The following is a 230,686-nucleotide window of genomic DNA, read 5'->3' as shown; positions in this document are numbered from 1 at the left end:
AACTGTTATTTATTATCTTTTTTGGTATAGAGCAGTATCTTTCTTGCGAAGAAATTCCAGAGGAACGAAACTGCTGTTGAAACTACCTTTGCTATGATCTGGAAGAGGCTCGTCTTATCGCCGATCCATACCTCGAAAAGCTTTGTGATGCCGATAGTGATGAGAAGTCCGACAACACCGATAGCTGCGAAGCTCAGAAACTCCACAAGCTTGTTCTCGACCTTTGAATTCTTGAATATCCATAAGGTGCTTATGAGATAGTTTACTGCAAGACCTGCGATGAACGAAAGGGAATTGGCTACCCAGCCGTATTCCTTCTGCTCGCCGAAAGCAAATCTGAACAGAATGTATGACAATGCAAAATCTACGACGAAAGCCAGTCCGCCGACGAAAAGATAGCGGAAAAACTGTATCAGAGTATTGTCCGTATCGCCGACAAACAGCTTTTTGAACTGCTTATCGCGGAATATCTGCTTTATCTCGTCCATTACTTCTGCTTCTCCTCGTGGTATTCCTTTTCTGTATTGACGTTCCAGATAGCAGTCTTGTCTGTGCTGCCGCTCTTGATAGCCTTTACAGCCTCGAATGAAGTAACCATAGAGTGGTCGATATTGTTGTATCTGTGCTGACCGTTACGTCCTACACAGTAGAGGTTCGGGATAGTATCGAGGTAGCTGATGAGCTTGTCCATTTCCTCGTATGTGTCGAAGTAAGCAGGATAAGCCTTCTTTACCTTTTCCATATGTGTGTCGATAACCTCGTCTGCGCTGTCGATAAGACCGAGCTTTACCATTTCCTTTACGCAGAAATCAGAGAACTGCTCTTCAGTCATGTTCCAGAATTTGTCGCCCTCTGTTACGAAGTATTCAAGACCTACCCATACAGTATGACCGAGGTCCTTTACCATGTAAGGTGACCAGTTGTTGTAGATCTGGAAACGTCCCATTTTTACACGTCTGTCCTGAACGTATACCCAGCAGTCCGGCACGATATTGCCCACTGTTTTCATATTAGTCTTGTTCTTGAGCTTGAGCTTCGGAACGAGAACACCGAGTGTCATATAGTCACGGTATGGGAGCCCTGCTGCGATACGTGCTGCATCTTCGGGAACATCGTTCATACCTGCAACAAGGTCCTTGACAGGCATAGATGAGATAACGCAGTCGCCTTCGAGAGTGATCTCCTGACCGTCCTTGACGTAAGTAACACCTGTAAGGATGTTGTTTGCGTCCTTGTGGAGCTTCTTAACTCCTGCTTCCATGATGATAGTACCGCCCAGCTTCTTTACCTCGTCGGCAGTAACTTCCCAGAGCTGTCCCGGACCGAGCTTAGGATACTTGAATTCCTCGATAAGTGAGGTATTTACCTTACGGTTCTTTACCTTGAAGAGCTTGCCGAAGAAGTCCTTGATGATGCCTACGATAGAAAGTCCCTTTGTACGCTGAGCACCCCATGAAGCGTCGATCTCGCTTGGATGTCTGCCCCAGAGGTTCTCGGTGTAATACTCAAAGAACATTGAGTAGAGCTCCTTACCGAAGCAGTTGATGTAGAAGTTTTCAAGGTTGTTCTCGGGACGCTTGTGTATAGCGGCTTTGAGATAGCTGAAACCGACTTTAAGAGTTGTGAAGAAGCCGAAGTTCTTGATAGTCTCAGGCTTGAGAGATACAGGATAATCATAGAATTTGTCATTGAAGAGGATACGTGAAACTCTGTGTCTCTTGAGCATTACGCGGTTTTCCTTCTGAGGATCGGGACCGCCTGCCTCAACGTTTACGTGTCTCTTGAGGTATTTATCGTCAGATGAAGGTGAACCCTGTACAGGGAGCATATTGCTCCACCATGCGTTTACCTCGGGTATCTTTGAGAAGAAACGGTGACCACCCATGTCCATGCGGTTGCCCTTGTAATTTACGGTTTTGGAGATACCTCCGATAGCGTTTGTTTCCTCGAGGACAGTAACTTCGTACTCTCCCGAACCGTCTTTAAGAAGCTCATATGCGGCTGTAAGACCTGCAGGTCCCGCACCGATGATTATAACTTTTTTCATGCCTGTATTTCCTTTCTGCGGAGACTGATACTCCGAAATATACTACATAATTTAGACGCAAAAGTTTGCAGAAACTCTCACTGAAAGCGGCTTTTTCCCTTATTAATGCTTTAGTCAGCTGAAAAAGCCGATACTATAAATTACATTATACCACATCTGAAAATAATAATCAAGTAAAAACTTCGATTTTTATGCTCCATAGCTATTAGCAGTGCATATCCAACAAAAACGAACAGCGCATTTTGTTCTTAGTGCATAGTGGTTAGTGTAGGGGAGCCCGCCCTCGGGCTCCCGAGCCATTAGCCGTTAGCCTGTAGGGGCTGGCGTCCCCGACAGCCCGAGCCTTATGCAATAAATACAATGAGCGCACTGTAGGGACGCGCATTGCGCGTCAGCCAATTACGCATAAACTCCAAATGACACACTGTAGGGGCTGATGCCTACATCAGCCCGACGAAATCTAACGAGACCCGAACAGGGCGATGTGGGCATCGCCCCCTACACATGGCTATTCATCATTCGGGGATTATTTACGGGCGAGGGTCACTCGCCCCTACAATCTACTCCGCCCCTACAGGCTAACGGATAAGGGCACATGGCTAAAAAATACCGAGCCTGTTATTTCAGACTCGGTTTTTGACATATAAGACTTATTTTTCGGTGCAGAACTCTACCTTTTCGCCGTTGAGTATCATATTTGTAGTTCTTACAGCGCACATCTTTCCGCACATTGAGCAGGTGTGTCTGTCAGCAGGAGGAGTGCTCTCGAAGTATGCGCGAGCCTTTTCGCCGTCAACAGCTATCTCGAACATCTTGTCCCAGTCAACTTCGTGACGAGCCTCAGCCATAGCGTTATCGCGGTCTGTGGCATGAGGGATACCCTTTGCGATATCAGCAGCATGAGCAGCTATAAGGCTTGCGATGATGCCTTCCTTAACATCGTTCGTATCAGGAAGTCTCAGGTGCTCGGCAGGAGTTACATAGCAGAGGAAGTCAGCTCCGCTTGCAGCAGCGATAGCACCGCCGATAGCAGAAGTGATGTGGTCATATCCCGGGAAGATATCAGTTACGAGAGGTCCCAGTACGTAGAAAGGAGCATTGTGGCAGATACGCTTCTGTATCTTCATATTTGCAGCTATCTCGTTCATTGCCATATGTCCCGGACCTTCTACCATTACCTGAACGTCCTTAGCCCAGGCTCTTTCTGTGAGTGCGCCAAGCTCGATAAGCTCTGAAATCTGACCTGCGTCTGTAGCGTCGTCTATACAGCCCGGACGGAGCGCGTCACCGAGAGAGATAGTGCAGTCATACTCGCGGAGTATATCGAGGACCTCGTCATAGTGCTCGTAGAATGGGTTTTCGTTGCCTGTCATCATCATCCATGCAAAGAGAAGTGAGCCGCCGCGTGAAACGATGTTCATTTTACGCTTGTCTCTGCGGAAAGCTTCAACTGCACGGCGATTGATGCCTGCGTGTATAGTCATGAAGTCTACGCCCTCTTCTGCGTGAGCGCGGACAACTCTGAGAAAGTCCTCGGCAGTGATTTCCAGAAGGTCTTTTTCAAGATAGCCGATAGCATCGTACATCGGAACAGTACCTATCATAGCAGGTGATTTTTCGATAAGAGCCTTGCGGAAGGTGTTTGTCTTGCCGTAGTTTGAAAGGTCCATGATAGCCTCTGCGCCGAATTTGAGAGCCATATCCACCTTTTCCATTTCGATGTCATAGTTCTTTGCATCGCCTGAGATGCCGAGGTTAACGTTTATCTTTGTACGCATTTTTGTACCGATACCCTCGGGAGATATGGACTTGTGGTTTACGTTGCATGGGATACAAACCTCGCCCTTTGCAACGAGAGCGCGGAGCTCCTCAGCGTCTATATATTCCTTCTTAGCGACTATTTCCATTTCGGGAGTGATCATGCCATTTTTAGCCGCTTCCATCTGTGTGTGGTAATTCTTCATTTTTATTTCCTCCGATAAATTATTTTTGATTTGGATCAAGCTTCCTTTGCAAATTCACCCGTAAGAGCGAAAGCGTGGTTCATAGGACCGCTGCCCTTTCCGAGATCGAGCATTGCAGCCAGTGCGCCCGAGATGTAGTCCTTTGCGCGTTCCACTGACTTTTCGAGAGTGAAGCCCTTTGCAAGATTTGAAGCGATAGCACTTGAAAGTGTACAGCCCGTACCGTGAGTGTTGGGATTGTCGATACGCTTTCCCTTGAACCATGCGGTGCTGCCATTGTCCCAGAGCAGGTCGTTTGCGTCGTTGAGACTGTGACCGCCCTTGCACAGCACTGCGCAGCCGTACTTCTCGCCTATGACTTTTGCAGCCTTTACCATGTCCTCCTGTGAGGATATCTTCATATCCGCAAGTATCTCCGCTTCGGGGATATTTGGAGTAACGACTGATGCAATGGGGAGAAGCTCACTTTTCAGAGTCTCTACAGCTTCGTCAGCTATGAGCTTTGAACCGCTTGTTGCGACCATAACAGGATCCACAACTATGTTCTCAGCCTTGTATCCGCGGAGCTTTTCAGCTATGGTGCGGATAAGTTTGTCGGAGGATACCATGCCTGTCTTTACTGCATCGGGACGAATGTCCGTAAATACAGCGTCAAGCTGCATGGCTAAAAATTCAGGCGATACCTCCATAATACCTGTTACGCCGGTCGTGTTCTGCGCGGTGAGAGCAGTTATTGCGCTCATGGCAAAAACACCATTCATGGTCATGGTCTTCATGTCCGCCTGAATGCCGGCGCCTCCGCAGGAATCGCTTCCTGCGATAGTTAATGCTGTTTTCATTTGCATTTCTCCTTTGCAGTAATTTCGGACTTTACGTCCCAGCATTAATTTTGTATAGCGAGACAAGGTGGTGCCCCCGATGTCACGCTGCAAAGCGAAGCTTTGCAAGTTGAGAGTTAAGAGTTGAGAGTTGTGAATGTAGGGGCTGGCGTCCTCGACAGCCCGCAAGTGAGTAGAGAGTAGATTGTAGGGAACGACCATTGGTCGCCCGTCAATTCCGATGATACTCCCCGTGTCGAGAAGCAATTGCCCTTTTGATGATACACGGACGACTTAGGGAGCGCAGGCTCTGCGCTCACGCTGCAAAAAAGGTGTGCCTGCACAGAGACACACCTACATCACATAAGTATTTCCCTACGTTGGCATTATCCAAATCAGGTAAGGTCGGAGTTAACAACTCCCTCTCAGCCTGTTCACAAGCTCCCTTTTACAAATATTATACCACATTGACTGAAAAAGTCAAGAAGGCAAAATATTAACAAAATATACTTGATTATCGTTAAAGTCTTTGGTAAAATTAGTATAAGATATGAAATACATATCACTTTATCAATATACGAAACAATTGGAGGTATCTGTCATGGACAAGAAAGCAATGTATAAAATAAGCTACGGACTTTTCGTCGTTACCGCAAACAGCAGCGGCAGGGATAACGGCTGTATCACAAATACTTTGACGCAGGTGACTTCGTCTCCCAACAGAGTGAGCCTGACAGTGGCAAAAACTAATTTTACTCACGATATGATACTTGAAACAGGCAAATTCACCGCTTCTGTCATCAGTACAGATGCTGATTTCGGACTCTTCAAGCACTTCGGCTTTCAGTCCGGACGAGATGTGGATAAATTCGCGGGCTTTTCCGACTGCAAACGCGCAGAAAACGGCACATTGATAGTAACGAAGGGCACTAATGCATTCTTGTCATGTTCCGTATGGCACAGCATAGACTTAGGTACACATACCATGTTCATTGCAGATGTTACGGATATGGAAGTGCTCAGCGATGCTCCTTCCGCTACATATGAATACTACCAGAGCAATATCAAGCCAAAGCCCGAAGCTGTTGGAACTACTTCCGATGGTCAGACTATCTGGAGATGTGTTATCTGCGGATATGAATATGTGGGCGAGGAGCTTCCCGACGACTTTGTCTGTCCTGTATGCAAGCACGGAAAGGCAGATTTTGAAAAGTTGACAGGAGCACCTAAAAATGACGCAGTACCCGTAGGAAAGAACGAAAGCGGCGAGACTGTATGGAGATGTACCGTATGCGGCTATGAGTATATCGGCGATGAAGTACCTGCTGACTTTGAATGTCCTATCTGCGGCGTGGGTGCAGACCAGTTCGAGCTGATAAGCTCCGCACCTGCCAAGAGCAGCGGAAATAAGTACGCAGGCACAAAGACCGAGAAAAATCTCCTCGAAGCCTTTGCAGGAGAGTCTCAGGCAAGAAACAAGTACACCTACTTTGCTTCTGTTGCAAAGAAGAACGGCTATGAGCAGATAGCTGCACTGTTCCTGCAAACTGCCGAGAACGAAAAGGAACACGCTAAGCTCTGGTTCAAGGCTCTGGGCGGCATAGGTACTACCGTGGAGAACCTCAATCAGGCTGCTGACGGCGAGAACCACGAGTGGACGGATATGTATGAGAGAATGGCAAGTGAAGCAGACGAAGAGGGCTTCCACGACCTTGCCGAGCAGTTCCGCGGCGTAGGAGCTATCGAAAAGCATCATGAGGAGAGATACCGTGCGCTGCTCCATAACATCGAGGCTATGGAAGTATTCAAAAAGAGCGGCGTAACTATGTGGGAGTGCAGGAACTGCGGACATATCGTAGTAGGCACGGAAGCTCCCGAGGTATGTCCTGTATGCTTCCACCCGCAGAGCTATTTCGAGGTAAGAAAAGAAAACTACTGATAATATCTGACATAAAAGGGGAATGAGGGTATGATCGTTTATTTTTCAGCTACAGGCAACAGTAAATATGCCGCAGAGCGTATCGCTGACGCACTTGGCGACAGGGCGGTATCAATCGAAGAAAAATGCTATGATATAACCCTGAAAGAGGACGAGTGCTTAGGCATAGTAACTCCTACTCACTGGTGGGCACTGCCCATACCTGTAAGGGCTTTCCTGAGAAATTTGAAGCTTCACAGAAGAGGCAGCCATTATATCTTCGTGGCTTCCACCTATGGTACTACTCCCGGGTGCAGCGCGGAGGAAACTCGCCATATACTGAGAGAAAAGGGCATAAGGCTAAGTGCTGCCTACAACATCAAAATGCCCGATAACTGGACTGTTACCTTTGACCTTTCCGATCCCGAAAAGGTTGCAAAGCAGAATGAAAAGGCTGAGGTCAATATCGACAGGACTATCGCCATGATACTCCACAAAAAGAAAGGCAATTTCACACGGCTGAGGACTCCTTATGCTATATATCCCTTAACGGACAGAGTGTTCGCAAAGGTGAGAAGTACGAAAAATCTTACCGTTGACGATAACTGCAACGGCTGCGGTCTGTGTGCGAAGAAATGTCCCGTAAACGCTATAAAAATGCGTGACGGCAAGCCTGTGTGGGTAAGAGACAGATGCGCACTTTGCTTCCGCTGTCTGCACCATTGTCCTCAGTTTGCCATACAGTTCCGGAAAGGTGCGACTAAAAAGCACGGGCAGTATACAAATCCGAATGTAAAGGTATGATCAAATGCATAAAAAACAAACGATATCCATTTTCTTTGCGGCAGTTCTGACTGTATTTTCGGCAGGCTGCGGCAAAAATGGACACGATGAAAAAGCAGAACCAAGCTGTAAAATGGCGGTATATTCCCACTACAGCGGCTGGGGAGAGGACGGACATTCCCTCGGTGAGGGCGAGTTCGATGAAACGTTTACAATAACCTCGGGAGATATATTCTACGAGACCAAAGACGGTCACTGGGTAAGGGAGCAGCGTGACAAAAATCCCTATGATGTCATTGCTGAAATAAAGTCCGTAAGTACTGACGGTATAGTATGGGCTTATAACGGAAATGAGTGCAGCACGAGATTTGACAGGTGTTCGGTAGTTTTTTCAAGGTATACGGTATATGACGGTATAAATTACGATTACAAGGTAACATTCTCGGACTATTCGGAAAAATAAATAAAGGAATTATTATATGACAGAAAATACAAAACCCAAATACAAAATATTCAACCGTGACATGATGAAATGCCTTGCTATTTTCATCATGTTCTGGGGACATCTTATCGGCTGGGCAGTGCAGTATAAGTACGGTGATGTCAAAGCATACTATACTCTCCCTATGTGGGAGTACATAGTTATATACACTTCGCTGTTCTGTCCGCCTGTTATGTTCTTTTTTATCGCAGACGGCTACAAGTACACTCACGACAGGAAAAAGTACGCGAAAAGGCTTCTGATATTCGCCTGTATAACTCAGCCCTTTGACTTGCTGTGCTGCCAAAAGTTCAGTGGCTGGTGGCATACCAATGTTATATTTACATTGTTTTTCGGACTCCTTGCTATTATGGCTTGGGAGAGCAGATACAAGCTCTGGCAGAGGATATTGCTGGTGATACTCTGTGACGGTATGACATTGCTTATACGGTCCGACTGGATGGCTTTCGGAGTTCTGTTCATACTGTTCCTGCACATCTTCCGCGAGAAGCCAAAGGCAAGGTGCATAGCTTATATGATACTTATGTGCCTGCATTTCCTGCCTAATCTGTTCAGTCTCGGCAAGGTGCCAACTGACAGGCTTATCATTCAGATAGCAGTAATGATGCTCATGTTCATTCTGGCTTATCTGTGTATGACTGTATTCTATAACGGCAGAAAGGGCAAGCACCCCACGCTGGCGAAGTGGTTCTTCTACGGCTTTTATCCCCTCCATTACCTGATAATATGGATAGTAGCTGTAGCTATAAGCAGCTAAATCATAATATTGCGAAGCAAAAATATGATTTATAATTCGGAATTAGGAATTCGGAATTAGGAATTATAGGTGTTTGCCATTCGGCAAACATGATCAAAATAATTCTTTAATTCGTAGGCGTAAGCCGACACATTTTATTCCGCATTCCGCATTCTGAATTCCGAATTGATTTTATCTTAGCAGGTAATAATACAATGCTCAGAAGTAAAATAAAAAAGGCACTCAATCGAGTGCCTTTTTTATGCTTATTGACTTATGAGGAGCTTGCGGAGCAAAACAAGGTCGAATACATCTACTGTATAATCGTGGTTCATGTCTGCATTGTCCGCGGTTATTTCCTTTTCAGCGCCGAGAAGGAATTTTTGCAGCATTACAAGGTCGGCAACATTTACAGATGCGTCGTTGTTCACATCGCCTTTGACCACGGTGCTGGTCAGTCCGTAAACTGCTATCTCAGCCACGTTGCACAGGTACACATCGTCATTATTGAGTGGACTTGTGGGTGCGCCTGTTGGTACTTCGTAACGGATATATCTTGCGGAAAGATTTTCAAATTCGTCGGTATAATTCATCTTGAAGGTGGGCTTATTTTCAATTGTATAGACCTTTTTCCAGTTGATACCGTCAGTGGATACGCTGAAAAAGCCGCCTATCATTCGAGCTTCGTAGCCGCTTCTCGGACAGTATGCGATAGTGCCGATATTGCAGACCTTTCCAAGGTCGAGCTGTACATAGCCGCCTTCAAGTCCGTCAAAGTAAGTATTCATATTGCCGTCGTAAGCCTTTTCAAATGTTACGGAAGCAGTGTCCTTCCATGAGCCGCTTCCCGTACCCGAAACAGGTTCAAGCTTATCGTACTTCGGACGTGTGGAGCTTTGTCCGTGAGGAACTCCGAACAGAGCTATCTCGGCGATATTTGCGCAGTACGCGCTGTCCTTGTTGTACTCGTTCTTGGGTGCTCCCGCGGGGACTTCATAGCGTATATAACGGGCTGTGGTATCGCCTGAAAGTGCTGTTACGTAGTGCATACCCGATGAGGGCTTGTCCTTTACAACGTATATCTCCGACCAGTTAGTACCGTCCTGAGATGCAAGGAACCTGCCGTCTGTCATACGGTACTCATAGCCGCCTCTCGGAGCATAACCCAGAGCTGTAATGTCATAGAGCTCGCCTAAATCTGCCTGCACCCAGCCGTTGCTGACACCGTCGAAGTAAGTGGCTGTACTGCCGTCAAATGCCTTTGCATAGCTTGTTGAGGAGTCGCTGTTCCATGAGTCCGAGCCGCTGAGCATGGACGAAGATATCGCTATCTGATCGGTAAGAGCCGCACCGCCTTTGACTCCCTCGATGATGTAAGTAGTTACTGACTGCTTTGCGAGGGTAACTTCAAGAGCATTGCCCTTGAGGTCGATAGTATTAAGCGACTTCCATGACTCGGAATTGCTTGTACGTATGGGCTGAGCCTTAGTGCCGACTGTATCGAAGCCCGAAAGGTCGAAAACTATCTGCTTGTCCGATGAACCGTCATTTGTGGCAACTATGACAAGCTTGTTGTTCTCCTTGTCAAAGGCTGTGACGCAGTTGTTGCTGGATTTCAGCATTGTCATGCCGGGACGGATATAGCGTGAGAACTGTCCCATAGAGTAGTATTTTTTTGTAAGGATAATATTGTTGTTGTCATGGTCTGCAACGGCAAGTCCCCAGTAGCCGCCCTGAGTATTGACCATGCCTTTGTCCTTGTTGCCGTTCATACCCACTGATGAGATGTGGTTGTCGATGACCTGCCAGAGTATCCATGCCGAGGAATTCAGCTCGTTGAGGTCAAGGGTTATGCGGTCTGCCAGCCAAAGTCCTGCACCCATTTCGCCTGCATTTGTTCCTGCTGTGGAACCGCCGTCCACCTCGCTCATCCACAGGTTTCTGCCTGCCTTTATGGCAGTCTCTTTAAGCTCTGCACGTTTGCTTCCGCCGTAGGTGTGGGTGTCGATACGTCCGATAAGTGCTCTTGTTGCTGCGGACATATTGTTCCACGAGCTTATTGCAGTATCAATGACGGACTCATCGTTCGCACTTATTATGATATCGTTGAGCCCGCGCTTTTTCAGGGACTTTGAAAGCTCCTGATAAATAGTGTCCATAGACTTGCCCTGATCGAAGTGGCAGCCCTCCTGCTTGTTGCTGTATGCGCCCCAGTAGTTGGTGTACGGTTCATTCATGGGCGTTATGCTCTGTACGTGTATGCCCCATTCATTTTCGTAGTGGGCAGTTACCTCAGCGAGGTACTCCGCAAAATCCGTGTACTTATCATCGCGGAGATTGTTCTTAGCCGAGTCCTTTGCACCTGAGCTGCATCCGCTGTTGGTCATATAATATGGCGGAGAGTTGGAGAACATCTCCACTATCATGTCGTCGCCTGCGGCTTTGATACATCTTTGCAGCACATTGCGCTGATTGGAGTCGGCTGTCCAGTCGTAGGTCACATTGCCGTTATTGTACTTCGTATAGCCGGGCATATTGGAGTCTGTTCGCGTTATGTGAGTATGGGAGGGATCATCGCCGCCGCCTATGTTGAAACGTGCGATGTTGAGTCCAAGTCCGTCGGGACTGAAAAATGTATCTGCTGCCTTCTGTGCCAGAGTATCGGAGTAGCCGACTCTGTTTGCCCACCAGCAGAGAGAAGTGCCCCAGCCTTCGAATTTTCCTCCGTTTATGTCATAGACATCATATGGTGAAACTGTTACTACAGTTGCCGCAGCCACCTCTGCCGCAGGCATGACAGTTATCATTGATGATAAAACAGCTGCTGCGGCTGTTGCAGAAAAGATCCGTTTGAATAGCTTCATAAGGCTTTACCCCTTTCTAAATTTATTGTATATATATTATACACAATAATCTGCGGATTGTAAACAGATATTTTTATGAATATGGTGAAAATATGATGTAAATTGATTTAACAAAGCTTCGGCACTTTATTAGCTTTACATGAGCGTTGATATGTGATATAATTAATTAAGCCTCAATGACCGTATATAGGCGGTCATTGCCTTACGCGGCTCTGAGAGGCTTACTATTTCAGTGAAAAAGAAAGGTCAAATATGAGTTCTTACGTTGAGTTTAAAAATGTCAGAAAGACTTATAAGACAGGCGAGTTAGAGATAAACGCTCTCAGCGACGTAAATTTTGAGATAAACAAAGGGGAGTTCTGCGTAATAGTCGGTGCATCTGGCGCAGGAAAGACTACTATACTCAATATCCTCGGCGGCATGGACACACTTACTTCGGGAAGCGTATTCCTTGACGGTACGGAGATATCCGCGCTGAACAAAAGGAAGCTGACTGCTTACAGACGCTATGATGTGGGATTTGTTTTCCAGTTCTACAACCTTGTGCAGAACCTTACTGCTCTTGAAAATGTGGAGCTTGCTGCCCAGATATGCCGCGATCCTCTTGACGCAGGAAAAGTACTTGAACAGGTTGGACTTGCCGAGCGCAAGGCTAATTTCCCTGCACAGCTTTCGGGCGGTGAGCAGCAGAGAGTGGCTATTGCCCGTGCTCTTGCGAAAAATCCCAAGCTCCTGCTGTGTGATGAGCCTACGGGAGCTCTCGACTACGAAACTGGAAAGGCTGTACTGAAGCTATTACAGGACACCTGCCGCAAAAACGGCATGACTGTTGTGGTCATAACCCATAATCAGGCACTTACTCCAATGGCTGACCGTATCATAAAGGTCAAGAACGGAACGGTGTCAAGTGTTCGTATGAACGAGAATATTGTTGATATCGAAGATATAGAGTGGTGACGCTATGGGTTCGGCAGTAAGAAAGACAACTCTCCGCGAAATACGGGGAACCTTCGGAAGATTTTTTGCAATCATGGCTATTATCGCTCTCGGAGTAGGCTTCTTTACGGGAGTAAGGATAACAACTCCTGCAATGGTGGATACAGTCAACAGATTTCTCGAAGAGAAGCAGCTCTACGATTATCGCCTTATCTCTTCACTTGGCTGGCAGGAAGAGGATATCGCGGACTTTAAGAGCCGTCCCGATGTGAGAGCGGCTGAGGGCTCATACACTCTTGATATACTTACAGCAGGTACAAACGAATATGTTTTCAGAGCACATTCCATCACGGAGAATATAAACGGCATAAGACTTACAGAGGGCAGAATGCCTCAGGCTCCCGATGAATGTATTATTGACAGGAACAAGGACAGATTTCCTGTTGGAACAACTTTCACTCTTTCCGATGAAAACTCCGACAGCGTGAAAAACGCGCTTAAAAGCAGTACATTTACTGTTGTTGGAATTGCTGAGTCGTCAATGTACATCAATTTTGAAAGAGGTACGACATCGGTGGGAAACGGCGAGATAAACTCGTTCATCTACCTGCCGAAAGAAGCCTTTGACCTTGAAGTGTATACCGAAGCCTATATCCGCTTCGATCAGGACTATACCATATATTCCGATGAGTACGACAGCTTCATGGACGGCAGGGACAAGCAGTGGGAGAGCATAGCGCAGTCCCGTGCAGACCTGCGGTATGATGATATATACTCCGAAGCAGAAAGCAAGCTCAATGACGGAAAAAACGAGCTTGAAAGCAAGCGTACGGAAGGACGCGAAAAGCTGGACTCCGCAAAAGCTGACCTTGACAATGCTAAATCTCAGCTCGATGAACAGCTTGCACAGCTTGAACAGATAAAAGATGTTATGCCCGAGCAGTACGCTTCGGGTATGGAGCAGTATAACAGCGGTCTTGCTGAATACGAAAGCGGACTTGCGGACTATGAAAGCTCTCTTGCAGACTATGAGAAGCAGATATCCGACGCTGAGGCTGATATAAAAAATGGTGAAAACGACCTTGCCAAGCTGAAAAAGCCCGAGATATATGTCCTTGACAGAAATACCAATATCGGTTACGCCTGCTTCGAGAACGACTCCGAGATAGTGGCGCAGGTGGCAAGGATATTCCCTGTGTTCTTCATTCTTGTGGCAGCTCTGGTGTGCATGACTACAATGAGCCGAATGGTAGAGGAGCAGCGTACTCAGATAGGCGTATTCAAGGCTTTGGGCTACTCTGAGGGCACTATAATGGGCAAGTTCATGTTCTATTCGGGACTTGCAGCCCTCATTGGCTGTGTACTGGGCTACGGAGCAGGAACATATCTCTTCCCGAAAATAATCTGGACGACTTACGAGCTTATGTACCTTAAACTGCCCATGCATTACCTCTTTGACCAAAAGCTCGCTCTTATCGCGCTGGCAGTATCGCTGATATGTTCAGTCGGCACAACATGGTTCAGCTGCCGAATGGAGCTTTCTGAAACTGCCGCAGGGCTCATGCGCCCTAAAGCTCCGAAAGCAGGAAAGCGCGTATTTCTTGAGTATATCGGCTTTATCTGGAAGCGTATGAAGTTCCTGCATAAAGTCTCCATACGAAACATTTTCAGATACAAAAAGCGTTTCTTTATGATGATACTGGGTATCGGCGGCTGTACAGCCCTGCTGGTGACAGGCTTCGGAATCAAGGACTCCATTGCAGGCTTTGCGGAAATGCAGTATGGTGACATACAGGTGGCGGACGGTTCGGCATCTCTCAGGAATGTTGGCGATGATATCCCCGAAGAACTGAAAAATGTCCTTGCAGAAAACACCTCCGACTACACTATGCTGTATACGGGAACATGGGACCTGCTCTACGGGAAAAAGGTAAAGAGCGTTACAGTCAACGCCGCCGAAAGCTTTGAGGATATGGACAGATACTTCATATTCAAAGGCATGGACGGAAGTACTCTTGCACCGCCTGCTGAGGGTGAGGCTGTAGTAAGTCACAGTATCGCGGAGCGTTACGGCTTCAAGGTGGGCGATACCATGAAGCTGCGCGATGAAAATATGCGCGAGCTCGAAGTAAAGGTAAGCGGAGTCTTTGAAAATCACGTTTACAATCTTGTGTTCATGGGCAAAGATACTATGGAACAGCAGCTTGGTGAAAAGCTCCCCGTAAACTATTCATTGTTTAACTTCAAAAGCGGTGCGGACGCTTCAAAAACTTCCGCGTCACTTTCAAAAAGCAGCAATATAACCGCTGTTATGGTGTTTGATACCCTTAAAGAAAGACTGAGCAAGATGATGAGCAGCCTTGACTATATAGTTCTTGTTGTTATTATCTGTGCGGCAGGTCTGGCGTTTATCGTACTCTACAATCTCACGAACATCAACATCACCGAGCGTGTCCGCGAGATAGCTACCATAAAGGTGCTGGGCTTTTTCAGGCGCGAGACTTCGTCATATGTGCTCCGTGAGAATATCGCCCTTACCGCTATCGGTACGGCAATAGGACTTGTCCTTGGCATATTCGTTCATCGCTTCGTTATGGCGCAGATAAGAGTTGATATGGTGGATTTCAGCGTGAGGATACTGCCGAAAAGCTTTATATACAGCATAATTCTTACATTTCTTTTCACCTTTATCGTTGACCTGTTTATGGAACTTAAATTGGAAAAGATCAATATGGCAGAGTCACTTAAATCTATAGAATAAATTAAGCTAAACCATGTTCAACAGTCGCTTAAACCAATAGTTGAAATATACTCTCCCCGCAAAGAGGGGAGAGTTTTTTTGTACAACTCTAACGAATTACAGTAAATCGAAATGACAGTATATTGACATTTTATCGTTTTTGTGCTATAATAATTATGAACTAAAAGAGTTCAGGGGATTATGGATCGCTGTTAGATTCAATTAAGGAGAAATTTAATGAATTACAAGATCAGAAGAGGCGTACTTAAAAGGTACAAGGACGAAAAAGGCGTTACTGAGATCTTCATTCCCGATAATGTAGGGATAATCGACGAAGGGGCGTTCTGCGACTGCACAAATCTTGTCAGAATTCTCGTTCCCGATACTGTTCATGTCATTTCAGATACAGCTTTCAGCGGCTGTAAAAACCTCAGAAGTATTGAAATACCTGAGAGTACCATGCATCTCGGGTGGTATGCGTTCAGGGGCTGCCGTAATCTCAGTGACCTGACTATCCATTCATCTCTGGAAGAGATAGGTAAGTTCGCTTTTGCAGGCTGTGAGAACCTTTACTATGTAAATGTAGTACATGAGGATAAGGTCTACAGATTTGGACTCAAAGGTGAGCTCGATAATGAAAGGTGGCAGAAGATTCGCCATAAGGTTATCAGTCTCAACAAAACACTTGCTTCATAAAATGACTTCTACAATCACCCCCGTCCGTAATAATGGGCGGGGTGTTTTTTTGCAGCGTGACGCTGCACCCTTGCCACGTTGTCGCTTGCAAGCTCGGCGCGGAGCCCGCGCTGGCTAACTACGTTGACGCTTGCAAGCTCGCTTACTTTTAACAGAGTCCTTACTTGTACATCGCTTACAGCACTATTTATATGTGGGGTGTTGTAATGAAGCAAGTGTTATTTAGCTGTTAGACAATATCACATTATCACTTGGACAATGCTGAAACAATCTGCTTTAGCGATTTTAAATCGGTATAGTGATATGCTGATATTCTTTTTTGCTGTATCAGATGCTTTTTCGGAGTATGCTCGTAATTTGCGGACTGCCGCAGGCAGCCCCTACGTTTCGTTCGTGTTATTTGCAACGTAAGGCTCGGACGATCAATGGTCGTCCCTACAATCTACTTTCTACTTTCTAATCACTACTCACTACTTACTAATAGAAAAAAAGCCATAGTATCCCAAAAGTGGAAATACTATGGCTTATATTTGTATATGGCTTATGGCTTGAACTCAAATTTCGGCATGAGCTGTAGCTTATGGAGATTTGCTTTGTGAAGTCTGTCTATCTTCTCCTTTATTGCAGGCTCTGAACTGAGGTCATCAAGTCCGCGGATATATCTGTCCAGCATAGCGTATGTGAAGCCGAGGTTTTCCTCGTCTGTCTTTCCGCAAAGACCGTCAATAGGCACTTTGTGAACCAGCTCATTGGGAAGTCCGAGATACTCTCCTACCTGTAAGACCTCTGTTACAGTAAGGTCGGAAAGGGGAGAGAAATCTCCTGCGGCATCGCCGAATTTAGTCGAATAGCCTACCCAGTCCTCAGACATATTGCAGGTATTTACAACTCTGCCGTTATGACAAGCTGCGATGGCATAGAGAGTAGTCATTCTGATACGTGCAGGAGTATTTACGATAGCCTGATTTGAAGGCTCAAGGTGCTTTTTCAGTTCGCCCATGAATGTGCTTACAGTATCACCGATATTGATAGTGTAGCTCTTTATACCGAGAGTGTCTACCAGCAGACGGCTGTATGCGATATCAGCCTGTTCGCCCTGAGGCATGAGGACTCCGATAACCCTGTCCTTGCCGAGAGCCTTTGCACAGACAGCAGCTGCAACAGAGCTGTCCTTACCGCCTGATATACCGATAACGGCATTGGTCTGGGGAGTAGCTGTCTTTTCAAACAGGTCGCGTACCCACTGTACTACTTCATTGGTAACTTTTTCTGCATTAAAGCTGTAGCTCATTTTAATACCTCCAGTTTAACATTCTAAAGACTTGGTTTTATGGGGCGGAAAGTACCGCCCTTGTGTGTATCAGTCAGCCATTACCTTCTTGATAGCATCAAGAAGCTCGTCATATGTCTCAAAAGCAGGAAACTCAGGGTGGTCCTTCTTTATCTGCTCAGTGCTTCTGAACAAGAAGCCTGCCTTGCTTGCCTCTATCATGCCGAGGTCGTTGTAGCTGTCGCCGCTTGCGATAGTGTCATAGCCTATGGACTGAAGAGCCTTTACTGTTGTGAGCTTTGATTTCTCACAGCGCATCTTGAAGCCTGTTATCTCGCCGTTGTCTGCTACTTCAAGGCTGTTGCAGAAAATAGTAGGCCAGCCCAGCTTCTTCATAAGAGGTGCAGCAAACTGTGTGAAAGTATCGCTGATGATTATTACCTGACCAAGCTCGCGGAGAGAGTCGAGGAACTCCCTTGCACCCGGCATTGGGTCTATTTTAGCGATAGTGTCCTGAATTTCCTTGAGTCCGAGACCGTGCTCCTTGAGAACGCCGATACGCCATTTCATAAGCTTATCGTAATCGGGCTCGTCACGGGTAGTCTTTTTCAGTTCGGGGATACCGCTTGCTTCTGCAAAAGCTATCCATATCTCTGGAACGAGAACTCCTTCAAGGTCAAGACAAGTTATATACATAATGAATTCCTCCGTTGAATTAAGATATTACTTTCTTATTATACTACGTTTCGGACCTTTTGTAAAGAAAAAAACGAGCTTTTTTTACATAGCTGCAATAAGTTACCCCTCAGAGCAAGCTCCGAGGGGGAGAAACGGATCATAGCCGTTAGCCATTAGCCGTTAGCCGAATGTGAAGTAATGTTCTTCTACGAAGTCTTTAAGCATACTGCTGCCGCCTGTAGCGATGTCTGTGTAATAGGATAATACTAAAGATGCGTCAACTGCATCGACTTTGTCGTTTCCGTCAACGTCCATTTTCTTTATCTCGTCTGCGGTGAGCGAATAGTCGTTTGATGTCTGGAGTTTTGCATAAGCCGAGAGGATATTTGAAGCATCAACGGCATCAATACTACAGTCGCCGTTGGTATCGCCTCGGCTAATTATATACGGTCTTGCATCAAAGCCCACTTCCTCGGAATATCTTGCGATATCGTAGCCTGTAAATCCCGGGAGAGTATCATTTACAAATAATATGAGCTGTACATTGTTTTTTACAGGCAGTTTTGTGGTTGTAGTATAGAATATGCCGCCGCTGAAAATATCGATAGGTGTGCCCCATGAAAAACGGCTGTCTGTATTCAGCTTTTTTACTATCGGAGATATCTCCTTCTTGTCGGAAAGTCCGTATATGATAAGATAGTCTGTATCTTTGTTTTTGCCGCTGTTAAGTACAGCGTCGATCTTTACATCATCGCCCAGGAGCGGCTTGCCTTCACTGTCTGTGGTAAAGAATTCGATAATGCTGTTTTTGTCGGTAAGTTCTGTCTGAGGTTCGAGAGTAAAGTCGTTGAACATTGTGATCTGCTCGATGTTTTCGGACTTCTGAGCCTTTGCGTACTGCTCATCGGTAAGCTTGCATACTATCGTAGCAGTATAATTTGAGCAGAATACTTCTGTACCCTCAATTCCAAGCTCCTTTACTATCTTTGCAGAAGCTTCCTTATATGCTTCTTTGAGGAGTCCAAGCCTTATTTCCTGAGAATAATCAGCAACCTTCTTTTCGACCTCTGTACCGCCTAAGCCCTGTTCGTACAGCGAATAGGTGTAATCGTGTACCTTTTCGGCAACGGTTTCGTCAATCTCTTTTGTGTCTATATCCTTGTAGAATATCCAGTATGACTTGCTCTGGGTTTTATCATTCTCAGATGCAGAAGCTTCAGCATCATTTTTCTTTGACAGCGGTACAACGAGCTTTCCGTCATTGAATGCGAACTGATACTTATCGCCTGTCTTGCTGCTGCCGAGATCAACACCTAAGGTCGAGGCGTAAAAATTGTAACCGTAATAATACTCTTGTCCGTCTGCGTCGTTAAGATGAATGCTCCAGTGTCCCGAACCGTCATACATTGCGCTGGTTACTGTCAGTTCCTTTGAGTCCATGAGGTCAGCGCAGTTTCCGACCTTGTTCAGAACTGCCGAGTCATCGAGCTTATAGTAGCTTGCCATTGCATAGACAGGATTATCAGGCGCAGAATAAACCAGTGTCTTTTTTTCGTTACCGTCAGATACGAGTACATCTCCGTATGAAAGATCGGCAGGCGCATTTTCCCATACTACCTTGTCGCCTGTATATTCAGTGTTTGATTTAGGATATACGTATTTTAGCTGTGTGTACTTATTTTCATAAGTACCTACAACTACATAGAATTTTTCAGCGTCAAACTTGTTGTCCGATGTCGATGATGCCGAAGCAGCGGCTTTTTCCTCCGCAACAGCATATGCAGGAGCAAATGACAATGATGTCAGACTTAAAGTCAGCGCAGAGATAAACGATAATAATCTACGTTTTTTCATAGTAAGACCTCCTCTTAAAAATGACAGGCAGATAAACTGCACATTTCAGCCTTTCACTTATTAGACGTTTGAAAATATCAGTGCTCTCACTATTTAAAGAAATAATTATCTTTTAACGGGGGGGTATGAACTTTTAACAATAGAAATCTCCATGTATATGACCGTGACACTCATATAGAGTTTTAGACAATTGTAGGGAACTCCTCCCTCGGCGTTCCGCTGTAGGGGCTTGCGTCATCGACAGCCCAATAAATTCAGCATAAAAGTAAGGGACGCCTTGCAAGAGAAGGCGTCCCTATAGTTAGACGTTGAGTGACTCCCTGTTGTATAGGGAGACTTAATTATCAGTAAGCAAGCACGGTGTCGATTATGCCCTGATAAAGGTAGCCTGTCTGGCTGGCAAAATCAAATCCGAAAGCCGCAGGGTTTTGCAGCTGCATAACGATTATGTATGAACCGCTTGTCTTGTATTCATCATAGTTTGAATAAGTGATCTTTTCGCCTGTGCGGTCGTAGATATTTTTCAGACAGCCTGTGATGTAGAGGTAATCTCCCGCACCTGTTTCGGCAGTGCCTGTTTTGGCGTAAAATTCATAGTTCTCGGGGACATAAAGTCCGAGATTGCCTGCAACTCCGCGCATACCCTCAAGGAGATTGCCGCGGCAGTTCTCAGGGATACTTCCGATGACTTCGTAAGGAGTGCTTCCCTTGACCGTCTGGGTGTACGGATCGTTGGTATCCACTGCCTGCTGCATGATGAATGGCTTTACCATATCGCCGAATACAGCTTCTCTGCCGAGAGCTGCAAGGTATATGGGGCAGGTTTGGACATAAGCCTGTCCGAACGCGCTTCTGCGCAGGTCGTCGAGGCAGTATATCTCGATATTGTTCTCGATCGGTCCGAAATCGCACTGTATGGGATCGCAGAAATGGAATATATCATTAAGGTCTGCAAGCACCTTTTCTGCGCCGAGTGTATCGAATGCCTTTGCGAAGAATATATTGCTTGAATTTACGAATGCAGATGTCAGAGTTCTCTCGGGAACAGGATAATAGCCTGTATCGTGATCCCAGTTTACAATAGTAGCACCGCTGTCTACCCATGTGCCGTCATCGTAAAGAGTGGTTATGCCGTTCTTGTCGGCGATGACTTCTGACATTATCTTGAAGCATGAGCCGGGTGAAGCGTTCTGGAAAGCCTTGTTTGCAATAGTACCGCCCATAAGGCAGTCGCCGTATGACGGATCTGAGAAGAAGAGCTCGGGATCATAGTTGGGATATGAAACCTCAGCCAGCAGCGAGCCGTCTGTCCTCATTACTACTATCGAGCCTGCCATGCCCATATTTGCCATATATGTCGAAAGTGCGTTCTGCACATTTGCGTCTACAGTAAGGCGGATAGACTGTCCTACGTTAGCTTTCCCGTCAACGGGCGTGGGATTATTTGTACGCAGAATGTCGCCGAAAACATCGTCTAAGCCTGCCGATGCCGCACTTATTAGATTGCTGAATGAATAACCGCAGCCTTCGCCGTAAAAACGCTGATCTTGGTTTTCGTCGGCGTATGTGCCGTATGTTATGAGATTATAGTTAGTGTCGTAAATATTTCCTCTGTATACCAGTGTTGTTGTAGTTGTGGTCGTTGTTGTTTCCTCTGTTGTCGTAGCGGCTTGTGCCCCGATGTTTTCCTGCTGTGAGCTTGGATCAGAGTCGCGGTTGATCGTAACTTTTCCTACTTCCGCTGAACAGGACGGAAACGACAGTACCGCAGCCGCTGTAGCCAGCAGTGGGATAAGCCATCTTCCCCTGAAAATCATTATGATTACCGTCCTTGTAAATATTAGCTTTTTCCACTTTAAATCAGTGGGAAATCTCTCTTTTTTTATTATACATTTTTTTTCTCTTTTCGTCAATACGTTTTAAAAAAGAATATAAAAAAATTCCCTTCTGCATTTGCAAAAGGGAAGATGTTACAATGATCGTATTTAATTTCCTGCAACTATGTTAAGGATACCGCTGTAAAGTCCTGCGGACTGAGACGCGAATTCAAAGCCGTGAGCCTGCGGATTTTGTACTTCCATTACAAGGATATATGAACCTGTTTCGCCGTAGTTGTCATAGTTGTCGTAGTTCTCCGAGCCTGTGCCGTTGTTGTTCTTTGCACAGCCTGTAATATAGAGGTAATCGCCTCTCCAGCCCTCAGCTGTACCTGTCTTTGCGTAGAAGCTGTAGTTACCGTTTGCGTATACGCCTACATCAGAGGCAACACCACTCATACCGTTGAGAAGATTGTCACGACATTCAACAGGGATAGAAGCGATAACGTCATATGGCTTTGAGCCGTCGCCTGTCTTTGTTCTGCCGTCAGCAGGATCAACAGTTGCTTTCAGTACGAAAGGTGTTACCATATCGCCGAATACGGCTTCTCTGCCGAGGGCGGCAAGGAAGATAGGGCAGGTGAGCACCTTTGACTGACCGAATGCACTTCTGCGCAGGTCGTCGATATCCTCTATCTCGATATTGTTGCTCAGGTCGCCGAAATCGCAGTGTATATCGTATGCATCATCTTTGCCAAAGTGGAAAATTGTCTGAAGATCGCTGAGAACAGCTTCTTCACCGATAGTATCGAAAGCTTTTGCAAAGAAGATATTGCTGGAATTTATAAATGCTGAGCTGAGAGAACGCTCCATAGGGTAGCTTGCCTTGTTTGTCTCGTGATCCCAGTTTACGATAGGGTGGTCGTTGCCGAAATCCCATGTGCCGTCATCGTGTAAGGAGTATACTCCATGCTTGTCGGCGATGACCTCTGACATTATCTTGAAGCACGAACCCGGCTCATAGTTGGAGAATGCCTTGTTGCCGTTTTCGCCCCATGCAAGCTCCTCATCGTACTTCTGATCTTCAATGGTACGGGGATCATATGACGGGTAGTTCACCTGCGCCATAATTGAGCCGTCTGTACGGAGAACTACTGCTGCGCCGACTATATTGTTGTTTTCCATGTAGCTGTATATCTGATTCTGGATATCGCCGTCAAGGGTGAGCTGTATGGACTTGCCCATATTGCCGTCGGCAGGAGTTGTAAGTATATCCTCAAAGGCTGCATCATATCCGTCGGACATGGTAGTAAGGATATTTGCAAAGGATACTGCATAAGCATCGGCGTAGATACGGCGTTTGCCGTCCTCAGCCGTAGAAGCAAGGAGATTGCCCTTGCAGTCGTAGATATTTCCCTTTACGGCAGCAGCTCCAGGTGTTGACTCTGTAGACTTTTCAGCAGATGTGGTGGTTTCAGCGGAAGAAGCTTCTGTAGCCGCGGTGGTCTCGGCAGTTGTTGTGTCGCTTATATTTGCCTGTCCTACGGAAGAAGATGAACAGGAAGCAAATGAAAAGGACATTGCTATTGAAGCAGCAAGTGCTGCCATATTTCTTTTTTTCATTATATCAATCCTTATTGTATTATGAGCCGTCATTTTTTTACAGCTTACGGCTTTACAATTACCTATTATATCTTAAAGTGCAGAGATAGTCAACAGCTTTGAAAAAATCTTTGGAAAATACTTGACTATTTCCGAAATATATGAGATAATATAAGCTGTATGTGATTATTAGAGAAAGTGAGTTCTGATATGAAAAAGTTTATTTTTACATTTCTGTTATCCATGGTGCCTATTCTGGAGCTGAGAGGCGGTATCCCTCTGGGCGTTGGTATGGGAGTAAAGTGGTATCATGCAGTTATCATCTGTATGATAGGAAATATGATCCCTGTGCCGTTTATTTATCTCTTTGCAAGAAAAATACTTGAATGGGGCAAGGACAAGCCTGGTATCGGCAAGTTTTTTACATGGTGTCTTGAAAAGGGACACAGCGGCGGCGAAAAGCTCAATGAAAAAGCAGGAAAGGGTATATTCTGGGCACTGCTTCTCTTTGTTGGTATCCCACTTCCGGGTACAGGTGCATGGACAGGTACTCTTGCAGCAAGCTTCCTCGAAGTTGATTTCAAAAAGACAATACTTGCTGTAACTCTCGGAGTTATACTTGCAGCTATTATAATTACAATTGCAACAATTCTTGGTTTCGGTGCATTTGCAGCAGTCAAGGGTTAAAAATTATGCCGCGGCATTTTGATGAACGTCACAATGCTGCGGTTTTTGTATTGTAAAGAGGTGATAATATGCATAAAGTTTTCGGTGTAAAGGAAGATGCTGAGTACTATGACAGGGAGGGAGCGTATATCATTCCTGTCTGCGGTAATAAAGTCGGAGTTGTGAAAACTCCCAAAGGCTGGTTCTTACTTGGCGGCGGTCTGGAAAAGGACGAGTCACATATTCAGTGTATCGAAAGGGAATGTATGGAAGAAGCTGGATATACTGTATCTGTTGGGAGAAAGATTTGTTCGGCTGAGACCTACTGTTTCCACGAGACTATAGGCTTTTTTCACCCGATACAGACTTATTATGTCGGCAAGCTTATTTCAAAAGTATGCGAGCCTGTTGAGAGCGATCATGTGTTTGAGTGGGTAGAATACGAAAAAATAAAGGGGAAAATGTACTTTGAGATGCAGAGCTGGGCATTGGACAAAGCCTTTGAAAAGTAATGCGGAATATGTGAAAAAGCCTGAAAGCTGAAAATGCTTTCGGGCTTTTTTGTAACACTGCTGTCGCATATCTCATATTATGAAATGTGCGGAGGACCTTCGCACGGTTCTCCGCAGCGGAAAGGAGGACTAAACTATGAAACTCGATCTTTTTGATGATATGGAAGGCATGATACTCCGTGAGCGTGAAGCTTCTATGAGTTCTGTGAATATGAGAGCTGATACCAATGGCAACGGCGGTATATCACGCTTTCCGAGAAATACTCCTCTTGCTATGGCATATGTTCCATTTCAGCAGTGGGGAGAGACCTATGATGATGACAAGGCTCTGAGCAGGGGAACTATGTTTCCTGACCTTGACCTGCCTTTTTCGGGAGGTGGCGACAAAATATGAATGAACGTAGAATACTTCTTAATAAGATAAAAAAATACGATTTTACACTTAAAGAGCTGAATCTCTATCTCGATACCCACCCCAACTGTCAGCGTGCTCTTGCAATGTTCAGTAAGTATAAGGAGCTTCGTCAGAACGCTATTGATGAGTACAACAGACGCTTCGGACCTTTAACTCCCGAACAGAACAACGATATGCAGCATTGGTCGTGGATAGATGATCCGTGGCCGTGGGAAAGGAGATAAACTATGTGGCAGTATGAGAAGAAACTTCAATATCCCGTAAATATTAAAACTCCCAATGCAAAGCTCGCTAAGATAATTATATCGCAGCTTGGCGGTCCTGACGGTGAGCTTAGTGCATCGCTTAGATATCTTAACCAGAGATACGCCATGCCCTATGGTGAGATCAAGGGATTGCTGACTGATGTGGGCACTGAGGAGCTGGCGCATTTTGAAATGATATCGGCTATTCTTTATCAGCTTACAAAGGATCTTTCTATGGAGGAGATTAAGGCAAGCGGTTTTGACACTTATTTCGTGGATCATACTACGGGAATATACCCTGTTGCAGCTTCGGGAACTCCGTTTACGGCAGCGTATTTCCAGTCAAAAGGCGATGTGATAACCGATCTTAGTGAGAACATGGCAGCTGAACAGAAAGCTCGCACCACATACGACAATATTCTTCGTCTTGCAGATGATCCTGATGTTCGTGACCCTATCCGCTTTTTGCGTGAGCGCGAGATAGTTCATTACCAGCGGTTTGGTGAACCGCTTCGTTCATGCTGCAATAATTTGATACAGCAAAAATCCCCTTAAACGGCAGGCTTTGCGAGTTTAAGGGGATATATTATTGCTGCTTAGTAATCCTTGCGTGCTTTGCATACGGAGCATACTTTATCAAAAACGCCTTTGAATTCGCCGCCGCAGTATCTGCACAGTCCGTTTTCGATGTTTTTAGGCTCCTGAGATTTGGAATACGCAGGGAATGCCCAGTAATTCTTCTGCACCTTGCTGTAGGTAACGTTAAGGAGCTTCGGACAGTTGAAAAATGTAGCAGGATTTTTTCCGTATTTATAGGGATTGCTTCCTTTATAAAGCTCTGTATCGCCTTCAAAGGTGACCTGTTCAAGACTTGTACAATCGGCAAAAGCGTAGGGATATATGGCTTTTACGCTGTCGGGGATAAGTATTTTTTTCATTCCCGAGCAGCCTCTGAAAGCCTGATTGCCGATATATTCAAGTGTTTCGGGGATATTTATGCTGATGAGAGCAGTGCAGTTCCTGAAAGCATTCATGCCTATTCTTTTAAGACCTGTTGTGGGATCACCGTCAGGGTGCATACTTTCAAAGCTGACGCTTTCCAGACCTGTACACTCAGCAAAGGCGTAGTCCTCAATAGTCTTTACTTTAGGCGGGATACTGATGAATTTCAAGCTCGTACAGCCTTCAAATATCCTCCACGGCAGAAGTTCGAGACCTTTCGGGATATTGACGGATTCAAGACTTGTGCAGCCTGCAAGAGCACCTGCTTCGATGTTTTTGACACTGTCGGGGAATTTTATGTCCTTCAGACTTACACAGCCGTTAAATGCGTCTATATCAATAGTTTCAACGCCCTCTGAAATATGGATAGTATGCAGGTTTTTGCAGCCAGAAAAAGCTCCTTCGCCTATTATCTCGACACCCTCGGGGATAAACACCGACTCTATGTTGTTCATGCCTTGAAAAGCTATTTCTCCGATAACTGAGATTCCGTCAGGTATTCGTATATCCTTATTTGTATAACCATTATAGCGGATAAGAACGCTTCTTTCAACAACGAAGTCGCTGTCAGAAGTATAGGAGGTTTTTACGATATCGGCACTATCAGGTGCAGCTTCGTTATAGCTGGCTATAGCCTTTTTTACGATAAAAGCTTTATTGCAGAACGGGCAGACAGATGCGTCCTCTGTATCGTCAACAGCAAGAAATCCGCCGCATTTGTAGCATTTACCCTGTACATACATTGTTATCCGCCTTCTTTCAGTCGTGTAATATATTTATGAGTTTATATCATTATATCGCATTTTTATTCATAAGTCAACAAATATTTTGTTAATTAACAACAAAATATATTCCCACGCTTCTGAAATAGTTGATTACAGATTTAATTGACTTAGTATCCCACATGAAAAAACTGTGCCCTTATTTTATAAAGGCACAGTTTAATGTCATATATCAGCCTGCTTCTTTAACAAGCTCAGCTGCTTCTGTAGTGATCTCAGCTTCGGCAGCAGTTGTCTCTGTTACAGCGATATTTTCTTCGCTTATCGCAGCAGTAGTTTCAGCTGCAACTGTTGTTTCAGCAGCAGTTGTTACTACAGTTGTCAGTGCTGCCTCAGTTGTTATCTCAGTAACAACAGGAGCAGTAGTAACGCTGCGGGTATTCTTCTTGTTCTTGTTGTTCTCAATCTCTCTGATCTTAGCGTTTACGCATCTTGCATAAGCCTTTGCGCCTTCCTCGTTAGGATGTACTGAATATGAGCTTCCAAGACCGCTCTGATCCAGATCCTCAGACTGCTTTGCAAGGATTATCTTGTTTATCCATGCATTGTCGGAGTAAGCCTGATGTCCGCCGTCCTTGTCGAATTCAGCTTCAACGTCAACGAAGTGGATATTCATGCCCTGTCCTCTGCATTCGTTTACGATGCTGCGGATAGCGTTATTGAACTTGGTAACGTTCTGATTTACTATAGTGGCTTCCTTTTCGCTGATAAGAACGCCCTTGCCGTCCTTGTCAAGAAGCTTTGGATAGCCTGCTACGATGATATTAGCCTGAGCACCTGCCTTGGACTGTATATCGGTATATACGCCCTTGATGTTTGCTCTTGTGGTATCGAATGATGCCCAGAGATCGTCCATCATTTTCTCGATCTTGAGCTTGTCATTGCCGAAATGGAGATATGTACTTCCTGTTGCACAAGTTGTGATTATATCCTCAAATTTGACATCGTTTCCGCCGACTGTCAAAGTAACATAATCAACATCTCCGCTGACCTTGTTGAAAACATCGAGCTGCTTTGGCAGATATGATGTAGTCTTCAATGTCTTGAACAAGGAGAGCCTTTTGTATGTGCTTTTTTTCTGACGTTCCTTGCTGAAATGTCTTGTCTCTGCACCTGATACTGCACCGAAGTACCATTTACACTTTGAAGAATTCTTCTCCTTTACGTTGTAATTGCTCAGTGTACCGCTGATATTCGGGATCTGGAGCAGTCCCGGCCAGCTCTTTGTTGATCTGTGAGCAAGCCAGTCCTCATCGTAAACCTTTTCCTCCCATTTCTTGTTCTGTCCGTAGAATTCGGGGATACCCTCGCCCGACGAGTACGAATCGCCAAGGGATACCACGATAGTTGAACCGTCTGTTCCTTTGGCAGATGCACTTACGGGCAGTACCGAATACATCATTACGGAAGCCATTGCTGTTGTTACAAACCTTTTCATCAGATCTTTTTTCATTAATTGATTACCTCCTCATACGTTAGATCATTAAGTTTTTGGCTTGTTATTTGATCCACGACCTTTAATTTGACCGCGGATTCTTTCGGTATTGTTTGATAGAATTTGTTGCCCATTTCCGTATAGCTTGTAAGTGTATCTGTTTCAGAGACAAGCACCTGTGACTCAAGATCGGATTCAAGGTTGTATGAAGCAGGATTTGCAGCGATAGTCCTGCCTACGATGAATACCGACCATACTGCACCGTCCTCGGCTATGAAATATGTCATGTACATAGGGTGTTTTTCGTCTGATTCCGCAGATGCTTCTGTTTCATCGGTATAAGTTCCGTCGATGCTGTAATCGTATTTCAGCGGATATTCGGTAAAACCTCTCTCCGACATGAATTTGATTGCTTCTTTTTCACTGAAAACGGAATCATTTTCTTCAACAGCTTCAACGGAGACTATTTCTTCGGAATTGTCCTCGTAATACTCCTCGACAGCAGCCTGCATATCGGTTTTGTCCATAGTGTATCTCACCACTGCGGTCAGTTCGTACTCTTTTCCTGCCACAGTTACAGTTTCGCTGACCGATAAGTTATAGTTTTCTGTCTCAACGGCTTTTGCCTTTAATTCGGGAACTAAAGAGCCTGCTGCTGTTATGCAGACAAGTATCATAATGCCCTTGTGTTTGCCTTTGCTTATGAGCACCACCACAGCACCGCTGACTGCAAGGAGCAATATGCCCACTATGATTATCTCAGCCATTGAAACAGCGTTTTTATTATCCTTGCTGCTGTTCTTTTCATCGCTGTTCAAAGCGGGATCTTCGGGATTTTTTAATTCCTGCACCTCGTTTTTTTCGGTGACGACAGCTTTTTCCTCTTTTTTGTCTGCCTTTTTGACTTCTTTTTTATCGGGGAGGAGAACGAGTTCATAGCTTACAGAGTCTCCCGACATCAGGTAAGTCGTTCTGCGTATAGCATTGCTTTCGTCCGAAAGGTGAAATTTATCGGGGACTGCGCCTTCAAGCGTAACATCTGTTATATCATTGCCGCTGTTGTTTTCAAGGGTAATACTTGCGATTATTTTATCATCTTCGTCATAGTCTGTTTTGTCAGCAGATATGACAAGTTTTATGCCGTCCTGAGTTTTTTCGGCTGCGTATGTTTTTAAGCCCGAGATGTTGAGCATTACGGCTGAAATAAGCAGAATAAACGATATTTTTTTTAACTTCAATTTATCTCACCCTTTGCTAAAATGTTTAAAGCGAACAAAATTTTTGCTGATTTACCAAAAATTATGATATTAGTATATCATAATTATATACCATTGTCAAGGTTTGATATAATGTTAAGAAAATAGACATTTTTATTTATAAATCAGCAAAATTTGCCGAAAATCTGCGAGGTATGAACCGAAAAAATTAATGATCCGGAATTGTTTTAATATAAATAGCTTGAAAAGAAAACCAAAATGTGATATAATAAGTAAAAAAGTGATATTATTTATCGGAAAAGGAGATGTGGACATGGAATACCTGAAAGGCATTGACAGCTTTAGCGGATTGGTAAGCATATATTCTTTTGATATTATGCCTGACGGAAGTTTCGGTGAAATTCGCATTATGCAGGTGAATAATGCTAATCATAATGTTCTTGTGAGCAATCCCGATGCGCCTGAGTTTTATCCCGGTATTCCCTGGCGCGCGTATTATTCTGAGGTCAATCACGAGCAGTTCTGTTACAGATGCGGAAGTGAAAATATACCTCTTTACTCCTATGTAAATGCTCACGGCTACTGGCTCAAGTGCTTTTATCTGCCTATCTCACCTCCTGAGGGTATAGACGCAGGGCCTGACAAGGACGGAAAAAGAACGGCTTATGTACTGTTCATAATGAACCGATCGAAGGAGATAGACTCAACTGCTATGTCAATGCGTTCATCAGATGTATCCGAAGCAGTTATAAATATAAGCATAAAGCTCCATGAGACGCAGGATTTCATAAAATCGCTGGCTGATACGATGGGAGAGCTGAGAAAGCTGTGCGGTTCAAGACTTTGCTCACTGTATATGGTAGATGAGAAAACTCAGGAATGTGCGTTCATAAATGAAAGCGGCATCAATGAGAATTATCTTATGGGAATAGCTAAAAGTATGAACTGTAGTACACCTTTTGAGGTGGCTAATGCGTGGAAAAAAGATCTTGACGGCAGCGACTGTCTGCTGCTTGAAGATCTCAGTATCGTTAAAGAGCGCGATCCTGTATGGTATGAGTCGCTTACGATGCATGGTATCACCAGTATTATCCTTTATGAGATACGCTTCAACCGCAAGCTTGTAGGTTTTATCTGGGCGGCTGATTTCGATATTTCAAGGATGTTCGAGATAAAGGAGATACTGGGGCTTACTTCATTTATGCTTGCCGCAGTCATAGCCAATTACCAGCTTATCTCAAAGCTTGAAGAAAAGAGCAGTATTGACGGACTTACAAAGGTATACAACCGCAACACCATGAACAACCGTGTTGATAAATACGTTTCGGGAGCCGTAAAGCTGCCTGAGACAATGGGTGTGGTATTTGCCGATCTCAACGGCTTGAAGATCATAAACGACACCGAGGGACATATTGCAGGTGACAAAGTACTGAGCAGGGCAGCAGCATTGCTGAAGATCGCATACAGTGACTATGATGTATACCGTGCAGGCGGTGACGAGTTCATAGTTCTGTGTTCGGATATAACGCAGGAAAAGCTGGATCAGTGTACTGCACAGCTCCGCGCCTTTGCAAACAGTACATCAGATGTGAGCTTTGCAGTGGGTACGGTTTTCTGCACGGGAAAATATGATATCCGCAAAGCTATGCACGAAGCAGATGAGATAATGTACGTTGATAAGAAGGAGTATTACCGCAAACACCCCGACAAGGACAGAAGAAGGCATTATCAGTAAGTTGAAAGCCGTTAGCCATTAGCCATGAGCCGTTAGCCGAAGGAGTTCGCTTACGCTCACATTATTTAAATTATTCGCCGAAGGCGACACATTTGCTAACAGCTAAGGGCTAAAGGCCAACGGCTAATTATACGGATACAAAAAGAGATCAGGTCATTATGAGCCTGATCTCTTTTTTATGGTTGAATAGGAGATGTAGTTGTCAGTTATGAGATATACAGTGCTTATCTGCTGAGCGAACCCACAGATATGAGCGACTGTACTGCATCGAATATCTTATGTGCGATGTAGGGATTGTTCATGGTATAAAGGTGTATACCGTCAACGCCCTCAGCGATAAGCTCGGTTATCTGGTCGATAGCATAGGCAATGCCTGCATCGCGGAGAGCTGTTTCATTGTGCTCGTACTTTTCAAGTACACGGACGAATTTCTTTGGCAGCTCAACACCGCAGAGCTTCACCATGCGCTCTATCTGACGCTTGTTGGTAACAGGCATTATACCTGCCTCGATCGGGGCATTTATACCTGCAATACAAGCCTTTTCACGGAAATCAAAGAAGCTGTGATTGTCAAGGAAGAGCTGTGAGATAAGGTGGTCAGCACCGCAGTCTACCTTGTATCTGAGCCATTTAAGATCGTCCACTGCACCTGTGCTTTCGGGGTGTACCTCGGGATAGCAGGCTGCGATGATATTGAAGTCGTAGTTTTCTTTGATGAACTTTATAAGGTCGCTTGCGTGTTCAAAATCCCCTGCAGGAGCAGCATCGTCTGTTCTGTCGCCGCGGAGCGCGAGGATATTCTCGATACCGCATTTCTGCATATTGTCAAGTATCTCTACAGCCTGTTCCTTTTTAAGGTTTATGCATGGCAGATGAGCAACGCTTTCCACGCCGTATCTGTTCTGTATATCAGATGCTATCTGTATGGTCTTGCAGCCGTTTTTGCCGCCGCCTGCACCGTATGTGACACTGATGAAATCAGGCTGTATGTCTGAAAGCTCTTCCAGAGTCTGGTATATGACGCTTTCATCTGCATCAGGCTTGGGCGGAAACACTTCCAGTGAAAAAACGGTCTTTTGTTCAAATAATTCAGCAGTTTTCATTTCTTGCCTCTTTCGCAGCGTTAACGAGATTTTTAAGGCTCGGAACTGTTTCCTCGTTTCCTCTTGTTTTGAGTCCGCAGTCAGGATTTACCCAGAGCTTTTCAGCAGGGATACGCTCCTTCATTTTGCCTATGGCAGCCTTTATCTCTTCCTTTGAAGGTACACGAGGAGAATGTATGTCATAAACTCCCGGACCTACTTCTGTACGGAAATTGTTTTCTTTTAGCACATCAAGTATAGTGAGGTCTGAACGTGATGCTTCAAATGTGATGACATCTGCGTCCATATCATCGATATCCTTGATGATATCGGCAAATTCGCTGTAGCACATATGTGTATGTATCTGTGTTTCAGGCTTTACACCGCTGTGTACATATCTGAATGCAGGGATAGCCCAGTCGAGGTAATCCTCATGCCAGTCAGACTTGCGGAGTGGGAGCTTTTCACGGAGAGCAGCTTCGTCTACCTGTATTATGCTTATGCCGTTTGCTTCAAGGTCAAGAACTTCTTCACGGATAGCAAGTGCGATCTGCAATGCGCTTTCCTTGAGGGAGATGTCCTCACGGGGGAATGACCAGTTGAGTATAGTAACAGGACCTGTGAGCATTCCCTTCATAGGCTTCTTTGTAAGGCTCTGAGCGTAAACAGACCATCTTACAGTCATAGGCTTAGCTCTGGAGATATCGCCCCATACTACAGGCGGCTTTACGCAGCGTGTACCGTAGGACTGTACCCATGCCTTTTCGGTGAAGATATAGCCTTCGAGGCACTCACCGAAATACTCGACCATGTCGTTTCTCTCGAATTCACCGTGAACGAGAACGTCGAGACCTATCTCTTCCTGAAGTGCAACACACTCAGCGATCTTCTTTTCGATGAAGAATTCGTATTCGCTGTCTGATATCTCGCCCTTTCTGTGAGCGTTACGTGTGGATTTTACCTCGGCAGTCTGTGGGAAAGAACCGATAGTTGTAGTAGGGAAGAGAGGAAGTGCAAATCTTTCCTTCTGTATCTTCTCACGTTCTGCAAATTCGGGAAGTCTGATGAAGTCCTTTTCGCATAATTCAGCAACTTTCTTTCTTACAGCATCGTTCCTGCCTGATCTGGGCTCGCTGTGAAGTGCGGAATTATTGCGGTATTCAACTGTTTCAGCAGGAGAGTCGGAAGAAATTATCTTCTTTATCTCTGCAAGCTCTGTGAGCTTTTCTTCTGCGTATGCAAAATGCTTTTTGTAGCTTTCAGCCAGCTTTGTCTCGTTTACAAGTGTGCAAGGAACGTGAAGAAGTGAGCATGAAGTATTGAGAACGATATCATCTGTATGCTTTTTCAGCTCATCAAGTATGAGAAGTGTTGAAGCGTAGTTGTTGCGCCAGATATTCTTTCCGTTTACAACGCCTGCAAAGAGAGTCTTGCCCTTCGGGAAGCCGTTGCTCTTAACAAGCTCCAGTGACTTCTTGCCCTCGATAAAGTCAAGACCGATGCCGTCAAAGTCAAGGCTGCAAAGTGAGTTGCAGCAGTCGCGTACATCGCCGAAATAGGTCTGTGCGATGACCTTTAATGAGCCCTTATTTGGCAGTATCTTATTGTAAAGCTCGTTGAAAAGCTTTATGTCGTCAGCTGTCATGTCCTTTACAAGTGAAGGCTCATCGAACTGTATCCATTCTGCACCAAGCTCACCGAATTTAGCAAGAAGTGCCGAATATGCATCAGCTGTCTGCGAAATGAAGTCAACGGCTGTTTTGGTGCCCTTGTATCTTGCAAGCTTTAAGAATGTATAAGCTCCGATGATGACAGGCTTTGTTTTTTCACCGTTATCCAGTGCTTCACTGAAAAGGTCAAAGGGCTTTGTGCCGACAAGCTTTATTTCAGTGGCATCATCTATCTCAGGTACCATGTAATGATAATTGGTATTGTACCACTTCTTCATCGCAAATGCTTTTACATCGCCCTTTTCACCCTGATAGCCTCTTGCAGCTGCGAAATATGTATCAAGCTTTGAAAGTCCGAGAGAAGTGTATCTCTCAGGTACAGCGTTCAGCAGAAATGCTGTGTCGAGGACTCCGTCATAGAATGAAAAGTCGTTTGACGGAATGATATCAACGCCGCTGTTTTTCTGTAAGTTAAGATTGTATAAACGTATAGCTTTTGCTGCTTCTTCAAGTTCTGTAGCAGTGATCTCTCCGCGGAAGTATTTCTCGCTTGCGAATTTGAGTTCGCGAAGATTTCCTATTCTTGGGTATCCTATTATAGTTGTTTTCATTTCCTATTCCTCCGATATGTTTTGGTATGTTTATATTATATCATATCTGTCGGAAATGTGTTAATATCAAAAAGAAATGCTGTACCATAGCTAAAAGCTATATCAGACAGAATAGTTTGCGATATATTCTTTCAGATGTTCGAGATATCGGTGAGTAAGCTCATTCATAGGTCTGTCGGTAGTGATTATATAGCCTATCTCCATTGTTTCATCGCTTTCGAGAGGTATGGAAACGATGTTGCTGCCGTTGAGATCAGAACTGAGGATACCTGATGAGATGGTGTACCCGTCCAGACCGATAAGCAGGTTGAAAAGGGTGGCTCTGTCCGAAACAGTGATATTTTTCGGGCTTTCAGCTGTTATATGAAGCTCCTCTGCGAAATAGAAGGAGTTTTTCACGCCCTGATCGTATGTCAGACGCGGAAAGCTTTTAAGGTCGTCGAGAGTGACTTTTTTTCTGCCCACAAGGGGATTGCTCCTGCTGACGAAAACGTGTGGCTTTGCAGTAAAGAGCTTCTCAAACTTTAATTCCTCATTTTGCAGGATATGGCGGATAACTTCACGGTTGAACTTGCTGAGGAAAAGTACGCCGATATCACTTCTGTGAGTCCTTACGTCCTCGATGATCTCGGCAGTTTTCAACTCGCGGAGAGTGAACTCGTACTTATCCCGTCCGTATTCGCGGACAAGCTCAACGAAGGCGTTTACTACAAAAGCGTAATGCTGTGATGATACCGCAAATGCTCTGTTTGGCGGCGGAGCGGCTTTGTATTCGCTTTCGAGAAGCTCTGCCTGCTCGACTATCTGACGCGCATATGACAGGAATTTAGTACCCTCTTCGGAAAGATATACACCTCTGTTGCTGCGGTTGAATATAGTTATGCCCATTTCCTTTTCAAGCTCCGCAACGGATTTTGAAAGGCTGGGCTGTGCGATAAACAGGCGTTCAGCCGCCATAGTGATAGAGCCTGTCTCCGCTATCATTATTATGTATTTAAGTTGCTGTAGGGTCATATGCTTCCTCCTTTATTATTTATTATTATAACACGTATCTCTGTTTATTACAACTTAATGATATAAATATGGTAAATATTGACTTTAAAATAACAATAATCATATTTTCCACCATTTTTATATTTTATCTATTGCATTTTTTGCGATTATAGTATATAATAAAATTAATTAAAGGCAAAAATTATGTTTTTGACAAAAAAAAGGAAATGGAGGGGCGTTATGGATTCAGAGCGCGAATTACGCTTTTACAAATTGTATGAGCAGCTTGCATCATTGACTCAGAACTCAAATGATAAGCCTGATATTCCGCGTATAGAAAAAATTCTGAATGAAATAGCAGCAATGTTCCGTCTATCTAAGGGTGTAACTAATTATTATCGCAGTCCTGTTGAGGAAATGCGCGGCGATGGAGAAACTATGATAAGCTATGACACGGGCGAAGAAGGAGCTCCTGTCCACACAGTACGCTGTGTCAATAAGCTTATGTCCATAACTACTATGACAGTATATATGACAGATAAGGTCGAACCGCTGACAGAAGAGGAAATGTTCAAGGTTGACCTTGTTATGCGGACTGTTGTTATATATGTATGCCGCAACCGCTTGCAGATCATGGCAGAAAAGCTTGCATTTTATGATGACATGGGCTTTAAAAACATCAGGACATTTTTCAGATATCTCACATGGAACGGACATCAGGGCGACTTTAACGGAAAAGCAGCCGTAAACTATAATCTGAGGCATTTTGCCGTAGTAAACGAAAACTATGGCAGAGCAGGCGGAGATACCGCGCTTTTCAATCATTATAAGTTCGTTGAGAAAATAGTCGGAGACAGCGGTATCGTTGTAAGACTTGGCGGTGACGCATTTGTTTGTATCTGCGATCAGAACGACCTGCCCGATCTTCTCGATTATCTTAACGAGTCTATAGTTGTTGTTGACAAAGAAGGCAGAACAGTACGTCTCTCATGCTGTGCAGGCGTGTTCTGCATACCTGACGGATATACTGTAAGTGTGCCTAACGATATTATGGGCAAGATAATGCATGCATATCAGGTGGCAAGAAACAGCGGACAGGGCAATATCGTATTCTTCTCGGATATGCTCATGTCGGACAAGGAAAGGTCAAGACGTATCCAGAGCATATTCCCTGAGGCACTGTTGAATAACGAGTTCGTTGTATTCTATCAGCCCAAGATTAATATAGATACGGGAGAGATACGCGGTGCAGAGGCACTTTGCCGCTGGTTCCATGAAGGAAAAATAGTGCCGCCTATGGAATTTATCCCTGTTCTTGAAGAGACAAACGAGATATGCAAGCTGGATTATTATATGCTGGACAAGGTGTGCGGTCACATACGCAAATGGCTCGATGAAGGAAGACAGGCTGTGCGCGTTTCCGTGAACCTTTCACGCCGTCACATGATAAATCCCGAACTTCTTAAGGAATTGATCGAGATAATCGACCGTCATAATGTACCCCATGAATACATAGAGATAGAGCTTACCGAAACGACTACTGACGTGGAATTCAAGGATCTCAAGCGTGTCGTTGTGGGATTGCAGGAGCAGAATATATGCACTTCTGTCGATGATTTTGGTATGGGATACTCTTCGCTTAACCTTATCAGAGTCGTTCCGTGGAACGTTATCAAGGTGGATAAGATATTCCTCCCGCTGGACGGAGAGTCACAGGACAGCACAAGAAGTGTCATGTTCAAGTACGTTGTAGCTATGGCAAATGAGCTCGGACTTGAATGTATCGTTGAAGGTGTTGAAACTCCTGCACAGCTTGAATTGCTCCGACAGAATGGCTGCCATATGGCTCAGGGATATCTGTTTGATAAGCCCCTTCCACAGCTTGAATTTGAGAAAAGGCTCGATATGGGCAAATATACTGTATAAGTGTACTTAAAAAATATGCAATGATACTTTCCGAAGCTCACATGGTCGTGTGAGCTTATGGAAAGTATTTTTTTATTTAATATGAAAATAATTGTTATTTTGAGCAAAAAAAGTTGACTGAATAAGATATATGTGTTATAATATTAAAGTTGACTTATTCGGTATATTTTGTTATCGGATCATCAAAAATATGATATAAGGAGAAGAAAATGGAAGAACTAAAAGCACAAAATCTCGTAAAGACCTTTACGATCTCCGAGAAACAGCGGAAAACACTTGGCATTAGCGAGAGAAAAAAAGTAGCAGTAAACGGAATAAGCTTTACTGCAAGATCAGGAGAAGTGTTCGGACTTCTTGGACCAAACGGCGCAGGTAAGACAACTACCATGCGTATGCTTGCAACACTTATCAAGCCTGACAGCGGCGATGCACTTTACAACGATATCAGTGCAGTCAAGACTCCCGAAAAGATACGTTCAGAGCTTGCATTCCTTACTACGGACTTAAAGCCTGATATGAAATCGACACCAAATCTGATGTATGATTTCTTTGCAGAGCTTTATCATGTTCCTAAGGATAAGGCTGAAAAGCGTAAAAAAGAGCTGTTTGAAGAGTTCGGTATAAACAAGTATGCCGATACTATGATATCAAAGCTCTCACAGGGACAGAGACAGAAAGTCTCACTGGTAATATCGGTTATACATGATCCGAAGTTCATCATATTCGATGAGCCCACAAACGGACTTGATATCATTGCATCACGAGTAGTTCGTGAGTTCATACTCAATATGAAAAAAGCAGGCAAATGTATGATAATCTCAACTCATTTGTTTGATCTTGTAGAGAAGGTCTGTGACAGGGCAGCCATGATAATGGACGGAAGAATAGTTGCAGATGATACTCTCGAAAACCTCATGCAGGGACGCTCTCTTGAAGATGCGTTCTATGACATTTATACAAGCATTCACGGCGGAAAAGATGAGGTGTGATCATGAGAGATATTATTACAGTTGCAAAAAAAGAATTAAAATCATTTTTCAGTGATAAAGCAATACTGCTTCAGATGTTTATCCTTCCTTTTGCTATAGTATTTGGTTATGGTATGCTCATGTCGGCAACATGGTCAAATGTGGCAGATGATAAAGCTCCTAAGAAAAATGAAACAGTCATTGCCTACAGCGTAAATGCACCTGATGAATTCAAGACAGTACTTGACGAGCTTGGCATAAAGCCTGCACCTGATAACGATGTTGAGAAATACAAGGATCAGGTCAAGAACAAAGAAGCAGACATGATCATGGTATTCCCTGATGACTTCAAAATGGACGAACCGGGTTCAGCATCACTGTCGAATATAGATATGTTCTATAATTCGGACAAAAAGTCATCAATGGAGCTTTATTCAAAAGCTACGGTGATGTTTACTACTATGCAGCCGAGAATATTTACATTCAATGAATCGACTGATACAGATTATGACCTTATAGACAAGGCATCAATGCTGAGAAATCTCCTTGGTGGAATAATCCCGCTCATGGTATTCATGGCAGTGTATATGGTTTGTATGAGCCTTGCAGCAAACTCTATTGCAGGTGATAAGGAAAAAGGCTTCCTCAATACATTGCTTGTAACACCTATCAAGAGAGAAAGTCTTGCAGCAGGAAAATCGATATCGATACTTGTTGTAGCAATAATCGCAAGCTGCTCTGCATTCATAGGAATGGCGATCTCACTTCCAAAGTTTGCCGATGCATTAAAGATAGCAGAAAAAACAAGTTACAGCATACCAGATTATAGTGTGCTGTTAGGAGCAGTTATAACAGGTTCATTCGTATGTGCAGTAATACTGCTCATAATCTCAACAGTGGCAAAGGATACAAAGCAGGCAACAACACTTTCACCACTGCTTCTGGTATTGATAATGATACCGTCGCTTATGTGCTCGACAGAGAGCTTTGCAGCACACGTTGAGAATCTTGGAACAACAAACTATGTTATTCCTGTATGGAATTCAGTAAAGCTGCTTCAGGACGGAATCAAGCTTAATTATTCATGGACAAATGCAGGCATAACATTCGGAGTAAATATTGTGGTTGCATTATTTGGAATATTCTTTATAGGTAAGCTTTTCAACAGAGAAAAGATAGTAAACGGTTAATAAAAAATGCACGCTGTAAAGCGTGCATTTTTTTATCTTCTTGCATTGCAGAACGGACATTTGTTGTATTTTGATGCAAATATGTTTCCGCAGTACTGGCAGGTAACTGTGCTGCCTGAGTTGTCTGTAGCATTATCGTAAGTTGCCGATGTTGCGGGGAAACTGTCGAGTGACGGCATCATATCGCTTTCGTCCTTACTGTTTTCGGGCATCATCTGTTTGTACTGGTCGATAAACGAATTGAACTCTGCATCGCGCTCTTTTTTGTCAGCCTTGTAATCGGAATAAGTGTAATTCTTGCCGGACTCGTTTATACGCTGTCTGCGTATAGTTTGTGGATCTAAAGGGTTAGGATTATTGTTTCTGCTGACATTGTTGTTGATGTTGATATTGCTGTTGTTTGATGAATATGGTGTGGAGGTGTAGCTGTTTCCGTAAGAATTTCTGCTGCCGTATGAATCGCTTCCGCCGTATGTATTGCTGTCGGTATCAAGAGGTGCAGGCTGTGCCTTTCTGTACTTGAAAGACGGATAAAACATTAAAAATGCATGGAGCAATACAAATCCCAGCATGAAAAGCATAGGTCCGAGCTGGTGCATATCAGGCTTCATGGAAATAGTATCCGTTAAATAACTGAATGATCTTATCAGAGACTCATCTAAATCATTTTTGTCATACAGATAGGAATGAAAAGCTGAATTGAACCTTTCTGCTTCGTTTTCTCTGAGTACGCTGTCGGTATTATCTCCCTGCATACCTTCCCAGTACCAGTCGCTGGAATGATTGGCTTTATCCTGCGGCTGAGAATAGATCAGGAGCCAGTGCATCTCGTCATTGAATTCGGAAAGATACCTGTTGTATGCATAGTCCTCAAGTGAAGAATAGGTGTTTTTCCAGTCATCGTTATAAATAGTGATAACGGCAGGTGTGATATCTGTTTTTTTTTGGAAAGCCTTCAGTTCCTTCATTACTCCGCTTTCGTCATCAATGACATCTGCTTCGTCTTTGATGATTATAGTGTGGTCGCTGTACTTGGGTATGTGCGGTACTGCCTTGATGATGCCTGATATACTTACCCATAGGAAAGGCAGGTATATCAGTATCGCAAATACAGTTGCGAAAGAGAAGCCGGGTTTGAAATCCGAGCCTGCATAGAAGTATCTCGGCTGATTACGATGGTAATATACATACCTGCGAGAATTGTGGAATGGTCTGCTGCTTGTCCTTGTTCTTGAGCTGCTGCTGTGAGAGCCTCCGTGACCGCCGTGTGAGCTGCCTCCGTGAGAACCTCCGCCTGATGAATGTGGCATAAATATACCCCCATATATCAAATATAATGGATTTATTTTATATCATACTCCGCAAAAAGTCAAGACCTTTTTGTGACTCATTTATTTCGTATGTTTGAACTCATATTTGCTGCACGATATTTGTATGTCTTTTTATATATGATCATTGAAAAAGAAATGATCGCGCTCAATACGATACATACCACCTTATCACAGAAATGCCGTTTTTTCCTGCATGATCCTATTATCAAAAAATATGGTTTTTAAGTATTCGGACAAGTGATGCTGCAATAGAATGTAACGGAGGCGATTTCTATTGCAGAGTTAAGCAGATCAGGTCATTATTCACAGATTAAAATGGTTATAACGGAAAAGGGGAGCATGGCTGTTGAAAATCTCTTACCTTGTAAAAATAACCGTAAAAAGTTAAAAGCTGCGGAAGCGGAGCTGTACGGTATTTTCTCAAAATACGTAAAAAAGGGTGATGAAAAATAAATACAGTGTTTGTGCTGCGGCAAAGCAGTGCAGCGGACAGTTCTGAAAGGAGCTGATATTATCGTAGCTATCTATGCAAGACAATCTGTTGATCGTGCGGACAGTATCTCCATAGAACAGCAGATAGAGCTCTGTGAGTACGAAGCAAGAGGTGAAGCTTTCAGGACGTATATCGACCGCGGTTACAGCGGCAAGGATACGAACCGTCCCGAGTTTGCTCAGATGATGAACGATATAAGGCTCGGCGAGATAAACACGGTCATTGTTTATAAGCTTGACCGCATAAGCCGTTCGATACTTGATTTTTCGGCAATGATAGAGATGTTCGGCAAATACGGTGTACAGTTCGTATCTGCAACGGAAAAGTTTGACACTTCATCGCCAATGGGAAATGCCATGCTGAATATCTGTATCGTATTTGCTCAGCTTGAACGTGAAACTATACAGAAGCGAGTTGCGGACGCATATTTTTCACGGAGTCAGAAAAGCTTTTACATGGGCGGAGCTATACCCTACGGTTTCAGAAAAGTCCCGACTGTAATTGACGGAGTGCATACTTCAATGTATGAGCCCATACCAGATGAAGAAAAGGTCGTCCGCATGATATTTGAGATGTACTCTCAGCCGCAGACCTCATACGGTGATATCATTGACAGAATGAATGAGCTGGGGATAAAAAAGCGCGGAAAAGACTGGGTAAGACAGCGTATAAGGGAGCTTGTCTTAAATCCCATATATGTAAAGGCTGACCATGATGTGTACGATTTCTTTAAGGAGCGCGGTGCTGAACTTGCAGATCCACCCTCGGATTATATCGGAGCCAACGGCTGCTACTGCTACAAAAATCGTTCTGATAAAAAGAAAAAAATCTCTGACATTGAAGGAAAGCAAATAGTCCTTGCACCCCACAAGGGGATAGTGGACTCGGGAGTATGGCTGAAATGCCGTAAAAAATGCATGGGCAGAGAGCAGATCATACCTTTGCAGAAGGCGAGGAATTCATGGCTGTGCGGCAAGATAAAGTGCGGAGTGTGCGGTTACGCGCTTACTGCAAAGCAGTTCGACAACGGGCGGCGGCGTTACCTCATCTGCTCAAACAGGCTCGGTACAAAATGCTGTAAAGGGGCAGGAACACTGTATACCGCTGAGGTCGAAAAGCTTGTATGCGATGAGATAAAAGAAAGGCTTGCAAAGTTCGGCAAGCTGTCGCCCACGGAGAAATGTACTTCCGATAGTGAGCTTGCCATTCTGGAGAATGAGCTTGCCGAGACAGAAAAGGAGATAAACGGACTTCTCGGAAAAGTCAGCAGTGCTGATAACGTGCTTTTTCAGTACATAAATGACAGGATAGCATTGCTTGACAGTCGGAAAAATGAAATAATCGAGCGCGTGAATAAGCTCGGTGTAAAAAGGTGCAGTCCCGACTGCGCGATAGACTGCCATCAGATAATATGGGACGAGCTGAGCTTTGACGATAAACGTCAGGTGGCAGATATACTTATTCGTGTTGTATATGCTACAAGTGAAAAAATAATCATTCAGTGGAGGATATGAGTTCCCTTGAACGATTTGGCGAAGCACTTCGCATAGCACAGGATAATCTTGACTCTAAAAACTTCTACGCCTGCAATCCTTCCTTTGATAAAAACTGCGGCAGAAGATGAACGTGTATATGGCTTCCGAAATTTTTCGGAAGCCTTTTTTATGGAAATATTACGGGAATATCCGACAAAAGAAGTCAGCGACAGCAGTCATTTATCACGGGTTAAAATGTGATGTGGGTGAAAAACATCGGGAAATCGGATTTTTGGGCATGAAAAAGAGCTTTCGGCTGTACATTGCAGATGTTATACTGGTCATAAAGGAGGGATAGGTATGAAAAAGATCATACTTGCTGCTGCGGCGTTTATGATGCTTATATCTGCGGACAAAGGAAATGCTGCGGCAGAAAGCAGCGGCTACGAATACACTATCATAGACGGAGAAGTGACGGTAGTCGGATACAAAGGCGAACCCGAATACATTGAGATACCCGAATATATTGAGGGATGCCCCGTTATTGAGGTGAGGGACAACGCATTCTATAATTGTCACTCGCTGAAAGCGGCTGTACTGCCTGACACGGTGCTGAAAATAGGTCATCACAGTTTTTATGCCTGCTATGAGCTTGAAAGCATAAGGCTCCCTGCGGAGCTTGAAGAGATCGGAATGGGCTGCTTTTGCGGCTGTGTGGCACTAAAGGAGATAGAGCTACCCGAGACCATTGATATTATCCCCGATTCCTGCTTCCGAGCCTGTACGTCTCTTAGTGAGATAAGACTGCCGCAGGGGACTGAAATAATCGAAAAATTCGCCTTTGCAGGCTGTACCGAACTGTGCAGCGCAGAGTTTGGGGATAGCCTTTTATCCGTGGGAGAAAGGGCATTTTATATGTGCGGAAAGCTTTCAAGCGCGGTATTGCCCAAAACCTGCTACGATATAGGCGAGCAGTCATTCGGGTACGACTGCGATGGAAACAAAATGACAGTAAAAACAGATATGACGATAGTAGGTGAAAGAGAGTCGGCGGCGGAGCAGTATGCTGAGGAAAACGGTCTCGGATTTGCTGAATTCCACGAAACGGCTGATGCTTTTGCCGAAGTCTCAGACGCCGATAAAAGCGAGAAAGCTCCTGAATGGGTGAGCTGGCTCGGTATGGTCATATTTGGTCTGCTTACAGTCATAGTTGTAATAATATCATTTAACGAAGATAGGAGGAAAAAGCTTAAATAATTGCTGTTTCGGAATGGTCTGACCAGAAATTGCGGTTTTTTGATAATCGGCTAATATTAGTAATGTTTTATGAAATCCCTTGCAATTTCAGAAAAAATGTGGTATCATATATGTGTATAATTGCGTTAAGCTGATAAATAAGGATAGGCACTTAAATTATAAGCTTAAAGCAAATAAATTAATAAGCACGATCTGGAGGGATCAAATTGAAAAAAGAAAACATGAAGCGCGCTGCGTACACTGTTGCAGCTGCGTTCATCGCATCGGCGGCGATGAGTTTTCCTTCAGCTCTGGCAAAGCCATCGGCAGTTCTTGCAGCCGATGAGGTCCTTAAATACGAATTTGAGGACGGCAAAACAAGCGGAGGAAAGATCCACGCTGATGGTGCTTCCGATGTAAAGATGAGCGATTTCCCCGAGGGTACAGACCTCAGCGGATTTTCTGGCAAGGGATTTGCTTATCTCGATCAGAAGGGGACTACTCTCAGCGTAGATGTAGATGTTCCTGAGGCAGGACTCTACGAGCTTAACATCGGTTACTGTGAACCAAGTGATCCGAACAAGAAAGTCCAGTATCTCAACGTCAATGGTGTAAATCAGGGCGAGCTTACCTGCCCGTACACCAAGACATTTGCAGAGACTTCTGGCGGTGTGGTGAACCTTAAAAAGGGAAAGAACACTATCGAGCTGAAAGCATACTGGGGCTATACCTTCTTCGATTACCTCACATTGAAGGCTGCTCCCGAAAAGCTCACCAATCTTTCGCCTACAAGGGAGCTTTCAAATCCGAAAGCATCTGATACCACAAAGCGTCTTTACAATTATCTCTGCGACCAGTATGGAAAGCACATCATATCAGGTCAGCAGGAATACTGCGGAGACCACAACTATAACCTCTGGAACAGCCCCGATGTATTCATCAAGGACAATGAAGCCGAGTTTGAATACATAGAGGAAAAGACAGGCAAACAGCCTGCTATACGCGGAATTGATTTCCTTGCGTACAATACCTCTTCCGAGTGGCGCGACCATGCTCCCGAGCGAGTTATAGAATGGGTAAACAAGTATCACGGTATCGCAACTGTTTCATGGCACTGGAACGTGCCATGCGAAAAAGGAAGCGATGATATCGCTTTCTATGTAGAGTCAGCAAACCCAAAGTTCACAACGTTCAGCTGTAAAAATGCAGTTACTGAGGGAACATGGGAGCATGAAGTCGTTATGGCTGATATCGAGCTTATCGCTGGCGAGCTGAAAAAGCTCAAGGACGCAGATGTGCCTGTACTCTGGAGACCCCTCCACGAAGCCGAGGGCGGCTGGTTCTGGTGGGGAGCTGAGGGCGCAGAGCCCTGCAAGAAGCTCTACCGTCTGCTCTACGATCAGCTCACCAATGTTTACGGTCTGGACAACCTTATCTGGATATGGACAGGCTCGACTTCACCTGCGGCTGCCGACTGGTATCCCGGTGATGATGTTGTGGATATAGTGGGCTACGATAAGTATAACTGCGCTGACGGCGTGGCTAATCTCAGCTCTATATCGTCCACTTTCTACAGTCTTGTACAGGGTACGGACTGTCAGAAAATGGTGGCAATGTCCGAGAACGACTCCATACCTTCACTTGAAAACCTTGTGAACGACAAGGCTGCATGGCTGTATTTCTGCCCGTGGTATATGAATTACCTCACCAGCGAGCAGAACAACCCTGTGGATAACCTTATCGAGGTATATCAGAGTGACTACTGTATCACTCTTGACGAACTCCCCGACCTGAAAACATATCCGTTAAACGGCAGTCAGGGAACTGTAACTACTACAGTTACGACCAAGCCTGTAACTACTTCAACTACTAAAGTCACGACCGTTTCAGCGTCAAAAACTTCAACGACGGCTAAGGTCACAACCTCTTCCACCACCAAGGCTGCAACAACTTTGGCGACTTCTTCGGTTCCTTCCAAGGATTACAAAAAAGGCGATGCCAACTGCGACGGCAATGTTGATATGTCTGATGCGGTAATTATCATGCAGTCTCTTGCAAATCCTGATAAATACGGTGAAAAAGGCACTGATAAGTTCCACATCACCGAGCAGGGCAAGATAAACGGCGATGTGGAAACAAGCAGTAAGGGACTCACTTCAAATGACGCTCTGGAGATACAGAAGTATCTTCTCGGTCTTTCAAAGTGGGATTAAATAAAATAAAAAATGATTCACATTAAAAGGGAGGAAAATATGATGAATCACAAAAAACTGACCGCGGCAGTATTGAGTATCGTTACTGCTGCAACATCACTGTGTGCAGCTGTTCCTGTAAATGCGGCTGATTCAGAAGCAGAACAGGAATTCTGTCCACCGATCAGCGAGATAGTAAATGATTCAGGTCTTGATATCGACTATGCTCGTGCTTTGCAGTATTCACTCTATTTCTATGACGCTAATATGTGCGGCGACACTGTTGAAAAAGAGAGCCGTCTTTCATGGCGTGGTGACTGCCACACATACGATGCACACGTTCCTATGATCGAATGGGACGGTCTCACAAACAAGACCAGCAAGGGCGGTACTAACCTTTCTGCTTCCTTTATGGCAAAGTATAAAGATGTACTCGATCCTGACGGCGACGGCACTATCGACGTTGCAGGCGGCTTCCACGATGCAGGTGACCACGTAGAATTCGGTATGCCTGAGAACTACACAGCTGCTACACTTGGCTGGGGCTATTACGAGTACCGCGATGTGTACAAGAAGCTCAAGCAGGACGATCATATCGAGACTATTCTCCGTCACTTCAACGATTACCTTATGAAGTGTACGTTCCTTGACGAAAGCGGCACTGTTATCGCACACTGCTATCAGGTGGGCGACGGTAATATCGACCACGCTATCTGGAACAGCCCTGAGGTAGACTCAATGCCTCGTCCCGCATTCTTCCTCACAGCTGAGAAGCCGCAGACAGATTACGTTGTTTCTGCCTGCTCATCACTGGCTATCAACTACCTCAACTTCAAGGATACAGATCCTGACTATGCTGAGAAATCATTGAAGTATGCAAAGGCTCTCTGGAAGTTCGCTAACGACAATCCCAAGGAGCTTTCCGATAACGCAGACGGTCCGGGACAGTTCTACGGCTCGGATCACTGGGAAGACGATTACTGCTGGGCAGCTGCTTGGATGTACATGGCTACAGGCGACGAAAAAGTATTCGATGACGGAGCTTACAAGCTCTTCGATTACTATGCTCCTTCGGGCTGGTGCTACTGCTGGAACGATATGTGGTCAGGCGCAGCTCTCATGTGGGCTATCATAAATCAGGAACACCCTGAGCTTGATATGGTACAGAAGATCAGAGACGCACAGGGCAAGAACCAGTACGTTTTTGAAGATTTCTGGGACGATGACTGCCTCGGCAAGTGCCTCGGCACATGGCAGAAGAAAGAAACAAAGGGCGGCTTTGCATTCCTTAATCAGTGGGGAAGCTGCCGTTACAATACAGCTATGCAGATGATCTGTCTCCTTTACGATAAGTACCACAACGACGGCAAGCCGAGTGAGTGGAGCGAATGGGCAAAGAAGCAGATGGATTACGTTCTCGGCAAGAACGACATCACATACAAGGAAGAGCCTAAGTATGCAGTTCTTGCAGGCAAGAACGGTACACACGGACCAAGAGCATTCGTTGTAGGCTACAACGATACAGCTGTTAAGAACCCTCACCACCGTGCTGCTTCGGGACTCCTCATGGCAGAAGATCCCCGTGAGCAGAGACATATCCTCTGGGGTGCTCTCGCAGGCGGTCCTGACGGAAGCGACGGACACGACGACGCTACAAAGGACTGGACAGAAAACGAAGTTACTATCGACTATAATGCTTGCTTACCTGCTGCATCAGCAGGCCTCTATGCTGTATACGGCACAGAGGATATGGCAATAACACCTGACTTCCCGCCTGCTGACGAAAAGCGCGTTTACGGTTCAGGCGGCGAAGGCGGCGGAACAGGCTACTGGGTAGAAGCTGTTGCAGTAGATAAGCCAAACCTTAACGGTGACGGTTCAGGTACTACACAGATCTCATTCAAGGTGCTTTCAGGTGAGAGCAATCCTTCAAAGAAAACATCTATCCGTTACTTCTTCAACATCAAGGAAATGGCAAAGGGCATCGACGGACTCGGCGAAGTTCGTGAGCTTTACGATCAGTCAAGCACTGAGGACGGAGAAGTAGGAGCAGACGGCGTTCTCACAGGACCTTTCAAGTATGACAAGGTTCCTGACACATACTACATAGAGGTAACATGGGACGGCTATGTTATCGCAAACTCAGGCAAGAAGTATCAGTTCGATCTCGGTATGTACTACGGCGATGTATGGGATCCTTCAAACGACTGGAGCTATACCGATATCAAGGTAGGCAAGAGCGAGGACTTCTTTGCAGTTGATGATCCGCCGGAGCAGCGTACAGATTATATCTGCGTATACGATGACGGCGTTCTCGTAGGCGGTATCGAGCCTGACGGCACAAAGCCTGCTGAGAAGGAGCCTGCAAAGACAACTACAACAACAAAGCCTGTAGTTACAACAACAACTACCACAAAGGCTGTTACAGTTACTTCTACATCTACAACAACAGCAGCTCCTAAGGTAACAACTACTGTTTCTGAAGAGAATGAAGTTAAGGTAACAAAGGCAGGCGACGCTAACTGCGACGGTCAGGTAGATATGTCTGATATCGTACTTATCATGCAGTCACTTGCAAATCCTGACAAGTACGGAATAAAGGGCTCGGATAAGAACCATATTTCCGATCAGGGACAGGCAAACGCTGACGTTGACAAGAGCAGCAAGGGCGTTACTTCAAACGACGCACTTAGAATTCAGGAATTCCTGCTTGGCAAGGTAAAATCACTTTAATAGCTTAAAAGCGGCTCGTATGAGCCGCTTTTCTGTTATCAGGCGGCAGTAAGTGAAAAATGCTTGACTGAAATGGCTCATATGTTGTATAATTATTGATGATACAGTCAATGCTTTCCATGAGGTGATATAATGAAAAAGCCATCATGGAAGATAATGGCGGCAGGGCTTATACTTACCATACTTATTTCAAATATGAGCAGCTTCATCAGCGACGGACTGAAACTGGAAGAGCTCCGCGGCAGTGTGCTGCGGCTGCATATCCTTGCAAATTCCGACAGTGAAAAGGATCAGCAGCTCAAACTCATGGTGCGTGACGAGCTCCTTGAAAGAGGAATATTCAACGGAGCAGCCGACCTTGATGAAGCTGAGCGTATAGCAAAGGCGAGAATGTCCGAGATAGTTCGGACGGCAGAAAGTGTCCTGCGCAGAAACGGCTGCATGGACAGAGTATCGGCAGAGCTTGCAGATGCGGACTTTGATGAACGTGTGTATGGAGATATCACCATGCCTGCGGGACGCTACAGAGCACTTCGCATTATGATAGGCGATGCTCGCGGACATAACTGGTGGTGTGTGATGTATCCGCCTCTGTGCCTGCCTGCTGCCTGCGAGGAAACGGAAGATGCGGACAGCGAGGACGAAACTGTGACTGATGATAAGTCCGCAGAAGAGGAGAACTTTGACGAAAAAGAACTTGATATACTCAAAAAGCCTAAGAAATACAAGCTGAAATTTGCTTTATGGGATAAAATCAAGAGCATATTCAGCTAAGTAGTTGTGCAAAACTACAAAATTGATGCGACCGCTTGACATATCAGACTATATGTTGTATAATATTTGAGTAAACAAAGCAGAACTATGCGTTCTCACCGTCGGGCTATGCTGAAACGGTCAATATGTAATGGTAAACAGGTCGTATTTGCGGCTTGGTTTTTCAGTGTGTATTGGTGAGTGCGGATAATTTCTGCACTCATTTTTGTTTTTAAATTATATTGCTTGGAGGTGCTTGACTATTAGCAAACAGGAACTGCAGATCAACGAAGAGATAAGAGACAAAGAAGTGCTCGTAATCGACGCTGAAGGAAAAAAGCTCGGCGTTTTATCCGCCAAAGAAGCACAGCAGATGGCTTTCGATCAGGATCTTGATCTCGTAAAGATCGCTCCGCAGGCAACACCGCCCGTATGCCGTATCATGGATTACGGAAAGTATTGCTTCGAGCAGGCTAAACGTGAGAAGGAAGCAAGAAAAAATCAGAAGGTAGTTTCTATCAAGGAGATCAGAATGTTCTCTACAATAGATACCCATGACTTTGAAACGAAGGTAAATCAGGCTGTCAAATTTTTAGAGGGCGGCGACAAGCTCAAGGTATCCGTAAGATTCCGTAAAAGAGCTATTGCACATCCCGAACTTGGAAACGAACTGCTTGATCGTTTCAAGGAAGCAGTTTCTGCGGCAGGCACTGTGGATAAGCCGGCTAAAATGGAGGGACGCAGCATAGTAATGTTCGTTTCCCCAAAGGCCGCTAAGTAAGGAGGATCATATAATGGCAAAGGTAAAGGTTAAAACTCACTCGGGCGCAAAGAAGCGTTTTAAGATTACAGGAAGCGGTAAGGTAAAGTACCAGCACACAAACAAGAGACACAGACTTACTCAGAAGGATACTAAGCGCAAGAGAATCGCTCGTAATGCAGGTGTAGCTGACTGCACAAATGCACCTACAATCAAGAAGCTCGTTCCTTATATGTAATTGGAAGCGGATATCGTATCCGCATGGTACTGGGCTATTCCCGTAATTTTAATTTTGGAGGTAAAAGACTATGGCACGTATTAAAGGTGCAATGATGACTCGTAAGAGAAGAAACAAGACTTTAAAGCTTGCTAAGGGCTACTGGGGTTCTAAGAGCAAGCACTTCAAGATGGCTAAGCAGGCCGTAATGAAGTCAGGCAACTATGCATATATCGGAAGAAAGCAGAAGAAGAGACAGTTCAGACAGCTCTGGATCACAAGAATTTCAGCTGCTGCTAAGCTCAACGGCATGAACTACTCTACATTCATGAACGGCTGCAAGAAGGCTGGTATCTCTCTTAACAGAAAGATGCTCTCTGAGATCGCTATCAACGATGCAGCTGGTTTCACAGCAATTGCTGACAAGGCAAAGGCTGCTCTTTAATTGATATAATAAACACGCTTCTTAATTAATTTAAGAGCGTGTTTTTGTTAATAAAGAATCCATTGTACACTGTGCATGACAGCAGTCTGAGTCTGTCTGTCATGCCGTGTATATGAGTTCTGTAAGGCGGTGTTGTACTATTGGAAAACATCATCACTTCAAAAGATAATCCTACTGTCAAGCTGTATCAGAAGCTTTCTTCCTCAAAAAAAGAAAGACTTCAGTACGGCTTATTCGTGTTGGAGGGGCAAAGGATAGTCGAGGACGCTCTCAAAGAAGAAAGCGGCATAACTCAGCTCATACTCACTCAGAAGGCGTATGAACGCTTTGGTGAAGAACTTTTACAGGCTGATTTGAGAAACACAAGGACTATTGTCATTTCAAATGAGCTTGGAAACAGGATAGCTTCTACTGACAGTACACAGGGCGTTTTTGCAATGTGCAGGATACCTGTGCAGCGCAGCGTCAGCAGTATTATCACCGAAAACGGCAAGTATCTCGTGCTGTTCGGATTACAGGATCCGGGAAATGTAGGCATGATGATAAGAACTGCCGATGCACTGGGTATCAGCGGTGTTATAATGTCGGGAAGCTGCGACCTCTACAGTCCGAAAGTGATACGTTCAACTATGGGTTCGGTGTTCAGAATGAAGATAGCAATAGAAAATGATGCAGATAAGCTTTTTGAGGAGCTTTCAGGCATTACGACTTCCGCCGCTGTCATAGATAAGGACGCTCTGCCTGTTACGGAGTGTACATTTGAAGGCGCACAGGCTGTGTTCATCGGCAATGAGGGAAACGGACTTCCTGCTGATGTCGCACAGCGTTGCAGCAGAAAAGTTATAATCCCTATGCACGGGAATATCAACTCGCTTAATGCTGCAATGGCAGCAGGAATACTTATGTGGGAGCTCAGCAGGTAACACTGCTCGGCTAGGACAGATACATTAATAAAGGAGGCATGACTGTGGACGATACAAAATACTGGCTTTGGCTCAATATGGTGTTCGGTACTGGAAATCACCGTATATGGGAGATAATGAGCTTATACCAGACAGCTGAGAATGCATATGCAGCTCTTACTGACCGCGAGTCTATGGTCAGTCTTAACGAAAAAGAGCAAAAAAACGCAGCGGAGATACCTCTTTCAAGTGCCGAGAGCTTTATTGCTAACTGCAATAGGCGCGGTATAGGTGTCATCGCCTGCACAAGTCCAGAATATCCCAAACAGCTTGAGCATATATATAATCCGCCGTCTGTACTTTATTATAAGGGCAATATCTCATGCCTAAAGACCGAGCTTACGGTCACGGCTGTAGGTACACGAAAAGCTACGGCGTACAGCCTTAAAGCTGCAAAGGAGATATGCTCTGAGCTTTCAGCCCGCGGAGCTGTTATAATCAGCGGCTTTGCAATGGGCATAGACCTTGCCTGTAGTATGGCTGCGGCTGAGATAGGCAGACCAACGGTATGCGTAATGGGCTGCGGCGTTGATGTGGATTATCCAAAGCAGAATTTTGCATACAGAGATCCAATACTTTCGGCAGGCGGTGTGTTCGTGTCGGAATTCCCACCCGGGACACCTCCGATCTCGCCTAATTTTCCAAAGAGAAACAGGATACTTGCTGCTCTTGGAAGAGCAGTAGTAGTCTTTGAAGCAGGAACAAGAAGCGGTTCGCTCATTACTGCAAACCTTGCAGCAGGACAGGGACGTGAAGTTCTGTGTCTGCCGCCTGCTGATATATTCAGCGAAGCTTTTGTGGGCAACATAAAGCTGCTGCGTGACGGTGCGATACCCATGTACAGTGCTTCTGACGTTATCGACTGTATAACGTTTAGGAAAAAGCAATATGCTGCTGAGGCAATGCCGAAAAGAGCTGCGGTTACTTCCGCGGAAAAAACGCTGACGAACGAAGAGATGACCGAGATGATGAAAGTCCTCAACGGTATCTCAGACGAGCCGCGGCAAACAAAACGTGAAATTCGTAAAGCTGAGCTGCCTGACGATCTTTCAGATCAGCAGAGGAAAATAGCAGAAGCCCTTGAAAACGGACCGCTCCATGCGGACGAACTGGCTTCATCACTTGAAATAGATACAGGTGAGCTGATGACTGAGCTCACCGAACTGGAAATATTCGGAACAGTACGTTCACTTCCTGGAAAAATGTATGAACTTATAAGATAAGGGGAAAGATCAATGTCAGATTTAGTCATCGTTGAGTCGCCTGCAAAGGCGAAAACCATTCAGAAATATCTCGGACCGGGTTATGAGGTTATCGCCTCAATGGGCCATGTCCGCGACCTTCCCAAGTCAAAAATGGGTGTTGACAAGGATAACGACTTCAAGCCGCAGTATACCGATATGAAGGGCAAGGAGGACGTTATCAAGGAGCTTAAAAAGCGCGCAAAGAAGTGCGATAAAGTATATCTCGCAACCGACCCCGACCGTGAGGGAGAAGCCATATCATGGCATATAGCGCAGATGCTCAAGCTGGATATGAACGCTGATAACCGTGTGGCTTTCAATGAGATCACCAAGACAGGCGTAAAAAACGGTATGAGCAATCCGCATAAGATAGATGTAGACCTTGTAAATGCTCAGCAGGCAAGACGTATACTTGACCGTCTTGTGGGATATGAGCTCAGTCCGTTCCTTTGGAAAAAGGTAAAAAGAGGACTTTCAGCAGGCAGAGTCCAGTCTGTAGCTGTACGTCTTGTAGTTGACCGCGAAAACGAGATACGTGCTTTCGTGCCAAAGGAATACTGGTCTATCGATGCAAAATTCACAGCACCTTCATCAAGAAAGGTGTTCGATGCTGCCCTCGTAGCAGTTGACGGCGAAAAGCTTGAGATACCAAATCAGGCAGAAGCTGACAACCTTCTTGCAAGACTTGAAAACGCAGATTATACAGTTACATCTGTAAAAAAGCGCGTCACAAAGAAACAGCCTGCACCGCCTTTCATCACATCGACACTCCAGCAGGAAGCTTCACGTAAGCTCAGTTTCAGTGCAAAGCGTACCATGAAGGCTGCACAGGAGCTTTACGAAGGTGTTGACGTAGAGGGCGTAGGTGCAGTAGGTCTTATCACATATATGAGAACCGACAGCCTGCGTATATCAGACGAGGCTAAGGCAGCTGCTGCCGAATACATCGGAGTAGTTTACGGCAAGGACTATCTGCCGCCCGAGCCAAGGAACTTCAAGACAAAGAACAACGCTCAGGACGCTCACGAAGCTATACGCCCTTCAACTCCCGAGCTTACTCCCGAAAGAGTAAAGAGCAGTCTCAGCTCCGACCAGTATAAGCTCTACAAGCTCATATGGGAGCGTTTCATCGCAAGTCAGATGGCAAATGCTCTCCTTGATACGGTATCTGCTGATATCGAAGCAAACGGCTGTACTTTCAGAGCATCGGGCTATTCAGTAAAGTTCGACGGCTTTATGGCACTTTACGTAGAGTCGAACGATGCCGAAGAGGGCAGCAAGAAGATGCTTCCCGAGCTTAAAGCAGAGGATAAGCTGAAACTGAAATCCATATCGGGAAATCAGCATTTTACTCAGCCGCCTCCGCGCTTTACGGAAGCTTCGCTCATCAAGGCACTTGAAGAAAACGGCATAGGCAGACCAAGTACCTATGCTCCTACTATAACTACCATAACCTCACGCCGCTATGTTGAGCATGAGGGCAAGGCTCTGAAACCCACAAATCTGGGCGAAGTTATCACAGAGCTTATGAAGGACCACTTCAAGAAGATAGTTGACGCTAAATTCACAGCGGAAATGGAAAACAACCTCGATGAAGTCGAGCACGGCTCAAAGAACTGGGTAAGCACCCTACATGAGTTTTACGATGACTTCTCAAAGACTCTGAAAAAGGCTGAAGAAGCTATGGACGGCAAGCGTGTGAAAGTTCCCGATGAAGAGACCGACGTTGTCTGCGAGCTTTGCGGCAGAAATATGGTAATAAAGTACAGCAAGTACGGTAAATTCCTTGCCTGTCCGGGATTCCCCGAGTGCAAGAACACAAAGAAGATAGTTACAGAGGCTGACGGAACTTGTCCGAGATGCGGAAAGAAGATGCTGCTGAAAAAGTCTAAGAAGGGCAGAAGCTTCTATGGCTGCGAGGGCTTCCCCGATTGCAGCTTTATGACATGGAACGTGCCTACTAAGGAGATATGCCCGCAGTGCGGTAAGACTCTGTTTATGAAGGGCGGCAAGTCTGGCAAGCTGGTATGCGAGAATGACGGCTGCGACTATGAAAGAGAGCTTAAAAAATGAACGATATCGTTAACGTTATAGGTGCAGGACTTGCAGGCTGTGAAGCGGCATGGGCTGTGGCGGAAGCAGGGATAAGGGTGCGTCTTTATGAGATGAAGCCCGAGAAGTATTCTCCTGCTCATAAGTACAGCGGCTTTGCGGAGCTTGTATGCTCGAATTCGCTTAAAGCTGCAAGGCTTGAATCGGCTGCGGGACTGCTCAAATACGAAATGGAGCTTCTCGGCTCGCTGACAGTGCCCTGCGCAAAGGAGAATTCCGTAGAAGCAGGCGGCGCACTGGCTGTAGACCGTGAGAAGTTCTCGGACGCAGTTACGGCAAAGATAAAGTCCCACCCTCTTATCGAGGTCATTGGCGGCGAGGTCACAGAGCTTCCTGAGGGAATGACTATCATCGCTACAGGACCTCTTACACAGGGAGCTATGGCTGATATTATCCGCGGACTCTGCGGCGAGGGACTCAGCTTCTATGATGCAGCTGCTCCTATCGTTACGGCTGATACCATAAATATGGAAAGAGCATTTTACGCTTCACGCTATGACAGAGGCGATGCGGACTATGTTAACTGTCCAATGAACAAGGAGGAATACCTTGCTTTCCACGAAGCTCTTATAAATGCGGAAAAGGTACAGCTCAAGGACTTTGAGACACACCCGTTCAGTGTATACGAGGGCTGTATGCCTATCGAGGAGCTTGCTTCACGCGGAGTTGACACTATGCGCTTCGGACCTATGAAGCCTGTGGGCATAGATGATCCGCGTACAGGCAGGAGACCATACGCTGTTGTACAGCTGAGAAAAGAGAACCGTGAGGGAACACTTTTCAACCTTGTGGGCTTTCAGACAAACCTCAAATTCGGCGAGCAGAAGAGAGTATTCTCAATGATACCGGGGCTTGAAAATGCCGAGTTCATGCGCTATGGTGTAATGCACAGGAACACATTCATAAACAGCCCAGAGCTTCTCAACTCCGATTTCTCAATGAGAAGCCGTCCCGAGATATTCTTTGCAGGACAGATAACAGGAGTCGAGGGATATATGGAAAGTGCAGCCAGCGGACTTATAGCAGGTATCGCTGCATCACGCAGGCTGAAAGGACTTGAGCCTGTAAAGCTTCCGCCGGATACCATGACAGGAGCACTTTCGCACTATGTCAGTGATCCTTTCAACAGCGGGAATTTCCAGCCAATGGGAGCTAATATGGGGATACTTCCCGATATTGGCGTAAGGATAAAGGACAAAAAGGAACGCTACGGTGCATATGCACAGCGCGCTGTAAATTCGCTGAGAGGAGAGCTTGAAAGAATTGGCGGTAAATGTAATAGTTGATGCATTCGGAGGAGACAACGCTCCTCTTGAAGTAATAAAGGGCTGTGAAAGAGCAGTCCGCGAGCTTGGAGTGAAGATAACACTCACAGGACGCGAAAAAGAAATAAGGGCTTGTGCCGAGAAAAACGGCATAAGTCTGGGTGGAATAGAAATAGTTCATACCGATGATGTTTTTGATATACATGAAGAGCCGAAGGAGATAATCAAATCAGGAAAAAACTCCTCAATGGCAGTTGGTCTGAGCTTGCTTGCAGAGGGAAAGGGCGATGCCTTTGTATCCGCAGGAAGCACAGGAGCACTTGTAATGGGAGCGACCTTCATCGTCAAGCGTATCAAAGGCATTAAGCGGATAGCACCTTCACCTGTACTTCCAGGAGATAAGGGCAATTTCGTACTTATCGACGCAGGAGCAAATACCGAATGCCGCCCCGAGATGCTGGTACAGTTTGCAGTAATGGGCAGTGCATATATGGAAAAAGTCATGGGCATAAAGAACCCGAAGGTAGGACTGCTCAATATAGGCTCTGAGGAGACAAAGGGCAGAGACCTTGAAATAGAAGCATATAAGCTCCTTGAAAAAAGCGGTCTTAACTTTGCAGGAAATATCGAAGCAAGAGAGATGACAAAGGGAAATGTACAGGTAGTAGTTACTGACGGCTTTACGGGAAATATCGCGCTCAAGCTCTATGAGGGCATGGGAAGCTTCTTTGCCAAGAAGATGAAGTGGATATTCTCGGGCGCAGGAAAGATCGGTGCAATACTTTCAATTGGCAAAATAAAGACATTCCGCAAGCAGATGGATTACAAGGAGGTCGGCGGCTCAGCACTTTTAGGTGTGAAGAAGCCCGTAATAAAAGCACACGGAAGCTCTGACGGTACAGCGTTCTTCAATGCGGTAAGACAGGCAAAGCGTTGTGTCGAGGGCGATGTCGCAGGAGTTATAGAGAGCTATGTAGCTCGCACAGCTTCTGCGGACAAGGAGTGATATAATGGAAAATTTAGAAAGATTTGAGGAAATAATAGGCTATAAATTCAAAAATATACAGCTGCTGAAACAGGCACTGTCTCACTCATCATACGCAAACGAAAAGAAGATGCCCAGCGGCAGCAATGAGAGACTGGAATTTCTCGGTGACAGCGTACTTTCTATCGTTGTGTCGGATTTCCTTTACAAGAACCTCAACGTTGCCGAGGGAGAGCTTACAAAAATGAGGGCTTCACTTGTATGTGAAAAGTCTCTCCATATCTTTGCACAGCAGATAGAACTCGGCACTTTCCTCCGCCTTGGCAAAGGCGAGGAGAATACAGGCGGCAGAGAGCGTCCTTCCATACTTGCAGACGCTTTTGAAGCAGTTATCGCTGCCATATACCTTGACGGCGGTATGGAGCCTGCGGCGAATCATATACTCCGCTTCATGCCAAAGGACATACGTCATGCAAAGAAGCCTGTTTTCAACGATTTCAAGACGGTTTTGCAGGAGATAGTCCAGAAAAATCCCGAGGAAAAGGTAGAATACGTACTTATCGGCGAGGAAGGTCCCGATCACAACAAGCGTTTTGTAGTCGAGGTATGTCTTAACGATCAGGTCATAGGCAAGGGAAAGGGCAAGAGCAAGAAGGAAGCCGAGCAGCTTGCGGCAAAGGAAGCTCTCGAACTTATGGGCTATGAAGCACAGTAACATATCCGTTTTTATCCCACATATCGGCTGTCCTCATCAGTGCAGCTTCTGCGATCAGCGCACCATAAGCGGCGCACAGCACGCTCCCGACGGAGACGAAGTCAGGGAGATATGCTCAAAGGCACTGAGCGAGGTCAGAGAGCCCGAGAATACTGAGATAGCTTTTTTCGGCGGCAGCTTTACAGCTGTTCCCCGTGATTATATGATCGAGCTTCTCACAGCGGCATCTGAGTTCGTAGGCGAGGGAAAATTCAGCGGCATACGCTGTTCTACCCGTCCCGACTGTATCAGTGATGAGGTGCTTGAGATACTGAAAAAGTACGGCGTTACCGCTATAGAGCTTGGGGCGCAGTCAATGGACGATACAGTCCTTGAAGCAAACGAGCGCGGACACAGTGCGCAGGACGTTGCTAAAGCAGGCAGGCTTATAAAGGCACACGGCTTTGAGCTGGGCTTGCAGATGATGACGGGACTGTATAAAAGCTCCCGTGAAAGCGATATTGCCACAGCAGATGCAATAATCGGCATTTGTCCCGATACTGTCAGGATATATCCTGTGGTAGTCCTTGACGGCACAAAGCTTGCGGATTATTACCGCAGGGGCGAATACAGAATGATGCCCCTTGATGATATGGTGGGGATGTGTGCGGAGCTTCTTGAAAAGTTTGAGAAAAACGGCATTAGGGTAATAAAATGCGGACTTCATGCATCGGAATTTGTGGAGCATGACATGGTGGCAGGCTATTATCACCCTGCTTTCCGCGAACTGTGCGAGAGCAGGATATACCTTAAAAAGATAGAAGCATTCGCAGAGAACTGCGGATATATCCGTATCGCCGTACCTGCAAGGGATATTAGCAGGGCGGTCGGACATAAAAAAAGCAATATTACATATATGAAGTCAAAAGGCGTGGAGGTGAAGATAGTTCCCTCAGCCGATGACAAAATTGAAATTATCGAACGGCGGTGAATGAATGTACCTGAAATCACTTGAAATACAGGGCTTTAAGTCCTTTCCTGACAAAATAAGCCTTACCTTTGACAAGGGACTTACCGCAGTTGTCGGACCTAACGGAAGCGGCAAGAGCAATATCGGTGACTCTGTACGCTGGGTACTTGGTGAACAGTCAACAAAGACTCTCCGCGGAAATAAAATGGAAGATGTTATCTTCTCGGGTACTGTTGCGCGAAAGCCTATGGGATTTGCCGCAGTTACGCTGAATATAGACAATTCCGACAATACTCTCCCCGATATCGGTGATGAAGTTGCGGTAACACGTAAGCTTTACCGAAGCGGCGAGAGCGAGTACCTTATCAACGGAAAGTCCTGCCGATTGAAGGACATCAACGAGCTTTTCATGGATACAGGTCTGGGACGTGACGGCTACTCCATAATCGGACAGGGACGAATTGCCGAGATAGTAGGTGCAAAAAGCTCTGAACGCCGTGATATTTTTGAAGAAGCGGCAGGTATCTCAAAGTTCAGATACAAGAAGCTTGAAGCTGAGCGAAAGCTCACAGCCGCACAGGAAAACCTGCTTCGTCTGACGGATATACTCACCGAGCTTGAAGGCAGAGTAGAACCGCTGCGTATACAGTCGCAGAAGGCAGAGAAGTTCATAAAGCTTGCGGAAGAGCGCAAAAAGCTTGAAATATCCGTCTGGGTGACAAAGCTTGACGAGATGAAGGTAAAGCTTGACGAACTGGAAAGCAAGATACTCGTCAGCAAGAACGAGTACGAGAACGTTGAAAACGACATTCAGCGTGAGGAGCAGAAAATAGCAGACGGTATACGCAAGATGCAGGAAAGCACCATGCGCGCCGATGAGCTCCGCCGCAAAATGCTGGAAGAGGAGCAGACGGCTTCGGAAATGAAGTCGGGCATAGCCGTTCTCGAAAACGATATCAAGCACTGTAATGAGGCAGTTGAAGCTGCTCAGAAGAACATAGACAATGCCGAGGAAGCTAAAAAAGCTCTTGAAAACGAGCGTAAGGCAGCTGCCGATAAGCTTGCCGAGCTTGAAGCTCAGAAAAAGGCAATGGAAGATGAGATAAAGGAAGCCGAGGAAAGCTTCCGCAGGGCTGAGAGCGAAAGCTCAAAGCTTGGCGATTCCGTTGATAAGGCAGGCAGCGAGATAAACGGACTTTACATCAGGCAGAGCGAATACCGCTTTGCAATAGAGTCCTCAAAGCAGACCGTAGCCGAGCAGACTGCAAGGCTTGCCGAGCTCCGTGAGAGCAGCGGCGACCTTGGTCAGAAGCTGAAAGAGTACGAAGCGCAGACCGAAAGCGTAAAGGCAGAAGCTGAAAAGAACAAGGCGAAAGCCGAGGAGATACGCAACAGGCTCAGCGGACTTGAAAGACTTTTCAAGTCGCGCAGAGAGGGCTTCGAGCAGGCGAAAAACGACTTTGAACGCGCACTCTATGAACTGAAAGACAAGCAGCAGAGACGAAAGATACTTACCGATCTCGAAAACAACATGGAAGGCTTTGCAGGAAGCGTCAAGCAGGTGCTGAAAGCTTCAAAGCAGGGACGTATCGGCGGTATCTTCGGAACTGTGGCACAGAATATAAGCGTTGAGCCCGAGTACGCAGTGGCTGTTGAAACAGCACTGGGCGGAGCTATGCAGAATATCATCGTTGAAAACGAAGATATCGCAAAACGCTGCATACGCTTCCTTAAAGAGCAGAAAGCAGGCCGTGCAACATTCCTGCCCATAACCTCTGTAAAGGGCTATGAGCTCAAAGAGCAGGGACTTGAAAACTGCGAGGGATTTGTTGCCAATGCCAACAAGATAGTAAAGTACGATCCGAAGTTCAGCGGCATCATAGCCTCATTGCTTGGACGTATAGTCATTGCCGAGGACATCGACACAGCTACTCTTATCGCCAAGAAGTACGGCTACAAGTTCAGGATAGTAACTCTTGACGGACAGGTCATAAACGCAGGCGGTTCGTTCACAGGTGGTTCTGCACAGCGTTCGGGCGGTATCATCACCCGTAAGAACGAGATAGATACCCTTGATGCAGAGATAGCAAAGCTTGCTGACGAGCGTGATGTACTGCGTGAAAAGGCAGAGAAGCTCCGTGCGGAGTCTGAAAAGCTCAGATTTGACACAGAGGCTGCAAAGGAAGAGCAGACAAAGTGCGAGGCAGAGAGAGTTCGCCTTGAAGCAGAGCTGAACAGCCTTGCTTCACTTGAAGAGCAGTTCCGCGCACAGTCTGAAAACTCCGAGAAGCTCAAGGCTGAAACAGAGCAGAGGATAGAAGCTGCAAAGCAGAACATCGCTGATTCAGAAAAGGCACTTGCCGACACCGATGAGGAGATACGAGTTGCCGAGGAAAAGCTTGCTCAGGGACAGGATATCCGCGAAAAGCTGAGATTGCAGAGAGCAGAGCTTTCCGACAAGCTCTCACAGCTCAAGATCAGAGGCATGGAGCTTGCAAAGGACGTTCAGGCTCAGGAGCTTGAGATAACTCGTATCGACAGACGCGCCGAGGAGCTGAAATACGGTACTCATCAGTATGAAGAGGAGATATTCAGACAGCAGGAGCTTATCGGTCAGAAGAATAACGAGATAGAAGAGCTGAAACAGAAGCTTGCTGATTTCAAGGACAATACAGCATCTTACAATGCAGAGATACAGCGTTGTCACGCAACTCATACTGAGCAGAACAGACTGGTCAACGAGATGCAGAACGGTCTGAAAGCTATAAACGATTCAAAGGAAAAGCTTTCGGCAGAGGTAACAAGACTTGAAGAACGCCGCGAGACTGTGTGCCGTGATACGGATAATATCATAAGGCAGCTCATGGAAGTCTACGAGCTAACACGTTCCGAGGCTGTTGCTATGGCTGAAAAGATCGATGACATGATAGCTGCACAGGCAGAGCTCACGACCATAAAGAACAAGATACGCGCTCTCGGAAGTGTCAACGTTGACGCTATCGAGGAGTATAAGGAAGTATCCGAGCGTTACCGCTTTATGTCGGAGCAGATAGCAGATGTTCAGAAGTCAAAGGCAGAGCTTGAAAAGATAATCACAGACCTTACTGCCGAGATGTGCAGGATTTTCTCGGAAAGCTTTGCTATAATCAATTCCAACTTCAAGAGCATATTCGTTGAGCTTTTCGGCGGCGGAAAGGCAGAGCTCATACTCACCGATCCCGAAAATGTACTTGAATCGGGCATCGAGATAAGCGTTGCGCCTCCCGGAAAGGTCATCAAGAACCTTATCTCACTTTCAGGTGGAGAGCAGTCCTTTGTTGCCATAGCTATTTACTTCGCTATTCTGAAACTCAGACCTGCACCTTTCTGTATACTTGATGAGATCGACGCGGCTCTTGATGAAGTAAACGTAAGGAAATACGCACAGTATCTGAAAAAATTCACGGATACTACGCAGTTCGTTCTCGTAACTCACAGAAGAAGTGCGATGGAAGAAGCAAATGTGCTTTACGGTGTTACCATGCAGGAGGACGGAATATCCAAGCTCCTTAAAATGGAACAGGTGGATTTCCAGGAGGACGTTGCTGATATTCAGTAAGGTGTCACATTTTGATATTTTGATATGTTATATAATATAGACCACGTTTGGAGGATATAATGGGACTTTTTTCTAAAATTGCCAGCGGTCTGAGAAAGACCAAGGATTTCCTTTTCGGAGGTATCCAGAGAGTACTCAACTCGTTTACCGTAATTGACGAGGACCTTTTCGACCAGCTCGAAGAGCAGATGATAATGAGCGATATCGGCGTTGAGACCTCTGAGGAGATATGCGACAGACTTCGCAAGAAGATAAAGGAGCGCGGTATAACTGACCCTAAGGAGATAATGGGACTTATCCATGAGGTCATCTCCGAGATAATGGGCGATGATACAGGACTTGACCTTTCCGTATCACCTGCTGTTATTATGGTCATCGGTGTAAACGGAGCAGGTAAGACCACAACTATCGGCAAGCTCTGTCACCAGTTCAAGCAGGAGGGCAAGAAAGTCCTCGTTGCTGCTGCCGATACCTTCCGTGCAGCTGCTATAGACCAGCTTGAGGTATGGACTCAGCGCGCAGGAGTAGATATCGTAAAACATGCCGAGGGCTCTGACCCCGGAGCTGTAGTATACGACGCTCTTGAAGCTGCAAAGGCAAGAGAGTGCGATGTAGTTGTTATCGACACCGCAGGACGACTCCACAACAAGAAAAATCTCATGGAGGAGCTCAAAAAGATAAACCGTATCATCGACAACAAGGCAGGAGAGTGCTCACGTGAGATACTCCTTGTGCTTGATGCCACAACAGGACAGAATGCGGTAAATCAGGCTAAGCTTTTCAGCGAGACAGCACCTATCACAGGTATAGTTCTCACAAAGCTTGACGGTACAGCAAAGGGCGGTATCGTTATCTCAATAAAGAATGAGCTGGGGATACCTGTAAAGCTCATAGGCGTGGGCGAAAAAATAGATGATTTACAGCCATTTGACAGCAATATGTTCGTTGATGCACTCTTTGCTTCACCCGAACAGCTCGAAGAGCTTGCAGAAGAGGAAGAAGCTGCCGAGGCATACGATGAAGATGAATACGAGGAAGAGACAGAGGACGACAACACTGTTGAGGTTGACGGCGTAAAGGGCTATTATAACGAGTACGGCGCATTTATTCCTTATGCTGAGGACGAAGAAGATGAAGAAGAGTCCTATGACGAGGAATACGAAGAGGAAGAGACTGAGGAAGAATACGAAGAAGAGTCAGAAGATGAGTCCGAATATGAGTATGAGGAAGAGTCTGACGATGAAGCCAATGAGGATACAGAAGAGTCTGACGACAGCGAGCTGACCGAAGATGAAGAGTCAGACGAAGAGGACGAAGCTGAGGATGAAAACGAGGACGAGGCAGAAGAGGAAGAAGAGAGCGAAGCTCCTGCTGAGCCTGAGAAGAAGAAAAAGCGCGGATTCTTCAGCAGACTGTTCGGAGGTAAGGACGATGATTAAGCAGCTGGTAATGGCTACGAACAATGCCAACAAGCTCCGTGAGGCAAGAGAGATACTTGCTCCCCTCGGTATAGAGGTGCTGTCTCAGCGTGAAGCAGGTGCAAACTGCGACCCTGAGGAAAACGGCACTACATTTGCAGAAAATGCACTCATAAAGGCAAAGGCTGTATACGAAGCTGTAGGACTTCCTACAATAGCCGATGACAGCGGACTCTGCGTTGACGCAATGGACGGCAGACCGGGAGTATACTCCGCAAGATACGCTCCCGAGGGACAGCATTGTGCAAAGCTCCTTGAGGAGATGAAGGACGTTCCCGATGATAAGCGCGGAGCTGCTTTCAGATGCACTATAGCCTACATTGACGAAAACGGTCATGATATCATGTCAGGTGACTGCAAAGGCGCAATAGGCTATGAGCAGAGAGGCACGAACGGTTTCGGGTATGACCCTGTATTCATGGTGGGCGACCGCACAATGGCGGAGCTTACCGCTGATGAAAAGAACGAAATAAGCCACAGAGGTGCAGCCCTGAGAGAGCTGTACAGCTTCCTTAAAGAAAGATACGGTGATTGAATGTTAACAAGCAAGCAGAGAGCGTACCTTCGCGGTATCGCTTCAACATACGAGACCATATATCAGGTGGGCAAAGGCGGAGTTACAGAGGCTATGTGTAAGGATATTGCAGAGGCACTCCGCAAGAGAGAGCTTATAAAGCTGAGAGTACTTGACAACTCGGGCTGGACTGCAAGAGAAGCTGCCGATGCTATCGCAGAGCAGACAGACTCCGATGTAGTACAGGTCATCGGCAATAAATTCGTACTTTTCAAGCGCAACGAGAAAGACCCTGTTATCGAGAATATCCCCAAGGCAAAATAAGTCATGAGGGTGCTGATAATAAGCGGTACGAACCACAAGGGCTCGACCTACAGTATCGGACGCATAGTTGCTGAGAAGCTTACCAAAGCAGAGAATATCAGCGAGGTGTTCCTGCCACGTGATTTTGACGAGTTCTGCTGCGGCTGTACCAACTGTTTTTCAAAGTCAGCCGAAAAATGTCCGCACTACGCAAAGCTGCGCCCCATAACGGAGCTTATAGACGCTGCCGATGTGCTGATACTTACATCTCCCGTGTACGTATATCACTGCACAGGTCAGATGAAGGCTCTCCTCGATCATTACGGCTGGCGTTGGATGTCGCACCGCCCCGACGAGAGAATGTTCAGCAAGCAGGCTGTAGTCGTTGCAACAGCTGCGGGAGCAGGCATGAAATCGACAATGAAGGATATGGCTGACAGCTGTTTCTTCTGGGGGATACCTAAGACCTACAGGCTTGGAAAGGCTGTAAGAGCAATAGACTGGAACAGCGTATCTCCCAAGATGAAAGACAGCATAAACGCAAAAACCGACAGTATCGCTAAAAAGATACTGAAAAGGCAGGGAAAAGTCCCTGTGGACATAAAAACAAGGGCGTTTTTCAAGATAATGAGTCTTTTGCAGCGCAACGGCTGGAACAAGGCTGATATGGACTACTGGAAGGAAAAGGGCTGGACAGGCAGCAAACGCCCGTGGAAATAAGCATAAATACAGCATAGGAGGTGCAGAATGAAGATAGGAATATACGGCGGAAGCTTCAATCCCGTTCACAACGGACATATACATCTTGCCAATACGGCTGTTGAAGAGTTCGGACTGGACAGGCTGTATCTTCTTCCGTCAAAGAAATCTCCGCACCGTTCCAGTGCTGAATATGCTCCCGATGAGGACAGGCTTGAAATGCTGCGGCTGGCGGCAAAAGCCAATGATAAGCTGTTTGTCAGTGATTACGAGATAAAGAGCGACCGCGTGAGCTACACTATTTACACAGTGGAGCATTTCCGCAGCGTATTTCCCGATGATGAGCTGTTTCTCCTTGTGGGAAGCGATATGCTCCTCAGCTTTGATACATGGTATCACTTTGAGGAGATACTTGCAAATGTAACACTTTGTGTAGTTTCACGGGAAAGCGGTGATATCGGTCAGTTGAAGAAAAAAGCAGAGGAACTTGGAAAATTTGGCAAAATACTGGTATCTGAGGCTGCTCCCACAGTGATATCCAGCACTGAGGTCAGAAAAAAAATTGCTAAAAACAAGGATTTCTCTTGCTATCTTGACGAAAATGTAGTACAATATATAAGATTGAAGGGATTATATTCGGTACGAGGTGAAGGAAAATTGCTGTATAACCCCGATGAAAAAAAGAAATACCTTAAAAATTGTCTTTCTGCGAAAAGATTCACACATTCGATGAATGTTGCGGCAGAATGCAGAAAGCTTGCTGAAAAATACGGTGAAGACCCCGACAAGGCTTATTTTGCGGGACTTCTCCATGATATATGTAAGGAAATGCCCGATGATGTGCAGAAAGAACTGGTCATGAGCAGCGGATATACTGTATGCCGCGAAGAGCTTGAGACACGTTCGCTGTGGCATGGTATCGCAGGAGCATTTTTTATCAAAAAAGAATTCGGTGTTGAGGACATAGATATACTCAATTCCATAAGATTTCATACAGTTGGCAGAGCAGGTATGTCACGCCTTGAAGAGATAGTATATATGGGCGACCTGATATCTGCCGAGAGAGACTATAAAGATGTAGACAAGATGCGCAAGCTGGCATATGCTGACCTTAATGCAGCTATGAGAGAAGCATTCGCATTTTCCATGAAGTCTGTAATAAAAAAAGGCGGAGTTATACCTATTTGTACCGCCGAGGGATATAATTTTTATACAAGACTTTTGAAAGAAGAGAAAAATGATAGCAATTTGAAAAGAGGACTCAAATGAACAGAGAAGAACTTAATGAGGAGTTTAATAAAAACGCAAATACTGCTCCGAGACAGCCAAAGCCGTTAAGGAAGCTTAAAAGGATAGATAATACAAGAACGGCTCAGCCTGTGTATCACGCACTGCACGAAGCTCCGTCAATAGATATAAGCATAGAAGAGGAAAAGCCGAAAAGACGTGCTCCCGAACCTAAGCAGACATATCACGGGCTCCATGAAAAAGGCAGAGCAGGAGATGTTGTGGAAAGTGATGATTTCGATGACTTCGATGATTATGACAACGGCAATGAAAAGAGCGGCAAAAAGAGCAAAAAAGATGCAGTTATCAAGACTGTTTCAATTCTTCTGAGTATTGTCACAATAATATTGCTTTTCCTGAATATGCCTATCTTATGGTATAAAAAGAAAGGGCAGCCCGATCAGAAGGTATCCATAATAAAGTATTTCAAGCTTTGGCAGCCTCTTGTAGATATCGAAGGTGAACTTGAAAAATCCCAGGTCAACCTTAACGTTGATACAAATGTTGTAACTGATGACTTTACAGACGGTCTTGACCTTCCTCAGCTCGTTGAAGGTCAGTATACAGTTCTCTTCCTCGGATTTGATGAGGATCAGGAGCTTACCGACGTTATATGGATATGCCAGTTCGATATCGCAGCTGCAAAGCTCCATATATTACAGGTGCCTCGTGACTGCGCTGTTCCGAACTATACAAGCAATCCCACAACAAAGATAAACAGCGTTTATTATGAGGGATACGATCAGGAAGTAAGCAAGATACAGCGTGTTGTAAACTGCATACAGGACAATTTCCGTATACCGATAGATGCATATATCACTACAGCCTGCTTTGATATCGTTGATATCGTTGACCTTGTAGGCGGTATACCGATACACCTTGACAACGAGATCATTTATGAAGCAGACAAGATAATTCCTGCGGGTGATGTTACACTTACAGGTGCGCAGTCTGAGTGGTTCGTTCGTTTCCGTCACGAGTGGCTCCAGGGCGATATCGGACGAGTTCAGAACCAGCGTCGTTTCATGGCAGCAGCTATGCAGAAAATGCTCAGCATCGTCAAGGACGAAGGTAAAATGAAGCTTTACAGCTATCTGAATACTATCTACAAGAATAAGTGGATAGCAACGGATATGAGCGTTGATGATCTCAGTAAGCTTGCGGATTTCGGCTCTACACTGAAAATGGAAAATGTAAGCGTAAACATGGTGCCGGGCGAGGACGCGATTTATTACGCTGCTGACGGAGTAGAGTACAGTATCTACTCTATCCACAAGAGAGCAACTATAGATATGCTCAACGAGTCATTCAGACCATATCAGAATCCGCTGCTTATGTCCGAGAGCAATATTATCGAATATGTACAGGAATACGAATATCAGTATGATCTTTACGACGATACAGGCGCAACATTCGAGGAACTCGAAACGGCTACTGAGCCTTTGAGAAATCCCGATATGAAACCATGGTGGAAGGAAGATTAATTAATGACCGAACAGGAAAAACTTGAACTTATCATAAAAACTCTCGACAGCAAGAGAGGTGAGGATATACAGGCTATAAAAATATCAGACCTTACTATCCTTGCAGACTATTTCGTTATCGTAAACGGTACAAGTAATACCCACGCAAGGACACTTGCAGACGAAGTTGAGTTCGTGCTCTCACAGAAGGGCATTGAGCCACAGAGACGTGAAGCTGATACAGGCAATACATGGATAATCCTTGATTATGCAGATATCATCGTTCATGTATTCTACAAGGATACAAGAAACTTCTATAAGCTTGAAGGTCTGTGGGCAGACGGCGAGCAGATAGATATAAGCGGACTTCTCGTCAAGGAGTGATCAGATGAAGACCAATAACGAAAAAGGGCGTATGTTATGCATCATAATAGGAGCTTACCTTATTGCAAAGGCAGTTCTCAATATGGTCATAGGCGGCGGATTTAGTCTCAGTGATATGCTTATCGCTGTGGGACTTACCTGTGCGATGCTTACAGGCATAAAATTCGTAAACTATGGTGTGGCAGCAGTACTTGTGCTGATCGCTGCGATACATCTCCCTGCAAATATATCCAATATCAGCTCAAACTGGCTGTATCTCATTGAGGGTATAGCGGATATTGGCTGCGCAGTGCTCCTTTGCGTACACAGCGATATAAAGGAACACTTTACAAACTCGATAAATATTAATAATTAAATAAAGGAATGATATTACAATGAGCAGATATGATTTCACATCTGTTGAAGCCAAATGGCAGAAATACTGGGAAGAACATGAGACATTCAAGACTGATGTCTGGGACTTCAGCAAGCCTAAGTTTTATGCACTGGATATGTTCCCGTATCCGTCGGGAGTAGGTCTCCACGCAGGTCACCCCGAGGGCTATACAGCTACAGACATCGTTTCACGTATGAAGCGTATGCAGGGCTACAATGTCCTTCACCCAATGGGATACGACTCTTTCGGACTTCCTGCCGAGCAGTATGCGGTAAATACAGGTAATCACCCAAACGGCTTTACTCAGGAAAATATCAAGACCTTTTCAAAGCAGCTCAAGGAGCTTGGATTTGATTATGACTGGTCAAAAATGGTAGCTACTTCCGATCCAGAGTTCTACAAGTGGACACAGTGGATATTCAAGCAGCTCTATCTTGACGGCTATGCAAAGTATATAGATATGCCTGTAAACTGGTGCGAAGAGCTGGGAACAGTTCTTTCAAACGATGAAGTTATCGACGGCAAGTCAGAGCGCGGCGGCTTCCCTGTAGTTCGTAAGAACATGAAGCAGTGGGTAATTGACCAGCCTGCATTTGCAGAAAAGCTCCTTGAAGGACTTGACGAGATCGACTGGCCTGAGTCCACAAAGGCTATGCAGCGCAACTGGATAGGCAAGTCTACAGGTGTAGAGGTTGAATTCGATATCGTTGGCGGCGGAAAGTTCTCTATATTCACAACTTGTATCGAGACTATCTACGGTATCACATTCATGGTACTTGCTCCTGACGGAGCTATCACAGAGAGCCTTCTTGACCGTGTTCAGAACAGGGAAGAAGTTGAGGCATACATCGCTGAGACTAAGAAGAAGAACGATATGGATCGTACTGAGCTCAACAAGACAAAGTCAGGCTGCGAGCTCAAGGGCGTTACTTGTATCAACCCTGTAAACGGCAAGGAAGTTCGTATGTTCATCGGCGATTTCGTACTTGCAAGCTACGGTACAGGTGCAGTTATGGCTGTACCGAGCCACGATCAGCGTGACTTTGAGTATGCGATCGCTCATAATATAGATATGATACAGGTGATCGACGGCAAGGACGGTCATATCGACGTTTCCGAAGCCGCAATGGAAAAGACAGAGTACCTGGGCAAGGGCTATAAGCTCATCAATTCCGAGGAATTCACAGGTCTTACTGTTGAAGAAGCAAAGGAAGCTATCACACAGAAGCTTGAAAAAATGGGCAGAGCGAAGCGCACTGTAAACTATCACTTCCGTGAGTGGATATTTGCCCGTCAGCGTTACTGGGGCGAGCCCGTACCTGTAGTTCACGGCGAGGACGGTCAGATACACGTTCTTGACGATGAAGAGCTCCCACTTGTTCTCCCTGAGCTTGACGACTACAAGGGCAAGAACGGAAAAGCTCCTCTCGAAAATGCAACTGAGTGGAAAAAGTATGACCACAACGGCATAAAGGGTACTCGTGAGACTTCCACAATGCCCGGAAGTGCAGGTTCGAGCTGGTACTACTTCAGATATATCGATCCGCATAACGATAAGGAATTCGCAAATCAGGAGCTCCTCAAGCACTGGATGCCTGTTGACCTCTACATCGGCGGTCCCGAACACGCTGTTGGACACCTTATGTATTCACGTATCTGGAACAGATACCTCTACGACAAGGGTCTTGCACCTACAAAGGAGCCTTTCAAGAAGCTTGTTCATCAGGGCATGATCCTCGGTGAGAACGGTATCAAAATGGGTAAGCGTTTCCCTGAATTCGTTGTAAATCCTTCCGATATCGTAAGAGACTACGGTGCAGATACACTCCGTCTTTACGAGATGTTCATGGGACCTCTCGAAGTAAGCAAGCCGTGGAGCAAGAGCGGTGTTGAGGGCGCAAAGAGATTTGTCCAGAGAGTATGGAACTTCTTCATTGAAGCCGAGAACCTTACCGACGACAACGACGGCGCGCTTACAAAGGTATATCACCAGACAGTCAAGAAGGTAACTGACGACTTCGAGAAGCTTGCTTTCAATACAGCTATCAGCCAGATGATGATATTCGTGAATGCTGTGTACAAGAACGGTAAGTGCCCGAGAGAGTACGCTGAGGGACTTATAAAGATGCTGTCCTGTATCACACCTCATATGGGTGAAGAGATATGGAGCATCATGGGACATAATGATACTATCGCTTACGAGAGCTGGCCAGTATACGATGAGGAACTCTGCAAGGAGGATACTATCGAGATCGTTGTACAGGTAAACGGCAAGCTCAAGGCTAAGCTGAATATCGAAATGGACGCTGACAAGGATTCAGTAATTGAAATGGCTATGTCAGACGAGAAGGTAAAGGAAGCTGTTGAGGGTAAAAACATACTTAAACAGATATATGTACCAAATAAACTTGTTAATATTGTAGCAAAATAACGAAATTTTAAGACGCACAAAAAATGCTTGACAACGAGCAGAAAATGTGGTAAACTATTAATATATTCTTTATAACTATTTATATGTAATCTGCTATATAGTGGGGGACGCGATGTCTACCGCTCGACAGGGTGGTTAGCATAGATGCTTCGGAGCAAAGCTCCGTGCAACCTCTGAACAAGGGAGGGAAATTTAGTGGCAGAAGTTCGTGTTGGCAAAAACGAGTCTTTAGACACAGCTCTTAAGAGATTTAAGAGATCATGTGCAAAGGATGGCGTAATTGCTGAGGTTCGTAAGAGAGAGCACTACGAAAAGCCTTCAGTTAAGCGTAAGAAGAAGTCTGAGGCAGCTCGTAAGCGTAAGTATTGATCTTGCGGAATTATTAATGTTGATAAAAGCGGGCTGCGGCTCGCTTTTTCATTTGTTTGAACGGAGTTGACAAATAGCTTGGGTTTAAAACATAAGATAACAAAAACCGACGTGGATTTTGCTTTCAGAAAAACTGTTGATATCACACCTGCATTTCTGCAAAAGCACGGTATCAAGGGACTTATCCTTGATGTTGACAATACTCTTACTACACATGATAATCCCATTCCTGCCGAGGGGATAACCCAGTGGTTGGAGAATATGAAAAAGAACGGGATAAAGCTTATAATAGTATCGAATAACCATGCAGAGCGTGTGAGACCCTTTGCTGATCCGCTTGGACTTGATTTCGTCAGTGACAGCGGAAAACCGCTGAAAAGGGGATATACAGCAGCTATGAAGAAAATGGGACTTTCTTCCGAAGAGACTGCTGCCGTGGGCGATCAGCTGTTCACAGATGTATGGGGAGCAAATTTTGCAAAGGTAAGAATGTTATATGTTGAACCCATTGAGCTTGAACCAAAGTCGAAAAGGTTCATAAGATTTAAAAGAGTTCTTGAAAAACCTTTTCTTCCAAAGAAATTTGTCGACGACAAGAAGGAGTAAATATGATAAAGAAAATACTTGTTATACACGGTCCTAATCTCAACCTCTTGGGAGAGCGCGAGCCGGGCGTTTACGGAAATTCTTCCATTGATACACTTAACAGCAATATAATCGACCGCGCAAAGGAACAGGGACTTGAGTGCGAGATATTCCAGTCAAATCATGAGGGAGCTATCATTGACAAGCTTCACGCTGCAAGAACTACATTTGACGGAGTTATCCTCAATGCAGGTGCGTATACACATTACAGCTACGCTATACGCGACGCTATTGCAGCTATAAAGATACCTGTTATCGAAGTACATATCAGCAATGTTTTTGCGCGTGATGAATTTCGCTCAAATTCAGTTATCGCACCCGTATGCAAGGGCAGCATAAGCGGCTTCGGCTTTGGCAGCTATTATCTTGCAGTACAGGCACTTGCTGAGCTTTGAGAGGTGTATAATGTCGAGATTTGACAAACTTTTCGAGGAGTTTGAGGGGGCAGACTGCGCACTTATCACCTCGGACATAAACAGAAGATATTTTACGGGTATGAAGTCATCAGCAGGAGTAGTTCTTGCGTTTCCCGATAAGGCGTATCTGCTTATAGATTTCCGCTATATCGAAAAGGCAAGAGCAACAGTAAAGGACGCTGAGGTCATTGAAGCTAAAAAGCTCTATCCTCAGATAATGGACCTGCTGACAAAGCACGGCGCAAAGTCAATGGCTATAGAGTCGGAGACAATGACCGTCAAGGAGCTCAATGCCTATGAGCACTTCTATACCACTATTGAAATCATACATAACGACAGCCTGAGCAATGCTATCTCAAACCTCAGAATGGTCAAGGACGAAAGTGAGATAGAATGTATAAAGAAGGCTCAGGAAATAGCGGAAAAAGCTCTTGAAGACGTCAAGAAGTTCATAAAGGTAGGCGTTACAGAGCGTGAGATAGCACTTGAACTCAACCGACTCATGTTCGCTTACGGAGCTGAGGACTTATCTTTCGATACTATCGTACTTTCGGGCGCAAATACTTCAATGCCTCACGGAGTTCCCTCCGATAAAAAGGTGGAAAACGGTGAGTTCGTGCTTATCGACTTTGGTGCGGTATATAACGGCTATCACAGCGATATGACACGTACTTTCTGCGTGGGAGAGCCCAGCGACGAGATGAGAAAGGTATACGACATCGTACTCAATGCTCAGCTTGCAGGCATAGAAGCTGCAAAGGCTGGTGTACTCGGCTGTGATCTTGACAAGGTGTCCCGTGACGTTATAGAGCAGGCAGGCTATGGCAGCTGCTTCGGTCATTCACTCGGTCACGGCGTAGGTATGGAGATACATGAAAAGCCCAATGCTTCGCCAAATTATAAAGCTCCGCTGAGCTGTGGTGCAGTCGTTACCATAGAGCCTGGAATTTATATAGAAGGCAAGTTTGGAGTGCGTATAGAAGATTTTGTCATTTTAACTGAAAATGGCTGCAAAAACTTGACAAAAAGTGCAAAAAATCTCATATCTTTATAATAATATCACTTTAGGTATTGCAAAAATTACCGAAATATGATAAAATAAAGTATCATGTTAATTTGAAAAAATACGGAGGTTATTAATAATGATTTCAGCAGGAGATTTCAGAAACGGCGTTACTTTTGAGCTCGACGGACAGGTAGTTCAGGTAATTGAATTCCAGCACGTTAAGCCAGGTAAGGGTGCCGCTTTTGTAAGAACTAAATACAAGAACGTAATCACAGGTTCAGTTGTTGAAACTTCTTTCAACCCAACTGCTAAGTTCCCAACAGCATTCGTTGAGAGAAAGGATATGCAGTACAGCTACAACGACGGTGAGCTTTACTACTTCATGGATCTTGAGACATATGAGCAGGTCCCGATCAGTGCTTCCACACTCGGCGACAACTTCAAGTTCGTTAAGGAAGAGATGATCTGTAAGATCCTTTCATACAAGGGCAACGTTTTCGGCGTTGAGCCACCTAACTTCGTTGAGCTCAAGGTCACACAGACTGATCCCGGTTTCAAGGGCGATACAGCTACAAACGCTACAAAGCCTGCTACACTTGAGACAGGTGCAGAGATCAAGGTTCCGCTCTTCATCGACGAAGGCGAGATCATTCAGGTCGACACAAGAACAGGCGAGTATATGTCAAGAGCATAAGCTCACCATTTTATAAAGACTTTATTTTGAGAGGAGGAGCTTGTTATGAAGCTTACCGAGAAAATGTCATATTTACAGGGACTTATCGACGGTCTTGAGATCGATTCTTCCACTAAGGAGGGAAAGGCTCTCATTCAGATGTCAGAGGTAATGTCCGAAATGGTAATGTATGTTGAGGATCTTCAGTCACAGGTCGACGAGCTCACAGAGCTTTGCGATATCCTTGATGAGGATCTCGGTGCTGTAGAAGATGATTTCTATGAAGATCTTGACAGCGACGAGGACGACGATGATGAAGATTGGGACGATGATGACGAGTTCGATTTCGATGATGACGATGATGAGCTTTACGAGATCACTTGCCCGACCTGTGGAGATACTATCCTTCTTGATGAGGGTATGATCGAAGAGGGTTCAATTAACTGTCCTAATTGTGATGAGCTCCTTGAGTTTGATTACGATGACCTCACTATTGAGGATTTCGAGGACAAGGCTGAAGAGCCTGAAAAGAAGTAATCTGCTTTATAAAAAAACAGGCTGCGGATAGAGCTATCTTCCGCAGCTTTTTATTTTTTCCGAAATTTTTATTATTTTTCTGTAAAGAAAGTTTTGTATCGTAGTCTTATAGTTGAAGGCGGTGAGAAGTATGAGTCAGGTCGAAGAGCTCTACAAAGACTATTTTCATGATGTATTCCTTTATATACGGTCGTTGTCAGCTGATGAAGCACTTGCTGAGGATATTACTCAGGAGACATTTTTCAAGGCTATAAAGTCTGTTGACAAATTCCGCGGAGACTGTGATATAAGAGTATGGCTGTGTCAGATAGCAAAAAATCTGCTGTATACACACAATAAGAAGCAGAAACGCTATACAGGAGAGGAAGTCCCCGAGACAGTTGCCGATACTTCCGTGACTATGGAGGAGCTTCTTGAAAACAGCCAGCAGTCAATGGAGATACACCGTGTACTTCATACCCTTGTCGAGCCTTATAAAGAGGTATTCACCCTGAGAGTGTTCGGAGAACTGAGCTTCAGACAGATAGGTGATATCTTTGGAAAGACTGAAAGCTGGGCGCGAGTGACATTCCACCGTGCAAAGCTGAAAATAATAGATGAACTGGAGGTACAGAAATGAAAAACTGCGATATGATAAAGGACCTGCTTCCGCTGTATGCTGACGATGTTTGCAGTGAGGAGAGCAGAAAGGCAGTTGAGGAGCATATAAACAACTGCCCCGACTGTAAAGCGGAGCTTGAAAAGCTCGGTAAAAACGTCACTGTAAGTCCTCAGAAGGACGCTGAGGTACTCAAACGTATAAAGAGGCGTCTGCGCATAGAGAAGCTTGTGGTGAGCCTTATAAGCGTTCTGGCTATATGCGGAATTCTGCTTTACGGACTTGTGTATTGCATAAATGATTACAAGTCAATGGATATGGAGAAGTACAAGATACTTGAAAATGTAAGCGTCAGCGAGCATGATAATGCTGTATGGCTCAATATAAAAGGGTATGCTGCATCATTTGATATAGATGCACCGACTTTAAGCGATACGAACGGTAAACATCTTGGGATTGATGATGATTTTGACAGTGAAAAGAAGAACGGATATGGTGTTACTCTCAAACAGCGCAGAATAGATGATTTTACGTTCAATCCCACAGGAAGTCTGAAAAGCTTTGAGATGAAGATCTTTGACCTTGATGAGAAGAAAGATATGATGAAGGTCTTTTACTACGATGATGTAAACAACAAAGAGTATATTTTATGGGAGCGTGATCAAAATGACTGAGAGAAGATTTAGTATACCGCTGATACTGCTTGCTGTGGTAGCATTTGGAATAGGCTTTTTTGGATTTGCAGCGGAAAGCATCGTATTTGCTGTGGGAGTAATAATAGCTTCGATGAAGCTTCGTGAAAAATACCTTATAAAGATACCCATAGCCATATGCATCGTATCTATCGTATGTTCGGCTGCATTCCTTGCCTTTATGATATATACGGGAATAAAGGGCGGCTATAACGATTACTGGCTTATGAAACTCTTATTCGGTGAACCTAAATAAAACATCAGTCCCCTCGGCTTAGCCGAGGGGACGATTTATTCGTATTGAGCAAGAATTTTCAGAGCAGTTTCCAGTCTGGTCTGACGATTGTTCATTGCTTGTTTTTCGATGTATTTATGTGCCTGCGGCTCTGTGAATTTGAGATACTTCATAAGCGTGGTCTTGGCACGGTTTATGGTGCGCATTTCCTCAATACGGCTCATTATATCCGCTGTTTCCTTTTTAACACCTGCCATACGGACTCTTGCGGCTATAATAAGGCGTATAGTACGCTGGAGTTCCTCTCTGGTGACAGGTCTTGACAGTACGTTTACGCCGCTGTCTGAGACTCTGTCAGCTATGTCTTCCGAAACATCGCTGCCGCAAATGAGTAACATGCCTGCGGAGGTGGACTCCGCAATCATTTCTGCAAGCTCCTGACCGAATTCATCGGGCAGGGGCGTATTTATTATAACAAGCTCGGGCTCAGTCTCATTTTTTACAAGTCTGCGTGCTTCACTGCCGCTGACAGCAACAGCAGTCCTTCCGCAGCCTTCTATGCGCAGGAGCTGCTCGCAAAGTTCGGAAACTTCGCTGTTTGAAGATACGATAATAGCTCTGTTCATAGTTTACCTCACACGAACTTGAAGTATGACTCTTCTTCAAACTTGTCCTTATCCGAAGCAGAGGAATAGTCCTGTATCTGTTTATCAAGCTGTGCGAATATATTACTGCGTATTTCCTGAGATAGAGTATTTTTTACGAATATGCTTTCTTTAGCGATAGCTGCTGCTTCATCAAGTGATGACGGCAGTGGCTGGAGAAGTGAATTGTCAGAGCCGTTGTGCATAGCACTTTCAAAGAGAGCGCAGTCCTGAGACTGTATTCCCTCGATGCCTGCTGCAAGGATAAGCTTGAATGTGATATAAGGGTTGCAGCAAGCGTCTGCGGAGCGTATCTCTATGCGCGGAGATATACCTACAGGCTTTGGAACACGTATAAGCTGAGCGCAGTTTTCTGATGACCAGTTGATATACTTAGGAGCATAGCCTATACCGAAGCGCTTATACGAATTTGTGGTGCTGTTGAGAAATGCGGTTATTTCGCGCATCTTGCTGAGAACACCGGATATAAAGCATTTTCCCTCAAATGACATACCATTCTCTGTGTCGAAGATGTTCTCGCCGCCCTTTTTAAGGCTTATGGATATGCTCAGCGCGCTTCCGTGTTCGTCTGGCAGCGGTTTTGGCATAAATGAAGCGAAAAGACCGTTCTGTGCCGCAATGGATTTAACTACGGTCTTGTAGTGTACCATGTTATCGGCAGCTGTTATAGGCTCACTTTCACGGAATTCGATCTCGTTCTGTGCAGGACCGTGCTTATGACAGGAGCTTTTCGGACTCATGCCCATTTCTTCCAATGAGAGACAGATCTCACGCCTTGCGTTTTCGCACTTATCCAGCGGAGCAACATCAAGATAGCCGCCTTTGTCGTGAGGTATCTTTGTAGGCTCGCCGCGTTCGTCAAGCTCAAAGAGATAGAACTCGCATTTTGTACCCATTTCGCAGGAATAGCCGTCAAGTCTTAGCTGATTGATGTAGTTGGTCAGCTCTGTACGCATATCGCCTACATAGTCGCTTCCGTCCATGTTTTTGAGAGCGCAGAAGAAGCGGACAACTCGTCCCGACTTAGGTCTCCACGGGAGAACAGAAAGTGTAGATATGTCGGGCACAAGCAGAAGATCAGAGCAACCCTCGGCGATACATGAAGCATCGAAAGGTATGCCGTACTCAAATGCCCGCGGCAGTTCATTGGGCATGATAGCCACGTTTTTGAGATTTCCGAACATATCGCAGAAAGTAAGTCTTATAAATTTTACGTCGTTCTCTTCAACGAATTTCAGTATCTCTTTAGGAGAAAAGCTCATTGAAAGACCTCCATTTATTAGTGTAGGGAACGTCGTCCTCGGCGTTCCAATATATGTGGGCGGACATTTAAGCACTTCTCCAGATCTTTGATTTGGCTGGCAATGCTATATGCAAAGCTATCCGCCCTTTTTATCTTAATGACAAAACATAGATTTGGCAGGGATTATCCTCGTCCCAGTATTCAGGGAACACCTCAAATTCTTTAAATCCGCAGCTTATGTAGAAAAGATTGGTCTTGTCGTAGTCGGGGTATTTTCCCATCTGAACGGTTTTTACCTGCATAAATGAGTATCCTTCTGAAACAGCAATTGCCTTAGCCTTTTCAAATAGCTGACGACCAATGCCGCTGCGATGATACTCCATAAGAACTCCCATTACAGCAAGCTCAACAGTATCTCTTCCTGTTTCTTTCAGACAGAGAAAACCAACATATTCATTATTTTCCTTAGCTGCAATAAAGATCCGATCAGCACTTTCGCGTATATACTGCTCGCGGCTTTCATCCACTTCGAACCAGTCTTTAAGGGCTTCGAGGACTTTTCTTGCTATTGTTCTTTTTTCGTCTTTATCAAAAATCTGCTCGATCATCTTATTACCTATTATACATTAAATCTGAACAGAACGATATCTCCGTCCTGCATAACGTATTCCTTGCCCTCAAGGCGTACAAGTCCCTTTTCCTTTGCAGCAGCCATGCTTCCGCAAGCCATAAGGTCGTCATAGGAGATAACCTCCGCACGGATAAAGCCTTTCTCGAAGTCTGTATGTATCTTACCAGCTGCCTGAGGAGCTTTAGTGCCCTTTGTGATAGTCCATGCGCGGACTTCCTGCTTGCCTGCTGTAAGGTATGAGATAAGTCCGAGAAGTGAATACCCCTCCTTGATGATACGGTTGAGACCTGATACTTCAAGACCGAGCTCGCTGAGGAACATAGCCTTGTCCTCGTCGCCCATGTCGGATATCTCAGCCTCTATCTGCGCACAGATAGGGAGTACAGCTGAGTGCTCCTCAGCTGCAAGTGCGCATACAGCCTTGTAATTCTCATTTGTTTCGATATTGTTTGTGAAGTCCTCTTCGCTGAGGTTAGCAGCATAGATAACAGGCTTTGCGGAGAGAAGAGGAGTTGACTTGATAAGCTCTCTTTCCTCGTCAGTGAAGTCAAAGCCTCTTGCGGACTTGCCGTTTTCAAGGTGAGCCTTTAATCTTTCAAGGAACTCAGCCTCTGCAAGGTACTTCTTGTCGCCCTTTGCAGCCTTTTTAGCACGGTCGATACGTCTGTCCACCATTTCGATATCGGAGAAGATAAGCTCCAGATTGATAGTTTCGATGTCGCGGAGAGGGTTTATACTTCCGTCAACGTGAATGATATTGGGGTCCTCAAAGCATCTTACAACGTGAACGATAGCATCGACCTCACGGATATCAGCAAGGAACTTGTTTCCGAGACCTTCGCCCTTTGAAGCTCCCTTTACGAGACCTGCGATATCAACGAATTCGAGAGTTGCAGGAGTGAACTTATCAGGCTCATACATCTCAGCAAGCTTGTCCAGTCTCTCATCGGGAACAGAAACGATACCAACGTTCTTCTCGATAGTGCAGAAGGGATAGTTTGCGGACTCAGCACCTGCGTTCGTAAGTGCGTTGAAAAGTGTGCTTTTGCCTACATTAGGCAGACCAACCATACCAAGTTTCATATTTATTTCTTACCTTTCTTATCATATGTTTCCCCGCTCTTTACCAGTTGTGCTTATATGAAAGCTTATACCCTATATCGGGGCAAACCTTTCTGAGGAAAGGTTTTTTCCCGAACCCCTTTCCAAAGACTTTTATCTGGTTTTTTCCAGTATAGGGCGCATATATTTAAATACAAGTTTATGAAAGTTTGAATGCGCCCCATACTGGAAAAAACAAAAACGAAAGTTTTAGGAAGGGAGTATGAGGGAGAACCCTTTTTCAAAAGCGTTTCCCTCATTATAAGTACAAAACTTTTATATAAGCATAATGGGTAAGGCGGGGGAATAGAAGACTTTAATTGTTTGCGTAAGTTGTGCGCTTGTTGTTCACAAGTGAGCTTACATTTGAATTCTGTATCTGTACGTCGCCGCTTTCAGTACCTATATCCTTAGGATTTCCTGCATTAACGACCATAGATACCTGTGAATCTATAATAGCAACATTTCCTGTGCCAAGAGCATCACCGATACCTGTTACCTCATCACCCTCAGAGTCGATAGTGATATCGGCATTTCTTATCTTAGTATTGACGCTGCCCTTGATAGCACCGATACATGAGTTCTTGCCTGAGCGCATCTTCATATTGATCTTGCCCTGCTTGATGTAGATGCTGCCCTCGCCGTCCTCAAGAACGCCGATTCCTACAGCCTGCGCACCTGTACATGACATATTTATATTTGCAGATGAGCTGATAGTTGCAATGCCCTTACAGCTTCCTATACCTGCTATCTTTATGCCTGACATATTCATATCAAGGTCGCAGTTCTCACCGATATCAATATTTGCATCACCGTTGAAGCTTCCGATGCCGAGACCGTTATGGGAATACATGAACAGTCTGACTTTACCCGAAACGAGGTTTATATCGGAGTCATCATCATTATATCCGCCGCCGATGCAAAGTGATTCAACGCTGTTTGATACAATTTCAAGAGTACCGCCGAAGTCGATAGTGATATCGCCGTAGCCGTGATCGTAATCGTTTCCGATACCGATACCCTCGGAAGCATAGCAGTCGATAGAAAGATTGCCCTTGCCGTTGAGTACGAACTGTGAACCCATAGGCACATAGATACCCGAGTAGCTGAGCTTGTTGTTCTTGACAACATTGAGCACCAGTCTTGCGTACTCGCCTACAGTGATAGTAGGCTTGCTGTTGCCGCTTATCATATTGACATTTTTGAGAGTGAGCTCACAGCTGTGATTATCCATTATGGAAATATTCATCTTCACAGGCTTGTCTGGATCACCGACGATAGTGAGCTTGCTCTGGTAAACGTGGATATCTGTATATTTTTCAAGAGCCAGTTTAAGAAGATCGATCTCAGTATCATTCTGAGCTGCAAATATCTTCTTAACGCCGTCAGGACGGCTTTCGAGATTGGTCTTGATTATCTCGTCCTTGATGTCAGCGGAGATGCTGTTGAGGAAGAGAGGCTTTGGCTTTGAAGTGTAGTATCCCTGAATAAGATCAACACCAAGACGTATAACAGTTTTAAGCTCCTGTACCGTCTCAACGCCCTCTGCCAGTGATTTCAGCTGGTTTTCGTGGCAGAACTCGATAACGGAAGTAACGAGCTGCTGCTTTTTGAGATCGTTGTGGATATCGCTAATGAGCGAACGGTCTATCTTGATGTAATCAGGAGAGTAATGCAGCAGATTTGATGAGTTTGAATAGCCTGTGCCATAGTCGTCTATAGCAAGCTTTGTATGCGCAAATCCGCAGCGTTTTTTCAGCGTCTCGATGCCCTTTGCGGTAGCCGCCGACTCCTCGACTATTTCGATAACGGTCTTTTCAAGGAGCTCGCCGTAAGTAAGGTAAAGCTCATTGAAGTCCTCATCGGTGAGGAGATGATTTGGAAGGCAGTTGATGAACAGCTTGCGCTTTTCAAATATCTGCTGGTTATCGCTGAGAAGCTTCATGGTATTGAAGAAGGTGAGCTTTTCGATAGCATAGAGATTGTTCTGAGCTTCACCTATTTTCAGTATCTGCTTCGGAGCCATTTTGATATCGCCCACAGTACGCATAAGGGCTTCATAGGCTACTATCTCACCTGTCTGAGTCTCAACGATAGGCTGGAGATAGTAGGTGAGGAGGTTTTCCTGAACGATACGCGAGAATGTCTGAGCATTGCGGTAAGAGTCCTTTTCGCGTATGTAGTTTTCCTCCGAGAACCAGTTAATAACAGAGCGTTTGTCTGTTCGAGCCTCGAAGAGAGCAAACTCGGAGAAATTCACCAGCATATTGAAGTCGGAAGCTTCCTCAGGATAAGATGCACAGCCGATAGAAAGGCTTATATGGCTCTTATCGGAAATATCAATTATCTCGCCGAAATCATCTGTGAGTATGCAGTTCTGAACAGCCTCGTCCATACTGTTGAGGATATTGTAAATGCTCATCTTGTCAAATTCGCGGAAGAATACACATATCTCATAGTTGGATTTAGAGCCGATTATGAGAGTATCGCTTGAAAAGCTTTTCAGAGCTTCCGCAACAGAAGTGATACAGCTGTTGGTATTGTCAACAGTGAGATACGAACCCAGCTTGTCTATGCCGTTTATGTAGATAGTGGCAAGGCAGGCGTGCTGTACATCGGGAAGTATCTTTTTTATCTTCTGTGAAAATGACGGATAGGAGGGGATACGGGTAATGGGATCGTACTCTACAAAAGCCTGTCGGTCGTTGAATTCCGATATCTGACGGGTGAAGTCCTGGACGAATCCCAGCCACTCGTCGCTGCTTTCGTAGATGTTCATTTTTATATAGCGTGTTACGTTTCCGTCTGTGTATTTATAGATATGTTTCTGTCCTTCAACGGGGTTTTTGGAGATCATTTCAAGGAGATTGAAGAATTCAAACTCGTTGATCTTTTCACTCGGGCAGCCAAGCATATGACAGGCAGCCGTATCAAGGTAAGCAGCTTTTTCTTTTGCAATATACGTGAACGCACCTATATTGCCGACAAACTGCTGGAATACTTTCCAGTCACGGCTCAGCGCGGGAGGAGTTTGGGTAAAATCGAAAATACTCATAGTTACTCCGTATACCGCATGACTGGCGCAGAATAGCCTATTGCGCCTCATGTTGGCACCTGCATTTTACGGTCAGCAGGTGACCGTGATAACGTACGATTTATACACTTTAATTATACAGCAAAAACCGCATTTTGTCAATAAAAAAGCCGCCCATTTCAGGCGGCTTCGGAAATAACTATGTAGCTCTTAGTCAAGGAAATCCTTGACCTTTTTGCTTCTGCTGGGGTGACGGAGTTTTCTGAGTGCTTTAGCCTCGATCTGGCGTATACGCTCACGGGTAACGTCGAAACGCTGACCAACTTCCTCAAGGGTGCGCGACTTGCCGTCCTCAAGACCGAAACGGAGCTTGAGCACCTTTGCTTCACGGTCTGTAAGTGTGGAAAGCACCTCATTGAGCTGCTCCTTGAGGAGAGTATGTGAAGCTGCTTCAGCAGGAGCGGGAGCGTCATCATCAGGGATAAAGTCGCCGAGGTGGCTGTCCTCCTCCTCACCGATAGGAGTTTCGAGAGATACAGGATCCTGAGCCACACGCATGATCTCACGGACCTTGTCAACAGGCATATTGAGCTTGTCTGCTATCTCCTCGGGGCTTGGATCATGACCGTTCTCGTGTAGAAGCTGGCTTGAAACCTTCTTTACCTTTGTGATAGTTTCAACCATATGAACGGGGATACGGATAGTTCTTGCCTGATCGGCAATAGCACGGGTAATAGCCTGTCTTATCCACCATGTAGCGTATGTGGAGAACTTGAAGCCCTTGGTGTAATCGAACTTTTCAACAGCCTTTATAAGACCGAGGTTGCCTTCCTGTATAAGGTCGAGGAACTGCATACCTCTGCCTACATACTTCTTAGCGATAGAAACAACAAGACGAAGGTTAGCTTCCGAAAGACGCTTTTTAGCGTAAGGATCGCCCTTAGCCATTCTCTGAGCAAGCTCTATTTCCTCCTCTGTAGTAAGAAGCGGAACACGTCCGATCTCCTTGAGGTAGATCTTTACAGGGTCGTCGATAGCTATTCCCTCTGTAGAAAGAGCCATTTCAAGGTCGTCTGTCATATTTGAGTCGAGACCGATCCTCAGGTCAGCATCGAGGTTCATATCCTCGACGATCTCGATATTGAGATTTTCACAATTGTCATAGAAGGTATTGATCTGATCAACGTCGAAATCAAGCTCCTCCAGAGCATCAGTTATCTCCTTGGTAGTGAGCTTGCCGTTGGTCTTGCCCTGTTCCATCAAGGCTTCGATGGTATTTTTCTTTTCCATTTTAATATTCCTCCTATTTATTCTTTGAACGGAAGAGTTCGAGCAATTCATCATTGCTCATATCTCCGTTAGAAGCGGGTCTTGTGTTTTTCAGTACCTGAGCGCAGTCAGCCACAACGTCACGGGTAATGTCAACATTGCGTTTTTTTGCTGCTATTCCGCTTATTCTTCCCATTTCGTCCGTGGAAAATTCATCGGACAGCAGTGAAATCGAGAATTTTTCGGAATTTTTCAGCCTGTCAAGCAGTGCAGTGTAAACTTTCTTGTTGAAAGCAGTTACAAATGACTGGGGCGGAGCCAGCTTTTCGATGTCCTCATATTCCTGAGGACGATTGAGCAGGTAGCTGATTATAGTCTCCTCGGCACGGGCTTCCTTTTTATTGGAAACAGCGTCGGGGTTGATGTCGTCGCGTATGTATGAAGTTTTAGCCTTTATATTGCGCCATTCTGTCTTTTTGGCGTTTCGGCTGTTCTTTTGGAGCATGGAGTCGATGTGGGTTTTCAGGACCTGTACAGGTATGTCACACTTCTTAGACGTACGGGATATGTAAACCTCTCGCTCTAAAGGTGATTCTATGCCTGCAAGCACCTTTGCAGTACGTTTCAGCAGCTCTACTCTGCCTATTTCGGTAGAAAGATCAAGTCCGACCTCGCACTTGTCAAGCATGAAGTCGTTTGCATCGTTAGAGCCGTCAAGAAGCATCCTGAATCGGTCTCGTCCGAATTTTTTTATGAATTCGTCGGGATCCTTTGCGCCTTCCATGTGTATTATCTTAGTCCGCAGACCAACGTCCGCGAAATGGTTGATAGCTTTCTGAGTAGCTTTCTGACCTGCGCCGTCACTGTCGTAGGCAACTATAACTTCCTCGGCGTAGTGGCTTATTAACCGCGCCTGATCGGGAGTTATAGCAGTTCCGAGGGTGGCGACCACGTTCTCGAAGCCTGCCTGATTTACGGCGATAACGTCCATATATCCCTCACAGAGTATCAGACGCTTTGCGTTTGAATTCTTTGCGAAGTTCATGGAGAACAGGTTAGAGCCCTTGTCGAATACGGGAGTTTTTCCCGTATTGAGGTATTTCGGCTGTGAGTCGTCAAGGACTCGTCCGCCGAAGCCGATTATATTACCGCGCAGATCAACAATAGGGAACATTACCCTTTTGCGGAACATATCAAAGGTACGTCCGTTTTTCATTCCTGCAAGCCATGCATCAGCCATTTCCTCATCGGAATAGCCTTTCGACTTCAGAAGATCAGTAAGCGCGTTCCATGAATCGGAAGCGTATCCGAGACCGTATTTTTTAATAGTCTGTGGAGTGAGCTTGCGGTTTGCGAAATATTGCAGACCTGTCTTGTCCGAGCCTTTTATAAGGTTGGTATAGAAGTAATTGGCAGCGATGCGGTTCATCTCATAGATACGAGTTTTACGCTTTGCGTAACCGCTGTCTTTATTACCGAAGGCAGGTACTTCCATTCCCGAACGCTGAGCCAGTAGCTTTACAGCCTCGGAAAATGTAAGGTTTTCTATCTTCATGGTGAATGTGATAACATCGCCGCCTGCACCGCAGCCGAAGCAGTAAAAGTTCTGTGTATCTGTAAAAATAGTACATGAAGGAGTCTTTTCCGAGTGGAAAGGACATGAGCAGACGTAATTTCTGCCTCGTCTTATGAGGTTAACATAGCTGCCCATTACTGTTTCAATAGGATTGGCATTTCGCAGATTGTAGAGAAATTCATCGTTAACGGGCATTTTCTACCTCACTTCCAGAATTTCGGTACGAACAGTTCGGTATAAAGATCAACGGCATATTCGTCGCTCATACCCGAAATGTAATCGCATACAGCGCGGTCTGCATCGGAATTTTTCATTATATTTTTATACTCATCGGGCAGCTTGTCACTGTGCTCGATGAAGTAGGAATAAAGCTTCTGCACAAGGAGTACAGCCTTTCCTTCCTCCTGCTTTGCGGCAGGATTGGTGTACACCTTTTCAAACATGAACTTTTTCAGTTCATCGTGAGCCTTTCGTATATCGGGAGCAAAGTCGATATCAACTGCTCCGTGACCGATAACGGAGGCGATAAGCGTGGTTATACGCTGAGTTTTTGTTCTGCCGAGAGCTCTTACGCAATCCCGGGGCAGTTCGTTCGGATCGAGTATGCCTGCGCGGATAGAGTCCTCGATATCGTGGTTTATGTAGGCGATAGTATCGGCAAGTCGGACTATATTGCCCTCTTTTGTATCAGCCACCATATTTGTATGGCAGAGTATGCCGTTTCGGACAGCGTGTGTGAGATTGAGTCCCTTGCCCTTTTTTTCCAGAACTTCCACGACTCTTACGCTTTGTTCGTAGTGCTTGAAGCCGTGGGGGCATATCTCATTCAGCGTTTTTTCACCGCAGTGACCGAAAGGGGAGTGTCCCAGATCGTGACCGAGAGCAATTGCTTCGGTAAGATCTTCATTCAGTCTCATGCCGCGGGAAATAGTCCTTGCTATCTGCGATACTTCGAGAGTATGTGTAAGGCGTGTCCTGTAGTGGTCGCCCACGGGAGACAGGAACACCTGAGTTTTACGTTTTAAGCGGCGGAAGGAGTTACAGTGAAGTATGCGGTCGCGGTCACGCTGAAATTCAGTGCGGAAAGGGCATTTTTCCTCATAGCGGTCGCGCTTTGTGCCGACTTCATCGATGCTGGCACAGGCGTATTTGCTGAGTATGCCTGCTTCACTGATCTCTATCTGTTCGCGTACAGTCATTTGTATCTCCCCCTGACGTAATGAAATGGTAAAACTGTATATGAGCATATACAGTCAAAAAAATGCGCACAGTATAAAGCTGCGCACAGCACAAATTTACTTTAAATTTTTGCTTCTATTATACTTATACTATTTTGAAACAAAAAACCCTTTATTTTTTTTATGGATTTTTTTGTACGGAGGAGAAATCTTCAAAAAGCTCCTCGCAGTCCTCAATATTTACAGAACCGTTTGTGACTTCCACAAGCTCTTTTTTCAATGCATCGAGCTTTTCTGACATAACGAGAATCTCAAGGGTAACATCGCTGCCGAAATCCGAATTGACAGTAATGGTATCATAATTCGGCAGGAGATATGATATCTTGCCGTACATACCGTAATCCGCGGTTATTTTCAGACGGTGACACATACACATATTCATGATATGAGCAGCATCACAGGCAAGAGAAGCCGCATGAGAGTAGGCTCTGACAAGTCCGCCGCCGCCGAGAAGTATACCGCCGAAATAACGTGTGACTACAACGCATACGTCTGTGAGATCACGCTTTTTCAGTACATCAAGTACGGGTACGCCCGCAGTTCCCTGAGGTTCACCGTCGTCGGAATATCTGGAAATATTATCCTCGCGGAGTATATAGGCATAAACATTGTGCTTAGCCTTGCGGTGCTCGGCTTTTATGGAATTTATAAAGGCTACAGCCTCGTCATTAGTCCTGACAGGGGCGATATATCCGATGAATTCGGAGCGTTTTTCTATAAAAGAAGCCTTAGCGTTTGCGGAAATAGTGAAATAGTTCATAATAAATTAACCTTATTGACGAAAAGCCCCGTCAATGACGGGGCTTGTGACTTACTTGTCCATATTGAAACGCTTCTTGAATCTGTCAACACGTCCGCCTGTATCAACAAGCTTCTGCTTACCAGTATAGAACGGATGGCACTTTGAGCAGATTTCAACCTTGATGTTTTCCTTTGTAGACATAGTCTCGATCACATTACCGCAGTGGCAAGTAATTGTGGTCTTTTTGAACTCAGGATGGATTCCCTCTTTCACGATTGTCACCTCTTTCGATTTATTATTGTAAATCGAGCAGCCCATCAGTTCCGTTAGACAGTAGTGCCGAATATACATTACAGTTATATATTATATCACACAGTCCCGTGTGTGTCAAGCAGTTTTTGATATAATTTTATTTTTTAACTCTTGCGACTGTGTAGCCGTCTATCTCTTTCACATCGAGTCCCTTTACATTTACAGGAATATCTTCATTATTGAAGAAAACATAGAGGTACTTGCTGCTGCCGTTCCCGCTTTTAAGTTCGGTGTATTTTTTATCGGCGTAGGCTTTTAGTATGCTGTTATCTGTACGTGCAAGGTAGAAGGAACTGAGCTTCATATGCTTATTGCAGGCAAGCTCTGCGAAGTCGAAATACAGCTTCATATAGGATTTATAGTTGTCGGGCAGGGGAAGGAATACTATCTCCTCCGCACCGTTTGCAGCTTCTTCCCATTCCGCACCGCTGAGAGCAGTGATGTAAGCGTCGTTTCTGTGTGCAGCTGCGTGTGTATCGGTGTAATAATTCTGCATATCGCCGAACTGAACGGCTATACACAATGTCAGGGCAGTAAAAAGAGTGCTTTTGTTAAGCTTTGCGCATATCCATAGTACGCTTGTCATGGTCATAAGGCAGGGGAGCCATATAAATCTTCCCGATGAACGGAATATGCCAAGCTTTCCGAGTATAAATTCGGGAAGTGGAATTGTCATTATAACGTTCCTGTTTATTGTAAGCTTGTTGCTTGCTGCCCAGAAGAAGCCTGCCGCGAATATGACGCAGAAAGTGATTATCTCTGCTTTTCGGGATTTAACGGCTGCTGAGGCGTTTTTGAGGAAGCCGCCTTCCTTTGTGCTCAGCTTGTTGACGATAACAAGTACCGACAGGAAGCAGAGTATGAGCATACCTAAGCCGAGATAGCCGAAGCCCTCGTACTGTCCGTCGAGGATATCGAGCTGGCGCATATATTTTGCCTGTCCCTTGCTGTTGAAGAAGGTATTGAAGTTGGCGGAGTATATTCCGAAGCCGCCGTCAGTATAGCTTCCGCTGCCGTAAAATCCGCCTATTATCCACAGGAAAAGGACTGAAAAAACAGTGGACGAAGCAAAGACTGCTATAGCCTGTACGCGTTTTTTGTCCTTGAAGAACAAAAGTATCATATATCCAAGCATTACGCAGTATATCATTGGAATGAAGTACAGATGTATAAGCGATGCAAGGATACAGGTAACTGTCCAGAGTATCACAGGTGTGAAGCTGTGCTTGTACTTGCGGTCGTGGTCGATGGTGAGTATGAGCGGTATTATTACAAGCCATATGGCACCGAGCGAGTTGTGGTGCATTATTCGCAGCAGGGTAGGCCAGAATGCTGAGTAAAACAGTGAGCCGACCGAGGTGAAGAAAAGATTTTTCTTTATGCGGGTGAGAAGCAATGCGCCGAAACCACCGTTGAGCATATAGCAAATAATTCCCCATATGCCGAAATACTGGAAATTATCCGGCAGAATAGGTGATAGCAGCTTGAATACTATGGCAAAAAGAGGTATGGAGTCGGTGTACATACAGGATACCTTTTCGTCAGCTGAAATGCCTTCGATAAGTCCAAATGGGAAGTCCCACGGGCTCCTGCGGAAAAATTCCCAGCCCACATGATGCTGTGTAACATCGTCGTGCTGTGCGAATATCCATTTCGTATTTACAGGGGAGATAATATCAACGCCGAAAAAAAGTATAAAAACTGCAGCGCCGAGTATGGCTCCCGCTAAGAAATATATATATTTATTTGTCTTTTTTATCATTTACTGTTGTCTCCTGTGATTGCATGATGTTAAAACATAGGATAAACCTATAAAGGGGCAGACAAACTGCCTGCCCCTTTTGATTATTATTTCATGCTCTGTGTAAAATCAGCATATATCTTCTGCTCGATAACCTCTGCCTCTGCACGGGTAGGAGCCTTGGCTGTGATATATGTTTTTATCTTTGGTTCTGTACCTGATGGACGTACTATAGCCTTGCAGCCACCTTCAAGATAGAATGCAAGAACGTTTGACTTTGGAAGTGTAAGCTCCTTGACCTCTCCTGTAGCGATATTCTTTGAAGTGCTTGCCTTGTAGTCCTCAAATCTCTCGACCTTGAGACCGCCGATAGTAGTAGGATGATCGTTTCTGAGACCTGTCATGATCTCTTCCATGTGCTTCATACCGCTTGCGCCTTCAAACTCAAAGCTGTAGAGTGTCTGGAGGAACATACCGTACTTCTTGTACATATTTTCACGAGCCTGGATAAGTGTTATGCCCTGTGTACGGTAGTAAGCAGCCATTTCGCAGATAAGCATAGAAGCGTCAACTGCGTCCTTGTCTCTTACATAGCCGCCCGAAAGGTAGCCGTAGCTCTCTTCAAAGCCGAAGATATAACGCTTTTCTTCGCCCTTTGCTTCGAGGAAACCGATCTGCTCTCCGATGAACTTGAAGCCTGTGAGCACGTCGATAACTTCAACGCCGTACTCCTTACCGATGAGGTTTACGATATCAGTAGTAACGATAGTCTTAACAGCAATAGGATTTGCAGGCATTGTGCCCTTTCTGATACGCTGCTGGCAGATATATTCAAGAAGCATAGCTCCGACTTCGTTGCCTGAGAACAGCGCATATCCGCCCTTGCCGTCTGGAACTGCTATACCTACACGGTCACAGTCAGGATCTGTTGCAAGAAGAAGATCAGGCTTTACCTTATCGCAGTAGCTGAGACCTACCTGAAGTGCTTCACGTATCTCAGGGTTAGGATAAGGACAAGTTGAGAAAGTTCCGTCAGGGTTTTCCTGTTCCTTTACAACAGTAACATCTGTGATGCCGATACGCTTGAGTATCTCGCGGACAGGCTTGTTACCTGTACCATTGAGAGGAGTGTACACGACTTTGAGTCCGCTGCTTGCGCAAAGGTCAGTATTGATACCCTCTGCAAGAACGTGTTTATAGAAATCCTCGATAACATCATTTCCGATGTATGAGATATTGCCCTTAGCTAATTCAGCTTCAAAGTCAGATGACTTTACATCATTGAATATGTCCAGTGAATTGATCTTTTCGAGTATTATCTCTGCACCTCTGAGTGTGATCTGGCAGCCGTCCTCGCCGTATACCTTGTAGCCGTTGTACTTGGCAGGGTTGTGGCTTGCTGTTACCATGATACCGCCCTGGCACTTGAGTGCGCGAACTGCCCATGAAAGGCAAGGTGTAGGCATAAGCTCAGTATATATATGTACCTTGATACCATTTGCCGCAAGTACCTCAGCAGCAGCCTTTGAGAAAACATCGCTCTTTATACGGCTGTCGTAAGAGATAGCAACACTTGGGTTCTTGTATTCCTGATTGAGATAATCTGCAAAGCCCTGAGTAGCGCGTCTTACAGTGTAAATGTTCATGCGGTTAGTACCTGCACCGATAACACCTCTGAGACCGCCTGTTCCGAATTCAAGGTCACGGTAAAATCTATCAACTATTGCGTCATTATTGCCCTTGACCTCGGCAAGCTCTGCCTGAAGATCGGGATCTTCCTTGGCGTTTTCACACCAAAGGCTGTAAAGTTCCATTTCTGACATTTATAATACCTCCTGAACAGATATATAAATATTATACCACATATTGCTGTATTTGGGAATAGCTTTTTTCATTTTATGCTATTTTTTTCTTATTTACTCAGTTAATAAACGCCTTTGACTTCGATTTTTAGATGAAATTACTATATCATATCTTTTTCTGATAGCTGTATCTGAAAATGTATATACATTTATCCCCATAAGACGCTATACCGCAAAAAGGGCAGACGTTAAGTCTGCCCTTATATGATCAGTCACCGAATGATACTCCGATATCGCGGGCTGCGATAACGAGATGATTATCCGTATCGACGAATTTGGTCTTTCCTGCGATATCTTCCAGTTTGTTCGATGTGATCTTATTGCCTATCTTTGCAACTGTTCTGCCGTAGCGTTCCTTAGCTATGAGGTATGCAGCGTGTACGCCGAACTGAGTTGAAAGAACTCTGTCATACGCGCTCGGAGCACCGCCTCTGAGCATATGTCCCGGTACGCACACTCTTGCTTCAAGTCCCGTATTGGACTGTATCTGTGCAGCGATACGGCTCGTTGCGGTAAGTATACCTGCTTCGGCACGTTTTTTTGCACGTTCTTTCTTCTTCATCTGTGCTTCGTTTATATCGAATGCACCCTCAGCTACAGCAACTATGGAGAAGGTCTTGCCTGATGCGCTTCTTGCCATTACTGCATCGCATATCTTGTCGATATCATATGGTATCTCGGGGATAATGATAACGTCAGCACCGCCTGCGATACCTGCGTTGAGAGTGAGCCAGCCAGCCTTATTTCCCATTATCTCGCAGAGAAGTACACGGGAATGGCTTGCAGCCGTTGTATGAAGTCTGTCAAGAACATCGGTAGCTATATCTACAGCCGTATGGAAGCCGAATGTAACATCAGTGCCATAGATGTCATTATCGATAGTCTTTGGGAGTCCGATAACGTTGAGTCCCTCATCGGAAAGGAGCTTGGAGGTCTTGTGAGTACCGTTTCCGCCGAGAGTGAGGAGACAGTCCAGCTTCTGCTTTTTGTAAGTCTCCTTCATATTTTTTACCTTGTCGATGTTGTCCTCACCGATGACCTGCATCATCTTGAATGGCTGACGCTTTGTGCCGAATATTGTTCCGCCCTGAGTGAGTATGCCTGAGAATGCGGAAGGAGACATCTCCTTGCAGAGATTGTTGATAAGTCCGTAATAACCGTTTGATATGCCGACTATTTCCACATTGTCCTCGCCGAAACGCTCGTAGCAAGCCTTTGCTACGCCTCTTATAGTTGCGTTAAGACCGGGACAGTCGCCCCCGCTTGTCAGAATACCTATTCTTCTTTTCATAATAGAAGACCTCCGTTTGATTTAGATTTTTGATACAGCTTTCAATATCCCCTTAAAAGCTGTTATTTCTTCTTATTGCTGTGACTGCGTTTTTCGTTGATTTCACGGCTTTTCTTTTCATTTGTTTCAAAGAATTCCTGTATCTTCTCGGGCGGCATGGGCTTTCCGTAGAGATAGCCCTGTGCATAGTCACACCCTGCCATTCTCAGGATAGACTCCTGAACCGTATTTTCGATACCTTCTGCGATAGTTTCGATCTTCTTTGATTTTGCAATACGGATTACTGCCGAGACTATCTCATAAGCGATATTGTCATGCTCGATATCGGTTATGAAAGAGCGGTCCAGCTTCAAAAGCGTGATAGGCAGTATCTGTAAATAACTCAGTGAAGAATAGCCTGTGCCGAAGTCGTCCATTGCAAGCTTTACGCCGAGATCGCGCAGCTTGTTCATCTGGTTTACCGCGAAATCTATATCGCTGAGTGCGAGAGTCTCTGTAAGCTCGACTTCCAGCCACTTAGGATCAAGTCCTGATCTTGCAAGAGCGTCAAATACCTTTTCGCGGAGATCGTTCTGATAGAAGTCCGATGAAGCAAAGTTTATTGACATAACTATATTTGGGTAGCCCATTTTCTGCCAGAGTTTATTCTGGCGGCAGCCCTCGTTAAGTACGAATTCGCTTATCTTGCTTATAAGGTGAGAGCTTTCAGCGATAGGTACGAAGGAATCGGGAGTGATTATCGTACCGTCGGGCTTTATCCAGCGTATAAGAGCTTCAACGCCCATGATCCTGCCTGATGAAAGGTCGATCTTAGGCTGATAGAAAAGCTGGAGCTCGTTGTTGTCGATAGCAAGAGCAAGAGATTTTTCAAGCTCGGTGTTGCCGATGATGGAATCATGCATACTTGGCTCATAGCCGCATATGCTGCCCTGAGTTCCGTCGTTGGACTTGAGGGCGAACTCGGCGTGTTCCATAACATCGAGGAAGGAACTGCCGTCCTCTGGCATCTTTGAATAGCCTGCCGAGCAGGTAAGGCTAATGGAAGCAAGCTCGTCAACGGCAAGCTTTGCAAATTCCTCCTGTATGGATTTGACTGTACGTGTTGGCATTTCGTCGTCGCCGTAATCTCTCAGCAGGAGAGCGAAGTTGTCACCGCTTATTCTTGCTGCAAGACCGCCGGGAGTAACGAACTTATAAAGTATGTGTGCGAAATTTTTCAGCACGTAGTTGCCGTTTGAATAGCCGATAGTATCGTTGATGATATGAAATCTGTCGATATCAAGGACTATCATCCAGAATGAGTAATTGAGTATCTTACAGGAATCGTATATTTCCTGTCCCATGCTAACAAGTCTGTTGCGGTTGGCGATCTCGGTAACTTCGTCGATGTACGCGAGACGCTCGATGAGCATATCCTTTTCGTGCTCCTGAGTTACATCAATGACAGCTCCGCCGAACAGCGGCAGTGTATTGCCCGTTCCCGGGATAGACTTGAAACGGTAAGAATACCAGCGGTAAGAGCCGTCAGCACTTCTGAGACGTATCTCGATATTTTTTATCTCCGACATATCCCTGTTTTTGATAGCACCGTCGAACTGTATCCTGTCATTTGGGTGTACCAGTGCGCGGAACTCATTTACATTTATAGTGCTGTTGCGCAGACCGAGCATACGAACAAGCTCAGGCGATGCACGGTATATCTTTCTGTCGGTGCTCATTATAAGACCGATCTCGGCAAGCTCCATTGAGGAATTGAAGAAGTCGTTGGCACTTGCCAGATTTACACGCATTTTTTTCAGCTCTGTAAGGTTGAAGCCTGTACTGAGGTGTATCCACTGCTTCTTGAATTTCTTGACGGGAGAGGTGCTCCATGCGATAGAGACAAGGTTTCCCTGGGGGTTTCGGAAGCTTGATTCGTATGAGTAGCTTCCTGCTATCTTTCCCAGTGCGCTTGCATCGGGAGTATTTATTCCGAAGGCAGTCCATACAGCTTCTTTTTTGTCGGATTTTTCCGAGCTTATGCCAAGAAGATCACGGAGCTTTTTATTTATATAGACATAAGAGAAGTTATCGGACCAGATTATCATTTCGGTGTTGAGGTTCTCGATTACGTTGGTTATCTCTTTTTCGTCTATAGATGTTTTTTTGTTTTTATATATCCAGCCTGATATTGCGAGAATAAGGGTAGCGCAGACCATAGTACATACATATATTATGAGCGTATCCTTCGCATATTCAGGGTTTAGAATGCAGTATCCTATAACAAGAGCACTGGCTGCGACTATTATGACTGATGCTGCGAGCGGATTGAAAGTTCTTCTCATAGATACCGCCTCCCTTCATACACAAATATCCAAATACATTATAGCAAAAATTACTGAAAAAGTCAATCAAAAATTTAAACCGGTCTACTATTTTTGATAAAATTGACGGAAATGTACAAGAAAATTTCACCGAATATACACTTTTATCTGATATAATGCTATAATATAAATATAGTATGGCTGCGGCTGTGCTTTATGCGTAATAATAATGAAAGCTGTATACACGGAGGTAAAAAATATGGCTCATATCCTGATCGTTGACGATGAAATGAATATTAGAAAGGTCGTACGCGAGTACGCTGAATTTGAAGGCTATGAGGTCACAGAAGCTGAAAACGGCATGGAAGCTGTAAATCTTTGCCATGATAATGATTATGACCTTATTATAATGGATGTTATGATGCCGCGCCTTGACGGTTATTCTGCCTGTAAGGAGATACACAAGACAAAGAATATACCTGTCATCATGCTTTCCGCAAGAGGTGAGGAGTACGACAAGCTCTTCGGATTTGAGATAGGCATTGACGATTATGTAGTAAAGCCATTTTCGCCAAAGGAGCTTATGGCAAGAGTAAAGGTAGTACTGAAACGCAATACCCGTCAGGAAGAAACTGTTGCACAGGATAAGTTCGCATTTGAAGGTCTTGAAGTGGATATAGCAGGAAGAGAAGTATATGTAAACGGCGAAAAGGCTTCCATGACTCCAAAGGAATACGATCTTCTCTTTTATCTTGTTAAAAATAAGAATATCGCTCTTTCGAGAGACAAGCTCCTTGAAGAAGTATGGGGCTATGACTTCTTTGGCGATGACAGAACAGTTGATACACATATAAAAATGCTCAGAAACAGTCTTGGTGAGTATCGTAAATTCATCGTTACACTGAGAGGAATGGGATACAAGTTTGAAGCAGATTAAGTTTTTTAAACACGCAGGCTCGCGCATACCTTTAAAATTTAAGGTATGGCTGTATTTTGTGCTGTTTACTATCGTGGTATTCACACTTCTGTGGCTGTTCCAGATATTGTTCCTTGAGGATTTCTATGAAAGAATGAGGATAAGCACGGCTTCAAAGTGCATGGAGTCCATTGCTGAGTCCTATAACAGCGGAAATGAAGAGGAATTCTACAGGAAGATAAATACCATGTCGGTAGATAATGACTTCTGTGTTGAAGTACTTGACAAATATGGCAATCAGGCTAAAAAAAATCATGTTATCGGTGACTGCATAATCCATGAGAGATTTACAAATCTGCGTGAATTTAAAGATAAAATAGACGAATCTAACAGCGGTATAATAAAGCTGAGACTGAAAAATCCGAGAAGCGGATACGATATGCTGCTGTATGGCTGTACTATCGGAATAAAAGAATGTGACGGCTATCTTCTCATAAATGCTGTGCTTGAGCCTGTAGGAGCAGCTATCAGCATAATAAAAGGTCAGCTAATGCTGATTACAGTTATACTGATCGTTTTTGCGTTTGTGATATCCCTGTATCTTTCAAAAAGGATAGCTGATCCGATAGACAGGATAACTACTTCCGCAGAACAGCTTGCAAAGGGCGATTTCAACACGAAATTCGACGGAAGAGGATATCTCGAAGCAAAAAAGCTTGCTGATACGCTTACATATGCGGAAAAGGAGCTTTCAAAGGTAGATACCATGCAGAGAGACCTTATCGCAAACGTTTCTCACGATCTTAGGACTCCTCTTACCATGCTGAAGGCGTATGCGGAGATGATACGCGATCTTTCGGGCGATAATCCCGTAAAGAGAAATGAACATCTTGAAATAATCATAAGTGAGACCGATCGTCTTGCGCTCCTTGTAAATGATATGCTCGACCTTTCAAAGCTTGAAAGCGGAAAGCAGAAGCTTTCGCCTTCCGAATTCGGCATCAGGGGCAAGCTCAACGAGATAATTGACCGTTTTGAAGGACTTTCCGAGAAAAACGGCTACCAGATACATTTTACTCCCGATGAGGAGAAAACGGTGTGCTGTGATCCTGTAAAGATAGAGCAGGTAATATACAACCTTATAAACAATGCTATAAACTACACGGGCAAGGATAAACAGGTCTTTGTAAGACAGATAAATCAGCCTGACGGCGTTGTGGTAGAAGTAGAGGATACAGGCGACGGTATCGAAGAGGACAAGATAAAGCTTATTTTTGATAAGTACTATCGCTCTGAAAATCATAAGCGCGAGGTCGTTGGTACGGGACTGGGATTATCTATCGTTAAAGCAGTTCTGAAAATGCACAACTATGATTACGGTGTGCGCAGTACACTTGGCAAGGGCTCTACATTCTGGTTCAAGATAAGTGATATAAAATAAGTAAGGTCTGAACGAAAATGTATGAAAGTACCTGACGGTGTGAACTCGGTATCCGTTCTTGCAGGAATATTTCAGTTCTTATGACCTCTGAAAGCGGTATTTAAAAACTAAAAAGCACTGTTTACAGGCGATAATTCGTTGTATGTTTTTTACGGCAAGTATAGTAAGGACAAGCGGAAAAATCAGAATTTGTGCATTTTTAACACAAAATCGAATGATGCGTTGATAATTTTGTGTGCTGCTCATTTGGTTTTTTCACAGAAAATACATAATCCTATGCTATAATATACTTGCTGAGGGAGAAATCCCGAAGCTGATTTTCATGGTAGTTTAATGTTTACCCCAACATTAAATTATTAAATCCCCAATAATCCCTATATCATGGCAGATGAGCTTCCTATTACGGAAGCTCGTTTGTTTTATATATGTTTTTCAATATAAATTGTCATTTGCTATTGACAAAAGTCGGACAATGGTGTATAATATACTAGTAACCTTATCAAGAGCGACGGAGGTAACAGGACCTGTGAAGTCGCAGCAACCCGAACGTAATGAGTCGAAGGTGCTAATTCCTGCGGTTTTTCCGAAAGATGAGGACATTAGTGTAACTATGACTTCTCTTTTCGGATAGAGAAGTTTTTTTATTTTTCAGGAGGTTTTATCAATGAGTAAATGCTTTTTTACTTCGGAATCAGTAACAGAAGGACATCCCGATAAGATCTGTGACCAGATCTCGGACGCAGTGCTTGACGCTATACTTGAACAGGACAAGACGGGACGTGTTGCCTGCGAGACTTGTGTTACAACAGGTATGATCCTTTGTATGGGCGAGATCACAACATCTGCTGATGTTGACATTCCTAAGATCGCTCGTCAGGTTGTGTGTGATATCGGCTACGACAGAGCTAAGTACGGCTTTGACGGACACACCTGCGCAGTTCTTACATCTATTGATGAACAGTCACCTGATATCGCTATGGGTGTTAATGAAGCTTTTGAATACAGAGAAGAAAACAATGAGTCCGACGGACTTTCAAACGGTGCGGGAGATCAGGGTATCATGTTCGGTTACGCTTGTAACGAGACTCCCGAGCTCATGCCGCTCCCGATCTCACTTGCTCACAAGCTTTCACTGAAGCTTACTGAGGTACGTAAGAATGGTACACTTCGTTATCTTCGCCCGGACGGAAAGTCACAGGTAACTGTTGAGTATGATAACGGCAAGCCTGTAAGAGTTGATGCAGTTGTTGTATCATCTCAGCACTCAGCTGATGTTTCACTCAAGCAGCTCCGCAAGGATATCGAGGAGTACGTTATCAAGGCAGTTATCCCTGCTGAGCTTATGGACAAGGATACAAAGCTCTTCATCAATCCTACAGGACGTTTCGTAGTAGGCGGTCCTCAGGGCGACAGCGGTCTTACAGGCCGTAAGATCATCGTTGATACATATGGCGGATATTCACGTCACGGCGGCGGAGCATTCAGCGGTAAGGATCCGACAAAGGTCGACAGAAGTGCTGCTTATGCTTCAAGATATATCGCAAAGAATATCGTTGCAGCAGGTCTTGCTGACAAGTGCGAGGTACAGCTCTCATACGCTATCGGTGTTGCTACACCTATCTCTATCCTTGTTGATACATTCGGCACAGGCAAGGTAGATGAGGAAAAGCTTTCAGAGGCAGTTTCAAAGGTATTCGATCTTCGTCCTACAGCTATAATCAAGATGCTCGACCTCAGAAAGCCACAGTACAGACAGCTTGCTGCTTATGGTCATATGGGACGTGAGGATCTGGGCGTAGCTTGGGAAAAGACTGACAGAGTTGACGCACTCAAGGCTGCTCTTTCATAAGGAGTGATGATATGGCAGAGCTTGAAAATTATGCTGAACTTAAATTTACAAATGCAGTTCTGATCGATATTTTCAGCAGATATGCCAGCAATTCCGAAATGGCTGAGTTTGTAGCTTTGGACGGTTCGATCGACATGAAGTTCAAAATGATAAACGGTGTCATGGAAACGCCTAAATGCTGCGAGCAGGTGCTGAGCCTTATGTATGCACTTTTTGAATGTAATCCTCAGTCGACTATCGGCAGGATATACTGCGATCATCAGGTGGATATACTTCGTGAGACTGTTTACAGGCTTTCAAAGGTACTTGATGCATTCAGCGATATAAAGCTTATAATACATTCGACAACACCCGATAAGAACGATCCCGAGAAGAATATCTCGACTCATACCGAGTTTACGCTTAAAAAGTCAACAACTTCGGAGACAAAAGTTATAGAATAAGAAAAGCTCCCATATGGGAGCTTTTCTTATTTACAGCTATAACCTGTCAGCGTTGATGATGAAAAATTCGGGATAAGTCCGCTTTCTCTGAATGAAAAAGCACTGTCAGCACCTATGATTATGTGGTCAGCCAGAACTGAACCGAGCCGCAAAAGTGTATTTGAAACATTTTTCGTAAAGAGTATATCGCTGTCAGAGGGGCGTGATACGCCTTGAGGGTGATTATGCGCCATAAAGAATATCGTGCAGCTGCTTTTTACTGCGAAATCCGCTATATCACGGTAAGAAGCGTAGGTCTGGGACGGTGAACCGAATGCCAGAACTTTCGTATTTACAACGCGAAAACGCTTGTTTACCGCAGTGATTATGAGCTGTTCGCCGACAGCACCGATGAAATGGCTTGTAAAGAAACTTTTTGCCGAGTCTGAACTGTTCAGAGTGGTTATTTTGAAGCGTTCAAGGTAGAGAGTACGGCTGAGACAGGGGATAAGCTTAATAAGCACGGAAGCCTGTTCGCTCACTTTTTTATCTTTCATCAGAAGCTCGGTATCAGCATCGGCAAGGGCATTTATGCTGCCGTATTCGCTGAGGAGCTCCTTTGCAAGCTGTGCAGTATCACCTGTACAGGAGAACGAAAGCAGCAGCTCCAGCTTTTCTTCCTCGGTGAGAGCATCGAAGCCTTTATCGTTATATTTGTTCCTCAGAAGCTCCCTGCGGAGCTTTTTCTCTTTATCAGCCATATTATCTGAATGAAAATGCGCCGTTTGAACGCATTGAGAAGCAGTTTTCGTTACCGTATATTATGCAGTCTCTGAACGATATGCCAATTGCAGAAAGTATCTCAGCGAAAATACGTGTAACTATGAAGTCGCTGTCGTTTGGGAGTGCAAGATCGTTTCCGTGATTGAGACCGATACAGACACTGAAAGCACCGCTTTTCAGTATCATAGCCGCAAGCTCCTTCTGGGAGATGCTGCCTTTAGTGATATCATCAACAGGCAGAGTTATACTGCGCAGGAGCTCGGACTGAGAACTCAGGCAGAGAATATTGCATATCTTAGCCTGTGAGCTGCTGAACTGCTCGGAAATGCAGTCGCTAAGCTGCTTTACGGTGTTGAGAGTTTCGCTGCTGTGGGAGCGTTTCAGGTAACTTGTACTGAAATCATACATCAGCTTCATAAACAGCGCGCCGCTGCTGCCCATGCCGTCAATCTCGCACAGCTTGTCCTTATCGGCGGAGAGAGCCTTTCCGAGCGAGCCGAACTCGTCTGTGAGTGCATGAGCGATATTATTGGTATTCACCACAGGACGGGCGTAAAACAGCAGAAGCTCAAGGAGCTCGTGTTCATATAACGCATCAAAGCCCGAAGCAAGAAAACGTTTTCTCATGCGGCTTCTGTGACCTGCGTGAGGATTTTTGCTGTCCATATGCCCCCTCCTTTGCTATTTTCTCTTGTTTTTATTGATGTTCTTTATGTTAGTCCTGCCAAGTATATAATCTACGGAAACTCCGTAAAAATCCGCAAGTATGAGCAGGTGCTCAACAGGGATAGTGCGATACCCACGTTCATAGCGTGAATACATCGTCTGGCTCGTGTGGAGCAGTTCGGCAATTTGTGTCTGGTTCATGTCGTTATCTTCACGCAGGTCTTTCAGTCTTTGAAAGTACACGGGTATCACTCCTCATCGCCGAGAAGAACTTCGAGCCTTTCCAGCAGCCTGCCCTGATCGGTGGAACTGAGTTTTCGGAAGCCGTTTACAAGAGTGGTCTCTTTTGCAGTCAGAGCTGACTTTGTAAGACCGCGCTTATCATCGGAGAGCCCTGCGATATAATCCAGCGATACGCCGTAGAGCTTTGCTATATTTATTGCAATGTGAAGCGGTATCTCGCTTTCGCCGCATTCATAGCGTCTGTACTGCGTAAGGTGCAGAAAAAGCTTTTCGGCGGCTTCTTTCTGTGTTATATCAGCGTCCTCGCGCAGGTCACGTACTCTCCCGTAATTCATTTTATCAACTCCCAAATCTGTGTTATGAACATTTTATCATATAGCACAATTTTGTGTTGAATATCTTGAAAGTATGTGTTATTGTACAAAAGATAAAGCACAAATATGTGCTTTGAAATGACACAGGAAAGGTTTTTGCACCAGAAATTACAATGAAACTTTTCTCCACTCCGATATTTTTATATGTAGAATAGTTGTTAAAAAGCAACAAAAAATAGTAAAGATAATTCAAAAATGCATATGTAATATGTTGACTTATGAAATTTTCGGTGATATAATTAAAATAGAGAAATTGTACATATTTTGTACGGAATTGGAGGAGTTTTATGAAAGCAAAAAAACTGCTCAGCGGTCTTACCTCTCTCGCTCTGTCACTTTCTGCATTCGCAGGACTTGGTGTTACAGACTCTTTCAGACCGACAGGAGCAAAGGCAGCTTCGAGCTGGAAGTTTGATTTTGGCGGCAGCGGCGCGGCAGGCGGTTATACGGGAGTTTCCGCTACCGACGGCTATAATGCAGGCAGGGGCTACGGCTTCGCCCAGACAGGCAATGTGTCCAACGTTTCCGCAGGAGGCAGCGGAGTTCTTGCAGACGCGGTAAAATTCAATAACTACGGCGCAGGAAATACATTCAATGTTGACCTTCCAAAGGGCTTGTACGAAGTAAAGGTGATCATAGGCAATGCACCTCGCACTACGATCAAGCTTGAGGGCATGGTCCAGATGATGAACCTGACAGGCAGGGGAGCTACCGAGACAGTGAAGCTGCCTGTAACCGACGGACAGCTCAATATACAGGCTGTTGAAGGTATGAGCGGCAGAGAGCAGTCCATTTCGGCGGTCGAGATAACTCAGATAAACACCACGGGCGAAATGCCGCCTATGGTATGGATATGCGGCGACTCTACAGTTGCTAATTACTATAACTGCGCAGACACCTCACAGCACGGCTGGGGACAGTTCTTCAACGGAAAGACCTTCGGCAGCAATTACGAAGTTCGCAATATGGCTACCAGCGGACAGTACGCAAAGGGATTTGTTGACGCAGGACAGTTCGCTCCTATAGAGACCTACGGCAAGGCAGGAGATTACTACATAATCTCCATTGGTATCAATGATTCCAACTACTCCAACGAGACGGAGTACTACAATACAGTTACCGATATGACCAAGCGCGCAAAGGCTAAGGGCATGGAGGTAATTCTTGTAAAGCAGCAGGGCAGACGCGGCGACTTACAGCGCAGTCCGAGACTTACAGGACGCTGGTACGGCGGTTCTCTTGACAAGATAGGCAGCGAGCAAAACGTCAGAGTAGTTGACCTGTTCACAAAATGGCAGAACTTCGGACTTTCCGTAGGCTATGACGGTATGGCTTCATACTACGCTATACAGGCAAACGGCTCAAACGATGACCTCCACCAGAGCAAAATGGGTGCTCAGAAGATAGCTGAGATAATGGCTGAGGAGCTGTCTGCTCCTGCAAGAGAGCCTATCCACCCTAATGCTGATGTGAGCTATATGTTCAAGAACGTCAACAGCGGACTTTATATGGAAGTGGCTGACGGCAGCACAGCAAGCGGCGCAAATGTCCAGCAGTGGGGCGCAAGCTCGTCACAGCCACATAATACATGGAAGTGCGTACAGGCTACAGGCGATTATTTCTACATAAAGCCAAGCAATGCCGACCTTTATCTCTATGTTGACAACGGAAGCCGCGATAACGGCGCAAATATGGTAGTTGCTGAAAAGAACGGCTACAGCGACCAGTTCTTCAAGTTCCAGGACAACGGCGACGGCACAGTTACTATCCTCACAAGAGCTTCAAGAGACGCTTCTGCTGTTGAGGTAGGAAGTGCAGCTACAAATAACGGTGCTAATATCCAGCAGTGGGAAGTAAACGGACACAACTGCCAGAAGTGGGAGATGATTGAGGTCGCTGATGTTGCGGTCACAACTACAACTACTACATCAACTACTACCACAGCTACTGTGACTACGACTACCGAGGAAGTCAAGCCTGCCACAACATCTTTCAACTTCGCAAATATCCCCGACTTCTTCATAGAGTACGGTGATGCCAACTGTGACGGCACAGTGGATATGTCGGATATAGTTCTTATAATGCAGGCTCTTGCAAACCCTAACAAGTACGATATAGGCGGTTCTGACAGCCATGCTATCACCAACTTCGGACGTCTGAATGCAGACGTTACAGGCAATGGCGACGGTATGACAGTCAACGATGCTATGTTCATACAAAGATGTCTGCTTGGACTTGATACACTTCCCGAACCTATCAATGTAGTAGTTGCTACCACCACAGCAGCACCGACTACTACAACGACAACAGCCGTTGCGACAACGACTACAACAGCTCCTGTTCCCGTGAAGTATTTCGCAGTAGATCAGGTGTGGACAAACGGCGTGACCGAGACTGTCAACAGCGGTTACACAAGATCGGACGGTTACGTAAATCTTGACAATACAATCGACAGCAATATCACATTCACAGTTAATGTTCCTCAGGACGGAAACTACATGACACATATCCGCTTCGCCAACGGTTCAACAAGCGACCGTAAGATGAAGCTGTTTGTCAATAATAATATGGACAGCTGCTGGATGCAGTCATTCCCGGGCACAGGGTCATGGACTGACTGGAACGAGTTCGGAATAGTTCTTCCTCTCAAGGCAGGAAAGAACACTATCCTTTTCCAGTCTGCAATGTCAGAGGGCGGACCTAACCTTGACTACATAGAGCTTATCCTTACAGATGAGCCATATGCCGAGGTATATGATCCCTCACAGGAGCAGCAGAACACAGGCAGCGGTCAGCACACACTCTATATCGCAGGTGACTCAACTGTACAGAGCTACCGTGAGTCATATGCTCCGCAGCAGGGCTGGGGCTACTATATGCAGAGCTACTTCAACAGCGATATCACTGTTGCAAACCACTCCATAGCAGGAAGAAGCTCCAAGAAGTTCTATGACGAGGGCAGATGGCAGACTATTGCCGACAGCCTCAAGACAGGCGATTTCGTAATGATACAGTTTGCTATTAATGATGCAGGTGCATCAAATGCTGACAGATATGCACCTACCTGCGGAAATGTTGATAATCCGTCATCGGGCTCATACGAGTGGTATATGACTCAGTTCATCAAGTCCGCAAAGGACAAGGGAGCAACTCCGATACTTGTAACTACTACTATCGGCATGAAGGCTTACTCAAACGGCAGATTTGTCAACAGCTACACCAATTACAATGAGGCTTGCTACAATCTTGCAAAGAAGTACAGCATACCATGCATCGACCTCAATACTCTCATGGTGAACCATTACAACTCAGTTGGCTATGATACAGCCAAGAGCTATCACCTTATGGGAGCAGTTTCAGGTTCTACAGACGGTACTCACTTCTGCGAAAAGGGCGCAAATATAGTTGCAGGACTTGTCGCAGGAGAGATAAGAAAGCAGAATATAAGCGGACTGGCTTCTTACCTGAAGTAAAGATATAATTCGCTTTGACCACGATACCCATATAGCAGTTTTGTACCTTGTATTGAGGGAAACCCTTTTGAAAAAGGTTTCCTTTGACAGAGGCGGTCCCCTCTGTCACTGCGTGACATCTCCCCACACTGTGGGGAGTCACCCTCAAACTCCCTTCCTAAAACTTCTGGTTTTATTTTTTCTCAGATAGGGCACACCCCGTATTACTTGCGGGGCTTTTTTATTATGAGTGTTCCCTATCTGAGAAAAAATCAGCTAAAAAGTCTTTGGAAAGGGGTTCGGGGAAGAACCTTTCCTCAGAAAGGTTCTTCCCCGATAAAAAGTATAAAATTCTATATAAGTACCACGGTTAAAGCGGAGCCTGTTTTTTACTGCTGTTTATTGACAAAAGTTTGCATTTGAGATATAATTTAGTGAGATTACATTCAAAAGGAGACATACTAATGACAGAAGCACTTAACAAAATAAGGCAGCCGCTGAAAATATCCAATAAGCCGTTGACTGTATTGATGTCATTTCTGGTTCTGGTATTCGGAACAGGATTGGGAATATTTGCAAAATGGCTGGATAATCTTGAAATAGACAGCGATATATGGTGGCATAGGATAATTGAAAAGCTTGACCTCGGGATTTTATTTTCGGAAATGGCAATATGGCTGCTCATCGCTCTGGCGATAGCTGTATTCAGCTTTAATCCGATAAAAGCCGCAATAAACGTTTTTCTTTTCTTTGTGGGAATGTGTATTTCTTATCATCTGTATACTATCATCTTTGCTGGCTTTGACCCGTCGGACTATATGATGAAATGGTATTTGCTTACAGCTGTTTCACCTGTTCTGGGAGCTGTATGCTGGTACGCAAAAAGCGGAAAGGTCGTATCAATAGTCATATGTGCACTGATAATTTATGTAATGGCAGTATACTGCTTTAGCATTGGAAGATTTTATTTTACGTTCAGAAGCTGGGTAAATACTGTTATATTTGCAGCAGCCGTTGCAGTACTTTATCGTACTCCGAAACAGATCAGCATAGCGCTTGTATCGGGAATTGCACTGGCTTTCATAAACCCACTTAGCAGATATCTGTGTATATAAATTAAGGGCGGATAAAATCCGCCCTTAATTAATTTTCGATCATTCAATAGTAACTTTCTTCATTACCTGTGGAGTTGTTGGCTTGTCATTGTAGTCTGTAGCGCACTCAGCTATCTCGTCAACCACTTCCATGCCCTCGATTACCTTGCCGAATGCAGCGTAGTTGCCGTCAAGGTGAGGAGCGTCCTCGTGCATGATGAAGAACTGTGAGCCTGCTGAGTTAGGCATCATTGAACGAGCCATTGAGAGTACACCTCTTGTGTGCTTGAGGTCGTTCTTAACGCCGTTTGCAGCAAATTCGCCCTTGATCTGCCAGCCGGGACCGCCTGTGCCTGTACCGTTAGGACAGCCGCCCTGTATCATAAATCCCGGGATAACTCTGTGGAATGTGAGACCGTCATAAAAGCCCTGTTTTACAAGCTTTTCAAAGTTTTCACATGAGATAGGAGCGATATCGGGATAAAGCTCTATCTTGATCTTCTTGCCGTTTTCCATTTCGATAACTACCATTGTTATTTCCTCCGTAAAAAATTATCAGTCCATTTCGATAACGATCTTCTCAGCAGGCTTGATATAGGTCGTAACATTTTCAGGTTCAGGTCTGCCCTGATTATACTCATCGAGTATAGAAAGGGTAGTAGTTGGTACGTTGGCTTCTTCTGGGCTTGTTACAGGGATAGTTTCGACAACTTCGCCGAAAAGATTTGTAACAGTAACATATTCCCTTGTTTCTTGCTCTTCCGCGGGCAGTGCAGTGCCTGACTGGTTATCGGGAGATAACTGGCTCTGAGCAGGAGTTATCACATTATCCTCTGTGATAAGATGCGGTTCTTCCCTTGTAGTAGTATTTTTTGCACGGTTCTCTTTGTTAGTCTTGATTATGTCCTCTGTACATGATTTGCCTGCGAGCACAACGAGACCTGCTGCAATAAAAGCCAGAAATAAAGAGATTATCCTGTTTCTTTCCACATTTTCCTCCGTCCCTCAGCCTTAGCTGAAAAAAGATTATATAATATTATAAACCAATATTGGCGTATTGTCAAGAGTTTCATGCCGTCATAGTATGAAACACGGAGTGAGTTTTTAATAGTTTATTCACAAAAAAGGCGGACGCTTGGAATCGTCCGCCAGAGGTGCTATTCGAGAAGTCCCTTGATGCCTTTTTCCGCAAAGGCTTCTTTGTAGTAAACGAGCTCTTCCTGTATGATATCGTCAATTACCCTCATGCCGAGAAGCTCCACAGGAGCTTTATCATCGGTGAGTATGTGTTTTCCTGCGCTGTAGCGCACAAGAGAAGCTTTTACCATAGTCATGAGCCTGCTGAGGTCATCGTTTTTCAGCGAGTCGATATTTTCTGCGAAGATATCGGTCATGCTGCCATTATCGGAAGCAAAAAGCTCGCGGTTTGTAGAGCCTTCAACGTCAACAGTGTATACATTCCCGAATACGGAAGCGATAGTGTCCGAAAGCCAGCCGTTTATGCCGTCGGAGCTCTCCGAGCGCATATTCATATTTACGACCATTACGCCGTTTTCATTGAGGTGCTCCTTTACGAGCGTGAAGAACTCCCTTGACGACATCTGAAAGGGGATAGTTATATCCTGATAAGCGTCCACCATGATGATATCGTACTTCTTGTCACAGCCCCCGAGAAAGGCTCTGCCGTCATAGGTAGTGACCCTGATATTGTCGGGCAGCTCGAAGTAGCTGTGAGCCAGATCGGTTATTTTGTCGTCTATTTCCACGCCCTCGGCGGTGATATTGCTGAAATAGGTGGAGCACTGCTTTGCGTAAGTGCCCGTGCCCATGCCGAGGATAAGTATATCCGCGTCATCGGGAGAAGCTGTCATAAGGGGAGCAGCCATAGCGTAATCGTAGTACATACCTGTCAGCTCGCCTGATTTCATGTATACGGACTGAACTCCGAAAAGCACATTTGTGGAAAGCTCGGTGCGCTCGGGGTAGTCCTTTACCTGTAGGTAGTTGTAGACGGATTCACCCTCATAGGCAAGGTCCTTTTCCCAGAATGCAAAGCCCATTATAGGCGAAGTGAAGCAGCAGACGATGAAAAGCGCAGCCGCAATGCCTGTTTTAACAGCTCCGCGTTTCGAGCTTATGAAGTAGATCAGTCCTATGATGAGCATTATGCCTGCGAAGATAAGGAAAGTAACGGCAGTTCCAACCGCAGGTATGGATATGAACGTGGGAACGAAAGTACCGATGATAGAGCCGATAGTGTTTGCAGCACCGAGAGTACCCACAGTCTTTCCGCTGTCGTCCAGTGAGTCAACGGTGTATTTTACCAGTGAGGGAGTTACCGTACCAAGCAGGAACAGTGGATAGACGAATACCACCATACAGGTCAGAAAAGCCGCCCATATGAGGAAGTTAGTGTTTATCGTGATAACAAGGAGTCCTGCAATGCCTGCGATAGCAAGCTTGCCTATGAACGGTACAGCAGCTATCCATATTGAAGCGATAAGTATGCGTCCGTAGAGCTTATCGGGATCGGGGTTCTTGTCGGCACTTCTGCCGCCGTAGATATTTCCGAGAGCCATGGCTATCATTATCGTACCGATTATGATAGTCCAGACTATCTGCGATGAACTGAAATAGGGTGCAAGAAGTCTGCTTGCGCCCAGCTCTACAGCCATAACGGACATACCTGCAAAGAATTCCGTGATGTATAAGTACCATTTGTTTCTGAGTATTTTGGGAAGCGGCTTTTTTTCAGCCGATGTGCTGACCGATCTGTTTTTCATAAAATTCTCCTGTATTACATTCAAAATTACTGCGTTTATTAGTATAACACATTTTCGCTGATAAATCAATGTTTTGAGTGTATTGATTTTATCAAGTCATAATACAGCTGAGCAATACATATGCTTTAGCAGGAGGAGATAATATGAATAACGGTAATCTCGATATGGAAAAATACAAGCAGGAGATGATGAAGCTCTATAGCAGAAGCACTTCTCCAAACGATACGGCAGAGGAGCTTACGAAAGCTGCTCCCGAATACGATACACAGCCTGAGGAGATAAACGAGGTAGATGAAGATGCTCCAGATGATACAGCTTATGCCGAGCATATTGACGAGGATTTAAACGGTGCAGAGGAGGACTATAACAGCCGTTTCCCCGAGCCCGATCTTTCGGAGCTTGATACCGATCTCGGTACAGATACAAACAATGACAGTGAGCCCCCAGAATATGATGCGGAGGAACTTCTCGGTACTGAAAAAGGCTATATACAGGTAAATGTTCGTACAGGCGACGATACATCGGCAGTCGCAGGAGCTATGGTAGCGGTTACTGCGGTAGTTGACGGCAAAAGGCTCGTTCTTGCATCGGGAGTGACTGACGAAAGCGGTACTGCTCCGAAATTTACTCTGCCTGTACCCGACCTTGTACATTCGCAGGAGCCTTCCCCAGATGAAAGACCGTATAATCTCTTTGATGTCACCGTGACGGCGGATGGCTTTTTCAGAGCGAGGAGCGTTGATGTACCTGTATTTTCGGGCATAACCTCTGTCCAGAACTTCAATTTGATACCTGTTCCGCTTATGATGAACAGCTCCGACGAGACTATGACTTATTACAATGCAGAGCCAAATTTCGGCAGCGGAAAGGAGTGAGCGATGCTTACAGGCACTCCGTTCATACCTGAGACTATCACTGTACATTTAGGAACTCCCGATTCAAATGCTCCCGATGTAACGGTGGGATTTGCTTCATATATCAAGAATGTTGCGTCCAGCGAGATATATCCCACATGGCCAGAGAACGCTCTCAGAGCCAATATATACGCAATAGTGTCCTTCGCGCTGAACCGAATATATACCGAGTGGTACCGTTCGAGAGGTTACGATTTCGACATAACAGCCACGACTCAGTTTGATCAGAAATTCATAAACGGCAGGGAGTATTTCGAGAATATCAGCCACCTTGTAGATGAGCTTTTCAACGATTATGTCAGGCGGCAGGGGAGCGTTGAGCCGCTGTTTACGGCGTTCTGCAACGGTACAACGACTACCTGTGAGGGACTTTCGCAGTGGGGGACGGTGACGCTTGCCAACCGCGGCTATACGCCATATGAGATACTGCAATACTATTACGGCGAGAATATCGACATAGTGAGAAATGCTCCCGTACAGACAGCAATGCCGTCCTATCCCGATACGGAGCTGAAAAACGGTTCATTCGGGAATGATGTGAAGTTCATACAGGTGTGGCTCAACCGTATATCGAGGAATTTCCCTGCGATACCGAAGATACCTGCTGCTGACGGAATATTCGATACAGCGACCGAGAACGCTGTCAGGAAGTTTCAGCAGATATTCGGTCTTGAGGAAACAGGTACGGTAAATGCGGCAACGTGGTATAGGATAAGCTATATCTATACCAGCGTAAAGCATCTTGCGGAGCTTGATTCCGAGGGACTGAGATTTGACGAAATATCGCCGCAGTTCAAGGAAGAACTGAAGATAGGTATGCAGAGCATAGAGGTGAGTATGCTGCAATACTATCTTGCTGTAATTGGAGCGTATTACGAAGCTGTTATGCCTGTTGAGGTTACGGGCTATTTCGGTGAGCAGACGGAGCGATCGGTAAAGTCCTTTCAGAGAGTTTTCGGACTTCCGCAGACGGGAGTAGTTGACAGAGCTACAAGGAACGACCTTTTCAGAGCCTATCAGGGCATAGTTGAAAGCGTACCGCCGCAGTATACATACGTTGCGCTTTATCCGAATACTGTGCTCCGTGAGGGCGCAAGCGGTGAGTCAGTAAAGATAATACAGCAGTACCTCACATACATCAACAGGAGCTACCCGAATATCCCAGCGGTCAGCGACACAGGTTATTTCGGTCCCCTTACAAGGCAGTCCGTAACAGCTTTTCAGCGTCAGTTCGGCATAGAACCTTCGGGCATAGTGGGAGCTGTAACATGGGACAGCATAGCAGGAGTGTACTCCGACCTGCGTTACGGGTTCGATAAGCGTCCTTATCAGAACCCGGGATACACTATCAAATGATTAGAAAGTAGTTAGTAGTAAGTTGACAGTAGAATTGTAGGGGCTGCCTTTGGCAGTCCGATCCGTTAGCGTGTAGGGACGGCGGAACGCCGCCCGTGTACAAATGACAATAAAAACTCCCCTCACGGGGAGGGGAGAGATCATCTTTATTATTACTTCTGTATATCAAACTCTACGCGCAAACCGAGAGGAGTCTTAAACGGATGAACCAGTATTGCAGGATTTGACTTCAAATTATCGAAAAACTGTTCATTTGACTGATTAGATACCATATTAAGGAACTTTGTTATATCCTTGCCATATGTTTTATGGATGCATTCTGCCTGATCTTCTGTCCATGGCCATGGGTTCTCGGGACCGCAGTATGTTCTGTTGAGACAGAACCATGCACCTTCAACTGCAGAATATCCCCATACACGGAATTCCTTTTTTGTGTATTCTTCGTATCTGATCGTAGAAATACGAATAACGCTTCCCTTCTTGTACTTCTTGATAGTTGCACCGTCAGGTGTTTTTCTTGCCTTCAAGTCTTTCAGCAGTTTGAAGTCGTATGCTGTAACATTGTAGTTTTTTCCGTCAGGAGCAAAACGGAAACAGCAATTGAAATACTTGAGTGCGTTTGCTGCATCAGCTTCCATAACGTTAACGAGTGAAGAGCCGGACTCAGGTGTGTTTACAGTTGATGGGATAGTTACGAATGCTGTGAGTGATGCAGCTGCGAGAGTGGTACAGAGTGCCTTTTTTAATGTTTTTTTCATGTTTTTTTCTTCCTTTCAATATAGAACAATTTTTTATACGGTGTTTCCCGTATTTATCTTACAGTTGTTATTCTACACACTTTTGAGCGTATCAACAACGAAATAAGAGTGAAAGGAGAAAAAATAAGAGTGAACGAAATATAGCCAAAAAACTACTTATTATAATACAAAAGGAGCTGATATTATGCCCTATACAGAAGAACAGAAAAAGGAACATATCCGCGAATTACAGGGCTATCTCTACGGCATATCACTTTTTGACAAGCGCATACCGCAGATACTTCCCGACGGCATATACGATAAAGAGACCGCAAAGGCTGTGGAAGCCTTTCAGCGTGTCTACGGGCTTCCTGTTACAGGCGAGACAGATACTGCTGCATGGAATAAAATAGTATCGGTCTACAGGGACTGCCTTGACGGCGAACCCGAACCGTACAGTGTATTTCCGTCAAGGATATACAGTGCAGCATTAGGCGACAGCGGAGAGCTGATATACATAATACAGGCTATGCTCTGGAAAGCTGCGGCGTGGTATGATAATATGCCGAAGGTAAGCGTGAGCGGTGAATATGATGTTGAGACGGAAAAGGCTGTAAAAAGCTTTCAGAAATGCTGCGGACTTACGGAAAGCGGCTGCGTGGACTGCATAACATGGAATATGCTTGTGCGGTTTCTGTCAAGCAAATAATTGTTTGTTTAACGACTTTGACCACCCTAAGAAGATATATTTTTTAAATAATGAACAAAAATATTTGTATTTCACACTGAAAGGGTAAAAACTGTTTGAAATGCACTTAAAGTGTTGACAATGTGTATTAAATGCTATATAACTTGATACATAAAGACGGCCGACTTTAAATATATTAAAAGGATATGGAATTAAATGAAAAACGTAATCAAAAAGATCACAGCAGCAGCTATGGCATTTACTATTCTCGGCGCAGGATCAGTTATAACAAATAATAGTTCATCTAAGGCTAATAAAACATTTACAGCAAAGGCTTATATGCCGCCTCAGTATTGCAATCATAACTGTGGAATTCACGGCGTTTATGGAACTATTACAATTGATGGTATGAAATATAAAGTTGGTTATTGCAATAACTGTGGTTCTCCAGGAATCATTAAGAAAGCTTGATTATAATATTAATAAAAGCTCTCCAATCATTTGGAGAGCTTTTTTATGCATTTTTTAGTCTGATATTTTTTGTGATATCTGTTCTTTAAAATTTGACTTTAAAACAGATATGTGATATAATAACTTAAATGTTGTCTGTCATCGGACAGGCGGAAATTTTACAAAGGATTGATACTATGGATTATAAAGCACTTGCAGACTATCTTTTCCCCGATGTCAAGGATACTCCCGAGGATATCGAGGCTCGTTTCCCTGAGAGACAGCTTCCCGAGGGAGCTAATGTTACACGTATAGGACCAAGTCCTACGGGATTTGTACACCTCGGAAACCTTTACAACGCTATCATCGGTGAGCGTATCTCTCACCAGTCAAACGGCGTGTTCTTCCTTAGAATAGAAGATACCGACAACAAGCGTGAAGTTGAAGGAGCTGTTGAGACAGTTATCAACGCTATGGACTATTTCGGTGTTCACTTCGATGAGGGTGCTACAGCAGAGGGCGACAACGGAAAATACGGTCCTTACCGTCAGAGACAGCGTAAGGATATATACCACGTATTTGCAAAGCTCCTCACCGAAAGAGGACTTGCTTATCCGTGCTTCATGACTGCCGAGGAGATAGAGGCTGTCCGCGAGCAGCAGACTGCAAACAAGGAAAATCCCGGAGTTTACGGTAAGTATGCAAAGTGCCGTGATCTTAGTCTTGATGAGATAAAGGCTAATATAGAAGCAGGCAAGGAGTGGGTGCTTCGTTTCAGAGGTCAGGAGACAGGTGAAACTATCGCTGTTGAGGACGCTATCCGCGGAAAGCTTGAAATGCCGAGAAACAATATGGATTTCGTACTCCTCAAGAGTGACGGTATCCCCACATACCACTTCGCTCATGTTATCGACGATCATTTCATGCGTTCAACTCATGTAGTACGAGGCGAGGAGTGGATATCATCACTTCCTATGCACGTTGAGCTTTTCAACACACTCGGCTGGAAGCAGCCTAAGTACTGTCACACTGCAACTCTTATGAAGATAGATGAGGAAACAGGCGGCAAGCGTAAGCTTTCAAAACGTAAGGATCCCGAGCTTGCACTTTCATACTATCAGCAGGAGGGTATCAGCAAGGACGCTATATGGGAGTTCCTGCTCACTCTGCTCAACTCCAACTATGAGGAATGGCGTATTGCAAATCCTGAGACAGATTATCACGAATTCCCGTATACTTTGGAGAAGATGTCCGTATCAGGCGCACTTGTTGACCTTGACAAGCTCCGTGATATTTCCAAGAACGTCATCTGCCGTATGCCTGCACAGCAGGTCTATGACGGCTGGCTTGAATGGTGCAGCGAGTACGACAAGGACTTCGCAGACCTTATCAATAAATACCCCGAGAGAACTCTTGCTGCTCTCAATGTAGGCAGAGGCGGTGCAAAGCCGAGACGTGATATCGAAACATGGAAGCAGGCTTGCGACTTCATGAGCTTCTACTATGACGAGACATTCAAGGTAACTGATGCTATGCCTGAGGAGTGCGATGAAGCAACAGTGAAGGAGTTCTTCGGCAAGTACCTTGCTTCTTATGACCATAGCGATGACAGTGCTGCATGGTTCGACAAGGTAAAGGCTATAACCGAGGAAATGGGCTTTGCAGTAAAGCCTAAGGACTACAAGAAAAATCCCGACCAGTTCAAGGGCAGTATCGTCCATATCACAAATATGCTCCGTATAGCTCTAACAGGACACGCAAATGCTCCGGATATCTGGGAAGTGAGCCATGTTCTGGGCGAGGAGATAACACGCAAGCGTCTTCAGGCATTCGCTTGATGAGCTATTTGCCTTTAGCCATTAGTTTGTAGGGGCGCATTCCGTGCGCCCGTGCTTTACAAATGCAATTAACATGAACGTGCTGTAGGGGCTGCCTTTGGCAGTCCGCGCCTAACGTAAGCATTATAAATGACACATTGTAGGGGAGGGCGCCCTCGCCCTCCCGCATGGATCACATATTAATTTTGACGGAAGCCCGAGGGCGGGCTCCCATACAAAAAAAGATGAGGAAGTGCCTCTGCCCAGAATAGCGGAGGTTCCCTCATCTGTGATAGCATTTCTGCTTTCAATATTATTATATCAGATACATTTTTTCATGTAAATATGAAAAGAGGATAATAAAAATGTCAGACAATAAAGAAAAAAAGAATTTTGAGATACCCCGTCCTGTGTTCCCGAAAAGGGCAGTAGTCACAGGCGGTATGCCATACGGCAATAAAGAGCTCCACTTCGGTCACGTTGGCGGTATGCTGGTATTTGCGGATACCTATGCACGCTTCCTGAGAGACCGCATAGGCAAGGAGAACGTTATATTCGTCAGCGGTACTGACTGTTACGGTTCACCTATCGCAGAGGGCTGGCGTGTAAAGGTCAAGAACGGCGAGTTTGAGGGCTCTCTCGAGGACTTCGTTCAGAGGAACCACAACAAGCAGAAGGATACCCTTGCCGCTTACGGTATAGCTCCCAATCTCTTCGCAGCATCAGGTCTCGGACGCTCCAAGGAGATACACGCTTCCGTTACAGACCGCTTTATCAGCTCACTCCACAAAAAGGGACAGCTGAATCAGATAACAACCATGCAGTTCTTTGACGAGAAAGCAGGTGTGTTCCTCAACGGCAGACAGGTCATCGGTAAATGTCCTGTAGACGGCTGTACTTCCGAAAAGGGCTACGCAGACGAATGCGACATGGGACATCAGTATATGCCTGAGAACCTTATAAACCCTGTAAGTACTCTCACAGGCGAGACTCCTACCATGAAGCCTGTTACAAACTGGTATTTCAAGCTCCGCGATTACGAGCAGCTCATGAAAGACTGGGTAGAGGAGCTTAAAAAGCGTAAGGATATCCGTCCTGTTGTGTGGAAAACTATCGACGAGTTCTTAAAGAACCCTGTTATTTACATAAAGCGCGAATTTGAGGAAAAATACATGGGCATCAAGGCTTCCATGCCTGAGCACAACTACCTCGAAGAGCCTAAGAAGCCTTCATTCACTATCGAGTTCACAAAGCTTTCGGACTGTGATGAAGCCTGCCGCATACTCACTGAAAACGGTATACGCTACAGAACAGGTAAGACTCTCGTTCCTTTCCGCCTTACAGGCAATATCGAGTGGGGCGTTCCTGCACCTGTTATGGACGGCGTTGACGGACTTACTGTATGGGTATGGCCTGAGTCTCTTTGGGCTCCTATCTCGTTTACAGAGACATATCTGGAGTCTATCGGTCACGACAAGGAAGAATGGCGCGATTACTGGTGCAGCAAGGACTCTACTGTTTATCAGTTCATCGGACAGGATAATATTTACTTCTACGGTATCGCAGAGCCTGCAATGTGGATGGCACAGCAGGAGAGCGAGAACAAGACAGCTTCACCTGCTGACGGAGAGTTACAGCTTCCTGTTATCGTAGCAAATCATCATATCCTCTTCCTTGACAAGAAGGCTTCAAGCTCGGGTGCAGTAAAGCCGCCTATGGCTGACGACCTGCTCAACCACTATACTCCCGAGCAGCTCCGTATGCACTGGCTTGGACTTGGTCTTGGACAGCGTTCCGTAAGCTTCATGCCAAAGCCTTATAATCCCGATGCTAAGCCCGAGGACGCAGATCCTGTTGTAAAGGACGGACTCCTCCTTTCAAACGTATACAACCGTATGATACGTACTGCTTTCTATACAGCTCAGAAGGAGCTTGACGGCGTTATGCCGAATAATGCTCCTGAGGAGAAGTTCCTTGCAGATGCAAAGAAGGCTGTACTTGATTACGAGAGACATATGTCGAAATTCGCATTCCACCAGTGTACATACGTGCTTGACAGCTATATCAGAAACGGAAGCAAGTACATGGCAAAGGCACTTAACGGCGAATATCCCGACAAGGAAGCATTAAAGCAGGCGCTTGCGAACCTGTTCTATATGATACGTATTGCAGGCGTACTTCTTCACCCAATGGCGCCGTTCGGAACTGAGAAGCTCCGCGAGTATCTGGAAGTTGACGAGCGTATCTGGTCATGGGATACTATCCTCGAACCGCTGACATATTTCACAGGCAATGACCATAAGCTGAAATTCCTGCCTCCGAGAACGGACTTCTTCACCCGTCACGAGAGCCAGTTTGCCTCTGCCGAAGAATAATAGAATTGTAGGGACGACCATAGGTCGTCCCTAGTTTTTTGTGCTTAGCGTAGGGAACGCCTCCCAACAGGAGCTGTGCCCCTCTGTCCTTCGGACATCTCCCTATACTGTAGGGAGGCACACTCGGCGTTCCGCAAGTGAGTAGATAGTAGCAGCACATTTATTCATTTATAAATGAAAAAAATTGTTATTCGTGTATAAAACATTTGTTATAAACTCATGCATATAACTTCAAAAGTATATTGCGGTTAGTAAAATAGAAAATAAATATTACTGTGTGCAAAAAAGTCCTTGCCTTTTGCACAGAAGTATAGTATAATTATAATGCTAATGCAATTATGACATAAGGAGATCATGAGATGATTTATAATAACGTTCTGGAAGCTATGGGACATACTCCGATGATAAAGCTTAACCGAATGAACAAAAAGGGTAACGCAGATGTTCTCGTTAAGTTTGAGGGACTGAACGTAGGCGGCTCTATAAAAACACGTACAGCGTACAATATGATACGCCATGCCGAAAGAGAAGGCAAAATAAACGAAAATACCATAATCGTTGAGCCAACAAGCGGAAATCAGGGCATAGGTCTTGCTCTGGTGGGAGCTGTCAAGGGCTATAAAACAATTATAATAATGCCTGATTCCGTAAGTGAGGAGCGCAGAAAGCTCGTAGAACACTACGGTGCAGAGGTAATACTTATCCATGATGACGGCGATATCGGCAAGTGCATACAGGAGTGCCTTGATACAGCACTGAGAATGGCGGAAGAGGACGAAAATGTTTTCGTACCCCAGCAGTTTTCAAACGTTAACAATATCGGAGCACATAAATTCCACACAGCACTTGAAATACTTGAGCAGACAGCAGTAAAGATAGACGGCTTCTGCTCGGGAATTGGCACAGGCGGTACTATCACAGGTATCGGTGAAGCTCTTAAAGCTCAGTATCCCGACATGGTAATATGGGCAGTCGAGCCTGAAAACGCAGCTATCCTTGCAGGCGGAAACATCGGCACACACCTGCAAATGGGCATCGGTGACGGTATAATCCCCGATATACTTAATCAGAACATTTACGACGATATATATATAGTTACCGATGAGGAAGCTATACAGACCGCAAAGGATCTCGCTTCAAAAGAGGGAATAATGTGCGGTATATCAAGCGGTACCAACGTTGCGGCAGCTCTGAAGCTTGCCGAGAAGCTGGGTGAGGGAAAGACTGTTGTAACTATACTTCCCGACACAGCCGAGAGATATTTCTCGACTCCGCTTTTTGAGGACTGATAATAACGTCTCAGGGCGATAATATAAGGAGGTTTATTTAACATGAGCAAGATCTACGATTTTCTTACTGAAGCAGGAATGTTCTTCATTGCAACAAATGATGGAGCACAACCTAAGCTGAGACCTTTCGGTTCACACATTGAAATGGACGGCAAGGTAATGTTTGCAGTTGGTGACTTCAAGGCTGTTTACAGACAGATGCTCGCAAACCCTCTCTGCGAGATAGTTGCCTGCAAGCCTGACGGAGTATGGCTCCGCTACACAGGAAAGATCGTTTTTGACGATGATCCGAAGTATACAGAGGCAATGTATGCGACAAGTCCGCTTCTCAAGCAGATATACAACGAGCAGACAGGCTTCAAGATGAAGATATTCCACCTTGAAGATGCAACAGCATTTATCATGCCTCCTGTCGGAGAGCCTGAGCGTATACTCTGATAATTATAAAAAAGACCCGAAAGAAGCCGCAAATGACTCCTTTCGGGATTTTTTTATATCTTGTTATATGCAAGCCACAGCTGTTCTGCGCGCTTTTTTCTTTTGCGCAGGTGGAACAGACCAACTGCCAATATCATTGTAAGCAGCTCCGATATTGGCACAGCCAGCCATACAAGCCCTATGCTTTGCAGGAAATAGGCTATAAACGCAGCAGGGATAACGAGGAAAGTTCCTCTCAGCAGCGATATGAACTGAGCACTGTGGGGCATCTCATCTGACATGAAGAACACCGACATAATGGTATTGATACCCATGAACGGCATGAACAGGAAGTATATCCTGAGTCCGTTTTCTGCGATTTCCTGCATTTTGCTGTCGCCGCTGCTGTTGAACAGATTTACGATATTCGATGTCTGTGTATATATCAGCACATATGACAAAGCAGCCAATGCAATTGCTATTTTAATAGACAACCGCAGAGTATATTTTATTGCGGCACTGTCCTTTCTGCCGTGATATCGGCACAGAAGCGGCTGGATACCGCTGGAAAGTCCCACAAATATAGCTGTAAAGACGATACCGATATTGGCTATGACACCGTATGCGGCAATTCCTGTATTGCCCATAAGGCGGTATATCACGAAGTTGAATATCATAAGCACCAAGCCGCCCGATATCTCCGTGAAAAACGAATGAAGTCCCAGTGAGACTATCTCCTTGATAATGCTCCATGAAGGACGCATCAACCTCAGACTGAAAGCATTCCAGCCCGTTATTATGTGGATACTCATTATGCTCATACTTACGAAAGGGGAGATGCACGTTGCAAGTGCAGCACCCTTCATGCCCATACCGAGCTTGAAGATGAATACATAATCGAGTATTATATTGGCAAGGCTACCACTCAGCATTCCCAGCATAGCAAGCCGCGGTGCGCAGTCGTTGCGCATAAAGCAAGCCATGATATTGTTCATCAGGAAAGCAGGAGAGAATAGTAATATGGTCTTTAAGTAATCGTGTGAAAGTCTGAAAATAACTGCGTCTGCTCCGAGTAAATGTGTAATTTGTTCTGAGAAGAAAATGCCTGTTATCTCAAAAACTGCGCTGACAGCCAGCATGGATATGAATGTATTGGTAAATATCCTGTCTGTTTCGATGCGTTCAGTTCTGCAATAAAGCATAGAGAATTTGCTTCCGCCGCCCATACCGAGCATAAGTCCGAAACCGTTAAGAAAGTTAAAGACCGGCAGAGCAAGATTTAATGCGGCAAGTCCTTCTGCCCCCATACCCTTGGAAATAAAAAACGTATCAATAAGAATATATATTGATACACCGATAGAGCTGATAACATTCGCCAATATGTACCTGATAAGATCATTACGTATTGGTTTAATGTTCATTATTTAAATGTTTACCCCCCATTTAAACATTTTGTCATGTGAATATTGTAATTCACATTTTTTATTATATCACAAAATGACCGAAAATAATAGTCTTTTGCAGCGATTTTGGATAAATGATGAAATTACAATAGAGCTATATGCTTTTTATATTATAAAATGACCAAATACAAGCCCAAACGAACAGTTCGGGTATAACGAAAAAAGAGCGCTCCGCAATGGAACGCTCTTTATTTACTTCTTCATGATCAAGCTCTCTCGACCTTACCAGAACGTAAGCATCTTGAGCAAGCGTAGATATGACAAGGAGTACCCTTGACGATAGCCTTAACACGCTTTACGTTAGGCTTCCATGTTCTGTTTGAACGTCTGTGTGAGTGGGAAACCTTGATACCAAAGGTTACGCCCTTTCCGCAGATATCACATTTTGCCATTAGGTTGCACCTCCTTAACTAACCTGTAAAAATACAACATGATTATTCTATCACATTATGAGAAAAAAAGCAAGTGTTTTTTAAAAAAAAACAAAAAAATTTTTTTCGCACCTGTAAAATCTCTTTTTTTACTTGAAATATATGCCGCTATGTTGTATAATATATATTGTATAACTATTGGCTGAGTGTTTTGGCTCGGCAAAAGAAAGGATAAATAATGTTTCTCGGTGGATTTACAACTGATGATCTTATACAATATGCCATAAGGACAATAGTATTTCTTCTTATAATCCCTATACATGAATCTGCACACGCCCTCATGGCTAAATGGCTCGGAGATGATACGGCAGAAAAAAAGGGAAGAATATCACTTAATCCTATCGTTCATCTTGATATTGCAGGTCTTATACTCATGCTCTTCCTGGGGCTTGGCTGGGCTAAACCTGTGCCTGTTAATTTTTCTAACCTCAAGAAAAATCGCCGTGCAAGCTATGCACTTATATCTGCGGCAGGTCCGCTCTCAAATCTTATATCAGCTTTTCTCTGTGCTTTGGTATATGAAGTTCTGATCTGCACAAGGGCAGGACAAGAGACTCTGAATACATCTTTCGACAGCTTTGCAGAGATGATGAGAAGTGAGCACAATATACTCTGTGCGGTACTGATGCTGCTGATCTATTCTGTTTATATCAATGTAGCTCTTGCCATGTTTAATCTGATACCTCTGCCGCCGCTGGACGGCTTTAATCTTGTAAGGGCATTTTTGCCTGTTAACGCTGATCGCTGGATATATGAGCATCAGCGTCAGCTAAGCACTGCATTTTTTGTTCTTCTTATGCTCGCAGCAAATATCCCTGAGATAAGCCGGCCGTTTGACAGAGCAGTAAACAGTGTGAATTTACTGATATGGCAATCTGTTGAATGGATCGAGCCTTTGATGATAAAATAAACACAGCATTGGAGATACAGAGATCATATGGAAAAGTTTTACCGATTTTTACTTATTCTATTGAGCAGAGGATTGCTTCTTACAGCATTTATGCCTGCGGCTTGCTTTTTCAAGGCATGGGTGTCAAAGATGCTGGGAGACAGGATGCCTGAGAGTGACGGAAGGCTGAGTCTTGATTTCAGGAGACATACCGACAGGATCGGAATGATGATGGTCATAGTGTTCGGATTTGGCTTCGGTCATGAAATGAAGCATGATATTTCAAACATGAAGCATATGAAGCGAGATATAACCCTTATCTCACTGGCAGCACCTATAGCATATTTTTTCATGTATATCCTGCTCTATAATCTCGCAATACTTATTTTCAGCATCTCGTTTTCGTCATTCCTGCTTGCAAGCATATATTTTATACTTTCAGAAGCAGCAGAATCGTGTCTTGCATTCGGAGTCATTGCACTTCTGCCGCTGCCGCCTCTTGACGGTTTCCAGATATTCTATCAGTTCTCATGGCCGAAGTTCAGACGCTGGTATTTCAGCCATTATCAGAAGATAATGTACTGGTCAAGAATGATCCTTTACGGTATATTCCTGCTTGCAATAATAACTGACGGTGAGCTTTCGCTCATAGGTTTCCTTTCTGATCTTTGGGCAAAGCTTTTTAATCAGCTTATCTTCTTCCGCCTTGATTACTTCAAGATGACCGAAAAGATATTGAGGTATATCTTTAGATTTGACGCGGTAATTGATTAATAGTTCGGAGAGTGTATGGAAAGTATATCATTCAAGCTTGAGGTCTTTGAAGGACCTCTCGACCTGCTTCTCAGCCTTATAGCAAAGCATAAGCTGAATATATGCGATATCGAGATATCCAAGCTGCTGGAGCAGTATCTTATCTATATAGATCAGGCGCATGAGCAGAATTTGGAGCTTGCAGGCGAATTCCTTGAAATGGCTGCAAGGCTCATATATATAAAGACTGCCTCGCTTCTTCCGCAGCCCGAGGAGGCTGAACAGATGAAGCGTGAGCTGGAAGGCGCGCTCATTGAGTATTCGCTTTGCAAGATAGCTGCACAAAAGCTTGCAGATGCTTTCGTGGGCGGAGATATCTTTGTCCGCAGCCCTATGAAGATAAAAGCGGATATGACTTATACCCTTGTGCATGAGCCTGAGAGACTTGCGATCGCTTACAGCGCAATATCGCTTAAAAATATCAAGTCCGAACACGCAAAGCTCCACGTTGAGAATAAGATCAATTCCGTGGTAAAGCGCCGTATCGTTTCGGTAATGACAAAGGTCGTCCATATCCTCAGACAGCTCTATGAGACAGGCGAGGTATATATGGACAAGCTTTATGACGGAGTTACAGACCGTTCGGCAAGAGTTGCTACATTTCTTGCAGTTCTTGAACTTACAAGACACGGACGAATTACCATAAGCGATGACAATATGAAAATATTCTTCAAAGAAAAACAGAACGGAGTGAGAAAAACTTGGAGATCAAGGAAAAGCTCGGAGCAATAGAAGCTATCCTGTTCGCAAGCGGCGAACCTATTGAAATATATCGTCTTTCCGAGGCAAGCGGCGTTGACGCAGGTACACTCCCGTCTATGATAAGGCTTCTCAATGAGAGATACGATGATTATGGCAGCGGTATCTGCATAAAGAAATTCGACAGCAGCTACCAGATGTGTACCCGTGAGGAGTTCGCTCCGCAGGTACGTGCCGCTCTTGAGACCAAAAGATCTGCACCGCTTTCAAATGCCGCTATGGAGGCATTGACAATAATCGCATACAATCAGCCTGTTTCAAAGGGCTTTGTTGAAAATGTCCGCGGTATAGACAGTTCGTCTGTTATCAACAACCTTGTTGAAAAAGGTCTCGTTGAAGAAGCAGGAAGGCTTGACGTACCGGGAAAGCCTATAGTCTACAGGACTACTTCCGTGTTCCTTAGAAGCTTCGGACTTAGTTCAACAGCCGATCTTCCGCCTTTACCGGGACAGAGTGATCTTGTACTGGAGACCGAGGATGAATTCATCGCAAGAGAAACAGCTGAGTCACAGCAAAATACTGAATAATAACGAAAGGAGCGGCAGGAATGATCGTACTAAAAATTCTGCTGTATATACTTCTTGCCGTTTTGGGCATTATCCTCATAGTTCTCATAACTCCCGCAGGAGGAGAGTTCAGCTATATCGACGGAAAGTTCACGTATAAGGTGAAGCTGTGGATATTTGATATAATGAACTCGGAGGGCGGCGGTCTTTACGGCTGGTGGAAAAAGCGCAAAGCAAAGAAAAAGGACAAGCCGCAAAAGCCGAAGAAACCCAAAAAGCCAAAGCCTATCAAGGACAAAAAACCTAAGAAGAAAAAAGAACGGGAAAAGTACGAATGGGAGAAGGAGCTTGACGATATCCCCGTAAACGATCCCGAGGCTGATATAAAGGCGGAGGGAAGTACTTCTTCCGAAGCTGTCAGCGAAAGTATTACAGGCAATACTGTATCGGATACAGAGTCTGTTTCGGAAGCTGTCGGCAAAGACGAGAAGAAAAAGAAACCGAAGCATAAAAAGGACGAAGATCCCGAATATGATCCTTTCGATGATGAGGAAGATGAGGATAAGGCTGAGGACGAGGAAAAGTCGTCTATCGGTGACAAGATAGAGAAAATAGTTGATATATGGGAAAGCGCACAGCGTCCTATGCTGAAAATATTCAAGGGCTTCAAGCTGAAAGACTTGTATATCGACTTTGAGATAGCCGATGAGGACGCTTGTGACTGTGCCCTCAAATACGGAAAGTATTCGGCTCTCATTTATAACGGCATCGCATTTTTCAGCGAGCTGTTCACAGTAAGGCTGAAAACTATAGATGTAAGACCTGCTTTCGGTGTCTCAAAGGGACGCTGGGACGCAGCAGGAAAGCTTTATTTCCGACTGGGAACAATGGTTATTGCAGGAGCTTGGTTCCTGATAACATATTTATTCAGAACATTCTTACCTGAAAAACTAAGAAAACGTAAAATGAAAAAATCCGCCGCAAGGCAGAAGTGAGGTATAAAACATGAGTGCAAACAAAACACCGGTAAGTGATCTTTTAGGTATTTCAATTGAAAAGATAAAGGAAATGGCAGATGTTAATGCCATTATCGGCGAGCCTATAAAGCTTCCCGACGGAACTACGATAATCCCTGTATCAAAGGTAAGCTACGGCTTTGCTTCGGGCGGATCTGATCTTCCTTCAAAGTATGACAAGGATCTTTTCGGCGGCGGAGCAGGTGCAGGCGTATCAATAAAGCCTGAGGGATTTCTCGTTATCTCTCCTGACGGAGCAGCTAAAATGGTGAATATGGAAGGCTCAAACGATCCGATAAGCAATGCTATCGAGAAAGCACCTATGATAATCGAAAAGGTAAGCGGCTTCATCAACAAGAAGAAAAAAGGCGGCGAAGAAGTCGTAACAGACGGTATCACTGACGAGTCCGTTTCTATCAACTGAGAATAATCCCTTGAACAGCGGCATATCCTTTAGCATGAAGTATATTATGCGGAGGTATGCCTATGAAAAGGTCAATAGCTGTTTTTTCGGCATTTATAATAACAGCAGTAAGTGTACGCTTTGGCATTTCCCATGCAGCTTCCGAGCCTGAAATATCAGCAAAGGCAGCTGTACTTATCTCAGCCGATACAGGCGAGGTAGTGTACGCAAAGAACTGCACGGAAAAGCTGCCTATGGCAAGCACCACAAAGATAATGACGACTCTGCTCTGCCTTGAAAGCGGCGGACTTTACGATGAATTCGTGGTCGACAGCGATGCCATAAAGGTTGAAGGTTCATCAATGGGCTTGCAGGAAGGGGATATCGTTACAAAGTATGCTCTGTGCTGCGGAATGCTGCTTCCTTCGGGCAATGACGCTGCAAATGCGGCGGCTGTAAGGATAGCAGGCAGTATAGAGAGATTTGCTGAGATGATGAACGACCGTGCAAGAAAAATGGGACTTTCAAAGACCTATTTCGTCACTCCTTCGGGACTTGAGGGCGAGGGACACGGTTCATCAGCCTATGATATGGCTATGCTTGCCCGTGAAGCTCTCAGGAACGATATTTTTCGCAGTATCTGCTCAAAGGAAAGCATAAAGCTTGAGTTTGGTGCTCCGCCGTATGCAAGGTGGCTGAAAAACACCAATAAGCTTCTGGGAATGTATGAGGGAGTTTACGGCGTTAAGACAGGCTTTACCGATGAAGCTGGAAGATGTCTCGTATCCGCCTGTGAAAGGGACGGAAAAGACCTTATCTGCGTTACTCTCAATGACCGCAATGACTGGGAGGATCATATAGCCATGTACGATTATGGCTTTGATACGGTCCGCGAACTTGATGCGGTTCTTCCTGTGGATATGACTGTTGATATGGTGGGCGGGACAAGTGACAAGCTTCGTCTTGTACCGAAGAACAGCTCTGTAAAGATATGCACAGTTGCAGGCAGTGAAGATGATATAAAGTTCACACTGCTCTCTGCGCCATTTGTCTATGCTCCAATAAAGTACGGTGATGAAGCGGCAAGACTGCGTATAAGCTTTATGGGACGAGAGGTGGACACAGTTCCGCTGTATGCTGCTGAAAGTGTTTCGGCAGCTATTAAAAAGAGTTCTGAGAAAAAAGGTATATTTACGAAATTCAAAGAAATACTCGGGAGCTTTTTCTCCCGTTAAGGATTGGATAAAAAGTGGAAAAAATAAGAATACAGAAAATGATAGCCGATTGCGGCGTGTGCTCCCGCAGAAAAGCTGAGGAGCTTATAACACAGGGCAGAGTCAAGCTCAACGGTCACCCTGTAAAGCTTGGAGACAAGTGCGGCTTCAAAGATATCATCACCGTTGACGGTGAGCGTATCTATATGCCGAAGAAGCGCAGCTTCACATATCTTATGATGAACAAGCCGAGAGGATATGTTACTACTGTATCAGACGAGCTTGACAGACGCTGCGTCATGGATCTCCTTGAAGATGTTGAGGAGCGTGTCTATCCCGTAGGTCGTCTTGACCGAAATTCGGAGGGACTTCTCCTCTTTACCAATGACGGCGAATTTGCAAACAGTATCATGCACCCAAGCCGCCATATCTCAAAGACATACCGTGTTACCGTTCGTCCCGATATAACCGATGAACAGCTTGTAAGGCTTTCCGAGGGCGTTGAGATAGACGGCAAAAAGACACTTCCTGCTTCTGTTGTGGTAAAGACAAAGGAAGAGGGAAGAGTAGTCCTGCTCATGACCATTAAAGAGGGCAGGAACCGTCAGATACGTAAGATGTGCGAGGCTGTAGGTCTTGAAGTTGCAAGACTTCGCCGCATAAGCATAGGTCCGCTGAAGCTGGGTATGCTGAAGCCGGGTACTTACAGAGAACTTACTCCCGATGAACTGCGTGCTATAAGAAACGCTATCGGCAAGGAGAAGTAATATGCTGGAGATACAGGAAAGATTTGATACGGTCGGCTATGATGAGCTCAAAAAGGCAGCAGGAAATGCCGAGCTCCATATAACCGAGGCTCTTGACAAGGGCGATGTTATCGGATTTATAGCCTATTCCTACGGTACAGACAGGACGGTCGTATATGATTATGACGACGGCGGAGATATGATGCTCTGTGACGGTCTTGTGCGTTCGGTAATGCTGAAAAGCGTACTTAAAGGGATAAATCATATGCTGTTCGAGCTTTCTGACAGCAGCAAATTTGATGTATTGAAAAAGCTCCGATTTGTAGTCGGAGACAGCAGACAGTGTACTGATCTTGGCAGCTTTATGAACGGCTGTGAACACTGTAAAGGCAAGAAAGAATAAATATGAAAGGAGCGATTTGGATTGCCAATCAGGATATCTTCAGAGCTTCCGGCATTCAAAACGCTTGGAGAAGAAAATATCTTCGTAATGTCGAAGGAAAGGGCAGAGCATCAGGATATAAGACCGCTTAAAGTCGTTATCCTCAATATCATGCCCAAAAAGATCGAAACAGAGAGCCAACTTCTGAGACTTCTCAGTAATACGCCCCTTCAGGTGGACGTTGACCTTCTTCAGATGGCATCTCATGTTTCAAAGAATACTTCTGTGCATCATCTTGAGTCGTTTTACAAGACCTTTGATGAGATACGTGATGACCGCTATGACGGCATGATAATCACGGGTGCGCCTGTTGAGCTCCTTGACTATGAACAGGTGGACTACTGGGACGAGATATGCACTATAATGGAATGGTCAAAAACTCATGTTTTTTCCACTCTTTATATATGCTGGGCTGCTCAGGCAGGACTTTACTACCATTATGGTATACCCAAGTATACTCTCGACCATAAGATGTTCGGTATCTTCCCACACAGGGCAGAGGTGAGCAATTGTCAGCTCCTCAGAGGATTTGATGATATATTCTATGTTCCTCATTCGAGAAATACCGAGGTGCGCCGTGAGGACATCGAACGTATACCTCAGCTTGAGATACTTACTGTATCCGATATAGCAGGAGTTCATATCGTTGCCAATAAGAACGGCAGACAGTATTTTATCACAGGTCATTCGGAATATGACAGAGATACATTAGCAAACGAGTACAGACGTGATGTTGAGAAAGGCATAGATATACAGATACCGTATAATTATTTCCCCGGGGACAATCCTGATAATGTACCTGTATTTTCGTGGAGATGTACGGCTAATCTTATGTTTTCAAACTGGCTCAACTACTGCGTTTACCAAAAAACTCCTTATAATCTTGATGAGCTTGAGGTGCGCAACTGGAACTGGCAGACAAGTCTGTAAAAGGAGAAGCAAATATAATGGATGATTTTAACAACATGAATAATAACGATCAGAATAACAATACTAATAACCTGAATAACGGTTATGGCAATGGTGAGCAGTATAATGCTCAGAATAATGGAAATCAGTATAACGGCTACGGCAATGGCGGTCAGTACAGCAATCAGAACGGCGGTTATCCCTATAATAACGGATACAACGGCAATAATCCGTTCACAGGCAATTATAACGGATATCCTCAGTACAATATGTACAACAATGAGGGCATAGCTGAGAGAAAGGGAGCAGGCTTCGCAATTGCGTCGTTTGTCATATCGCTTGTAAATCTGATGTTTTGTGCGACGATGCTCAGCATAGTAACAGTTCCGCTTTGTCTTATCTTTTCGCTCATATCACTTGTCGGAAAGAGAAAAGGAACAGCTTTTGCAGTAATAGGCGTTATAGTTTCAGTTATTTCATTGATATTCTTTGTTTATATCGGATTCCTTGTATATAAGATCGGTCCTGATCTGGTTTATTTCTCAGAACACAGTACGCAGATCATCGAGGAATACGACAGAGACGGTACTATCCCCGAGCAGTATGAGAAGTACAGAGATCCTAAGTACGACAAGTACTGGAATAGAATGGGTTATGACAGCTTTGATGAGCTCTTTGCTGAATTTATAAAAAATCAGAAGAAGAACCAGAACAGCGGCCGTTCATATTATTATGAGAACGATACGAAAAAAGACAGAAACAGCGCGAGGTACAGCGGAAACGACCTTGTGGCGGTAGTGTAGATAAGCTTTATATGCACTGCGGTACGTATGGCGTTACGGATATCGCTGCTTAACATAACAGAAAAGAAAAGCTCTCCGATAGGAGAGCTTTTTATTATGTAGAAGTTTGTGAATAATAACTTAGTATTGATGATGCATCATTGGAGTCAGTCAAGCCGTCGTTGTTTATATCCGCTGCGGCTGCCTGCTCGGAATTAAGTGAACTGCTGTTGCCAACGGAAGTGTCAGCATAATGCTTTAATACAAGCGAAGCATCAACAGCGTCTATTTTATTATCGCCGTTTACGTCTCCGCGGTATCTGCCGTTTTCAAGCTTTGGTAAGGTAAGTCCCGAAATGTTAAATACTATCCTGACAGTATTTTTAAAGTCGAAGCCCTTAGAATCAGTATATTTCAGATCGCATAATGATGTGATAACGCAGTAATCTGTAGGCTGATGAGTCTTCCAGCCATTAACAGGCTTGCCTGCAAGCTCACCCTCGTATTTTATTCCGTCAAGCCAGACTTCTTCTATGGTCAGCTTTACATTACCTTTTCCGCCAAGATAAAACGGGGTAAGAGGATCTATATATAAGGACACTGAAGTACGATCCAGTTCACTTGCATAATCTTTTGCATCAAATGTCACATCATATGTTCCGTCACTGTTTATAAAGCAGCCTTTTATTGATGATTGTAAGGTCGGAAAATAAAGAGATGCTCTTGCTATTGCGAGATCGGACTTTTCCGATACAGCGGCTTTGTCCTCGGCATATGCGCTGAAATTAGCTGTAAAAAGCGATGAACAGATCATTCCTGCTGCCAATATCTTTGTAATTAGTTTTTTCATATAAAAACCTCCTTGATTAATGAATAAAGTTTATAAGTGGTTCTGCTGATTACATTATATATGTATAATGTCAATGCTTTAATTGAATTTTTGTGCGAATGTACAAAATGTTTGCTTCTTTCATTATGCATATCATATACAGAATGTGCTTAGATATATACACCGTCTTGTTTGCCGTAAGCAAAAAATGACAAACGAATTATTATATCTATCTGCCTTAAAAATTGTCAAATCCAACAAATAATATTACGGATATATTACATAAAAAGAGCGAAAAACTGACAGAAATAAACACATATCAGATGATCGCTCTTTCTACTTTATGGCTATATTTCGCCATTCTGGTATACGCCTGACTGGGATCGAACCAGCGCACATGGCGTCGGAGGCCAATGCTCTATCCACTGAGCTACAGGCGCGTAAATAGTAAATGTACTTTATTATTATATCAAAAACTCTTGAAATTTGCAAGCATTTATGCTATAATTATAAAAAATAAATTAGGAGGGAACGTTTTGGGGGACTATATTTATCTTATAGTTGCGCAGACTGGTACGCGACCCGCACGATTCTTCAAATTTTTTACAAAAAAGCCTTACAATCATGTTTCTATGTCCGGTGATGTAGATCTTACCGAAATGTATAGCTTCTGCCGTACATACAGACCGTTTCCGCTGCCTGCGACATTCAATAAGGAAGTCGTAGGAAAGGGCACTCTCGGACAGTTTCATAACATTCCTTGTGAAATATACCGCATAAAGGTCTCTCACGCTCAGAAAGAAGCCTTTAATATACTCATCAATCACTTTGAGGAACATCGTAAGGTATATTCCTACAATCTGCTCGGACTTCTTGCTGTTTACTTCAATATCGAATGGAAACGCGAAAGAAGCTTCGTCTGTTCGCAGTTTGTTGCTTACACAATGGATAAAATAGGAATTCCGCTTGAAAAAGCCTTCTGTCTTTACAAGCCTGATGATTTCAGGACTTTTCCCGGAGCTGATCTTATTTATACAGGGGAACTCAATGCATTCTATGAGACTATGCAGTCAAAGCTTTATACATAAAGAAATGATATATGCCGCAGCCCTTAATTCGTCGGGTGAGGCAAGATAAGCTGCACAATAGCTGCTGCTGTCAGGGGATATAACTGAAAGACTGAATTCTCTGTGATGATCCAGTATCTCCACAGAGGCTTTATCTTCGTTTACGGTTATTCCCACAGGTATCATCTTTTTCTCGTTCATTTGATTATGGGAATTAGCATAAGAATTTAAGAACATCCACGAACCGCCGCTCAGAAGCAGGTAAAGAAATACTGCTGTGAGGGTGGTCTTTTTTTTATGTTTTCGCATTTTATCACCTTTTCATAGAATTGAGAAGCTGCCCCAATGAATGTCCGAACAGCTGTCCTGCATACTGTGACTGCTGAAGCGTGTTTCCGTGTGAACCTACTTCAATGAGCAGACTTCCGTTGGTAAGATCCTGATTATAGTGTCTGTAGTCAAAAAGTATGGGACGGGTAAGTCCTGCATAGTCTGATTCAAGCTTTTGCTGCAAGGTGCAGGCAAAGTGGAAATTCTCCATATAATTGGGCATACCCAGCGTGCCGTCATCGCAGCCCGAGATTATCATTATCTGTGAAGCTTCTTTGCCGTCTATCTCTGCAAAGGGCTGGTATGCCACTCCCTCGGCGGATATTGCGTCCCTGTGTATATCGAGGACTACCTTTATGCTGGGGTACTTTTCAAGTATGGGCATTATCGTCTCGCGGCTGCGCCCGTAAGAGCCGTTATATGACGGATAATCGTGAATGGTTTTCGCGTGGATAACTCCTATCCCTTGCGCTTCAAGTTCAGCCTGTATGGCATCGCCGACCATTACAACATTTTTAGTGTTATCGGTAGTACGATAGTTGAAGGAGCTGTCATAGTGCTCTCGGACATGGGGCTCAAAGCTTTCTGTCGTATGAGTATGGTAAATGAGTACAAGCGGCTCGTCTGTATCCGTAACGGTAAAATTCGGCAGATAGCTGCTTTCTCTCATCAGTGTTTCGTTGGGGATATCAGTCTTATTATTGACCTGTCCGCCGTTTTCAAGGTCAAAAAAAGCATTGCCGCTGTATCTGTCATAGGTAAGGCGAACAATATCGCCGTCAGTATTCCACGAAGTCGGATAAGGTTTTTCACCTGCATTGTCGGCTTTCATGTCAAGGGGATCGGGAAGCCTGCAAAGATCTGTATCTTTTGCGCTTTCGTCCTCGACACCGTAGCCCTCCGAGAGTATCATACTGCCCGAAAGGAGTTCGTCCTGCTTCTTGATCTTGCTTATGCTTTCGGAAGTTACCTCAATATGCTTTGCAGATGAATTTACAGTTTCATCAATGGTATAAGCACTTGTATCGGAAAGACCTGCCATGAGCTTTGATACTCCGTTAACTCCCGAAGCTATGACAACAGGAAGTATAACTGCTGTTATACACTTGATCGTTCCTTTGATTTTTCTGCGTTTATGGCGTGTCATATACTCACCTCACAATTAATTCCTCTGAAATAAGTATATTCTCAATGCCATGAGTATATGATATGAGCAGCTCCTTATTCACCGTCATTTTTCAGTATTTTCCGTCATAAGATATTGAGAGGTGATGACGATGTACAAATGCTTCGGACTAAAGAGAGCAAGCCGCAGCGCAATTTTGTTCCTGATATTTATTGCGGTATGCTGTGCCGTATTTTTTTCTCTGCGATCAACTTTTTCAACTGCCGCAGAAACTGCTGTGGAAAAGCCTGTTCCGCTGCCTGTAATAATGTATCACAGCGTTTGCGAAAAGCCTCCTGCAGATTATATAGTATCTCCGTTACAGCTTGAAAGCGATCTTATATGGCTGAAAGAGCACGGCTACGAAAGCGTCAGCGCACAGCAGCTCATAGACTATACCAACAATACGGGCGGACTTCCGCAAAAGCCTGTGCTTATAACATTTGATGACGGCTTTTACAATAATCTGTCCTTAGCACTGCCTCTGCTTGAAAAATATGATATGTGCGCTGTTGTATCTATTGTTGGCAGATACACAGATGATTATGCACCTGCTGATCCTCATGCAGATGCTTATTCTTACCTCACATGGGAAGATATATCCCGGCTCATCGCTTCAAAACGCATAGAGATAGGCAGTCATACTTACGATATGCACTCCCGTGACAGTCACAGACAGGGCTGCGCAATAAAAGCAGGGGAGACTACAGAAGAATACGCATTTATGCTCAGTACAGATATAGGTCTGCTCAATACCGAGCTCCATGACAACTGCGGTATTTCACCTGTTGTATTTGCCTATCCTTTCGGTGCGCTCTGCCGCGAAAGTCTCCCCGTACTTCGTGATAACGGCATAAAAGTCTCTCTTACCTGCCGTGAGGGAATGAACTATATAACACGTTCTCCCGATTGCCTTTACGGTATCTTCCGCAATAACCGCAGCGGACTTGTCTCGACAGAAGAGTATATGTATGAGCTTACAAAAAAATCCCCCGAATCTTAAAGACTCGGGGATCGTTTATCACAGACCTTGTAAGGCTTTCATTCGTGCTTTATCTTCATACATCATAGCATCGATCTCTTTAATAAGCTCGTCGAGGTCCATGCCTTTTTTGTATTCACCGCAGCCCATTGCGATGCTGTAGCCTCTGCTGTGTACGGCTTCCTTTATTTTCTGCATCATGATCTCGGTATCAGAACGTGAAGCTGACGGGAATAATATCTCGAATTCATCTCCGCCCATTCTGTAAAATCTGCATCTTGAAGGAATTATTTCAAATGTACTTTCGGAAACAGCAAGAATAGCTTTGTCACCCTCATCGTGACCAAGGTTATCATTTATCTGTTTAAGACCGTTCAGATCCATAGAGATAACGAACATCTGATGTTTTCTCATAGTCATGATATCTCTGTAAAAACAGTGTCTGTTCAGTGCGCTTGTCATTGCATCTCGTGTAAGAGTCTGAGTTGTAAAGAAAAGATAATAGAATATACAGCTCAGAGTAGCCATTCCGCTTATGAGATATTTGAAGTGGAGGTATGTGTTGAGGCAGGTCGCTGATAAAATAGCGATACTGAGAACTGTAAGGAAAATACTCTCCAGCCTCAGACCAAGCCTGAATTTGATAAATGAAGCCGAAAGAAGTACACAAAGGTATATCATGCTGAAAATAAACGGTATAGCGGCAAAAGTTTTCAAGGAAGAATTGCCCATTTCATCAAAGCTGAATACGCAGTCGTTGAAAATACTGATTATGCAGACTATGCAGTTTATACCTGCCAATATCAACAGAGTTATCCTTATTTTCTTTGAGATAACGCCTGAGATATAAATGAATGGCAGTATTATCGGACCGCTTACCGAGTAGCTGACAGCACTGTTTATTTTCAGAAGCGTCAGGCACTCTCCCGTCCCTTGAAAAGTGTATGCAATTATATTGCATATAAGCATTACCAAAGATATAGCAGTGCCTATTAAAAACAGATTTTTGATCTTATTGCTTACAGTGGAATTAAATGTTAAAAACAGAAATAGTGAAATATTTGCAACGATTATAAGGTAAGACATCTGGACAATTTCTCTGATCATATGCTCACCCTCCTGTTAAATAGATGTTATAATTATTATAACATAACTTTTAAATAAAATCAAGAGTTTTCACAAAAATTCGACAAATATTTTATTAAAAGTGTACACACAGTACAAAAATATTCATATTTCCTTTTCTATTACGGATAAAGCCCATTCTGTATCGATAAGATACTCGTCATTGACAGCAAGTGGGACCTTGAAAGACTCAGCGACCTGATCGTAGGACTTTTTATCAACGTCTGTTCTGCCCCACTCATTGTTGTCGAATTTAACTGCGAAGCTGTGTGAGCCGTCCTCTTCCTTGTTGAAGTATATTTCCATAACACTGAGGTCGGGGAAGTTCTTCTGTAATTCGGCGATAGCGAATACTTTCATTATCTCAAGGATACGGTCATCAAGACCTTCATCGAGGATCATGAGCTTTTCGCGGAGCTGATTGATATCGGATACGACTCTTTTTGTATATTCTTCGTTGAAATCGTAACCGCTTTCGTTATTTTCGTTGATAGTCTTCATATACTCCACAGCAGATGAGGGATTGCCGGGGATATAGCAAAGCAGGTACTTCTCCTTAACCTGATGATAAAGAGTAGGGTAGAAGATAAGTGACTTGTTATCGCAGTGAGGGCAGCGCCATGCAAAAACTTCGCCGCTTCTTATCATATCCTTTATCTGAGGATCGGTCTTTGTGTCCATAGTTTCCCATACGAGCATTTCCGACTCATGGCTGCACTTTGGACATTTTATCTTTTCCATATGACTTTTAGACATAGAAATTCCTCTTTTCTTTGATTATCATAAAATAATGCTTTTTACAATTATAGTATAGCATATCAGAACTGTTTTTTCAAGTGGCGGCAGTTACGCCACGAAAGTGTTTACATATCGTACTTTTCAAGCAGGTCGTATATACCGTCTTGTGAGAGGACTCCGCGTTTAAGCTCCTTAGGCAGAAGTCCTGCTTCATCGGAAGAGAAATCGCGCTTCCACGCGTCACTGACGTAATAATCCCTGAGTTTCTTTAGCATTTCGTGCAGTTCAGGGGATACATTGTCCATATCCTGAGCTTTCTGCATTATATCCTCATAGTATTTTACGCGCTTTATCTGTTCCTGTACAGCTTCGGAGGATACGGGGAGTACCTTTTCAAAGCGGAACATATCAGCCATTTTTCCGTCCTTATCATCAGGATCGCAGTGGTGCTCGCTGAAATATTCAACAATGTGGAAACCGCAGCGGTTAACGTAAAAATGTATATTTCTTTTCTCGAAATAGGGAGTGATAGTCTCCCAGACAGTGACCTCGGGGTGCATATCCTCTATCTCGCACCATGCTGCATAACCGATGCCCTTGCTGTGGACAGCAGGGGAAACGAACAGCAGTTCAAGTTCTCCGTGGTCGTATTCGGTCTTAATGACTGCTCCGCCTACGTTTTTGCCGTTCTGTACTATGCGATAGGCAGTGCCTTCGTTTATGGACTGCTCTATGGTGCTTCGTGAGATTATCTCGTCCTCTTCTTCAAAGTGGTCGTCACGCAGCCCGAATTCTTCAAGAGCACCGTAACGGAAAGCTTCCTGATTGTCCTTGATAAACTGCTCTCTGTCAGGCTCTTCCAGTGGGAGAAGGTGTATTTCTGTCATAATTTACCTCTTTATAAAGTGAGCTTGTTATGGATTTTGACGCTTGGATAATTTTTTCTCTATACGTCTTTGTTCCTTTACTGAATGGTCCAAAGTTTGTGAATATACATCTTTCATTATTTCGTCGATCTGTTCATCACTGAGTTTTAAATGTTTGAGAGTTTGTTTTACGATATCTTGTGGAGTTTTATTTTTTATCAGAGAAAAGCACTGAGCATAAGCAATGCTTTTCATTTCTTTAAGCAGCTTTTCATTTACTTTATCCCGTGTTGAAACGGTTTGAGCTTTTTCTGCTTTTTTTGTTTCCTTAGGAAACATCAGCCACAGCTTTTCCATATTTTTCAAGGTTTTGCTGTATTTCTTGTTGATGTCTATAAGCTCTTTTTTGTGATTGAGCATTTCGTTTATATTATCAATATGCAATACCTTAATCTGAAGATTTTTTTCATATCGTTCTTTTATTTCCTGGATGAAAGGCGTACAGAATTCACAGGGAGCAAACTTGGTGAAAAGCACCAGACACAAGTTGGCAGCAGTTTCAGAATGAAGTTCATCACTGTGTTCATCTATGAGTTTCGCAATTATTTTTCGTTCCGAGCAAGTTTGATGAGTTCTTTGCCATGAACCCAATTCATCGGGGTACATAGGTTCATTATCAGGTCCTGCTATAGCCAGCGGAACTTTTTCATGCAGTTCATCAAATGTATATTGACAATAAACGTAAGGCAGTTCCTTTGAACTTTTTTCAAACTCTTTTCCAAGCTTATCGCAAAGCGGACTTTCATCACTGAACGCAAGATAGAGATGTAAAGGTTTTTCTCCCTTTAACAGCAATCCTAAGCATACATTTCTATCGGTTTTCTGATATTTCTTTTTCAGTTCAGCTATATCGTTTTCATTAGCATTATCTATCCAGTCCAAGATGTAATTTGTGGTTTTTACTATCCTTATATCGTCTAAATGCTTTACAATTTTGTAAATTTGTGAAGCAGCTACAGTTAATACTACAGCTGCTGCACAAAAAACAAGAGCTTTAGGATCAAACAGCTTGGGTGTGTCGATAATAAAAGAAGGAAGTTTATCTTTAAATAGAATGATAAAACTTGCAATTACTATAATGGGCATTAAAAATAAAATTGACAGTGGATCTTTATTTTTCATTGTGTTAAACCAACCTGTATGTAGTATTTTGCCTCAGCAAATGTGAGTGCGGAATATGCTCATCATTCAAGTATCTGTATAACATCATTAGCCACAAGCCAGTTCAAAAACTCAAAACGTGCCTGATCCTTACATTCTGGCTTTATCATGTAGTACATATAGTGCTCGAGGAGATTGAGTGTTTCGAGAGTACGTCCCTCCAGCTTGAACTGCTCAAATCCCATTGGGATATACTTTCCCCATATCTCATCGGGGGAGATGTGATTTTTCAGCTTTACAATGTCGAAAAGCGAACGCTGCGAGCATGGGCAGTCCGCAAACTTCTGTATCTCAGGGTGTTCTGCCACAAGCTTTTTTGTATCGAAGGGAGCATTAGGGTATTTTCTGACATGATTTGAGTAGGCTATCTGCTGTAAGCCGATAGCTTTGTAATGCTCCGAACGCATGGGACAGTTAGGGTTGCAGCAGGCATTTACCAGCAGCTCGCACTTCTTTTTGTCGGGTATCTTCTCAAGTGTCTCAAAATCGTGATTGACGTCATAGTCGATAACGACGATGTGGTAGTCCTTTTCGACTTCGCTGCACAGCTGTTCAGCGTCGGTGATACGCTTGCAGGTGGAGCTTGTTATCTTGTAGTTGGGGTAGTTCTTGCGGATATAGTCTTCCAGCAGCGGCGACATTACGATAACTTCGTTAAGTCCGTTGTCGGCAAGATGCATGACCATATTGCAGAAATCATCGTTAAGATGCTTCTTTTCAAGCATAGGGTTTGTGAAAGTAAAGCGGAGAGGTATACCTCTTCCGTTGAATGTCTTTATTACAGTGTTTATGAAATTCTTATTACAGACACCGCCCTGTGTACGTCCGCCGTTCCAGATAGAAGGAGGGAATACACCGTAAACGGAAGCTATCTCTACTCCCTCACGAAAATACTCGGGACGCTTTTCGAGAAGCTCCGCAAATACAACATTGAATTTAAAATGTCCTGCAAAATCGGGCAGATGAAAACGTGCTCTCATATCAGGTCATATCCTTTCTTATAAATTATGTTATTATACAGTTTGGTTATGATACACTGTATGAATAATATAAATTCATACACTTTATTGTTATATATCCCAAGGCATCAATAATGAAGCCCACGTATCCATGCAAACTGTTCCATAATCATGTCCATCGTCACGAAACAGCCGTCCGTCGGAGCTAATATGCAAAGGTATATGTGTGATATCAATCCAGCCGACTTCCAACATCGTAATATTTTCCCGTACCATTCGGAGATTGAGTGGATTTAAATATGACATTCCAATTTCGTCAAATGTTTTGGCTGTTCGCAGCAGCGAACAATGATGATTTTTTGAGTTAATACGATTCCAAAAGAACGGATCGGAAAAGAATTTGAACGGATCTCCTGCATTGTCTATACCTTCGATATCACCAAATTCTTCAAGAAACGCAATTTGTTCACAAGAAAGCGGTGTGCCAGCGGTTAAGTAGTACTCTATGATATTATGTATATCATTTTTTCGTCCTTGAAACAATACTGCTTGTTGCAAAATGGAAACCAGTTTTTCAGCATCGTAAACCATTGCTATATTACCTTTCGTGACATCAATACTACGCACTCAACGTGACCTGTTCGCGGAAAGAGGTCAACGCCGCAGATTTTTTCCACATTATAGCCTTTTTCGCTGAGGAGCTTTGTGTCTCTTGCGGCAGTTGCAGGATTGCAGGATATCATGACTATCTTCTTCGGAGCAGCTTCTGCGATAACGTCTATAGTTTCAGCCGAGCAGCCCTTTCGCGGCGGATCGACTACTATGATATCGGGAGCACAGCCCTTTTTGCGGAGCTTTCCGAATACCTCGCCTGCATCTCCGCAGTAGAAATCCGCAGTATTTATATTGTTGCGCTGTGCGTTTCTCTTGGCGTTTTCAACAGCCTGAGGGATTATCTCCACGCCCACTATCTTCTTTGCCTGCTTAGCCATTGAAAGACCTATAGTGCCTGCACCGCAGTAAAGGTCGGCAATTACCTCGTCGCCCTTTGGTGAAGCATATTCCAGAGCCTTTCCGTAGAGCCTTTCAGCCTGCACGGTATTGACCTGATAGAATGAAAGGGGAGATATCTCAACGGTATTTCCGCACATTACATCAGAGATAGTGTCATTTCCCCACAGAGTAACGCACTTGTCACCGAGAATGACATTGGTCTTTCTGTCGTTGATATTCATAATGATACTTTTTATGCCGCTGAATTTCTCAGATAGCTGACGGCAGAGCGCGGAAAGCTGACGGGAGATGTCCTTTCTCACCACGATACAGACCATTATTTCGCCAGAATGTGCGCCTCGGCGTATATAGATATGTCTGACTATGCCTGTATTTGAAGCTTCATCGTAAGCGGATATCTTCTTCTCGTTTATGTAAGCTATAACAGTGTCGAGGATATCACGGAACATTTTCGGCTGCAAAGCGCAGTCCGTAACAGGTACGAGACGGTGGCTCCTCGGAGCGAAAAAGCCGCATACAGCCTTTCCGTCGATATTTGCAACAGGGTACTGAGCCTTGTTGCGGTAGTGCTCGGTGTCCTCGGCACCGAGGAATGTATCGAATTCGGGAGAAAGTCCGCCTATGCGTTCAAAAGCGTCGCGGACTATGCCGTTTTTCGTGCGGCACTCAGCCTCGTATGAGATATGTCTCAGCAGACAGCCTCCGCACTTTTTATAAACAGGGCAGGTGTTCTCGATACGGTCAGCCGAGGGGGTTATTATCTTCTCCACTATGCCATAAGCATAGCTTTTAAGCACCTTTACAATCTTTATCTCGCATACATCGCCTACAGCGGTCTCGGGTACGAATACAGCCATTCCGTCGACGCGGCATACACCGCTGCCCTCGGAAGTAAGTGCAGTTATTTCGGCTGTACAGACTTGATTTTTCTCAGGCATTCCGTCACCTCCTCTTTTTTATCCATGAGCTTGTCGAAGCTCCTGATGTATTCGTAAGGGAACTTGTAATTATGGATACGCTCAATCTTTCCGTCAGGGTAGACAAGCTTTGTGGAAGCCGCACAGCCTGCACCGAGAATGGTCTGAGTTTCGTCCATAATAAAGATATTGTAATAGCTTTCAAAGCCTTTTTTAGCGTAGCCTACGTTTTCAAGGTTGTCCACGGTATTCTTCTGGCGGTACATATAGTAAGGCAGATAGCCGTGAGACATAAGAGCAGGTATGCTGTAGTCAACCATTTCAGCCGCAGGATTTTTGATATTTGCACTGCCGCTCTCGAAGAGATTTGCTGAACGTTTTATAGTCAGGGTATGTACCGTAATGCTTTCGGGGTCAAGCTCTATCATGCGGTCAAGAGTATGGCGGAAGCTGTCGGCGGACTCCGTAGGCAGTCCTGCAATAAGGTCGGTATTTATGTTTTTGAAGCCCACTTTCCTTGCAAGCTCAAAGGCTTTTACTGCGTCATCGCCAGAGTGCTGTCTGCCGATGACTTTCAGCACCTCATCGTTGAGAGTCTGAGGATTTACGGAGATTCGTTCTGCACCAAGCTCCTTGATGACATGGAGCTTTTCCTCGGTTATAGTGTCGGGTCTGCCTGCTTCAACGCTGTATTCACGTACCTTGTCAAGGTCGAAGTTTTTTTCCACAGTCTCCATGATAGCGCGGAGCTCCTGTGCCGAAACAGATGTAGGAGTTCCGCCGCCGAAGTATATAGTATCTATTTTTGTATCGGTGTCCTTAACTATTTTGCCGATTATTTCAAGCTCGCGGCAGAGTGCGGAAATATACTCGGGCATGAGCTTTACAGCTGAGTCCATGGAGTGAGACACGAATGAGCAGTAGCTGCATCTTGTAGGACAGAAGGGGATAGACACATACAGGCTCACAGCCGAGCTGTCTATCCTGTCAAGTATGGGGAGCTGATTTACAGCCGTATCATAGGCAAGCTGCAATTTCTTGTCCGTGACTTCATACTTGTCCCTGAGCCTTGCGAATATCTCATCTTTGGGAAGCTCCCGACGCATGAGTTCAATGACCTTTTTTACAGGTCTGATGCCTGTCATAAGTCCCCACGGTGGAGCAATGCCAGTTTTTTCGGAGAGAATATGATAGATAAGGCGGCATATCTCGTGCTCCTTGTCCTGAGTATCGTCAACAGTAATACTTCTCTTTACGGGAGCTTCTCCGCGGAGCTTTACCTCTGCGGAAAGGGTATCACCGCTGACCTCAGCGACCACATATGCATCGCCCGAAGCCTCGCTGCGGTCACTTCCGAAGGAATAACGGGCAGTATTGAAGAAGAGCTTCAATGTGGCTTCTATCTCGTATTTAAAAGAATTGCCGATCAAGACGATCGGCATTTTTGAATTATCAGTCGTCATTTTTTCCTCTGAATTGTCCCAGATATGGGTTGGATTCACGTTCATAGTCAAGGGTGGTGGACTCGTTGTGTCCCGGGTATACCTTGTAATCGCCGTTAAGGTGGTATATCTTGTTCAGCGAATACATCATAGCGGAAGCACTGCTTCCCGGGAAGTCAGTTCTGCCCACTGAGCAGCAGAAAAGGGTATCGCCCGAGAACATTACATCGTTGCAGATATAGCACACGCTGCCCTGAGAATGTCCGGGGGTATGGAGCACACGGAATTCACATTCTCCGTCATTGATATAACAGTCGCCATATACGCAGGTCCAGTCGGTAACGGGGGTAAATGTCATGAATGACATATCCGCAGCAAGTGAATGAGCCGTACTTTCAAGCATATGTGCGTCAAGCTCATGGATATATACCTCAGCTCCCGTAGCTTTGCGTACCTCCTCAACGCCGCCGATGTGGTCGAAATGACCGTGGGTGAGGAGTATCTTTGTAAGGCGGAGCTTTCTCATTTTGAGGAATTCCAGGAAAAGTCTGCTGTCGCCGCCGATATCAACGGCAACGCAGCGACCCGGTGAGGTCTCGACTATATAGCAGTTAGCGCGGAGAGGTCCGAGCTGTAAATGATGTATCTTCATGTTCATTACTCCTTAAATAGCGGCTCTTTCTACGGAAATAACGCCCTTTATCTTTCTGAGCTTCTCGAAAAGGTTCTTGAGCTGTTCCGTGCTGGAAATAACGATAGTGCCCTCGAAAAGAGCATTTCCGTTTTTGAGGACTCTCGATGCCGAATGTACGATAGGTACTCTTGCTTCGAGGAGGATAGCGGAAATATCGTAAACAAGTCCCACTCTGTCCGTAGCAGTTACCTCAAAGCTTGTCTGGAGCTGAGTATCGCTGTTGTCAGTCCATTGTATATCAACCCAGCGGTCAAGCTCCTCGGGATTGTTCCTTGCCAGAGCAGCCTTGTAGTTGGTACAGCTTGTTGTGTGTACCGATACGCCGTAGCCTCGTGTGATAAAGCCGATGATATCATCTCCGGGGAGAGGATTGCAGCACTGTGCAAACTTTATGAGCATATCGTCTATCTGGTCGAGAACTATACTGCTGCGTCCGTTGGGCTTTGGCTTGATGAGCGGTACTACAGACGGTTCATCGCTTTCATGCTGCTTTTCGTACTTGTCTTTAAGGCGCGGCATTATCTTTGAGAGAAGTATACCGCCGTAGCCTATGGAAGCGTAGAAATCTTCGAGAGTATCGCAGTTGTGGCGTTTGAAGTCGTCCTGTAAGAACTCGGTGTACTGTTCTTCGGTAAGGTTTATCCTGTGACGCTTGAATTCACGTTCAAGCTGAGTCTTACCCTCGATGATATTCTCCTCACGGCGTTCCTTCTTGAACCATGAGCGTATCTTCGAGCGTGCTTCGTTGGTCTGGACGATGCTGAGCCATGCACGGTTAGGACCTTTATCGGGATCTTTACTTGTGATTATCTCGCATATCTGACCTGTCTGGAGCTTATAATCCAGCGGCACTATCCTTCCGTCCACCTTTGCACCTGTGGTCTTGTGACCTATCTCGGTGTGGATACGGTAAGCAAAGTCGATGACAGTGGAATTTATAGGCAGGCTCACGGACATACCCTTTGGAGTCATAACGACTATATCCTCGGGATCAAGGTCGGTCTTGATTATGCGGACTATCTCCTCAACGTCATCTGAGGTCTGCTGAGCTTCGATTACCTGACGAACCCATGCAAGACGCTGTTCCATTTTGTCCTTGCCCTGTATGCCCTCTTTGTACTTCCAGTGTGCAGCGATACCGTATTCGGCTGTTTCGTGCATATCCCATGTACGTATCTGTACCTCAAATGGGATACCCTCCTTGCCGAGAACAGTGGTGTGGAGAGACTGGTACATATTGTTCTTTGGTGTGGAGATATAGTCCTTGAAGCGGTTAGGCAGGGGCTTGAACATATCGTGGATAAGTCCGAGAACGTTATAGCACTCTGCAATAGTGGTAACGATGATACGTACAGCGTATTTATCGTATATCTCGTCTATGTTCTTATGATTGATGAATATTTTGCGGTAGATGCTGTATATGCTCTTTACTCGTCCGTCTATCTGAGGGGGCTGTGAAAAATCCTCTGACTTGAAACGCTGCGCGATACGGCTCTTGATTATCTCGATGAAGGCTTCACGCTCTTCCTTTTTGTTTTCCAGGATATTCTCGATCTCCGAGTAAGCATATGGGTCAAGAAAATGGAAAGCCAGATCCTGAAGCTCCTCCTTCATGGCTCTGATACCGAGCCTGTGAGCGATAGGAGCATAGATATTCATAGTTTCAAGAGCAGTATTTCGCTGTTTTTCAAGTGGACGGTATTTCAGTGTACGCATATTGTGGAGACGATCACTGAGCTTGATTATCATTACTCTGATATCCTGAGACATGGCAAGGAGTATCTTGCGGATATTCTCAGCCTGCTGTTCCTCCTTTGTGGAGGTGGGGATCTTGCTCAGTTTTGTTACGCCGTCAACGAGAAGCGCAACGTCCTGACCGAAGCGTTTTTTCAGATCGTCAAGAGTAGCGTCTGTGTCCTCAACTACATCGTGCAGAAGTGCAGCGCATATGGTATCCGTGTCCATGCCAAGTTCCAGCAGGGTATAGGCTACAGCCAGAGGGTGAGTGATATAGGGCTGACCCGATGAACGCTTCTGCCCCTCATGAGCCTTTGCAGCGAACTCATATGCCGAGATTATCTTGCTCAGATCATACTGCTTGTCGTCAGTGAGTATCTTCTGTATGATCTTTTCGATGGTGAAATCGTCTTTGAAATCGGGGATATCCTTGAGAAAGTCCTCGGGATTATTCGGAATAGCCGATTCGGGTATGGGTATCTCTCTTTCGTGATGTATGAGATTTGATACATTCATGTCATCTGTCATATCTATTCTCCTTTATCAGTGGCTTTTTGCCAGCTTGCTCCTGAGTGAAACAAGCACGGCAGCCGAGTCCAGATCGGCTTTCTGTGAGACTTTTACTCTTTTTATCTTTTTATCTGAACATGAGACCGTGACCAGTCCCAGCTGTCTGAGTGCTTCTGCGGCTATGCAGAACTTACAGTAATTGATATTTCTGTCATTTAGCCTTATGTACAGCGTATCGGAGCATATTCCCTCATTGGGGATAGCTTTGTATATCTTTACAACGTCATCTCGTGACGGATACATACTTGGGTAGTAGTTCTGCGGAAGCTCCTCACCTCGCAGGAAAGCTTCAAAGGCGGAACTTGCCGCGAAGTACTTGTTCTGCTCGAACATATGAGGACGTATATCGCATACGACAATGCTTACCGAGGTCTTTCCGCGGAATTCGTTTATACCGAGATTGACTATCATGTCGCAGATATCGCCCTTTGCCAGACCTGTTTCACTTGGCGATTTCCTGAATATGAGCGCGTCAGCCTGAGTGAAACCCAGCTTTATATGCAGCTTTGTGTGAGCACCGTCGGAAAGGGGCGTGATATCAGTTATCTCGGCTTTTTCAATGTAGAAAAGAGGTTTTTCGTTGTCAGTGCCGAAGGGTTCGAGAACACTGAGTCCCTGTACGTTTTCAACGGTAAGCTCCGCAGGTGTAAGCGGGATATCGGCTTTCAGCTCTGCCAAAGGCATGACCTTATGGTTTTCAAGAGCATATTTTTCAAGGAGCTGTCCGAACTCATCAGCCTTGCCGCTTTTTATAGTGAAGCCGCCTGCGCCCGGGTGTCCGCCAAACTTTTCAAGCACATCTGAGCAGGCAGTAAGTGCGCCGAATACCGAGAATTCACCGAATGAACGGGCTGAACCGCGTATCTCTCCCTCAGTGTCGGAAGCAATGAAGCAGGGTTTCCCGAACTTCTCAACTATCCTCGAAGCAACGATACCGATAACGCCGTGATGCCAGTCCTTACCGCAGAGGAAGATGACTCTTCCGCGGATAAGCTTCGGTTCTTTGTCTATCATGGCTTCTATTTCGGAAATAATTGAGTTTTCAGCGTCCTTTCGCATATTATTGAGCCTGTCCAGTTCACGGGCGGCTGTCAGGGCTTCATCGCAGTCTTCGCAGAGGAACAGCTCTGCCGCTGTTTTGGGCGAGCCGAAGCGTCCTGCGGCATTTATCCTCGGAGCTAAACCAAAGCCGATGACCTGAGAGTCCACAGGCTTGTCCGTAAGTCCGCAAACCTCTTTAAGAGCTATTATGGACGGACGGTCGGAGTTGCTCAAAAGCTCCATACCGTATGATACAAGGAAGCGGTTTTCGCCTGTAAGGCTTACTATATCGGCAACTGTAGCAATTGCGGCAAGGTCGCCGAACTGTTCAAGTGCCATAGTGTAGTCGCCGCCGTCAAGGGCAGCAACGAGTTTAAGTGCTATGCCTGCACCGCACATATATTTGAAAGGCGAGAAGCAGTCATGCCTGTGAGGGTCAGCTACAGCCTCCGCTCGGGGGAGCTGTTCACCCTGCTGGTGGTGGTCGGTAACTACCAGCTTCATACCCCTGGAGTATATATATTCAGCTTCGGAAATTGCGGAAATACCGTTATCCACAGTGACGATAAGTGAAGCACCTTCCTCAGCTATGCTGTCTATAGCTTTCATGTTTAGTCCGTAGCCTTCGGAGCGTTCGGGGATATAGTAGAAAACATCAGCTCCTGCTTCTGAAAGGTAGGAATAGAGTATGACTGTAGCCATTATGCCGTCACAGTCGTAATCCCCGTAGATGCAGATGCGTTCATCATTGTCAATGGCTGCATTTATGGTATCTGCGGCTTTCTGCATATCTTTTATGAGGAATGGATCTGAAAGCTCGGAAACATTGAGGGCTTCCATAACAGACTCAGGTGATGAATAACCTTTTGAGGCTATAGCAGCGGCTGCAAGAGAGCTTACACCGCAGCTCAGCATAAGTGAAGATACAGTTTTTCTGTCGGGCATACCGACTGTCCATTTTTTCATACAACTACTCCCGAAAAGCATAATATACACAACAAATAATTATAACATAAAAATATGAAAATATCAACAGCCGCAGCGAAAAAAATGAGCCCTTAGCAATTAGCCCTTAGCCTGTAGGGACCGCCGCCCCTACAATTATGAATTGATACTGCTCTAAACTTGCTAAAGGCTAAGGGCTAAAGGCTCAGCACGTCATGAGATGCTTTCGAGCTTTACGCGGAGCTTCTTGATTATTTTCTTTTCGAGCCTTGATATATATGATTGTGAGATGCCGATGCAGTCCGCAACTTCTTTTTGTGTCTTTTCCTTGCCGTCAATGAGTCCGAACCGCATTTCCATTATCTCGCGCTCACGCTTGCCAAGCTCGGATACTGCACTTCTCAGTATATCGCGTTCTGCCTCTGTTTCAATGCCCTTGCTCACGATGTCGTCGTCAGTTCCGAGAATATCCGACAGGAGCAGTTCATTGCCGTCGTAGTCTATATTCAGCGGTTCATCTATAGACAGGTCGTTGCGGTACTGTGATGACTTCCTCAGAAACATGAGTATCTCGTTTTCGATACACCGCGAAGCATAGGTGGCAAGCTTTATATTCTTCGTCGGACAGAAGGTGTTCACAGCCTTGATAAGTCCGATAGTGCCTATGGAAACCAGATCTTCTATGCCTATTCCCGTAGACTCGAACTTTTTCGCTATGTATACCACAAGACGGAGATTATGCTCGATAAGACAGTTTCTGGCACTTGTATCATGGAGAATGAGCCGTGAAAAGACTTCTTCCTCCTCCTGCCTTGTAAGAGGCGGCGGAAGTGTGTCCGAGCCGTTGACGTAAAAGACCTCGCCTTGCAGGTGCTTTTGCAGGAATGCTCTGATTTTTTTGATGATGTTCATATTTTCTCCTTCTTTCCTATATTTTCAGCAGCTTTGGGTTGAACACGGCTTTCCCACCGCAATCACCGAAGCCGATAACAGCGTCTACAGGCTTCTTTTCGCCGCTTGTACAGCTTATGATAACTTCATCGGGACGAAATACAGGTATGAGTCCGTTTCCCGAAACAGCCGTGCAGGGGAGCAGTCTGAACCCGCGTGGTAGATGAGATATATCAAGCTCACAGCCTGTCAGCTCCGTGAAATAGTCGGCTGCGCATATGATAACGGGCGAACCGCTGAAAAAGTCCACAAGACCGTTGCCTGTGTCCGCAAGACCGTTTACAGCAATGACTTTGCTCCTGCTGCGTATAAACACTCGGTAGCTCCCTTCGGGAGTCCTGTCCAGCCATATTCTCAGAAGCCTTACAGCTCCGTAAAGAGCAGCTGTAGTAAGTATAAGTATGAGCAGGGAAAAGTCTATGTAAAAGCAGGCATTGTTGAAGTGCATGAACTCAGGCTTGAAAAGGGAATAAACCGCATAGACCGTGCCTGCAAGTACGAAATTTGCGGCAAAGAAAGCCAATGTATTGATAATGAGCCGCTTTTTGCCGTGAATACCGAATGAAATTGCAACTATACTTACAGCCGCAGCAGTTTTTATAATAAGAGCTGTTATGTTTCCCAGCTCGGGGAGCAGAATGATGAGCGAGAAGAAGCTCCCGTATAACGACGCTGCAATACATCTGCTTGTTTTCAGCGGTGAATGGGTAATACCTGAGGTAATACGGAGCAGGAAGTAATTCACATAGATATTCAGTACAATAAGCACATCAACGTAAATGGTCTGCATGGTACACCTCCTGACTTGCTGTCCTGTATTATCATTATAATGCAGCGAGTCCGAGAAATATGTCAAATCTGAGCCTTTAGCCGTTAGCAAGTTGAGAGCAGTATCAATTCATAATTCATAATTGTAGGGGCGAGTGACCGTCGCCCATCAATAACCCAAAATTGCTGTAAGCGAAGTACGATTAAGTACTTTGTTAAGAGTGAGCGAACTTGCAAGCGGCAACGGGGTTAGGGTGCAGCGTCACGCTGCAAAAGAAAAAGCTGCGGCTTCAAAACTGAAACCGCAGCTCTGCTGCATATTAAAGGAACGGGAGAACGATAGCTCCGATTATCATAAGTACTGCAATAGCGAGGACTGCAATACGCATCCACGTTTTTTTCTCGGGAGTATGTTTGCTGCTCATTTATATCACCTCTCAGTGTCTTTTTTTCATGCGTTTTTTACGATTTGGTATATAATCCGTGTATATCTCTGACTTCTTCTTACCGCCGTAAGCGGCTTTTTTACGGTCAAAGTGGGGCTTGTCATCCGGACGGCGGCTGCTTCTGCGAGCGAGGTTCTCTCCGCCCTTATAGAGCTTGACTTCCACCTTGTTTCCGTTTATCTTGATAGAGTCCGTACTCTCGATGATGTATTCCGACTCGGCTTCGGGAACTTCAACGGTGGTATGATCGTTGAATATATCTATCTTGCCGAAATCCTTTCCTGTCATACCCGTAGCGTCAACAAGAGCGCCCAGTATGAAATTAGGAGCTATCCTGCGGTTGCGTCCGATATTTATGACAATCTTTACAGTCTTTGCACCGCTGTTTCTGCCTTTTCTGAGAGGCTTTGCCTTTTCAAAGTCAGGGAGCGACTCAGTCTCAGCCCTGAGCATCTGAGCGATAACTCTTGCGGCAGCCTCACGGTAGTCGATACCTGTTGATGCAAGTCTGTCGAGAATATCATAAGCATCGTGACCTGCTGCGGCTTCGGTGATCTCCTTTACTACGGCTTCTTTCTTCATGGCTATGATATCAGACTTGTCGGGAAGGGGCATTTCACGTATCTCGGCGTGAGTGTACTTTTCAATGGCGCGAAGGTCAAAGAGCTGCCTTCTTCCGCTTATGAGAGTATAAGCAGTACCAGTTCTGCCTGCTCTGCCTGTTCTGCCGATACGGTGGATATAGTATTCGTTGTCCTGCGGCAGGTCGTAGTTGAACACTGCATCGACTCCGCTTACATCTATACCTCTTGCGGCAACATCTGTAGCTACAAGTATCTCCGTGGACTTGTTCTTGAAGCTGTTCATTACCTGAGTGCGCTGTATCTGCTTCATATCGCCGTGGAGACCTGCTGCGCGGAAGCCGTGCTTTACGAGCTCCTCAGTGAGCTGATCCACCATAGCCTTTGTGTTGCAGAACACCATAGCCGATGAGGGCTTATAAGCAGCAAGGAGTAGTCTCAGCGCATCGGTCTTTCTGCCCATAGCAACTTCAAAGTAGAACTGCTCGATGAGCTCCACTGTTTTCTGTGCTGACTTTATTTTTATATGTACAGGATCGGTCTGATACTTTTCGGTGATAGCCATTATCTCCTTTGGCATAGTTGCGGAGAAGAGAACGGTTTGTCTGTTCTCGGGCATATCGGCGAGTATAGTCTCGATGTCATCACGGAAGCCCATATTCAGCATCTCGTCAGCCTCGTCGAGGATAACTGTCCTTATATTGTCAAGCTTGAGAGTTCTTCTGCGGATATGGTCCATGACTCTTCCGGGAGTACCTATTATTATATTAGCACCGCGCTTCAGCTCGTGTATCTGCTTTTCCATACTTGCGCCGCCGTACACAGCCGAGGACTTCACACCCTCCTTGTACTTGGCGAATTTGCGTATCTCCTCATTAGCCTGCATGGCAAGTTCACGGGTAGGGCAGAGTATAAGCACAACAGCGGACTTTCTGTCAGCTTCGGTAATGCTCTCAACGGCAGGTATGCCGAAAGCAGCAGTCTTACCCGTACCTGTGTTGGAACGTCCCACAACGTCCCTTCCTTCAAGGAGCAGAGGGATACTTTCCTGCTGTATCTCCGTCATCTCCGTATATCCCAGCTCGTCAACAGCACGAAGAAGCTCCTGTGATAAATTCAGTTCATTAAAATGCATATTTATCCTTTCTTATCTCCATTTATTCCAATACAAACTATAATAGCACAAATTGCCGAAAAGGTCAAGAGCTTATATTAGTGAGTAGTAAGTAGTGAGTAGTGATTAGAAAGTAGAGAGTAGAATTGTAGGGGACGGCGTTCACGACGTCCCGAGCCTGACGCTGTAAATAACAAGATGTCATGTGTAGGGGTGGATATTATCCGCCCGTTTTTCCATAACGTCATGTATGTTGTAACAACGTGTAGGGGAGCCCGCCCTCGGGCTCCCGTCAATCACGCATAAACTATAAATGACGCACTGTAGGGACGACCATTGGTCGTCCGCCAATTACGCATAAACTTTAAATGACGCACTGTAGGGGCTGCCTTTGGCAGTCCGCCAGTGTAACCTACATATTGTTCCGTAAGCGATGTATGAGTAAGGATATTGATAAGAGTGAGCGAGTTTACGAGCGACAACGTGGTTAGGGGGCACAGGCTCTGCGCTGCAATTGACAAATGAAGCAATATGGCGTATAATGTATATAAACATATAATGTTGCAAAGGGTGGTAAAATGATACAGGACATATATCCGAGCAGACTGGACAACAAGTACATACCGTACACTATGACAAATGATGATACGGTCTTGTTTTTTGACACAGAGGGGAAGCTCCTTGTAAATATCAGTGACGGAGATATAGTTTTCCCGAAAGGAAGCGATATGGACGCTATAGGCAGCGTCTACGCCTTTTCTGTTGATGAAAGGAACTATTTCATCTCACTTACTCAGTTCGAGCGTTCTTATCCCTCGTTTGAGTATATGACAATACGTGAGCTCAGGGACAAGTGCAGCGGCAAGGAGCTTTTTGCAGCCTTTACTGCATATCATCTCTGGAAATGGTATACCGATAATATCTACTGCGGAAAATGCGGGGAAAAGCTTGCATTTCACGAGAGAGAACGTGCTCTGAAATGCAGCAGATGCGGAAATACAAAGTATCCGAGGATAAATCCTGCTGTAATAGTGGGAGTTACCAAGGGTGACAGCATACTTATAACAAAGTACCGCAGCGGTTTTGCGCACAATGCCCTTGTTGCAGGCTTTACGGAGATAGGCGAGACTCTCGAACAGACCGTTGAACGTGAGGTAATGGAAGAAACAGGCGTAAAGGTAAAGAATATCAGGTATTACAAGTCTCAGCCATGGGGTATGGCTCAGGATATCCTTGTGGGATTTTTCTGTGATGCGGAAGATGACAGCGAGATACATATGGACGAAAGCGAGCTTAAATACGCAGAATGGGTCAAGCGCGAGGACATAGTGCTCCAGCCCTACAGCCACAGCCTCACCAATGAGATGATGCAGGTATTCAAGGAAGGAAAAATATAAGCATAAATTCCCGAGATGATCTCTCGGGGATCTTTTTATTTACAGTTATAGATTGAACCTATAACCGATGATAATTCATATGTATTGGACAAATACCTATTGTTGTGGTATGATATGGGTAAAGAAAAACACAGGGGTGCTCAAAATGAAAGACATTAGGCAGATAATCAATTCCGAGCGAATGTGTCGGAAAATGAAATAATGAAAAGTAAACAACAATAATAATTATTAATTTTTGAAAGGAAGTTCAGTTATGAGTAATTATAAATTTGAGACAATACAGGTACACGCAGGTCAGGAGAAGCCGGACCCCGCAACAGATGCGAGAGCAGTGCCGATATACGCAACTACTTCATACGTTTTCAAGGACTCTGCACAGGCAGCAGGTCGTTTCGGACTCACAGAGGGCGGAAACATCTACACAAGACTCATGAATCCTACTTCTGATGTATTCGAGCAGAGAATAGCAGCTCTCGAAGGCGGTGCAGGCGCACTTGCTACAGCATCAGGTTCAGCAGCTATCAGCTATGCTATTCAGAACATCGCAACAGCAGGAGATCACATCGTAGCTTCCATAGACCTCTACGGCGGTTCGTTCAATCTTCTCAACAATACTCTCCGCGAGCAGGGACTTACAACAACATTCGTTGATCCTTCCGATCCTGAGAACTTTGAAAAGGCTATCAAGCCCAATACAAAGCTCCTTTACGCTGAGACTCTCGGCAATCCTAATTCAGATGTTCTGGATATCGAAGCTATATCAGCTATCGCTCACAAGCACGGTATTCCGCTTATCGTGGACAATACCTTTGCTACACCATATCTTCTCAGACCTATCGAGCACGGTGCAGACGTTGTAGTACATTCCGCAACAAAGTTCATCGGCGGACACGGTACAGTAATGGGCGGTGTTGTTATTGACTCAGGTAAATTCGACTGGGCGCAGAATGATAAATTCCCCGGACTTTCTAAGCCCAATCCCTCATATCACGGAGTTGTATTCACAGAGGCTTGCGGAAACCTTGCATACATACTCAAGCTTCGTACAACTCTCATGAGAGATCAGGGCGCAACTATCTCGCCATTCAACTCATTCCTGCTCTTACAGGGACTTGAAACACTTTCGCTCCGTCTTGAGCGTCATACAGAGAATGCACTCAAGGTAGTTGACTTCCTCAAGAACCACCCACAGGTAGCAAAGGTAAACCACCCTTCACTGGAAACAGGCAGAGCAAAGGAGTTATACGACAACTACTTCCCGAATGGTGCAGCATCTATCTTCACATTTGAGATAAAGGGCACAGCCGAGGACGCAAAGAAGTTCACAGAAAGTCTCGAACTCTTCTCACTTCTTGCAAACGTAGCCGATGTTAAGTCACTGGTAATACACCCTGCATCAACAACTCACTCACAGCTGACCGAAGAGGAGCTTCTTGCCGCAGGCATCAAGCCTACAACAGTAAGACTCTCCATAGGTACAGAGCACATTGACGATATCATTGCAGACCTCCAGCACGGTTTTGACGCTGTTAAGTAATACAGCTTCTGTGACTATGTTACACATACCAAATATATGCCATTAATGAAAAAGGACCTTTCTGAATGAGAGGTCCTTTTTCATGTTTTTTTCAGTTTTATAAGGTCTTTTATTACTTCGCCGCCGATGATAAGTCCTGCAACTGACGGTACAAACGCCGTAGAACCTGGAGTTGAACGCTTAGCCGCGCCTGTGCGCATATCAGTATTGCCTGAGCCGTCATCAACTGCCTGTCCCTGTGGGACTATGGGCTGCTCCTTTGAGTATACAACTTTAAGCTTCTTGATTCCGCGGCGTTTCAGCTGATAGCGCATAGCTCTTGCAAGGGGACACACCGATGTCTTGTAGATATCAGTTACCTCAAATGCTGTGGGGTCAAGCTTGTTTCCTGCACCCATAGAGCTTATGACAGGTACACCTGCCTTTTCAGCCTGCATGATTATCTCTATCTTGCCCGTTACTGTGTCGATAGCGTCAATAACGTAGTCGTACTGTGAAAAGTCCAGCTTATCGGCAGTTTCGGGCATATAGAACATCTTATGGCAGGTGACTTTGCAGTCAGGATTGATATCGCGGATACGCTCCGCAGCCGCGTCAACCTTGTACATACCGACAGTGCTGCCGAGAGCGATTATCTGGCGATTTATATTGGTAACGCATACCTTGTCATCGTCAATGAGGTCGAGAGCTCCCACACCCGAGCGGGCAAGAGCTTCAACGGCATATCCGCCCACACCGCCGACACCGAATACGGCAACGCGGGAATTTGCCAGTATATCCATAGCTTCTTCACCAACGAGAAGCTGAGTTCTTGAAAAAATATCGGACATATTTTACTCCTTATACTTCCCTGAACTTTTCAAGGCGGTAAACGTGTTCCTCGTCAACTTCGGCGATACCGTTCTTGTAGTCGTAGCCGAACTTTCGATAGAATTGACAGGCTGTGATAGACGAGGGTATCTCTATTCGCTTGGCGCGGAGGAAGTACTCGTCCTTTTCGAGAGTTTCGATGATGCTTCTGCCCACGCCTTTGCCCTGATATTCGGGAAGCACGAAGATAGTGAAGAGACTGCTCTCGTCCTCCTTGCCCCAGTAAGGACCGATAGCACCGCAGCCGATTATCTTATCATCGTCCTCGACTACATAAAAGTGCGTCCAGCCTGCACGTTCGAGTATATTCTGGGGCTGCATACTTTTAACTACCTCTTCCATAAGCTCTGCAGGGTAGTCCTTAACGTTGGATATTCTGATAGTTTTTATAACAACAGCCGAAACTGATTCGGCATCTGTTTCTTTAAATCTTCTGATATTCATATTATCGCTCCTTTCTGAGTTTGTGTGCGGTAATTATGGTATAGCTATATGCATTCACGGTAATGATACAGCCGTCCACGGTTATGTACCAGTTCTTGCCTTTGCGCTCAATAACAGCTTCGGGAGAGCTTATCCTGTCCATGCACCATGCTACAGCGTCATCACATTCGATACCGAGATTTCGTTTTATACGCAGAACGCCAAGCTCCGTGGTATGAAGCTTGGCGAGGTTTTTCAGAAGTTCCATTAGTCAACGATCTTTCTTGCTTCGATGTAAAATCTCTTGTCCTCAGCGTGTCCCATTGAGAAGGTCTTTCTCGGGAGCGCACCGTCCTTGATAACTGTGGGGAAGAGCTGAGATTTGTCCATATCAGGCAGAACGAAAGAAATTCCGTTGTGCTTCTCGGCAAGTGACTTAACTGTATCAGCACCGTGGATATAGTCGATCTTTCCGCCGTTTGCCTTGATATAGCCGTCAAGGAAGTTCTGGAGCGAACCAACGGATAGATTTGATGACTTCTTGTTTATATAGAGCTTCCTTTCAACGCCCTTGCAGGTGCAGATCACGAACTGGTCGGACTCCTTAGTCTCTGAGAGCTCGAGCGCAGCTGTGAGCTCGTTTATGAGCTTGTCGCAGTCTACATCGTATACAAGGCGGTGTATAGCCTCAAATTTGAGTGCATCGCTGTGGAGATTAACTATCTCGGCGAGTGCATAGCGAGCAGGGTGATCTGAGAAGTCCTTACCCGGGTTTGCCTTTTTGAGCTGCTCGTAGAACTCCTTTGCAGTAGCGAGAGAGTGGTTTCCGTCGCCCATAGCATAGAGGAGTACAGGTGTATTGCTGAGACCGTATTTCTTGCAGAATGTATCGGGATCGGCAAGTGCACAGAGAGCCTTGTCGATATTCTCCTGTGCGGACTTGTCTACCAGCCAGCCCTTTATGCTGCCGCCGTTCTGCATGAGCTCAAAATCATAGAGTTTGCTGTCGTCCGAAACGCTCTTTGCCAGCGGCTCGATAACTGTATTATCGGGATCGTCAATGAGTATCATTATATGAGGAAGCTCAAGTGGAGCACCCTGTCTTACCTTGATACGGGGAGGTATACGCTCGATAACTGTAGCCTCGGTAGCTCTTACCTCTGATGTGCTGCCCTTGGAGAAATCGTACTTTTCAAGGTCTATAGCACCAACGATGCCCTGACGGAGTATGCCGTTGCTCTGAGTACGCTCAACATATACCATAGCGTCCTTGTACTCTGTGAAGATGCCGTCAGCAATGTACTTGTCCATAGCAGAGTGGATATTGTCGATACGCTGTGCAACACCGTCCTGTTCAAGGTAAAGCTCGGGGAGAATGAGGTTAAGTGTAGACGGAGCGTTTCCGACTGTCTTGCTTACCTCGTCCCAGTATTCAGGCTCGCTGGTGTACTGGTCACAGGCAATAACGGACCACTTGTGCATATCGCAGTCCTTTGGGATAAGAATGTCAGCAGAATGAAATGCGGTTGAGTTCATGATTGGGTACTCCTTTATATTTTTTAGAACTAAGAGCTTAGAACTAAGAACTTAGAACTTAGAATTTAATTTGTAGGGGCTGTCAGCTCTGCATATAGCATTGCCAGCCAAATCACAGATTTGTGGCACTGCTTATTTGGCAGTCCGTGAACAACACTTAAAAGTTGAGAGTTGAGAATTGAGAGTTGAAAGTTATGGTATCGCCTGCGGCGATAATATTTAAATATGTGAGCGAAGCGAACATATTAATTCTCAATCCTGAATTTTCAATTCGTTAAAGAGTCTTGCTACGGGAAGTCCAACAACGTTGAAGAAATCGCCGTCAATGTGGGAGATAAGCGCAGAGCCTTTTCCCTGTATGCCGTAGCCGCCTGCCTTGTCGTAAGGTTCGTCGGTGTCGGCGTAGGCTTCTATCTCGCCAGCTGTAAGCTGTCTGAAAGTAACATCGGTCACTTCCGAAAAAGAATTTACTTTTCCGCCGCTGATTATGCAGCAGCCTGTTACTACCTGATGTGTGCGTCCCGAAAGCTTTGATATATCGGCGATACACTGAGTTTTGTCCTTGGGCTTGCCCAGTATCTCACCCTCGCATATGACTGTAGTATCACAGCCGATAACAGTGCAGTCGGGATATTTCTCCGCAGCAGCCTTTGCTTTGAGCACAGCAAGGTACTCGGAAGCCGCCATAGGGGAAATACCATCGGGGAGAGTCTCGTCGCAGTCCATAGATACAGCCTCGAAGTCCTCGGTTATATATTTCATCAGCTCGCGCCGTCTCGGCGAAGCTGAGGCAAGTATTATTTTCATGTATTTACTCCATATTTTGCATTAATATATACTATTAATAATTTTACCACATACACAGCCTTATGTCAAGACGGTACATATTCCTATTTGTTGAAATTGCATTATAAACAACCTTTTGTATTGATATTTTTTTCAATATTATTTTTTAATATCGCTATTGTATTTTTGCTATAAAAGGTGTATAATAGGAAAGTATTTGGAAATTTGAAAAAGAGGGTTTAGGAAACATGAAAGAAAATGGATTTGGAGAATCACCCGGAAGCGCAGGAGGAACGCCACAGGGTACAGGCAAACCACCGTCAGGAATGGGAGGACCGCCACCGGGAGCAGGAGGTCCGCCCAACGGAGCAGGAGGAATGGGCGGCAATCCGCTGGGCTATGCACCTGTTCGTTCTCTGATGATGAAGTTCGCTATCCCGAGTATCGTAGGTATGCTGGTAAGTGCGCTATATAATATGGTAGACCAGCTGTTTATCGGAAGGGCAGTCGGTACTCTCGGAAACACGGCAACTTCTATCGCATTCCCGTTCACAACGGGCTGTATGGCACTTGCGCTCCTGTTCGGAATAGGCGGTGCTTCGTGCTTTAATCTTACGCTTGGTATGGGAGATAAAAAACGAGCCCCGTACTTTGCAGGAAATGCACTTTCACTTCTGGCAGCCAGCGGTATCATAATGTCTGTGCTAACTCTGACTTTCCTTACTCCGCTGCTGAAACGGTTTGGAGCAACCGACGCGGTAATGCCTTATGCCAAGGAGTACGTGAGATATACGGCATTGGGTTTCCCGTTCCTTATCCTTACAGCAGGCGGCGGACATATCGTACGTGCGGACGGAAGTCCTAAAATGACCATGATATGCAACATCACAGGTGCTGTTATCAATACGATACTTGATGCAATATTTGTACTTGGACTTGACTGGGGAATGAAAGGCGCAGCCATAGCAACAGTAGTTGGACAGGTCGTTTCGGCTGTTATAGTTATAGTATACTGCTTCAACTTCAAGACAGTATATCTCTTCGGACGTCATCTTTTGCCGAAAGCAGGTATAATAAGCAGATTATGCTCGATAGGAATGGCTTCCTGCTTCAATCAGATAGCTATTGCAGTTGTTCAGATCGTTCTCAACAACTCACTCGCACATTACGGAGCACTTTCAAAGTACGGTGCAGATGATCCTATAGCAGCTGCGGGAATAATCATGAAGGTCAATATGATAGTATTCTCAATAGTTATCGGACTTGCACAGGGAACACAGCCAATTGAGAGCTTCAACTACGGAGCAAAGAATTATGACAGAGTTAAGAGTGCTTTCTGGATGGCTATAAAGGCAGGTGCAGCTATTTCAATTGTTGCATTTATATGCTTCCAGCTTTTCCCGAGACAGATACTCAGCGTATTTGCAAACAAGGACGCAAGTGAGGGTTACTACGAATTCGGTGCGAAATTCTTCAGGATATCGATGTTCTTCACGTGGCTCAACTGCTTACAGCCTATAACGTCCACATTCTTTACATCAATAGGAAAGTCCATAAAGGGCGTATTCCTTTCACTTACAAGACAGATACTGTTCTTTGTGCCGCTTCTTCTTGTACTGCCGCTGTTCTTCAAGATAGACGGCATCATGTATACAGGACCTATTGCAGACGGACTTGCAGCTATAGTTGCAGTAATTATGGCAATGCATGAATTCAAGGATATGCATGAACGTGAATGGTATTGATATGAATGCATTGTTAAAATAAAAATAAAAATCCTGTGGTATTGATTTATTGCAGGATTTTTGTTATAATATTATAGTGAATTTTTGGGGTATAGCCAAGCGGTAAGGCACAGGACTTTGACTCCTGCACTCGTGGGTTCAAATCCCGCTGCCCCAACCACAAGCTGAGCCAGCTTGACCGCAGCCACATTGTTGTTCGCAAGCTTGCTCGCTATCATCAGAAATGCTGCTCGTACATCGCTTACAGCACTTTAACGTCCTGCTTTGTGCAGGGCGTTAGTTTTTAGTGGTTAGTGTTTAGAAATTGCAATATAAAGACAAGAGCTGCGTAAGGGAGTTGCCTTTACGCAGCTTTTTATGTCGTAACATACGGAACTATATCTCCCACATAATTTTGTGAAAGTCCTTCTATGAGCAGCAGTTCATATACATTTTGGAATTTCGTATGCTCACGGAAGTCGATAATTTTATTGGCGATATCCACGTCAACATGAGGGAGCAGCATAAGTGTATCAATATCTGCTGTATTGATGTCTATGGGAGCAAGCTCCTCAAGAGTCGGTTCGTATTCTGTCACTTCTTCAATGTCTGTAATATCCTCATTTTCCTGTACTTCTTCATCGTAAACAGGATCAATGACGAAGATATGATCGCGGATATCGGAAAATATTTTTTCACCGATGCCGTTTACATTCATTATTTCCTCTATGTTGCGGAAGCCGCCGCTGGTTTCACGATAGCTTATAATCTCGTCAGCAAGTACCTCTCCGATCCCTTTGAGCTTTGTAAACTCAGATGCATCTGCTGAATTCAAGTCGATATATACTTTTTCTGCAACAGCAGTTGTTGTGTTTGTAGTTTTTACAGTCTTAGCAGATGTGGTGGCTTTGGGAGTTTTTGAAGTTGTGATGTCAGTGATGGTTTTTATTGGCTGAGTCGTAGGCACAGTAGGTTTTTCACTGAAAATAATAGTTGAGATATTTTTCTTTGTGTCGGAAGTCTTGAAATAGAATACCGTTGCTCCAATTATTACAAGTGCGCAGAGCAAAAAGAGAAGGTACGTTTTGAAAGATTTTTCGTCCTTCAAGAACATCACCTCTTATCATACAACATAATAACACATAATCATACAAAAAGCAACAAAATTCGACATGAAATTCTTTTTAAGAAGGCTTACTCTCGTTTGAAAGTAAGCCTTTTGGTCTATATGTTGTATGTTTTTATGTATTTTTTCTCACCGATCTTAAATCTGAGTACAAGCTCATTGTCGTTCAGATCGGCAGAGATCATCCTTGCATCGCGTATCTTCATTATCTTTGAGAGCTCTTTCAGCTCTTTTTCGGTATAATCAAAGAAATTATCAGAAGTGAACAGAACGCTGCCCATAAGTGCATTTATTTCCGCGAGACATTTTCTTTTTTCCTCAGACATGGAAATATTACACGGTCTCAGCAGGAATACGTCAGGATCGCTGAGAAATGCTCTATGATCCAGCTGTCGGCGGAAAACAGTGTTAAGAATGGAATTCTTCGTACTGATACGCTCGCGGTGCATAAGACGCATATGTGGTTTGTCATTCCAGTCGAGACTGACATCGCAGCCGATACGGCAGTAATCCACCTTTCCGAAAGCGGAAGCAAGAGGGACTCCGCAGCCGAGTATGAGAGCATCTCCTGCGCATTTACGCAGGAAATCCATAGCTTCCGACATTATCTGTCCGCGGGTCTTGTCTATGTGCGGAACGATACAGGCTGCATAAAGGAAATCCAGCTTCAGCAGACCGTATCCCCAGTCGTTGACGATAGTGCTGATAACGTTTTTGATATACGTCCTTACTTCGTAATTGTAGATATCAAGGGCGTAGAAGCCGCTCCAGTTAGAGCCGCCTTTCACGTATTTGCCCTTATTGTCAAGGAGCAGCCAGCTCTTTTTGCTCCTGAATATTTCAGAGTTTTCCTCGCATACAAAAGGTGCGAGCCATATTCCTGCGGTCATGCCTGCATTTTTGATGTCATCGGCTGCTTTTTTCATACCGTTGGGGAATTTCTCACTGTCAACTGACAGCCAGTCGCCTACAGCAGTCTGCCAGCCGTCATCTATCTGGAAAACATCGGCTTTTGCCGATATAGCGTCAATGCCCGAAAGATCAACGGAAATAGTTTCTTCGCTGATATCCTGATAGTGGTTGTACCAGCTCGTATAGCCGAAAACAGGCTTTGCGTCCTTGCGCGGAGCAACGCCGAGAAGATCAAAGTAAAGGTCAAAGACTTCTTTTTCGCAGCCCTCTGTAATGAAAAGCTTCAATGCGCACCACTCGCCGTTGATCTCAAGTCCTGAGCAGTCTTTCTGGAAAGCGATGATATCCTTGTCTGTCTGAGTAATTATCTGCGTGAAGCCGCTGTCCTCGGAGAGTGAACCCATGAAAAGGTAATTATCTCCCCGTCTGATATAGCCGTAAGTCCAGCCATGCAGATATTCGCCGTAGTCGGCGAAATTATAGTCGCCGTACTGTGAAAAAGCGTACTTTTCGCGTATCGCACAGGGAATATGACTGATACCGCGCATTTTATCGCCGATATCGTGTTCGATGGAGTCTGTCCACGACTGATAGCCGTTAAGGAAGATCTTTTCGTCCTCATTGTACACGTATTCAAATTCGGCGTACATTTTCTGGATAGTTATTGTTTCGTTTGATCTTACTGTGACGGTAAAAACATCGTCCTGCGTGTTTATTTCAAGCTCCATTCGGTCATTGCGCAGTGAACTCGAAGTGATAGCCATGAAGTCGTTTTCGCCGTCTTTGTAGAGAAATTGCAGTGACTTGAATTTAAGCATCTTTACGCCCCTCCTCTATGCGTTTGAGGACTTTCTTTTCATCATATTTCAGGAATACCAGACCGCCCAGCAGACACAGAACAGCTGCTATCACAGCGGTAAGGCGATAGCCGAGACCGTAGCCTGTCTCGCCTTTTTTTACGTCTGAGTTCACAAGAGCGATACTTGTGAACAGGAGCATTGCAAGTGACTGTCCCATTTTGAATGCAAATGTTCTTGCAGCGTAGAACATACCCTGACGGCTCTCGCCTGTAGCAAGCTTGTCCTCCTCAGAGATATCAGCTACCACAGCCTGTGGGAGAATACCAAGTATAGCCATAGGTACAGCAGCAAGAACTGCGATGATAACACCGTATGCCATAGCAGGTATGCTGAACAGACCTGCACCTGCTGTTACGATAAATGCAACTGAGAAGAACAGAAAAGCAAAGGATATTAGCTTTTTCTTGCCCAGCTTCTTTGAGAACACATTTACAGCAGGGTAGAACACCAGTGAAGATACTGTCATTATTATAAAGAGCGTAGATGTCATTTTCGTATCAAGTCCGAGAAGAACGGTGACATAGAATGACAGACCTGTCTGGAACAGGGTTAGACCTATCCAGTAAAGTATATCCGAGCATACGAATATGCGGAAATCCTTGTTCCTGAATGTTGAAAGGAGAGAACTGAACGCGGAGCTTTTGCTCGGAGTAGTATCAACATACTCGTTCTCGTCGATGAGAAATGCAGGAACGAGCATACATATCACGGCAAAGGCTGCAAGTATGGCTATGCTTATGCGGTAGCCGTTTGCGTAGCCCATGCTGTCCTGAAAGATACCTGCGAGACTTGGCAGGAAAAATGCAATGCCCGTGCCGAAGAAATAGGTCACGGAAATGTATGTGGAAAGATTTATTCGCGCATTCTGCGTACTGCCAAGCTCGGGGATGAGTGCGTTATACGGAGTGCAGTAGCAGGTCATGCAGAGATAGAAAAGCATGGCGAATACGAATAAAACGGCAACATTGCCCTTGCTCCCTGCTTCAAAAGGAGAAATGAACATCATAACTGTAACTATGCCGAACGGTACAGCAGCAAGACGCATGAACGGGATACGCCTGCCAAGCCTGTGCTTCATGGAGTCGGACTTTCCTGCAATGTAAGGATCTGAAACTGCATCGAAGATACGTCCGACGGCTGTAATTACGCCGATAACGGTAAGACCTATGAATGTGCCCTGTGGTATCAGAGCAGTCTGTCCTTTTGCGAGCTCCTCCTGACTTGGCTGATAGAAGAAAACCAGCCAGTTGGAAATGATACCTGCAAGTATAGACCAGCCAAGCTGTCCTATAGCGAATATCCATAATACCTTATTGGTCGCAGTTTTCTTGTTCTCCATAATACGTCACTCCTTTTTCAAAAAGAATACGGCTGTGTCGATAATGGTGCATAATTCCTGCTCAGCGTGTGAGAAATCGTCTCCCGGGAGAAGCTCTCCCTGTATGAGCTTTTTGCTGAGCTCCATGAGCGTATGTGCGTATGAAAGGTAGAAAAGGCGGACATCGGGGATCTCGCGGACAGTTCCGTCGGAAATGCCTGTCATATATGCTCTTTCAAATATAGGATAGAAGTTGATAATGGACTTTTCGTAATCCTTCAGTTCCTTTTTAGGGATATCCTCGGACGAGAGGAGAAGGTCAAACTCCGCAAGAAGTCTCATAAAAGCAGGGTGTGCCTGATAGAGTACAGCGAACATTCTCATAAGGTCGTTGACTTGTTTTATGCCTGTCTGTGCAAGAAAGACCTTCGACTCGAAAATGCCGCTGAACATTTTGTTGAGTTCGTTCCACATATAGGTCATAGCTGCTATGGTGATACCATTTTTAGTTCCGAAATATCTGTAGAGCGTAGCCACACCGATGCCGCATTCATCGGCAATATCGGTCATTTTCACGGCTTCGATACCGTTTTTCAGAAAGAGCTGGGCACTTACTTCAACGGCTTTCTCAAAGCGTTTATTTTTTAAAGTTTCCTGAGAAAATTCGTTTACCACTTGACAAACCTCCTTTTTTGTGATAGACTATATATCAGATGATAGACAGTCTATCATTCCTTAGAAATATTTTAACATATTTTATATGTTTTGTCAAGACCTTGGAGGGATTTTTATGGACAGATCAAAATTTATTTTTGCGAATGAAATTTCCCGCAAAGCCTACAAAAAGGCTATAAAGACCAAGGGAAAGTATATGAGCAAGTACGGCGATGATACCAAGACGGTGTATCATCTTTCGGCTGTACCCGCACCTGCTATAGGCAAGACTTTGGGAGTTCGCAATATTGTCCTCAGCAGAGAGAGCGGCTGCAAGTTCGACGAAAAGAGCATAATTATCGGCAATATCCGTATGGGCTTCGGACACTACAGGATATCAATGGCGATAGCTTCGGCAGCTCATGCAATGGGCTATGAGCCCTACTGGTTCGATCTTCACTCATTCAAGCAGGCTTCCTGCGGAAAGATAATCGCTGAGCAGAACGAGCTGTATTCGTTTGGTTCGAGACTGTCTCAGAAATTCAGCCTTTTCAACAAGCTTGTGTGGGAGCCCCTTAACAGTGAGGGCTTCCGCAAGCTGACATATAACAGTATGGATCAGAAGACCACAGAGCTTATGACGGCTGTATTCCGCGATCTTCCAAAGGATATACCGTATGTTGCGACTCATGTGTGGCCGTCACAGGCGGCAGTCCATGCAGGACTGACTCATGTTGTAAATGCAATTCCCGACAACTGGCCAATGGGACTTCATCTTTCCGAGGGTGCGATACATACAGTCCAGACTCCGTCGTCTTATCTTGGCTACAGAGCACTGAGAGGCATGGACAAAAAACGTCAGCTGAAGCCTATGCCAAAGGATGATATAGTTTACACAGGTCATTATATCGACCATGAGCTCGTAAGCAACATCGAAGAGGACTGCAAAAGACGCATTGACCGCGCCACAAACGGAAAGTCCAAACGCTGGCTCATGTCAGTTGGCGGAGCAGGTGCGCAGAAGGAAATATTCATAGCGGTCATCAAGAAGCTGCTTCCTGCAATAAAGGCAGGCAAGGCGACACTTTTTATAAATGTTGGTGACCATGACAAGGTATGGCATGAGCTTGTTACTGCTGTACCGCAGATGAAACCTTTCCTGCATGAGCATTTTGACGACTTCGGCGAGACAACAAGATTTTGCAAAGCGGCATATGACGGAGAGGTAAGAGGTATCCACGCATTTTGTCATAAAGATATCTTTGCGGCTGTATATTCCACAAATCTGCTTATGAGGTGCAGTGATGTCCTCATAACAAAGCCAAGCGAGCTTGCGTTTTATCCTGTGCCAAAGCTTATGATAAAGCGTGTGGGCGGTCATGAAGCATGGGGAGCTATCCGTGCGGCGGAGATAGGTGATGGTACATATGAATGTACTACAGCTGCCGAAACTGCGGCAATGATCGACATGATACAGCATGGCGGAGATATCATCGAAAAGATGTGCGGACATATAATCACAGCAAAAAAAGCAGGCGTGTACGATGGAGCGTACCGCGCAGTAGAATTGGCTTTCAGGGGAAGAAAGTAGTACATTTGTGCTGAGATAATGAATGTGCTGATGTAAAAAAATTGCTATCAGCGTATATTAAACAGCGTATAATCAAGTTGTATTTTGATATGATATAATAGGTATAGAAAAGAGCATTTTCTGATAATGGTATAAATTCACGGCATTTTGCGATTTAGGCAGAAGCCGTGAATTTTTTTAGCACAAAAATTTCATCTTTTCTGCTTGACAATGGTGTGTTGATAAGTTATAATAAAAGTAGTATTATACATTGACTTTTTGTACATAATACTTAAATCCTGGAGTTTGATTAAATAAAGTATTTGTTTTGTGAATTTTTGCCAATATTTGCATAAGCGCAATGTGTAAAACGCCAAAAATGACGCTCGATTGTCAAAAAGTCCACCTTATATGTAAAAAATAGGTTGTCTTATTACAAACAGTAAAGTATAATTAAATCAGTAATAATATGTTTATTAATAAAAAAGGAGTGATAGCATGAAACATTCAACCATTTTGGGAAAGATGCTGTCTGTTGTAACAGCTTCGGCTCTTCTGTTCGCAGGCATAAATATCCTTCCCGAAGACTCAGCTATTGAAGCTTCTGCGGCAGGTGCAGCGGTAATTGATACTACCGATGTTTACCAGACTATCAGAGGTTTCGGTGGTATCAACCTTCCTGACTGGATATCACAAGGGGATATGACAGATGCGCAAGTACAGAAGGCATTTGGAAACGGCGAAGACGAACTTGGATTTACTATCCTGCGTATTTATGTAAGCGATGACAGCAGCGCATGGAGCAGAGCTGTTCCTACAGCAAAACGTGCTCAGGCACTTGGCGCAACTGTATTTGCTTCACCCTGGAACCCTCCTGCTGCTATCCGTAATACAGTAAACGGCGGACTTACAGGCGGTAAGTATCAGCTCAAGAAGGACAAGTGGGCTGACTATGCAAAGCACCTCAACAGCTACTGTAAGTACATGGAAGGTCAGGGCATAGACCTTTATTCCGTATCTATCCAGAATGAGCCCGACTACGCTTCCGAGTGGACATACTGGAGCGCAAGTGATCTTGCTTCCTTCATTGCGCAGTACGGCAAGACCATAAAGGAAGGAACAAATGTTAAGCTCATGTCGCCTGAGAGCTTCCAGTACAAAAAGGATATCTACAACGCTATCCTCGGAAACAGTCAGGCAATGGCAAATACAGACCTTTTCGGTACTCACTTCTACGGTACACAGCGCAGCCAGATGGATTTCCCGTCACTTGAAAACAGCGGCAAGGATATCTGGATGACAGAGGTATATGTACCAAACAGCGAGGCTGATTCAAACGACCGCTGGCCTGAGGGACTCCAGGTAGCTGAGAATATCCATAACGGTCTCGTTGTAGGCAATCTCAATGCTTATGTATGGTGGTACATAAGAAGAAACTACGGTCCTTTGAAGGAAAACGGCACTATCAGCAAGCGCGGATACAGCATGGCTCAGTACTCAAAATGGGTACGTCCCGGCGCACAGCGTATCGGCGTAACAGAGCAGCCTAACTCAAACGTTCTCGTTTCTGCATACAAGAATGAGGACGGAAGTGTTGCGGTAGTTGCTATCAATAAGAACAATTCAGCTGTTAATCAGGAATTCTCAATGGGAAGCGGCGAGGATATCAAGTATGTTGACAGCTATACAACATCATCAACTGCAAATATCTCAAAGAAGGAACTCACAGCTAACGGAACAAGCTTCTCAGCTTCACTTCCTGCACAGAGCGTTACTACGTTCGTTCTCACAACAGAGGGCGAGGGAGTTGATCCTTCCAAGAATGTTGATGAAGACGGCTATTTCTTCCATGATACATATGACGCAGGCACAAACAGCTGGTCAGGTAGAGGAGCTGCAACTGTAGAGTCAACTACATCTGAAAAGCTCAATGGCAACGGAAGCCTTGCTGTTTCAGGCAGAACAGCTACATGGAACGGAGCTGTAAAGTCACTTAGTGCAAGAACTTTTGTACCGGGCAATGCTTACAGCTTCGCTGCAAACGTAAAGTACAACAGCGGACCTTCCGAGCAGACATTCCAGCTTTCTCTCCAGTATTCGGACGGTACTGAGACAAAGTACGATCATATCGCATCTGTTACCGTACCAAAGGGAGAATGGGTACAGCTGGCAAACAAGAGCTATACTATCCCCGCAGGTGCATCTGATCTTCAGCTCTATGTTGAGACTGACGAGAACGACATTGACTATATCAGCTTCTTTGTTGATGACGCTGTAGGTGCTCCCGAGGGAACAGAGATAAACGGCGCAGAGCCTCCTAAGCCTGTTATCCTCGGCGATGTAAACTCCGACGGAGCTATCGACTCTCTTGATATGATAGCTGCAAGAAAGACTATCGTAGCAGGCGATTATTCAAAGGCTGCCGATGTTGACCAGAACGGCAAGTTCGAGGTAAATGATCTTGTTGCTATCCAGTCCTTTATCCTTGGCAAGATCACAGCATGGCCAGAGCCTGAAACACCTCCTGCACCACAGGTAGATACTTCAAAGTGGGACAGCTATCAGGAGACAGCCTCTGCTCAGTATATCGACTTCTATAAGAGCTCTATCAAGCACATGGGCAACACATACAGACTTGCTCAGAAGCTTACAGCAGCTGAGAACGGTGAGTCACTTACAGTAGCTTACCTCGGCGGTTCTATCACAGAGGGCAAGAACTATACGACTCCGTTCTCAAATTACCTCAAGAACACATTCGCTAAGGGCAGCTTCAAGGAAGTAAACGCAGGTATGTCGGGTACTTCCTCAGTTGTAGGACTTGTCCGCAGCGAGAAGGATATCGTATCTCAGAATCCTGATATCATCTTCCTTGAATTCTCAGTTAACGACCATGAGGATATCATGTACAAGAAGTGCTTCGAGAGCTGCATCAAGAAGTTCCTTGATATGCCTAACGAGCCTGCCGTATGTGTACTTATCACACGTGCAAAGGGCGGCTTCTCAAGCCAGTCACAGATGTATCCTATCGGCAAGAACTTCAATATCCCTGTAATCAGTATGGACGATGCTCTTACAAAGGCATTCAACAGCGGCTTCCTCCAGACAGGAGACTACTACACTGACGAGTATCACCCACATCAGAAGGGCGGTCAGCTGGTAGCTGATTGTATGGCATACTATGTACGTCAGGCATTAAAGTCAGAGAACCAGTCAACAGGCTATACACAGCCTACTTCATACGTTTACGGTGCAGAGTATGCATCATGCGTGAACGTTGATCCTAAGACTCTCACAGGCTTCAATGCAGGCTCATGGACAGCAGGTACAGGCTATAATTCACTTCCTTACTCTTACACGCTCAACGGCGGAAGTCCTATGACTTTCAAGACTCAGGGTAAGGGACTCATAATCGTATTCAAGGCTAACAGCAGCGGAATGGGCAGCATAAATGTAACTGTAAACGGCAAGACCACAAAGGTCAACGGCAACAAGCAGTACACATGGGGCGGTCCTGATGCAGAGCTGGGCTACTACCAGGAGACTTCGGGTGACCTCGATGTTTCTATCACAGGCAGCGGCAGCTTCACTATCTGGGGCATCGGTCTTGTAAAGTAAAACTTAGCATTAAAAGCTCCGGCTTCGTGTCGGAGCTTTTTTGTGTCAAAAGATATGAAAAAACACAAAAATCTATTGCTTTTTGGGAGAAAATAGGGTAAAATTAAAGTGATTAGCGAGCCCTTAGCCGTTAGCTTTTAGGGTCTGCCAGCTCTGCATATAGCATTACTGACCAAATCAAATATTTTGAGCACTGCTTATTTGGCAGCCCGAAAAAATAAACGAATTGTTTGGGCATTCACGACAGCTCATTATTATATATACGATATCGGAGAATAAATGAAATGGCAAATATCATAGCAGGTATAAGAGTGCTTGCAAGTATCGCACTGCTATTTTGCACGGCAGTTCATTCTGTTATCAATAAGGCGGCAGGAGGTCTGTGTTTTATTCTTCCGTTTATTGATATAAGGTACAGTGCGGCTGTCGTATGCTCAGTTGCCGCTGCGGCTGCTATCCATGAAAGCTGCATTGTTTTAAGCAGACGTAACAGCACTTAAAGAAAGGAAATTATCAAAATGTCATCATCAAAAGACTATCTTGAATTTGTACTGGAACAGCTCTCGGAGCTGAGCGATATAACCTACAGGGCTATGATGGGGGAGTACATCATCTACTATCAGGGCAGAGTCATCGGCGGTATCTATGATGACAGATTTCTTGTAAAGAATACGAAAAAAGCAAGAGCACTTATGCCCGATGCACCGCTTGAAATACCCTATGAAGGTGCAAAGGGAATGCTGCTTGTTGAGGATATTGAGAATAAAGCTTTTCTGAAGGAGCTTTTTGAGACAATGGTTGACGAACTGCCATTGCCAAAGAAAAAACGTAAATAGGAGGTATGAAAATGGGAAAACTTAAACGGCTGTTTGCGGCAGCAGGCGCGGCTGCACTTGCTTTTACGGCTTGTCCTGTTACAGCTCGGGCTGCGGTCACAGCAGACTATGCGGACAGCTACGACGAAGTCATAAGCGGAGCTGATTATACTATCATGGTGCGGCTCAGCGGCAAGTACATAACAGCGGCAAATGACGGAAATGTTCATCAATGGGAGAAACTGGGCAACGACTCGCAGGTATGGCATATCGAGAGTGCAGGGGACGGAAAATGCTGCATACTTTCGGGCAGGGACAGAAGTCTTGCGCTGACAGTTGAGAACGGCGACTCCACCAACGGAAACAACATATATCTTTCGGAGTACAAGGACACGGCGGCTCAGCATTTCATACTTCACCGTACAGATGATGCGTACTATATAACAGGCGAGTGCTCGGGAAATGCAGCACTTGATGTATACGACATAAGCCATGAAAACGGAGCAAATATCGACCAGTGGGACTACTGGGCGGGCGAGGGACAGAAGTTCTATATCCGACCTGTGGGCGGCGATTTTAAGTTTGTCCGCGGCGATCTTAACTTTGACGGTGAAGTAGATATATTCGACCGTATCATCATGCAAAAAGGCGTTATCGGCGGATTTGACGATACAATGTCGGCAGTTGCCGACATTGACAGTAACGGTACTGTAAATACAGCCGATCTTGTACTGCTCACAAGCTTCATTGCAGGAAAAGGAGTGGATATGGAGACTTACAGCACGATTTCCACTGAAAAGCCCGATGTGGCGTATCTGTTTGCATACTTCCTCGGTAACTCTCCAGAGCAGGAGCGTCTTTCCTATGCTGTAAGTACTGACGGCTATAATTTCAAGGCACTCAACGGCGGCGGTGCAGTCTGGAAATCAAGCGTAGGTACTGAGTGCCTCCGTGATCCGTATATCTTCAAGGGCGAGGACGGACTTTACTATATGCTGGCTACGGATATGAAGTCCTCACTTGGCTGGAACAGCAACCGAAATCTCCTCAGTGCAAAGTCCACAGACCTTGTTCACTGGTTCGATGAGACAAGCATTGAGATAGCAAATAAGTATCCTCTCATGCAGGGTGCAGACCGCGCGTGGGCACCGCAGGCTATCTATGATCCCGAAAAGCAGTCCTACATGATTTACTTTGCAGCGAGAGTTCCCGGACGTGATGACAGAACAATAATGTATTACGCATACAGCAAGGATATGAAACACCTTGATACAGAGCCGCAGCTCCTTTTTGCTCCTAAGAACGGCAATGACGCTATCGACTCTGATATAATCCACGTTGGAAACAAGTACTATATGTATTACAAGAACGAGACAAACAAGCGCATTTATCTTGCTACAGCCGACCATGCAAGCGGACCATACAGCGAGATAAAACAGGTGTCCGAGGGCAATATCGGCGTTGAAGGTCCTAATATCTACAAGCTCATCGGTCATGACAAGTGGCTTATGATGTCAGATGCTTACGGTAACGGCTACTACGTAATGCAGGAGACCAGCGATCTTGTGAACTTCACAACAGTAAGCAGAAACAGCTACAGCTTCAACTTTACGCCTCGTCACGGCTATGTGATACCAATAAATGCTGACCAGTACACAGCTCTGATAAACGCTTATCCCTCCGCAGGACTTGCTCCAATAAATACGGGAGTCAAGCCTGTATCGGTAAATGTTGGTCTCGGTCAGCGTCTTGAAATGCCGAAAACTGTTACTGCTGAGTATACAGGCGGCGGAAAGGGCGAGCTGAGCGTTGAGTGGAACAGCTCCGATATCGCTAAAGTTGATACAACAAAAGCAGGTACTTACAAGGTAAGCGGCACAGTAAAGTCCAGTTCGGAGCTTTACAATAACCCTTTCATAAAGGAAAGAGCCGATCCCTATGTGGTCGACGGCGAGGACGGGTACTACTATTTTACGGCTTCTTATCCTGCATACGGCAGTGTTGACAAGGGCTATGACCGCATAATCCTCAGACGCAGCAATACCGTGGGCGGACTTGCTTCCGCAGAGGAAAAGACTATCTGGAAAGCTCACTCAAGCGGCATACTTGCCAAGCATATCTGGGCACCCGAAATGCACAGGATAGGCAATTCGTGGTATATATTCTTTGCCGCAGGCGCAAGTGACGATATATGGGCGATAAGACCCTATGTGCTGAAATGTGACGGTGACCCCTTTACGGGCAGCTGGACAGAATGCGGACAAATGCAGGCATCGGCAGGCGATACCTCTTCATTTGCAAACTTTTCGCTGGATATGACATATTTCGAGAACAACGGAAAGCACTATGTGATATGGGCGGAAATAAAAGGTGACTCCTCACTGTTTATGGCTGAGATAGACCCGTCACAGCCGTGGAAGCTCACTTCAAAGCCCATAATGCTCACAAAGCCCGAATACAACTGGGAAAAGGTGAATAACCGCGTAAATGAGGGTGCAGCAGTGCTGAAAACCGATAAGAAAGTATATGTATTCTTCTCCGCATCGGGTACAGGCTCGGAGTACTGTGTGGGCAGACTTGAAGCTGATATAAATTCCGACCTTATGGATATAAGCAGCTGGAAAAAGCTGAGCAGTCCCGTACTACAGACCTCAGACCTTAAAGACCAGTCAGGTCCGGGACATAACAGCTTTGTTACCGATGAAAAGGGCAATCTGCTCATAGTGTATCATGCCCGTCCTGCAAGTCATGCGTCACAGGGCTGCGGAACTTATAATAAAGACCCACTCTATGACCCGTGCAGACATACACGCATAAAGCGCGTGTGCTTTGACGGAAACGGTACCCCTGTACTTGATCTCAGCGATGATGCCGAGATATCACCGACAAATAAGACTGTAACGGCTACAGTTACGGTAGGATAATGAAAGGGCGGATATTTCCGCCCTTTTTTACGTGATATAAAGATGATAGTTATGGAAGATGGCAAGATTGTATGCAGTGAGTAGAAAATAGTGAGTAGAGAGTAGTGGGGGCTGCCTCAGAAGTGTACCAGCACCAACGGTGCGTTCATGTTATTTGCAGTGTAAGAGGGGATACGGGAGCCCGAGGGCAGGCTCCACTACTTAGTTCTAAGTTCTTAGCTCTTAGCTCTAAGTTTTCCCCTACAATCTACTTTCTGCTCACTCCTCACTTGCTAACGGCTAATGGCTAAGGGCTAACGGCTAAACAAGTGGGTGGCGTTTGAAATCACGGCTTGTCTCGAAGCTGTCGTACTCGGCTTTGGAAATGGCTGTACATTCCTCGGCAAGCTTGTCGATAGTTTTCGATTTTTTGTAAACGAAGGGGAACTTTGCAACTTCTCCCGACTGAAAATTCAGCGTAGGATTGAGCTGACCGAAGATATATGCGAAGACTTTGGAATTGAGCAGTGCGCAGATATAGCTTTTTTTGTCTCCGAGCTCGAATATACAGCAGCCGCCGTTATCGAAGATATAGCCTTCCCCGAACTGCCTTATGCTGAATTTGCCGCTTGTGAGGGTAGACCATGTAAGCCCGGGCATGGTGAAGTACTTATAATTTGCAATGACAGCGGTAGGTATGCTTCTCATCTCTGCGGCATCGTTATACCAGTCGATGAGATAGTCGTTAAAGCCGTACCATTTGCGGTATCCGCCGCCCTTATTGTACGGAAACCACCGTTTTATCAGCGTTTCGGCTCTGTCGATGTGTCGGCAGCCAAGGTTTATCTTGTTTTTGTCGACTTCGTACCACAGTCTGAGAAAACGTTCGTTGTCAGAGGTGGAATTTCCCTTGCGCGGAGCAGCGATGCTCCCGAGAGGAGGATATTTCGCATAAAGCTCCGATATCTTCGGGCTTAACCAGTAAGCGGCAGGACATGAGGGGATATTCTCAAAGCTTTTGGAGTCCGTTTTGTAAACGTAGCCGCAGTTTTCATCAGTCAGAGCTTTGAGGAACATTTCGCGCTGTACTTCAAGTCCGCCTCTGAAATCCGTCAGACGGAAGAAAGTGCTCATTTCATCGGACTGTGAGTTCTTCACAGTAAAGGCGCATAAAGGGACAGTTGCGTCATAGAACGCGGAATACTCGAACTGTATCAGGTCATTGATATGCTTCTGTGTAAAGAGCAGTTTCCGCAGTTCTTTGTAGCTTTTAATGAACATCCAAACATAAGGAGTAAGAAAACCAAGATAGCCGCCGTTTTCGGTTAGCTCGGCGCAGCGGACTATGAACGCAGAAAACAGGTCAGCGGAGTATTCCGCATAATTCTTTTTCATAAACTCAAGGAGACTGCTGTTCATATTCCTTGTGCTCATGTAAGGTGGATTAGTGACTACAGCCGAATATTTCCCTGTGAGCAGCTCATACAGCTTCATAGCCTTTGCATTGCCGATATCAGGCTGAGAGACAGGTCTAATGAGACTGCCGAAAAGGCTGCTGTTAAAGAAAACATCATTTTCATCTGTAGTGATATCCTCCATATCATAAAGCTGAGGCTGTATGCCTGAGCTAATAACTTCGGGACAGTATTCACAGGCTTTCATCATAAGTGAGAAATGAGCAATTCTGCGGGCGCGGCTGTCAATATCTATGCCGAAAAGATTTTTCGTAAGTATGAGCCTGCAAGCCTGTATTTCGCTGTATCCCTTTGAAATGTAAAGCTGCATAAAAAGGTCGAATGAATACAAAAGGATATTGCCGCTGCCCATGCAGGGATCAAGAAATGTTATCTCCTCGGGGGATATATTTTTGGGGCATTTTGTTTTTACGTGGACAAGATAACTGTACTCGGATATATCGTATCCACAGTTTTCTGCGAATATCCTGCCGAGAGTGTTTTCTGTCATATAGCGCACTATCCAGTCGGGAGTGAATATCTGAGTAGCCGCAGGCAGATCGTCTGAGCTTATTTTTCTATTCTTTTTCAGTTCGCTGAATATCCTGTCTTTTCGGTCGCTGTTGAAGTATTGATAGAGCTGACCGATAAGCTGTGCATTACTGAGCCATTTTTCATGGGGGACAGCAGATAGCATATCAAAGACTTTCTGTGAGAGCAGCTGTGCTCTGCTGTCAAAGATATGAGTGAATATTTCAGGCATGAGACTGTGCATATCTGTGGGAGCACGAAAACCGTCAAAGCCGTTTTCGTACATATAACGTGCGGAAACTGAGCAGAAAAAAACTTCAAAAGAAAGCTTTTCGGCATCATCGGAAATCAATTCATCAGTAAGAAAGTTTTTTATTGATGCGGCAATGTTTTTTATCAAAGTCTTTTTCAACTGTTCTCCCACCTTTCGTATTATTATTATACTATAAAAATATCCGCAAAGCAATATGACAAAAAATATCACGTTAAGTTTATTTTGTATTATTTTATACTTTTTGGAAGTGGATATTATCTCAAAAACCGCCTTAATAATTGCTTTTAAGCTGTTTATATGTACAAAAATGCCAAATTAGCAACGCTTCTATTGACAACTTACAGTAAATATGTTATAATATCAATGAATTAAATATTTATTTTTGTGAATTACTTTAAGGGGGGATAATTCATGAAAGTACTGCTGCAAGGACTTGGTTTTGAGAAGCAAAGCAAGTATGTCCGTGACTATTTTTACAGGACAAATATGCGTGCGAGCATATATATGTCTATGGTAGTCATTGTACTCGAGGTATGGATGATCGTAAGAATGACCAAGACAATATTCGAGAATAATCTTCAGAGCAATTTTAAATATTACTTTGAAAAGTATTACGCCAATTACCTTGTTCTTCTTGCCTCAGGAATAATAATGCTCATTTATGCCATAAGGTATTTAAGGGGCAAAAAGATCGACAAGGGAGTCGGCTTAGTCATAAAATGGGTGTTTACATTCGTATGCATCTATTTCGGAGTAAAGATATCGCTGAATGATTACTCAAAGGGCGAACAGATACTTACTTTTCTTACTATGGAGCTTTTTTCACTGTGTCTCCTTACATGGAAGCCCTATGCCGCTTTTATTATATCAGCATCGTCTTATATGTATTTCTTCTGCAAGATAGATGATATGATAGCTGTTAATACGGGGCAGTTAGGCACAACAGATGCTACACGCATCAATTTCTTTATAATGTGGATATCCACCATGATGGTATGCATAGCAAATTATAACAACACACGTTCACAGGCTCTGAAAGATCAAAATCTTGAAGAGGTCAACACCTATCTTTCAAAGATATCCGTTGAGGACGAGCTTACAGGCATACATAATATGGTGTATTTCCGTACAGAAGCAGAAAAGCTTCTCAATTACGTAACTACTGACAGAGAGAGCATAATTTTCCTTTTCTTTGATATCGAGAACTTCAAGTCATATAACGAGAAGTATGGCTTCCATGAAGGAAATGACCTGCTTAAACGTATTGCCCATATGATAGATGCGGCTTTCAATAATTCTCTTGTTTCAAGATATTCCGATGACCATTTCGTCGTACTCACACGGGTAGACGGAGTACAGAACGTTATCGGCGAGCTTTCGGGAGAGGTAAAAAAGCTGCAAAGAGAGGTACATCTTGAGCTTAAATGCGGTGCTTACAAGCTTATAGGCGATGAGTCTGACGTAAGCCTTGCCTGTGACCGAGCTCGTTTTGCCTGCAACAGTATCAAGAAGCACTATGACAGGACGCTTCGTCTTTATGATAAGTCACTGGAGGATAAGTTCCACCTTAAACAGTATATCGTAAATAATATTGATACAGCTATCCAGAATGGTTATATAAAAGTATATTATCAGCCTATAGTTTCAACGAAAACAGGCTGCATATGCGGACTTGAAGCACTTGCAAGGTGGCAGGATCCGAATTACGGTCTCCTTTCACCCGGTATGTTTATCGAGATACTTGAGGAGTATCGTCAGATATATAAGCTTGATAAGTACATAATCGAGGCGGTATGCAAGGATTACCGTGACTCTGTTGAAAACAACAAGCCATTTGCACCTGTATCGCTTAACTTTTCAAGGCTTGATTTCGAGCTTTGCGATATTGTGGGATACCTGTGCGAAACAGTGGAGAAATACAATGTTCCGAAGAAATTCATAGATGTTGAGATAACAGAAAGTGCTCTTACAGTTCAGCAGGACTTCCTGCCTGATGCTATAAAGAAGCTGAGAGAATTCGGCTATAAGGTATGGCTCGATGATTTCGGAAGCGGTTATTCTTCACTGAACGTTCTGAAGGATTACCATTTTGATGTTCTGAAAATAGATATGAAGTTCCTCTCGGGCTTTAAGAGCAACGAAAAGACAAGACCGATACTCGAAAACATTGTTGAGCTTTCCAAACAGCTCAAAATGATATCACTTACCGAGGGTGTCGAGACTCAGGAACAGTATGAGTTCCTCGGCGATATAGGCTGTGAACGAGTACAGGGTTATCTTTTCAGCAAGCCTGTGCCTTTGGAGCAGCTCAGGGAGCGTATTGCTTCAGGTGAGCTAAATGTATGCAAAGAGGTAAAATCAGCTTGAATAAAGTGCTGATATAAATATTAATATTGATGATCGTGGAATAACATTTCTGTGAAATGTGGTTCCGCGATTTTTTTATCCAGCTCAGGAAGAATATGTGATTTTTACTGCTGATTTTTGACTTTAGGTGGACAAAACACAGATTAGGTTCAATTTGTAACAATATTAGTACCTAAAATACCTAAAAATATCAAAATTATGTTGCATTGCATAAAAAAAGGTGATATAATACAGATCAGGGAGAGGTTCGATCGGGATATTAATTTTAAGGAGGAAATTTTTATGGTGATCAAGAAAGCGAGTTTTGTTGCTGCGGCTGCTATGCTGACTTCTGTTTTGGGAAGTTTTCCGCAATACGACAAAAATGTGTGTGCTGCTGAGAACAGTATGCGCGACATGACGACTATGGAGATAGTCAAGGACATGGGAATAGGTATCAATCTCGGCAATACTATGGAAGCCTGCGGCGACTGGATAGCCGATGTTGATGCACAGTGGGGCGACGGTATCCTTACAGTCAAGGATTATGAAACAGCATGGGGCAGCCCCGTTATCACAAAAGCCATGATACAGGGAATGGCTGACGAGGGCTTCGGAGTCGTTCGTGTGCCTGTGGCGTGGTCGAACCTTATGGGCGATAATTACAAGATCAGCGAGGAACTTGATGCGCGTGTACATGAGATCGTTGACTGGGTAATTGATGCGGATATGTACTGTATCATCAATATCCATTGGGATAACGGCTGGGTGAACAAATTCCCTGATGATAAAGATGAGTGCATGAAGCGTTACAAGGTAATGTGGGAGCAGATATCCGACAGCTTCAAGGATTACGGCGACAAGCTCATGTTTGAGTCACAGAACGAAGAGCTTGGCTGGGAGAGTGTATGGAATCCGTGGGGCAGTACCGACGGAAAGGCTGAGTCCTACGGACTTGTAAACGAGATCAACCAGAAGTTCGTTGATGTTGTGAGAAATTCAGGCGGTAACAATCCTAAGCGTCATCTGCTCATATCAGGTTATAATACAGGCTTTGACCGTACCTGTGATCCTCTTTTCAAAATGCCTGACGATCCCGCAAACCGTATGGCTGTTTCAGTACATTATTATACCCCCGCAGGTTTTGCTATCCTCGAGGATAAGGATGAGTCATGGGCAAAGGCACGTTCCACATGGGGAACAGCCGATGATTTCAAGGAACTCAACGACAATATGGAAATGATGAAAAAAGGCTACATTGACAAGGGGATACCTGTAATAGTCGGCGAATACGGCTGTCCTACAAAGGGTAAAGAAGCCGAGTCCGTAAGACTTTTCCTCAGCTCTGTATGCAGATCAGCATACGAACACGGACTTTGTCCCATACTCTGGTCAACTCCCGACTCTACAGCAGATGACGGAACAGTTACTAAGGGACACTATGACAGAACTAACTGCAAGCTTGTGGATCAGGAACTGAAGAAGCTTTTCAACGAGATATCAGGATCTGAGCCAAAGGAAACTACTGTCACAACAACGACTTCATCTGTTACCACAACTTCAACAACTACTACAACTTCTGCGACCACCACAACAGTTACGGAAACTACAACAACTGTTACTTCAATTGTCACATCTGCAAGTGAGACAGCGACTTCTACAGTTACAAGCACGACCGTTGTACTGCCTGCTGTAACAGTTTGGGGCGATGCTAACTGTGACGGAGATGTAGATATGTCGGATATAGTGCTTATCATGCAGAGCCTTGCAAATCCGAACAAATACGGTCTTGATGGAACAGATGAAAAAGCCATAACAGCGCAAGGTCAGTTAAACGCCGATGTTGACACTGCAAGCAAGGGCATCACATCTAACGATGCTGTACGTATTCAGGAATTCCTTCTCCATAAGATATCATCTCTTGAACCTGTAAAATAACTATAAATACTTCTGCTTTAACGTGATGATCATATAGAAGTTATCGGGGGACTCTTTCTCGTGAAAGGGTCCTCTGTGTTTTTACAGGGACATAACAGTTGAACTGAACGCTTTTGCATATGAACTCACAAAACTGACAAGACTATATCATAGAGGTGATATAATGGTCAGAAAACGCGGAGAGCACGGAGTAATAGTACTTACGGCTGCATTTTTTATCAGCTTCACAGTGATAACCGCAAACTATTACAGACTTGCGCTGGAGCAGAAAAACGTACCTGCCGCTCAGCAGAGCAGGATATTCACATATGAAGTCGGACGGTGTCAGGGAACGATATACGATACAAAAATGCGTCCGCTGACAAATGCGGAAACAAAACTGAAAGCAGTAGCAGTTCCAGATATGACGGACAGGGAAATAACAGCGGAATACGCAGTTGACCGTGACAAATTCTATGAAGAATATGACAAAGGACTGCCTTTCGAGTTTGAGTGTACTTCCTTAGCCTATGAAAGTGACGGATTGACTATATTCAAAGTACCGCAGAGATACAGCGAAAGACAGACTGCAAGACACGTAATAGGCTATCTTTCGGATAATGAGGGAGCTGACGGTGTGGAATATGCATATAATTCTATCCTGAGAGCTGATTATCCAAATAACAGTGTATCATACGAAACTGACGGCTTCGGAAGGATATTGACGGGCAACGGCAAAAGCGTATTCCGTACAAATTCATACAAATGCGGAGTAGTTCTTACTATTGACAAGGATATACAAAAGATATGCGAGGACTGCGGAAAGGGCATAAAGACAGGTGCTATAGTATGTGCTGATATAAAGAGCGGCGATATACTGGCAATGGCGAGCTTCCCGAATTATTCTCCCGAAAAGCTGGACGAAGCAATGGAAAACAAGGACTGTCCGCTAATAAACCGAGCATTGTATTCCTACAGTGTGGGCTCTGTTTTCAAGCTCGTTACAGCAGCAGAAGCCATAGAAGAAGGAGCAGGAGATATTGTGTACGACTGCTGCGGAAGTACGGACGTAGACGGCAGGATATTCAATTGCCATAAGCTTGACGGACACGGCATACAGACAATGAGCGAAGCTCTTACAAATTCCTGCAACACCTATTTTATCGAGCTCAGTCAATGCCTTGACCTTGAAAAGCTGAGAGAAAGAGCCTATTCATTGGGGTTCGGAAGAGAAAACTACCTTTGCACAGGCATGATAGGTTCGGCAGGAGTACTGCCCACGGAAAAGGAGCTGAGCATACCTGCCGAAATGGCTAATTTTTCCTTCGGACAGGGAAAGCTTTCGGCAACTCCGCTCCAGATAACGCAGCTTACCTGTTCCATAGCAAATGGCGGCAAGAAGCCTGTTCTGCGGTTGATAAAGGGCTTGACGGTTGACGGTGAGACAGTAGGCAACGAGAAAAAAACAAGGTATTCTCAGGTCATGAGCGAAGATACTGCGGAGCAGCTGAGAAAGATGATGATACTTGCGGTCAGGGATAATGAGAATTCCAAGGCAAAGACAAAGAAAATGAGTGTGGGTGCTAAAACCTCCACAGCACAGACGGGAAAAACAGATGCAAAAGGCGAGGAGCTATGTCACGCATGGATAACCGGCTTTTTCCCTGCGCGTAAGCCCAAATATGCAGTTACAGTTTTTATTGAAAACGGCGGATACGGAAATGATGCAGCAGCACCTGTATTCCGCATGATAGCCGACAGAATGAGCGAGTTGGATTAAACTTGATCGGAACGATATACGGTTATGAAGCATAGCTTTTTCTTTACAAATCCTGCTCAGGTGTGGTATAATCATTGTAAATGGATACAGTATATTCATTATAATTGATATGAATGTCCACCGAAAGGAGCACGGTACATTATGAAGCGGATATTAAAACGGTTTTCGGCTGCATTTTCGGCAGCTATAATAACGGCAGTTTCAGTTCCTGCCGCAGTATATGCGGAAGCAGGCAAATTAATAAACATCGGTGACTATGGAAAGAAAGGGATATCATCATCTCATACATTTTCGTTCTCCATGCCGCAGCTGCACAGTGTCACAGTAGGTAAATGTTCTGATCTTGTGCCTTGGATAACATATTCACATATAAAAGGTACAGCTTCCGAAACAGAAGCTTCATCACTTCCCGAAGCCTTTGATATGAGAAAGGTCTACAGCATGACATCTGTAAAGGATCAGGGAAACTACGGAACTTGCTGGGCGCACTCGGCTATAGTAAGCGCAGAGACAAGTATGCTCGCATCTGATCCGTTTATCGACCTTTCGGAGATGCACACTTCTTATTACAGCTATTACGGCGACGATCAGATGATGATCAGCAGTAATACCACAAACAGTATACTGTCCGAGGGCGGAAGTCCTCGTATAGTTTCAAATCTGTGGTCGCAGTGGATAGGACCTGTTAACGAAAGTGCGATGCCGTATTCCGATACAGCTGTTTTTGATAATGCTTCAAAGACCGTATTTATGAAGTATCAGTCCGATTATCACATGAAAAACGCCTACAGCTTCGACTTTGATGCGGATAGAAGCAACTTTGATGATGTAAACGCACTTGTAAAGGATTTCGTATATAATGGACAAGCAGTGGATATATCTTATATGTCTGAAAAATCATCGAACTGGAATTCTGAGTATAACACCTCAAATTCCAAAAAGAAACCAAGATTTGCAGATCACGGAGTTGCCATAGTCGGCTGGGACGATAGTGTTTCAGCTGATAAATTCGTGAACGAGCCCGAGGGCGACGGTGCATGGCTCTGCAAGAACAGCTGGGGTACAAAAGACAGTGATGGCGGATATTTCTGGATATCATACTATGACAGAACACTTTGCGATTTTTCCGTTTTTGAACTTGAAAACGCTGACGAACATGAGGTGATTTATCAGCATGACACCTATGTACCGATACAGAATTATTCAGCCTATGATACTGCCGAAGAGGAAGGCCCTTCCTATTTTGCAAATGTTTTCGATGCGATCGGACCTTCACAGATAAGCGCAGTAGGCACGTATATACTCAATCCTGATACCGAGTATGAAATAACGGTATATACCGATATCAAGGACGCTTCCGATCCTGTATCGGGAACGCCTTCATCGGTCACAAAGGGGAAGGCAAAGCTTACAGGCTTCCAGCAGCTGGGACTTGACAAGCCTGTAGTCATTGACAGCACCGAAAAGTTTTCGGTAGTCGTTAAGCTTTACAGCGAGGATACTCCTTTTGTACTTCCGTTCGAGAGCAGTTTTTTTGCCGAGAATGAGGAGAAACAGGAACTGTTCGATATTACAGGTTTTGCCACAGATGCACAGATCGCAGCACATACAGGAGAAGGTGAGAGCTTCATCAGTGCTGACGGAAAAGACTGGGAAGATGTATACAACAGTGTTGAGGTTTACAGCAAAGAAGAAAAGGCACTATTGTTGAAGTCTTTCATCGAGCAGCTGTATGACGGACTTGATGAAGAAGATACTGATCGTCTTGAAGATGCAGGAAAGAAAGAGATATTTTTCAGAAATATTTTTTCCGAATGTGATATCAAAACAAGAATTGGCAATGCCTCATTGAAGGTATACGGAGATCCGATCGGCAAGGTAAGATTTTCTCATGCCGAGGGATATGTGCCGCAGAATGAAAAGATAGAGCTTTCATCGGGATTTGATGACGCTAAGATATACTGGAAAGCAGATGACGGTGAATATAAGGAATACACTTCACCTATAACAATAACTTCACCTGTTACCATATCTGCTTATACAGACCTTACAGGCAGTTACGGCGATACAGTACCAGAAACAAGTCTCTGTGCAGCAGCTGAAAGAAAATTTGAGCCTGCGAAGGCGGTTTTCAACTGGCTTGCATATAATACATCAGCAGCTGAAAGCCTTAAATATGCCGAAAGGATATCCGAAAGCGAGTACAGTATAGATCTTCCCTCGGATAAAGATCATGTATGCCTTTTCCTCGGAACTACGAGCAATGCGGAATACGGCGGAAAGAGCTATGACGGTTACAGCTGGATAGAGAACGTTTCGGCGAAGTACGGCAATACAGATATAAAGCTGAAACTTTCGGGAGATGAAAAGGTCGATAATGAAGTGACCGTACATATAAACAGAAGGATACTCGGCTTTAATGATCTGTCCGAGACTATAAATTTCTCGCTTGCAGATGAGATATATGCTCCTGACGGTACGGAACTGAAGATCAATTCATACGTTGGAAAATACTGCGGACAGGAGCTGCGCGTCATCAAGGACGGTTCGGAGATAAAGGTAAAAGTTCCCGAAAGAAGGATAATGCCAGATATAGCAATAAATTATACGGCAGAAGTGCTCGGACCATTTACCGAGGAAATAATGAACTATATCGAGATATGCGTCGATGCTGATAAGAATGATAATTACTATTCTGCAAGGGGCAGAAAGGTAAGCGGTGACGACTGGATAATGCTTGAGAACGGCTATTATTACCTTTCGGTGATACCGGGTGAGGTGATATCCGTCAAAATAGACGGCGGCGACGGTATGTTCGAGAGTGAGCCCTATCTGTGCAGAGTACCGCAGGCATCTGCTGTAAAGCCTGATAAAAAAATGTTTGACACCAGCGATGCGGCTGTGGTAAAATATAACGGTACTGCGACGATCGAAGCATCACCGCTCATTTACATGAATGATATAATGTACGAAGCAATGGCAGAGGACTACGGTTACAGCAGGGAAAGGTTTACAGAACTCCAGAAGCAGAGGCTTGGTGTCAGCGATGATGATGTAAAGAGCTTTACGGGGAATTCCTTCAAAAGCACTAATGAGCTGCAATACGGCGCTGAATATCTTGTCAGATATCCTGCTACAGGCAGCAGCTTTGCATCTCAGGGTGAAAAGGTCGTGTTCTTCACGAGGGGAGATGTGAACAGAGATCTGAAAGTCGATTCTGTAGACGCATCACTGGTATTAAAGCACTATTCACTTGTATCTGTAGGAAAGGACGGTCTGTTTGACGAGTCTCAGCAGCTTATGGCAGATGTAAATAATGACGGAACTATAACGTCGGTAGACGCTTCACAGATCATGGTGATATACACCAAAGTAATGACCGAATAGGGTGCTGCTTGTTGTATAAAAAATACGAATATATGTTTGACTAAGTTTACTAAAACCGCACAAAAGAACTGTAATATTTTTTATAGTTTAGTCAATAAGTATAAAACCGAGCCTTGTTCTTTGTGTAATAGGTGTTATTTTGCTTTTACCGTTTTGTAACTTTTAGATAGAAATGGTACTATTTGTGTTATAATTGACAAAAAATAGGTGTTGAAAATGTACATGATGTTCAAAAATGATTAAAGAACGATACAAAATATTGACTTTGACCGCAAGATACGGTATATTTGTATATGCAAAAGCAATTGTTGCACAGTGCAGACAAAAACAGTTAGGATCAACTGTTCTGCTGATTTGAAAGCACTGCGGAGCATACAGTGTCCTGTCAGGCTTTTATGACAAAGGTCTGCGGAGTACATTCGTGACTGATGCCGCTTGCGGGCAGTGATGCGAATGATTGCTTAGAAAAATCAAGATCAACATGGACGCAAGTCCTTGTTATAATCAATGAACAGAAGACAGGGTAAACATAACGGCTGCCGGACGCTGCGGTGAGGACAATCATCGGGCAGAACGATTGACCGCGATGCGTACCGCAAAATCAATTCACGAATATTATACACGGTAATGTATAATATACATATTTAAGGAGGAAAAATCTCATGAACACACTTAAGAGAACATTAGCTTTAGTAGCTACACTCGCTATGACAGCTACAGCATTCGCAAGCTGCGGCGATGACAAGAAGGAAGAAAATAAGGCTGAAACAACAACAGCTGCTGCTACAGAGGCAACAACTGCTGCTGACGGCGGTGAAACAACAACAACTGACGGTGGCAACGTTGGCGGAGACCACGTAATCGATCCTTCAGTTAAGCAGGACGGCGATACATTCACAGTTGCTGCTTGGAACGCTGATGACGTACCTTACCTCATCGCACAGTGGAAGGGCCTTTCATATGACACAATCGTTGAAGATCTCGCAAACAACAAGGTTGACGGCGTAAACGCTATCATCTTCGGTGTTGGCGGCGGTGAAGCTTCTGAGCGTTATGATCAGCTCTTCAACGATGGCGGAGACCTCGACGTTTACTTCTGTGAAGCTGACTGGGCACTCAAGTACATCAACGATGATACAAAGACTCTGGATCTTGCTAAGCTCGGTCTCGGCGATGCAGATTTTGCAAATATGTATGATTACACAAACCAGATCGGTCTTACATCAGACGGTGTTCGTAAGGGCGTTTCATGGCAGGCAGCAGCAGGCGGATTTGCTTACAGAGCTGACCTCGCTGAGGAATACCTCGGAGCTAAGACACCTGAAGAGATGCAGGAAAAGGTTAAGGACTGGGATGCTTTCGTAGCAGCTGCTAAGGAAGTTTCTGAGAAGTCAGGTCAGAAGGTTGCTCTTGCTGACTCACTCGGCGGTCTCTGGCAGGCATTTGCTTGTGGACGTACACAGCCATGGGTTAAGGACAACAAGCTCGTTATCGATGACTTCTGCACAAAGTTCGGCGACACAGCTAAGGCACTTTGGGATTGCGGCGGTGTAACAAAGAACAACCAGTGGTCAGATGAAGCTTGGACAGCTGCTGGCGTTTCTGGTAACGTTATGGGTTACTTCGTATCAACATGGGGCTTCGGCGGATTCTTCCTCGATGCTGCAGGCGGCGAAGGCGGTGCTCAGTACGGTAAGTGGAATGTATGTGAAGGACCACAGTCATTCTACTGGGGCGGTACTTGGATCGTTGTAAATCCAAATACAGATAACGGTAAGGAAGCTCAGGAATTCATCCTCTCAGCTACATCAGATGAGGCTCAGATGACAGCTTATGCTAAGAACAAGCCTGAGTATGTAAACAACTCTAAGGTTATGGACGACCTTATCTCAAGCAACACAGTATTCAACGAGAAGATCTCCGGCAACTTCAAGGATGGTCAGAACTACTTCGCTGAGCTTGCTAAGAACGCTAAGTCAATCGACTTCAAGGGACTCATCACACCTTATGATGCAACAGTTAAGGCTGACTTCGTAACAGCTGTTAGAGAAGAATACCTCGAGGGCGGCAAGTCTTGGGACGATGCTATGGATAAGTTCAAGGACAAGGTTGCTGAAGACGTAACAACTCTCGATTGGGATGACTAATTTAAAATAGTCTGAACTATTTACAATGTAATAAATATACCTACGGAATACTTATGTATTCCGTAGGTGTATATTTATTTATACTATTATTCCGAGAGGGTGTGTGTTATGGCGTCAGGCGCGCAGAGACGTATAAAGTCTATTAGCTACGCTAAGTATGGTTATATTTTTATATTACCTTTTTTCCTTGTTTATTTCTTTTTCCAGTTATGGCCGTTGATTAACACCTTTATTGTAAGTTTCCACGGCAATGGTAAGTCCATTCAGGAATGGGTTGGACTTCAAAACTACAAAGACATCTTATTTGGCGGTACTCGTAAAGTCAGAGTTATCCATGAGAGTTTCTTCAATTGTCTGAAGAATACAGTTATACTTTGGGTTGGTAACTTTATTCCTCAGATCGCTCTTTCACTTTCACTGGCTGTATGGTTTACAGAAGCGCAGTTAAAGATACCCGGAAAGGGCTTCTTTAAGATCGTTATGTACCTTCCAAATATCATCACAGCTGCATCAGTTGCTGTACTTTTCCTTCAGCTTTGCGGACAGTCAGAAACAAACCCGGGTGCTATTAACTTACTCCTTAATAAGATGGGTATAGTACACAGAAACCCGATTTCTGAGCACTATGAGTCCATACAGTTTATTGACGGTGTATGGCAGTCACGCGGCGTTGTAATGTTTATCCAGACATGGATGTGGTTCGGTAATACCATGATCATGCTCATGTCAGGTATCCAGGGTATCAACCCTTCACTGTTTGAAGCTGCAAGCATCGATGGTGCAAGCTCCGGACAGGTATTCAGAAAGATCACTCTTCCTCTGTTGACACCTATCATGGCATATACACTTATCACATCTATGATCGGTGGTCTCCAGATGTTTGATATTCCTTTCCTTTACACGAATTCAGTTACTCCAAAGGAACACCTCAGAACTATGGCTGTAATGATCTTCCAGTACTTCCATGCTCAGGCTGATAATAACAAGATGGGCTATGCAGGTGCTGCATCAGTACTCCTCTTCTTCATTACTCTTGCACTCGGACTTATCGCATTCTACATTACTCGTGATAAGGATGAGATCGCTAAGAAGAAGCAGCGTAAAAAGATCGCTCAGCAGGCTAAGAGAGAAAGCAAGCAGTTTGGAGGGATCAGCATATGAGTACAAATATGAAATCAGTTTACGGTAAGGCAAAGGACAACTACAGCTTTAAGATCAAATTAAAGTCAACTATATTGGTCGTTTGGTTCGTTATACTTACTATCATCTGTCTGCTCCCGATATACATACTTATTATAAATGCTACTCGTGAGCATTCTGAGATCGCAAACGGTCTTTCATTCATACCTGGCTCTAACCTGAAGGCAAACTTCCATAAGATCGTAACAGACCAGAACTTCAAGCTCTCATATAACGCTCTTTACGGTTATAAGAACAGCTTGATAATCACTGTTTGTGCTACTTTCCTTACAGTTTTCTTCTCAGCTCTTACAGCTTACGGTATCCATGTATACGATTTCAAACTCAAGGAGATCTCTTACTCAGTTATCCTCCTTGTAATGATGGTACCTATGCAGGTAACATCAGCAGGTTTCGTATCATTCATGTCTGATATGCATCTTACAAATACATACTGGCCGCTCATTATTCCTGCTATTGCAGCACCTGCGGTCGTATACTTCATGCGTTCCTACATGAAGTCGTCATTCCCGCTGGACATTGTTGAAGCAGCTCGAATTGACGGATGCAGCGAGTTCAGAACATTCTTATCAATTGCAATCCCTATGATGAAGCCGGCTATAGCTGTACAGGCTATCTTCGCTTTCATCGCAAGCTGGAACAACTTCTACACACCTAACATGATCCTTATCAATGTTAAGCTCAGCAAGAAGACACTTCCAATGATGGTTGCCGCTCTTCAGTCATCAGATAAGTTCAATGACTATGGTGCTATCTATCTTGCAATTGCACTTTCAATTATTCCTATCATTATTGCATACGTACTTCTCTCAAGATTCATCATTGCCGGTGTAGCTCTTGGTGGCGTAAAGGAATAATAATAAAAATCACAGCACACTTCGGTGTGCTGTTTTTTTATGGACGCATTGAGCGTCCTTTTTTTATGCATAAAGATATACGTCGGTGAATAAGATTAAGTAAAAGGAGATGATGAAATGCACGGGAGTACAAGCATTGAAACCGTAATGAATTATTTACCCGAAAAGATTAGAGAGAATATCAAAGCGATACCGTACGAGAAACTCGAAAATGTAATGGAGATAAGACTTCGGGCAGGCGGACCTGTATATCTTGTCTATGCGGACAAGATATGCTATTTAAGTCAGAGCGGAGAGCTATCGGAAATGATGACAGAAAATACATTTAATGTCAGCGGAGTTCAGATCCGTGAAGTTATCGACAGGCTTTGTCATTACTCAATGCACAGTTGTGTGAAGCAGCTGAGAGAAGGTTTTTTCGTAGTTGAAAACGGAGTGCGTGTGGGAGTTTCGGGTACATATTCAACAAATGAAACGCCTATACTTACTGATTTTGCATCGGTCAATTTCAGGATATCAAGGTGCATAAAAGGCTGTGCAGACGATGTTTTTTCCAAAACCTACGGAAAGAACGTTATCATATGCGGCGGAGTAAGCTCGGGTAAAACTACAGTGCTTCGTGAACTTTGCCGACTTACGGGAAGCTTTCGCAAGGTCACGCTGATAGACGAGCGTAATGAGATATCATGTCTTGCAGGCGGTGTACCGCAGAATGATATTGGCTGTCTGACCGATGTTATAAGCGGAAGTGCGCGCTCGGCAGGTATCATGGCTGCTATTAGAACTCTTTCGCCCGATGTGATCTTCTGCGATGAGATAGCCTCACAGAATGACGCAGAAGCAATACTTGACGGTATAGGCTGCGGAGTAAAGTTTGTTGTAACAGCTCATGGTGTGAATTACAGCGATCTTTGCAGGAGAAAGGAGATAAACTATCTGCTCGAAAAAGGCAAGTTTGATGCAGCGGTTTTCCTGACTGGTTCAAGCTCACCCGGAGAAGTCAGGGAGATAAGGAGGCTTAAAAATGTGGATTAAGCTAAGTGCAGGATTTCTTTTCATACTTGGCGGAATGTTCTGCGGATTTAGTATGGCAGACAGACTTAAAAAGGGAGTGGATTTTTGCAGGTCAGCAGAAAGGATACTGAACATATGCGAGTCGGAGATACGTTCAAAAAACAGTGATGTATACAGCATAGTCAGACGGCTGAAAAGTGAAAAACTAAAAATGGATATCTCCTTTGAAAGCTTACCCGAGTGCTACAGTTACGAGACTGATTTCCGCGAACAGTGGTCGGAGTCTTTTCTCAAACTAAGCTGTTTCGATAATGAGGAGCTCGATATCATGCTTTCCCTCGGCAGTATCCTCGGAACTACAGATGCGGAGGGGCAGCTTAGAGGCATAGACGATATCCGCACAAGGGTCGAGCAGCTGTATAAAAAGAGACAGGGAGAATACGACCGAAAAGGGAAGCTTTACAGGAGTGTTGGAGTGCTTTCGGGCGCAGCCATAGGGATAATGATAATATGAAAATTGATCTGATATTTAAAATAGCAGGCACAGGCATAATCGTAGCGGTGCTCAATCTTGTACTGAAACGAGCGGAGCGTGAGGAACAGGCAATGATGACGACTCTTGCAGGACTTATCGTAGTCCTTGTGGTCATCGTTGACGAGATAGGTGATCTTTTCGACAAAGTAAAGACGGTGTTCGGCTTATGGTAGACAATTGTTTTTCAGTTGGAGCATTTTGCGTTGTGGGAGCATTGATTGCTATGATCTTAAAACAATATTGCTCCGAACAGTCAATGTTGATATCAATAGTAGTCAGCGTGTTGGTGATTGCATTTTTTATGACATTTCTCGGTGAGACAATTGATGAGATCAGAAGTATATTTGAGACGGCAGGTATATCCGAGAGCTGTATATCAATAGTATTCAAGGTGCTTGCAATATGCTGTATAACACATATTTCAGCCGAACTCTGCCGTGACAGCGGCGAGGGTGCCATAGCGTCAGCGGCGGAGCTTTGCGGCAGGGCTGCAATAATAGTACTTAGTCTGCCGCTTATGAACAGCTTTGTCCAATTGATAGACAAGCTTATTAAGGTCTGACATGAAGAAGTTTTTAACAGCATTGCTTATAACTATATTGCTCATTGCTTTTTTTGTGCCTGTAGCAGCTCATGCAGAAGATACAGCTTCTTCACAGAACGAATTTTTATCACAGTTTGATGAGGTCTTGCAGGATAACGATATAAGCTACAGCACTGATGAACTGAGCGGCATATCCTTCAGCGGTCTTGTGGGCGAAATTACGAAAAGGACTGCCGAGATTTGCGGAGCACCGCTGCGGCTTCTTGGAACTATGCTTCTGATTATCGTCATAACATCTGTTTTAAAGAGCTTCGGCGGCAGTATTTTAGGAAATTCAGAAAAGATATACAGCTCAGTCTGTGTAATTACAGCTGTTACGGTTATAGCACCGCCTCTTTTTGAAGTCTTTACACAGACGATAGAGAGCGTAAGGCTCTGCGGTAGTTTTATTGCAGTGTACATACCTGTATTTTCGGGTATAACAGCCGCCTGCGGCAATATAGGCAGCGCAGGAGTATACGATATAATGCTCCTTGCAGGTTCAGAGTTTATAGTGCAGCTTGTAAGCGGTATGCTCATGCCGATACTGAGCGCAGTCACCATGCTTTCGGTAACAGGAGGCGCAGTTTCAAAAAACAATTTCGGCGGAGCAGTACAGCTAATGAAAAAGCTTATCACATGGGTGCTTACAGTTTCGATGACAATGTTTACAGGTTTTCTCACGCTGAAATGTACACTTGCAGCCAAGGCGGACGGAGCTGCTACAAAAACGGCGCGTTTCCTTATATCGGGGCTTGTGCCAGTAGTTGGCGGAGCAGTATCCGATGCATATGCTACAGTAAGGAGCAGCTTCGATATACTTCGCGGAACAGTTGGTACAGGGGGCTGCTTAGTGATAATACTTATGATACTTCCGCCTGTTCTGCATATTCTAATATACAGGGCAGTGATATGGACTGCTTCTGCGGCTGCGGATATGTTTGGTGAGGAGCACATGAGTGCGGTATTGAAGTCACTTGACAGCGGACTTGCCATAGCTCAGACAGTGCTTATCTGTTATGGAATGATGTTTGTTCTGTGTACAGCTATACTGATGCAGACTGCGGGGTGAGAACATGGAAGATATAACAACAGCTGTAAGAGCTGTCTGTGTTACAGCAGCAGGCATATGCATAATTAGTCATCTTACTGAGGGGACAAGGCTGCGTTCGCAGGCTGAATTTGTGTACAGGCTTGTATTTGCAATAGTTGTTGCAGGATTTATATTCGGCGGCATTAAACAGATTGAACTTCCCGACCTAAGCATATTTGACAGCAATGAGTTCAGCTTTTCAACAGAAGCATATGACAATGCCGTAGTTGAACAGACTGCTTCAAATATCTCGGATATACTTCTTTCACAGCTGAGTGCAGCAGGAATAACAGTTGATGACATTGTGACAGAGGTTAATATTTCAGAAGAAAGTGGCATATCTATTAATAGAGTCATTATCAGAACGGCTGATTTTGAAAAAGCAGCCGAAATAATATGCTGCAGTCTCGGACAAGAAACGGAGGTCGTAAATGGAAATAGCTGAAAAGCTCAGGGAACTTATAAAAGGCAGGAAATGGGCTGTATTTATGACCATATGCGGAATTGGCGGACTGCTGCTGATAATGATATCCTCGCTCCTGCCTGATGATGCTTCCAAAAAGAAAGATGTATCTGACAGATGCGTTGGTGCAGTTGATACTGAAAAATACTGCAATGATACAGAAAAACGGCTCGAAGTCTTTCTTTCGGAGATCGAAGGTGCAGGAGAAGTGAGGGTATATCTTACAGTAGGGAGTGATGAACGCTACGTTTATGCAACTGAGGGGCGGTACAGCCACGGTGATAATAAAACGGAGGAGGAAGAGAGATATGTTATAGTAGGAGGGGGGAGCGAGAAGAACGCGCTTGTGGAAACAGTCAGATCGCCCGAGATAACGGGAGCGGTAGTAGCTTGTGAGGGCGGAGGAGGTGCGCAGGTACGCGAAAGCATATATAAGGCAGTATCAGCAGCCCTTGATATACCAACATCGAGAATATACGTAACAAAACTCAGATAAAAGGAGAGAACGGTAATGAAAAAGCCATCACTTATTATAGGAAAAAAGCAGATCATAATGACCTGTCTTACACTCATGCTTGCAGTAGCGGTCTACATAAACTATACAGCATCGCCTGACATGATGAAAGAAGATAAAATGACAATGACAAAGCAGAGCGAGACCATAAATTATGGTCAGACCGAGTTTGTGAACGCCGCGGCTGAGGGGACAGCAGGTGACTATTTTGCACAGGCACGGCTTGACAAGATGAATGACCGTGACGAAGCAGTACAGACCTTGCAGTCCATAATCGGCGGAGGGGATATTACTGAGAATGAAATGGTAGTTAATGCACTTGATGCTGTTGAAGTATCGAAGCTCATAGAGAGCGAGGGGACTATAGAATCTCTCGTAAAAGCACAGGGATTTCAGGACTGTGTGGCATATCTTGACGGCGAGACAGCTAAGGTAGTGGTAAAGACCGAGGGACTTGACAAGGCACAGGCGGCTTCCATAAAGGAGATAATCCTCGGTGAAACGGAAGTTCCTGCTGAAAATATCAGGATATTTGAAGTTAAATAAGCGTAGTAAATCATAATACATTATAAAGTAAATTTTTCTCTGCGTATGTTGCTATTTCTTGAATTATATGTTATAATAGAATAGTGTAGGTGTAAACAAACTTTTGATTAAAATTTACACTTAAATATACGTAAACGGAGGTTCAGTATGGAAGTTGAAGAGATGAAGCCTGCGGCATCAAGCAGATTGAAAATATCCGAAGATGTAATAATAGCCATAGCTAAGCTTGCAGCTCTTGATGTAAACGGAGTTGCAAGTCTTGGCGGTGAAATTGGCAAAATGAGCAAGCTCAGAAGAAACGGACCTATTAAAATAAGTATGATGGGCGATGTAGCTGCCATTGACATGAAGATAGTTGTAAAGAGCGGCGAAAAAGCCTGCAATGTAGCTCAGGAAGTACAGACTGCTGTAAAGGAAAACGTGCAGAATATGACAGGAGTTCCTGTGGCAAGAGTAAACGTAACAGTAAGCGGAGTAGTATTTGAATGATACGCCGATACAGAGCAGATGACCTTGAGGAAGCTGCGGCAGTATTCACAGCAGCATTTGCTGCACCGCCGTGGAACGAGGCATGGTCTGATGAATTGTCACGTAAAAGGATAAATGAGCTTATGTCCGCACCTCAGTCCATAGGGTATGTATATGAGGATAAGGGCTGTATACAGGCGATATTATGCGGCAGAAAGCTTACTTATCTTCACGGACGTGAATACGTTATAGATGAATTCTGCGTATTGCCCCAGCTTCACAGAAGCGGCATAGGCACATCAGTCATAGGATATGCAAAGGACGAACTTGTAAAAGAGGGAGTCGTTGCAATGGCACTGATGACAACTAAGGGCTATCCCAGCGAGAAGTTTTACATAAAAAACGGATTTGAAGGAAACGAGGGAATGATATTCATGTACCGCGTTTTAGATGAAAAATAAGGAGTGTACAAATGACAAGGCGTGAAATAAGAGACAGCGCATTCAAGCTGGTATTTGAGCAGCTTCTGCGCGATGATAATATAAATGAGCTTTACGAGATAGCAGAGGAGATCGACGAGATAACTGTAAACGATGAAGTCAAGAAGATAGTTGAGGGCACTCTTGCTCACGCAGAAGAGCTTGACGGCATCATCTCAAAATACAGCAAATCAAGAAGCGTATCAAGAATATCAAAGCTCAATCTTGCTATCCTGCGCATAGCTATGTATGAGTCGCTGTATGACGACAATACTCCTATGAACGCAGCAATAAGCGAAGCAATAAAGCTTTCAATGATGTATACATATCAGGAGGATACAGCATTTATCAACGGAGTTCTCGGAGCATTCTCACGAGACGAGCAGAAGGAAGAAAAAGCAGATGCCTGAGTTTCTCGGAGTCGATACCAGTAATTATACCACCTCTGCGGCAGTATATGTCAGCGAGGAGAACAAGGTATATCAGTGTAAAAAGCTTCTTCCCGTAAAAGAGGGAGAGCTTGGACTCAGACAGAGCGATGCAGTTTTCCACCATACTAAACAGCTTCCCGATATGCTGGAGCAGCTTTTCGGCGAGAATGAGCTTGCAGCTCCTAAGGTTGTGACAGCTTCTGCCAGACCGCGAAATATCGAGGGTTCTTATATGCCCTGCTTTCTCTGCGGAGAGGGCTTTGCCCGTTCATATGCGGCAGCAGTGGGAGCAAAGCTTTTCACCACCTCGCATCAGATCGGACATATACTTGCTGCCCTGTATTCTGCGGACAGGCTCGACCTTGTGAATGAGCGTTTCATAGCCTTTCACGTAAGCGGCGGAACTACCGACTGCCTGCTCTGCGAGCCTGATGAAGAAACTGTGCTGAAAATAACCGAGATAGGCACATCTCTCGACCTTAAAGCAGGACAGGCTGTAGATCGTACAGGCGTAATGCTGGGAATTAAATTTCCCTGCGGAGCAGAGCTTGAAAAGCTTGCCATGAACGCAAACAAGCACTTCAAGGTAAAGGCTGTACTGAAAAACGGCAGCTGCTGTCTTTCGGGAGTTGAGAACAAGTGCGGCGATATGCTTGACAGCGGTGAAAGTCCCGAAAATATAGCGAAATACTGTCTTGACTTCATTGCCGAGACGATTATTGCCATGACAGCCCATGCTGTCAGCGAATACGGAGAGCTTCCCCTTGTATTTGCAGGCGGAGTAATGTCGGATGTTATTATCCGCGACAGGATAATTTCCCGATTTCCGACTGCAAGCTTTGCGCAGCCGCAGTTCTCATGCGACAACGCAGCAGGAGTGGCTATATATGGTTATCTGAAAACCACAGGAGAGAAATAAATGCCTGTAATCACAGTTACACAGATAAATAAATACATAGGCTCGATACTAAAAAACGACAGAAATATCCAAGGCGTAATGGTTCGCGGCGAGATAACCGATTACGTAAAGCATTACCGCAGCGGACACGTATACTTCACATTAAAGGACAGCGAAAGCTCACTTAAAGCAGTGATGTTTGCAAGTGCGGCATCGCGTCTCAGATTTGAGCCCGAGGACGGTATGTCGGTAATAGTTTCGGGAAGTATCGGAGTATATGAGCGTGACGGAGCTTATCAGCTCTACGTCAATGATATCATTCCCGAGGGCGCAGGAGCAGCAGGCGCAGCTCTTGAACAGCTGAAAAAGAAGCTTGCCAAAGAGGGAATATTCGATACAGCTCATAAGCGTCCCATGCCGCCTATGCCTAAGAAAATAGGTGCAGTTACCTCACTCAGCGGAGCAGCTGTGCGCGATATCATAAATGTATTATCGAGACGTTATCCCCTGTGTGAGATATATGCAGTCAATGCACTTGTACAGGGTGAAGGTGCGGCAGACTCGGTATGCAAGGGCATACTTCGCGCAGAAGCCGCAGGCTGTGATGTTATCATCGTAGGACGCGGCGGCGGTTCAAGCGATGACCTCAGTGCGTTCAATACCGAAAAAGTTGCATATGCGGTATACAACTGCAAAGTTCCTGTTATATCCGCAGTCGGTCACGAGACAGATTATACCATAGCCGACCTTGCAGCCGATCTTCGTGCGCCTACACCGTCGGCAGCAGCGGAGCTTGCAGCTCCAGATATGGCAAGTCTGTATGAAAAGATAGCCATACTTGAACGCAGGGCAGAAAGGTCTGTACTTGCGCAGCTTGACAAGGCAAGTGACAGATTTATCGCGCTTAACGCCCGTCTTTCGGCACAGTCTCCCGAAAACAGGCTAAAACTTACTGCCGAGAAGCTTGCAGGACTCGACAAAAGGCGTGAAGCAGCCTTTTCGAGATATTATGAACGCCTTGAGCATCAGCTCTCTGAGAGGATAGCGAAGCTTGACAGCCTGAGTCCACTCAAAGTGCTTTCACGAGGATATTCTCTTGTATATAAAGAGGACAAGCTCCTCAGCAGTTCCGAGGCTCTTGAAAAGGGCGACAAGATAAAGCTCACATTCGGCAGCGGCGGTGCTGAAGCCGAGATAACTGATAAATGGTGATAAAATGAAAGAAAAGCTTACATTTGAAGATAATATGACAAAGCTCGGAAAGATAGTGACCGAGCTTGAAAAAGGGGATATCCCGCTTGAAAAAGCTGTGGAATTATATGGCGAGGGCGTAAAGCTTTCAGCAGCCTGCCGCAAACAGCTCGATGAAGCACAGATAAAGATCACGGAGGACGACGGAACAGCTCCGTCAGAGAAATAATATGTCAGGATTTAAAGAAAAGCTAAGCGAATATATAAGCTTTACTGAGGAAAATCTCAGAAAATACAATACCCATTCGGAAACTATGACCGCTCAGAAAAATCTCATAGATGCAATGAATTATTCCCTTGAAGCAGGCGGAAAGCGTATCCGTCCCGTGCTGGTATATTCATTCTGCAACGCGTTGGGCGGCGACTACACAAAGGCAGCCGCACCTGCTGCTGCAATAGAGATGATACACACATTCTCGCTTATACATGACGATCTTCCTGCAATGGACAATGATGATTTCCGCCGCGGAAAGCCTTCATGTCACAAGGCATTCGGCGAAGCAATGGCTATACTTGCAGGCGATGCACTTTCGGTTCAGCCTTTTGAGATAATTGCCAACGATGACAGCCTTACCGCTGAGCAGAAAGTAAAGATCATCTCATGTCTTGCCAAGGCAGTTGGCAGAGAGGGAATGATAGGCGGACAGGTCATAGATATGGAAAATGAGGAGCGCAGTGATGTTGACGAAGCAAATCTGCGCAATATGTACCGCCACAAGACAGGACAGCTCATTGCAGTATCATGCATAATGGGCTGTATATGTGCAGGAGCAGATGAAGCAAAGATACAGGCAGCCGCAGACTACGGCTTTAAGCTTGGACTTGCTTTTCAGATAATAGATGATATCCTTGATGTTACAAGCACAACTGAGGAGCTTGGAAAGCCTGTAGGCAGTGATGCCGAGGAAAACAAGACCACATTTGTAACACTTTATGGAGTTGAAAAGGCTCAGGAGATAGCCAACAGCATTACAGAAGAGGCACTTGGCTGTCTTGAAGTATTCGGTAAGGACGCATTCCTCACAGAGCTGACGGAAATGCTTCTGAAGAGAAAGAACTAATTAAAAGGAGCTGCGGAGATATCCGCATTTCGTAAAAATGAAGGATAACATAAATATAAATGAAAAGGTCACACTGGAGGAGCTTGATCTCCCCAAAGATCTGAAAAAGCTTTCGCTTAACCAGTGCGCAGGCTTATGCAAGGAGATAAGGAATATCCTTATTTCCACAGTATCCGCTACTGGCGGACATCTTGCGTCAAATCTGGGAGCGGTAGAGCTCACTATGGCGATACACCGCAATTTCAATTCGCCTGAGGACAAGATAGTATGGGACGTAGGTCATCAGGCATATACACATAAAATACTTACAGGCAGACTTGACAGCTTTTCAACGCTCAGGCAGGAGGGCGGTATATCAGGCTTCCCCAAGCCTGAGGAATCTCCACATGATACGTTCATAAGCGGTCACAGCAGTACATCTGTGTCTGTTGCCTGCGGAATTGCCGAAGCAATGGAGCTGCAAGGCAAGGATAACTATGCTGTGGCAGTTATCGGTGACGGAGCTATGACAGGCGGAATGTTCTATGAAGCTATGAACAACTGCGGAAGAGGTCTGCAAAGAAATCTCATAGTCATACTCAATGACAATAATATGTCCATATCAAAGAGCGTAGGTTCACTTTCAAAGTACCTTACCTCTCTGAGAAATACCGAGAAGTATCTTTCCACTAAGCGAGCAGTAGAGCGCGGCCTCGGAATGATACCCCTTGTGGGAAACAGCGTTGCCAAAGGCATCAAGAACGTCAAGGACTCCGTAAAGTCAAATATCCTTGAGCAGAGCACAATGTTCGAGGACATGGGCTTCATCTATCTCGGACCTGTAAACGGTCATAACTTGTCGGAGCTTGAAGAAGTTATGCATATGGCTAAGTCATATCACGAGCCTGTGTTTATCCATGTCAAGACTGTAAAGGGCAAGGGCTATGCGCCTGCCGAGCAAAATCCCGGAGAATATCACGGTATCTCAAAATTTGACATAGCAACAGGAAATCCCGAGGTTTCGGCAGCAGACAGCTATTCAACAGTATTCGGCAAGGAGCTTGTGCGTCTTGCGGAAAAAGATGAAAAGATATGTGCTATAACAGCTGCTATGAAATACGGAACAGGCTTGCAGTTCTTCCATTTCAAATATCCCGAGAGATTTTTTGACGTTGGTATAGCCGAGCAGCACGCAGTAACATTTGCAGGCGGACTTGCTTCAATGGGTATGCTGCCTGTATTTGCTGTATATTCAACATTTTTGCAGCGTGCCTACGATCAGCTTGTCCATGATATCGCCATTGGCGGACTGCATATCGTGCTTGGCATTGACCGTGCAGGCATAGTCGGCGAGGACGGCGAGACACATCAGGGACTTCTTGATGTGCCTATGCTCACAACTATCCCAAATACGGTAATATATTCGCCCTCATGCTATTCCGAGATGAAGATGTGCATGAAAAAGGCGTTATACAGCGAAACAGGACTTGCAGCGGTAAGATATCCGCGAGGTTCTGAGGAGATGTCATTCAGTAAATACCACCTTACTACCGAGCATCTCTATATACGTGAAGAAAACAGCGATATACTCATAATAACCTACGGCAGACTTTACAATGAAGCATACAAGGCACAGCAGCTGCTCAAAAGCGACGGCATAAACTGCGATATACTGAAGCTTACGAAAATATATCCTCTTGAGAGCGACTTAGGCGAAGAGATAAGCAGATATCATACTATCGTGTTTTTTGAGGAGTCTATGGGCGAGGGAAGTATTTCCGAAAAGATAGGAGATGTACTTGCCGAGCTTGGCTATCGCGGAGATTACAGCCGAGTAACGGCTAACGGCTTTGTAAAGCAGGCTTCTGTAATGTCATGTCTTGAAAAGCTTGGACTTACAAGTGAAAAAATGGCGGAGTATATCCGCGGCAGGAGAAAATAAATGGCAAGACTTGACGCTGAGCTTGTAACCAGAGGACTATCAAGGAGCCGCGAACGTGCAAAGGAAATGATACGTTCGGGAAGTGTTACGGTAAACGGTAAAAAAGCAGGCAAGCCCTCTGACGAGGTCACTGAGGCTGATGTGATAGAATGTTCCGAAACAGAGGCATATGTAGGCAGAGGTGCGTTAAAGCTGGAAAAGGCTGTAGCCGAATTTGGTATAGACCTGAATGGCAAGGTCTGTCTTGACATAGGAGCCTCCACAGGCGGCTTCACCGACTTTATGCTGCAAAACGGTGCAGCTAAGGTATATGCAGTAGACGTAGGACACGGACAGCTTGCAGAAACACTTGTAAACGATCCCCGTGTGGTGAATATGGAAGGAACTGATATACGCGAGGTCTTTGCGGAGGATATAGGCGGACAGGCAGACTTCATATCTGTAGATGTATCCTTTATCTCCCTTACAAAGATAATACCAAAGGTATATGAGCTCCTCAAAGACGGAGAATGTGCAGCAGTCCTCATTAAGCCGCAGTTTGAAGCAGGACGCAGCGATATAGGCAAGCGCGGCATCGTCAAGGACAGGAAGGTTCATATCCGTGTACTTTCCGAGATCGACAGCTTTGCCGTGTCGGTAGGATTTATCGCGGAGAAATATACGTATTCACCCGTCCGCGGAGGAAGCGGAAATATAGAATATCTTGTCCTGCTGAGAAAGTCGGCGGGAGAGCAGAAAAAACATGATTTCAAGGAGCTTACCGATAGCTCCTTCAATAAAATATAAGGAGTGCGTTTATGAAGGCAGCGTTGTACCCTAATTTTCAGAAGCCCAATGCGCTCAGCTGTGCACGTGAGGTATGCGATGTGCTTGACAGATGCGGTATAGAGGTATCTGTCAGCGAGTTATTCAGAAACGACTTTTCTGATAAGCCCTTTGTTAAATTTGAAGATATCAGAGAAGCTGCAAAGACAGCAGATTATGTTCTTGCCATAGGCGGCGATGGAACGATACTGCGCTGTGCTAAGCTTCTCATCGGAAGTGATACAAAGCTTCTGGGCATAAATACAGGAACTCTCGGTTTTATGGCAGGACTTGAAGCCGACCAGCTGGACAAGCTCAGTCTGCTTACAACGGGAGAGTATGAGCTCTCACCGCGAATGACGCTTGATGTGGTATACCACAGTGCTGACGGTGATAAAACAGCAACAGTCCTCAATGAGGTATCCGCAAGGTCTGGAAGCTTCAGGATATGTGAATTCGAGGTCTATTCCGAAAGCTATCTTGTTGGAAGATACCGTGCTGACGGAGTACTTTTCAGCACTCCCTCAGGCTCTACGGCATATGCCCTTTCGGCAGGCGGACCTGTAATAGAGCCGGACCTTGAATGTATCGAAATGACACTCATCTGTCCTCATTCGCTTTTTTCACGTGCGACAATGTTCTCGCCCCAGAGAAAGCTTATTATGAAGGACGTTACTGTGCGTGATGACAGCATGGTCATCAATGTTGACGGTGAGCTGTTTGTAAGTCTCCGAAACGGCGACAGTATAGAGATATGCCGTGGAAAGAACAATATAAACTTTATAAATCTCATAGGAAATTCGTTCCATGAGTCACTTTGCAAAAAAATGTGCAAACCTATAAAGTAAGGAAAACGGTGGTATTATGAAGAACCGCAGACATGAAGCAATACTTGAGATAATAAATGAGCAGCCCGTAGCAACACAGGAGCTTCTTATACAGCTTCTTGCACAGCGAGGTATAAAGACTACACAGGCAACACTGTCAAGAGATATCCAGCAGCTGTCACTTGTAAAGCAGAGGGACGAGCACGGAGTATACCGTTATTCCGTACCTGCGGCAGCTGTTGCTGAAAGGTCATTGTTTGAAGAAGCCGTGATATCAGTGGATTACGCAATGAATACAATAGTACTGAAATGCCGTGCAGGTATGGCTCAGGGAACTTGTGCAGCTATAGACTCCGTAGAGCATCAGGGCGTAGTTGGCACTATTGCAGGTGACGATACCATATTTATACTTGTAAGAAGCGAAGCAGATGCGAAAAAGCTTTCCAAAAAGTTCCGCAGCGAGCTTTTCCCGAGGAGGTAAGCTCTGACAGATGTTAAAGGAGATCTATATACAAAATCTTGCTGTTATCAAGGAAGCGGTCATTCCACTTGACAGCAGGCTGAACATATTCACAGGTGAAACAGGAGCAGGTAAATCCATACTCATAAATGGCATAAATGCTGTTCTCGGACAAAGATGCACAAAGGACATAGTGCGTACAGGCTGCGAAAAGGCTGTAATTACCGCATTGTTCACAGACCTTTCCAATGAGGTCTGCGAAAAGCTTGACGAGCTTGGCATATCACACGATGATGAAGAGATAACTGTAACGCGAGAGATAAGCGCAGACGGCGGAAGCGTATCGAGGATCAATCAGCGAACAGCTCCTGCCGCACTTCTCAAAGAGATAGGCTCCATGCTTATAAATATCCACGGACAGCATGATAACCAGATACTTCTTGACAGCGAGAAGCATTTGCAGATACTTGATGATTTCGGTGGAGATGATACACTTTTAAACGAATACAGGGTGACATTCCGCGAATTGCAGCAGACTGCGCGAAAGCTTGGCGAGCTTAAAAAGCTTGAACAGACACGTATCGAGCGCAGCAGACAGCTCAACGAGATCATAGACGATATAGGTGAGCTTGAACTCCGTGACGGCGAAGATGACGAGCTTGAAAAGGAGTATGAGACTGCCAAGAATTCGGAAAAGACCATAATAGCCATAAAGAGTGCGGTAAACGCATTGACAGGTGAAGAAGCAGCATCGGATATGATAGTTTCGGCAGAGACCGAGATAGCAGGCTTTACCGATGCAAACGAGACTCTGAACAGCCTTTACGAAAGACTTTCGGCAGCAGAGATAGAGCTTGCAGACATAGCTTCCGAGCTTGAAAGCCTTGCAGACAAGGTGGAGCTTGACGGACAGCGTCTGGAGTACCTCGGTACAAGGCTCAATTCCATAAATAAGCTGAAGCGTAAGTACGCAACAGACTGCGAAGGGCTCGTAAAGCTTTACGATGATGCCTGCCGCGAGATAATGCAGTTTGAAAGCTCGGATACCGAGATAAAGGAGCTCATTTCAAAGCGTGAGGAGCTTCTTCACAAGGTAACGGAGCAGGCAAAGGCACTTTATGAATACCGCGAAACAGTTGCAAAGCGTTTCACGGAGCGTGTTACGGCAGAGCTTGAATTTCTCAATATGGCAGGCGTGATAATAGCAGTTCGCCACGAAAAGGGCAAGCTCACAGTAAATGGTATGGACTCGGTGGAGTTTCTGATTTCCGCCAACAAGGGCGAAGAACCCAAGCCCATATCCAAGATAGCATCGGGCGGTGAGCTTTCGAGAATAATGCTTGCACTTAAAAGCGTAATTGCTGACAAGGACTTTATCCCCACTATGATATTCGACGAGATAGATACAGGCGTAAGCGGTAAAGCAGCGCAGAAAATAGGCATTAAGCTGAGAGAGATAGGCAAAGTCAGACAGGTAATATGTGTTACGCACTTGTCTCAGATAGCAGTCATGGCGGACAATCACCTGCTTATCGAAAAGCAGATAGTGGGCGACCGCACAGAGACTCACGTTATGCAGCTCGATATGGACGGAAGAGTATCTGAGATAGCTCGAATAATGGGCGGTGACGATCCAAGCGCACTTATGCTTGACAACGCCCGCGCCGAGATACAAAAAGCGTCTGAATTATAACGTGCTGTTCATATAGTAAGGGTATGTTATTGAGGGAGCCCCTTTTGAAAAAGGGTCCTCCCTCAAACTCCCTCCCTAAAACTTCCATTTTTGTTTTTCCACCGATAGGGCACTCTGAGAAAATAAAAGATTTATAGTATACTGAGTGTGCCCTATCGGTGGAAAAACCAGATAAAAGTCTTTGGAAAGGGGTACGGGGAAGAACCTTTCCTCAGAAAGGTTTGCCCCGTCAATTACATAGACCTTCAATATGAACAACACGATCAATGGAGGCATAGGTATTGAAGATATATTCCACGCGGCACGGACAGACCGCGTACAACAAGCAGGAGATAATTCTGGGAACTACTGATATCGACCTTGATGAAACAGGCGAAAAGCAGGCGCAGGAGCTTGCTGAGAAGATAAATGAGCTCGGGAATATCGACATTATGATAGTATCGCCGATGAAGCGCGCTATGAAAACTGCGAGAGCAGTTGCCGAAAAATGCGGCATAGATATGGTCATCGACGAACGTCTCAGAGAATGGGATTACGGTGAATACGAAGGCAAGAGTAGATTTACGGAAGGCTTTGCCGAAAACAAAATAAACTTTGGGGTACGAATGGGAAAGAGTGGCGAATCACTTCTTCAGCTTTCCCACAGGGTCTATACGGCACTTGACGACATAATAAGCAGGTACAGAGACAAGAACGTGCTTATAGTAAGTCATGGCGGAATATGCCGAGTAATAGAGACCTATTTCAATGATATGACAACAGATGAGTTTGCAAACTGGTTCATGGACAACTGCGGACTTATCGAATATAACGTAAACTGAGCGGAGTGATGTTATGAGAATTGGCGTAGATTATTATCCCGAACAATGGAACAGAGAGCTTTGGAAAATAGATGCAGATCTTATGGCAAAGACAGGCGTAAAGTTTGTCCGTATAGGTGAATTTGCATGGTCAAAGCTTGAGCCGCGCGATGGCGAATTCTGCTTTGAATGGCTTGATGAAGCCATAAGTATTTTTGCACGCCATTCTATCGGAGTAATAATGTGTACGCCGACCAGCTGTCCTCCCTTGTGGATGTATGAGACTTATCCCGACATTGCACGTGTGGGAGCAGACGGCAACAGGATACAGACGGGCATAAGAGCGCACAGATGCATAAATGCGCCCATGTTTCTGTATTATGCCAAGCGCATAACCGATCTGCTGGCTAAGAGATATGCCAATTCCCGTGCGATCGTTGCATGGCAGATAGATAACGAGATAGAAGCATATCCATGTACCTGCGAGGTGTGCCGTGGACTTTTCAGAGACTGGCTCCTTGACAAGCATGATACTCTTGAAAATATCAATGCCGCATTCGGAAATACGGTCTGGAGCGGAGAATACAGCGATATATCACAGATACAGCCGCCTAATGCATATCCAAAGGCATGGCAGAACCCTGCCCTTTGTCTTGAATACAGCAGATTTTCATCGGACATGGCGATCAAGTTCATAAATGAAATGGCAATGATGATAAAGCGTGTAAATCCAAACGCCAAAGTGACCACTAACGTTTGGTTCAGTCAGAATACTCCTGATTTTTACAAGCTTTTCGACCTGCTGGACTTCGTATCCTACGACAATTATCCGCCTGTACTTATCCCAGAGGAGGAGGGGGAGATATATTCTCATTCCTTCCAGCTTGACCTCATGCGCGGAGTCAAGCAGAGCAACTTCTGGGTAATGGAGCAGCTCAGCGGACCAACAGGCAGCTGGATGCCAATGAGCCCCACGCCGCGTCCGGGGCAGATAAAGGGCTATGCTTTGCAGGCTATGGCACACGGAGCAGATACGGTCATGCATTTCCGCTGGCGAACAGCTAACACAGGTGCAGAGATGTACTGGCACGGACTTATCGACCACAGCAACGTTTTAGGCCGCAGATTTAAGGAATTCGCAGAACTTTGCCGTACTGCGGCAAAGCTCAGTGTAATTGAGACTACGCAGATAGTATCCGAGATAGCTATACTTTATTCGCCCGATAACGACTGGGCATTTGGTATACAGCCCCAGACTGAGGGTTATGACTATCTTGAACAGCTGAAACTCCTTCACGCATCATTTACACGTTACGGAGCAAATGTGGATATTATCTCACCAAGCTCCGATCTGACCAGATATAAGGCAGTCATAGCACCTGCAATGTACATCTATGAAAAAGAAGCTACCGAGAATATATACAGATACGTTATCAAGGGCGGAACTATTGTAATGACCAACCGCAGCGGCGTAAAGGATCAGAACAACAACTGTATCATGGAACCTCTGCCAACAGTTTACAGGGAGCTTATCGGTGCGGAAATAACTGAATATGATCCCATAGGGCCGCTTGAACAGACCATAGAGGACTTTTCTGGAAGCCAGTTCACCTGTACAGCATGGTGCGATATCATTGAGCTTACAACAGCCCGTGCATATGCTGAGTATAAGGATACTTTCTATGACGGTACGCCTGCTGTCACCATGAATCGTTATTGCAGTGGTGTAGCATACTACATCGGAACATTATGTGATTACAAATTCTACGACAGCTTTGCTGCAAACATTATGAAGCAGACAGGTATACCGCGTTTAATGGAGCTCCCGCGCGGAGTAGAGGTAACTACACGCACTAATGGAACAGATGATTATATATTCTTCTTCAACAATACAGAAAAGGAAGTGCATATAACACTTCCGAAGGCAATGTATAGTATTATCGACGGCGGAGACAGAGAGAAACTCTGCCTGAAACCTTTTGATATGGATATAGTAAGGAAGTAAGCACAGATGAGGATAGTATTACAGCGAGTTACCAGAGCAAGCGTAACAGTAGACGGTGAAGTAATCGGAAAGATAGATACTGGATTTCTTCTCCTTTTCGGAGTAGGTCACGAAGATACTGAGGAGGACTGCCGCAGACTTGGCGATAAGATATGCGGACTCAGGATATTCTCCGATGAAAACGACAAGATAAATCTTGACCTTGAAAAAGTAGGCGGCGAGCTTCTGGTAGTTCCTCAGTTTACTTTATATGCCGACTGCCGCAAGGGGAACAGACCGAATTTTACACAGGCTGCCAAGCCCGAAAAAGCCAATGCATTGTATGAATATTTTGTGGAGTATCTCCGTAGCAAGGGCAAGCACGTCGAAACAGGTTCATTCGGAGCTGACATGAAGGTGGAGCTCCTCAATGACGGACCGTTTACTGTCATACTTGAATAACGGTAAACTTAGTTGTTTTTATTGAGAAAGCGGCTGCTTTTTCAAGCAAACACTGCTTGACAATAACATGATGATATGATATAATATAAAAAATATTAAAAAAGAGGTGTCAGGATGAAAAAATGATCTGCTTTTGAACACATGAATAGTTATGCGGCAGTGTGGCGTATGCTGTACTGTCTTATCATGTTGCCAAAAGTGGATTATGTTCTCATAACCTCTTTTTTGTGTATATATATCACAGTATAGGTGTATTGTGATGTCTATTCCCTCCGACCATGAGGTTATAAGTATGTAATGGAACTGTTTGGCAGCAAATGGTTCTGTTTTTTTGCATACAGGACCGTGGAAGGAGGAATTTTTATGTCACAGATAAGAGTTAATGAATTAACATTTTATTATGAGGGAAGCTTCGATAATATATTCGAGAATGTATCCTTTTCCATTGATACAAACTGGAAACTTGGTTTCATAGGCAGAAACGGAAAGGGAAAAACAACGTTTCTTGATCTTCTTATTGGGAAATACCGGTATAACGGCAGTATCACGGCTTCTGTCAGATTTGAGTATTTTCCGTATCATATCAGTGAAAATCAGAAAGAAATGACAGGCTCTGAGCTTATATACGAACTCAGGAATGAGTGCGAGGAATGGCGCGTAATATGCGAGCTTGAAAAGCTTGGTGAATCTGCGGATATACTTTACAGAAGCTTTGGTACGCTCAGTCTCGGTGAACAGACAAAGGTACTGCTTGCGGTACTTTTCTCGGGCGAGAATGAGTTCCTGCTGATAGATGAGCCTACAAATCATCTTGATCATGAAGCTCGTGAAAAGGTGAAGGAATATTTGTCGGGCAAGAAAGGGTTTATACTTGTATCACACGACCGTGATCTTTTGGACACCTGCATCGACCATGTACTCGTGCTTAACCGTAAAAGCATAGAGGTGCAGAGCGGTAACTTTTCAGTATGGTGGGAGAACAAACAACGCAGGGACAGCTTTGCAATGGCTGAAAACGAGAAACACAAAAAAGAGATACGCAAGCTTAGGCAGGCTGCGCAAAAAACTTCCGATTGGGCTGATAAGAACGAGCGCACAAAGATAGGCTTTGATCCAATAAAGGAAAATGACCGCTGCATCTCCACAAGATCGTTTATCGGTGCAAAGACTAAGAAAATGCAGAGCAGAGTAAAAAACATAGAAAAGCGTATCGACCGTCAGATCGAAGAAAAAGAAGGACTTCTCAGTGATATCGAGAGAATGAAGCAGCTCAAGCTTGAAAAGCTTACACATTACAGGAAAAATCTCGTAAGCATTGCGGATTACAGCCTTAAATACGATAATTCCGAGACAGCAGTCCTTGACAGTATAAGCTTGAATATATGCGGCGGTGAGCGTGTAGCACTTCATGGCAGCAACGGCTGCGGAAAATCAACGCTGATAAAAGCTATACTTAATAAAGCAGGGTATAATGTCCCTTTTGGCAATGTACATGAAAGCGGTACCTGTGATATCGCTTCGGGACTTGTAATATCCTATATTGACCAGAATACAAGCGGACTTTGCGGCAGTATCGAAAAATACTGCGAGGAACATAGTCTTGACAGGAGTATGTTCAGTACTATACTTCGGGATCTTGATCTTGACCGTGTGCAGCTGTCAAAGGATATCTCGGAGTATTCCGAGGGACAGAAAAAGAAAGTACTTATTGCGGCAAGTCTGCTCACACCGGCACATATTTATATATGGGATGAACCTTTGAACTATATTGACGTGTTTTCACGAATGCAGCTTGAGAAACTGCTTCTGGAATATGAGCCTACTATGCTTTTTGTAGAGCACGATGCAAGATTTCGTGAAAAAATCGCAACACGCACAATAGAGCTGTAAAACAAAACCGCAGGATATAAATCCTGCGGTTTGCTTTTACATCTGTGCGTTGAAGAGAGCTGCAAGCTCATAAACAACGTCGTCATTATCGGCGTCTATATATACGGCTTCATTTATTGAAGAAAGATCCTTCAGAGATTCGATATCCTCATTGTAACCGATAGTATAGATCGGTATACCGTAGTAATCAACGATATCTGCTGCTGTTTTGTAATCATATCCCTCGTTGCACTGTCCGTCGCTCAAAAGGAATATCATAGCCTTTGCATCGGGAACTGTCTGCTTGTACTGGTTTATAAGATCAACGCCAACAAGGAGAGCGTCATATGTTGCGGTATTTCCGCCTGTTCTCATTCTTTCAACAGCACCTGCAAAGTAGGACTGCTGTTCAAGTGTGAACTGTGAAATAGGAAGCTCCAATGAAACGTTATCGCTGTATGAAAGAAGTCCGACATAGTTGTCAGGCTTTATGTTCTTTGAAGCTTCAAGGAGAGATTCTTTAAGTCTTGCAAGCGGATCGCCGCCCATACTTCCCGAAACATCAGCAATAAAGAGAGCAACTGTAGGTGTGCCCGAGTCTTTTTCTTCCTTCCAGAGACGCTGTGCGCTGATTATATCAGAACCGCTGAGCTTTGAAGTGTTATAGCTAAATGAATTATCGGGATCAAATCCGTATTCTCTTGCATGAGCCTGCGGACCGTCGCTGAGAGCAAATTTAAGGAAAGCAGAAAGAGTTTCCTGCTGATCAGGTGTAAGCTCACCAACACTGTAAAGCGGATTGCTGTGCTTGTAGCCGAATGGTACGAAATCATAGCCGCCCTTTAATACAGGACTGTTGGTATATGCCTGATATTCAACAACGCCTGCCTGGAGAGTTCCGCTCTGCATAGCGTTTACCATCTGGTCTGTAGTATAGCATACAAAAGGGATACCCTTCTGGAGCTGCTGGAACTTTTCAATAGCAGCACTGCTGAGCATATCGCTGCCGTCAAAGTGCTGGAGAGCATTTACGAGGAAGTTAAGACCTGTTGCAGATGTATAAGGATAAGTATATCCCATTTGTAATTCACCTGATACAACGGCATCTACGATAGTTTCAAAGGATACATTGCCGTACTTTGATTTGAGAGTTGATGCAGCTGTACGTGATATTGCAATTCCTGCTACGTTAGAAACGAGAGACTCAGCTTCAAGCTTGAGCTTTGCACCGTTTTCGACAGCAAGTTCACCGAAGAGCTCGTTTGAAGGTGTATAAGCCTGTGGAATGTATACATTATTTGTAATGTAATCGCATGAAGCACCCGAAGCGATACTTCTGACGCTTACTGACATTGACTTGCCGTTTGAAAGGCGGTTGCCCTGTTTGTTGAACTCCTCAGCTACTTCATTGAGCCAGCCGTTGTTGTTCTTGCCTGCTTTTTCAGATGTTGAGAAGATCTCAATGTCTACATCGCCTGTACCCTGTACTGTAAGGGGATACTTTGTATTGATATTAGGCAGGTTAGCTGCGCCTTTGTCTGAGTAATCAACAGTGCCCTTTACTTTTTCGGCATTTGTTACTTTAATGCTTTTAAGGCAGCTTTCGAGTGTCTCTGTAACATTCTTCTGCGAAACAGGTGCTTTTTTTCCTTCTTTCTTTGAAGAGTTGCTGTTGATAACTACGATTATGAGTATCATGGTTACCAGTGCGCCTATAACAGCGATTATAACGGGTGATTTGCTTTTGTTCATTATATATCCTCACTTTCCATTTCCTTTTTATAATCATGTATTGATTCGATTATAAGACTTAAAGATTTTATCTCTGTATTCTTACGTTCACTGTCGGTGAGCTGTGAAACTTCAATAAGTAAATTGGTGTAATCATTAAGTATCTTTTCGTTTCTGCCTGTAAGCATTCTGAGATAATCCTTGTGCATATTCAGTTCACCGTTATGTGAAGCAGACTGGATTATGGCTGTTCTTTTCATAAAAAGAAGCATATTGCTGAGCATTACCGACTGTATGTCCTGATTAACGAGCTCATAGACTCCTGCGCCGTCGCTTATAGTGTTAAGAGTAACAGATTTTTTCTGGAAAGCTTCCCACTGATCTATGAGCCTTGCAGCTTCCTGCCTGCACGGCGCATAATCCTTAAGATCTTTCATTACCTGGAGATAATCCTCAGGCTGATTAAGCGACTCGAAGGTGTGTTCATCAAGTATATATGCACGCTGAAAAGCCTTTCTTCCAAGACTTGCAATTTTAATAAAATAGTAATTACCCCATGACAGAAGTGCAACTGTCGCAATGATCGCTAATATAGATAATACTGCGGAATCAAGCAGATCCGTACATCCGAACAATAATACTGACATGATTGCAACGGTCACGTTGAAAACGATCTGTCCGAAATATTTTTTCAATACTATCCCCCCATCATTATGATCGGTAAAAATACGTTTTATATATTATATATCATATTTGTCAAAATGTCAATTATCACTGTATTCAATTGAAGTATATATATTCCGCAGCAATTATAACTCCATGATTTTTTCATATGGATCTTTCACGAATTATTATATCCTGAGCATATTTTATGATATATCCTTACATCGGTTCACACGAACTCTTTTGCTTTTTGCTTGTGCCTGTGTTTAGGACATAAATGAGCTCATGCGACTGTATAACGTGCTCAAATAAACATATAAAACTATGAACGAATTATATATTCAGATATATTATAGGCGAATAGTATAATATAATAAAAAAGATGTATTGCAGGGAAAACAACATGAAAAAAGCCGACAGCGTGAAAACTGTCGGCTTTTGAAGTTATCTGATCACCACGTTATAGTTGAATGACTGTGGATATAGAATTCTTCCTGACTTGGCTGCCAGCCCTTTTCCTTTGGTGGGAACAGCTTGTCAAATTCCTCTACAGCCTTTTCGTCATCGCACGGCTTGTCCACCTCACTTGGGTGGTAGAACCATTTTCGTCCGTCAAGAGCATCTTCTTTCAGTACCTTTACCAGCAGAGCAGCAGGGAATATATCGCCTTCAAAGCACACATTGTACTTCTTGCAGCTCTTATAGCCTCTTGCAACATAGTTGTCGGGATTACCGAAGTTTATGACAGTGTCATAACCCATTTCTTCTGCAATTTTGAATGTGTGTTCAAGGAGAGCCTTTCCCAATCCCATTCGCTGATACTCGGGGAGTACGCACAGCGGCCCCATAGTGACCACAGGCTTCACATTGCCCTGTTCGTCTGTGAGAGTTGCCTTGCAGTACATAACACTTGCAGCGACCTTGCCGTCAAGCTCGATAACGTAGTCGAGCTCGGGGATAAAGTCTGCATGATCTCTCATAATATGTATGAAGTAATGCTCATTGCAGCCCGGTTTGCTCATGTTCCAGAATGCTTCTCGTGCGAGATTTTCGGTTTCGCGGTAGTCGTTTTTGGTTTCCTTACGAATGATGCAGTCTAATTTATTCATTATTTTTTCCTCCTGAATTAGCTGACAAGACACGGGAGGTTTGTGTGAGACAGTATTCGCAAACCACCCGTTTACGCTGCTATCTCAGTTCTGTTATTATTTTTCAAACAACTTCTCCTTAAAAATAAATTACGAAATACTTTTTATGTATTTCTGAGTACATTATACAATGCATTTCAGGTGTTGTCAATACTTTCATCTGAATTTAGTGCAGTAATACCTGCCTTTGTATTCGTACACCGTACATTTTTTACTGACAAGTTCGTAGTAATTGTTGAACATATATTTTTCGGTCTTTATGATACGTCCGTCGGGCAGCTTGACTTTGTAGGAGTAATATCTCGAACGTGTCCCCAGCTTTGATACATAATCAAAATCTATCAGTTCAGCCGAACTATGCAGCTCTCCGTTTTTTATAATTATGTGACAGCGTATTTTATATATTATCCATGTGATAAGATAATACAGACCTATAACAGTGAATGCCCAGATATATGGTGAACCATGTCTGATAGAGAATAATCCAAGCAGCGAGTTTAAAGGCAGATCACGCTTTTTACAGAGGTATATACAATAAATCAAAGCCAAAGCATCAAAGCTCAGCATGACAAAAAATCCATAAATACGTCCGTCATTGTATGAAGTGAACGGAGACTTTCGCTTTCCTTCACGTTTTTTCATATCATTGCAGTGTTTCCATTAGTTCGGGAAGATCGCTGAATTTTGCAAGTTCTGGAACTGTCTGCTTTATCTTACCGAAGCCGTATGCGGCATGGATAAAATCGATACCAGCCTGCATAGTAGCGTCATAGTCTCCCTGTATATCGCCAACATACCAAGACTTGTCAAGCTTGTTTCGCTTGACAACGAGAGCGATATTGTCTCCTTTGCTTTTGAGGTTATTGCCGTAACATTCGATATCGTCAAAATATTTCCCGAAGCTGTAGTGCTCAAGGAATGTTTCGATATATCCTTTCTGGCAGTTGCTTACGATGTAGAGATGATACTTTTCTTTAAGGCGGATAAAAGTCTTTTCAAGCTGTGGATAAAGGACTCCGCCGTGTTTAAGAAGATAGTCGTTTTCATAATTGCAGCACTGTTCAAGAAGCTCCATGCGTTCTTTCTGAGAAAGGGAACTGAAAAGCTTGTCTGCGATCCTGTCCATAGTAAGTCCCATTACGCCCATAACGTCTTCCTGAGTTATATCTGGGAGATCGTATTCGGACTTGCGTACGATCTCTGTCCACGAAGCAGCAACATTTGCCGAGGAGTCCCAGAGAGTACCGTCCATATCAAAAATTATGCCTTTTTTCATTTTCCTTCCACCATTCTGCTGTATATTTCATCGAGCTGAACTCGGTCAAGTTTGATATCATCAAGTATTGTTATCCTGCCTGTTCTGACAGTGCGAGCCTTATCCCACATATCCGCGAACATATCCTCGGTTATGCCGTAGGACTTTGGATTGATGTCAAGCTTGTATGTTCTGAAAAAGTCAAGAAGTCCCTGTGGAGTCTGTCCCTGGAATATGCAGGCAGGTATGCTTCCGAGTGCTACTGCAAGACCATGTGATATTTTTACATCGGGGTAGTATTCTTCGATAGCGTGGGCGAAAAGGTGTTCGCTTCCGCTGCACGGACGTGAAGAACCTGCTATTTCCATAGCAAGACCGCCCATAACGAGTGCTCTTGAAAGGATACGGATAAACACGCGGTTTTTCATGTCTTTCTCATCGCAGTGATAAACCGAATCGTAGCTCATTCGGCTAAGGGCGTAGGCAAAGTCGTCAACGCGGGAATTGGTCTTTGACGCAGAGAGCTTCCAGTCGAAAAGGGCAGTGTGCTTTGCAATAGTATCACCTATGCCCGATAATGTCTGTCCCTCGGGAGCGTTGATTATCATATTTGTATCGACTATTATTGCAGTAGGTATCTTGCAGGTCAGTGTCTTTCGAGCCTTACCGTAAGTTTCAAGCACAGAAAAAGGAGATGCGAGAGAGTCGTTGCTGAGAGATGTAGGCATACATATATATACAGCCTTGCTGATATGAGCTGCATATTTGGCTGTGTCAAGGACTCTTCCGCCGCCTATGCCGATTATGACCTTTACATCTTCAACGCATACCTTTTTGGCAATTGAAACAGCTTCGTCGAAGCTTGCGCTCTTCATTGCAACTATTTCTGCATTGCCGAAATCACTGCTTATATCCATTATTTTGTCCTTATAGATGCCTATGAGAAATTCCTCGGATATGATGATTGTTTTTTGTCCGATTATATCGGGAATGTATCTCTTTACTATCTCGTCCGAGTGGAAGAATGCGTCCTCTTCAACTGCAAGACAAATTGGAAGATTAAATCTTGTGTGCTGGTTCATATGATTACCCCCTAAAATAATGTTATGACTATTTTACCACATTTCGTAAAAATATGCAATAACAGCACTGAAAAAGGTAATGTGAATATAAAAATCCAAAAAATTTTGCAAAACCCCTTGACAAGATAATATAAATGTGATATTATCATAATAGAATAAACAAAAACATTAACCGAAGAATGTACCGTTAAGCTATATGCGAAAGGTGTAAAATCGAGCAAACTTAAAAAATTATACTTGACCTTGCATCAAAGCTGCGGTATAATTGAGGTATATTACTTTTATCATAGGAGGATATGAGGTTATGAAAAAGTTTTTGATCGTTGTTGATATGCAGAAGGACTTTATCGACGGAGCACTTGGTTCAAAAGAGGCTTGTGCTATTGTATCTGCTGCTGTAAAAAAGATCGCTGATTTCGACGGCGAGATATTTGCAACATATGATACTCATTTTGATGATTATATGGACACGGCAGAGGGTAAAAAGCTTCCTGTGCCTCACTGTATAAAGGGGACTGAGGGCTGGCAGCTGAACAGAGAGATATCTGCTGCTTTGAAAGGAAAAAAGTATACTCCTGTTGAAAAGTATACATTCGGTTCTGTAAAGCTCCCCGAGCTTATAAAAAAGGCAGCAGGAAACGATGAATTCAGCATTGAGCTTATAGGTCTTTGCACTGATATATGCGTTGTGAGCAATACACTCTTATTAAAGGCAAGCTTTCCCGAAGCTCCTATTGCAGTAGATGAAAAGTGCTGTGCAGGCGTAACTCCCGAAAAGCATGATGCTGCAATAGAGACAATGAAAAGCTGTCAGATAGATATTCTTTGATCTGGAAAGGAGAAAGCTATGAAACTCGAACCTATCGTTATTTCACTTCTTGATACAGACCTGTATAAATTCAATATGGATCAGGTCATCTTCCACAAGCACACTGACCTGTGCGGACAGTATTTCTTCAAATGCAGAAATAAGGACGTTGTGTTTACTCCCGAAATGGTTCAGGAGATAAACGAGCAGATAGACCACCTTTGCTCGCTAACTTTCAAAAAGGAGGAGCTTGATTATCTTCGTTCAATACGTTTCATAAAAAATGACTATGTTGAATTTCTCAGGCTCTGGAGACCTATCCGCGACTATGTTACAGCTGAGCTGAAAGACGGTGAGCTGGTTATTGAAGTGGACGGACCGCTTTTCTCGGCTATGCAGTTCGAGATATATCTGCTCGAGATCGTCAATGAGGTATACTTCCGTATGAAGTACGACTATGAGAAGCTGAAAAAGTCGGCTGAGGAGCGTCTTGACGCTAAGATAAAGGCAATGAACGACGGAACTTATACATTCAAGTTTGCTGAATTCGGCTGCCGAAGGAGACTTTCACGGGAGTGGGAGGAAGTTGTTGTAAAGAGATTTGTTACAGAGACTAAAAACTGCGTAGGTACTTCAAATGTTTATCTTGCAATGAAGTATAATGTAACACCTATCGGTACTTATGCACATGAATTCGTGCAGATGTATCAGGGAATTGACTCTATCCCACTTGCTTATACCAACCACTATGCAATGAAGGACTGGTATGACGAGTACGACGGTGATAACGGTACTGCTTTGACAGATACAGTCACTACAGACCTGTTCCTGCTTGATTTCAACCGTTCCATGGTCAATAACTATACAGGTGTCCGCCATGACAGCGGTGATCCCTATGAGTGGGGAGAAAAGATGATCGCTCACTATAAAAAGTACGGCGTTGACCCGAAAACAAAGCTCCTGCTTTTCAGCGACAGCCTTGACTTTGACAGAGCTCAGAAGCTGCATGACTATTTTTGCGACAAGACAAAGGTATCTTTCGGTATAGGTACGTTCTGCTCTAACGATACTGAGGAAAAGGCTCTGAATATCGTTATAAAGCTACAGTATGTAAACGGCAGACCTGTTGCAAAGCTTTCTGATGATATCGGCAAGGCAATGTGCAGAGATGATGATTACCTCGGCTATCTGAAACGTTCTGTTGATTTCAGACTTAAAAGAGAAGCAACTGTAAAAAAATAATGTTTTGTTCAGCCATAGTATTTCCGTGTTATTATCGGTTATACTATGGCATTTTTTATTGACGGATAACGTTAATTCAGCACCGTATGACTTGCTATTTTGTTTCTGCTATGATATAATGAATGCAAAAGCATTCATTATAATTGATTTAAAAGCCCTTGCAGATACGCAAATCAGAGATTTGCTCCCTGCATATCGGGCAATTATATCATAACGCTTCGCTTATATGATATAATATTCGTAAAAGAATACTAATTATTACTTATTGGAGAGATCAATGTTTACAGGAAAATACAAAATGGCAGATAAGATCATTGAAGTGAATTCAATATATGAAAAAGTTCACGAATACTGCAAGGATTATCTCACAGATGAGCCTGCTGATCTTTCAGTGGAGATGACTGCTGAGGATATCATTTATGAAAAGCAGAAGTCGGACTCTGAATTTGCTTATGAAGGAAAAGAACTTCCGAATTTTTCGGACGATCTTCTTGAAGAAACTGCGGTATATCGTAAGATAGCCGAGTATATGCCGAACTATGATACATTTGTGTTTCATGGCTCTGTGATAGCGGTTGAAGGACAGGGATTTCTTTTCACGGCAAAGTCAGGAACAGGCAAGTCAACACATACAAGGCTTTGGCGAGAATATCTCGGTGACAAGGCGGTAATGGTCAATGACGACAAGCCTATGCTGAAAATAACAGACACTGGAGTTATTGCTTATGGCACCCCATATAACGGTAAGCACAGACTTGGCTGCAATATGTCAGTGCCGCTGAAAGCTATATGTATACTTACGCGCGGTGAGAAAAACAGTATCGTTCCTATCGGAAAAACAGAGGCTTATTCAATGCTTTTACAGCAGGTATATCGCCCGCAGGATCCTTTGCAAATGGCTAAAACGCTGAAACTTGTGGACAGAATGGCGGAAAGTATCGAACTGTACAGGCTCGCCTGCAATATGGATATGGAAGCGGCGGAAGTCGCATATAACGGAATGAAAGGTTGATTTTATGAAACTTAACAGTGGATTTTTAGCACATGATGACGGAGATCAGAAGCTTCTCGTTTCTACAGGAGCAAGCAAGTTTTCGGGACTTGTCCGCAGCAATGAAACAGCAGGTTTTATAATAAGCTGTCTCGAAAATGATACTACCGAGGCTGAGATAGTTGCAAAAATGCAGGAGAAGTATGATGCTCCAAAGGAAGCTCTGGAACGTGATGTGAAGAAAATCATAGATCAGCTCAGAAAAATTGGAGCTATAGATGAATAAATCTACTTTTGAGGAACAGCTTGCTAAAAACGGCAAACTGATCTACACAAATAAAGGTGACAGTATGATGCCGCTTATCAAGCAGGACAGAGATCTGCTCATCATAACTCCTGTTGAAGGCAGATTAAAAAAGTATGATGTTCCGCTTTATAAACGTGACAGCGGACAGTATGTACTGCATAGGATATTGAAAGTCCGTAATGATGATTACGTTATCTGCGGAGATAACCGCTATAGTAAGGAATATGGCATAACGGACAAGCACATCATAGGTGTTTTAAGCGGTGTTGTACGAAACGGTAAAGAGATATCCGTGAATGATCGTAAATACAAGCTGTATGTTCATTTGTGGTGTGATTTTTTCCCTTTACGAGCATTTATCCTTAAAGCAAAGAGATTACCGAAATGGCTGAAAAGAAGAATAAAGAAATGAAGAACAATGCGGTAAAATGGCTGTATTCAGTTACAGGTCGAAAAAAATGGAATATACTGTGGCTGATGATAGTTCAGGCACTGAACGGTGCGAGCGGAGTTCTTTACGCGCTTTTGCTGAGAAATATCGTTGACTGTGCAGTTGACGGTGACAAGAGCGGCTTCAGGCTGAATGTTATATTTATAATTCTCCTTGTACTGGCGCAGGTCGCAATGAGGGCGATAATTCGCTGGCTTGAAGAGCTTTCCCGTGCCTCTCTCGAAAATCTTTTCAAGCAGCGGCTGTTGAACAATATCCTTACAAAGGACTTCGGAACTGTCAGTGCGGTACATTCGGGCGAATGGCTGAACCGTCTTACAAACGATACGGTAGTTGTGGCTCAGAACAGTGTTGAGATACTGCCCGGACTTGCAGGTATGGTCGTGAAAATGGTCAGTGCAATGGCTATGATGATAGTACTTGACTATCGTTTCGCGCTTATTCTGTTGCCTGTTGGTATAGTTCTGTTTTTCGCCACGTATGGCTTCCGAAAGGTGCTGAAAAGACTTCATAAAAATATACAGGAGCGGGACGGAAAGCTCCGTGTATATTTGCAGGAACGACTTGGCAGTATGATGATGATACGTTCATTTGCTGCGGAAGAACAGACCGAAAATGATGCACTCGAAAAAATGCTTGACCATAAGAAGTCGCGCATGAAGCGTACCCGCTTTTCAAATTTCTGCAATATCGGATTTCATACAGGTATGCAGGGAATGTATGTGGGGGGAGTTATCTACTGCGGCTACGGCATTTTAACGGGAGCTATCAGCTACGGTACATTGACAGCTATCACTCAGCTTATTTCTCAGATACAGTCGCCCTTTGCCAATATAACAGGCTATTTGCCCAAGTTTTATGCCATGACAGCAAGTGCCGAACGTCTTATGGAGATCGAAGCATTTGAAAATGACACCGATGTTCAGCCTATGGACATTGACGAAACACTTGGTTATTACCGTAATGATTTTTCTGCTATGGGACTTGAAAAAGCTGAGTTTGCCTACTATCCGTCAGGCGACAGCGTTCGTCAGCTCAGCAAGGATACGATGCCTGTAGTGCTGAAAGATATCAGTGTTGAAATAGGCAAGGGACAGTATGTTGCTTTTACAGGTCACAGCGGCTGCGGAAAAAGTACCGTATTGAAGCTGCTGATGTGTATATATAAGCTTGACGGCGGCAGACGTTACATAACTGATAAAAGCGGTAATACCGAGGAGCTTTCGGCAAAGTTTCATCGCCTGTTTGCGTATGTTCCGCAGGGAAATCAGCTTATGAGCGGAACTATCCGTGATGTGGTCTGCTTTGCCGATAAGAGCGGACTTCACGACGATAAGCGTATAAACGAAGCATTGAAAATAGCCTGTGCTGACGAGTTCGTAAGCGAGCTTGATGACGGCGTTGATACACTTCTCGGTGAGCGCGGAACAGGTCTTTCAGAAGGACAGATGCAGCGCATTGCTATTGCAAGAGCTATATATTCAAAATGTCCTATAATGCTGCTCGACGAAGCAACCAGTGCTCTCGATGAGGCTACAGAGCGCAAGGTTCTTGAAAATCTCAAGAATATGACAGATAAGACCGTAGTCATCGTTACTCATAGACCTGCTGCACTTGATATATGCGACAGGATACTGCAATTTACCGAAAAGGGCGTGATAGAAAATGGAGAAGAGTGAATTCCGCAGCAATGCTGAGGATATGATATATCTTACTGTTTGTTCTATAAACGGTGTAACTCCTGACCGTGAGCGCATCGAAAAACTTGATCTGCCAAAGCTTTTTGAGGTTTGTCAGACACATATCCTTACAGCCTGTGTTGCTTATGCTTTGGAATCAGCAGGCATCAAGGACAATGACTTCACGCAGGCTAAGGAAAAATCTATCCGTAAGAATATTCTCCTTGATAGTGAACGCGCAAAGATACTAAAGCGTCTTGAAGCGGAAAAAATATGGTATATGCCGCTGAAGGGGGCTATATTCAAGGATTGGTATCCAAAGCTGGGTATGCGTCAGATGTCGGATAATGATATACTCTGTGACGGCACTAAACGAGCGTATATAAAGGAAGTTATGCTTGATATGGGCTTTACCTGTGATCATTTCGGGCAGGATAATGATGACGCTTATTTCAAGCCGCCTGTTTGCAATTTTGAGATGCACAACGAGCTGTTCACGGGAGCTCATGTAGGAAAGCTTCACGGTTATTATGAAGATGTGAAGAACAGGCTCATCAAGGACGAGAAAAACGAATACGGTTATCACTTCCGCGATGAGGATTTTTACATCTACTTTATAGCCCATGAATACAAGCACTTTGCAAGCTATGGAATAGGTGTGCGCTCACTTGTTGATACATATATTTTTATGCAGAAATTCAAGGATAAGCTTGATAATGATTATATAAGTGCAGAGCTTGAAAAGCTTGAAATAGCTGATTTTGAGAAAACAAACCGTGAGCTTGCAGCTAAGCTTTTCTCAATGGAGCAGCTTTCAAGTGAGGAAAAGGAGCTTCTTGATTACTACATTATGTCGGGAACTTATGGTGTTCGCGAAAACCGAGTAAAAAACGATCTCAAATACCGTACAAAAGGTTCAAAATTGGGATATCTGCGTTATCGTTTGTTCCCACCTTTGGAATACCTTGAAGTATCTGTTCCGTGGGTGAAAAAGAGCAAGCTTCTTATCCCTGCGGCATATATATACCGCTTATTCCACGGTGCTATAAATAAGAAGAGTGTATCTGAACATAAAAAACAAATTCGCAAATAATAAAGAAACAGCTAAACGTCCCTGAAAATCAGGGGCGTTTTTCTTATGTTTAAGTGGGGAAAACGACGGAGGGAAGGTGATTAACAGTTTGTTAATTATGCTCACTATGCATTGACGAAGATATAATATAATGGTATAATATTACTATAATAATTATTATATTATAAAAACAAATGTGTATTGTGTCAGATAATGTCGAACGATGTCGAATAATGTTGTATAAGGAGGCGAACGATGGAGTACTATGCTCACACTACAGATGACAGGAAGCAGACTGTTCAGGAACATCTTGAAAATGTTGCGGAAGCGGCTCGTGATAATTCTGTTGAACTTACGAAAGATATAGCATATTTTATCGGACTTGCCTATGATATAGGCAAGTATTCATTGGCATTCCAGCGCCGACTCAGTGGCAGCAGCGAACGCTTTGAACATTCGTCATGCGGTGCGATAGAGGCAGGGAAGCTGAATACCAATATCTCAGCAGAAAACCGCTTGTTTTTGCTGTATATGATCCAATACTGCATTGCAGGGCATCATACGGGACTTCCTGACGGCGGTTCAGATGCTGATCTTGCTGATGCCGATACAACTCTTCACAGCCGTTTGAAACGCGAAAAAAACTATATTGGTGATGCAGATTACAGCGCGTACAGTCAGCAGATCGATCTGGTTTTTCCTGAGGCGATACGTTTCACTGAAGAATTTAAAAAGGTAAACAGCAAAACTGAATTGGTCGAAAAGTACGCTTTTTTTACTCGGTATCTGTTCTCATGTCTCACAGATGCGGATTTTATAGATACTGAGCATTTTTGTTCACCTGAGATAGAACGTGGTTGTGATGCGGACTTTTCAGAAGCTGAAAAATCTGTTGATGAGTGCCTTTCAGGCTTTGTACACGATACGCCTTTGAAGCTTGCAAGGAGTAGGTTACAGGAACAGGCTGTGAGCCGCAGTTCCGATGACAGTGCGGTAAGTATACTCAATATGCCTACAGGAAGTGGAAAAACTCTTTGCAGTATAAAGATAGCGTTGAAAAAGCTGCGTGAGCATGGGAAAAAGCGAATTATTTACGTCATTCCTTATACGAGCATAATTGAACAGACGGCGGAAACCTTTGAGAAGCTGTTCGGAAAATATGCTGATATTTTACAGCATCATTCAAATTATTGCTTTGAGGATATGGGCGAAAATGACCTCACAGCCGATAAGCTGAAACGTTCAGCCGAAAACTGGGACGCTCCCATAATTATTACAACTTGTGTTCAGTTTTTCCAGTCGCTGTATCATTACAGGAGTTCGGGACTGAGGAAGCTGCATAACTATGCTGACAGCATAATCATATTTGACGAGGTGCATATGCTGCCCGTTGAAATGCTTCAGCCTTGTCTGAGAGGAATTGGTTTCGTGACAAAGTACTTAAACAGTGAAGCAGTGTTCCTGTCGGCAACAATGCCTGATTACACGCCGCTTTTTGAAAAGTTTTCCATAAATGCTCCTCTTTGTGAGCTTATACGTGATAAAAGTGATTTCTCATATTTCAGCAAGTGCAGGTACATTGATCTCGGAACAACTACTATTGAAAGCATTGCTGAAAGAGCTATGGGATACCAAAGCAGCCTTATAATTGTCAACAGCCGAAGAACAGCCCGAGAGATGTATAATATTCTCGGCGGAAAGAAATATCATCTTTCAACATATATGACTCCGTCAGACCGTTCCGCTGCGATAAAGGCTATACGCAGCGATCTTGCGAAAGGCGAAAAGATAACGGTCGTATCCACTTCACTTGTTGAAGCGGGCGTTGATCTTGATTTTGAGACTGTTTTCAGACAGCTTGCAGGACTTGACAGCATACTGCAGTCAGGCGGCAGATGTAATCGTGAGGGAAAACGTGAATGTGGTGACGTTTTCATTTTTGAAACTGACGAAAAGCCGCACGGTGATCTGCAAATCAGGGCAAGTGCGATGAGGGAACTTCTTCAGAATTATGATGACATTTCCTCACAGGAGTGCATAAGGGAGTATTACAGCCGTATATTCAATTACAGCAAAGAAGCCATAGAAAGGAACTCCATTGCGAATATAACTCATAGTCTTGACAGTATCCCGTTCCGTACCTATTCTGAAAAATTCAAATTCATACAGGACGATACGGTGGGAGTTGTCATAAACAACAACACTGAAACAGAGGAACTGCTTGCACTTGTTTTTTCAAGCAAAAAAACTGCACTGCGTAAATTACAGAAATATACTGTTTCACTGAAATTGCACGGAGAATACGACAAAGCACTTTCTATCGGACTTATTCGAGATGTTGGGAACGGTGTCTACGTACTGACGAATAATGATAATTACAGATCAGATACGGGACTTGATATTGATCATCAAAGTGACTATTTATTTTAAAGAGGTGATAATATGGGATATGGATTTAAGATTATCGTTGAAGGGGATTATGCCTTATTCACAAGACCTGAGTTCAAGGTTGAAAGAGTAAGCTATGATGTTCCGACTATTTCGGCAATAGAGGGACTCATCAAATCAGTGTACTGGAAGCCTGCTATAAGGATAATCGTGGATAAGATCATAGTTTTTAACCCTATACGTTTTATCAACATAAGAAGAAACGAGATCAAATGCAAAATTCCGCTTTCGTCGGTAAAGTCACAGATGAAAGGAAAAGGCTCAGCGGAGATATATGCCTCAGAACAGCGCAGCCAGCGTGCAGGAATGCTGCTGAGAGATGTAAAATACGGAATAGAGTTCCACTTTGAGCTTACAGGCAACAGATCAGAGCATGAAGATGAATGTGAAGAAAAGCATTACAATATCATGCTGCGGCGATTAAGGAATGGTCAGTTTTTCCGACAGCCGTGTCTTGGGTGCAGGGAATTCTCGGTGAAGCGAATGGAACTTGTGGACGATTTTGATATGTCACTCATTGACAGTGAGCTTGAAGGTGACATTGATCTTGGCTTTATGCTTTACGGTCTTAAATTCGATGACGGCGGCAAGCCTGTGAACGACGACTGGGAAAATCCAAGATTTTCGGATATTGCCTCTCCGCTTTATTATCGTCCTCACATGATAAACGGAGTGATAGACGTTGACAAATACAGGGAGGGGATAGTATGCTGATAAAAGCTCTCTGTGAATACGCAGACAAACAAGCGGCAAAAGACGATAGCAAAAAAATACCTGACGGTTTTGCCGAACAGGAGATCGATTATCGTATTGTTCTTTCCGAGAACGGAGACATGAAGGAGATTATCCCGTTCAATGAGAAAAAGATCATAAAGGATAAAAAAGGCAATGAGAAGTTTATTGAAGTGCCGAGAAAAGCCTGTCTGCCTGCAAGAACTCAGAAGCCGGGTATAGACTCAAATTACATAGAACATAGACCTCTGTATATTTTTGGTCTGAACTATGAGGACGGAGTTTTTACTCCCGATGACAGAACGGGAAAGGCAAGGAAATCACATAAAGCCTTTGTGGAACATGAGCTTGAATTCTTTGACGGACTTGACTCGCAGATATGTACGGCTTATCGTAAATTCATTGAAAAATGGGTGCCTGAGAACGAGACAGAGAACGATGTGCTGAAGCAGCTGGGCAAGGAATATCAAAAAGCTTATTTTGGTTTTACTTTAGGTGTAGGAATGGCGGACCTTGAAGCTGATGAGCAGTTTATTGAAAAGTATCAGAAAAGCCGCAGTCAAAAAGAAGATGAGAACAGTAACTCCGAAATATCTGTTTGCGGAATATTGGGTGAGAAACTTCCGCAGGCAAGACTGCATGATAAGATCATGAGGTTTCCCGGTGGACAGGCATCAGGCTGTCAGCTTGTATGCATGAATGATACTGCATTTGAGTCATATGGCAAGACGCAGTCCTTCAACAGCAATGTTTCCGAAGCTGCAATGAAGAAATACACGGCAACGCTAAACAAGCTTCTTGCCTCACCCGAGCATCATGTTTCGATAGGTGATATGGTGATCGTATACTTTGCCATGAAGAATGACGATTTGGCAGAGTGCAGCCTTTTTTCTGCACTTCTTGGCATGAGCAGTGATGACGAGAAAACAACATTGCAGATCAGTACGATAATGAGCTACGCTAAGGGAGGGTATTCAGCTGATAAAAGCTCAATAGACAAACTTGAAACTGACAATGATGTAACCTTCTATATTGCAGGATTAACTGCTAACAGTTCTCGTATCTGTCAGAAGTTCATCTACCGTGATAAATTCGGGAATATGCTGAAAAATCTCATTCGCCATCAGAGTGATCTTAATATAAGCGAGGATAATACTCGTCCCGTTTATTTCAATAGGATTGCAAAAGAGCTTGTGTCGCCTAAGTCATCAAACGACAAAGTACCGCCGCCGCTTATGACAGGCATAATGCTTGCTGCTTTTAACGGTGCGAAGTACCCTGACGCAATGCTGTCAACGGCTGTCAGACGAGTAAAAACAGACAGTGATGAGGAAAAAAATCAATTTATCAAACTCAATGATACAAGGGCAGGAATAATAAAAGCCTGTCTTAACAGAAAAAACAATAAGGAGGAATTCACTTTGGCTTGGAACGATGAAAACAAAAATCCCGCTTATCTGTGCGGAGGACTTTTTGCAGTGTATGAAAAAATACAGCAGGAGTCATCGGGCGGAAATCTCAACAGAACTATCAAAGATGCTTATTTTGCTTCGGCTTGTTCAAGACCTGCCAGTGTTTTCCCGAAGCTTGCAAAGCTCTCGCAGAACCACATGAGAAAGCTGGGCGACGGCAAACAGATATACTACGATCGTCTCATAGGAAGCGTATGTGACGGTTTTGACGGAGAATATCCGCAGACGCTCAGTCTTGACGATCAGGGAAGATTTATAATAGGCTATTATCAGATGAACAAGAAGCTGTATACTTCGGAAAAAAGTGAATGAAAGGACGGTCAATTATGGAAAATAATGTTATCAAGAACAGATATGAATTTGTAATGCTTTTTGATGTGGAGAACGGTAATCCTAATGGTGATCCCGATGCAGGCAATATGCCGAGAACTGATCCCGAGACTTCCTTCGGTATCGTTACCGATGTATGTCTCAAGCGCAAGATAAGGAACTTTGTGGAGCTTTATAAGGAAGGCGAGGGAGGATACAATATACTTGTAAAGGCTGATCGTTCGCTCAATTCAAAATTTACCGAGGCATATGATGCACTTGGACTTGAAAAGAAGCAGAAAGGCAAGAATACAGATGATGTTAAAAAGGCACAGGGATACATATGCGATAACTATTTCGATGTAAGAACTTTTGGTGCTGTAATGAGTACAGGTGATGATCCCTGCGGAATAGTAAGAGGTCCTGTTCAGCTTAATTTTGCAAAGAGCATTGATCCTGTATATGTACAGGATATCACAGTCACTCGTCAGGCAGTTACTACGGATAAGGATTTTAATGAAAAAAAGCAGAGTGAAATGGGCAAAAAGAGCTTTATTTCCTATGGACTTTACCGTGCTGAGGGCTATGTTTCCGCTATGCTGGCACAGAAAGTGACCCGCTTTTCCGAGGACGATCTGGAGCTTCTCTGGACTGCGATAATCAATATGTTTGAGAATGACAGAAGTGCTGCAAGAGGAAAAATGTGCCTGAGAAAGCTTTATGTATTCAAGCATGAGTCTGCACTTGGAAATGCTCCTGCACATATCCTATTTGATAAAATTAAAGTCGAAAGGAAGGCAGGTGTCGAGCCGCCGAGAAGCTTCGGGGATTACGAGATAACGGTGGACAGAAATATGCCCGAAGGCGTTGAGTTTATCGAAAAGCTATGAGCGACAGCACAATAAATATCCGCACTATTCAGCATTATATGTATTGTCCGAGAAGATTTGCCCTGCTGGAAGTAAACAGCGACTGGGCAGAAAATGCATTCATTGTCAAGCTAATCTTCTCCACGAACACGTACACGACGGAAGTCACAGTTTTTCTGACAGTAAAAAGATAGTGCGGAGCGATATAACAGTTTATAATGATATGCCTGAGTATGACATTTTCGGTGTGACGGACTGTATCGAATTTGTCAGGAGCGATGACGGTGTAAGGCTTGACGGCTATGACGGAAGCTTTACAGTGCGCATAGTCGAATATAAGCCGAAAGCTCCTAAGAATGAGGAGTTCAGCCCAACAGATGCGATACAGGTATTTGCTCAGAAGATATGTGCGGACAGTATCTGGAAATGCAGCTGTGAATGTTATATTTATTATGCAGATATTCGCAGGAGAGTACGGCTGCCCTTTGATGAAGAATATCAGAAGTATGATGATATGCTGAAAAAGCTTCTTGAAGAAATGAGGGGAGTCCTTGCGGAAAAAATGATACCTCAGCGTAAAAAAGGACAGAAATGTTCAGGCTGTTCATTAAGTGATATTTGCTTTCCCGTGAAGAAAAAGTATAGTGTAAAAGAGCTTGTTATGCAGCAGAAAGGAGCTGATTACCCGTGAAAAAACTATTGAATTCTTTGTATATCCTCGATGAGACAGCATGGCTCACCCTTGACGGCGAAAATATTGTATGTAAATGCGAGGATAAGGAAAAATTCCGCCTGCCATTTGTAAATATAGGGGATATATACTGTTTCAGCTATCTTGGCTGCTCGCCTGCGCTTATTGGAAAATGTGCGGATACGGGTGTAAAGATCAGCTTTATATCTCCGTCAGGCAAGTATCTTGCTTCGGTATGCGGCAAGACAAAGGGCAACATTTTTCTGAGAAAGGCACAGTTTGAACAGCTTGCAAAGCCCGATATACTTCTTGCTCAGAATACGGTAGCTGCAAAGCTGTCGAATACACGCTTCCTTATACGGCGTTCAATGCGTGATAATCCCCAGCTTGACAGTGACGGCGAGCTTAGCAGATGTATTGAATATCTCGAAGGCGGTATGGAACACGTTTATGAAATGAATGATACCGAAACAATAATGGGACTTGAAGGAAGCTGTGCAAAGTCGTACTTCAATATATTTGATAAGCTTATCCTGCATCAGAAAGATGATTTTTATGTAACAGCAAGAACCAAGCGTCCGCCGCTTGATCCCGTAAATGCCGTATTGTCGTTCCTTTATACGATAATGACGAGCTGGTATGCTTCCGCGCTTGAAAGTGTAGGACTTGACAGCTGTTACGGTTTCTATCATGCACTGCGTTCGGGCAGAAGCAGTCTTGCCTGCGATCTTGTTGAGGAAGTGAGATGTATCGCAGAACGTCTCACACTGACGCTTATAAATCTGAAAAAGATCAATATCTGTGATTTTGAAAAGCAGGAAAGCGGAGCAGTATATCTAACAAAGGAAGGCAAAAAGAAAGTCCTGTCCGCATGGCAGGAAAAGAAAAGGACAAGCATAGTTCACCCATATCTTAATGAAAAGATAACTCTCGGAATACTGCCGTTTGTACAGAGCAATCTGCTTGCAAAGTATTTCAGAGGTGAGATCGAGGAATATCCTTGTTTTATCATGAAGTAGGTGATACATATGATGGTGCTTATAAGCTATGATGTTTCAACGACTGACAGCAAGGGAAAAACAAGGCTGCGTAAAATAGCAAAGGAATGTCAGAATTACGGACAGAGAGTGCAGAATTCAGTTTTTGAGATAGATGTTGATTATGGCATATTTCTGAAAGTCAAAGACAAACTTCTGAAACTTATCGACGAAAAACATGACAGCCTGAGATTTTACTATCTTGGAAATAACTGGCACAGGCGTGTTGAGCATTATGGTGCAAAAGAGACTTATGATCCTGAAGGAGTGATAATAATTTGAGCTGCGAAAGCCAAATGATATTGAAATGTCGGCAGGTTCGCAGTAAAAAAACAATGATTTATTAATAAAATATGAACAAAACTATATGGTTTTGTTTGAATTAGTCCACCCGTTGTGGCGGAAGTGAC

At 44.5% G+C, this 230,686-nt stretch carries 204 protein-coding genes, 2 tRNA genes, 1 pseudogene and 2 riboswitches; of the genes and pseudogenes, 132 read left to right on the top strand and 75 right to left on the bottom strand.

The window, feature by feature from the left end; genetic code table 11:
- Window positions 1-5: 5 nt before the first annotated feature.
- From BLW60_RS02130 to thiD, 4 genes are all read right to left on the bottom strand, one after another.
- On the bottom strand, window positions 6-488 hold the full coding sequence (locus BLW60_RS02130) for a GtrA family protein (protein ID WP_072951621.1): 483 nt from the start codon (window positions 486-488) through the stop codon (window positions 6-8).
- Entirely contained in the window at window positions 488-2,047 is a 1,560-nt protein-coding gene (locus BLW60_RS02125; RefSeq protein ID WP_074714242.1) for an NAD(P)/FAD-dependent oxidoreductase, read from the bottom strand. The genes BLW60_RS02130 and BLW60_RS02125 overlap by 1 nt, the downstream gene beginning before the upstream one ends.
- Window positions 2,048-2,697: 650 nt before the next feature.
- Window positions 2,698-4,011: a phosphomethylpyrimidine synthase ThiC gene (gene thiC, locus BLW60_RS02120; protein WP_074714241.1), complete on the bottom strand. Its 1,314-nt coding sequence runs from the start codon at window positions 4,009-4,011 to the stop codon at window positions 2,698-2,700.
- Window positions 4,012-4,046: 35 nt separating this feature from the next.
- On the bottom strand, window positions 4,047-4,850 hold the full coding sequence (gene thiD, locus BLW60_RS02115) for a bifunctional hydroxymethylpyrimidine kinase/phosphomethylpyrimidine kinase (RefSeq protein ID WP_074714240.1): 804 nt from the start codon (window positions 4,848-4,850) through the stop codon (window positions 4,047-4,049).
- A gap of 333 nt (window positions 4,851-5,183) precedes the next feature.
- A riboswitch (TPP riboswitch) is annotated at window positions 5,184-5,287 on the bottom strand.
- A gap of 143 nt (window positions 5,288-5,430) precedes the next feature.
- Between thiD and rbr the strand changes: the two genes are divergently transcribed.
- Genes rbr through BLW60_RS02095 form a run of 4 tightly spaced genes read left to right on the top strand, consistent with a single transcriptional unit; the run spans window position 5,431 to window position 8,789 of the window.
- Window positions 5,431-6,768, top strand: coding sequence for a rubrerythrin (gene rbr / locus BLW60_RS17255; RefSeq protein ID WP_074714239.1), 1,338 nt, complete (start codon window positions 5,431-5,433; stop codon window positions 6,766-6,768).
- Window positions 6,769-6,798: 30 nt separating this feature from the next.
- A complete protein-coding gene (locus BLW60_RS02105) occupies window positions 6,799-7,551 on the top strand; it encodes an EFR1 family ferrodoxin (protein ID WP_074714238.1) in 753 nt (250 codons plus the stop codon).
- A 4-nt stretch (window positions 7,552-7,555) separates the two neighbouring features.
- Window positions 7,556-7,993 (top strand): hypothetical protein, encoded by a 438-nt coding sequence (locus BLW60_RS02100; protein WP_074714237.1) that lies wholly within the window; start codon window positions 7,556-7,558, stop codon window positions 7,991-7,993.
- A 16-nt stretch (window positions 7,994-8,009) separates the two neighbouring features.
- Window positions 8,010-8,789, top strand: a complete 780-nt coding sequence (locus tag BLW60_RS02095) for a TraX family protein (protein WP_074714236.1) — start codon at window positions 8,010-8,012, stop codon at window positions 8,787-8,789.
- Between the two features lie 245 nt (window positions 8,790-9,034).
- Here the strand turns inward: BLW60_RS02095 and BLW60_RS02090 are convergent, their stop codons facing one another.
- Window positions 9,035-11,632 carry a discoidin domain-containing protein gene (locus BLW60_RS02090; protein ID WP_074714235.1) on the bottom strand — a complete coding sequence of 866 codons (2,598 nt, stop codon included), beginning with the start codon at window positions 11,630-11,632 and terminating at the stop codon, window positions 9,035-9,037.
- Between the two features lie 252 nt (window positions 11,633-11,884).
- On the opposite strand from BLW60_RS02090, the gene BLW60_RS02085 reads away from it, so the two are divergent.
- The 3 genes from BLW60_RS02085 (at window position 11,885) to BLW60_RS02075 (ending at window position 16,004) form a co-directional block, all read left to right on the top strand.
- On the top strand, window positions 11,885-12,589 hold the full coding sequence (locus BLW60_RS02085; protein WP_074714234.1) for an ABC transporter ATP-binding protein: 705 nt from the start codon (window positions 11,885-11,887) through the stop codon (window positions 12,587-12,589).
- A gap of 4 nt (window positions 12,590-12,593) precedes the next feature.
- Window positions 12,594-15,329 (top strand): FtsX-like permease family protein, encoded by a 2,736-nt coding sequence (locus BLW60_RS02080; RefSeq protein WP_074714233.1) that lies wholly within the window; start codon window positions 12,594-12,596, stop codon window positions 15,327-15,329.
- 216 nt (window positions 15,330-15,545) lie between these two features.
- The gene (locus BLW60_RS02075; RefSeq protein ID WP_074714232.1) at window positions 15,546-16,004 is read left to right on the top strand and encodes a leucine-rich repeat domain-containing protein; all 459 of its coding nucleotides are present in this window, start codon (window positions 15,546-15,548) and stop codon (window positions 16,002-16,004) included.
- A gap of 541 nt (window positions 16,005-16,545) precedes the next feature.
- Here the strand turns inward: BLW60_RS02075 and nadE are convergent.
- The 5 genes from nadE to BLW60_RS02050 all read right to left on the bottom strand — a co-directional run bounded on the left by nadE (window position 16,546) and on the right by BLW60_RS02050 (window position 23,246).
- On the bottom strand, window positions 16,546-17,295 hold the full coding sequence (gene nadE, locus BLW60_RS02070) for an NAD(+) synthase (RefSeq protein ID WP_074714231.1): 750 nt from the start codon (window positions 17,293-17,295) through the stop codon (window positions 16,546-16,548).
- Between the two features lie 69 nt (window positions 17,296-17,364).
- Window positions 17,365-17,970 (bottom strand): bifunctional phosphoserine phosphatase/homoserine phosphotransferase ThrH, encoded by a 606-nt coding sequence (thrH, locus tag BLW60_RS02065; protein WP_074714230.1) that lies wholly within the window; start codon window positions 17,968-17,970, stop codon window positions 17,365-17,367.
- 162 nt (window positions 17,971-18,132) lie between these two features.
- Window positions 18,133-19,806, bottom strand: coding sequence for a hypothetical protein (locus BLW60_RS02060; RefSeq protein WP_074714229.1), 1,674 nt, complete (start codon window positions 19,804-19,806; stop codon window positions 18,133-18,135).
- A gap of 344 nt (window positions 19,807-20,150) precedes the next feature.
- Complete coding sequence (locus tag BLW60_RS02055; RefSeq protein WP_074714228.1) at window positions 20,151-21,623, bottom strand: penicillin-binding transpeptidase domain-containing protein; 1,473 nt, start codon at window positions 21,621-21,623, stop codon at window positions 20,151-20,153.
- 168 nt (window positions 21,624-21,791) lie between these two features.
- On the bottom strand, window positions 21,792-23,246 hold the full coding sequence (locus BLW60_RS02050) for a penicillin-binding transpeptidase domain-containing protein (RefSeq protein WP_074714227.1): 1,455 nt from the start codon (window positions 23,244-23,246) through the stop codon (window positions 21,792-21,794).
- Window positions 23,247-23,435: 189 nt separating this feature from the next.
- Here BLW60_RS02050 and BLW60_RS02045 point away from each other — a divergent pair, with 189 nt between their 5' ends.
- The 5 genes from BLW60_RS02045 to BLW60_RS02025 all read left to right on the top strand — a co-directional run bounded on the left by BLW60_RS02045 (window position 23,436) and on the right by BLW60_RS02025 (window position 25,618).
- A complete protein-coding gene (locus BLW60_RS02045; protein WP_074714226.1) occupies window positions 23,436-23,912 on the top strand; it encodes a COG2426 family protein in 477 nt (158 codons plus the stop codon).
- A gap of 68 nt (window positions 23,913-23,980) precedes the next feature.
- Window positions 23,981-24,403, top strand: coding sequence for an NUDIX domain-containing protein (locus tag BLW60_RS02040; RefSeq protein WP_074714225.1), 423 nt, complete (start codon window positions 23,981-23,983; stop codon window positions 24,401-24,403).
- 136 nt (window positions 24,404-24,539) lie between these two features.
- Window positions 24,540-24,797 carry a spore coat associated protein CotJA gene (locus BLW60_RS02035; RefSeq protein WP_139283351.1) on the top strand — a complete coding sequence of 86 codons (258 nt, stop codon included), beginning with the start codon at window positions 24,540-24,542 and terminating at the stop codon, window positions 24,795-24,797.
- Complete coding sequence (locus tag BLW60_RS02030) at window positions 24,794-25,042, top strand: spore coat protein CotJB (protein ID WP_074714224.1); 249 nt, start codon at window positions 24,794-24,796, stop codon at window positions 25,040-25,042. Before BLW60_RS02035 ends, BLW60_RS02030 begins: the two co-directional genes overlap by 4 nt.
- Before the next feature lie 3 nt (window positions 25,043-25,045).
- A complete protein-coding gene (locus BLW60_RS02025) occupies window positions 25,046-25,618 on the top strand; it encodes a manganese catalase family protein (RefSeq protein WP_074714223.1) in 573 nt (190 codons plus the stop codon).
- A 41-nt stretch (window positions 25,619-25,659) separates the two neighbouring features.
- Here BLW60_RS02025 and BLW60_RS02020 read toward each other — a convergent pair whose 3' ends face one another.
- From BLW60_RS02020 to BLW60_RS02010, 3 genes are all read right to left on the bottom strand, one after another.
- Window positions 25,660-26,808 carry a leucine-rich repeat domain-containing protein gene (locus tag BLW60_RS02020; RefSeq protein WP_074714222.1) on the bottom strand — a complete coding sequence of 383 codons (1,149 nt, stop codon included), beginning with the start codon at window positions 26,806-26,808 and terminating at the stop codon, window positions 25,660-25,662.
- A 211-nt stretch (window positions 26,809-27,019) separates the two neighbouring features.
- Window positions 27,020-28,300, bottom strand: a complete 1,281-nt coding sequence (locus BLW60_RS02015; protein ID WP_074714221.1) for an SGNH/GDSL hydrolase family protein — start codon at window positions 28,298-28,300, stop codon at window positions 27,020-27,022.
- The gene (locus BLW60_RS02010; protein ID WP_074714220.1) at window positions 28,300-29,520 is read right to left on the bottom strand and encodes a hypothetical protein; all 1,221 of its coding nucleotides are present in this window, start codon (window positions 29,518-29,520) and stop codon (window positions 28,300-28,302) included. Before BLW60_RS02010 ends, BLW60_RS02015 begins: the two co-directional genes overlap by 1 nt.
- Window positions 29,521-29,812: 292 nt before the next feature.
- Here BLW60_RS02010 and BLW60_RS02005 point away from each other — a divergent pair, with 292 nt between their 5' ends.
- The gene (locus BLW60_RS02005) at window positions 29,813-31,234 is read left to right on the top strand and encodes a GGDEF domain-containing protein (RefSeq protein WP_074714219.1); all 1,422 of its coding nucleotides are present in this window, start codon (window positions 29,813-29,815) and stop codon (window positions 31,232-31,234) included.
- 224 nt (window positions 31,235-31,458) lie between these two features.
- On the opposite strand, the gene metF is transcribed toward BLW60_RS02005, so the two are convergent.
- From metF to BLW60_RS01990, 3 genes are all read right to left on the bottom strand, one after another.
- Window positions 31,459-32,337, bottom strand: coding sequence for a methylenetetrahydrofolate reductase [NAD(P)H] (metF, locus tag BLW60_RS02000; RefSeq protein ID WP_074714218.1), 879 nt, complete (start codon window positions 32,335-32,337; stop codon window positions 31,459-31,461).
- Window positions 32,324-34,597, bottom strand: coding sequence for a 5-methyltetrahydropteroyltriglutamate--homocysteine S-methyltransferase (metE, locus tag BLW60_RS01995; RefSeq protein WP_074714217.1), 2,274 nt, complete (start codon window positions 34,595-34,597; stop codon window positions 32,324-32,326). Before metE ends, metF begins: the two co-directional genes overlap by 14 nt.
- 102 nt (window positions 34,598-34,699) lie before the next feature.
- Window positions 34,700-35,611, bottom strand: coding sequence for a LysR family transcriptional regulator (locus BLW60_RS01990; RefSeq protein ID WP_074714216.1), 912 nt, complete (start codon window positions 35,609-35,611; stop codon window positions 34,700-34,702).
- 219 nt (window positions 35,612-35,830) lie between these two features.
- On the opposite strand from BLW60_RS01990, the gene BLW60_RS01985 reads away from it, so the two are divergent.
- From BLW60_RS01985 to BLW60_RS01975, 3 genes are all read left to right on the top strand, one after another.
- Complete coding sequence (locus BLW60_RS01985; protein WP_074714215.1) at window positions 35,831-37,516, top strand: putative bifunctional diguanylate cyclase/phosphodiesterase; 1,686 nt, start codon at window positions 35,831-35,833, stop codon at window positions 37,514-37,516.
- A gap of 209 nt (window positions 37,517-37,725) precedes the next feature.
- A complete protein-coding gene (locus BLW60_RS01980; RefSeq protein ID WP_074714214.1) occupies window positions 37,726-38,505 on the top strand; it encodes an ABC transporter ATP-binding protein in 780 nt (259 codons plus the stop codon).
- Between the two features lie 2 nt (window positions 38,506-38,507).
- Window positions 38,508-39,674: an ABC transporter permease gene (locus BLW60_RS01975; RefSeq protein ID WP_074714213.1), complete on the top strand. Its 1,167-nt coding sequence runs from the start codon at window positions 38,508-38,510 to the stop codon at window positions 39,672-39,674.
- 32 nt (window positions 39,675-39,706) lie between these two features.
- Here BLW60_RS01975 and BLW60_RS01970 read toward each other — a convergent pair whose 3' ends face one another.
- Window positions 39,707-40,984: a hypothetical protein gene (locus tag BLW60_RS01970; protein WP_074714212.1), complete on the bottom strand. Its 1,278-nt coding sequence runs from the start codon at window positions 40,982-40,984 to the stop codon at window positions 39,707-39,709.
- A gap of 501 nt (window positions 40,985-41,485) precedes the next feature.
- Here BLW60_RS01970 and BLW60_RS01965 point away from each other — a divergent pair.
- The 34 genes and pseudogenes from BLW60_RS01965 to BLW60_RS01790 all read left to right on the top strand — a co-directional run bounded on the left by BLW60_RS01965 (window position 41,486) and on the right by BLW60_RS01790 (window position 77,266).
- Window positions 41,486-43,012 carry a recombinase family protein gene (locus BLW60_RS01965; protein WP_242872810.1) on the top strand — a complete coding sequence of 509 codons (1,527 nt, stop codon included), beginning with the start codon at window positions 41,486-41,488 and terminating at the stop codon, window positions 43,010-43,012.
- 321 nt (window positions 43,013-43,333) lie between these two features.
- Window positions 43,334-44,230, top strand: coding sequence for a leucine-rich repeat domain-containing protein (locus BLW60_RS01950; protein WP_074714210.1), 897 nt, complete (start codon window positions 43,334-43,336; stop codon window positions 44,228-44,230).
- Window positions 44,231-44,451: 221 nt separating this feature from the next.
- Window positions 44,452-46,422: a glycosyl hydrolase gene (locus BLW60_RS01945; protein ID WP_081348097.1), complete on the top strand. Its 1,971-nt coding sequence runs from the start codon at window positions 44,452-44,454 to the stop codon at window positions 46,420-46,422.
- A 39-nt stretch (window positions 46,423-46,461) separates the two neighbouring features.
- The gene (locus BLW60_RS01940; RefSeq protein ID WP_175460860.1) at window positions 46,462-49,134 is read left to right on the top strand and encodes a glycoside hydrolase family 9 protein; all 2,673 of its coding nucleotides are present in this window, start codon (window positions 46,462-46,464) and stop codon (window positions 49,132-49,134) included.
- 132 nt (window positions 49,135-49,266) lie between these two features.
- On the top strand, window positions 49,267-49,908 hold the full coding sequence (spoIIR, locus tag BLW60_RS01935; RefSeq protein WP_074714208.1) for a stage II sporulation protein R: 642 nt from the start codon (window positions 49,267-49,269) through the stop codon (window positions 49,906-49,908).
- 235 nt (window positions 49,909-50,143) lie between these two features.
- A complete protein-coding gene (infC, locus tag BLW60_RS01930; protein ID WP_028518730.1) occupies window positions 50,144-50,668 on the top strand; it encodes a translation initiation factor IF-3 in 525 nt (174 codons plus the stop codon).
- Between the two features lie 13 nt (window positions 50,669-50,681).
- Window positions 50,682-50,885, top strand: coding sequence for a 50S ribosomal protein L35 (gene rpmI / locus BLW60_RS01925; protein ID WP_019678115.1), 204 nt, complete (start codon window positions 50,682-50,684; stop codon window positions 50,883-50,885).
- Window positions 50,886-50,955: 70 nt separating this feature from the next.
- Complete coding sequence (rplT, locus tag BLW60_RS01920) at window positions 50,956-51,309, top strand: 50S ribosomal protein L20 (protein ID WP_019678114.1); 354 nt, start codon at window positions 50,956-50,958, stop codon at window positions 51,307-51,309.
- Window positions 51,310-51,449: 140 nt separating this feature from the next.
- Window positions 51,450-52,232: a TrmH family RNA methyltransferase gene (locus tag BLW60_RS01915; RefSeq protein ID WP_081348074.1), complete on the top strand. Its 783-nt coding sequence runs from the start codon at window positions 51,450-51,452 to the stop codon at window positions 52,230-52,232.
- Between the two features lie 44 nt (window positions 52,233-52,276).
- Entirely contained in the window at window positions 52,277-53,494 is a 1,218-nt protein-coding gene (gene dprA, locus BLW60_RS01910) for a DNA-processing protein DprA (RefSeq protein WP_074714207.1), read from the top strand.
- Window positions 53,495-53,506: 12 nt separating this feature from the next.
- A complete protein-coding gene (gene topA / locus BLW60_RS01905) occupies window positions 53,507-55,588 on the top strand; it encodes a type I DNA topoisomerase (protein ID WP_074714206.1) in 2,082 nt (693 codons plus the stop codon).
- The gene (gene trmFO, locus BLW60_RS01900; RefSeq protein ID WP_074714205.1) at window positions 55,585-56,913 is read left to right on the top strand and encodes a methylenetetrahydrofolate--tRNA-(uracil(54)-C(5))-methyltransferase (FADH(2)-oxidizing) TrmFO; all 1,329 of its coding nucleotides are present in this window, start codon (window positions 55,585-55,587) and stop codon (window positions 56,911-56,913) included. Before topA ends, trmFO begins: the two co-directional genes overlap by 4 nt.
- Entirely contained in the window at window positions 56,891-57,898 is a 1,008-nt protein-coding gene (gene plsX, locus BLW60_RS01895) for a phosphate acyltransferase PlsX (protein ID WP_074714204.1), read from the top strand. The genes trmFO and plsX overlap by 23 nt, the downstream gene beginning before the upstream one ends.
- A gap of 4 nt (window positions 57,899-57,902) precedes the next feature.
- Window positions 57,903-58,592: a ribonuclease III gene (gene rnc / locus BLW60_RS01890; RefSeq protein WP_074714203.1), complete on the top strand. Its 690-nt coding sequence runs from the start codon at window positions 57,903-57,905 to the stop codon at window positions 58,590-58,592.
- On the top strand, window positions 58,579-59,562 hold the full coding sequence (locus tag BLW60_RS01885) for an elongator complex protein 3 (protein ID WP_074714202.1): 984 nt from the start codon (window positions 58,579-58,581) through the stop codon (window positions 59,560-59,562). The genes rnc and BLW60_RS01885 overlap by 14 nt, the downstream gene beginning before the upstream one ends.
- A 4-nt stretch (window positions 59,563-59,566) precedes the next feature.
- Window positions 59,567-63,139, top strand: coding sequence for a chromosome segregation protein SMC (smc, locus tag BLW60_RS01880; protein WP_074714201.1), 3,573 nt, complete (start codon window positions 59,567-59,569; stop codon window positions 63,137-63,139).
- Between the two features lie 59 nt (window positions 63,140-63,198).
- Window positions 63,199-64,098 (top strand): annotated as a pseudogene (gene ftsY / locus BLW60_RS01875) (signal recognition particle-docking protein FtsY); the annotation flags it as partial.
- A 472-nt stretch (window positions 64,099-64,570) separates the two neighbouring features.
- On the top strand, window positions 64,571-65,152 hold the full coding sequence (gene rdgB, locus BLW60_RS01870) for an RdgB/HAM1 family non-canonical purine NTP pyrophosphatase (RefSeq protein ID WP_074714200.1): 582 nt from the start codon (window positions 64,571-64,573) through the stop codon (window positions 65,150-65,152).
- Complete coding sequence (yhbY, locus tag BLW60_RS01865) at window positions 65,153-65,455, top strand: ribosome assembly RNA-binding protein YhbY (RefSeq protein WP_028518740.1); 303 nt, start codon at window positions 65,153-65,155, stop codon at window positions 65,453-65,455.
- 3 nt (window positions 65,456-65,458) lie between these two features.
- The gene (locus tag BLW60_RS01860; protein ID WP_074714199.1) at window positions 65,459-66,154 is read left to right on the top strand and encodes an NAD(P)H-dependent oxidoreductase; all 696 of its coding nucleotides are present in this window, start codon (window positions 65,459-65,461) and stop codon (window positions 66,152-66,154) included.
- Window positions 66,155-66,181: 27 nt separating this feature from the next.
- A complete protein-coding gene (locus BLW60_RS01855) occupies window positions 66,182-67,402 on the top strand; it encodes a nicotinate-nucleotide adenylyltransferase (RefSeq protein WP_074714198.1) in 1,221 nt (406 codons plus the stop codon).
- Window positions 67,399-68,904 carry an LCP family protein gene (locus BLW60_RS01850; RefSeq protein WP_074714197.1) on the top strand — a complete coding sequence of 502 codons (1,506 nt, stop codon included), beginning with the start codon at window positions 67,399-67,401 and terminating at the stop codon, window positions 68,902-68,904. Before BLW60_RS01855 ends, BLW60_RS01850 begins: the two co-directional genes overlap by 4 nt.
- Before the next feature lie 3 nt (window positions 68,905-68,907).
- Window positions 68,908-69,267 (top strand): ribosome silencing factor, encoded by a 360-nt coding sequence (gene rsfS / locus BLW60_RS01845; RefSeq protein ID WP_028518744.1) that lies wholly within the window; start codon window positions 68,908-68,910, stop codon window positions 69,265-69,267.
- A gap of 4 nt (window positions 69,268-69,271) precedes the next feature.
- Entirely contained in the window at window positions 69,272-69,622 is a 351-nt protein-coding gene (locus tag BLW60_RS01840) for a hypothetical protein (RefSeq protein WP_074714196.1), read from the top strand.
- 19 nt (window positions 69,623-69,641) lie between these two features.
- Window positions 69,642-72,074 carry a leucine--tRNA ligase gene (gene leuS, locus BLW60_RS01835; protein WP_074714195.1) on the top strand — a complete coding sequence of 811 codons (2,433 nt, stop codon included), beginning with the start codon at window positions 69,642-69,644 and terminating at the stop codon, window positions 72,072-72,074.
- Between the two features lie 195 nt (window positions 72,075-72,269).
- Window positions 72,270-72,443 carry a 30S ribosomal protein S21 gene (gene rpsU / locus BLW60_RS01830; protein WP_009984057.1) on the top strand — a complete coding sequence of 58 codons (174 nt, stop codon included), beginning with the start codon at window positions 72,270-72,272 and terminating at the stop codon, window positions 72,441-72,443.
- A 78-nt stretch (window positions 72,444-72,521) separates the two neighbouring features.
- The gene (locus tag BLW60_RS01825; RefSeq protein WP_074714194.1) at window positions 72,522-73,049 is read left to right on the top strand and encodes a YqeG family HAD IIIA-type phosphatase; all 528 of its coding nucleotides are present in this window, start codon (window positions 72,522-72,524) and stop codon (window positions 73,047-73,049) included.
- Window positions 73,050-73,051: 2 nt separating this feature from the next.
- Entirely contained in the window at window positions 73,052-73,483 is a 432-nt protein-coding gene (aroQ, locus tag BLW60_RS01820; protein WP_074714193.1) for a type II 3-dehydroquinate dehydratase, read from the top strand.
- A 10-nt stretch (window positions 73,484-73,493) separates the two neighbouring features.
- Complete coding sequence (locus tag BLW60_RS01815; protein ID WP_074714192.1) at window positions 73,494-74,558, top strand: aminopeptidase P family protein; 1,065 nt, start codon at window positions 73,494-73,496, stop codon at window positions 74,556-74,558.
- An 88-nt stretch (window positions 74,559-74,646) separates the two neighbouring features.
- Window positions 74,647-75,204 carry an elongation factor P gene (gene efp / locus BLW60_RS01810; RefSeq protein ID WP_072952370.1) on the top strand — a complete coding sequence of 186 codons (558 nt, stop codon included), beginning with the start codon at window positions 74,647-74,649 and terminating at the stop codon, window positions 75,202-75,204.
- 45 nt (window positions 75,205-75,249) lie between these two features.
- Window positions 75,250-75,720, top strand: coding sequence for a CD1247 N-terminal domain-containing protein (locus tag BLW60_RS01805; RefSeq protein WP_074714191.1), 471 nt, complete (start codon window positions 75,250-75,252; stop codon window positions 75,718-75,720).
- Window positions 75,721-75,850: 130 nt separating this feature from the next.
- Entirely contained in the window at window positions 75,851-76,339 is a 489-nt protein-coding gene (locus tag BLW60_RS01800) for an RNA polymerase sigma factor (protein WP_074714190.1), read from the top strand.
- Window positions 76,336-76,992: an anti-sigma factor family protein gene (locus BLW60_RS01795; protein WP_074714189.1), complete on the top strand. Its 657-nt coding sequence runs from the start codon at window positions 76,336-76,338 to the stop codon at window positions 76,990-76,992. Before BLW60_RS01800 ends, BLW60_RS01795 begins: the two co-directional genes overlap by 4 nt.
- Window positions 76,985-77,266, top strand: coding sequence for a hypothetical protein (locus BLW60_RS01790; RefSeq protein WP_074714188.1), 282 nt, complete (start codon window positions 76,985-76,987; stop codon window positions 77,264-77,266). Before BLW60_RS01795 ends, BLW60_RS01790 begins: the two co-directional genes overlap by 8 nt.
- A 35-nt stretch (window positions 77,267-77,301) precedes the next feature.
- Here the strand turns inward: BLW60_RS01790 and BLW60_RS01785 are convergent, their stop codons facing one another.
- The 14 genes from BLW60_RS01785 to BLW60_RS01720 form a co-directional block, all read right to left on the bottom strand.
- Complete coding sequence (locus tag BLW60_RS01785) at window positions 77,302-77,871, bottom strand: ANTAR domain-containing response regulator (RefSeq protein WP_074714187.1); 570 nt, start codon at window positions 77,869-77,871, stop codon at window positions 77,302-77,304.
- Between the two features lie 8 nt (window positions 77,872-77,879).
- Entirely contained in the window at window positions 77,880-79,172 is a 1,293-nt protein-coding gene (locus BLW60_RS01780; protein ID WP_074714186.1) for a glutamine synthetase family protein, read from the bottom strand.
- A gap of 130 nt (window positions 79,173-79,302) precedes the next feature.
- Window positions 79,303-79,761 (bottom strand): GNAT family N-acetyltransferase, encoded by a 459-nt coding sequence (locus tag BLW60_RS01775; protein ID WP_074714185.1) that lies wholly within the window; start codon window positions 79,759-79,761, stop codon window positions 79,303-79,305.
- 11 nt (window positions 79,762-79,772) lie between these two features.
- A complete protein-coding gene (gene ychF, locus BLW60_RS01770; RefSeq protein ID WP_074714184.1) occupies window positions 79,773-80,867 on the bottom strand; it encodes a redox-regulated ATPase YchF in 1,095 nt (364 codons plus the stop codon).
- Window positions 80,868-81,201: 334 nt separating this feature from the next.
- Entirely contained in the window at window positions 81,202-83,940 is a 2,739-nt protein-coding gene (locus BLW60_RS01765; protein ID WP_074714183.1) for a bifunctional diguanylate cyclase/phosphodiesterase, read from the bottom strand.
- Between the two features lie 189 nt (window positions 83,941-84,129).
- A complete protein-coding gene (gene rpoD / locus BLW60_RS01760; RefSeq protein ID WP_074714182.1) occupies window positions 84,130-85,209 on the bottom strand; it encodes an RNA polymerase sigma factor RpoD in 1,080 nt (359 codons plus the stop codon).
- Window positions 85,210-85,222: 13 nt separating this feature from the next.
- Window positions 85,223-86,959, bottom strand: a complete 1,737-nt coding sequence (gene dnaG / locus BLW60_RS01755) for a DNA primase (RefSeq protein ID WP_074714181.1) — start codon at window positions 86,957-86,959, stop codon at window positions 85,223-85,225.
- Between the two features lie 8 nt (window positions 86,960-86,967).
- Complete coding sequence (locus tag BLW60_RS01750) at window positions 86,968-87,963, bottom strand: deoxyguanosinetriphosphate triphosphohydrolase (protein ID WP_074714180.1); 996 nt, start codon at window positions 87,961-87,963, stop codon at window positions 86,968-86,970.
- Window positions 87,964-88,123: 160 nt separating this feature from the next.
- The gene (locus tag BLW60_RS01745) at window positions 88,124-88,762 is read right to left on the bottom strand and encodes a YigZ family protein (protein ID WP_074714179.1); all 639 of its coding nucleotides are present in this window, start codon (window positions 88,760-88,762) and stop codon (window positions 88,124-88,126) included.
- A 51-nt stretch (window positions 88,763-88,813) separates the two neighbouring features.
- The gene (gene rpmE / locus BLW60_RS01740; protein ID WP_019678077.1) at window positions 88,814-89,017 is read right to left on the bottom strand and encodes a 50S ribosomal protein L31; all 204 of its coding nucleotides are present in this window, start codon (window positions 89,015-89,017) and stop codon (window positions 88,814-88,816) included.
- A 136-nt stretch (window positions 89,018-89,153) separates the two neighbouring features.
- Entirely contained in the window at window positions 89,154-90,818 is a 1,665-nt protein-coding gene (locus BLW60_RS01735; RefSeq protein WP_074714178.1) for a DUF6311 domain-containing protein, read from the bottom strand.
- Between the two features lie 86 nt (window positions 90,819-90,904).
- Window positions 90,905-92,620, bottom strand: coding sequence for a phospho-sugar mutase (locus BLW60_RS01730; protein ID WP_074714177.1), 1,716 nt, complete (start codon window positions 92,618-92,620; stop codon window positions 90,905-90,907).
- Window positions 92,621-92,867: 247 nt separating this feature from the next.
- Window positions 92,868-93,950, bottom strand: a complete 1,083-nt coding sequence (locus BLW60_RS01725) for a 6-phosphofructokinase (RefSeq protein ID WP_074714176.1) — start codon at window positions 93,948-93,950, stop codon at window positions 92,868-92,870.
- A 62-nt stretch (window positions 93,951-94,012) separates the two neighbouring features.
- A complete protein-coding gene (locus BLW60_RS01720) occupies window positions 94,013-96,274 on the bottom strand; it encodes a putative bifunctional diguanylate cyclase/phosphodiesterase (protein ID WP_074714175.1) in 2,262 nt (753 codons plus the stop codon).
- A gap of 238 nt (window positions 96,275-96,512) precedes the next feature.
- Between BLW60_RS01720 and BLW60_RS01715 the strand changes: the two genes are divergently transcribed.
- The 4 genes from BLW60_RS01715 (at window position 96,513) to BLW60_RS01700 (ending at window position 100,902) form a co-directional block, all read left to right on the top strand.
- Window positions 96,513-97,190, top strand: coding sequence for a response regulator transcription factor (locus BLW60_RS01715; protein ID WP_074714174.1), 678 nt, complete (start codon window positions 96,513-96,515; stop codon window positions 97,188-97,190).
- Entirely contained in the window at window positions 97,177-98,610 is a 1,434-nt protein-coding gene (locus BLW60_RS01710) for a sensor histidine kinase (protein WP_242872808.1), read from the top strand. The genes BLW60_RS01715 and BLW60_RS01710 overlap by 14 nt, the downstream gene beginning before the upstream one ends.
- Before the next feature lie 493 nt (window positions 98,611-99,103).
- Window positions 99,104-99,207, top strand: a riboswitch (SAM riboswitch).
- A 67-nt stretch (window positions 99,208-99,274) separates the two neighbouring features.
- A complete protein-coding gene (metK, locus tag BLW60_RS01705; RefSeq protein ID WP_074714173.1) occupies window positions 99,275-100,459 on the top strand; it encodes a methionine adenosyltransferase in 1,185 nt (394 codons plus the stop codon).
- Window positions 100,460-100,470: 11 nt separating this feature from the next.
- Window positions 100,471-100,902, top strand: a complete 432-nt coding sequence (locus BLW60_RS01700) for a hypothetical protein (RefSeq protein WP_074714172.1) — start codon at window positions 100,471-100,473, stop codon at window positions 100,900-100,902.
- 26 nt (window positions 100,903-100,928) lie between these two features.
- Here the strand turns inward: BLW60_RS01700 and BLW60_RS01695 are convergent, their stop codons facing one another.
- From BLW60_RS01695 to BLW60_RS01680, 4 genes are read right to left on the bottom strand one after another with little or no spacing between them, the layout of a single operon-like run.
- Entirely contained in the window at window positions 100,929-101,642 is a 714-nt protein-coding gene (locus tag BLW60_RS01695) for a JAB domain-containing protein (RefSeq protein WP_074714171.1), read from the bottom strand.
- A 1-nt stretch (window position 101,643) separates the two neighbouring features.
- Complete coding sequence (locus BLW60_RS01690) at window positions 101,644-102,330, bottom strand: JAB domain-containing protein (RefSeq protein WP_074714170.1); 687 nt, start codon at window positions 102,328-102,330, stop codon at window positions 101,644-101,646.
- A gap of 15 nt (window positions 102,331-102,345) precedes the next feature.
- Window positions 102,346-102,573 carry a helix-turn-helix domain-containing protein gene (locus BLW60_RS01685; RefSeq protein WP_074714169.1) on the bottom strand — a complete coding sequence of 76 codons (228 nt, stop codon included), beginning with the start codon at window positions 102,571-102,573 and terminating at the stop codon, window positions 102,346-102,348.
- 5 nt (window positions 102,574-102,578) lie between these two features.
- Window positions 102,579-102,908: a helix-turn-helix domain-containing protein gene (locus tag BLW60_RS01680; RefSeq protein ID WP_074714168.1), complete on the bottom strand. Its 330-nt coding sequence runs from the start codon at window positions 102,906-102,908 to the stop codon at window positions 102,579-102,581.
- A gap of 326 nt (window positions 102,909-103,234) precedes the next feature.
- Between BLW60_RS01680 and BLW60_RS01675 the strand changes: the two genes are divergently transcribed.
- Both BLW60_RS01675 and BLW60_RS01670 read left to right on the top strand, forming a co-directional pair.
- On the top strand, window positions 103,235-106,420 hold the full coding sequence (locus tag BLW60_RS01675) for a GDSL-type esterase/lipase family protein (protein WP_074714167.1): 3,186 nt from the start codon (window positions 103,235-103,237) through the stop codon (window positions 106,418-106,420).
- 443 nt (window positions 106,421-106,863) lie between these two features.
- On the top strand, window positions 106,864-107,514 hold the full coding sequence (locus BLW60_RS01670; protein ID WP_074714166.1) for a hypothetical protein: 651 nt from the start codon (window positions 106,864-106,866) through the stop codon (window positions 107,512-107,514).
- A gap of 39 nt (window positions 107,515-107,553) precedes the next feature.
- Here BLW60_RS01670 and BLW60_RS01665 read toward each other — a convergent pair whose 3' ends face one another.
- From BLW60_RS01665 to BLW60_RS01655, 3 genes are all read right to left on the bottom strand, one after another.
- Window positions 107,554-108,024, bottom strand: coding sequence for a peptidylprolyl isomerase (locus BLW60_RS01665; RefSeq protein ID WP_072949511.1), 471 nt, complete (start codon window positions 108,022-108,024; stop codon window positions 107,554-107,556).
- 24 nt (window positions 108,025-108,048) lie between these two features.
- Window positions 108,049-108,483, bottom strand: coding sequence for a hypothetical protein (locus BLW60_RS01660; protein ID WP_074714165.1), 435 nt, complete (start codon window positions 108,481-108,483; stop codon window positions 108,049-108,051).
- 167 nt (window positions 108,484-108,650) lie between these two features.
- A complete protein-coding gene (locus BLW60_RS01655; RefSeq protein WP_074714164.1) occupies window positions 108,651-110,276 on the bottom strand; it encodes a spermidine synthase in 1,626 nt (541 codons plus the stop codon).
- A 143-nt stretch (window positions 110,277-110,419) separates the two neighbouring features.
- Here BLW60_RS01655 and BLW60_RS01650 point away from each other — a divergent pair, with 143 nt between their 5' ends.
- Window positions 110,420-111,151: a carboxypeptidase-like regulatory domain-containing protein gene (locus BLW60_RS01650; protein ID WP_242872807.1), complete on the top strand. Its 732-nt coding sequence runs from the start codon at window positions 110,420-110,422 to the stop codon at window positions 111,149-111,151.
- A gap of 3 nt (window positions 111,152-111,154) precedes the next feature.
- Window positions 111,155-112,546, top strand: coding sequence for a peptidoglycan-binding protein (locus tag BLW60_RS01645; protein ID WP_074714162.1), 1,392 nt, complete (start codon window positions 111,155-111,157; stop codon window positions 112,544-112,546).
- A 152-nt stretch (window positions 112,547-112,698) separates the two neighbouring features.
- Here BLW60_RS01645 and BLW60_RS01640 read toward each other — a convergent pair whose 3' ends face one another.
- Window positions 112,699-113,304, bottom strand: a complete 606-nt coding sequence (locus BLW60_RS01640) for a hypothetical protein (RefSeq protein ID WP_074714161.1) — start codon at window positions 113,302-113,304, stop codon at window positions 112,699-112,701.
- A 184-nt stretch (window positions 113,305-113,488) separates the two neighbouring features.
- On the opposite strand from BLW60_RS01640, the gene BLW60_RS01635 reads away from it, so the two are divergent.
- From BLW60_RS01635 to BLW60_RS01610, 6 genes are all read left to right on the top strand, one after another.
- On the top strand, window positions 113,489-113,992 hold the full coding sequence (locus BLW60_RS01635) for a peptidoglycan-binding domain-containing protein (protein ID WP_074714160.1): 504 nt from the start codon (window positions 113,489-113,491) through the stop codon (window positions 113,990-113,992).
- Between the two features lie 195 nt (window positions 113,993-114,187).
- Complete coding sequence (locus BLW60_RS01630) at window positions 114,188-114,442, top strand: hypothetical protein (RefSeq protein ID WP_074714159.1); 255 nt, start codon at window positions 114,188-114,190, stop codon at window positions 114,440-114,442.
- A 176-nt stretch (window positions 114,443-114,618) separates the two neighbouring features.
- Entirely contained in the window at window positions 114,619-116,259 is a 1,641-nt protein-coding gene (locus BLW60_RS01625) for a glutamate--tRNA ligase (protein ID WP_074714158.1), read from the top strand.
- A gap of 344 nt (window positions 116,260-116,603) precedes the next feature.
- On the top strand, window positions 116,604-118,613 hold the full coding sequence (locus BLW60_RS01620; RefSeq protein ID WP_074714157.1) for a class I tRNA ligase family protein: 2,010 nt from the start codon (window positions 116,604-116,606) through the stop codon (window positions 118,611-118,613).
- Window positions 118,614-118,972: 359 nt separating this feature from the next.
- Window positions 118,973-119,902, top strand: coding sequence for a cysteine synthase A (cysK, locus tag BLW60_RS01615; RefSeq protein WP_074714156.1), 930 nt, complete (start codon window positions 118,973-118,975; stop codon window positions 119,900-119,902).
- Between the two features lie 42 nt (window positions 119,903-119,944).
- Window positions 119,945-120,340 carry a pyridoxamine 5'-phosphate oxidase family protein gene (locus BLW60_RS01610; protein ID WP_074714155.1) on the top strand — a complete coding sequence of 132 codons (396 nt, stop codon included), beginning with the start codon at window positions 119,945-119,947 and terminating at the stop codon, window positions 120,338-120,340.
- Window positions 120,341-120,393: 53 nt separating this feature from the next.
- Here the strand turns inward: BLW60_RS01610 and BLW60_RS01605 are convergent, their stop codons facing one another.
- Together BLW60_RS01605 and rpmB are read right to left on the bottom strand one after the other, a co-directional pair.
- Window positions 120,394-121,740 carry an MATE family efflux transporter gene (locus tag BLW60_RS01605; protein ID WP_074714154.1) on the bottom strand — a complete coding sequence of 449 codons (1,347 nt, stop codon included), beginning with the start codon at window positions 121,738-121,740 and terminating at the stop codon, window positions 120,394-120,396.
- Window positions 121,741-121,988: 248 nt separating this feature from the next.
- A complete protein-coding gene (rpmB, locus tag BLW60_RS01600; protein ID WP_019678047.1) occupies window positions 121,989-122,174 on the bottom strand; it encodes a 50S ribosomal protein L28 in 186 nt (61 codons plus the stop codon).
- A gap of 217 nt (window positions 122,175-122,391) precedes the next feature.
- On the opposite strand from rpmB, the gene BLW60_RS01595 reads away from it, so the two are divergent.
- The 11 genes from BLW60_RS01595 (at window position 122,392) to BLW60_RS01545 (ending at window position 130,713) form a co-directional block, all read left to right on the top strand.
- Complete coding sequence (locus BLW60_RS01595; protein WP_074714153.1) at window positions 122,392-123,123, top strand: site-2 protease family protein; 732 nt, start codon at window positions 122,392-122,394, stop codon at window positions 123,121-123,123.
- A gap of 60 nt (window positions 123,124-123,183) precedes the next feature.
- A complete protein-coding gene (locus BLW60_RS01590; protein ID WP_242872806.1) occupies window positions 123,184-123,876 on the top strand; it encodes a zinc metalloprotease in 693 nt (230 codons plus the stop codon).
- 15 nt (window positions 123,877-123,891) lie between these two features.
- Window positions 123,892-124,647: a segregation and condensation protein A gene (locus BLW60_RS01585; RefSeq protein WP_074714151.1), complete on the top strand. Its 756-nt coding sequence runs from the start codon at window positions 123,892-123,894 to the stop codon at window positions 124,645-124,647.
- Window positions 124,617-125,201, top strand: coding sequence for an SMC-Scp complex subunit ScpB (gene scpB / locus BLW60_RS01580; RefSeq protein ID WP_074714150.1), 585 nt, complete (start codon window positions 124,617-124,619; stop codon window positions 125,199-125,201). The genes BLW60_RS01585 and scpB overlap by 31 nt, the downstream gene beginning before the upstream one ends.
- A 20-nt stretch (window positions 125,202-125,221) precedes the next feature.
- A complete protein-coding gene (locus BLW60_RS01575; protein WP_074714149.1) occupies window positions 125,222-126,175 on the top strand; it encodes a hypothetical protein in 954 nt (317 codons plus the stop codon).
- A 10-nt stretch (window positions 126,176-126,185) separates the two neighbouring features.
- Window positions 126,186-126,620, top strand: coding sequence for a GerW family sporulation protein (locus tag BLW60_RS01570; protein WP_074714148.1), 435 nt, complete (start codon window positions 126,186-126,188; stop codon window positions 126,618-126,620).
- Window positions 126,621-126,682: 62 nt separating this feature from the next.
- Window positions 126,683-127,834, top strand: a complete 1,152-nt coding sequence (locus BLW60_RS01565; protein WP_074714147.1) for a D-alanyl-D-alanine carboxypeptidase family protein — start codon at window positions 126,683-126,685, stop codon at window positions 127,832-127,834.
- Window positions 127,835-127,848: 14 nt separating this feature from the next.
- Complete coding sequence (locus tag BLW60_RS01560) at window positions 127,849-128,580, top strand: pseudouridine synthase (protein WP_074714146.1); 732 nt, start codon at window positions 127,849-127,851, stop codon at window positions 128,578-128,580.
- Window position 128,581: 1 nt separating this feature from the next.
- Entirely contained in the window at window positions 128,582-128,962 is a 381-nt protein-coding gene (locus tag BLW60_RS01555) for a hypothetical protein (RefSeq protein ID WP_074714145.1), read from the top strand.
- Window positions 128,963-128,983: 21 nt separating this feature from the next.
- Window positions 128,984-129,931 carry a homoserine O-acetyltransferase MetA gene (metA, locus tag BLW60_RS01550; RefSeq protein WP_074714144.1) on the top strand — a complete coding sequence of 316 codons (948 nt, stop codon included), beginning with the start codon at window positions 128,984-128,986 and terminating at the stop codon, window positions 129,929-129,931.
- Window positions 129,932-129,948: 17 nt separating this feature from the next.
- A complete protein-coding gene (locus tag BLW60_RS01545) occupies window positions 129,949-130,713 on the top strand; it encodes a DUF4190 domain-containing protein (RefSeq protein WP_074714143.1) in 765 nt (254 codons plus the stop codon).
- A gap of 94 nt (window positions 130,714-130,807) precedes the next feature.
- On the opposite strand, the gene BLW60_RS16655 is transcribed toward BLW60_RS01545, so the two are convergent.
- Together BLW60_RS16655 and BLW60_RS01535 are read right to left on the bottom strand one after the other, a co-directional pair.
- Complete coding sequence (locus BLW60_RS16655) at window positions 130,808-131,542, bottom strand: dockerin type I domain-containing protein (protein WP_242872805.1); 735 nt, start codon at window positions 131,540-131,542, stop codon at window positions 130,808-130,810.
- A 347-nt stretch (window positions 131,543-131,889) separates the two neighbouring features.
- Window positions 131,890-131,961, bottom strand: a tRNA-Arg gene (locus BLW60_RS01535).
- Between the two features lie 192 nt (window positions 131,962-132,153).
- On the opposite strand from BLW60_RS01535, the gene BLW60_RS01530 reads away from it, so the two are divergent.
- Window positions 132,154-132,609 (top strand): hypothetical protein, encoded by a 456-nt coding sequence (locus tag BLW60_RS01530; RefSeq protein WP_242872804.1) that lies wholly within the window; start codon window positions 132,154-132,156, stop codon window positions 132,607-132,609.
- On the opposite strand, the gene BLW60_RS01525 is transcribed toward BLW60_RS01530, so the two are convergent.
- Together BLW60_RS01525 and spoIIP are read right to left on the bottom strand one after the other, a co-directional pair.
- Entirely contained in the window at window positions 132,592-132,897 is a 306-nt protein-coding gene (locus BLW60_RS01525) for a hypothetical protein (RefSeq protein WP_074714141.1), read from the bottom strand. The genes BLW60_RS01530 and BLW60_RS01525 overlap by 18 nt on opposite strands.
- A 4-nt stretch (window positions 132,898-132,901) precedes the next feature.
- A complete protein-coding gene (gene spoIIP, locus BLW60_RS01520; protein WP_074714140.1) occupies window positions 132,902-134,065 on the bottom strand; it encodes a stage II sporulation protein P in 1,164 nt (387 codons plus the stop codon).
- Between the two features lie 130 nt (window positions 134,066-134,195).
- Between spoIIP and BLW60_RS01515 the strand changes: the two genes are divergently transcribed.
- Complete coding sequence (locus tag BLW60_RS01515) at window positions 134,196-135,086, top strand: polysaccharide deacetylase family protein (RefSeq protein ID WP_074714139.1); 891 nt, start codon at window positions 134,196-134,198, stop codon at window positions 135,084-135,086.
- 18 nt (window positions 135,087-135,104) lie between these two features.
- On the opposite strand, the gene BLW60_RS01510 is transcribed toward BLW60_RS01515, so the two are convergent.
- From BLW60_RS01510 to BLW60_RS01440, 14 genes are all read right to left on the bottom strand, one after another.
- Window positions 135,105-136,172, bottom strand: a complete 1,068-nt coding sequence (locus BLW60_RS01510) for a GGDEF domain-containing protein (protein ID WP_074714138.1) — start codon at window positions 136,170-136,172, stop codon at window positions 135,105-135,107.
- Between the two features lie 123 nt (window positions 136,173-136,295).
- Entirely contained in the window at window positions 136,296-136,946 is a 651-nt protein-coding gene (locus BLW60_RS01505; RefSeq protein ID WP_074714137.1) for a CpXC domain-containing protein, read from the bottom strand.
- 107 nt (window positions 136,947-137,053) lie between these two features.
- On the bottom strand, window positions 137,054-137,815 hold the full coding sequence (locus BLW60_RS17090; RefSeq protein WP_139283350.1) for a GNAT family N-acetyltransferase: 762 nt from the start codon (window positions 137,813-137,815) through the stop codon (window positions 137,054-137,056).
- A 27-nt stretch (window positions 137,816-137,842) separates the two neighbouring features.
- Window positions 137,843-138,976 carry a hypothetical protein gene (locus tag BLW60_RS01490; RefSeq protein WP_074714136.1) on the bottom strand — a complete coding sequence of 378 codons (1,134 nt, stop codon included), beginning with the start codon at window positions 138,974-138,976 and terminating at the stop codon, window positions 137,843-137,845.
- Between the two features lie 62 nt (window positions 138,977-139,038).
- A complete protein-coding gene (locus BLW60_RS01485; RefSeq protein ID WP_074714135.1) occupies window positions 139,039-139,995 on the bottom strand; it encodes a hypothetical protein in 957 nt (318 codons plus the stop codon).
- Between the two features lie 90 nt (window positions 139,996-140,085).
- The gene (locus tag BLW60_RS01480; RefSeq protein ID WP_074714134.1) at window positions 140,086-140,565 is read right to left on the bottom strand and encodes a hypothetical protein; all 480 of its coding nucleotides are present in this window, start codon (window positions 140,563-140,565) and stop codon (window positions 140,086-140,088) included.
- 2 nt (window positions 140,566-140,567) lie between these two features.
- The gene (gene rlmD, locus BLW60_RS01475) at window positions 140,568-141,926 is read right to left on the bottom strand and encodes a 23S rRNA (uracil(1939)-C(5))-methyltransferase RlmD (RefSeq protein ID WP_074714133.1); all 1,359 of its coding nucleotides are present in this window, start codon (window positions 141,924-141,926) and stop codon (window positions 140,568-140,570) included.
- Window positions 141,890-143,368, bottom strand: coding sequence for a coproporphyrinogen dehydrogenase HemZ (gene hemZ / locus BLW60_RS01470; protein WP_081348071.1), 1,479 nt, complete (start codon window positions 143,366-143,368; stop codon window positions 141,890-141,892). The genes rlmD and hemZ overlap by 37 nt, the downstream gene beginning before the upstream one ends.
- Window positions 143,358-143,999, bottom strand: coding sequence for an MBL fold metallo-hydrolase (locus BLW60_RS01465; RefSeq protein ID WP_081348070.1), 642 nt, complete (start codon window positions 143,997-143,999; stop codon window positions 143,358-143,360). Before BLW60_RS01465 ends, hemZ begins: the two co-directional genes overlap by 11 nt.
- A gap of 12 nt (window positions 144,000-144,011) precedes the next feature.
- The gene (locus BLW60_RS01460; protein ID WP_139283349.1) at window positions 144,012-146,306 is read right to left on the bottom strand and encodes a RelA/SpoT family protein; all 2,295 of its coding nucleotides are present in this window, start codon (window positions 146,304-146,306) and stop codon (window positions 144,012-144,014) included.
- Window positions 146,307-146,321: 15 nt separating this feature from the next.
- Window positions 146,322-148,355, bottom strand: coding sequence for a single-stranded-DNA-specific exonuclease RecJ (gene recJ, locus BLW60_RS01455; protein WP_074714131.1), 2,034 nt, complete (start codon window positions 148,353-148,355; stop codon window positions 146,322-146,324).
- Between the two features lie 192 nt (window positions 148,356-148,547).
- Entirely contained in the window at window positions 148,548-149,246 is a 699-nt protein-coding gene (gene sigE, locus BLW60_RS01450) for an RNA polymerase sporulation sigma factor SigE (protein ID WP_074714130.1), read from the bottom strand.
- Between the two features lie 16 nt (window positions 149,247-149,262).
- On the bottom strand, window positions 149,263-150,075 hold the full coding sequence (locus BLW60_RS01445; protein WP_074714129.1) for a sigma-E processing peptidase SpoIIGA: 813 nt from the start codon (window positions 150,073-150,075) through the stop codon (window positions 149,263-149,265).
- Window positions 150,076-150,490: 415 nt separating this feature from the next.
- A complete protein-coding gene (locus BLW60_RS01440; protein WP_074714128.1) occupies window positions 150,491-152,215 on the bottom strand; it encodes a DEAD/DEAH box helicase in 1,725 nt (574 codons plus the stop codon).
- Between the two features lie 557 nt (window positions 152,216-152,772).
- Between BLW60_RS01440 and nudC the strand changes: the two genes are divergently transcribed.
- A complete protein-coding gene (gene nudC, locus BLW60_RS01435) occupies window positions 152,773-153,591 on the top strand; it encodes an NAD(+) diphosphatase (RefSeq protein WP_074714127.1) in 819 nt (272 codons plus the stop codon).
- Between the two features lie 253 nt (window positions 153,592-153,844).
- The gene (locus tag BLW60_RS01430; RefSeq protein WP_074714126.1) at window positions 153,845-155,128 is read left to right on the top strand and encodes an O-acetylhomoserine aminocarboxypropyltransferase/cysteine synthase family protein; all 1,284 of its coding nucleotides are present in this window, start codon (window positions 153,845-153,847) and stop codon (window positions 155,126-155,128) included.
- A gap of 80 nt (window positions 155,129-155,208) precedes the next feature.
- On the opposite strand, the gene BLW60_RS01425 is transcribed toward BLW60_RS01430, so the two are convergent.
- The 5 genes from BLW60_RS01425 to BLW60_RS01405 form a co-directional block, all read right to left on the bottom strand.
- Window positions 155,209-155,958, bottom strand: coding sequence for a tRNA threonylcarbamoyladenosine dehydratase (locus tag BLW60_RS01425; RefSeq protein WP_074714125.1), 750 nt, complete (start codon window positions 155,956-155,958; stop codon window positions 155,209-155,211).
- Window positions 155,959-155,968: 10 nt separating this feature from the next.
- Window positions 155,969-156,442, bottom strand: coding sequence for a GNAT family N-acetyltransferase (locus BLW60_RS01420; RefSeq protein WP_074714124.1), 474 nt, complete (start codon window positions 156,440-156,442; stop codon window positions 155,969-155,971).
- 1 nt (window position 156,443) lies between these two features.
- The gene (locus BLW60_RS01415) at window positions 156,444-156,689 is read right to left on the bottom strand and encodes a DUF3781 domain-containing protein (protein ID WP_074714123.1); all 246 of its coding nucleotides are present in this window, start codon (window positions 156,687-156,689) and stop codon (window positions 156,444-156,446) included.
- Window positions 156,689-157,957 carry a DUF1015 domain-containing protein gene (locus tag BLW60_RS01410; RefSeq protein ID WP_074714122.1) on the bottom strand — a complete coding sequence of 423 codons (1,269 nt, stop codon included), beginning with the start codon at window positions 157,955-157,957 and terminating at the stop codon, window positions 156,689-156,691. Before BLW60_RS01410 ends, BLW60_RS01415 begins: the two co-directional genes overlap by 1 nt.
- A 252-nt stretch (window positions 157,958-158,209) precedes the next feature.
- On the bottom strand, window positions 158,210-158,764 hold the full coding sequence (locus BLW60_RS01405; RefSeq protein WP_074714121.1) for a Maf family protein: 555 nt from the start codon (window positions 158,762-158,764) through the stop codon (window positions 158,210-158,212).
- Between the two features lie 227 nt (window positions 158,765-158,991).
- Between BLW60_RS01405 and BLW60_RS01400 the strand changes: the two genes are divergently transcribed.
- Window positions 158,992-160,488, top strand: a complete 1,497-nt coding sequence (locus BLW60_RS01400) for an MATE family efflux transporter (protein ID WP_081348069.1) — start codon at window positions 158,992-158,994, stop codon at window positions 160,486-160,488.
- An 85-nt stretch (window positions 160,489-160,573) separates the two neighbouring features.
- Window positions 160,574-160,648 (top strand) — tRNA-Gln (locus tag BLW60_RS01395).
- Window positions 160,649-160,843: 195 nt separating this feature from the next.
- Here BLW60_RS01395 and BLW60_RS01390 read toward each other — a convergent pair.
- The 4 genes from BLW60_RS01390 to BLW60_RS01375 form a co-directional block, all read right to left on the bottom strand.
- A complete protein-coding gene (locus BLW60_RS01390; RefSeq protein ID WP_074714120.1) occupies window positions 160,844-161,575 on the bottom strand; it encodes a ComEA family DNA-binding protein in 732 nt (243 codons plus the stop codon).
- A 116-nt stretch (window positions 161,576-161,691) separates the two neighbouring features.
- Entirely contained in the window at window positions 161,692-163,323 is a 1,632-nt protein-coding gene (locus BLW60_RS01385; protein WP_074714119.1) for a glycoside hydrolase family 36 protein, read from the bottom strand.
- Window positions 163,316-164,704: an MFS transporter gene (locus BLW60_RS01380; protein ID WP_074714118.1), complete on the bottom strand. Its 1,389-nt coding sequence runs from the start codon at window positions 164,702-164,704 to the stop codon at window positions 163,316-163,318. The genes BLW60_RS01385 and BLW60_RS01380 overlap by 8 nt, the downstream gene beginning before the upstream one ends.
- 6 nt (window positions 164,705-164,710) lie before the next feature.
- Complete coding sequence (locus BLW60_RS01375; protein ID WP_074714117.1) at window positions 164,711-165,358, bottom strand: TetR/AcrR family transcriptional regulator; 648 nt, start codon at window positions 165,356-165,358, stop codon at window positions 164,711-164,713.
- A gap of 115 nt (window positions 165,359-165,473) precedes the next feature.
- On the opposite strand from BLW60_RS01375, the gene BLW60_RS01370 reads away from it, so the two are divergent.
- From BLW60_RS01370 to BLW60_RS01350, 5 genes are all read left to right on the top strand, one after another.
- The gene (locus BLW60_RS01370; RefSeq protein ID WP_139283348.1) at window positions 165,474-166,928 is read left to right on the top strand and encodes a DUF6937 domain-containing protein; all 1,455 of its coding nucleotides are present in this window, start codon (window positions 165,474-165,476) and stop codon (window positions 166,926-166,928) included.
- Between the two features lie 477 nt (window positions 166,929-167,405).
- On the top strand, window positions 167,406-170,522 hold the full coding sequence (locus BLW60_RS01365; RefSeq protein WP_074714115.1) for a carbohydrate binding domain-containing protein: 3,117 nt from the start codon (window positions 167,406-167,408) through the stop codon (window positions 170,520-170,522).
- A gap of 284 nt (window positions 170,523-170,806) precedes the next feature.
- Window positions 170,807-171,022: a hypothetical protein gene (locus tag BLW60_RS01360; protein WP_074714114.1), complete on the top strand. Its 216-nt coding sequence runs from the start codon at window positions 170,807-170,809 to the stop codon at window positions 171,020-171,022.
- Window positions 171,023-171,040: 18 nt separating this feature from the next.
- Window positions 171,041-171,358: a TfoX/Sxy family protein gene (locus tag BLW60_RS01355; protein WP_074714113.1), complete on the top strand. Its 318-nt coding sequence runs from the start codon at window positions 171,041-171,043 to the stop codon at window positions 171,356-171,358.
- An 11-nt stretch (window positions 171,359-171,369) separates the two neighbouring features.
- Complete coding sequence (locus tag BLW60_RS01350; protein ID WP_074714112.1) at window positions 171,370-174,261, top strand: family 43 glycosylhydrolase; 2,892 nt, start codon at window positions 171,370-171,372, stop codon at window positions 174,259-174,261.
- 300 nt (window positions 174,262-174,561) lie between these two features.
- Here the strand turns inward: BLW60_RS01350 and BLW60_RS01345 are convergent, their stop codons facing one another.
- A complete protein-coding gene (locus tag BLW60_RS01345) occupies window positions 174,562-176,637 on the bottom strand; it encodes an Eco57I restriction-modification methylase domain-containing protein (protein WP_074714111.1) in 2,076 nt (691 codons plus the stop codon).
- Window positions 176,638-176,910: 273 nt separating this feature from the next.
- Between BLW60_RS01345 and BLW60_RS01340 the strand changes: the two genes are divergently transcribed.
- From BLW60_RS01340 to abc-f, 31 genes are all read left to right on the top strand, one after another.
- Window positions 176,911-178,866 carry a GGDEF domain-containing phosphodiesterase gene (locus BLW60_RS01340; RefSeq protein WP_074714110.1) on the top strand — a complete coding sequence of 652 codons (1,956 nt, stop codon included), beginning with the start codon at window positions 176,911-176,913 and terminating at the stop codon, window positions 178,864-178,866.
- A gap of 282 nt (window positions 178,867-179,148) precedes the next feature.
- Window positions 179,149-180,783, top strand: a complete 1,635-nt coding sequence (locus BLW60_RS01335) for a cellulase family glycosylhydrolase (protein ID WP_074714109.1) — start codon at window positions 179,149-179,151, stop codon at window positions 180,781-180,783.
- A 163-nt stretch (window positions 180,784-180,946) separates the two neighbouring features.
- Window positions 180,947-182,542, top strand: coding sequence for a peptidoglycan D,D-transpeptidase FtsI family protein (locus BLW60_RS01330; RefSeq protein ID WP_074714108.1), 1,596 nt, complete (start codon window positions 180,947-180,949; stop codon window positions 182,540-182,542).
- A 141-nt stretch (window positions 182,543-182,683) separates the two neighbouring features.
- Complete coding sequence (locus tag BLW60_RS01325; protein WP_074714107.1) at window positions 182,684-185,929, top strand: lectin like domain-containing protein; 3,246 nt, start codon at window positions 182,684-182,686, stop codon at window positions 185,927-185,929.
- 662 nt (window positions 185,930-186,591) lie between these two features.
- On the top strand, window positions 186,592-188,076 hold the full coding sequence (locus tag BLW60_RS01320; RefSeq protein WP_074714106.1) for an ABC transporter substrate-binding protein: 1,485 nt from the start codon (window positions 186,592-186,594) through the stop codon (window positions 188,074-188,076).
- 216 nt (window positions 188,077-188,292) lie between these two features.
- Window positions 188,293-189,237, top strand: a complete 945-nt coding sequence (locus BLW60_RS01315) for a carbohydrate ABC transporter permease (RefSeq protein WP_242872803.1) — start codon at window positions 188,293-188,295, stop codon at window positions 189,235-189,237.
- Window positions 189,234-190,133: a carbohydrate ABC transporter permease gene (locus BLW60_RS01310; RefSeq protein WP_081348067.1), complete on the top strand. Its 900-nt coding sequence runs from the start codon at window positions 189,234-189,236 to the stop codon at window positions 190,131-190,133. Before BLW60_RS01315 ends, BLW60_RS01310 begins: the two co-directional genes overlap by 4 nt.
- A gap of 117 nt (window positions 190,134-190,250) precedes the next feature.
- On the top strand, window positions 190,251-191,168 hold the full coding sequence (locus BLW60_RS01305) for a hypothetical protein (RefSeq protein WP_074714104.1): 918 nt from the start codon (window positions 190,251-190,253) through the stop codon (window positions 191,166-191,168).
- Window positions 191,158-191,661 (top strand): stage III sporulation protein AB, encoded by a 504-nt coding sequence (locus BLW60_RS01300; protein ID WP_074714103.1) that lies wholly within the window; start codon window positions 191,158-191,160, stop codon window positions 191,659-191,661. The genes BLW60_RS01305 and BLW60_RS01300 overlap by 11 nt, the downstream gene beginning before the upstream one ends.
- Window positions 191,658-191,855 (top strand): stage III sporulation protein AC, encoded by a 198-nt coding sequence (gene spoIIIAC, locus BLW60_RS01295; protein WP_028516401.1) that lies wholly within the window; start codon window positions 191,658-191,660, stop codon window positions 191,853-191,855. The genes BLW60_RS01300 and spoIIIAC overlap by 4 nt, the downstream gene beginning before the upstream one ends.
- Window positions 191,849-192,244, top strand: coding sequence for a stage III sporulation AC/AD family protein (locus tag BLW60_RS01290; RefSeq protein WP_074714102.1), 396 nt, complete (start codon window positions 191,849-191,851; stop codon window positions 192,242-192,244). Before spoIIIAC ends, BLW60_RS01290 begins: the two co-directional genes overlap by 7 nt.
- Window position 192,245: 1 nt before the next feature.
- Window positions 192,246-193,337: a stage III sporulation protein AE gene (locus BLW60_RS01285; RefSeq protein WP_074714101.1), complete on the top strand. Its 1,092-nt coding sequence runs from the start codon at window positions 192,246-192,248 to the stop codon at window positions 193,335-193,337.
- A gap of 4 nt (window positions 193,338-193,341) precedes the next feature.
- Window positions 193,342-193,803, top strand: coding sequence for a hypothetical protein (locus tag BLW60_RS01280; RefSeq protein ID WP_074714100.1), 462 nt, complete (start codon window positions 193,342-193,344; stop codon window positions 193,801-193,803).
- The gene (locus BLW60_RS01275; protein ID WP_074714099.1) at window positions 193,790-194,317 is read left to right on the top strand and encodes a hypothetical protein; all 528 of its coding nucleotides are present in this window, start codon (window positions 193,790-193,792) and stop codon (window positions 194,315-194,317) included. The genes BLW60_RS01280 and BLW60_RS01275 overlap by 14 nt, the downstream gene beginning before the upstream one ends.
- Window positions 194,318-194,332: 15 nt before the next feature.
- Window positions 194,333-194,881: a SpoIIIAH-like family protein gene (locus BLW60_RS01270; RefSeq protein WP_074714098.1), complete on the top strand. Its 549-nt coding sequence runs from the start codon at window positions 194,333-194,335 to the stop codon at window positions 194,879-194,881.
- A gap of 147 nt (window positions 194,882-195,028) precedes the next feature.
- Window positions 195,029-195,370 carry an Asp23/Gls24 family envelope stress response protein gene (locus BLW60_RS01265; RefSeq protein ID WP_074714097.1) on the top strand — a complete coding sequence of 114 codons (342 nt, stop codon included), beginning with the start codon at window positions 195,029-195,031 and terminating at the stop codon, window positions 195,368-195,370.
- The gene (locus tag BLW60_RS01260) at window positions 195,367-195,810 is read left to right on the top strand and encodes a GNAT family N-acetyltransferase (protein ID WP_074714096.1); all 444 of its coding nucleotides are present in this window, start codon (window positions 195,367-195,369) and stop codon (window positions 195,808-195,810) included. Before BLW60_RS01265 ends, BLW60_RS01260 begins: the two co-directional genes overlap by 4 nt.
- A gap of 11 nt (window positions 195,811-195,821) precedes the next feature.
- On the top strand, window positions 195,822-196,238 hold the full coding sequence (gene nusB, locus BLW60_RS01255; RefSeq protein WP_074714095.1) for a transcription antitermination factor NusB: 417 nt from the start codon (window positions 195,822-195,824) through the stop codon (window positions 196,236-196,238).
- On the top strand, window positions 196,231-197,178 hold the full coding sequence (locus BLW60_RS01250) for a tRNA (adenosine(37)-N6)-threonylcarbamoyltransferase complex transferase subunit TsaD (protein ID WP_074714094.1): 948 nt from the start codon (window positions 196,231-196,233) through the stop codon (window positions 197,176-197,178). The genes nusB and BLW60_RS01250 overlap by 8 nt, the downstream gene beginning before the upstream one ends.
- Window positions 197,179-198,369, top strand: coding sequence for an exodeoxyribonuclease VII large subunit (gene xseA, locus BLW60_RS01245; protein WP_074714093.1), 1,191 nt, complete (start codon window positions 197,179-197,181; stop codon window positions 198,367-198,369).
- A gap of 4 nt (window positions 198,370-198,373) precedes the next feature.
- Window positions 198,374-198,577 (top strand): exodeoxyribonuclease VII small subunit, encoded by a 204-nt coding sequence (gene xseB, locus BLW60_RS01240; protein WP_074714092.1) that lies wholly within the window; start codon window positions 198,374-198,376, stop codon window positions 198,575-198,577.
- A 1-nt stretch (window position 198,578) separates the two neighbouring features.
- Window positions 198,579-199,469, top strand: coding sequence for a polyprenyl synthetase family protein (locus BLW60_RS01235; protein WP_074714091.1), 891 nt, complete (start codon window positions 198,579-198,581; stop codon window positions 199,467-199,469).
- 37 nt (window positions 199,470-199,506) lie between these two features.
- Window positions 199,507-201,390 carry a 1-deoxy-D-xylulose-5-phosphate synthase gene (dxs, locus tag BLW60_RS01230; protein WP_074714090.1) on the top strand — a complete coding sequence of 628 codons (1,884 nt, stop codon included), beginning with the start codon at window positions 199,507-199,509 and terminating at the stop codon, window positions 201,388-201,390.
- Window positions 201,391-202,176, top strand: a complete 786-nt coding sequence (locus BLW60_RS01225; RefSeq protein ID WP_074714089.1) for a TlyA family RNA methyltransferase — start codon at window positions 201,391-201,393, stop codon at window positions 202,174-202,176. It begins immediately after the preceding gene.
- Window positions 202,177-202,187: 11 nt separating this feature from the next.
- A complete protein-coding gene (locus BLW60_RS01220; protein WP_074714088.1) occupies window positions 202,188-203,042 on the top strand; it encodes an NAD(+)/NADH kinase in 855 nt (284 codons plus the stop codon).
- A 16-nt stretch (window positions 203,043-203,058) separates the two neighbouring features.
- On the top strand, window positions 203,059-203,502 hold the full coding sequence (gene argR, locus BLW60_RS01215) for an arginine repressor (protein WP_074714087.1): 444 nt from the start codon (window positions 203,059-203,061) through the stop codon (window positions 203,500-203,502).
- 10 nt (window positions 203,503-203,512) lie between these two features.
- Window positions 203,513-205,174 carry a DNA repair protein RecN gene (gene recN / locus BLW60_RS01210; RefSeq protein WP_074714086.1) on the top strand — a complete coding sequence of 554 codons (1,662 nt, stop codon included), beginning with the start codon at window positions 203,513-203,515 and terminating at the stop codon, window positions 205,172-205,174.
- Window positions 205,175-205,455: 281 nt separating this feature from the next.
- Window positions 205,456-205,995 carry a histidine phosphatase family protein gene (locus BLW60_RS01205; RefSeq protein WP_074714085.1) on the top strand — a complete coding sequence of 180 codons (540 nt, stop codon included), beginning with the start codon at window positions 205,456-205,458 and terminating at the stop codon, window positions 205,993-205,995.
- A gap of 13 nt (window positions 205,996-206,008) precedes the next feature.
- Window positions 206,009-207,979, top strand: a complete 1,971-nt coding sequence (locus tag BLW60_RS01200; RefSeq protein WP_074714084.1) for a beta-galactosidase — start codon at window positions 206,009-206,011, stop codon at window positions 207,977-207,979.
- Between the two features lie 6 nt (window positions 207,980-207,985).
- Window positions 207,986-208,420 (top strand): D-aminoacyl-tRNA deacylase, encoded by a 435-nt coding sequence (gene dtd / locus BLW60_RS01195; protein WP_074714083.1) that lies wholly within the window; start codon window positions 207,986-207,988, stop codon window positions 208,418-208,420.
- A gap of 363 nt (window positions 208,421-208,783) precedes the next feature.
- On the top strand, window positions 208,784-210,310 hold the full coding sequence (gene abc-f, locus BLW60_RS01190; RefSeq protein ID WP_074714082.1) for a ribosomal protection-like ABC-F family protein: 1,527 nt from the start codon (window positions 208,784-208,786) through the stop codon (window positions 210,308-210,310).
- A 36-nt stretch (window positions 210,311-210,346) separates the two neighbouring features.
- On the opposite strand, the gene BLW60_RS01185 is transcribed toward abc-f, so the two are convergent.
- The 6 genes from BLW60_RS01185 to BLW60_RS01160 all read right to left on the bottom strand — a co-directional run bounded on the left by BLW60_RS01185 (window position 210,347) and on the right by BLW60_RS01160 (window position 216,168).
- The gene (locus tag BLW60_RS01185; RefSeq protein ID WP_074714081.1) at window positions 210,347-212,041 is read right to left on the bottom strand and encodes a vWA domain-containing protein; all 1,695 of its coding nucleotides are present in this window, start codon (window positions 212,039-212,041) and stop codon (window positions 210,347-210,349) included.
- On the bottom strand, window positions 212,041-212,715 hold the full coding sequence (locus tag BLW60_RS01180) for a hypothetical protein (protein ID WP_074714080.1): 675 nt from the start codon (window positions 212,713-212,715) through the stop codon (window positions 212,041-212,043). Before BLW60_RS01180 ends, BLW60_RS01185 begins: the two co-directional genes overlap by 1 nt.
- A gap of 420 nt (window positions 212,716-213,135) precedes the next feature.
- Window positions 213,136-213,792, bottom strand: a complete 657-nt coding sequence (locus tag BLW60_RS01175; RefSeq protein WP_074714079.1) for a GNAT family N-acetyltransferase — start codon at window positions 213,790-213,792, stop codon at window positions 213,136-213,138.
- A 195-nt stretch (window positions 213,793-213,987) separates the two neighbouring features.
- On the bottom strand, window positions 213,988-214,473 hold the full coding sequence (locus tag BLW60_RS01170) for a hypothetical protein (protein ID WP_074714078.1): 486 nt from the start codon (window positions 214,471-214,473) through the stop codon (window positions 213,988-213,990).
- 1 nt (window position 214,474) lies between these two features.
- Window positions 214,475-215,107, bottom strand: a complete 633-nt coding sequence (locus BLW60_RS01165; protein ID WP_074714077.1) for an HAD family hydrolase — start codon at window positions 215,105-215,107, stop codon at window positions 214,475-214,477.
- Window positions 215,104-216,168, bottom strand: coding sequence for an iron-containing alcohol dehydrogenase family protein (locus BLW60_RS01160; protein ID WP_074714076.1), 1,065 nt, complete (start codon window positions 216,166-216,168; stop codon window positions 215,104-215,106). Before BLW60_RS01160 ends, BLW60_RS01165 begins: the two co-directional genes overlap by 4 nt.
- A gap of 304 nt (window positions 216,169-216,472) precedes the next feature.
- Between BLW60_RS01160 and BLW60_RS01155 the strand changes: the two genes are divergently transcribed.
- The 15 genes from BLW60_RS01155 to cas2 all read left to right on the top strand — a co-directional run bounded on the left by BLW60_RS01155 (window position 216,473) and on the right by cas2 (window position 230,558).
- Entirely contained in the window at window positions 216,473-216,997 is a 525-nt protein-coding gene (locus BLW60_RS01155) for a cysteine hydrolase family protein (RefSeq protein WP_074714075.1), read from the top strand.
- A gap of 18 nt (window positions 216,998-217,015) precedes the next feature.
- Window positions 217,016-218,218, top strand: coding sequence for a nicotinate phosphoribosyltransferase (pncB, locus tag BLW60_RS01150; RefSeq protein ID WP_074714074.1), 1,203 nt, complete (start codon window positions 217,016-217,018; stop codon window positions 218,216-218,218).
- 298 nt (window positions 218,219-218,516) lie between these two features.
- Window positions 218,517-219,230: a hypothetical protein gene (locus BLW60_RS01145; RefSeq protein ID WP_242872802.1), complete on the top strand. Its 714-nt coding sequence runs from the start codon at window positions 218,517-218,519 to the stop codon at window positions 219,228-219,230.
- A 4-nt stretch (window positions 219,231-219,234) separates the two neighbouring features.
- Entirely contained in the window at window positions 219,235-219,495 is a 261-nt protein-coding gene (locus BLW60_RS01140; protein ID WP_074714072.1) for a PqqD family protein, read from the top strand.
- Window positions 219,488-219,928 (top strand): S24/S26 family peptidase, encoded by a 441-nt coding sequence (locus BLW60_RS01135; RefSeq protein WP_074714071.1) that lies wholly within the window; start codon window positions 219,488-219,490, stop codon window positions 219,926-219,928. The genes BLW60_RS01140 and BLW60_RS01135 overlap by 8 nt, the downstream gene beginning before the upstream one ends.
- A complete protein-coding gene (locus BLW60_RS01130; RefSeq protein ID WP_242872801.1) occupies window positions 219,901-221,646 on the top strand; it encodes an ABC transporter ATP-binding protein in 1,746 nt (581 codons plus the stop codon). Before BLW60_RS01135 ends, BLW60_RS01130 begins: the two co-directional genes overlap by 28 nt.
- Complete coding sequence (locus tag BLW60_RS01125; RefSeq protein WP_074714070.1) at window positions 221,633-222,739, top strand: nucleotidyltransferase domain-containing protein; 1,107 nt, start codon at window positions 221,633-221,635, stop codon at window positions 222,737-222,739. Before BLW60_RS01130 ends, BLW60_RS01125 begins: the two co-directional genes overlap by 14 nt.
- A gap of 234 nt (window positions 222,740-222,973) precedes the next feature.
- Entirely contained in the window at window positions 222,974-225,148 is a 2,175-nt protein-coding gene (locus tag BLW60_RS01120; protein ID WP_074714069.1) for a CRISPR-associated helicase/endonuclease Cas3, read from the top strand.
- Between the two features lie 12 nt (window positions 225,149-225,160).
- Window positions 225,161-225,880 carry a type I-C CRISPR-associated protein Cas5c gene (cas5c, locus tag BLW60_RS01115; protein ID WP_074714068.1) on the top strand — a complete coding sequence of 240 codons (720 nt, stop codon included), beginning with the start codon at window positions 225,161-225,163 and terminating at the stop codon, window positions 225,878-225,880.
- Complete coding sequence (gene cas8c, locus BLW60_RS01110) at window positions 225,874-227,682, top strand: type I-C CRISPR-associated protein Cas8c/Csd1 (RefSeq protein ID WP_074714067.1); 1,809 nt, start codon at window positions 225,874-225,876, stop codon at window positions 227,680-227,682. The genes cas5c and cas8c overlap by 7 nt, the downstream gene beginning before the upstream one ends.
- Before the next feature lie 14 nt (window positions 227,683-227,696).
- Complete coding sequence (gene cas7c, locus BLW60_RS01105; protein WP_074714066.1) at window positions 227,697-228,569, top strand: type I-C CRISPR-associated protein Cas7/Csd2; 873 nt, start codon at window positions 227,697-227,699, stop codon at window positions 228,567-228,569.
- Window positions 228,566-228,742 carry a hypothetical protein gene (locus tag BLW60_RS17085; RefSeq protein ID WP_242872800.1) on the top strand — a complete coding sequence of 59 codons (177 nt, stop codon included), beginning with the start codon at window positions 228,566-228,568 and terminating at the stop codon, window positions 228,740-228,742. Before cas7c ends, BLW60_RS17085 begins: the two co-directional genes overlap by 4 nt.
- 29 nt (window positions 228,743-228,771) lie before the next feature.
- Entirely contained in the window at window positions 228,772-229,239 is a 468-nt protein-coding gene (locus BLW60_RS01100; RefSeq protein WP_242872799.1) for a CRISPR-associated protein Cas4, read from the top strand.
- Entirely contained in the window at window positions 229,236-230,258 is a 1,023-nt protein-coding gene (gene cas1c / locus BLW60_RS01095; RefSeq protein WP_074714065.1) for a type I-C CRISPR-associated endonuclease Cas1c, read from the top strand. Before BLW60_RS01100 ends, cas1c begins: the two co-directional genes overlap by 4 nt.
- Before the next feature lie 9 nt (window positions 230,259-230,267).
- Window positions 230,268-230,558 carry a CRISPR-associated endonuclease Cas2 gene (gene cas2 / locus BLW60_RS01090; protein WP_074714064.1) on the top strand — a complete coding sequence of 97 codons (291 nt, stop codon included), beginning with the start codon at window positions 230,268-230,270 and terminating at the stop codon, window positions 230,556-230,558.
- The last annotated feature ends 128 nt before the right edge of the window (window positions 230,559-230,686 follow it).

This window comes from Ruminococcus flavefaciens (assembly GCF_900108555.1).
Classification (GTDB): domain Bacteria; phylum Bacillota; class Clostridia; order Oscillospirales; family Ruminococcaceae; genus Ruminococcus; species Ruminococcus flavefaciens_P.
The sequence above is the reverse complement of the archived record's forward strand: the minus strand, read 5'-3'. Positions and strand labels throughout refer to the sequence as shown.

Coding starts and splice junctions, on each gene's coding strand:
- BLW60_RS01125 (WP_074714070.1), top strand. CDS start 221,633: ATGGAGAAGAGTGAATTCCGCAGCAATGCTGAGGATATGATATATCTT.
- BLW60_RS01100 (WP_242872799.1), top strand. CDS start 228,772: ATGCCTGAGTATGACATTTTCGGTGTGACGGACTGTATCGAATTTGTC.
- metF (WP_074714218.1), bottom strand. CDS start 32,337: ATGAAAACTGCTGAATTATTTGAACAAAAGACCGTTTTTTCACTGGAA.
- BLW60_RS01510 (WP_074714138.1), bottom strand. CDS start 136,172: ATGATCAGAGAAATTGTCCAGATGTCTTACCTTATAATCGTTGCAAAT.
- nadE (WP_074714231.1), bottom strand. CDS start 17,295: ATGAGCTACAGCTTTAATGCAGAAAAAGTTACCAATGAAGTAGTACAG.
- BLW60_RS02100 (WP_074714237.1), top strand. CDS start 7,556: ATGCATAAAAAACAAACGATATCCATTTTCTTTGCGGCAGTTCTGACT.
- BLW60_RS01595 (WP_074714153.1), top strand. CDS start 122,392: ATGTTTCTCGGTGGATTTACAACTGATGATCTTATACAATATGCCATA.
- BLW60_RS02025 (WP_074714223.1), top strand. CDS start 25,046: ATGTGGCAGTATGAGAAGAAACTTCAATATCCCGTAAATATTAAAACT.
- BLW60_RS01400 (WP_081348069.1), top strand. CDS start 158,992: ATGAAAGAAAATGGATTTGGAGAATCACCCGGAAGCGCAGGAGGAACG.
- BLW60_RS01120 (WP_074714069.1), top strand. CDS start 222,974: ATGGAGTACTATGCTCACACTACAGATGACAGGAAGCAGACTGTTCAG.
- BLW60_RS01420 (WP_074714124.1), bottom strand. CDS start 156,442: ATGAATATCAGAAGATTTAAAGAAACAGATGCCGAATCAGTTTCGGCT.
- BLW60_RS01610 (WP_074714155.1), top strand. CDS start 119,945: ATGAGCAAGATCTACGATTTTCTTACTGAAGCAGGAATGTTCTTCATT.
- BLW60_RS02130 (WP_072951621.1), bottom strand. CDS start 488: ATGGACGAGATAAAGCAGATATTCCGCGATAAGCAGTTCAAAAAGCTG.
- thiC (WP_074714241.1), bottom strand. CDS start 4,011: ATGAAGAATTACCACACACAGATGGAAGCGGCTAAAAATGGCATGATC.
- BLW60_RS01530 (WP_242872804.1), top strand. CDS start 132,154: ATGTCCGGTGATGTAGATCTTACCGAAATGTATAGCTTCTGCCGTACA.
- spoIIR (WP_074714208.1), top strand. CDS start 49,267: ATGAAAAAGCCATCATGGAAGATAATGGCGGCAGGGCTTATACTTACC.
- BLW60_RS17090 (WP_139283350.1), bottom strand. CDS start 137,815: ATGACAGAAATACACCTTCTCCCACTGGAAGAGCCTGACAGAGAGCAG.
- smc (WP_074714201.1), top strand. CDS start 59,567: ATGTACCTGAAATCACTTGAAATACAGGGCTTTAAGTCCTTTCCTGAC.
- BLW60_RS01990 (WP_074714216.1), bottom strand. CDS start 35,611: ATGACCCTACAGCAACTTAAATACATAATAATGATAGCGGAGACAGGC.
- BLW60_RS01730 (WP_074714177.1), bottom strand. CDS start 92,620: ATGTCAGAAATGGAACTTTACAGCCTTTGGTGTGAAAACGCCAAGGAA.
- nusB (WP_074714095.1), top strand. CDS start 195,822: ATGACAAGGCGTGAAATAAGAGACAGCGCATTCAAGCTGGTATTTGAG.
- BLW60_RS01165 (WP_074714077.1), bottom strand. CDS start 215,107: ATGAAAAAAGGCATAATTTTTGATATGGACGGTACTCTCTGGGACTCC.
- efp (WP_072952370.1), top strand. CDS start 74,647: ATGATTTCAGCAGGAGATTTCAGAAACGGCGTTACTTTTGAGCTCGAC.
- BLW60_RS01275 (WP_074714099.1), top strand. CDS start 193,790: ATGGAAATAGCTGAAAAGCTCAGGGAACTTATAAAAGGCAGGAAATGG.
- BLW60_RS01750 (WP_074714180.1), bottom strand. CDS start 87,963: ATGACTGTACGCGAACAGATAGAGATCAGTGAAGCAGGCATACTCAGC.
- BLW60_RS02125 (WP_074714242.1), bottom strand. CDS start 2,047: ATGAAAAAAGTTATAATCATCGGTGCGGGACCTGCAGGTCTTACAGCC.
- rplT (WP_019678114.1), top strand. CDS start 50,956: ATGGCACGTATTAAAGGTGCAATGATGACTCGTAAGAGAAGAAACAAG.
- BLW60_RS01840 (WP_074714196.1), top strand. CDS start 69,272: ATGAAGACCAATAACGAAAAAGGGCGTATGTTATGCATCATAATAGGA.
- BLW60_RS01340 (WP_074714110.1), top strand. CDS start 176,911: ATGAAAGTACTGCTGCAAGGACTTGGTTTTGAGAAGCAAAGCAAGTAT.
- BLW60_RS02015 (WP_074714221.1), bottom strand. CDS start 28,300: ATGAAAAAAGATCTGATGAAAAGGTTTGTAACAACAGCAATGGCTTCC.
- BLW60_RS01330 (WP_074714108.1), top strand. CDS start 180,947: ATGGTCAGAAAACGCGGAGAGCACGGAGTAATAGTACTTACGGCTGCA.
- BLW60_RS01700 (WP_074714172.1), top strand. CDS start 100,471: ATGGCAGAGCTTGAAAATTATGCTGAACTTAAATTTACAAATGCAGTT.
- thrH (WP_074714230.1), bottom strand. CDS start 17,970: ATGTATATAACTTGTCTTGACCTTGAAGGAGTTCTCGTTCCAGAGATA.
- BLW60_RS01130 (WP_242872801.1), top strand. CDS start 219,901: ATGGCTGAAAAGAAGAATAAAGAAATGAAGAACAATGCGGTAAAATGG.
- BLW60_RS02060 (WP_074714229.1), bottom strand. CDS start 19,806: ATGAAAAAACGTAGATTATTATCGTTTATCTCTGCGCTGACTTTAAGT.
- BLW60_RS01980 (WP_074714214.1), top strand. CDS start 37,726: ATGGAAGAACTAAAAGCACAAAATCTCGTAAAGACCTTTACGATCTCC.
- rsfS (WP_028518744.1), top strand. CDS start 68,908: ATGACCGAACAGGAAAAACTTGAACTTATCATAAAAACTCTCGACAGC.
- BLW60_RS02005 (WP_074714219.1), top strand. CDS start 29,813: ATGGAATACCTGAAAGGCATTGACAGCTTTAGCGGATTGGTAAGCATA.
- BLW60_RS01675 (WP_074714167.1), top strand. CDS start 103,235: ATGAAAGCAAAAAAACTGCTCAGCGGTCTTACCTCTCTCGCTCTGTCA.
- pncB (WP_074714074.1), top strand. CDS start 217,016: ATGAAACTCGAACCTATCGTTATTTCACTTCTTGATACAGACCTGTAT.
- BLW60_RS01305 (WP_074714104.1), top strand. CDS start 190,251: ATGCACGGGAGTACAAGCATTGAAACCGTAATGAATTATTTACCCGAA.
- BLW60_RS01145 (WP_242872802.1), top strand. CDS start 218,517: ATGGCAGATAAGATCATTGAAGTGAATTCAATATATGAAAAAGTTCAC.
- BLW60_RS01680 (WP_074714168.1), bottom strand. CDS start 102,908: ATGAATTACGGGAGAGTACGTGACCTGCGCGAGGACGCTGATATAACA.
- cas2 (WP_074714064.1), top strand. CDS start 230,268: ATGATGGTGCTTATAAGCTATGATGTTTCAACGACTGACAGCAAGGGA.
- BLW60_RS01445 (WP_074714129.1), bottom strand. CDS start 150,075: ATGCAGACCATTTACGTTGATGTGCTTATTGTACTGAATATCTATGTG.
- BLW60_RS01135 (WP_074714071.1), top strand. CDS start 219,488: ATGAATAAATCTACTTTTGAGGAACAGCTTGCTAAAAACGGCAAACTG.
- BLW60_RS02105 (WP_074714238.1), top strand. CDS start 6,799: ATGATCGTTTATTTTTCAGCTACAGGCAACAGTAAATATGCCGCAGAG.
- spoIIIAC (WP_028516401.1), top strand. CDS start 191,658: ATGAAAATTGATCTGATATTTAAAATAGCAGGCACAGGCATAATCGTA.
- BLW60_RS01645 (WP_074714162.1), top strand. CDS start 111,155: ATGCTTACAGGCACTCCGTTCATACCTGAGACTATCACTGTACATTTA.
- BLW60_RS01640 (WP_074714161.1), bottom strand. CDS start 113,304: ATGAAAAAAACATTAAAAAAGGCACTCTGTACCACTCTCGCAGCTGCA.
- BLW60_RS01575 (WP_074714149.1), top strand. CDS start 125,222: ATGATCGTACTAAAAATTCTGCTGTATATACTTCTTGCCGTTTTGGGC.
- trmFO (WP_074714205.1), top strand. CDS start 55,585: ATGAACGATATCGTTAACGTTATAGGTGCAGGACTTGCAGGCTGTGAA.
- BLW60_RS02045 (WP_074714226.1), top strand. CDS start 23,436: ATGAAAAAGTTTATTTTTACATTTCTGTTATCCATGGTGCCTATTCTG.
- BLW60_RS01410 (WP_074714122.1), bottom strand. CDS start 157,957: ATGAACTCAACCGCATTTCATTCTGCTGACATTCTTATCCCAAAGGAC.
- BLW60_RS01320 (WP_074714106.1), top strand. CDS start 186,592: ATGAACACACTTAAGAGAACATTAGCTTTAGTAGCTACACTCGCTATG.
- BLW60_RS01480 (WP_074714134.1), bottom strand. CDS start 140,565: ATGGTTTACGATGCTGAAAAACTGGTTTCCATTTTGCAACAAGCAGTA.
- BLW60_RS01200 (WP_074714084.1), top strand. CDS start 206,009: ATGAGAATTGGCGTAGATTATTATCCCGAACAATGGAACAGAGAGCTT.
- BLW60_RS01515 (WP_074714139.1), top strand. CDS start 134,196: ATGTACAAATGCTTCGGACTAAAGAGAGCAAGCCGCAGCGCAATTTTG.
- BLW60_RS02035 (WP_139283351.1), top strand. CDS start 24,540: ATGAAACTCGATCTTTTTGATGATATGGAAGGCATGATACTCCGTGAG.
- BLW60_RS01225 (WP_074714089.1), top strand. CDS start 201,391: ATGGCAAGACTTGACGCTGAGCTTGTAACCAGAGGACTATCAAGGAGC.
- argR (WP_074714087.1), top strand. CDS start 203,059: ATGAAGAACCGCAGACATGAAGCAATACTTGAGATAATAAATGAGCAG.
- BLW60_RS01220 (WP_074714088.1), top strand. CDS start 202,188: ATGAAGGCAGCGTTGTACCCTAATTTTCAGAAGCCCAATGCGCTCAGC.
- BLW60_RS01250 (WP_074714094.1), top strand. CDS start 196,231: ATGCCTGAGTTTCTCGGAGTCGATACCAGTAATTATACCACCTCTGCG.
- BLW60_RS01655 (WP_074714164.1), bottom strand. CDS start 110,276: ATGAAAAACAGATCGGTCAGCACATCGGCTGAAAAAAAGCCGCTTCCC.
- BLW60_RS01565 (WP_074714147.1), top strand. CDS start 126,683: ATGAAAAGGTCAATAGCTGTTTTTTCGGCATTTATAATAACAGCAGTA.
- BLW60_RS01625 (WP_074714158.1), top strand. CDS start 114,619: ATGGATTATAAAGCACTTGCAGACTATCTTTTCCCCGATGTCAAGGAT.
- BLW60_RS01950 (WP_074714210.1), top strand. CDS start 43,334: ATGAAAAAGATCATACTTGCTGCTGCGGCGTTTATGATGCTTATATCT.
- BLW60_RS01505 (WP_074714137.1), bottom strand. CDS start 136,946: ATGTCTAAAAGTCATATGGAAAAGATAAAATGTCCAAAGTGCAGCCAT.
- rnc (WP_074714203.1), top strand. CDS start 57,903: ATGGAAAATTTAGAAAGATTTGAGGAAATAATAGGCTATAAATTCAAA.
- BLW60_RS01270 (WP_074714098.1), top strand. CDS start 194,333: ATGAAAAAGCCATCACTTATTATAGGAAAAAAGCAGATCATAATGACC.
- BLW60_RS01765 (WP_074714183.1), bottom strand. CDS start 83,940: ATGAGTATTTTCGATTTTACCCAAACTCCTCCCGCGCTGAGCCGTGAC.
- BLW60_RS01285 (WP_074714101.1), top strand. CDS start 192,246: ATGAAGAAGTTTTTAACAGCATTGCTTATAACTATATTGCTCATTGCT.
- rdgB (WP_074714200.1), top strand. CDS start 64,571: ATGATTAAGCAGCTGGTAATGGCTACGAACAATGCCAACAAGCTCCGT.
- BLW60_RS01265 (WP_074714097.1), top strand. CDS start 195,029: ATGGAAGTTGAAGAGATGAAGCCTGCGGCATCAAGCAGATTGAAAATA.
- BLW60_RS02030 (WP_074714224.1), top strand. CDS start 24,794: ATGAATGAACGTAGAATACTTCTTAATAAGATAAAAAAATACGATTTT.
- spoIIP (WP_074714140.1), bottom strand. CDS start 134,065: ATGACACGCCATAAACGCAGAAAAATCAAAGGAACGATCAAGTGTATA.
- rlmD (WP_074714133.1), bottom strand. CDS start 141,926: ATGCCTGAGAAAAATCAAGTCTGTACAGCCGAAATAACTGCACTTACT.
- BLW60_RS01370 (WP_139283348.1), top strand. CDS start 165,474: ATGGACAGATCAAAATTTATTTTTGCGAATGAAATTTCCCGCAAAGCC.
- rpoD (WP_074714182.1), bottom strand. CDS start 85,209: ATGGAAAAGAAAAATACCATCGAAGCCTTGATGGAACAGGGCAAGACC.
- BLW60_RS01300 (WP_074714103.1), top strand. CDS start 191,158: ATGTGGATTAAGCTAAGTGCAGGATTTCTTTTCATACTTGGCGGAATG.
- BLW60_RS01365 (WP_074714115.1), top strand. CDS start 167,406: ATGAAACATTCAACCATTTTGGGAAAGATGCTGTCTGTTGTAACAGCT.
- BLW60_RS01800 (WP_074714190.1), top strand. CDS start 75,851: ATGAGTCAGGTCGAAGAGCTCTACAAAGACTATTTTCATGATGTATTC.
- BLW60_RS01970 (WP_074714212.1), bottom strand. CDS start 40,984: ATGCCACATTCATCAGGCGGAGGTTCTCACGGAGGCAGCTCACACGGC.
- BLW60_RS01545 (WP_074714143.1), top strand. CDS start 129,949: ATGGATGATTTTAACAACATGAATAATAACGATCAGAATAACAATACT.
- topA (WP_074714206.1), top strand. CDS start 53,507: ATGTCAGATTTAGTCATCGTTGAGTCGCCTGCAAAGGCGAAAACCATT.
- BLW60_RS01855 (WP_074714198.1), top strand. CDS start 66,182: ATGAAGATAGGAATATACGGCGGAAGCTTCAATCCCGTTCACAACGGA.
- BLW60_RS02055 (WP_074714228.1), bottom strand. CDS start 21,623: ATGATTTTCAGGGGAAGATGGCTTATCCCACTGCTGGCTACAGCGGCT.
- BLW60_RS02080 (WP_074714233.1), top strand. CDS start 12,594: ATGGGTTCGGCAGTAAGAAAGACAACTCTCCGCGAAATACGGGGAACC.
- dnaG (WP_074714181.1), bottom strand. CDS start 86,959: ATGCCCGTTAACGATGAATTTCTCTACAATCTGCGAAATGCCAATCCT.
- BLW60_RS01485 (WP_074714135.1), bottom strand. CDS start 139,995: ATGAGAGCACGTTTTCATCTGCCCGATTTTGCAGGACATTTTAAATTC.
- BLW60_RS01805 (WP_074714191.1), top strand. CDS start 75,250: ATGAAGCTTACCGAGAAAATGTCATATTTACAGGGACTTATCGACGGT.
- BLW60_RS01975 (WP_074714213.1), top strand. CDS start 38,508: ATGAGAGATATTATTACAGTTGCAAAAAAAGAATTAAAATCATTTTTC.
- dxs (WP_074714090.1), top strand. CDS start 199,507: ATGAAGGATAACATAAATATAAATGAAAAGGTCACACTGGAGGAGCTT.
- abc-f (WP_074714082.1), top strand. CDS start 208,784: ATGTCACAGATAAGAGTTAATGAATTAACATTTTATTATGAGGGAAGC.
- BLW60_RS02095 (WP_074714236.1), top strand. CDS start 8,010: ATGACAGAAAATACAAAACCCAAATACAAAATATTCAACCGTGACATG.
- BLW60_RS01585 (WP_074714151.1), top strand. CDS start 123,892: ATGGAAAGTATATCATTCAAGCTTGAGGTCTTTGAAGGACCTCTCGAC.
- BLW60_RS01405 (WP_074714121.1), bottom strand. CDS start 158,764: ATGAAAATAATACTTGCCTCAGCTTCGCCGAGACGGCGCGAGCTGATG.
- BLW60_RS01185 (WP_074714081.1), bottom strand. CDS start 212,041: ATGAACAAAAGCAAATCACCCGTTATAATCGCTGTTATAGGCGCACTG.
- BLW60_RS02040 (WP_074714225.1), top strand. CDS start 23,981: ATGCATAAAGTTTTCGGTGTAAAGGAAGATGCTGAGTACTATGACAGG.
- BLW60_RS01690 (WP_074714170.1), bottom strand. CDS start 102,330: ATGGACAGCAAAAATCCTCACGCAGGTCACAGAAGCCGCATGAGAAAA.
- BLW60_RS01290 (WP_074714102.1), top strand. CDS start 191,849: ATGGTAGACAATTGTTTTTCAGTTGGAGCATTTTGCGTTGTGGGAGCA.
- metK (WP_074714173.1), top strand. CDS start 99,275: ATGAGTAAATGCTTTTTTACTTCGGAATCAGTAACAGAAGGACATCCC.
- BLW60_RS01310 (WP_081348067.1), top strand. CDS start 189,234: ATGAGTACAAATATGAAATCAGTTTACGGTAAGGCAAAGGACAACTAC.
- BLW60_RS01785 (WP_074714187.1), bottom strand. CDS start 77,871: ATGAACAGAGCTATTATCGTATCTTCAAACAGCGAAGTTTCCGAACTT.
- ychF (WP_074714184.1), bottom strand. CDS start 80,867: ATGAAACTTGGTATGGTTGGTCTGCCTAATGTAGGCAAAAGCACACTT.
- thiD (WP_074714240.1), bottom strand. CDS start 4,850: ATGAAAACAGCATTAACTATCGCAGGAAGCGATTCCTGCGGAGGCGCC.
- BLW60_RS01940 (WP_175460860.1), top strand. CDS start 46,462: ATGATGAATCACAAAAAACTGACCGCGGCAGTATTGAGTATCGTTACT.
- BLW60_RS01945 (WP_081348097.1), top strand. CDS start 44,452: ATGAAGCGCGCTGCGTACACTGTTGCAGCTGCGTTCATCGCATCGGCG.
- BLW60_RS01720 (WP_074714175.1), bottom strand. CDS start 96,274: ATGAGAAGAACTTTCAATCCGCTCGCAGCATCAGTCATAATAGTCGCA.
- BLW60_RS01380 (WP_074714118.1), bottom strand. CDS start 164,704: ATGGAGAACAAGAAAACTGCGACCAATAAGGTATTATGGATATTCGCT.
- BLW60_RS01360 (WP_074714114.1), top strand. CDS start 170,807: ATGGCAAATATCATAGCAGGTATAAGAGTGCTTGCAAGTATCGCACTG.
- BLW60_RS01465 (WP_081348070.1), bottom strand. CDS start 143,999: ATGAAGATACATCATTTACAGCTCGGACCTCTCCGCGCTAACTGCTAT.
- recJ (WP_074714131.1), bottom strand. CDS start 148,355: ATGAAAAAATGGACAGTCGGTATGCCCGACAGAAAAACTGTATCTTCA.
- cas8c (WP_074714067.1), top strand. CDS start 225,874: ATGCTGATAAAAGCTCTCTGTGAATACGCAGACAAACAAGCGGCAAAA.
- BLW60_RS01665 (WP_072949511.1), bottom strand. CDS start 108,024: ATGGTAGTTATCGAAATGGAAAACGGCAAGAAGATCAAGATAGAGCTT.
- BLW60_RS01325 (WP_074714107.1), top strand. CDS start 182,684: ATGAAGCGGATATTAAAACGGTTTTCGGCTGCATTTTCGGCAGCTATA.
- BLW60_RS01725 (WP_074714176.1), bottom strand. CDS start 93,950: ATGAAAAGAAGAATAGGTATTCTGACAAGCGGGGGCGACTGTCCCGGT.
- cas5c (WP_074714068.1), top strand. CDS start 225,161: ATGGGATATGGATTTAAGATTATCGTTGAAGGGGATTATGCCTTATTC.
- BLW60_RS01335 (WP_074714109.1), top strand. CDS start 179,149: ATGGTGATCAAGAAAGCGAGTTTTGTTGCTGCGGCTGCTATGCTGACT.
- BLW60_RS01140 (WP_074714072.1), top strand. CDS start 219,235: ATGAAACTTAACAGTGGATTTTTAGCACATGATGACGGAGATCAGAAG.
- BLW60_RS01415 (WP_074714123.1), bottom strand. CDS start 156,689: ATGGAACTTCTGAAAAACCTCGCCAAGCTTCATACCACGGAGCTTGGC.
- BLW60_RS01745 (WP_074714179.1), bottom strand. CDS start 88,762: ATGAACTATTTCACTATTTCCGCAAACGCTAAGGCTTCTTTTATAGAA.
- xseA (WP_074714093.1), top strand. CDS start 197,179: ATGCCTGTAATCACAGTTACACAGATAAATAAATACATAGGCTCGATA.
- BLW60_RS02090 (WP_074714235.1), bottom strand. CDS start 11,632: ATGAAGCTATTCAAACGGATCTTTTCTGCAACAGCCGCAGCAGCTGTT.
- BLW60_RS01525 (WP_074714141.1), bottom strand. CDS start 132,897: ATGCGAAAACATAAAAAAAAGACCACCCTCACAGCAGTATTTCTTTAC.
- BLW60_RS01670 (WP_074714166.1), top strand. CDS start 106,864: ATGACAGAAGCACTTAACAAAATAAGGCAGCCGCTGAAAATATCCAAT.
- BLW60_RS01160 (WP_074714076.1), bottom strand. CDS start 216,168: ATGAACCAGCACACAAGATTTAATCTTCCAATTTGTCTTGCAGTTGAA.
- BLW60_RS16655 (WP_242872805.1), bottom strand. CDS start 131,542: ATGAAAAAACTAATTACAAAGATATTGGCAGCAGGAATGATCTGTTCA.
- sigE (WP_074714130.1), bottom strand. CDS start 149,246: ATGAACATCATCAAAAAAATCAGAGCATTCCTGCAAAAGCACCTGCAA.
- BLW60_RS01860 (WP_074714199.1), top strand. CDS start 65,459: ATGAGGGTGCTGATAATAAGCGGTACGAACCACAAGGGCTCGACCTAC.
- metE (WP_074714217.1), bottom strand. CDS start 34,597: ATGAAAACAACTATAATAGGATACCCAAGAATAGGAAATCTTCGCGAA.
- BLW60_RS01355 (WP_074714113.1), top strand. CDS start 171,041: ATGTCATCATCAAAAGACTATCTTGAATTTGTACTGGAACAGCTCTCG.
- BLW60_RS02075 (WP_074714232.1), top strand. CDS start 15,546: ATGAATTACAAGATCAGAAGAGGCGTACTTAAAAGGTACAAGGACGAA.
- BLW60_RS01280 (WP_074714100.1), top strand. CDS start 193,342: ATGGAAGATATAACAACAGCTGTAAGAGCTGTCTGTGTTACAGCAGCA.
- rpmI (WP_019678115.1), top strand. CDS start 50,682: ATGGCAAAGGTAAAGGTTAAAACTCACTCGGGCGCAAAGAAGCGTTTT.
- BLW60_RS01170 (WP_074714078.1), bottom strand. CDS start 214,473: ATGAAAAAACGTGAAGGAAAGCGAAAGTCTCCGTTCACTTCATACAAT.
- BLW60_RS01570 (WP_074714148.1), top strand. CDS start 126,186: ATGAGTGCAAACAAAACACCGGTAAGTGATCTTTTAGGTATTTCAATT.
- BLW60_RS01780 (WP_074714186.1), bottom strand. CDS start 79,172: ATGAGCTTTTCTCCTAAAGAGATACTGAAATTCGTTGAAGAGAACGAC.
- BLW60_RS01790 (WP_074714188.1), top strand. CDS start 76,985: ATGACTGAGAGAAGATTTAGTATACCGCTGATACTGCTTGCTGTGGTA.
- BLW60_RS17085 (WP_242872800.1), top strand. CDS start 228,566: ATGAGCGACAGCACAATAAATATCCGCACTATTCAGCATTATATGTAT.
- BLW60_RS01650 (WP_242872807.1), top strand. CDS start 110,420: ATGAATAACGGTAATCTCGATATGGAAAAATACAAGCAGGAGATGATG.
- rbr (WP_074714239.1), top strand. CDS start 5,431: ATGGACAAGAAAGCAATGTATAAAATAAGCTACGGACTTTTCGTCGTT.
- BLW60_RS01430 (WP_074714126.1), top strand. CDS start 153,845: ATGAGTAATTATAAATTTGAGACAATACAGGTACACGCAGGTCAGGAG.
- BLW60_RS01350 (WP_074714112.1), top strand. CDS start 171,370: ATGGGAAAACTTAAACGGCTGTTTGCGGCAGCAGGCGCGGCTGCACTT.
- BLW60_RS01815 (WP_074714192.1), top strand. CDS start 73,494: ATGTCGAGATTTGACAAACTTTTCGAGGAGTTTGAGGGGGCAGACTGC.
- BLW60_RS01715 (WP_074714174.1), top strand. CDS start 96,513: ATGGCTCATATCCTGATCGTTGACGATGAAATGAATATTAGAAAGGTC.
- BLW60_RS02020 (WP_074714222.1), bottom strand. CDS start 26,808: ATGTATGTACAGGGTAAATGCTACAAATGCGGCGGATTTCTTGCTGTT.
- BLW60_RS01175 (WP_074714079.1), bottom strand. CDS start 213,792: ATGAATAAATTAGACTGCATCATTCGTAAGGAAACCAAAAACGACTAC.
- rpmB (WP_019678047.1), bottom strand. CDS start 122,174: ATGGCAAAATGTGATATCTGCGGAAAGGGCGTAACCTTTGGTATCAAG.
- BLW60_RS02085 (WP_074714234.1), top strand. CDS start 11,885: ATGAGTTCTTACGTTGAGTTTAAAAATGTCAGAAAGACTTATAAGACA.
- xseB (WP_074714092.1), top strand. CDS start 198,374: ATGAAAGAAAAGCTTACATTTGAAGATAATATGACAAAGCTCGGAAAG.
- BLW60_RS01235 (WP_074714091.1), top strand. CDS start 198,579: ATGTCAGGATTTAAAGAAAAGCTAAGCGAATATATAAGCTTTACTGAG.
- BLW60_RS01630 (WP_074714159.1), top strand. CDS start 114,188: ATGAAAAACGTAATCAAAAAGATCACAGCAGCAGCTATGGCATTTACT.
- aroQ (WP_074714193.1), top strand. CDS start 73,052: ATGATAAAGAAAATACTTGTTATACACGGTCCTAATCTCAACCTCTTG.
- BLW60_RS02050 (WP_074714227.1), bottom strand. CDS start 23,246: ATGAAAAAAAGAAATATGGCAGCACTTGCTGCTTCAATAGCAATGTCC.
- BLW60_RS01385 (WP_074714119.1), bottom strand. CDS start 163,323: ATGCTTAAATTCAAGTCACTGCAATTTCTCTACAAAGACGGCGAAAAC.
- BLW60_RS01850 (WP_074714197.1), top strand. CDS start 67,399: ATGAACAGAGAAGAACTTAATGAGGAGTTTAATAAAAACGCAAATACT.
- BLW60_RS01795 (WP_074714189.1), top strand. CDS start 76,336: ATGAAAAACTGCGATATGATAAAGGACCTGCTTCCGCTGTATGCTGAC.
- BLW60_RS01490 (WP_074714136.1), bottom strand. CDS start 138,976: ATGAAAAATAAAGATCCACTGTCAATTTTATTTTTAATGCCCATTATA.
- BLW60_RS01985 (WP_074714215.1), top strand. CDS start 35,831: ATGGATTCAGAGCGCGAATTACGCTTTTACAAATTGTATGAGCAGCTT.
- BLW60_RS01885 (WP_074714202.1), top strand. CDS start 58,579: ATGAAGCACAGTAACATATCCGTTTTTATCCCACATATCGGCTGTCCT.
- dtd (WP_074714083.1), top strand. CDS start 207,986: ATGAGGATAGTATTACAGCGAGTTACCAGAGCAAGCGTAACAGTAGAC.
- BLW60_RS01620 (WP_074714157.1), top strand. CDS start 116,604: ATGTCAGACAATAAAGAAAAAAAGAATTTTGAGATACCCCGTCCTGTG.
- yhbY (WP_028518740.1), top strand. CDS start 65,153: ATGTTAACAAGCAAGCAGAGAGCGTACCTTCGCGGTATCGCTTCAACA.
- BLW60_RS01605 (WP_074714154.1), bottom strand. CDS start 121,740: ATGAACATTAAACCAATACGTAATGATCTTATCAGGTACATATTGGCG.
- nudC (WP_074714127.1), top strand. CDS start 152,773: ATGATACAGGACATATATCCGAGCAGACTGGACAACAAGTACATACCG.
- BLW60_RS01555 (WP_074714145.1), top strand. CDS start 128,582: ATGCTGGAGATACAGGAAAGATTTGATACGGTCGGCTATGATGAGCTC.
- hemZ (WP_081348071.1), bottom strand. CDS start 143,368: ATGACGACTGATAATTCAAAAATGCCGATCGTCTTGATCGGCAATTCT.
- cas7c (WP_074714066.1), top strand. CDS start 227,697: ATGGAAAATAATGTTATCAAGAACAGATATGAATTTGTAATGCTTTTT.
- BLW60_RS01440 (WP_074714128.1), bottom strand. CDS start 152,215: ATGCATTTTAATGAACTGAATTTATCACAGGAGCTTCTTCGTGCTGTT.
- BLW60_RS01695 (WP_074714171.1), bottom strand. CDS start 101,642: ATGGCTGATAAAGAGAAAAAGCTCCGCAGGGAGCTTCTGAGGAACAAA.
- recN (WP_074714086.1), top strand. CDS start 203,513: ATGTTAAAGGAGATCTATATACAAAATCTTGCTGTTATCAAGGAAGCG.
- BLW60_RS01635 (WP_074714160.1), top strand. CDS start 113,489: ATGCCCTATACAGAAGAACAGAAAAAGGAACATATCCGCGAATTACAG.
- BLW60_RS01735 (WP_074714178.1), bottom strand. CDS start 90,818: ATGATAAAAAAGACAAATAAATATATATATTTCTTAGCGGGAGCCATA.
- BLW60_RS01460 (WP_139283349.1), bottom strand. CDS start 146,306: ATGACAGATGACATGAATGTATCAAATCTCATACATCACGAAAGAGAG.
- BLW60_RS01425 (WP_074714125.1), bottom strand. CDS start 155,958: ATGTCCGATATTTTTTCAAGAACTCAGCTTCTCGTTGGTGAAGAAGCT.
- BLW60_RS01260 (WP_074714096.1), top strand. CDS start 195,367: ATGATACGCCGATACAGAGCAGATGACCTTGAGGAAGCTGCGGCAGTA.
- leuS (WP_074714195.1), top strand. CDS start 69,642: ATGAGCAGATATGATTTCACATCTGTTGAAGCCAAATGGCAGAAATAC.
- BLW60_RS01155 (WP_074714075.1), top strand. CDS start 216,473: ATGAAAAAGTTTTTGATCGTTGTTGATATGCAGAAGGACTTTATCGAC.
- BLW60_RS01775 (WP_074714185.1), bottom strand. CDS start 79,761: ATGATCGAGCAGATTTTTGATAAAGACGAAAAAAGAACAATAGCAAGA.
- cysK (WP_074714156.1), top strand. CDS start 118,973: ATGATTTATAATAACGTTCTGGAAGCTATGGGACATACTCCGATGATA.